Annotated in this window: 224 protein-coding genes, 4 tRNA genes and 1 other RNA gene (2 of these 229 only partly in view); 76 read left to right on the plus strand and 153 right to left on the minus strand. The window is 57.5% G+C overall.

Annotated features, from left to right (window positions below; all coding sequences use genetic code 11):
• Both WCY31_RS09575 and WCY31_RS09580 read left to right on the plus strand, forming a co-directional pair.
• Positions 1-815, plus strand: partial view of a HAMP domain-containing sensor histidine kinase gene (locus tag WCY31_RS09575; protein WP_345969568.1) — the 3' portion only. Its footprint begins 493 nt before the window's first position; only the last 815 of its 1,308 coding nucleotides appear in the window; the start codon falls outside the window, past its left edge; the stop codon is at positions 813-815.
• A 148-nt stretch (positions 816-963) separates the two neighbouring features.
• Positions 964-1,221 carry a YfhL family 4Fe-4S dicluster ferredoxin gene (locus WCY31_RS09580; RefSeq protein ID WP_231018856.1) on the plus strand — a complete coding sequence of 86 codons (258 nt, stop codon included), beginning with the start codon at positions 964-966 and terminating at the stop codon, positions 1,219-1,221.
• Positions 1,222-1,254: 33 nt separating this feature from the next.
• Here WCY31_RS09580 and WCY31_RS09585 read toward each other — a convergent pair whose 3' ends face one another.
• Positions 1,255-2,583: a cation:proton antiporter gene (locus WCY31_RS09585; protein ID WP_345972206.1), complete on the minus strand. Its 1,329-nt coding sequence runs from the start codon at positions 2,581-2,583 to the stop codon at positions 1,255-1,257.
• Between the two features lie 119 nt (positions 2,584-2,702).
• On the opposite strand from WCY31_RS09585, the gene WCY31_RS09590 reads away from it, so the two are divergent.
• Positions 2,703-4,175 (plus strand): Ppx/GppA phosphatase family protein, encoded by a 1,473-nt coding sequence (locus WCY31_RS09590; protein WP_345972207.1) that lies wholly within the window; start codon positions 2,703-2,705, stop codon positions 4,173-4,175.
• Positions 4,176-4,222: 47 nt separating this feature from the next.
• On the opposite strand, the gene bamA is transcribed toward WCY31_RS09590, so the two are convergent.
• Positions 4,223-6,466 (minus strand): outer membrane protein assembly factor BamA, encoded by a 2,244-nt coding sequence (gene bamA, locus WCY31_RS09595; RefSeq protein ID WP_345969571.1) that lies wholly within the window; start codon positions 6,464-6,466, stop codon positions 4,223-4,225.
• Between the two features lie 129 nt (positions 6,467-6,595).
• Between bamA and WCY31_RS09600 the strand changes: the two genes are divergently transcribed.
• The 7 genes from WCY31_RS09600 (at position 6,596) to WCY31_RS09630 (ending at position 14,622) form a co-directional block, all read left to right on the plus strand.
• Positions 6,596-7,429: a prephenate dehydrogenase gene (locus tag WCY31_RS09600; protein ID WP_345969572.1), complete on the plus strand. Its 834-nt coding sequence runs from the start codon at positions 6,596-6,598 to the stop codon at positions 7,427-7,429.
• Positions 7,426-8,025: a hypothetical protein gene (locus WCY31_RS09605; protein WP_345972208.1), complete on the plus strand. Its 600-nt coding sequence runs from the start codon at positions 7,426-7,428 to the stop codon at positions 8,023-8,025. The genes WCY31_RS09600 and WCY31_RS09605 overlap by 4 nt, the downstream gene beginning before the upstream one ends.
• Positions 8,022-9,272 (plus strand): NAD(P)/FAD-dependent oxidoreductase, encoded by a 1,251-nt coding sequence (locus WCY31_RS09610; RefSeq protein ID WP_345972209.1) that lies wholly within the window; start codon positions 8,022-8,024, stop codon positions 9,270-9,272. Before WCY31_RS09605 ends, WCY31_RS09610 begins: the two co-directional genes overlap by 4 nt.
• Positions 9,273-9,301: 29 nt before the next feature.
• On the plus strand, positions 9,302-9,976 hold the full coding sequence (gene trhA / locus WCY31_RS09615) for a PAQR family membrane homeostasis protein TrhA (RefSeq protein WP_345972210.1): 675 nt from the start codon (positions 9,302-9,304) through the stop codon (positions 9,974-9,976).
• Between the two features lie 93 nt (positions 9,977-10,069).
• Positions 10,070-11,800 carry an alpha-glucosidase gene (locus WCY31_RS09620; protein WP_345972211.1) on the plus strand — a complete coding sequence of 577 codons (1,731 nt, stop codon included), beginning with the start codon at positions 10,070-10,072 and terminating at the stop codon, positions 11,798-11,800.
• 47 nt (positions 11,801-11,847) lie between these two features.
• Positions 11,848-14,148: a glucosylglycerol-phosphate synthase gene (ggpS, locus tag WCY31_RS09625; protein WP_345972212.1), complete on the plus strand. Its 2,301-nt coding sequence runs from the start codon at positions 11,848-11,850 to the stop codon at positions 14,146-14,148.
• 141 nt (positions 14,149-14,289) lie between these two features.
• Entirely contained in the window at positions 14,290-14,622 is a 333-nt protein-coding gene (locus tag WCY31_RS09630) for a hypothetical protein (RefSeq protein WP_345972213.1), read from the plus strand.
• Positions 14,623-14,655: 33 nt separating this feature from the next.
• Here WCY31_RS09630 and WCY31_RS09635 read toward each other — a convergent pair whose 3' ends face one another.
• The 9 genes from WCY31_RS09635 to WCY31_RS09675 are packed head-to-tail and all read right to left on the minus strand — an operon-like array spanning position 14,656 to position 22,575.
• Positions 14,656-15,303 (minus strand): hypothetical protein, encoded by a 648-nt coding sequence (locus WCY31_RS09635; protein WP_345972214.1) that lies wholly within the window; start codon positions 15,301-15,303, stop codon positions 14,656-14,658.
• A 30-nt stretch (positions 15,304-15,333) separates the two neighbouring features.
• Positions 15,334-16,188 carry an SPFH domain-containing protein gene (locus WCY31_RS09640; RefSeq protein ID WP_231018871.1) on the minus strand — a complete coding sequence of 285 codons (855 nt, stop codon included), beginning with the start codon at positions 16,186-16,188 and terminating at the stop codon, positions 15,334-15,336.
• A complete protein-coding gene (locus tag WCY31_RS09645; RefSeq protein ID WP_231018872.1) occupies positions 16,189-16,650 on the minus strand; it encodes an NfeD family protein in 462 nt (153 codons plus the stop codon).
• Between the two features lie 56 nt (positions 16,651-16,706).
• Entirely contained in the window at positions 16,707-17,798 is a 1,092-nt protein-coding gene (locus tag WCY31_RS09650; RefSeq protein WP_345972215.1) for a hypothetical protein, read from the minus strand.
• Positions 17,782-19,479 carry a VWA domain-containing protein gene (locus WCY31_RS09655; RefSeq protein ID WP_345972216.1) on the minus strand — a complete coding sequence of 566 codons (1,698 nt, stop codon included), beginning with the start codon at positions 19,477-19,479 and terminating at the stop codon, positions 17,782-17,784. The genes WCY31_RS09650 and WCY31_RS09655 overlap by 17 nt, the downstream gene beginning before the upstream one ends.
• Entirely contained in the window at positions 19,476-20,399 is a 924-nt protein-coding gene (locus WCY31_RS09660) for a vWA domain-containing protein (protein ID WP_345972217.1), read from the minus strand. The genes WCY31_RS09655 and WCY31_RS09660 overlap by 4 nt, the downstream gene beginning before the upstream one ends.
• Positions 20,392-20,790, minus strand: coding sequence for a hypothetical protein (locus WCY31_RS09665; RefSeq protein ID WP_345972218.1), 399 nt, complete (start codon positions 20,788-20,790; stop codon positions 20,392-20,394). The genes WCY31_RS09660 and WCY31_RS09665 overlap by 8 nt, the downstream gene beginning before the upstream one ends.
• Positions 20,790-21,620: a DUF58 domain-containing protein gene (locus WCY31_RS09670; RefSeq protein WP_345972219.1), complete on the minus strand. Its 831-nt coding sequence runs from the start codon at positions 21,618-21,620 to the stop codon at positions 20,790-20,792. Before WCY31_RS09670 ends, WCY31_RS09665 begins: the two co-directional genes overlap by 1 nt.
• A 7-nt stretch (positions 21,621-21,627) precedes the next feature.
• Positions 21,628-22,575, minus strand: a complete 948-nt coding sequence (locus WCY31_RS09675; protein WP_345969585.1) for a MoxR family ATPase — start codon at positions 22,573-22,575, stop codon at positions 21,628-21,630.
• A gap of 233 nt (positions 22,576-22,808) precedes the next feature.
• Between WCY31_RS09675 and WCY31_RS09680 the strand changes: the two genes are divergently transcribed.
• Together WCY31_RS09680 and WCY31_RS09685 are read left to right on the plus strand one after the other, a co-directional pair.
• Positions 22,809-22,884, plus strand: a tRNA-Lys gene (locus WCY31_RS09680).
• Positions 22,885-22,899: 15 nt separating this feature from the next.
• Positions 22,900-22,974 (plus strand) — tRNA-Glu (locus WCY31_RS09685).
• Positions 22,975-23,039: 65 nt separating this feature from the next.
• Here WCY31_RS09685 and WCY31_RS09690 read toward each other — a convergent pair.
• Together WCY31_RS09690 and WCY31_RS09695 are read right to left on the minus strand one after the other, a co-directional pair.
• Positions 23,040-23,567, minus strand: a complete 528-nt coding sequence (locus WCY31_RS09690) for a hypothetical protein (protein WP_345969586.1) — start codon at positions 23,565-23,567, stop codon at positions 23,040-23,042.
• A 254-nt stretch (positions 23,568-23,821) separates the two neighbouring features.
• The gene (locus tag WCY31_RS09695) at positions 23,822-24,196 is read right to left on the minus strand and encodes a hypothetical protein (protein WP_345972220.1); all 375 of its coding nucleotides are present in this window, start codon (positions 24,194-24,196) and stop codon (positions 23,822-23,824) included.
• 66 nt (positions 24,197-24,262) lie between these two features.
• On the opposite strand from WCY31_RS09695, the gene WCY31_RS09700 reads away from it, so the two are divergent.
• Positions 24,263-24,655, plus strand: a complete 393-nt coding sequence (locus WCY31_RS09700) for a rhodanese-like domain-containing protein (RefSeq protein WP_345969588.1) — start codon at positions 24,263-24,265, stop codon at positions 24,653-24,655.
• 114 nt (positions 24,656-24,769) lie between these two features.
• On the opposite strand, the gene WCY31_RS09705 is transcribed toward WCY31_RS09700, so the two are convergent.
• The 6 genes from WCY31_RS09705 to WCY31_RS09730 are packed head-to-tail and all read right to left on the minus strand — an operon-like array spanning position 24,770 to position 28,715.
• On the minus strand, positions 24,770-25,105 hold the full coding sequence (locus WCY31_RS09705) for a translation initiation factor (protein WP_345969589.1): 336 nt from the start codon (positions 25,103-25,105) through the stop codon (positions 24,770-24,772).
• Entirely contained in the window at positions 25,092-25,316 is a 225-nt protein-coding gene (locus WCY31_RS09710; RefSeq protein ID WP_345972221.1) for a DUF1653 domain-containing protein, read from the minus strand. Before WCY31_RS09710 ends, WCY31_RS09705 begins: the two co-directional genes overlap by 14 nt.
• Entirely contained in the window at positions 25,309-26,142 is an 834-nt protein-coding gene (locus WCY31_RS09715; RefSeq protein ID WP_345972222.1) for a DUF5718 family protein, read from the minus strand. Before WCY31_RS09715 ends, WCY31_RS09710 begins: the two co-directional genes overlap by 8 nt.
• A complete protein-coding gene (locus tag WCY31_RS09720) occupies positions 26,129-27,733 on the minus strand; it encodes an ABC-F family ATP-binding cassette domain-containing protein (protein ID WP_345972223.1) in 1,605 nt (534 codons plus the stop codon). Before WCY31_RS09720 ends, WCY31_RS09715 begins: the two co-directional genes overlap by 14 nt.
• A gap of 30 nt (positions 27,734-27,763) precedes the next feature.
• Positions 27,764-28,219 (minus strand): YchJ family protein, encoded by a 456-nt coding sequence (locus WCY31_RS09725; RefSeq protein WP_345972224.1) that lies wholly within the window; start codon positions 28,217-28,219, stop codon positions 27,764-27,766.
• A gap of 52 nt (positions 28,220-28,271) precedes the next feature.
• Positions 28,272-28,715 carry a hypothetical protein gene (locus WCY31_RS09730; protein ID WP_345969594.1) on the minus strand — a complete coding sequence of 148 codons (444 nt, stop codon included), beginning with the start codon at positions 28,713-28,715 and terminating at the stop codon, positions 28,272-28,274.
• 103 nt (positions 28,716-28,818) lie between these two features.
• Between WCY31_RS09730 and WCY31_RS09735 the strand changes: the two genes are divergently transcribed.
• The 4 genes from WCY31_RS09735 (at position 28,819) to WCY31_RS09750 (ending at position 30,337) form a co-directional block, all read left to right on the plus strand.
• The gene (locus tag WCY31_RS09735; RefSeq protein WP_345972225.1) at positions 28,819-29,022 is read left to right on the plus strand and encodes an RNA-binding S4 domain-containing protein; all 204 of its coding nucleotides are present in this window, start codon (positions 28,819-28,821) and stop codon (positions 29,020-29,022) included.
• A 62-nt stretch (positions 29,023-29,084) separates the two neighbouring features.
• Positions 29,085-29,561 (plus strand): hypothetical protein, encoded by a 477-nt coding sequence (locus WCY31_RS09740; RefSeq protein WP_345972226.1) that lies wholly within the window; start codon positions 29,085-29,087, stop codon positions 29,559-29,561.
• A gap of 9 nt (positions 29,562-29,570) precedes the next feature.
• Complete coding sequence (locus WCY31_RS09745) at positions 29,571-30,014, plus strand: hypothetical protein (RefSeq protein WP_345972227.1); 444 nt, start codon at positions 29,571-29,573, stop codon at positions 30,012-30,014.
• A gap of 83 nt (positions 30,015-30,097) precedes the next feature.
• Complete coding sequence (locus tag WCY31_RS09750; protein WP_345972228.1) at positions 30,098-30,337, plus strand: DUF3862 domain-containing protein; 240 nt, start codon at positions 30,098-30,100, stop codon at positions 30,335-30,337.
• Between the two features lie 238 nt (positions 30,338-30,575).
• Here the strand turns inward: WCY31_RS09750 and groL are convergent, their stop codons facing one another.
• Together groL and groES are read right to left on the minus strand one after the other, a co-directional pair.
• The gene (groL, locus tag WCY31_RS09755) at positions 30,576-32,213 is read right to left on the minus strand and encodes a chaperonin GroEL (RefSeq protein WP_345972229.1); all 1,638 of its coding nucleotides are present in this window, start codon (positions 32,211-32,213) and stop codon (positions 30,576-30,578) included.
• Between the two features lie 19 nt (positions 32,214-32,232).
• Positions 32,233-32,493 (minus strand): co-chaperone GroES, encoded by a 261-nt coding sequence (gene groES / locus WCY31_RS09760; protein ID WP_231018895.1) that lies wholly within the window; start codon positions 32,491-32,493, stop codon positions 32,233-32,235.
• Positions 32,494-32,713: 220 nt separating this feature from the next.
• Here groES and WCY31_RS09765 point away from each other — a divergent pair.
• Positions 32,714-32,790: transfer RNA gene (locus tag WCY31_RS09765), tRNA-Met, on the plus strand.
• Between the two features lie 82 nt (positions 32,791-32,872).
• On the opposite strand, the gene WCY31_RS09770 is transcribed toward WCY31_RS09765, so the two are convergent.
• From WCY31_RS09770 to WCY31_RS09795, 6 genes are all read right to left on the minus strand, one after another.
• Positions 32,873-33,955: a tyrosine-type recombinase/integrase gene (locus WCY31_RS09770; protein WP_345972230.1), complete on the minus strand. Its 1,083-nt coding sequence runs from the start codon at positions 33,953-33,955 to the stop codon at positions 32,873-32,875.
• The gene (locus WCY31_RS09775) at positions 33,891-34,217 is read right to left on the minus strand and encodes a helix-turn-helix domain-containing protein (RefSeq protein ID WP_345972231.1); all 327 of its coding nucleotides are present in this window, start codon (positions 34,215-34,217) and stop codon (positions 33,891-33,893) included. Before WCY31_RS09775 ends, WCY31_RS09770 begins: the two co-directional genes overlap by 65 nt.
• A 10-nt stretch (positions 34,218-34,227) precedes the next feature.
• On the minus strand, positions 34,228-35,517 hold the full coding sequence (locus tag WCY31_RS09780; protein ID WP_345972233.1) for a hypothetical protein: 1,290 nt from the start codon (positions 35,515-35,517) through the stop codon (positions 34,228-34,230).
• Positions 35,518-35,753: 236 nt separating this feature from the next.
• A complete protein-coding gene (locus WCY31_RS09785; RefSeq protein ID WP_345972234.1) occupies positions 35,754-36,005 on the minus strand; it encodes a hypothetical protein in 252 nt (83 codons plus the stop codon).
• 134 nt (positions 36,006-36,139) lie between these two features.
• Complete coding sequence (locus WCY31_RS09790) at positions 36,140-37,225, minus strand: hypothetical protein (RefSeq protein WP_345972235.1); 1,086 nt, start codon at positions 37,223-37,225, stop codon at positions 36,140-36,142.
• A gap of 50 nt (positions 37,226-37,275) precedes the next feature.
• Positions 37,276-39,114, minus strand: coding sequence for an ATP-binding protein (locus tag WCY31_RS09795; protein ID WP_345972236.1), 1,839 nt, complete (start codon positions 39,112-39,114; stop codon positions 37,276-37,278).
• Between the two features lie 190 nt (positions 39,115-39,304).
• Between WCY31_RS09795 and WCY31_RS09800 the strand changes: the two genes are divergently transcribed.
• Positions 39,305-40,009 carry a hypothetical protein gene (locus tag WCY31_RS09800; protein WP_345972237.1) on the plus strand — a complete coding sequence of 235 codons (705 nt, stop codon included), beginning with the start codon at positions 39,305-39,307 and terminating at the stop codon, positions 40,007-40,009.
• A gap of 307 nt (positions 40,010-40,316) precedes the next feature.
• Here the strand turns inward: WCY31_RS09800 and WCY31_RS09805 are convergent, their stop codons facing one another.
• From WCY31_RS09805 to WCY31_RS09845, 9 genes are all read right to left on the minus strand, one after another.
• Positions 40,317-40,544: a hypothetical protein gene (locus WCY31_RS09805; protein ID WP_345972238.1), complete on the minus strand. Its 228-nt coding sequence runs from the start codon at positions 40,542-40,544 to the stop codon at positions 40,317-40,319.
• A gap of 95 nt (positions 40,545-40,639) precedes the next feature.
• A complete protein-coding gene (locus tag WCY31_RS09810; RefSeq protein ID WP_345972239.1) occupies positions 40,640-41,293 on the minus strand; it encodes a class I SAM-dependent methyltransferase in 654 nt (217 codons plus the stop codon).
• 54 nt (positions 41,294-41,347) lie between these two features.
• Entirely contained in the window at positions 41,348-41,677 is a 330-nt protein-coding gene (locus WCY31_RS09815) for a glutaredoxin family protein (RefSeq protein WP_345972240.1), read from the minus strand.
• Positions 41,678-41,689: 12 nt separating this feature from the next.
• The gene (locus tag WCY31_RS09820; RefSeq protein ID WP_345972241.1) at positions 41,690-42,067 is read right to left on the minus strand and encodes a biopolymer transporter ExbD; all 378 of its coding nucleotides are present in this window, start codon (positions 42,065-42,067) and stop codon (positions 41,690-41,692) included.
• On the minus strand, positions 42,057-42,518 hold the full coding sequence (gene exbB, locus WCY31_RS09825) for a TonB-system energizer ExbB (RefSeq protein WP_345972242.1): 462 nt from the start codon (positions 42,516-42,518) through the stop codon (positions 42,057-42,059). The genes WCY31_RS09820 and exbB overlap by 11 nt, the downstream gene beginning before the upstream one ends.
• A complete protein-coding gene (locus WCY31_RS09830) occupies positions 42,508-43,353 on the minus strand; it encodes a HAMP domain-containing sensor histidine kinase (protein ID WP_345972243.1) in 846 nt (281 codons plus the stop codon). The genes exbB and WCY31_RS09830 overlap by 11 nt, the downstream gene beginning before the upstream one ends.
• Positions 43,343-44,002, minus strand: a complete 660-nt coding sequence (locus WCY31_RS09835; protein ID WP_345972244.1) for a response regulator transcription factor — start codon at positions 44,000-44,002, stop codon at positions 43,343-43,345. The genes WCY31_RS09830 and WCY31_RS09835 overlap by 11 nt, the downstream gene beginning before the upstream one ends.
• Positions 43,999-45,048 carry a dihydroorotase gene (gene pyrC, locus WCY31_RS09840; RefSeq protein WP_345969660.1) on the minus strand — a complete coding sequence of 350 codons (1,050 nt, stop codon included), beginning with the start codon at positions 45,046-45,048 and terminating at the stop codon, positions 43,999-44,001. Before pyrC ends, WCY31_RS09835 begins: the two co-directional genes overlap by 4 nt.
• A gap of 49 nt (positions 45,049-45,097) precedes the next feature.
• Entirely contained in the window at positions 45,098-45,865 is a 768-nt protein-coding gene (locus WCY31_RS09845) for a TonB family protein (protein ID WP_345972245.1), read from the minus strand.
• Between the two features lie 60 nt (positions 45,866-45,925).
• On the opposite strand from WCY31_RS09845, the gene WCY31_RS09850 reads away from it, so the two are divergent.
• The gene (locus WCY31_RS09850; protein ID WP_345972246.1) at positions 45,926-46,663 is read left to right on the plus strand and encodes a tyrosine-protein phosphatase; all 738 of its coding nucleotides are present in this window, start codon (positions 45,926-45,928) and stop codon (positions 46,661-46,663) included.
• A 9-nt stretch (positions 46,664-46,672) separates the two neighbouring features.
• Here the strand turns inward: WCY31_RS09850 and WCY31_RS09855 are convergent, their stop codons facing one another.
• The 4 genes from WCY31_RS09855 to thiC form a co-directional block, all read right to left on the minus strand.
• On the minus strand, positions 46,673-49,018 hold the full coding sequence (locus tag WCY31_RS09855) for a GumC family protein (protein ID WP_345972247.1): 2,346 nt from the start codon (positions 49,016-49,018) through the stop codon (positions 46,673-46,675).
• Between the two features lie 16 nt (positions 49,019-49,034).
• Entirely contained in the window at positions 49,035-49,787 is a 753-nt protein-coding gene (locus WCY31_RS09860) for a polysaccharide biosynthesis/export family protein (protein ID WP_345969664.1), read from the minus strand.
• 184 nt (positions 49,788-49,971) lie between these two features.
• Positions 49,972-51,144 (minus strand): Mrp/NBP35 family ATP-binding protein, encoded by a 1,173-nt coding sequence (locus WCY31_RS09865; RefSeq protein ID WP_345972248.1) that lies wholly within the window; start codon positions 51,142-51,144, stop codon positions 49,972-49,974.
• A gap of 19 nt (positions 51,145-51,163) precedes the next feature.
• The gene (gene thiC / locus WCY31_RS09870) at positions 51,164-52,537 is read right to left on the minus strand and encodes a phosphomethylpyrimidine synthase ThiC (RefSeq protein ID WP_345972249.1); all 1,374 of its coding nucleotides are present in this window, start codon (positions 52,535-52,537) and stop codon (positions 51,164-51,166) included.
• A gap of 272 nt (positions 52,538-52,809) precedes the next feature.
• Between thiC and WCY31_RS09875 the strand changes: the two genes are divergently transcribed.
• The 4 genes from WCY31_RS09875 to WCY31_RS09890 are packed head-to-tail and all read left to right on the plus strand — an operon-like array spanning position 52,810 to position 56,525.
• Complete coding sequence (locus WCY31_RS09875) at positions 52,810-53,931, plus strand: bifunctional 2-C-methyl-D-erythritol 4-phosphate cytidylyltransferase/2-C-methyl-D-erythritol 2,4-cyclodiphosphate synthase (RefSeq protein ID WP_345972250.1); 1,122 nt, start codon at positions 52,810-52,812, stop codon at positions 53,929-53,931.
• On the plus strand, positions 53,928-54,815 hold the full coding sequence (locus WCY31_RS09880) for a response regulator (RefSeq protein WP_345969668.1): 888 nt from the start codon (positions 53,928-53,930) through the stop codon (positions 54,813-54,815). The genes WCY31_RS09875 and WCY31_RS09880 overlap by 4 nt, the downstream gene beginning before the upstream one ends.
• On the plus strand, positions 54,793-55,983 hold the full coding sequence (locus tag WCY31_RS09885) for a sulfate adenylyltransferase (RefSeq protein WP_345972251.1): 1,191 nt from the start codon (positions 54,793-54,795) through the stop codon (positions 55,981-55,983). The genes WCY31_RS09880 and WCY31_RS09885 overlap by 23 nt, the downstream gene beginning before the upstream one ends.
• 23 nt (positions 55,984-56,006) lie before the next feature.
• Positions 56,007-56,525: a phosphatidylglycerophosphatase A family protein gene (locus tag WCY31_RS09890; RefSeq protein WP_428837489.1), complete on the plus strand. Its 519-nt coding sequence runs from the start codon at positions 56,007-56,009 to the stop codon at positions 56,523-56,525.
• Here the strand turns inward: WCY31_RS09890 and WCY31_RS09895 are convergent.
• The 11 genes from WCY31_RS09895 to WCY31_RS09945 form a co-directional block, all read right to left on the minus strand.
• Positions 56,522-56,659, minus strand: a complete 138-nt coding sequence (locus tag WCY31_RS09895) for a hypothetical protein (protein ID WP_345972252.1) — start codon at positions 56,657-56,659, stop codon at positions 56,522-56,524. The genes WCY31_RS09890 and WCY31_RS09895 overlap by 4 nt on opposite strands.
• A gap of 74 nt (positions 56,660-56,733) precedes the next feature.
• Positions 56,734-58,029, minus strand: coding sequence for a (Fe-S)-binding protein (locus tag WCY31_RS09900; RefSeq protein WP_345972253.1), 1,296 nt, complete (start codon positions 58,027-58,029; stop codon positions 56,734-56,736).
• A gap of 57 nt (positions 58,030-58,086) precedes the next feature.
• Complete coding sequence (gene hemN, locus WCY31_RS09905) at positions 58,087-59,454, minus strand: oxygen-independent coproporphyrinogen III oxidase (RefSeq protein ID WP_345972254.1); 1,368 nt, start codon at positions 59,452-59,454, stop codon at positions 58,087-58,089.
• A 71-nt stretch (positions 59,455-59,525) separates the two neighbouring features.
• Positions 59,526-62,618 carry a carboxypeptidase-like regulatory domain-containing protein gene (locus WCY31_RS09910; protein WP_345972255.1) on the minus strand — a complete coding sequence of 1,031 codons (3,093 nt, stop codon included), beginning with the start codon at positions 62,616-62,618 and terminating at the stop codon, positions 59,526-59,528.
• Positions 62,615-63,766, minus strand: coding sequence for a hypothetical protein (locus WCY31_RS09915; protein ID WP_345972256.1), 1,152 nt, complete (start codon positions 63,764-63,766; stop codon positions 62,615-62,617). Before WCY31_RS09915 ends, WCY31_RS09910 begins: the two co-directional genes overlap by 4 nt.
• A gap of 12 nt (positions 63,767-63,778) precedes the next feature.
• Positions 63,779-64,417, minus strand: a complete 639-nt coding sequence (locus WCY31_RS09920; protein ID WP_345969675.1) for a TonB family protein — start codon at positions 64,415-64,417, stop codon at positions 63,779-63,781.
• 1 nt (position 64,418) lies between these two features.
• Complete coding sequence (locus WCY31_RS09925) at positions 64,419-64,823, minus strand: ExbD/TolR family protein (RefSeq protein ID WP_231018928.1); 405 nt, start codon at positions 64,821-64,823, stop codon at positions 64,419-64,421.
• A complete protein-coding gene (locus WCY31_RS09930) occupies positions 64,824-65,438 on the minus strand; it encodes a MotA/TolQ/ExbB proton channel family protein (RefSeq protein ID WP_345972257.1) in 615 nt (204 codons plus the stop codon).
• Positions 65,438-66,751, minus strand: coding sequence for a MotA/TolQ/ExbB proton channel family protein (locus WCY31_RS09935; protein WP_345972258.1), 1,314 nt, complete (start codon positions 66,749-66,751; stop codon positions 65,438-65,440). The genes WCY31_RS09930 and WCY31_RS09935 overlap by 1 nt, the downstream gene beginning before the upstream one ends.
• Positions 66,751-67,515 carry a DUF3450 family protein gene (locus WCY31_RS09940; protein WP_345969678.1) on the minus strand — a complete coding sequence of 255 codons (765 nt, stop codon included), beginning with the start codon at positions 67,513-67,515 and terminating at the stop codon, positions 66,751-66,753. Before WCY31_RS09940 ends, WCY31_RS09935 begins: the two co-directional genes overlap by 1 nt.
• 142 nt (positions 67,516-67,657) lie before the next feature.
• Positions 67,658-70,129, minus strand: a complete 2,472-nt coding sequence (locus WCY31_RS09945; RefSeq protein WP_345972259.1) for a hypothetical protein — start codon at positions 70,127-70,129, stop codon at positions 67,658-67,660.
• A 179-nt stretch (positions 70,130-70,308) separates the two neighbouring features.
• On the opposite strand from WCY31_RS09945, the gene WCY31_RS09950 reads away from it, so the two are divergent.
• A complete protein-coding gene (locus tag WCY31_RS09950; protein WP_345969680.1) occupies positions 70,309-70,983 on the plus strand; it encodes a response regulator transcription factor in 675 nt (224 codons plus the stop codon).
• 232 nt (positions 70,984-71,215) lie between these two features.
• Here the strand turns inward: WCY31_RS09950 and pstB are convergent, their stop codons facing one another.
• From pstB to WCY31_RS09980, 6 genes are all read right to left on the minus strand, one after another.
• Positions 71,216-72,001, minus strand: a complete 786-nt coding sequence (pstB, locus tag WCY31_RS09955; RefSeq protein WP_231018934.1) for a phosphate ABC transporter ATP-binding protein PstB — start codon at positions 71,999-72,001, stop codon at positions 71,216-71,218.
• 3 nt (positions 72,002-72,004) lie between these two features.
• Positions 72,005-72,847, minus strand: a complete 843-nt coding sequence (gene pstA, locus WCY31_RS09960; RefSeq protein ID WP_345969681.1) for a phosphate ABC transporter permease PstA — start codon at positions 72,845-72,847, stop codon at positions 72,005-72,007.
• A complete protein-coding gene (gene pstC / locus WCY31_RS09965) occupies positions 72,844-73,704 on the minus strand; it encodes a phosphate ABC transporter permease subunit PstC (RefSeq protein WP_345972260.1) in 861 nt (286 codons plus the stop codon). The genes pstA and pstC overlap by 4 nt, the downstream gene beginning before the upstream one ends.
• Before the next feature lie 113 nt (positions 73,705-73,817).
• The gene (locus WCY31_RS09970) at positions 73,818-75,254 is read right to left on the minus strand and encodes a sensor histidine kinase (RefSeq protein ID WP_345972261.1); all 1,437 of its coding nucleotides are present in this window, start codon (positions 75,252-75,254) and stop codon (positions 73,818-73,820) included.
• Positions 75,248-75,922, minus strand: a complete 675-nt coding sequence (locus WCY31_RS09975; RefSeq protein WP_345972262.1) for a response regulator transcription factor — start codon at positions 75,920-75,922, stop codon at positions 75,248-75,250. Before WCY31_RS09975 ends, WCY31_RS09970 begins: the two co-directional genes overlap by 7 nt.
• 19 nt (positions 75,923-75,941) lie before the next feature.
• Positions 75,942-76,610 carry a phosphate signaling complex PhoU family protein gene (locus WCY31_RS09980; protein ID WP_345972263.1) on the minus strand — a complete coding sequence of 223 codons (669 nt, stop codon included), beginning with the start codon at positions 76,608-76,610 and terminating at the stop codon, positions 75,942-75,944.
• Between the two features lie 223 nt (positions 76,611-76,833).
• On the opposite strand from WCY31_RS09980, the gene pstS reads away from it, so the two are divergent.
• From pstS to WCY31_RS09995, 3 genes are all read left to right on the plus strand, one after another.
• The gene (pstS, locus tag WCY31_RS09985; protein WP_345973779.1) at positions 76,834-77,838 is read left to right on the plus strand and encodes a phosphate ABC transporter substrate-binding protein PstS; all 1,005 of its coding nucleotides are present in this window, start codon (positions 76,834-76,836) and stop codon (positions 77,836-77,838) included.
• 281 nt (positions 77,839-78,119) lie between these two features.
• Complete coding sequence (locus WCY31_RS09990; protein WP_345972264.1) at positions 78,120-79,322, plus strand: hypothetical protein; 1,203 nt, start codon at positions 78,120-78,122, stop codon at positions 79,320-79,322.
• A gap of 254 nt (positions 79,323-79,576) precedes the next feature.
• The gene (locus tag WCY31_RS09995; RefSeq protein ID WP_345972265.1) at positions 79,577-80,932 is read left to right on the plus strand and encodes a hypothetical protein; all 1,356 of its coding nucleotides are present in this window, start codon (positions 79,577-79,579) and stop codon (positions 80,930-80,932) included.
• 25 nt (positions 80,933-80,957) lie between these two features.
• Here WCY31_RS09995 and WCY31_RS10000 read toward each other — a convergent pair whose 3' ends face one another.
• The 5 genes from WCY31_RS10000 to WCY31_RS10020 form a co-directional block, all read right to left on the minus strand.
• Positions 80,958-81,707: a response regulator transcription factor gene (locus tag WCY31_RS10000; RefSeq protein WP_231018945.1), complete on the minus strand. Its 750-nt coding sequence runs from the start codon at positions 81,705-81,707 to the stop codon at positions 80,958-80,960.
• Positions 81,708-81,850: 143 nt separating this feature from the next.
• Positions 81,851-84,490 (minus strand): hybrid sensor histidine kinase/response regulator, encoded by a 2,640-nt coding sequence (locus WCY31_RS10005; RefSeq protein WP_345972266.1) that lies wholly within the window; start codon positions 84,488-84,490, stop codon positions 81,851-81,853.
• A 65-nt stretch (positions 84,491-84,555) separates the two neighbouring features.
• The gene (locus tag WCY31_RS10010; RefSeq protein ID WP_345972267.1) at positions 84,556-85,380 is read right to left on the minus strand and encodes a peptide deformylase; all 825 of its coding nucleotides are present in this window, start codon (positions 85,378-85,380) and stop codon (positions 84,556-84,558) included.
• A 57-nt stretch (positions 85,381-85,437) separates the two neighbouring features.
• Entirely contained in the window at positions 85,438-85,602 is a 165-nt protein-coding gene (locus WCY31_RS10015; protein ID WP_231018948.1) for a hypothetical protein, read from the minus strand.
• 18 nt (positions 85,603-85,620) lie between these two features.
• Positions 85,621-87,090 carry an NAD(P)/FAD-dependent oxidoreductase gene (locus tag WCY31_RS10020; RefSeq protein WP_231018949.1) on the minus strand — a complete coding sequence of 490 codons (1,470 nt, stop codon included), beginning with the start codon at positions 87,088-87,090 and terminating at the stop codon, positions 85,621-85,623.
• Between the two features lie 281 nt (positions 87,091-87,371).
• Between WCY31_RS10020 and WCY31_RS10025 the strand changes: the two genes are divergently transcribed.
• The 4 genes from WCY31_RS10025 (at position 87,372) to WCY31_RS10040 (ending at position 90,928) form a co-directional block, all read left to right on the plus strand.
• The gene (locus WCY31_RS10025; protein ID WP_345969685.1) at positions 87,372-87,707 is read left to right on the plus strand and encodes a cytochrome C; all 336 of its coding nucleotides are present in this window, start codon (positions 87,372-87,374) and stop codon (positions 87,705-87,707) included.
• Between the two features lie 77 nt (positions 87,708-87,784).
• Positions 87,785-89,182, plus strand: a complete 1,398-nt coding sequence (locus WCY31_RS10030; protein ID WP_345972268.1) for a DUF3373 family protein — start codon at positions 87,785-87,787, stop codon at positions 89,180-89,182.
• Between the two features lie 66 nt (positions 89,183-89,248).
• Positions 89,249-90,685, plus strand: coding sequence for an FAD/NAD(P)-binding oxidoreductase (locus tag WCY31_RS10035; protein WP_345972269.1), 1,437 nt, complete (start codon positions 89,249-89,251; stop codon positions 90,683-90,685).
• A gap of 3 nt (positions 90,686-90,688) precedes the next feature.
• Positions 90,689-90,928 carry a hypothetical protein gene (locus WCY31_RS10040; RefSeq protein WP_345972270.1) on the plus strand — a complete coding sequence of 80 codons (240 nt, stop codon included), beginning with the start codon at positions 90,689-90,691 and terminating at the stop codon, positions 90,926-90,928.
• A 6-nt stretch (positions 90,929-90,934) separates the two neighbouring features.
• On the opposite strand, the gene pepN is transcribed toward WCY31_RS10040, so the two are convergent.
• A complete protein-coding gene (gene pepN, locus WCY31_RS10045; RefSeq protein WP_345972271.1) occupies positions 90,935-93,547 on the minus strand; it encodes an aminopeptidase N in 2,613 nt (870 codons plus the stop codon).
• Between the two features lie 138 nt (positions 93,548-93,685).
• Between pepN and WCY31_RS10050 the strand changes: the two genes are divergently transcribed.
• Positions 93,686-94,894 (plus strand): EAL and HDOD domain-containing protein, encoded by a 1,209-nt coding sequence (locus WCY31_RS10050; RefSeq protein ID WP_345969690.1) that lies wholly within the window; start codon positions 93,686-93,688, stop codon positions 94,892-94,894.
• Positions 94,895-95,386: a 2'-5' RNA ligase family protein gene (locus tag WCY31_RS10055; RefSeq protein ID WP_345972272.1), complete on the plus strand. Its 492-nt coding sequence runs from the start codon at positions 94,895-94,897 to the stop codon at positions 95,384-95,386.
• Here WCY31_RS10055 and WCY31_RS10060 read toward each other — a convergent pair.
• Positions 95,374-96,684 (minus strand): aminopeptidase P N-terminal domain-containing protein, encoded by a 1,311-nt coding sequence (locus tag WCY31_RS10060; protein WP_345972273.1) that lies wholly within the window; start codon positions 96,682-96,684, stop codon positions 95,374-95,376. The two genes, WCY31_RS10055 and WCY31_RS10060, sit on opposite strands and share 13 nt — an antisense overlap.
• A 103-nt stretch (positions 96,685-96,787) precedes the next feature.
• On the opposite strand from WCY31_RS10060, the gene serS reads away from it, so the two are divergent.
• Complete coding sequence (gene serS / locus WCY31_RS10065; protein ID WP_345972274.1) at positions 96,788-98,032, plus strand: serine--tRNA ligase; 1,245 nt, start codon at positions 96,788-96,790, stop codon at positions 98,030-98,032.
• Positions 98,033-98,052: 20 nt separating this feature from the next.
• Here the strand turns inward: serS and WCY31_RS10070 are convergent, their stop codons facing one another.
• Genes WCY31_RS10070 through WCY31_RS10105 form a run of 8 tightly spaced genes read right to left on the minus strand, consistent with a single transcriptional unit; the run spans position 98,053 to position 105,845 of the window.
• A complete protein-coding gene (locus WCY31_RS10070; RefSeq protein ID WP_345972275.1) occupies positions 98,053-99,342 on the minus strand; it encodes an MATE family efflux transporter in 1,290 nt (429 codons plus the stop codon).
• Positions 99,343-99,402: 60 nt separating this feature from the next.
• Positions 99,403-100,149 (minus strand): CDP-diacylglycerol--serine O-phosphatidyltransferase, encoded by a 747-nt coding sequence (gene pssA, locus WCY31_RS10075; RefSeq protein ID WP_345969695.1) that lies wholly within the window; start codon positions 100,147-100,149, stop codon positions 99,403-99,405.
• A 3-nt stretch (positions 100,150-100,152) separates the two neighbouring features.
• Positions 100,153-100,785 (minus strand): hypothetical protein, encoded by a 633-nt coding sequence (locus WCY31_RS10080; RefSeq protein ID WP_345969696.1) that lies wholly within the window; start codon positions 100,783-100,785, stop codon positions 100,153-100,155.
• A complete protein-coding gene (gene ftsH, locus WCY31_RS10085; protein ID WP_345969697.1) occupies positions 100,782-102,767 on the minus strand; it encodes an ATP-dependent zinc metalloprotease FtsH in 1,986 nt (661 codons plus the stop codon). Before ftsH ends, WCY31_RS10080 begins: the two co-directional genes overlap by 4 nt.
• Before the next feature lie 7 nt (positions 102,768-102,774).
• The gene (locus tag WCY31_RS10090; protein WP_345969698.1) at positions 102,775-103,605 is read right to left on the minus strand and encodes a 50S ribosomal protein L11 methyltransferase; all 831 of its coding nucleotides are present in this window, start codon (positions 103,603-103,605) and stop codon (positions 102,775-102,777) included.
• Positions 103,598-104,314, minus strand: a complete 717-nt coding sequence (hisA, locus tag WCY31_RS10095) for a 1-(5-phosphoribosyl)-5-[(5-phosphoribosylamino)methylideneamino]imidazole-4-carboxamide isomerase (protein WP_345969699.1) — start codon at positions 104,312-104,314, stop codon at positions 103,598-103,600. The genes WCY31_RS10090 and hisA overlap by 8 nt, the downstream gene beginning before the upstream one ends.
• Positions 104,315-104,325: 11 nt before the next feature.
• The gene (gene hisH, locus WCY31_RS10100; protein ID WP_345972277.1) at positions 104,326-104,937 is read right to left on the minus strand and encodes an imidazole glycerol phosphate synthase subunit HisH; all 612 of its coding nucleotides are present in this window, start codon (positions 104,935-104,937) and stop codon (positions 104,326-104,328) included.
• Complete coding sequence (locus WCY31_RS10105) at positions 104,934-105,845, minus strand: PDC sensor domain-containing protein (protein WP_345969701.1); 912 nt, start codon at positions 105,843-105,845, stop codon at positions 104,934-104,936. The genes hisH and WCY31_RS10105 overlap by 4 nt, the downstream gene beginning before the upstream one ends.
• A 115-nt stretch (positions 105,846-105,960) precedes the next feature.
• Between WCY31_RS10105 and waaC the strand changes: the two genes are divergently transcribed.
• Positions 105,961-106,947, plus strand: a complete 987-nt coding sequence (gene waaC / locus WCY31_RS10110) for a lipopolysaccharide heptosyltransferase I (RefSeq protein ID WP_345972278.1) — start codon at positions 105,961-105,963, stop codon at positions 106,945-106,947.
• Complete coding sequence (locus WCY31_RS10115) at positions 106,944-107,831, plus strand: lipid A biosynthesis lauroyl acyltransferase (protein ID WP_345972280.1); 888 nt, start codon at positions 106,944-106,946, stop codon at positions 107,829-107,831. The genes waaC and WCY31_RS10115 overlap by 4 nt, the downstream gene beginning before the upstream one ends.
• 3 nt (positions 107,832-107,834) lie before the next feature.
• On the opposite strand, the gene lgt is transcribed toward WCY31_RS10115, so the two are convergent.
• Genes lgt through WCY31_RS10135 form a run of 4 tightly spaced genes read right to left on the minus strand, consistent with a single transcriptional unit; the run spans position 107,835 to position 110,420 of the window.
• Positions 107,835-108,662, minus strand: a complete 828-nt coding sequence (gene lgt / locus WCY31_RS10120) for a prolipoprotein diacylglyceryl transferase (RefSeq protein ID WP_345969704.1) — start codon at positions 108,660-108,662, stop codon at positions 107,835-107,837.
• Positions 108,663-108,706: 44 nt separating this feature from the next.
• On the minus strand, positions 108,707-109,285 hold the full coding sequence (gene rsmD / locus WCY31_RS10125; RefSeq protein WP_345972281.1) for a 16S rRNA (guanine(966)-N(2))-methyltransferase RsmD: 579 nt from the start codon (positions 109,283-109,285) through the stop codon (positions 108,707-108,709).
• Complete coding sequence (locus WCY31_RS10130; protein WP_345972283.1) at positions 109,282-110,004, minus strand: exonuclease domain-containing protein; 723 nt, start codon at positions 110,002-110,004, stop codon at positions 109,282-109,284. Before WCY31_RS10130 ends, rsmD begins: the two co-directional genes overlap by 4 nt.
• The gene (locus WCY31_RS10135) at positions 110,004-110,420 is read right to left on the minus strand and encodes a hypothetical protein (protein ID WP_345972284.1); all 417 of its coding nucleotides are present in this window, start codon (positions 110,418-110,420) and stop codon (positions 110,004-110,006) included. Before WCY31_RS10135 ends, WCY31_RS10130 begins: the two co-directional genes overlap by 1 nt.
• A 263-nt stretch (positions 110,421-110,683) precedes the next feature.
• Here WCY31_RS10135 and murA point away from each other — a divergent pair, with 263 nt between their 5' ends.
• Positions 110,684-111,946, plus strand: coding sequence for a UDP-N-acetylglucosamine 1-carboxyvinyltransferase (gene murA / locus WCY31_RS10140; protein ID WP_345972286.1), 1,263 nt, complete (start codon positions 110,684-110,686; stop codon positions 111,944-111,946).
• Positions 111,947-111,967: 21 nt separating this feature from the next.
• Here the strand turns inward: murA and WCY31_RS10145 are convergent, their stop codons facing one another.
• Both WCY31_RS10145 and WCY31_RS10150 read right to left on the minus strand, forming a co-directional pair.
• Positions 111,968-112,345: a heat shock protein transcriptional repressor HspR gene (locus WCY31_RS10145; RefSeq protein ID WP_231018977.1), complete on the minus strand. Its 378-nt coding sequence runs from the start codon at positions 112,343-112,345 to the stop codon at positions 111,968-111,970.
• A gap of 3 nt (positions 112,346-112,348) precedes the next feature.
• Entirely contained in the window at positions 112,349-113,245 is an 897-nt protein-coding gene (locus tag WCY31_RS10150) for a DnaJ C-terminal domain-containing protein (protein ID WP_345972288.1), read from the minus strand.
• 131 nt (positions 113,246-113,376) lie between these two features.
• Here WCY31_RS10150 and WCY31_RS10155 point away from each other — a divergent pair.
• Positions 113,377-113,453, plus strand: a tRNA-Pro gene (locus WCY31_RS10155).
• A 353-nt stretch (positions 113,454-113,806) separates the two neighbouring features.
• Here WCY31_RS10155 and purH read toward each other — a convergent pair.
• Complete coding sequence (gene purH / locus WCY31_RS10160) at positions 113,807-115,342, minus strand: bifunctional phosphoribosylaminoimidazolecarboxamide formyltransferase/IMP cyclohydrolase (RefSeq protein WP_345972290.1); 1,536 nt, start codon at positions 115,340-115,342, stop codon at positions 113,807-113,809.
• Between the two features lie 89 nt (positions 115,343-115,431).
• Positions 115,432-116,421, minus strand: a complete 990-nt coding sequence (locus tag WCY31_RS10165; protein WP_345972291.1) for an HD domain-containing phosphohydrolase — start codon at positions 116,419-116,421, stop codon at positions 115,432-115,434.
• Between the two features lie 132 nt (positions 116,422-116,553).
• Between WCY31_RS10165 and WCY31_RS10170 the strand changes: the two genes are divergently transcribed.
• The 4 genes from WCY31_RS10170 (at position 116,554) to WCY31_RS10185 (ending at position 119,905) form a co-directional block, all read left to right on the plus strand.
• Positions 116,554-116,817, plus strand: coding sequence for a hypothetical protein (locus WCY31_RS10170; protein WP_345969713.1), 264 nt, complete (start codon positions 116,554-116,556; stop codon positions 116,815-116,817).
• An 80-nt stretch (positions 116,818-116,897) separates the two neighbouring features.
• Positions 116,898-118,184: a hypothetical protein gene (locus WCY31_RS10175; protein ID WP_345972293.1), complete on the plus strand. Its 1,287-nt coding sequence runs from the start codon at positions 116,898-116,900 to the stop codon at positions 118,182-118,184.
• A 103-nt stretch (positions 118,185-118,287) separates the two neighbouring features.
• The gene (locus WCY31_RS10180; RefSeq protein WP_345972294.1) at positions 118,288-119,169 is read left to right on the plus strand and encodes a metal ABC transporter substrate-binding protein; all 882 of its coding nucleotides are present in this window, start codon (positions 118,288-118,290) and stop codon (positions 119,167-119,169) included.
• Positions 119,162-119,905 (plus strand): metal ABC transporter permease, encoded by a 744-nt coding sequence (locus tag WCY31_RS10185; protein ID WP_345972296.1) that lies wholly within the window; start codon positions 119,162-119,164, stop codon positions 119,903-119,905. The genes WCY31_RS10180 and WCY31_RS10185 overlap by 8 nt, the downstream gene beginning before the upstream one ends.
• On the opposite strand, the gene WCY31_RS10190 is transcribed toward WCY31_RS10185, so the two are convergent.
• Positions 119,906-120,091 (minus strand): hypothetical protein, encoded by a 186-nt coding sequence (locus tag WCY31_RS10190; RefSeq protein WP_345969717.1) that lies wholly within the window; start codon positions 120,089-120,091, stop codon positions 119,906-119,908.
• A 136-nt stretch (positions 120,092-120,227) separates the two neighbouring features.
• Between WCY31_RS10190 and WCY31_RS10195 the strand changes: the two genes are divergently transcribed.
• Both WCY31_RS10195 and WCY31_RS10200 read left to right on the plus strand, forming a co-directional pair.
• On the plus strand, positions 120,228-120,671 hold the full coding sequence (locus tag WCY31_RS10195; RefSeq protein ID WP_345972297.1) for a GatB/YqeY domain-containing protein: 444 nt from the start codon (positions 120,228-120,230) through the stop codon (positions 120,669-120,671).
• Between the two features lie 115 nt (positions 120,672-120,786).
• Positions 120,787-121,629, plus strand: coding sequence for a YitT family protein (locus WCY31_RS10200; RefSeq protein WP_345972298.1), 843 nt, complete (start codon positions 120,787-120,789; stop codon positions 121,627-121,629).
• A 91-nt stretch (positions 121,630-121,720) separates the two neighbouring features.
• Here WCY31_RS10200 and trpC read toward each other — a convergent pair whose 3' ends face one another.
• Genes trpC through WCY31_RS10220 form a run of 4 tightly spaced genes read right to left on the minus strand, consistent with a single transcriptional unit; the run spans position 121,721 to position 124,869 of the window.
• Positions 121,721-122,521 (minus strand): indole-3-glycerol phosphate synthase TrpC, encoded by an 801-nt coding sequence (trpC, locus tag WCY31_RS10205; protein WP_345969720.1) that lies wholly within the window; start codon positions 122,519-122,521, stop codon positions 121,721-121,723.
• On the minus strand, positions 122,518-123,813 hold the full coding sequence (locus tag WCY31_RS10210) for a hypothetical protein (RefSeq protein ID WP_345972299.1): 1,296 nt from the start codon (positions 123,811-123,813) through the stop codon (positions 122,518-122,520). The genes trpC and WCY31_RS10210 overlap by 4 nt, the downstream gene beginning before the upstream one ends.
• Positions 123,806-124,177 (minus strand): YkgJ family cysteine cluster protein, encoded by a 372-nt coding sequence (locus WCY31_RS10215; protein ID WP_345972300.1) that lies wholly within the window; start codon positions 124,175-124,177, stop codon positions 123,806-123,808. The genes WCY31_RS10210 and WCY31_RS10215 overlap by 8 nt, the downstream gene beginning before the upstream one ends.
• Positions 124,174-124,869: a tRNA1(Val) (adenine(37)-N6)-methyltransferase gene (locus tag WCY31_RS10220; RefSeq protein WP_345969723.1), complete on the minus strand. Its 696-nt coding sequence runs from the start codon at positions 124,867-124,869 to the stop codon at positions 124,174-124,176. The genes WCY31_RS10215 and WCY31_RS10220 overlap by 4 nt, the downstream gene beginning before the upstream one ends.
• A 73-nt stretch (positions 124,870-124,942) precedes the next feature.
• Here WCY31_RS10220 and kdsB point away from each other — a divergent pair, with 73 nt between their 5' ends.
• On the plus strand, positions 124,943-125,665 hold the full coding sequence (gene kdsB, locus WCY31_RS10225) for a 3-deoxy-manno-octulosonate cytidylyltransferase (protein ID WP_345969724.1): 723 nt from the start codon (positions 124,943-124,945) through the stop codon (positions 125,663-125,665).
• Between the two features lie 143 nt (positions 125,666-125,808).
• Here the strand turns inward: kdsB and rpsO are convergent, their stop codons facing one another.
• Entirely contained in the window at positions 125,809-126,084 is a 276-nt protein-coding gene (gene rpsO, locus WCY31_RS10230) for a 30S ribosomal protein S15 (RefSeq protein WP_231018996.1), read from the minus strand.
• 224 nt (positions 126,085-126,308) lie between these two features.
• Here rpsO and WCY31_RS10235 point away from each other — a divergent pair, with 224 nt between their 5' ends.
• Together WCY31_RS10235 and WCY31_RS10240 are read left to right on the plus strand one after the other, a co-directional pair.
• Positions 126,309-126,713, plus strand: a complete 405-nt coding sequence (locus tag WCY31_RS10235) for an RrF2 family transcriptional regulator (RefSeq protein WP_231021237.1) — start codon at positions 126,309-126,311, stop codon at positions 126,711-126,713.
• A 16-nt stretch (positions 126,714-126,729) separates the two neighbouring features.
• Positions 126,730-127,797: a phosphoesterase gene (locus tag WCY31_RS10240; RefSeq protein ID WP_345969725.1), complete on the plus strand. Its 1,068-nt coding sequence runs from the start codon at positions 126,730-126,732 to the stop codon at positions 127,795-127,797.
• A 4-nt stretch (positions 127,798-127,801) separates the two neighbouring features.
• On the opposite strand, the gene WCY31_RS10245 is transcribed toward WCY31_RS10240, so the two are convergent.
• The 11 genes from WCY31_RS10245 to gap all read right to left on the minus strand — a co-directional run bounded on the left by WCY31_RS10245 (position 127,802) and on the right by gap (position 142,273).
• The gene (locus tag WCY31_RS10245; protein WP_345972301.1) at positions 127,802-129,223 is read right to left on the minus strand and encodes an N-acetylmuramoyl-L-alanine amidase; all 1,422 of its coding nucleotides are present in this window, start codon (positions 129,221-129,223) and stop codon (positions 127,802-127,804) included.
• A gap of 6 nt (positions 129,224-129,229) precedes the next feature.
• A complete protein-coding gene (locus WCY31_RS10250; RefSeq protein ID WP_345972302.1) occupies positions 129,230-130,321 on the minus strand; it encodes a nitronate monooxygenase in 1,092 nt (363 codons plus the stop codon).
• Entirely contained in the window at positions 130,322-131,524 is a 1,203-nt protein-coding gene (gene tyrS / locus WCY31_RS10255) for a tyrosine--tRNA ligase (protein ID WP_345972303.1), read from the minus strand. It lies immediately after the preceding gene.
• A gap of 16 nt (positions 131,525-131,540) precedes the next feature.
• Positions 131,541-133,697 (minus strand): RelA/SpoT family protein, encoded by a 2,157-nt coding sequence (locus WCY31_RS10260; protein WP_345969729.1) that lies wholly within the window; start codon positions 133,695-133,697, stop codon positions 131,541-131,543.
• Between the two features lie 53 nt (positions 133,698-133,750).
• Entirely contained in the window at positions 133,751-133,975 is a 225-nt protein-coding gene (locus WCY31_RS10265) for a DNA-directed RNA polymerase subunit omega (RefSeq protein WP_428837490.1), read from the minus strand.
• 23 nt (positions 133,976-133,998) lie between these two features.
• On the minus strand, positions 133,999-134,712 hold the full coding sequence (gene pyrH / locus WCY31_RS10270; RefSeq protein WP_345969730.1) for a UMP kinase: 714 nt from the start codon (positions 134,710-134,712) through the stop codon (positions 133,999-134,001).
• Positions 134,713-134,876: 164 nt separating this feature from the next.
• Positions 134,877-135,878, minus strand: a complete 1,002-nt coding sequence (locus tag WCY31_RS10275; protein ID WP_345972304.1) for a dihydroorotate dehydrogenase-like protein — start codon at positions 135,876-135,878, stop codon at positions 134,877-134,879.
• Positions 135,869-139,438, minus strand: a complete 3,570-nt coding sequence (gene nifJ / locus WCY31_RS10280) for a pyruvate:ferredoxin (flavodoxin) oxidoreductase (protein WP_345972305.1) — start codon at positions 139,436-139,438, stop codon at positions 135,869-135,871. Before nifJ ends, WCY31_RS10275 begins: the two co-directional genes overlap by 10 nt.
• A gap of 138 nt (positions 139,439-139,576) precedes the next feature.
• Entirely contained in the window at positions 139,577-140,536 is a 960-nt protein-coding gene (locus WCY31_RS10285) for a 6-phosphofructokinase (protein WP_345969733.1), read from the minus strand.
• Positions 140,537-140,548: 12 nt separating this feature from the next.
• Complete coding sequence (locus WCY31_RS10290; RefSeq protein ID WP_345972306.1) at positions 140,549-141,268, minus strand: ATP-binding protein; 720 nt, start codon at positions 141,266-141,268, stop codon at positions 140,549-140,551.
• A 9-nt stretch (positions 141,269-141,277) separates the two neighbouring features.
• Positions 141,278-142,273, minus strand: a complete 996-nt coding sequence (gap, locus tag WCY31_RS10295; RefSeq protein ID WP_345972307.1) for a type I glyceraldehyde-3-phosphate dehydrogenase — start codon at positions 142,271-142,273, stop codon at positions 141,278-141,280.
• A 289-nt stretch (positions 142,274-142,562) separates the two neighbouring features.
• Here gap and WCY31_RS10300 point away from each other — a divergent pair, with 289 nt between their 5' ends.
• Positions 142,563-143,180, plus strand: coding sequence for an HD-GYP domain-containing protein (locus WCY31_RS10300; RefSeq protein WP_345969736.1), 618 nt, complete (start codon positions 142,563-142,565; stop codon positions 143,178-143,180).
• Positions 143,181-143,191: 11 nt separating this feature from the next.
• Here WCY31_RS10300 and ssrA read toward each other — a convergent pair.
• The 6 genes from ssrA to lptM all read right to left on the minus strand — a co-directional run bounded on the left by ssrA (position 143,192) and on the right by lptM (position 149,689).
• Positions 143,192-143,558: a transfer-messenger RNA gene (gene ssrA / locus WCY31_RS10305) on the minus strand.
• Between the two features lie 81 nt (positions 143,559-143,639).
• Positions 143,640-144,914: an OmpA family protein gene (locus WCY31_RS10310; RefSeq protein ID WP_345972308.1), complete on the minus strand. Its 1,275-nt coding sequence runs from the start codon at positions 144,912-144,914 to the stop codon at positions 143,640-143,642.
• 194 nt (positions 144,915-145,108) lie between these two features.
• Entirely contained in the window at positions 145,109-146,659 is a 1,551-nt protein-coding gene (gene guaA / locus WCY31_RS10315) for a glutamine-hydrolyzing GMP synthase (protein ID WP_345969738.1), read from the minus strand.
• A 126-nt stretch (positions 146,660-146,785) separates the two neighbouring features.
• Positions 146,786-148,093 carry a sodium:proton antiporter NhaD gene (gene nhaD, locus WCY31_RS10320; RefSeq protein ID WP_345972309.1) on the minus strand — a complete coding sequence of 436 codons (1,308 nt, stop codon included), beginning with the start codon at positions 148,091-148,093 and terminating at the stop codon, positions 146,786-146,788.
• 49 nt (positions 148,094-148,142) lie between these two features.
• Positions 148,143-149,582: an L-aspartate oxidase gene (nadB, locus tag WCY31_RS10325; protein ID WP_345969740.1), complete on the minus strand. Its 1,440-nt coding sequence runs from the start codon at positions 149,580-149,582 to the stop codon at positions 148,143-148,145.
• Positions 149,582-149,689 carry an LPS translocon maturation chaperone LptM gene (gene lptM / locus WCY31_RS12790; RefSeq protein WP_416768554.1) on the minus strand — a complete coding sequence of 36 codons (108 nt, stop codon included), beginning with the start codon at positions 149,687-149,689 and terminating at the stop codon, positions 149,582-149,584. Before lptM ends, nadB begins: the two co-directional genes overlap by 1 nt.
• Here lptM and WCY31_RS10330 point away from each other — a divergent pair.
• Genes WCY31_RS10330 through WCY31_RS10355 form a run of 6 tightly spaced genes read left to right on the plus strand, consistent with a single transcriptional unit; the run spans position 149,672 to position 157,657 of the window.
• Positions 149,672-150,136 carry a hypothetical protein gene (locus WCY31_RS10330; RefSeq protein ID WP_345969741.1) on the plus strand — a complete coding sequence of 155 codons (465 nt, stop codon included), beginning with the start codon at positions 149,672-149,674 and terminating at the stop codon, positions 150,134-150,136. The two genes, lptM and WCY31_RS10330, sit on opposite strands and share 18 nt — an antisense overlap.
• Positions 150,108-151,904: an excinuclease ABC subunit UvrC gene (gene uvrC / locus WCY31_RS10335; RefSeq protein ID WP_345972310.1), complete on the plus strand. Its 1,797-nt coding sequence runs from the start codon at positions 150,108-150,110 to the stop codon at positions 151,902-151,904. Before WCY31_RS10330 ends, uvrC begins: the two co-directional genes overlap by 29 nt.
• Before the next feature lie 60 nt (positions 151,905-151,964).
• Positions 151,965-152,384 (plus strand): PAS domain-containing protein, encoded by a 420-nt coding sequence (locus WCY31_RS10340; protein ID WP_345969743.1) that lies wholly within the window; start codon positions 151,965-151,967, stop codon positions 152,382-152,384.
• A 15-nt stretch (positions 152,385-152,399) separates the two neighbouring features.
• Positions 152,400-154,133: a hypothetical protein gene (locus WCY31_RS10345; protein ID WP_345972312.1), complete on the plus strand. Its 1,734-nt coding sequence runs from the start codon at positions 152,400-152,402 to the stop codon at positions 154,131-154,133.
• A gap of 12 nt (positions 154,134-154,145) precedes the next feature.
• On the plus strand, positions 154,146-157,262 hold the full coding sequence (locus WCY31_RS10350) for an ATP-binding protein (protein ID WP_345972313.1): 3,117 nt from the start codon (positions 154,146-154,148) through the stop codon (positions 157,260-157,262).
• Between the two features lie 17 nt (positions 157,263-157,279).
• Entirely contained in the window at positions 157,280-157,657 is a 378-nt protein-coding gene (locus tag WCY31_RS10355; RefSeq protein WP_345969746.1) for a response regulator, read from the plus strand.
• Between the two features lie 26 nt (positions 157,658-157,683).
• Here WCY31_RS10355 and WCY31_RS10360 read toward each other — a convergent pair whose 3' ends face one another.
• Complete coding sequence (locus WCY31_RS10360; protein ID WP_231019025.1) at positions 157,684-158,433, minus strand: 3'-5' exonuclease; 750 nt, start codon at positions 158,431-158,433, stop codon at positions 157,684-157,686.
• Positions 158,434-158,435: 2 nt separating this feature from the next.
• Positions 158,436-158,744 carry a hypothetical protein gene (locus WCY31_RS10365; protein ID WP_345972315.1) on the minus strand — a complete coding sequence of 103 codons (309 nt, stop codon included), beginning with the start codon at positions 158,742-158,744 and terminating at the stop codon, positions 158,436-158,438.
• Between the two features lie 58 nt (positions 158,745-158,802).
• On the opposite strand from WCY31_RS10365, the gene WCY31_RS10370 reads away from it, so the two are divergent.
• The 10 genes from WCY31_RS10370 (at position 158,803) to WCY31_RS10415 (ending at position 171,564) form a co-directional block, all read left to right on the plus strand.
• The gene (locus WCY31_RS10370; protein WP_345972316.1) at positions 158,803-159,930 is read left to right on the plus strand and encodes a DUF819 domain-containing protein; all 1,128 of its coding nucleotides are present in this window, start codon (positions 158,803-158,805) and stop codon (positions 159,928-159,930) included.
• Entirely contained in the window at positions 159,927-160,958 is a 1,032-nt protein-coding gene (locus WCY31_RS10375) for a dipeptide epimerase (protein ID WP_345972317.1), read from the plus strand. Before WCY31_RS10370 ends, WCY31_RS10375 begins: the two co-directional genes overlap by 4 nt.
• 381 nt (positions 160,959-161,339) lie before the next feature.
• Positions 161,340-164,267, plus strand: coding sequence for a hypothetical protein (locus WCY31_RS10380; RefSeq protein ID WP_345972318.1), 2,928 nt, complete (start codon positions 161,340-161,342; stop codon positions 164,265-164,267).
• 135 nt (positions 164,268-164,402) lie between these two features.
• On the plus strand, positions 164,403-164,651 hold the full coding sequence (locus WCY31_RS10385; protein WP_345972319.1) for a GIY-YIG nuclease family protein: 249 nt from the start codon (positions 164,403-164,405) through the stop codon (positions 164,649-164,651).
• A 61-nt stretch (positions 164,652-164,712) separates the two neighbouring features.
• Positions 164,713-164,973: a hypothetical protein gene (locus WCY31_RS10390; protein WP_345969753.1), complete on the plus strand. Its 261-nt coding sequence runs from the start codon at positions 164,713-164,715 to the stop codon at positions 164,971-164,973.
• 7 nt (positions 164,974-164,980) lie between these two features.
• Entirely contained in the window at positions 164,981-165,742 is a 762-nt protein-coding gene (locus tag WCY31_RS10395) for a pyrroline-5-carboxylate reductase (protein WP_345969754.1), read from the plus strand.
• Positions 165,743-166,104: 362 nt separating this feature from the next.
• Positions 166,105-169,614 carry a hypothetical protein gene (locus WCY31_RS10400; RefSeq protein ID WP_345972320.1) on the plus strand — a complete coding sequence of 1,170 codons (3,510 nt, stop codon included), beginning with the start codon at positions 166,105-166,107 and terminating at the stop codon, positions 169,612-169,614.
• The gene (locus tag WCY31_RS10405) at positions 169,614-170,273 is read left to right on the plus strand and encodes a prepilin-type N-terminal cleavage/methylation domain-containing protein (RefSeq protein WP_345969756.1); all 660 of its coding nucleotides are present in this window, start codon (positions 169,614-169,616) and stop codon (positions 170,271-170,273) included. The genes WCY31_RS10400 and WCY31_RS10405 overlap by 1 nt, the downstream gene beginning before the upstream one ends.
• Entirely contained in the window at positions 170,270-171,109 is an 840-nt protein-coding gene (locus tag WCY31_RS10410; protein WP_345969757.1) for a prepilin-type N-terminal cleavage/methylation domain-containing protein, read from the plus strand. The genes WCY31_RS10405 and WCY31_RS10410 overlap by 4 nt, the downstream gene beginning before the upstream one ends.
• Positions 171,085-171,564: a hypothetical protein gene (locus WCY31_RS10415; protein ID WP_345969758.1), complete on the plus strand. Its 480-nt coding sequence runs from the start codon at positions 171,085-171,087 to the stop codon at positions 171,562-171,564. Before WCY31_RS10410 ends, WCY31_RS10415 begins: the two co-directional genes overlap by 25 nt.
• Before the next feature lie 43 nt (positions 171,565-171,607).
• Here WCY31_RS10415 and hpf read toward each other — a convergent pair whose 3' ends face one another.
• Complete coding sequence (hpf, locus tag WCY31_RS10420) at positions 171,608-172,144, minus strand: ribosome hibernation-promoting factor, HPF/YfiA family (protein WP_345969759.1); 537 nt, start codon at positions 172,142-172,144, stop codon at positions 171,608-171,610.
• 110 nt (positions 172,145-172,254) lie between these two features.
• Between hpf and recG the strand changes: the two genes are divergently transcribed.
• Positions 172,255-174,045 carry an ATP-dependent DNA helicase RecG gene (recG, locus tag WCY31_RS10425; protein ID WP_345972321.1) on the plus strand — a complete coding sequence of 597 codons (1,791 nt, stop codon included), beginning with the start codon at positions 172,255-172,257 and terminating at the stop codon, positions 174,043-174,045.
• A 185-nt stretch (positions 174,046-174,230) separates the two neighbouring features.
• Here recG and WCY31_RS10430 read toward each other — a convergent pair whose 3' ends face one another.
• From WCY31_RS10430 to WCY31_RS10470, 9 genes are all read right to left on the minus strand, one after another.
• Positions 174,231-175,475: a pitrilysin family protein gene (locus WCY31_RS10430; RefSeq protein WP_345972323.1), complete on the minus strand. Its 1,245-nt coding sequence runs from the start codon at positions 175,473-175,475 to the stop codon at positions 174,231-174,233.
• Positions 175,476-175,522: 47 nt separating this feature from the next.
• A complete protein-coding gene (locus WCY31_RS10435) occupies positions 175,523-176,572 on the minus strand; it encodes a dehypoxanthine futalosine cyclase (RefSeq protein ID WP_345972324.1) in 1,050 nt (349 codons plus the stop codon).
• Between the two features lie 121 nt (positions 176,573-176,693).
• Complete coding sequence (gene nusB / locus WCY31_RS10440; protein ID WP_231019044.1) at positions 176,694-177,101, minus strand: transcription antitermination factor NusB; 408 nt, start codon at positions 177,099-177,101, stop codon at positions 176,694-176,696.
• Entirely contained in the window at positions 177,101-177,571 is a 471-nt protein-coding gene (gene ribH / locus WCY31_RS10445; protein WP_345972325.1) for a 6,7-dimethyl-8-ribityllumazine synthase, read from the minus strand. Before ribH ends, nusB begins: the two co-directional genes overlap by 1 nt.
• 41 nt (positions 177,572-177,612) lie before the next feature.
• Positions 177,613-178,410 (minus strand): 3-deoxy-8-phosphooctulonate synthase, encoded by a 798-nt coding sequence (kdsA, locus tag WCY31_RS10450; protein ID WP_345972326.1) that lies wholly within the window; start codon positions 178,408-178,410, stop codon positions 177,613-177,615.
• Positions 178,407-178,694: a hypothetical protein gene (locus WCY31_RS10455; protein ID WP_345972327.1), complete on the minus strand. Its 288-nt coding sequence runs from the start codon at positions 178,692-178,694 to the stop codon at positions 178,407-178,409. The genes kdsA and WCY31_RS10455 overlap by 4 nt, the downstream gene beginning before the upstream one ends.
• 104 nt (positions 178,695-178,798) lie before the next feature.
• The gene (locus tag WCY31_RS10460) at positions 178,799-179,545 is read right to left on the minus strand and encodes a TerB family tellurite resistance protein (RefSeq protein WP_345972328.1); all 747 of its coding nucleotides are present in this window, start codon (positions 179,543-179,545) and stop codon (positions 178,799-178,801) included.
• Complete coding sequence (locus WCY31_RS10465) at positions 179,533-180,027, minus strand: hypothetical protein (RefSeq protein WP_345972329.1); 495 nt, start codon at positions 180,025-180,027, stop codon at positions 179,533-179,535. The genes WCY31_RS10460 and WCY31_RS10465 overlap by 13 nt, the downstream gene beginning before the upstream one ends.
• Positions 180,020-180,460, minus strand: coding sequence for a phosphoribosyltransferase (locus WCY31_RS10470; RefSeq protein ID WP_345972331.1), 441 nt, complete (start codon positions 180,458-180,460; stop codon positions 180,020-180,022). The genes WCY31_RS10465 and WCY31_RS10470 overlap by 8 nt, the downstream gene beginning before the upstream one ends.
• A 66-nt stretch (positions 180,461-180,526) precedes the next feature.
• Between WCY31_RS10470 and WCY31_RS10475 the strand changes: the two genes are divergently transcribed.
• Positions 180,527-181,471 (plus strand): hypothetical protein, encoded by a 945-nt coding sequence (locus tag WCY31_RS10475; RefSeq protein ID WP_345972333.1) that lies wholly within the window; start codon positions 180,527-180,529, stop codon positions 181,469-181,471.
• Positions 181,472-181,487: 16 nt separating this feature from the next.
• On the opposite strand, the gene WCY31_RS10480 is transcribed toward WCY31_RS10475, so the two are convergent.
• From WCY31_RS10480 to trpA, 9 genes are all read right to left on the minus strand, one after another.
• A complete protein-coding gene (locus WCY31_RS10480; protein ID WP_345972335.1) occupies positions 181,488-181,892 on the minus strand; it encodes a hypothetical protein in 405 nt (134 codons plus the stop codon).
• Between the two features lie 12 nt (positions 181,893-181,904).
• Positions 181,905-183,089: a putative metal-binding motif-containing protein gene (locus WCY31_RS10485; RefSeq protein ID WP_345972336.1), complete on the minus strand. Its 1,185-nt coding sequence runs from the start codon at positions 183,087-183,089 to the stop codon at positions 181,905-181,907.
• A gap of 150 nt (positions 183,090-183,239) precedes the next feature.
• Positions 183,240-184,496: an ATP-dependent DNA helicase gene (locus tag WCY31_RS10490; protein WP_345972337.1), complete on the minus strand. Its 1,257-nt coding sequence runs from the start codon at positions 184,494-184,496 to the stop codon at positions 183,240-183,242.
• A gap of 30 nt (positions 184,497-184,526) precedes the next feature.
• Entirely contained in the window at positions 184,527-186,704 is a 2,178-nt protein-coding gene (locus WCY31_RS10495; RefSeq protein WP_345972338.1) for a polyribonucleotide nucleotidyltransferase, read from the minus strand.
• Positions 186,705-187,343, minus strand: coding sequence for a phosphoribosyltransferase (locus WCY31_RS10500; protein ID WP_231019057.1), 639 nt, complete (start codon positions 187,341-187,343; stop codon positions 186,705-186,707). It lies immediately after the preceding gene.
• Positions 187,343-189,532 (minus strand): LPS-assembly protein LptD, encoded by a 2,190-nt coding sequence (locus WCY31_RS10505; RefSeq protein ID WP_345972339.1) that lies wholly within the window; start codon positions 189,530-189,532, stop codon positions 187,343-187,345. The genes WCY31_RS10500 and WCY31_RS10505 overlap by 1 nt, the downstream gene beginning before the upstream one ends.
• Positions 189,495-189,944, minus strand: coding sequence for an RDD family protein (locus tag WCY31_RS10510; RefSeq protein WP_345969768.1), 450 nt, complete (start codon positions 189,942-189,944; stop codon positions 189,495-189,497). Before WCY31_RS10510 ends, WCY31_RS10505 begins: the two co-directional genes overlap by 38 nt.
• A gap of 3 nt (positions 189,945-189,947) precedes the next feature.
• Positions 189,948-191,213, minus strand: coding sequence for a phosphoribosylamine--glycine ligase (gene purD, locus WCY31_RS10515; protein WP_345972340.1), 1,266 nt, complete (start codon positions 191,211-191,213; stop codon positions 189,948-189,950).
• A gap of 322 nt (positions 191,214-191,535) precedes the next feature.
• Entirely contained in the window at positions 191,536-192,279 is a 744-nt protein-coding gene (trpA, locus tag WCY31_RS10520; protein WP_345972341.1) for a tryptophan synthase subunit alpha, read from the minus strand.
• Positions 192,280-192,456: 177 nt separating this feature from the next.
• Between trpA and panB the strand changes: the two genes are divergently transcribed.
• Genes panB through WCY31_RS10540 form a run of 4 tightly spaced genes read left to right on the plus strand, consistent with a single transcriptional unit; the run spans position 192,457 to position 195,527 of the window.
• Entirely contained in the window at positions 192,457-193,248 is a 792-nt protein-coding gene (gene panB, locus WCY31_RS10525; protein ID WP_345972342.1) for a 3-methyl-2-oxobutanoate hydroxymethyltransferase, read from the plus strand.
• Positions 193,245-193,451, plus strand: a complete 207-nt coding sequence (locus WCY31_RS10530; protein ID WP_345969772.1) for a hypothetical protein — start codon at positions 193,245-193,247, stop codon at positions 193,449-193,451. The genes panB and WCY31_RS10530 overlap by 4 nt, the downstream gene beginning before the upstream one ends.
• Positions 193,452-193,453: 2 nt before the next feature.
• Positions 193,454-194,464 carry a Holliday junction branch migration DNA helicase RuvB gene (ruvB, locus tag WCY31_RS10535; protein WP_345969773.1) on the plus strand — a complete coding sequence of 337 codons (1,011 nt, stop codon included), beginning with the start codon at positions 193,454-193,456 and terminating at the stop codon, positions 194,462-194,464.
• A gap of 10 nt (positions 194,465-194,474) precedes the next feature.
• On the plus strand, positions 194,475-195,527 hold the full coding sequence (locus WCY31_RS10540) for an AI-2E family transporter (protein WP_345972343.1): 1,053 nt from the start codon (positions 194,475-194,477) through the stop codon (positions 195,525-195,527).
• Between the two features lie 51 nt (positions 195,528-195,578).
• Here WCY31_RS10540 and WCY31_RS10545 read toward each other — a convergent pair whose 3' ends face one another.
• Positions 195,579-196,673 (minus strand): OmpA family protein, encoded by a 1,095-nt coding sequence (locus tag WCY31_RS10545; RefSeq protein ID WP_345972344.1) that lies wholly within the window; start codon positions 196,671-196,673, stop codon positions 195,579-195,581.
• A gap of 68 nt (positions 196,674-196,741) precedes the next feature.
• Entirely contained in the window at positions 196,742-197,422 is a 681-nt protein-coding gene (locus WCY31_RS10550) for a dUTP diphosphatase (RefSeq protein WP_345969776.1), read from the minus strand.
• Between the two features lie 154 nt (positions 197,423-197,576).
• Here WCY31_RS10550 and WCY31_RS10555 point away from each other — a divergent pair, with 154 nt between their 5' ends.
• Positions 197,577-198,518, plus strand: coding sequence for a carbon-nitrogen hydrolase family protein (locus tag WCY31_RS10555; RefSeq protein WP_345972345.1), 942 nt, complete (start codon positions 197,577-197,579; stop codon positions 198,516-198,518).
• Here WCY31_RS10555 and WCY31_RS10560 read toward each other — a convergent pair.
• From WCY31_RS10560 to greA, 12 genes are all read right to left on the minus strand, one after another.
• A complete protein-coding gene (locus tag WCY31_RS10560) occupies positions 198,502-198,927 on the minus strand; it encodes a pyridoxamine 5'-phosphate oxidase family protein (RefSeq protein ID WP_345972347.1) in 426 nt (141 codons plus the stop codon). The two genes, WCY31_RS10555 and WCY31_RS10560, sit on opposite strands and share 17 nt — an antisense overlap.
• A 65-nt stretch (positions 198,928-198,992) precedes the next feature.
• A complete protein-coding gene (locus WCY31_RS10565) occupies positions 198,993-199,217 on the minus strand; it encodes a hypothetical protein (RefSeq protein WP_345969779.1) in 225 nt (74 codons plus the stop codon).
• Positions 199,218-199,310: 93 nt separating this feature from the next.
• On the minus strand, positions 199,311-200,036 hold the full coding sequence (locus WCY31_RS10570; RefSeq protein ID WP_345972348.1) for an SIR2 family NAD-dependent protein deacylase: 726 nt from the start codon (positions 200,034-200,036) through the stop codon (positions 199,311-199,313).
• Between the two features lie 101 nt (positions 200,037-200,137).
• Positions 200,138-200,848 carry a hypothetical protein gene (locus tag WCY31_RS10575; RefSeq protein WP_345972349.1) on the minus strand — a complete coding sequence of 237 codons (711 nt, stop codon included), beginning with the start codon at positions 200,846-200,848 and terminating at the stop codon, positions 200,138-200,140.
• A 98-nt stretch (positions 200,849-200,946) separates the two neighbouring features.
• Positions 200,947-202,119, minus strand: a complete 1,173-nt coding sequence (locus WCY31_RS10580; RefSeq protein WP_345972350.1) for a PatB family C-S lyase — start codon at positions 202,117-202,119, stop codon at positions 200,947-200,949.
• Positions 202,106-202,741, minus strand: a complete 636-nt coding sequence (locus WCY31_RS10585; protein ID WP_345972351.1) for an ABC-type transport auxiliary lipoprotein family protein — start codon at positions 202,739-202,741, stop codon at positions 202,106-202,108. The genes WCY31_RS10580 and WCY31_RS10585 overlap by 14 nt, the downstream gene beginning before the upstream one ends.
• Positions 202,738-203,703 (minus strand): MlaD family protein, encoded by a 966-nt coding sequence (locus tag WCY31_RS10590; RefSeq protein WP_345972352.1) that lies wholly within the window; start codon positions 203,701-203,703, stop codon positions 202,738-202,740. Before WCY31_RS10590 ends, WCY31_RS10585 begins: the two co-directional genes overlap by 4 nt.
• Positions 203,700-204,440: an ABC transporter ATP-binding protein gene (locus WCY31_RS10595; RefSeq protein ID WP_345972353.1), complete on the minus strand. Its 741-nt coding sequence runs from the start codon at positions 204,438-204,440 to the stop codon at positions 203,700-203,702. Before WCY31_RS10595 ends, WCY31_RS10590 begins: the two co-directional genes overlap by 4 nt.
• Before the next feature lies 1 nt (position 204,441).
• The gene (locus tag WCY31_RS10600; RefSeq protein ID WP_345972354.1) at positions 204,442-205,557 is read right to left on the minus strand and encodes an ABC transporter permease; all 1,116 of its coding nucleotides are present in this window, start codon (positions 205,555-205,557) and stop codon (positions 204,442-204,444) included.
• A gap of 5 nt (positions 205,558-205,562) precedes the next feature.
• A complete protein-coding gene (locus WCY31_RS10605; protein WP_345972355.1) occupies positions 205,563-206,306 on the minus strand; it encodes a UDP-2,3-diacylglucosamine diphosphatase in 744 nt (247 codons plus the stop codon).
• Positions 206,296-207,303: an N-acetyl-gamma-glutamyl-phosphate reductase gene (gene argC, locus WCY31_RS10610; RefSeq protein ID WP_345973781.1), complete on the minus strand. Its 1,008-nt coding sequence runs from the start codon at positions 207,301-207,303 to the stop codon at positions 206,296-206,298. Before argC ends, WCY31_RS10605 begins: the two co-directional genes overlap by 11 nt.
• On the minus strand, positions 207,296-207,778 hold the full coding sequence (gene greA, locus WCY31_RS10615; protein ID WP_231021239.1) for a transcription elongation factor GreA: 483 nt from the start codon (positions 207,776-207,778) through the stop codon (positions 207,296-207,298). Before greA ends, argC begins: the two co-directional genes overlap by 8 nt.
• 192 nt (positions 207,779-207,970) lie before the next feature.
• Here greA and WCY31_RS10620 point away from each other — a divergent pair, with 192 nt between their 5' ends.
• Entirely contained in the window at positions 207,971-209,320 is a 1,350-nt protein-coding gene (locus WCY31_RS10620) for an FAD-dependent oxidoreductase (RefSeq protein WP_345972356.1), read from the plus strand.
• A gap of 54 nt (positions 209,321-209,374) precedes the next feature.
• Here the strand turns inward: WCY31_RS10620 and WCY31_RS10625 are convergent, their stop codons facing one another.
• The 4 genes from WCY31_RS10625 to surE are packed head-to-tail and all read right to left on the minus strand — an operon-like array spanning position 209,375 to position 213,044.
• Positions 209,375-210,322 (minus strand): AEC family transporter, encoded by a 948-nt coding sequence (locus WCY31_RS10625; protein WP_345972357.1) that lies wholly within the window; start codon positions 210,320-210,322, stop codon positions 209,375-209,377.
• Between the two features lie 18 nt (positions 210,323-210,340).
• Positions 210,341-211,630, minus strand: coding sequence for a thioredoxin-like domain-containing protein (locus WCY31_RS10630; protein ID WP_345972358.1), 1,290 nt, complete (start codon positions 211,628-211,630; stop codon positions 210,341-210,343).
• Positions 211,627-212,268 carry a tRNA threonylcarbamoyladenosine dehydratase gene (locus tag WCY31_RS10635; protein ID WP_345972359.1) on the minus strand — a complete coding sequence of 214 codons (642 nt, stop codon included), beginning with the start codon at positions 212,266-212,268 and terminating at the stop codon, positions 211,627-211,629. The genes WCY31_RS10630 and WCY31_RS10635 overlap by 4 nt, the downstream gene beginning before the upstream one ends.
• Before the next feature lie 2 nt (positions 212,269-212,270).
• Positions 212,271-213,044 carry a 5'/3'-nucleotidase SurE gene (gene surE / locus WCY31_RS10640; RefSeq protein ID WP_345972360.1) on the minus strand — a complete coding sequence of 258 codons (774 nt, stop codon included), beginning with the start codon at positions 213,042-213,044 and terminating at the stop codon, positions 212,271-212,273.
• A 74-nt stretch (positions 213,045-213,118) separates the two neighbouring features.
• Between surE and WCY31_RS10645 the strand changes: the two genes are divergently transcribed.
• Positions 213,119-213,499 carry a hypothetical protein gene (locus WCY31_RS10645; RefSeq protein WP_345972362.1) on the plus strand — a complete coding sequence of 127 codons (381 nt, stop codon included), beginning with the start codon at positions 213,119-213,121 and terminating at the stop codon, positions 213,497-213,499.
• On the opposite strand, the gene WCY31_RS10650 is transcribed toward WCY31_RS10645, so the two are convergent.
• The 4 genes from WCY31_RS10650 to WCY31_RS10665 are packed head-to-tail and all read right to left on the minus strand — an operon-like array spanning position 213,494 to position 217,867.
• Positions 213,494-214,774 (minus strand): ArsS family sensor histidine kinase, encoded by a 1,281-nt coding sequence (locus WCY31_RS10650; RefSeq protein WP_345972363.1) that lies wholly within the window; start codon positions 214,772-214,774, stop codon positions 213,494-213,496. The genes WCY31_RS10645 and WCY31_RS10650 overlap by 6 nt on opposite strands.
• Complete coding sequence (locus tag WCY31_RS10655) at positions 214,771-215,439, minus strand: response regulator transcription factor (protein WP_231019090.1); 669 nt, start codon at positions 215,437-215,439, stop codon at positions 214,771-214,773. The genes WCY31_RS10650 and WCY31_RS10655 overlap by 4 nt, the downstream gene beginning before the upstream one ends.
• Positions 215,440-215,484: 45 nt before the next feature.
• Positions 215,485-217,647 (minus strand): ferrous iron transport protein B, encoded by a 2,163-nt coding sequence (gene feoB / locus WCY31_RS10660; RefSeq protein ID WP_345972365.1) that lies wholly within the window; start codon positions 217,645-217,647, stop codon positions 215,485-215,487.
• Complete coding sequence (locus WCY31_RS10665; RefSeq protein ID WP_231019093.1) at positions 217,640-217,867, minus strand: FeoA family protein; 228 nt, start codon at positions 217,865-217,867, stop codon at positions 217,640-217,642. The genes feoB and WCY31_RS10665 overlap by 8 nt, the downstream gene beginning before the upstream one ends.
• A 143-nt stretch (positions 217,868-218,010) precedes the next feature.
• On the opposite strand from WCY31_RS10665, the gene WCY31_RS10670 reads away from it, so the two are divergent.
• On the plus strand, positions 218,011-218,565 hold the full coding sequence (locus WCY31_RS10670) for a CDP-alcohol phosphatidyltransferase family protein (protein WP_345969794.1): 555 nt from the start codon (positions 218,011-218,013) through the stop codon (positions 218,563-218,565).
• Here WCY31_RS10670 and WCY31_RS10675 read toward each other — a convergent pair.
• From WCY31_RS10675 to WCY31_RS10695, 5 genes are all read right to left on the minus strand, one after another.
• On the minus strand, positions 218,534-218,758 hold the full coding sequence (locus WCY31_RS10675; protein WP_345969795.1) for a hypothetical protein: 225 nt from the start codon (positions 218,756-218,758) through the stop codon (positions 218,534-218,536). The two genes, WCY31_RS10670 and WCY31_RS10675, sit on opposite strands and share 32 nt — an antisense overlap.
• On the minus strand, positions 218,755-219,741 hold the full coding sequence (locus WCY31_RS10680; protein WP_345972366.1) for a HAMP domain-containing sensor histidine kinase: 987 nt from the start codon (positions 219,739-219,741) through the stop codon (positions 218,755-218,757). The genes WCY31_RS10675 and WCY31_RS10680 overlap by 4 nt, the downstream gene beginning before the upstream one ends.
• Positions 219,738-221,123 (minus strand): DNA recombination protein RmuC, encoded by a 1,386-nt coding sequence (locus tag WCY31_RS10685; protein WP_345972367.1) that lies wholly within the window; start codon positions 221,121-221,123, stop codon positions 219,738-219,740. The genes WCY31_RS10680 and WCY31_RS10685 overlap by 4 nt, the downstream gene beginning before the upstream one ends.
• 85 nt (positions 221,124-221,208) lie before the next feature.
• Positions 221,209-223,632: an endopeptidase La gene (gene lon, locus WCY31_RS10690; RefSeq protein WP_345972368.1), complete on the minus strand. Its 2,424-nt coding sequence runs from the start codon at positions 223,630-223,632 to the stop codon at positions 221,209-221,211.
• Positions 223,632-224,384 carry an outer membrane protein assembly factor BamD gene (locus WCY31_RS10695; RefSeq protein ID WP_345969798.1) on the minus strand — a complete coding sequence of 251 codons (753 nt, stop codon included), beginning with the start codon at positions 224,382-224,384 and terminating at the stop codon, positions 223,632-223,634. Before WCY31_RS10695 ends, lon begins: the two co-directional genes overlap by 1 nt.
• Before the next feature lie 247 nt (positions 224,385-224,631).
• On the opposite strand from WCY31_RS10695, the gene WCY31_RS10700 reads away from it, so the two are divergent.
• Positions 224,632-226,149 (plus strand): DEAD/DEAH box helicase, encoded by a 1,518-nt coding sequence (locus WCY31_RS10700; RefSeq protein ID WP_345969799.1) that lies wholly within the window; start codon positions 224,632-224,634, stop codon positions 226,147-226,149.
• Positions 226,150-226,152: 3 nt separating this feature from the next.
• Here the strand turns inward: WCY31_RS10700 and WCY31_RS10705 are convergent, their stop codons facing one another.
• Complete coding sequence (locus tag WCY31_RS10705) at positions 226,153-227,367, minus strand: type II secretion system F family protein (protein WP_345969800.1); 1,215 nt, start codon at positions 227,365-227,367, stop codon at positions 226,153-226,155.
• 9 nt (positions 227,368-227,376) lie between these two features.
• Positions 227,377-227,845, minus strand: partial view of a type II secretion system protein gene (locus WCY31_RS10710; RefSeq protein ID WP_345972369.1) — the 3' portion only. 98 nt of this gene lie beyond the right edge of the window; the window shows 469 of its 567 coding nt (coding positions 99-567); the start codon falls outside the window, past its right edge; it ends in the stop codon at positions 227,377-227,379.

A 227,845-nucleotide genomic window follows, 5' to 3' on the forward strand; every position in this document is an offset into this window, starting at 1 on the left:
ACCGCCTGGCCAATATGAACGAGCACCTGGTCCGTCCGATCCGCGTCGAGCATCTGCCCGAGGAGTTCGAACCCCTCGGCGTCACGATCAACCGCCTCCTGGCGCGGATCCAGAACTTCGTCAAGTACCAAAAAGAGCTCTTTATCGGCGCGGCGCATGAGCTCAAAACGCCTCTGGCCGTCATCAAGCTCAAGAACCAGGTCACCCTGATCAAAAAGCGCTCACCCGAAGAGTATATCGAGGCGATTAAAAAGACCAACGAGACCGTCGACGAGATGAACAAGATCGTGGCCGACATTCTCAATATCGGCCGCCAGGAGGGTGCGCAGCTCGAAGCACCGGTGCGCCGGGACATCATCGACATGCTCCGGCGCAAAGGGGAGGATTTTGCGCTGCTGGCCCGGGCCGAGCAGAAAACGCTCGAATACGATCTCCAGCCCGAATCGTATGAAGCGACGATCCAGGAGGGACTGCTCAACCAGATCCTGCAGAACTTCCTTCAAAACGCCGTTAAATTCACCCCCGAAGGGCGCAAGGTCACCTTCACCAGCCGCGCAGAGGGTGAGGATCTCATTATCCGGGTGATCGACGAAGGGTGCGGGATCGACGACAGCGTCGACCTCTTCGCCCCCTTCAAACGCCTTGGGACCAAATCCGGCGTCGGACTGGGACTCTTCCTGGCCAAAAGCGCCGCCGACGCCATGGGAGCGGAGATCACGCTGCGCAACCGTACCGACGGCGTCGACGGAACGGAGGCGACGCTGGTCCTGCGCGCCAAACTCTGCTGTCCCCTTCCCCAGCAGAAGAAAAAATAGGGCACTATTCCTCCCCCTTTTTATCACGAAATCTAATCTGAATGACACCTTTGCGGCGAATGCTTTGCACTTCAAACTCGCCAAAGGTTTCTTCTGCTATAACTCGCAATTAAATTACTGACGCGAGCGCGTCACAAACGAGGTATGTATGTCCCTGCTGATCAACGATGAGTGTATCGCCTGCGATGCCTGTAGAGAAGAGTGCCCGACCGAAGCAATCGAAGAGGGGGATCCGATCTACATCATCGACCCCGACCGCTGTACCGAATGTGTCGGTACTTACGATGAACCGGCGTGTATCGCCGTCTGCCCGGTCGACTGTATCGTCCCGGACAAAGACAACGTTGAAACCGTAGCTGAACTGAAATTCAAACACGACCAGATCATGGCCGAGTACGAGGACTGATTCCGCTACGCCTTCCTATTTGCGCCGGGCGCCCTAGCGCTTGTGCGTCTGCAACGCCGCTGACGCGCGTCTGCTCTTCAACACGAAATAGCCCCATAACGTCACCCCGTATCCGAAAATACTCAGCATGACGACCCCCACGGTCACAGACTCGAACAGTGCCTTATGTGCAAAACTGTCGGGGATCATATGCACGAGGATAATGGATAGCGCCCCCTTCATGCCGCTGAAGGTCAGAATGAACCACCCCTCGAAGCCTACCGGTTTGATCAGATTGAAACGGTGGCCGAAAAGGGCGAATTTTGCCATGGAGAGTGCACGGATCATCGTCGTCGCGGCGAACATCGCAAGAATCTCGTAACGGTAATACCACAGCTGTTCATAATCGACGATCTCCGCCAGGGTAAAGAAGATCATCACCGTCGCCAGGTACCCGAACTCCTTCGCCATCTCGAAGATATACTCCAGGCGCTGTTCCGTCGTCGCATGGTATCCGCCGAAACGGAGCTGGTGATAGAGCTGCTGCAGCCGGTAGCTCTTCGTTTTTCGCGCGTCGCGTTCACCGCTGCGCCGGATGTCGGCGTCGATCCAGGCCTTGGTGGCGATGATCGCGGCGATCAGGGTCAAAATACCGCTCACATGCATCTCCTCGCCCAGCACGTAGGCGGCATACCCTTCAACAACAAAGATAAAGAACTCCCCGCGTTGATGTTCGACGAGCTTCATCAGCAGGTAGAACCCGAACCCCATCGCGACCCCGAGACCGAGACTGACGGCGAAGACCCGTACGGCATCGAACGACGCCGCCACCGGGTCGATCGACCCGCTAAGCATCCACGGCAGCCCGACGAAAAAGAAGGCGATGACCGCCGTCGCGTCGTTCCCCAGCGACTCCCCCTCGATCAGCACCTTGAGATCGTGGCTGATCCCCTCAAAGCGCGACAGCACGGACTGGACACTCACCGCGTCGGTCGCCATGTTGATCGCGAACAGCGCCACATAGCCTCCCAGGCTCAGCGGCGCGAAGAGTTCCAGCTGATAGAGGCTCGCTCCTGCCGCAATAGAGAGTGCAACGGCAAAGACCGCCAGGTAGAAGATTTCGAATCCGAATTGCCGGACATCCTTGAAATGCAGATGCAGGGCGTCGCCCATAAAAATGAGCGGGATACAGAGCAGGATCACCGTATCAAAATGGGCGCGCAGATCGAGCGGGACGGCGGCAGGGAACATCTGGTAGACCAAGTAGGAGCCGATCAGCAGCAAAAAGACCGACGGGACTTTCAGACGATCCGCCAGCGTATCGGAGACGACGACCACGGCCAGGAGGGTGATCAGCATGATTTCGGGGGCAAATGAGTGCATAAGGCGTCCTGTTTTTCGCCATTATAGCGTGTCGCCTGCCGTCAAATGGGCTCCTGCCTCCCTCCTCTTGGCGGACTCTGAGGCGGAATTTTGTATAATCCACCAAAAAAGGCTCACCTATGGCGAAGCGTACCGCGATCATCGATATCGGGTCCAACTCCGTTCGAATGGTGGTCTTCGAAAAAAGCAGCCGCTTTGCCTTCTCCCTGCTGCATGAGTCCAAAAGCCGCGTCCGGATCAGCGAAGGGGCCTATGCCGATGAGGGTAACCTCCAGAGTGCCGCCATCGACCGCGCCCTGGAGGCCCTCGGCGAGTTTCTCAGCATCGCCCGCGCCTACGGTAGCCGCAAACTGCTCTGTGTCGCCACCTCCGCTGTGCGCGACGCCCCCAACCGCGCCCTCTTCCTCTCACGCGCCCGTAACGAGCTCGGCCTGCAGATCAAAGTGATCGACGGGGAGAAGGAGGCGTATCTCGGCGGGGTCGCTGCGGCCAACCTTCTTCCAGCCATGAGCGCCCGCACTATCGATATCGGCGGCGGTTCAACGGAATACGCCTGTATCGCCTCCGGGAACGTCCTGCAAAGCGCCTCGCTCAACCTGGGCACCGTCCGGCTCAAAGAGCTCTTCTGCGACCGGGGTGACCTTGACGGTGCCCGCGCCTATATCGATGCGCAGTTCGCCGCCATGCCGCCGGTGACGAGCCCTATTGTCATCGGCATCGGCGGCACCTTCCGCGCCCTGGCCCAGATCATCCAGAAAAACCAGGGGCATCCGATGAAGAAGCTGCACGCCTTCACCTTCGGGGCCGACGCGCTGATGGCACTGGGGAAGAAGATCCTCGCCGCCCCCGACGACAGCGCCCTCAAACAGCTCGGCGTCAAAAAAGAGCGCTACGACGTCATCCGCCCCGGCACACTGATCCTGATGCGCTTTTTGCAGCATGTCGGCTGCGAGACCCTCGTCACGAGCGGTGCAGGGGTGCGCGAGGGACTCTACCTCACCGACCTCCTGCGCCATAACCGCCACCGCTTCCCGGCGGGCTACAACCCCTCTTTACGCTACCTGCTAGACTGCCATACGATCGAAACAACCTTTTCCAACCAGCTCCCGACCGTCGCCATGCGCCTGTTTGACCTGCTGCAGGCCCCCATGCACCTTCCCGACAAGACCCGGCGGCTCCTCAAGATCGCAGCCCAGCTCGCCAAAGTCGGCGCGTCGGTCCATTTTTACTCCTACCACAAGAACAGCCAGTACCTGGTCGAAAGCGCCCTGGAGTACGGCTACAGCCACGAAGAGATCATGACCGTGGCAGCGCTGGTGCGCTACCACAAAACGCGGAAAATCGCCAAACCCTTTTACAGCGACTATCAGCGGCTGCTCCCGAAGGCGAAGATCCTCAACCGTCTCAACCTGCTGCTCGCGCTCTCCGACGCCCTGCTGACCCACCGGCCGCGCAACATCGACTTCGAGCTGACGCTCGATGACACGGGTGTCCTGCATGTCCGAGCCAAAGAGGGCAGCTCCCTCTATCTTGCCAAAGAGCAGATCGCACGGCTGGGCATCGAAAAAGAGCTGACGGTTCAGATCGCGTAGCAGCGGCGGCAATGCCGCATGGCGTTTGATGACAGGGAAGGGACAGCTTAGAAGCGCTGCCCGATGGTAAATTCGAAGTGGGAGATCCGGTCGTCCGTTTCCGGGTTGATCGGGTTGGCGAAGACCAGCTGCAGCGGTCCCATCGGCGAGAACCACTCCAGAGAGACACCGTATCCACCGCGGGAGAACTCCGACAGCGACGAAGTACCGATCCAGCCCCAGTCCAGGAAGGTCGTCAGGCGCATCTTCGCCTTCGGGGCCAGCGGGAAGCTCAGCTCGGCGTTATGCGAGAAGGTCTGTTTTCCCCCCAAGCGAACATTGTCGCCGGAAATGGCATTGCGGTAGTACGGCATGGAGTAGGACTCGTAGCCGCGGACCGACCCGAGCCCGCCCATGTAGAACCGCTCCGCCAGCGGCAGGTAACCCGTATCGCGGGCGAGGTAATAGCGCGCTTTGTAGCGGAAGATCAGGTCAAAGCCGAGCCACTCGTCCAGCCCGTTGTATTTGCTCAGTTCCGTCCTACTCTTGACATAATTCGCCTGGGCCCCGAGCCCGGCACGCTCGATGCTCTCCGAGATCGCCCACCCACTCCGCGCGACATAGTAGTCATCCGTATTGTCGAAGCTCATCGCCACCGAGACGGCGCTCTTGGCATAGCTCTCGAAAAAGCGCTGCTGATCCTGTGCGTAGAGCGACAGGTTCACGTCCCGGTAGTTGACGTTGGAGTAGGTGTAATTGAGGAACCCGGAGATGTAGCGGCTGAAACGGTGTCCCGTTCCCAGGGAGACCCCGTCGGAGTGGGTCGTATAGTCGTTGTACTGGAAATCGCTATAGAAAATCGAGAAGTTCCCGCTGAAATCGCTGTCGTTGAGGCGCGGATTGGAGATGTTGAACGAATAGTTGTTCGAACGCTGGGAGCGCTCCAGCCGCAGCCCGGTAGTGATCCCGGAGCCGAAAATGTTGCGGTCGTTGACCCCGACACTGAGCATGAACCCGCCGTAACTGCCGTACCCGCCTCCAAGCTGGATATTGCCCGTCGGCGCCTCTTTGACCTTGACGACAAGGTCCATGGAGTGGTCATCGACCCGTTTCTCCTCGATGGTGTTGGCGTCAAAATAACCGGTACGCCCCAGGGCGTTGCGCGAATCTTTCAGATCCGTCAACGAATAGAGGTCACCCGGCCCCAGGTAGAGTTCGCGGCGGACGATGCGGTCGAGGGTACGGTTGTTCCCCGAGATCACGACGTTGCGGATCCACACCTTTTCGCCCGGAATAATGCGGTAGACGACCTCGAGCGTGCCGTGTTCTTTGTCCTTGCGCAGGTCGGGAAGCACCCGGACGTAGGCGTAGCCCAGGTCGGCGATCTTCGTCTTGATCCGCTCCGCGTCATCCCGGAAGGTCTTGATATTGAACGGCTGCTCCGTCTCGAGGGTAATGACGTCGCGCAGGACGGCATCGTCAATGACGTGCGTCTGCTGGTGCAGCTCGATCGCCTTGGTAATGTAGACCTGCCCCTCGCTGACCTGGTAGCTCATCTCGGCGGTATAGTCGTCGAAATCGATCCGGGTAAAGGGGGCATCGACCTTCGCGTCCATATAACCGTGCTGCATATAGGTATCACGGATACGCATCGGGTCGTATTGCAGCTGGTCGAGCATCATCTTCCCGTCGTTGCGACCCCAGAACCATCCCATGAATTGATGCTCTTTATTGGCGATGTTTTCATCGAAAACGTCAGGGTCGAGCCCTTCCACGCCGCTGAAGTTCAGCTTTTTAATCAGGATCGTCTCGCCCTCGTTGACGACGAAGGTGACGGCGACGGAACCGTTATCAAGATGCTCTGTTTCGATCTCGACGACGGAGTCGATCTTCCCCTCCTGCGAGAGGTTGTCGACAATGCGCTTCTTCGCCGCCTCGAGCTTTTTCGGATCGTAGAGAGTGCCCTTTTTCAGCTGGACGACATCTTTCAGCGTATCCTCGTCCTTCTCTTTCCACCCCTTGAGCTCGATGCGCGAAATGACCGGCTTCTCAGTGAAATGAAGGGTCAGAACACCTGCGTCGTACGTCGCGTAGATGTCCGTGAAATATCCCTGCCCGAAAAAGCGCTCGATCGTCTTGTCGACCTTCTCCGTCTCCAGCGGCGTCCCCGCCTTCTGCACCAACAGCTGTTCGGCCACCCCCTCGGAGATGTGGACCAGCCCTTCGAATTGTACTTTTTCAACGGTTTCGGCGGCGAACGCGAGCGTCGCTGCCGTTAAAAACACCGCTATCAGTGCCGACCACTGTTTCATCAGAACCCTATATGCATATTTTCTTGTTTTTTGGAAACAAGGATTCTACCAGCCCGCAGGTTAATAGGACGTAAAAAGCCCCCTCTAATCCTGCGGGCGCTACAATAAGCGCGACATTAAGGAGGTGTGATGACACTGGGAATTATCGGACTGGGACTGATGGGTGGCTCGCTGGGAATGGACCTGCGGCAGCTTCCCTTCGTCAATGAGGTGATCGGACACGACCACAACGCCTCCCACTGCGACACGGCGCTGGAGCTGGGACTCGTTGACAGGGTCGTCGATTTCGACACCGTCTTGCAGTGCGATACGATCTTCCTTTCCGTCCCCGTCGACGGCATCATGAGCATCCTGCAGCAGATGCCCGGACGCATCAACGCGGACGCGACCGTCATCGACCTGGGCAGTACCAAAGCCCGCATCGTCGAGAGCATCCCGGAGAGCATCCGCCACAACGTCATCGCCGCCCACCCCATGACCGGGACCGAGAACTTCGGCCCCCAGGCGGCGGTCTCGGGACTTTACAGAGACAAGGTCGTCGTCCTGTGCGACATGGCTGATTCGGGCAAGCCCCAGCAGGAGACGGCCGTCCGGCTCTTCTCGGGCCTGCACATGCGGCTGCACTACATGCGCGCCCACGACCACGACCGCCACGCCGCGTTTATCAGCCATATGCCCCATGCCATCTCCTACTCCCTGGCCAATACGGTACTGAACCAGGAGGACAAATACAACATCCTCGCCCTTGCAGCGGGGGGTTTCCGCTCCATGAGCCGCCTGGCGAAGAGTTCGCCCAACATGTGGGAGGATATCTTCCGGCAGAACAAGGAGCACCTCCTCGAAGCGATCAGCCTCTTCGAAAATGAACTCGACGCCATGAAAAAGGCGATCAAGGAGGAGGCGTGGCAAGAGGTGCATGACCGCCTCGAAACGGGCAAGAAGCTGCACGAGATCCTTTTATGACCGAAGCGAACACGATTCTCCCGCAGAATCTCCAGGACCTCATCGCCAACCTCTCCTTCGTGCAGGCCGTGCCGCTGGGGACCCAGCAGGGGATCCCCTTCGTCGCCGTCAAGGTCGCTGACAATAACAGTAAGCTACTGGAGGACAACGCCGTCACCTGCGAGTTTAAACCTTCCATCTTCAACGTCGACTATAAGGGGCAGACCATTGCGCTGTGCATTGTGCAGTTCCGCATCAACGGCTCCGACCGCCACATCTACACCGCCAGCTACGATCTGCATAACGACAAACAGTACAGCGACTGCCACGACCTGCTCGCCATGACACAGTACGGCCTGCTCGTCGCGACGAACGATGTCCACACCTTCTTGCAGTTCGATACGAACTTCGCCGGTACCTTTAACCCGCAGCAGATGATCAAAGAAGCCCGCGCGAGCGCCTCCGATTACGACCCGCTGCTTTTCAGCGAGGTCTCCTACGGTCTGACGATGCAGGCCGATACGCCTGCACACCTCTGGGAGTACCTGGAGACGATCGCCCCCGCCCTGCACCGCTGGTACGCCCGGATGCAGCTACAGTCCGAAAAGGTCGAATGAACGCCTTCGATCTCATCGTCGCCGGCAGCGGCGCGGCCGGAATGATGGCCGCCATTGTCGCGGCCCGGCAGGGCAAGCAGGTACTGCTGCTCGAAAAACTCTCCAAACCCGGCGCCAAGCTCAAAGCCACCGGCGGCGGCCGCTGCAACCTCACCAACACCCTCGACAACGCCAGCTTTATGGGCCGTTTCGGCCGTGACGGCCGCTTTATGACCCCGGCGCTGGAGGCCTTCGACCACAAAGCCCTGATCGCTTTTTTCGGTGAGATCGGCGTCGAGACCCACGCTCCCGACGGTTACAGGGTCTTTCCCGTCACCCACAGCGCGGAGACGATCCTTTCGGCGCTGGAAAAGGAGCTTCATCGCCTCGGCGTGGAGGTCCGCTGCAACCAGAAGGTCGTTTCCGTCGAACACAACGGCGAGCATGTCACCGGGGTGAAGACGGAGACGGACACCTTCAACGCCCCCCATGTCGTGCTCGCCACCGGGGGGCTCGGCTACCCCCAGCTCGGCGCCGAAGGGGACGGCTACGCCCTCTCGCAGCAGGCGGGCCACACCGTTACCGAGCTCTACCCCGCCATGATGCCGCTGAAAACCAAAGAGACCTGGGTAGAGCACTGCCGCGCCGATACGATCCCCAAGGTCACCATCAAAGTCGACCTGAAAAAAGCGAAGAAACTGCGCGCGACCGGGGACCTCATCTTCACCAAGACGGGCATCAGGGGTCCCGCCGTCCTCGATTTCGCCCGCGACGTCACCCCGTTGCTGGAGCGTTATGGCGAAGTGCCGCTGCTGATCAATATGACGAAAGGGATGAGCGAAGACGAACTGCTCAAGCATTTCAAGGCGTACCAAAACGACCATCCCGACGCCGTCACGATCGACCTTGTCATGACCCTGCTGCCCGAGGCCCTCTCGCTGCAGCTCTGCGCCCTCGCCCACGCCGACCCGCAGGCGAAGTTCAACAAACTGGACGGCAAGGTGCGCGACGCCCTGCTCAAACGCCTCGCCTGGACCCCTCTTACCGTTACCGGCCACGACGGTTTCAAGATGGCGATGATCACCCGCGGCGGCGTGTCACTCAAGGAGATCCGTCCCGAAACGATGGAGAGCAAACTACTGGCGGGGCTCTACTTCTGCGGCGAACTGATGAACCTCGACGGTCCCTGCGGCGGCTACAACCTGCAGTGGTCCTTCGCCAGCGGCCACCTCGCCGGGCATCTCGGCCATCTCCCCGTTCCGCGGTAACAATACGGAAATTTTTGTTGGAGTATAATGTGATAACCTCCTCAAAAGGCACCGTAATCAAACAGAATATCAACTCTTTTTCCATCGCCGAAGAGATCTGGCACGCCGTCACCCACGGGCTCGGCCTGCTGCTGAGCATCGCGGCGATGAGCATCCTGACGCTGCTTGCAGCCCAGAGCGGCAGCGGCAAAGCGCTCGCAGGCGCCCTGGTATTCGGCATTGCGCTTATTTTGATGTACGGCATCTCCACCCTCTACCACGCCGTCACCGCGCCCATGGCGAAACGGATTCTCCAGCAGCTGGACCACTCTGCCATATACCTCCTCATTGCCGGGACCTATACTCCCGTCTCCCTGCTCGGCATCCAGGACGCATTCGGCTGGATCATCTTCGGCGTCGAATGGGGCGTTGCCGCACTGGGCATCTATCTGAAAGTGGCCTACCACGGCCGTTTTGAAACCCTCTCCCTCATCCTTTACGCCCTGATGGGGTGGCTGGTGCTCGTCGCCGCCAAACCGATGCTGGCGCACGTCGACACGCTCACCCTCTCCCTCCTGCTCGCCGGCGGACTCACCTATACCTTGGGGATTATCTTCTACGTCTGGGATTCACTGCATCTCAACCATGCCGTCTGGCACCTCTTTGTCCTCGGCGGCAGCATTTTTCACTTTTTCGTCGTCCTTTTTCTCATTCCAAGCCGATAGTTCCGCAGGCCGGGAAGAGCAGCGGTTTTAGGACGCACTTCTCTACTTTTGTGTACACTTGAGGGCATTACAGGCAAGGAAGGATCTTCAATCATGGCATCCAGGTGGTGGGAGCGCGCCGTCTTTTACCAGGTCTATCCCCGCAGTTTCGCCGACGGTAACGGCGACGGGATCGGCGACCTCCCCGGCATTATCGGTAAACTCGACTACCTGCAGTGGCTCGGCGTCGACGCCCTCTGGCTCTCGCCGCACTACCCCTCCCCGCAAATCGACGCCGGTTATGACATTACGGACTTCACGGCGGTCGAACCCGCCTACGGGACGATGGCGGACTTCGACCGTCTACTTGAGGCGATCCATGCGCGGGGCATGAGGCTGATCCTCGACCTTGTCCTCAACCACACCTCCGACCAGCACCCCTGGTTTTTGGAGTCCCGTTCAAACCGGGAGAACCCCAAACGCGACTGGTATGTCTGGCATGACGGCGACGGGGAGGGTCCGCCCAACAACTGGCAATCGGAGTTCGGCGGCTCCGCCTGGGAGCACAATGCCCTCACCGGACAGTGGTACTACCATGAGTTTCTCAAAGAACAGCCCGATCTCAACTGGCGGAATCCCGAGGTCAAAGCCGCGATGTTCGATGTCGCGCGCTTCTGGCTGGACAAAGGGGTAGACGGCTTTCGCCTGGATGCTATAGGCACCCTCTACGAAGACCCCGCACTGACCCCGCAGACGAGCCGCTACAGCGCCATTGACGTACTGCGGCACAACTGGCTTCCCAAAGAGACCCGCGACGACCTGCACTACATGGACATCGTCCGCGATCTGCTCCGCTACCAGCACGAACAGCCCGAGGTGTTTGCCCTGATGCGCGACTTCCGGGCCCTGATAGACACCTATGACGACCGTTTTCTCGTCGGCGAAACATCGGACGTCCGCTTTCTGGGAAACGGCAGGGACGCCCTGCACGGCATCTTCAACTTCGATGATGTGGCCCTCCCGGAATTGACGCCCGGTGCACTGCGGAAGATCCGAAGTGCCTGGCAAACTTCCGTGCCCGACGGCGGCGCGTTCTGCACGACCCTGAACAACCATGATCAATCCAGGATCGCCACCCACTTCGCTGCGGGGGAGCACTCCTTGCAGCCGTGCCGCATCGCACTCGCCGTTACCTTGTTGCTGGGAGGCATCCCTTTCCTCTATTACGGCGAAGAGATCGGCATGCGCGACTATGCCATCCAAAGCCTCGGCGAGCTGCACGACAGCGTCGGCAGGATCTACCGCGATCTCCGCCTGCAAGAAGGGATCGGCGATGCGCAGATCCTCATGGAGCTCGGCACCTTCTCCCGGGACCGCTGCCGGACGCCGATGCAGTGGGACCGCTCCCCCAACGCTGGCTTTGCTCCGGCCGGCGTCAGGCCATGGCTCCCGGTCCATGATAATTACCTTGAGGGCGTCAACGTGGCCGACCAAACTGCCGATCCCGACGCGCTTTTGCCTTTTTACCGGGAACTGCTCCATCTGCGCCGCACTCATCCTGCGCTCCAGACAGGCAGCTTGCTGGACCTCGACCCCTCAAACGAGGCGCTGCTTGTTTTCATGCGCACTTCCGGTGAGCAGCGCTGCCTCGTCATCCTCAGCTTCGCCTCCGAACCCCTGCAATGCCACCTCGGATGCCGCGGACGTATCCTGTTCCCAGACATCCAGAAGCAGACCTGGATCGCGCCGGGACCGTACGACCTCCCCCCCTTAGGCATCCTCATCGTTGCCATCGAAGAGAATCTGCACGACTCGGACCGTTTACCTCTTTTCGCTATGGTGTAAGGGACACCGTTTGCACTTCTCGCATGGGATTTGCATGTAGATTAACTTTGAATTTTTCACACCACGAAACACCATCACAGGAGGGTAGTCACATCTCTATTGTTCACTCAGAAGACATCCACATTCTGGCCACGGATCTCGACGGGACGTTCTTAGAAAGCGTCAACAAAGAAGACGATCCGCTTTACCGCTATTTGCACGACAATCCGAATATCATTCTTGTTTTCAACTCCGGAAGGAATATCGAACTGATCCTGCCGCTTTTGGACGACATGTCCATTCCGACCCCCCACTACATCATCGGCGACGTCGGCGCCTCCGTGCTTGACGGTGCGAACCTCGAACCCGTACAGCCGCTGCAGCACGACATCTCGAAACGGTGGTACAAGACCCTCGACTCCATCGCGGACCTGCGCGAGCAGCTTGAGACGCTCGAACGCCAGGACCAGCCCCAGGAGCGCCGGCTCTCCTACTACGTCACGAGCAGTACCATCCCCAGGGAGCTCGTCGACGAACTCAGCACCCGCGAGTGCGACGTCCTGCACTCCAACGAGATCTACCTCGACATCCTGCCCAAAGGCACCAGCAAGGGTTCCACCCTTGAAGCGCTGGTCGAACATCTGGGCGTGCCCAAAGAGCGGGTCATCGTCGCCGGAGATACCCTTAACGACCTGAGCATGTACCAGCACGGCTTCAAAGGCGTCGTGCTGAACAACGCCGAAACCCCGCTCAAAGAGGCGGCCAGCCAGATCGAGCACGCCTACTTTTCCAAGGCTCCGGGGACCCACGGCATCCTCGAAGCGATGCACCATTTCGGCATCGCCGAGGCGCAGGAGGTCGTCGAAGCACCCGCCCCCGCTTACGGCAACGCCGACCTCGTCATGGTCTACCACCGCCTCCCGTTCCAGGAGGTCGAAGAAGCGGGGAAGATCGTCCGCAAAAAACACACCAGTCCCAACGGCATCCTCCCCACCCTACTGGGCTTCTTTGCCAACGGCGAAAAGGGTTCCTGGGTCGCCTGGTCCAAGTGCGAAAGCCGTACCCCTGAAGATTTCGAGAAACACGTCGAGGTGGACAAAGAGCGGTACGAACATCTCCGGGTCTGCCGCGTCCCGCTGACGGCGTACGACGTCAAGATCTTCTACGAAGTCTTCTCAAAAGAGGCCTTCTGGCTTCTGCTGCACTCCTTCCACGAGAAAGCCGTCTTCAACCACGACCACTGGAAACACTTCTGCGAGGTGAACCGTATCTTCGCGGAAAACACGGCGGCCGAGGCGGCCGAAGGCGCCGTCGTCTGGATCCACGACTACAACCTCTGGATGGTCCCGGGCTACCTGCGGCAGCTCCGTCCCGACGTCAAGATCGCCTTTTATCACCATACGCCTTTTCCGTCAGCGGACATCTTCAACATGCTCCCCTGGCGGCGCGACATCATCAACTCGCTCCTGCAGTGCGACTATGTCGGCTTCCATATTCCCCAGTACGTCGACAACTTCGTCAATACGGTCCGTTCCAACACCCAGATCGAAGTCAACTCCCGCAAAAACGCCGCGCCGCTGTTCAAAACCTACGGCTGTGCGATCGGCGTCGATGACTATGCCGACTCTTTCACGACCGAGCTCAATACGGTCCGCCTCGGCGCACACCCCGTCGGCATCAACTGCGGCTACATCGAACAGCTTGCGGCCAGCGACCATGTGCAGACGCTCTACCACAAGATCCGCGACGAGATCGGCGACAACAAGCTGATCGTCTCCATCGAACGCACGGACTATACCAAGGGGCCGGTGGACAAGCTCAAAGCCTACGAACACTTCCTGGAGACCCACCCCCAGATGCGCGGCAAAATCAACCTCTTCATGGTCTGTACCCCGCCGGCGAAGGGGATGGCGATCTACGAAGAGATCACCCAGGATATTGCCTACCACGTCGGCCTCATCAACGGCCGCTTCGGCTCGTACAAATGGACCCCGATCCACTACGTCAACCGCGTCATTCCCTTTGAAGACGTCATCGCCTACAACTGCGCCGCGGACATCGGCTGGGTCACGCCGCTTCGCGACGGCCTGAACCTCGTCGCCAAAGAGTACGTCGCCGCTCAGCATGCCATCGGCGGCAATGGTGCGCTGGTGCTCTCCGAATTCGCCGGGGCCGCCGTGGAACTGCACGGCGCTTTCCTCGCCAACCCCTACGACAAGGTCGACATGAGCAATACGCTGATGCAGGCCCTCGAAGCACCGGAAAAAGAACGGATCTCACGGTTGCAACGCATGTCGAATATCATCCACCGCTACGACGTCAATGCCTGGGGGCAGGACTTCCTTTCCAGCGTAACGGAGAGCGACTAAACCTTTCGGAGGGGTCCGACCCTCTCCTTTTCCCCGCGCTTTGACAAACCTGTGGGTCGCCGAGAACGTGGAGAGGGAGTTGCAATACAGCATCCTATAAATATAGATGAAATTTCAGCACATGAGGGAATGGGACGTGTTATGAAAAGGTATCTCGGCTCCTTCACCATCGACATTTACGATCTCGGCGGGATTATGGAGACTCGCATCAATGACGAGGCCCGGTGGGTCGTCGAGCAGTATATCCGCACGATCAACGATGTCGCCGATGTCGACCACACGAGTCTCGAGCAAAAGGTCTCCGGTGAGTACATCGACGAAGAGCTGGACCGGTATCGGAACCTGCAGTTTTCGTTTGTCATGTCCTCCGGCGAAGAACGCCATGCGCTGCTGCGGGAGCTGTTCAGGCATTTAAGGGACATCGACACCGGCTGCATGGCCAATGTCGAACTCGAACCCTATTTCGGAGTATAACCGGATGAACCTAGCCTTGCGGAGAATGCCGGCTTACGGCGTACCGAACTCTTTGATGACAAGATGATCCGCACTGCTGTCGGCAGGATTGTACAGCGCATTTGTCGACCCGACAGCCATCCCGGACGACTCGGCTCTGACCCACATACTGACGGTATGGCTGCCGGCCGAGAGGCCGTCGAAGATCCCCGTGATCGTCGCCGGATGCGAAGGAAGACACCCCTCTTCGCCATACTGCAGCATCGTACGCGCAGGTCCCGCCGACGAAGGCGTGTCGTCGACCCGCAGTTCGAAAACGACCTGATCGTCGGCAATGACCCCGACACAGATGCGGCCGCTGTACTGGATCTCGAGCACGGAGGCGTCCTGCTGCTTGACATAGCTCCCCATATCGCCTATTTTGACGAACTCCCCGACAAACGTCCCGGTAAGAGGGGATGTCGTCCGGGGGACGGCCAGGGTACTCCATCCCAGCAGGCCGGTCGCGGCGATGGCGGCGGTGTTGGCCGAGATGCGGCTGTTGTTGTCGTTGATCTGCGTCGTATGCTCGCCGAAGTTGGCGTTGACCTCATCGGCAACGGCCGGCGTATTGGCGACAAAGGTGTTCATAGGGCCCACTTCCCCCGCCTGAAGCACGTTTACCAGCAGCAGTACGGCTGCTGTCCCCGTGATGCCTTTCATCGTCACTCCTTTTGGCCAGGTTGAGCGGCGTTATTTGAAGACGCTGCCGAGCATCCCTTTGACCGCCTGCTGAACGTCTGCGGGATAGACGACGAATTTGCCGTTCTGGCTCTCGCTCAGTTTCTCCAGTGCGGCAATGTAACGGTCGCCGAGCAGGAACATGGCGGGCAGCTCCTTCTCCTGGATCGATTCCGAAATACGGGCGATCGCTTCGGCAGAGGCCTGGGCCAGCGCGACCTGGGCCTGCGCTTCGAGCTTGGCGGCCTCGAGCTTCCCTTCGGCTTCCAGGATCATGGCATTCTTGTTCCCATCGGCCTTGGTGACGACGGCACGGCGTTCGCGCTCTGCGGCGGCCTGTTGTTCCATCGCTTTTTGCATGGAAGGGCTCGGGCTGATGTCCTGGATCTCGACGGACTTGACGGTGACGCCCCAGTCGGCGACGTCGTCGATGATCTGCTCTTTCAGGCGGGCCTTGATCATATCGCGGTTGGAAAGCGCCTCGTCCAGCTTCATCTCCCCGATAATGGAACGCAGCGTCGTCATAACGAGGTTGACGATGGCCATGCGGAAATCCTCGACACCGTAGACCGCGTCAGAGGGGCGCGTCACCCGTATAAAGGCGATGGCGTTGGTGAGGATGACGGCGTTATCCATCGTAATGACCTCCTGCTGCGGGACGTCGAGGATGATGTCCCGCGTCGTCATCCGCTCGCGCACGCCGTCGATGTAGGGGATAATGAGATTGAGCCCCGGGGTGAGGGTCCGGTAGAACTTGCCCAGCCGCTCGATGACCCACTCCTCGCCCTGAGGGACGACTTTGATCCCTTTGTAGAGCGTGACGATAATAACCAGGGCGAAGACGCCGATAAGATAGAGTGAAACCATTTAGTTCTCCTTGAGGGGGGTCACTTTGATCAGCTGGCCGCTGACGTCGACAATACGAACTTTGGTGCCTACGGCGAGCGGCTCGTCGGCGAAGGCGGGCCATTCGCGGTTGCCCAGGACAGGGATATCAAAGAGCACTTTTCCCCTTTGGGGCGGTTCGATCCCCTCGGTGACGGTCCCCTTTGTGTCGACCCTGTAATTGGGCTGACCGCTCTCCGACACGGTCCGTTGCCGTATAAAACGCCACCACCCCACGACAAAGAGCGTGGAGAGGATCGACCAAATCAGCAGTTCCGTAGAAAATGAAAGATCAAAGAGATAGGCCAGCGTCCCCGTCAGGATCGCGGCGACGCCGATTCCCAGCAGCAGAAAGGTCAGCGCCATCGTCTCCAGGCCTATCAGCACCATCCCCAGGATCACCCAGTGCCACCACTCCACGTTTGCGTTCAACCAATCGAGCATGCTTTACTCCTCCGTATTCACACAAGTATAGCGAATAAACCTGCATGAGTATGTCCTCAACGCGCTTTCCGCTCCCCACGTTTCAAACGGCCGAGCAGCGTGGCGATCTTGCTGCTGTCCGGAGCTTCCGCCGCTTCGTAGAGGTACTTCTCTACCGCCTCTGCGCTCTTTTTCGCTTCGGGATCATCCAGGTGCTTGAACAGTGCCACCAGCGCCGTGCGCAGCGAGTCGACACGGACCCGCTCTTCTCTGCTTCTGCGGCGTACGGCAAGCAGCGTCAGCGCGACGCCGAGGACAAAACCGGCAGCACTCCCCGCCGCCAGACTCCAGATCGTCATCGTCTCCTCCTTTGGAATTTCTCTCTGCTGTGAATGCACTGCGGCACGGACATGAACCGGCATCGGCAGCGACGCCGCCGTGACGACGCGCTGCGTCGCCGGGTCGAAACTGCGGAAACGCACCGATGGGATCGTAAAGTCCCGCGCACCGACCAGGGCAAAGGTCCGGTTCACTTCATTGTAGTAGCAGCCGTCCTTCCACGCAGCATTCGCGGTATGCCCCTCGTCAAAAACGCTGACACCGGCAACCGCCATCCGCAGCGGTTGTGCCGTTGCCAGGTTGCCGCACCCCGAGAGCGACAGAGTCAGGCGGACGGGTTCGCCGCTCTCGGTCGTGTTGCGGTCGATGACGGCCTTCAACGCGAAATCGCCAACCGCTTGCACCCCGCCCGGAACGGGATTGGCAAAGAGCGTTACGGGTTCGAAAAGATGCTGCTGCCATGTCACCGACGGCATCCACTGCCCCCACGCATCCTGCGTATAGGTGCGTTCGGCGACGTTCATCGCCGCCGTGCCGCTCGAGAGCTCCCCGCCTTGAAGCGGGGCGACGACGTACGTCTTCTCCCAAAGCTCCTTCCCGTTTTCGTTCCGCTCCTCGGCATGGCTCTGCAGCAGCTGGAAATGCGCCAGTTCCGGCGCCGCGAAACGGAAATCGACCCCCTTGTCCGACGCGGTGTGCGCAAAACGGTAGACAAGCTGCAGCGGTTCACCCTGGTAGACCTGGCGTGAGGAGCTCTCGACCGTCAGCTCGTAGCCCGAAAGCGCATTGACAGCCATCAGCAGAGCCAGCGCTTTACCACGGATCGACATGGTCGCCTCCCCCCGCGCGCTTCGGCGAGATCTTGTAGAGGTGCGTCCGGGTCTGCCGCTGCAGCGATTGGCGCCACATCGCCGCCTCGTAATCGCTCATCGCCGCCGTCTTCGCTTCGCCCGAGGCTTCGGAGGGCTTTGCCTCCTGCCCCTCGGATGTTTCCGTCTGCGCGGAAGGGGCCTGTGCGCCGCCTGCCGGAGAGGAAGCGTCGGAGGCACTGTGTTCCCCGCCCGTTTCCGTCATTGCGGCCGCTGCATTGCGGCGTCGCTCCGCCTGCACCAGGCGCATCAGCCGCCCCCGGACGATGGAGAGGTTCTCCCGCGTCTGCGGGTCGTTTTGGAGGTAGAGCGCCTTCTGGTACACCTTGATCGCCGCTTCAAGGTTCTCCCTGCCGCCCTGCATCGCCCGGGCGTTCCCCAGATTGTGCAGGGTTGCAAACTGCAGCAGCCGCTCCTTGGTGCGGATCCGTCCCCACAATGCCGCGGCCGCGTCGTATCTGCCCGCACGGTAGAGGGCATGGGCGCTGTCGTACATCGCTTGGGGGTCGTTATCCTTACGTACGCCGTAGCGGTAAAAGGCGCGGGCCGCGCGATCGTAATCGCCCTGCTCATAATAGTGCTGCGCCGTCTCCAGCAGTTCATAGTCAAAGGACTCCGCCCGCAGCGTTGCCGTATGTCCGAACAGCAGAACCCCCAGCAGCAGTGCCGGAGGCACGGCCACGCGCTCGCGGCGGCTCATGGAGGCGTTCGCCACGAGCAGCAAAAAGAGCGCCAGCCCCAGCGGCAGGATATAGAGCTGACCGTACCGGCGGATCTCCTTGACCCCCGTCTCGCCCCCTTCGGCATGGCGGCGAAGCTCATAGAGCAGTGCTGCCACGTCACGGGAGCCCACCGTCATATCAACATAAAAGCCGCCCGTGGATGCGGCCAGGGAGCGCAAAGCAGGGTTCAGTACCGTCCGGACCGGCCTCTTCCCCCGCAGGGCAGGGGTACCGTTTTGCTGCAGTACACCCCCCTGCGCCGTCCCAATCCCGAGGATGTAGAGGTGGAGCTTCTGCGCATTCGCGTAGGCGATCGCTTCGGAGAAGTCGCGACCGTCGCCTCCGTCGGTAAGCAAAAGAAGATTTTTCCGCCCCGTCTTGCCCATCACGCCGTTCGCCGCGGCCAGCAGCGCCATGATATCGGTCCCCTTCTCGGCGTAGGTATCGGACGCGAAATCTTCCAGCAGCGCCGTCAGCGCACTTTTGTCCGCCGTTGGCGGCACTACGGCATAGATGTCCCGGCCGAAGGCCAGTACCCCTATTTGTTCTCTTTTCGCCCGCGCGACCAGTGCAAGCAGCTTCGTTTTCGCGACGGCGGCGCGGGAGGGGTAGACGTCCTCCGTCTGCATGGATGCCGAGATGTCGACGGCGACCGTCAACGCCTCGTCCGGCGCCTTCACGACGGCCGTAGCCTCGGTAAGGACCGGCTGGGACATGGCGGCAATCAGCAAAACGAATATGGCCAGATAAATCAGGTTTCGCTGACGGAGGGAGAAGCGTTTTTCATTCACCCGGAGCCGTTCGAAAACCGGGCCGGCAAAGAGCTCCGCCGCCGGCTCCTTCTGGGTCAGGATAAAATAGAACAGGACCAGCACCGGCGGCAGCATCAGGTAGAAGAACTCGGGGTGGAGAAAGGTCATGCCACACTCCGGTTGCGCAGGTAAATATAGAGCAGCAGTGTCAGAAAGCCGGCAAAGAGCGGGTAGATGTAGTAATACTCATTGACGATCAGCACCGGCGGACGCTGGGGTGACTTCTCCAGGGTATCAATCTGCGCGTAGACATCGGCAAGGGATGCGCTGTCCCTTGCCGTGAAATACGCGCCGCCGCTCTGCGCCGTGAGCGTCTCAAGAATCGACTCCTGCGGGGCGGGTTCTTCACCGATAACGACGGCATAGAGGCGCACCCCCTCTTTGGCCGCAAGCCCCCCGACAACGTCGCTGCCCACCGGAGCGCCGGGCGTGTTCCGGCCGTCGGTCAGAACCACGACGATCTTTTCGGCGCTCTTCGCGCCGTGCAGCGAGACGATCCCCCGGGCCATCGCCTCGTAGAGCGCCGTGTATTTGCCCGCGATGCCGACATAGAGCTGCCCGATGATCTGCGAGAGCATCCCCATGTCGGTCGTGGGCGGCGCGGCCGTGAACGTGCGGGTGCCGAAGACGACGAGACCGACGCTATCGCTGCTGCGCTGCGTCACAAAGGCCTGCAGGATCTCCTGGACCGCCTCGAACCGGCTGCGGGTACGGTCGTCCGGGTCGAAGTCGCCGTTGCGCATGGAGGCGCTGGCGTCCACCACCAGGCTGATCGCATAACCCGGGGTACTGACGGGTTGGTAGACCCGCTCTTTCACCGGCGACATCAGGGCAACGAGCAGTAGGATGATTGAAGCCCATTTGAGCAGCCAGAGCCAGAAAGAGGGTTTGAGCGTGACCGCCGCGAAGGCGGCGAGGTGCGGAAAGTAGAAGCCCTGGTGGCGCATGCGGCAGAGCGCTTCGCAGGCCAGAAAAATGAAGAGGAAGGAGATGACTTTCGGGAATTCGAAAAAGACCCCTTCAAACATCGATCATCCCGAGATAGATCCTGAAATACGCACGGGTCTCCTCGTCGATGGGCGGCACGCGCTTGCGAAACTTGTAGGGTTCGAGACGCTGCTCCAGGTTCATGAAAGCCTCCTGAAGCTGCGGGGAGTCCGCCGCGAAACGGCGGCCAAGGCGGGTAATGGCGTAGGCAGCATCTTTTGCATCGTCGAGGTTGACCGCTTCCAGCGCTTTCAGAGATGCCCGGCGGGCGTTCTCCCTTCTCTCCTCGCGGTAACGGCGGATCACCAGGTAGAGAACGAGCAGCAGGAAAAAAAGTACAACGGCCGCCGCAGCCGCCAGGTAGTAAGGCGTGTAGTCATGGATCTCGACCAGGGGCTTGATGTCATGCAGCGGGATATCGTCTGAACGCATTATCGCCCCTCGAACAGGCGCCGGAGTTTGACGCCGATATGGTCATCCGTGTAGATCTTCGTAAACCGGATGCCGTCTTTGCGAAGCTGCTCGTAGAGGGCATGATCATGCTCGCGGACCTTCGCTTCGTAATTGCGAACGGTCCGGGCGTTGAAATCGCCCTCGAGCAGCATTCCGCTCTCGGGGTCGCGCAGCGAGGCGAATCCGAACGGCGGCGGATGCTCCTCGAAACGGTCGCGGACGATGATGCAGACGACCTCATGCTTCTTTGCCAGCAGCCGCAGTTGGGGAAGTTCGAAGAAGTCCCCGACGACAAGGAGCAGCGAGCGGCGGCGGATACGCTGGTAGAGCGTCTTCGCCATCGCGGCGTAATCGCTCTTTTTGCCGACCGCCTCGAAGGCATCGACCTTCTGCGTCAGCTCGGAGACGGCGTAGCGGTTCTTCGTCGGGCGCCCCTCGTCGTAGAGGCGGTCCGCAAAGAGCATGTAGCCCAGCGCGTCGCTGTTGTACTGCACGGCGTAGCCCACCGTCGCGGCGATCTCCGCCATCACCTCCTGCTTGAAACGGTGCTGCCCGAAATGGACGCTGCCGCCGAGCATCATCGCGACGACGACGCTGAGCTCCCGCTCTTCGCGGAAGATCTTGATGTAGGGGGTGCGCATCTTCGCCGTGATGTTCCAGTCGATATGGCGGATGTCGTCGCCGGGCATGTACTCGCGCAACTCGATAAAATCGTACCCCTCCCCGTGGAAGATGGAGGGGTTGTTGCCGATGAGCTCGCTGAAGACCTGGCGTCTGGCCTTGACGAGGATGCGCTGGACCGTTCCCATGAGGCTCCTACGGCAGCGGGACCGCTTCGATCACCCGGTCGATGATCTCGTCCGCCGTGACGCCGTCGGCCTCGGCCTCGTAGCTGAGTACGATGCGGTGGCGCATCAGTTCTTTAATAATGAAAGCGACGTCAACAGGGCTGGCGTAATCCTTGCCGCGCAGGTAGGCCATGGCCTTGACAGCCTTGAACATGTCGATGCTCACCCGGGGACTTGCGCCGAACTGCAGCTGATCTTCCAGGCCATCGAGCCCGTACGCCTTGGGCTCGCGGGTCGCAGTGACCAGCTCGATCATGTAGCGCTCCACCTCTTCATCGACGTGCACCTGTTTGACCTCCGCTTTGAGGGCTTCCAGGTCTTCATGGGAGATAACGGCGTTGATCGTCTCTGAGACGCCCGCGGCAATACGGCGGGCGATCTCGAGCTCCTCCTCTTTCGTGTTGTAGCCGACTTTGAGCTTGAGCATGAACCGGTCGAGCTGCGCCTCGGGAAGCTGGTAGACCCCCTCCTGTTCCACCGGGTTCTGCGTCGCCATAACAAAGAAGGGAGGTGCGAGTTTGAAGCTCTCCTCGCCTATCGTCACCTGCCGCTCCTGCATCACTTCCAGCAGGGCCGACTGCACCTTTGCCGGGGCCCGGTTGATCTCGTCGGCCAGCAGCAGGTTCGTAAACACCGGCCCGTGCTTGATCTTGAACGCGTTATGCTGCGGGTCGTAGATCTCGGCGCCGAGGATATCCGAGGGGAGGAGGTCCGGGGTGAACTGGACCCGTTTGAACTGCAGCCCAAGGCTCTGCGACAGCGCCTTGACCGTCGTCGTCTTCGCCAGCCCGGGGATTCCCTCGATAAGAATATGCCCTTCGCAGAGCAGGCCGATCAGCAGCCCGTCGATCATCTTTTCCTGACCAACGACGACTTTGGCCACCTCGGACTTGATCGCTTCGATTTTGGAGTACATCTAAAACCTTCATAAAGGATAATAGGGGCCATTATAGCGTTTTGAAGGTATAGATTGCCCTGCCCCGATGCCGTTGGATAGGCGCAGGAGAGGTGGAAAAATATCCCATTTCAACACCGGAAAAGCTTTATCACACTTTTTTTGGATTTTTTTCCAAAAAGTATTGACTTTAAAAACTGTTTTTCGTATAATTCCCGTCCACAAACGAAGAGAGCCTATCTTAACGTTTGAATGTCTCGTTAGCTCAGCTGGTAGAGCACGTCACTTTTAATGATGTGGCCGTTGGTTCGAATCCAACACGGGACACCATTGTTACTCCTTAGTGGCCCCATCGTCTAGCGGTTAGGATCCCAGATTTTCATTCTGGTTACCGGAGTTCGAGTCTCCGTGGGGTCACCACTTTCCCAACTATTTTTACACTGAAAAATCCCGAAACAAAAAAAAAGATGCTCTTATTGCGTTTGTTACTGCAGCGCGCCCGATGCCACCAGGCGTTTGACCAGCTTCATATGGTTCATTACGCGCTGAAAATAGGGCCAGTTCACCATGCCGCCGTTGTAGCCGCTGACGCTTTTCATATAGTCGTGGCGGCGGTTTTTGAGGATGACGAGGTAGTGCGCGGCGATGCCGGCGGAGAGTTTGAGGTCGGTGAGCAGCAGGTTGGCGATCTGCATGTCGCTGCTCGCCTTTAGCCATGCCAATGTCTTAACGCGCGCGGCCACATAGCGGGCGGTAGCCACCTGAACCTGCATCGGCCCCAGCGATGCCTTGGTGATGTCGACCCCTTTGCGGAAATCTCCTATGATATTCCGGCCCGCACTGCTCTCCGTCAGACAGATAGCGCTGAGGGTGTTCTCATAGGTCTCGCCGCTGCGGTCGGGAATGCTGCGCGCGACATCCCGCACGGTCTGCAGTGTCGAGAGCTGTTCCGGCGTGAGCGCAGCGCGCACGAACTCCGTCGTGGCATAGAAAAGAATCAGTAGACGTTTCATTGGGGCTTCCTCGTCAAAAAAATGCGTGGAATTTTACAGGAAAAGTGTGTTGAAGGGCGATAGATAATTGTTTTAAATAAAACTATTAAGAATATCTAATATAGAAGTGCTGATACCTTCCGTGATACAGGCAATAGACGGCTTAAGAAAAATGGGTAAAATTGACACTTTATCGGGAAAAATGAGCTTGAAATGGCTGTTTTCTTAAAAAATATGCACTGAAAAAAATGTGGAAGAGAGAAGGGGTGCTACTATTATTCCCAATCTCTGAACTTGTCCGAGGTGTGTTTGTCCTTTTTGTAGCGGCGGCGGTTCATCGACTTTTCGATCTGGTTGGCGGTATAGAGGATATCCTCTTTGAGCTCGTCGATTGTCGCATCGCTGTCGCGGTAGGAGAGGATCTTGGTCACGAGGGTCTCGAGATCGTTATAGTCCCCTTTGTAGAGCGGGACCTTCTCGATGCGGTCAAGGTATTTGCGGTTGTTGTCGACTTTCTTGTCGAACTGCTCCCGCGTCGGCTCTTCCGCCTTGAAAAGATACTTGGTGATACTGCTCGTAAAACGCTCGAGTACCCGGATATAGCGGAGCCTTGCGGCATCTTCCACTTTTTTCGCCGACGCTTTTGCCAATAATTCACCTTTCGGGGGAGCTCAGACGGTATAATTATACCTATTCTAATAAGGTTGCAACGCTCTATGAAAAAACTGATTCTATTTTGGCTTATTGTTGCCGGGCTCCTGCATGCCGAGGTCATCAATGCACCGGCAAGCAAGACCCTTCTGGCCAAACAGATCCCCATTGTCGATATCCGGACCCCCGGCGAGTGGAAAGAGACCGGCCTGGTCAAAGGGAGCATTCCCATCATGTTCTTCGACGAAAAAGGGGGGTATAACGTTGATCGCTTCATGCTTCAGCTCAAAGCCAAGGTCGATACGACCAAACCCTTCGCCCTGATCTGCCGTACCGGCAGCCGCACGTCGATGCTGGCCCCTTTCCTTGCGCAGACCTACGGCTATACCGTCTACAACCTGCAAGGCGGCATCATGACCGCCTACCGCGCGGGCCTTCCCATCGTTCCCTATCAATGAAACCGCTTAAAATCGCCCTGCTGATCCTTATCAGGATCGCCGCCGTTTTCGGCGTCATCGGCCTGATCGTCTTTCTCTTCTGGGGCTTTTTGTACCTGCTGCTGTACTGAGAGATTATTTCTTAAAGCGGAAGGATTCGGCTTCGAGCAGGGCACGCAGCTTTTCGCTGCATTCGCCCTGGAACTCCATCCACGGCGTTTTGTAGCTGCCGCCGGAGCCCAGTTTTTTCTTCAGCCGTTTCAACAGAGCCTCGGCATCGCCCTTCTCCAGGGCAAAGGGGCCGACCAGTGTCACGGTTTTTCCCCGCCGCTTTTCGCGCTTGAAGACGAGAAAATGTTTTTCCGGTGCGAGCAGCTCCTGCGGCGTTTCCGCTTGGCGCTCTTGCACTTCCGACCAGCCGCTGCCGAGGTCCCCGCCGATAAAGAGGTCAAGCTTCTTACCGCGGCTCATGGGCTTCTCCGATATATTCAAACCGTTTGATGCAGACACCTTCGTGGGGGATACATTCGGTAAACATCGCCAGGGGACGCACCCAGAGCCCATGTTCGCCGTAGAGGGCGCGGTAGACGACGAGCTCCTCCTCCGTTTCGGAGTGTTTGGCCACGCCGAGCACTTCATAATGGTTCCCCTTGTAGTGCTGATAGAGGCCCGGTTTAAGCACCGACGACCTTTTGAGAGAGGACACGCATCCCGTTCGCTTTGTAGGCACCGGCGTCGATGCTCTCCATCACGGTGTCGGCGTCGCAGCAGTGCGTATCGTAGAGTACGACGATCACCTCATCGTCTGCTTGCAAGAACGTCGTCTCGCCGTAAGCCGTGTAGCGCGTCGCCCCGATGCTGATGATCATCTTCTCGGGGTACCCCGCCGCTGCAAGATAGGAGAGCACCGGCTCCAGCGGGCCGGTATCCGTTTGCATATTGAGCTGGTTAACGATCCAATCCGTGAGCTTGGTGTGAAAATAGCTGTATCCCGTCAGCGCGGCGTCTTCGCCGTAACGGTGCAATTCGCTGCCGCGTCGCAGGAAAGAGGCGATGTGCCAGCTGTCCATCACACCGCTTTCAGCAAAGGTGTCAATGGGCGTCATCTCCGCTCCGAGGCCCTTGCTCATCGCGCCCCAGTTCTTCTTCTCCGAGATCTTCCTGGCCCCCGGGCGGCGGATGGAGCAGTCGTTGTAGGGGGCGAAGCGCTCCGGTGTGATCGAAACGACCTGCCCGTCTTCATAGCGCAGACTGCACTCCAGCGCCACTTCCGGTTCCGCCTGGACGTTCAGCGCGGCGTCTTCGGGCAGTTTGATGGTATCGGAGGAGAGAGGGTAAACGCCGATCTGCCCGTCACGGCCCGGCATGTAGAAGGGAAAGATCCCTTTGGGACCGTTTTCATCGGCGACCTCGAGGTTTTTGAAATCCTCGATCTCCCCGGCCTGTTCCAGGTGCAGGGCAAAGTTGCCGGCGATGCCGAACCCGGCATAGGCGTTAAAGTTTTCCATTCTCTTTCGCCTCGACGTACTCTTCGTAGCTGCCTTTGAAGTCGTTGTAGGTGCCGTCGGGGTTGAGCTCGATGATACGCGACGCGAAGGCGTCGAGGAGTTCGCGGTCGTGGGAGACACAGATGACGTTGCCGTCGAACTCGAACAGCGCCTCGCCCAGCGCGACGATCGCCTCAAGGTCGAGGTGGTTGGTCGGTTCGTCCATGACAAGGAAGTTCGGACCTTCAAGCATCAGTTTGCTCAGCATCATCCGGTGCTTCTCGCCCCCGGAGATGTTCGTCGCCGCTTTCTCCTGCTGCTCGCCGTTGAAGAGCATACGCCCCAGGCAGTTGCGGATCTCGGAGATGTCCGCCTTCGGATCGAAGGCGCGCAGCCAGTCATAGAGGGTGTCGTCGCTCTTGATGCGGTCAGTCGTGTCCTGCGGGAAATAGCCCGGCTCGATCGTCGCGCCCCATTTGACCTCACCCACTTTGGGCTTGAGCTCCTCCATGATGATCTGGCACAGCGTCGTTTTACCGACACCGTTCGGGCCGATCAGCGCGATCTTCTCGCCCGGCTCGATGTGGAGGCTGATGTTATTCAGGACCGGGCCCTCGCCGTAGTCGTGGCTTACATTAAGGACGTCCAGAGCCTCGTCGCCCATCTGGCGTTTGGCTTTGAAGACGATGCTGGGGTCGCGGCGGGAGGAAGGCTTGATATCCTCAATCTCCAGTTTCTCAAGCTGTTTCTGGCGGGACGTCGCCTGCTTCGCTTTGGAGGCGTTGGCGGAGAAGCGGCGGACGAAGGCCTCAAGCTGCTCTTTTTCTTTCAGCTTCTTATCGCGCTCCATCTCCATCTGCTTCGCCATGACGTTCGCGGCAATGTACCAGTCGTCGTAGGTACCGGTGAATTCGCGGATCTTCTGGTAGTCGACGTCAAGGATGTTCGTGACGACGGCGTTGAGGAAGTGGCGGTCGTGGGAGATGACGACCATCGTCCCCTCGTGGCGCTGCAGTTCGTTCTCCAGCCAGCTGATCGTTTCGATGTCGAGGTTGTTGGTCGGTTCGTCGAGGAAGAGGACATCCGGTTTCGGGAAGAGCACCTGGGCCAGCAGAACTTTGAATTTGTCGCCGCTCGGCAGCGAGGACATCAGGTCATGATGATTTTCTGCCGGGATGCCGACGTTCTCGAGGATCTTCGTAATGTTGACGTCGTACTCGTACGTCGGGTCCTCTTCCACGCTGATCACTTCCAGCTCCGCCAGGCGGTTGTTAACGGCGTCGTCTTCGAAATCGCCGTTGGTGTAAAGCTCCTCTTTCTCCTTGATGGCATCGTAGAGGCGCTTGTTGCCGTACAGTACCGCGTCGGCGATGGTGAAATCTTCGAAAGCGAACTGGTTTTGACCGAGGACACCGACTTTCAGACCCGATTCGATGGAAATCTCGCCCTCAAACTCTTTGTCCTGGCCGCTGAGGATCTTGAGAAAGGTCGTTTTCCCGGCGCCATTGGCCCCGATCAGACCGTAACGCTTATGCGGATCGAGTTTGAGGTTGATGCCTTCGAACAGCACGCGGCTGCCGAAGCGTTTTGTCAGGTTTGTTACTTGTACCATTATGTCATCGCTTCTTTTATTTTTTCGCGATTATACCATACAGCACTTTTTGTATTTTTTGCCGCTGCCGCAGGGGCAGGGATCGTTCCGCCCGACCGAGGCTTCGTAGAGGGTGCCCTCGTCGTAATACCAGCGGCCGTCAATGCGGCGGAAGGTGCTCTTTTCGTGATGCACCCGGATGGGGCCGTCGCCCTCCCGGTAGAAGGCTTTAAAGTTCACCGTGGCATCCGCGCCTTGCACTTGCGATGCGAGCACTTCCAGTCCCAGCCACGTCGTCGCTTCCGCGTGCTGCCGGATCAGTTCGGCATCCTCGGGAACCTGCTTCTGGGGAACGGTCGTCGCGACGAGGTATTCCCCCGCCCCCACGACGTAGGCGCTGTAGCGGGAGCGCATCAGCGCTTCCGCCCCCGGTGCCGCCGCAATGCCGTCTATCAGCGGCGCACAGCACGCCTCAAACGTTTTTCCGCTGCCGCAATAACATTGCATGCGCCCTCCTTCAAATCATGGTCGCATCATACCATGCAACGCGGTCAATGCACTAGGCTTGGGAACGGTAGCGGTTCAGCAGGGCGCAGTGGCGTGCCCGTTCGTAGTGGGAGGGAGTCAGTGCAACCCCTTCGAGGCGGTGCAGCATCCCGACGAGCTGGTCATAATCATCAAAAGTCAGGCGTTCGCCGTGCAGGACGCGTCTGGCCATTTCGGAGAGGACGGCATCACTGGAATATTCGGGAAAGAGCATCCGGAAATGAGCATAGACAACCGCGAAGCTTCCCCCTTCCGGGGCAAAGCGCTCAGCGACGATCTGATGGGCGCTATTCGCTTCCAGCCCTTTGGCAACGAGCGCTTCGGCAACGGCCTTGCGCACTTCATGTTCGGACTGCTCCGCGTTGCGGACAGTTACCGCGTTCGGACGCAGCGGTACGGCAAGCAGCAGGTTACCCGCCAGAATCAAAGAGCCCATAACTGTCATGACCGGTCGCATACATTCTCCCTTGCCGTAAATTTTGTATTGGAACAGTCTACCGTTAAAGGGTAAACGGTTCTAATGCCGCAGTGAAAGCCCTGGATTCAGGCTATAATTCCGTATGACTTATACAATCGAAGACGAGTACATTGAACTCTATAAACTCATTAAACTGCTCGACCTCGTCGACAGCGGCGGGCAGGCCAAACAGCTGATCGAAGACGAGCTGGTCTACCGCAACGGCGAGATCGAAACCCGCAAACGGGCGAAGATCCGCCCCGGTGAAACCATCCACATCGGCGAAGTGACCATTAAGACCGTCTGAGGCGTGTTCATTTTCCGGAGTGTTAATGCGCCTCTAAATGGCCCCTTTGCTATAATCGCGCCATGATTAAAACATTTGCCCAACTCCTCGCAGAGGAAAAAATCGACACCATTGAGAGCGCCCTGAACGTCGCCCTGGACAACGCGAACGAATCGCCGTTCTGGTCGCAAAAGGTCACCCCCCTGGCGCATGCCGTTCTTTCCGTCCTGGTACCGCTGCGCGATCAAGGGCTGCTTTTCAATCCGGAAGGCAAACCCCAGCCCGCTTTGACGCCCGCACTCGTACTGCGCTGGTGCGACCTTGTCAGCCTCAAGACCCTGGCCTTTACCCTGCAAAAAAGCAACGAAGCCTCTCGGCTGCTCCGCACCGCTCTTCCCGACGAAGCGTGCGCAGCCTATGCGCCCGTCGACCTGACCGTGCTCGGCACCTACCTCAGCGGCTACACAGTCAACCTCGAAAACGAAGCGCTCGACTTCCCGATCGCCCACTACAACCTGCACACGGGCATTGCCGGTGCGCTCGAACCCCTGATGAAATAAAGGCAGAAGATGATGACGCAGGAACACCCGGCCCTCAAAACCGAACAGTATCTCAACCCGACGGAAATCGCCGCGCACCTCGAAGGCGTCGAATACATCGTCATGGCAGCCCCTGCCGTGCGTGACGACGCCAAAGCACCGATCCACTTTACGCTCTTTCTCAATACCGCCGACAATCTGCCCGCCGACATTCAACAGGCCGTCCTCGACAAGTTCGCCGACCAGTACGGTTTCCGCGATATTGCCGACCTCTTCAGCCAACCCGACCGCGTCGCCTTTGCCGTCACAAACCAGGAGACACCGATGCCGCTGCACGTCTTCAAACCCGAAGACAAAATGCGCCTTCCCTCGACTGTGATGTTCATAATGGATTTTGAAGCCGATTCGGACAACTTCCCGGAGGTCAAAGAGAAACAGCTGACGGGCTGGACCTACGCTTACGAAACGGCCTAACGCGGGCCGTGCCCTTATCGGGCCTCAACGTGATATAATTTTGTCACTACCACGACAAAGGAATCCTCTTGTACAAACGCTTCATGATCCTCGCTGCCCTTATCGTTCTCGTTGGCGGCTGCAGCAAAGTCACCAAAGAGAACTACGACAAAATCGACTCCGGCATGAGCTACGACGAGGTTGTCAAACTGATCGGGAAACCCGAAGGGTGCTCGGAGACCCTCGGCATCAGCAGCTGCCAATGGAAAAGCGACGGCGCCGTCATTGACATCAAGTTCATCTCCGACCAGGTGACATTCACCTCGGCCAAAGGACTGAAGTAACCCTTCCCCCTCTGCTTCCTATGGGAGCAGAACATCCCTGACGATTCTTGCTTCGTCTCCGTAAGCTCTTTTCAAACGCTACCGTATAAACAAAACGCCCGACACGGTCAATGACATTACAACCGTCACCGGTCTGTTCACGAAAAATACAAAGAGGTGGAAAAAAAAGGGGAAAAATAGCGTGGAGAAGAAGGTGGGGAGCCGCCTGTAACGGGCTCCCTGCAGATACGCGGGGGCGTTACATCATCCCCGGCATACCGCCCATACCGCCCATGCCGCCCATATCCGGTGCGGCCGGCTTCTCTTCCGGGATCTCGTGGATCGTCGCTTCCGTCGTCAGCAGGAGGCTGGAGACGGAGGTTGCGTTCGTCAGGGCGACGCGCTCGACTTTGAGCGGGTCGATGATGCCTGCTTCGAACATGTCGACATACTCGCCTGTTGCCGCGTTGAAACCGACGTTCTCGCTCGCAGCCGTCTCGATACCGTTGACGACGACGCCCGTGTCAAAGCCCGCATTGGCAGCGATCTGCTTGACCGGTGCTTTGACGGCGCGCAGGATGATCTCGTAGCCGATCTTCTGGTCGCCTTCGAGGTCGAGCTGCACCTTGGACGCGGCACGGATCAGTGCGGCACCGCCCCCGATAACGATCCCCTCTTCCACGGCGGCTTTTGTCGCGGAGAGCGCATCATCGACGCGGTCTTTTTTCTCTTTCATTTCCGTCTCGGTCGCGGCACCGACCTTGATGACGGCAACCCCGCCGGAGAGCTTCGCCAGGCGTTCCTGGAGCTTCTCTTTGTCGTATTCGGAAGTCGTCGCCTCGATCTGCGTCTTGATCTCGTTGATACGCGCCTGGACCGCCGCGCTGTCGCCGATACCGTCGACGATGGTCGTGTTGTCCTTGTCGATGACGACGCGGGACGCCTGACCGAGGTCGGCAAGGTTCGCGGATTCCAGCGTACGGCCGATCTCCTCGGAGATCACCTGGCCGCCGGTCAGAATCGCGATATCCTGCAGCATCGCCTTGCGGCGGTCACCGAAGCCCGGTGCTTTGACCGCGGAGATGTTGAGAATGCCGCGCAGTTTGTTGACAACCAGGGTCGCCAGTGCTTCGCCTTCGACGTCTTCGGCGATGATGAGCAGCGGACGGTTCGTCTTCTGAATCTGCTCGAGGACCGGCAGCAGGTCTTTAAGGTTGCTGATCTTCTGGTCGAAGAGCAGGATGAACGGGGTTTCAATCTCCGCGATCATCTTCTCGCTGTTGGTGATGAAGTAGGGGCTGAGGTAGCCGCGGTCGAACTGCATCCCTTCGACGACGTCGAGTTCGTCGCTGATACCCTTGGCCTCTTCAACGGTGATAACACCGTCCTGACCGACTTTTTCCATCGCTTCGGCGATCATGTTGCCGATTTCGCTGTCGGAGTTCGCGGAGATCGTCGCGACCTGGGCGATCTCGGTTTTGTCCTTAATGGACTTGGAAATGGCTTTGAGCTCGGCGAGGATCGCTTCGGTCGCTTTGTCCATGCCGCGCTTGACCTCTACCGGGTTTGCGCCGGCGGTAATGTTGCGCAGGCCTTCCTGGAAGATGGCGTTGGCAAGGACCGTTGCCGTCGTCGTACCGTCACCCGCCTCGTCGGCCGTGTTGGATGCGACCTGCTTGACCAGCTGCGCGCCCATGTCTTCGAGCGGATCTTTCAGTTCGATCTCGCGGGCGACGGAGACGCCGTCTTTGGTGATATTCGGAGAACCGAAACTCTTCTGGATCAGGACGTTGCGTCCGCGCGGTCCCATAGTGACCTTGACCGCGTCTGTCAGCTTTTGTACGCCTGCGGCGAGGGTATTGCGTGCTTCATCCGAAAAATGAATCTCTTTTGCCATTTTCTGTCTCCTCTAAAATTTATTTGATAATTCCAAAAATGTCGTCGGCATCCATGATGAGATACTCCTGACCGTCAAGGGAAAGCTCGTTGCCGGAATACTTGCCGAAGACAACGGTATCGCCGACAGTGATGGTCTCGACGTCGCCGCCAATTGCTACAATCTTGCCCTGGGAAGGTTTCTCTTTTGCGTTGTCCGGGATGATAATCCCCGAAGCGGTGGTCTGAGCGTCTTCCACGCGCTCGACAAGCACACGGTTACCAAGTGGTTGAAAGTTCATGTGTTCTCCTTTGCGTTACAAAGCACAATGTGCCATATTTTTTACGCGCTAATTTTACTTTATAGGTATTGAATTGTCAAGAAGTTTAGTCGATTTGGCTAAAGAATAGTTAGCCTTTTAACATATAAACTGTTTAGCTAAACTATTGCCGAAAACAAGAGGAGCACTTTTAGGAAAATCTAAGGACTCTGCAACTATAATTTCGGTCTTTCAAACGGATGTCAAGGTAGCTCAGCTGGTTAGAGCGCTGGTCTCATAAGCCGGAGGTCGAGAGTTCAAGTCTCTCTCTTGACACCATCCACCTAGAAACTCTCTATTTACCGAGCTTCCAGATTTAAGAATTGGTCACTGTGCCCAAGCTGTGCCCAAACGTGTCACTTCAAGAGAACTTTTTATTTAGAAACGTGCCATGTTTCACGCCGTCTTTCTTGATATATCTGGTGTACCGTCTCAAGGTCATTTCTGGAGTTGTGTGCCCCATCATACTACTGACCCAAAGTACATTTTCGCCGTTCGTAATCATCATACTCGCAAAGGTATGACGCATCTGATATAAGGTTCTATACTTGACACCAGCTTTTTCAAGCGCGTTTTTCCAGTGTGGAAGGCGTATTTTGCTCGAATCAAAATAGTGCGTATTCGCTTCGTTTAAAAAGACAAACGTGCCCCACTCCCCTGTCTGCTCGTACTGGTCACGCAGATAAGGCATAAGCACATCGAGGATCTCGATCTCCCTGATACTGCCCGCCGTTTTGGGTGTCGTAATCAATCCACGCCCCACTGTCGCCTTGATACTTATCGTAGCAGTGTCAAAATTTACGTCTTCCCATCTGAGCGCCAAGATCTCGCCGATCCGCATCCCTGTAAAGAAGCCCACGGCGAACATATTGGCAAAGTGCCCTTCGGCAGTATCCAGAATCGCCCTGATCTCCTCAAAGGAAAACGGCTCAATCGCTGCGGCCTGCTGCATGGGGAGCTTCGCCATCTTCCGAGCGGGGTTTGATCCAATCAACTCGTCATTGACCGCGTCTTCCAGAATGACACTCAGCACGGAGCGGATATCCCTGATCCGTTTCGGGGAAAGCCCTTGCTTCTCAAGCATCTCCGATTGCCATAGCGAGAGCATGGAGGGTTTGATCTGGTCGAGCTTCTTCTTTCCGAAACGGGGGAGAATGTGCTTTTTGTAATTTGACATCATGCGTACAAGCGTCGAGGGCTTTCGGGTGTTCCGGTGCAGCTTGAAACTGACCTCCGCGAACGCTTCGAGCGTAGGCATCTTGTTTGTCTCTTCGGTTTCAAAGAACATCCCATGATTGAGTTTAAAAACAATCTCGGGAATGATTTGTTGCTCGGCTATCTTGCGGTTGCGTTTCGTATCATCGAGTTCGAGGCTTCGTCTATACCTCTTTGATTGATGATAGAACGTTATCCACAATCTGCCGCTGCGACTGGTGAGCTTCATCGGTATCCTTTCCGACCACCCAAGAGTCAATCGCAACTCTATCAAAGAGTATTTTACCCGTTCGGTTATGAAAGTGGACTCCCTCGATAAAGTATTCATCCTTGATCTTGTAGATACGGTCTCTGGAATAGCCGAGATACTCGGCGAGTTCTTTGACGTTGAGCCACCGTTTGGCAGCACCCTTGTCCATCTCCTTTTTCATCAGCTCGATGATCTCAAGAATCCGCGGGAGCATCTTGAGGTGTTCAAGTTCTATCTCCATGACACACCCCTTAAAAATCCCGTCTCAGACCGCGACGGACAAACTCGTTGAAGACCGCGGTATAGTGGTAGCTCAACTCCTCATAGTAGAGATCTCCAATCTCGGTCTGCTGCATCTCAAGTTCAAGCCGTCTTTCCAAGCTCTCAAGCGCATCCCTGTTCAATGCTTTTAACTCCTCCTCAAAACTCTCCGGCGGGTATTTCGGGTGCAGCTCTTTGGCGTTGCGTCTGAGTTCGAGTTCATCCCGTGCCTTTTGCAGCACATCGAGGAAGTAAAAAAGTGTCGGGTGATTGCCGTGTACGAGTAGGCGAGTAATGATGCGCTTAATCGAGCGTTCGGCATCTTCCAGACTGTAGCGGCTGCTGATCTGTTCGACCTTCTCCAAAGGGGTGTCAACCTGCATGAATGCGTCAATGCTATAGCCCTCTTTGATCTCTTGCCAGATCTGCAGTGTCTTTGCCCTCTTGCGGTTCGCTTTGAGTTCTGACGCGCTCAGAGTGTCGGGGTCGATAAGACGGATTAGCTCACACGCTTTAGTGAACAGTTGTTCTGCGCGGGCAAGTGCATCCTCTATCGTGTCGATTCCGTATTGCCGGAGATATTCGCGGTGCATCTCGAACTCGACATTGAAGATGGGGCCTTTGAGATCCAGACCGTTAACGCCGAAATGGTTTAGCATGATCTCACGTTTGATCTCGCTTGCGCTTTTCATCTCCGCTTTCTTGTTGTAGATCCGGAGCAAGAAGGGTTTTTTGCCGACATAGTAGGTTTCCAATTCATAGCCGCTTGAACGCTCCGAGATATTAGCGCTGTGGTTCTTCTTCTTTGAGAGGATGTACTCCTTTCGCAGATACTTGAAATCGTGCTGCACAAACGTATTGAGGTCGATACGCGTGATCGGGTAATAGCCGCTTGTGACCTCATCCAACAACTTCGAGTTGATGTACTCGATCAGACTCTTTATCCCTAGCGTGTAGATCCCTACGGCGTTGAGCTGGATACGGATATTGTGGATGGACGGGTTTTTCTCGCTGTCTTTGAAACCTGCACGGAAGAACTCGTGTCCGAACCACTGAAAGCCGTCACGCCCTGCCCCGCTGTAGATCATATCGATCCCGTTGATAGGGATGATAATGTCGCTGTTCTCATAGGCAAAGTTCAGAGAGTCAAAATAAGCCTTTTTCTCCTCGATCTTTTCCATGATGCTTTCAAAGAAGCGATCATAGAAAGCACCGCTTTGGGCGAAGTAATAGAGTGCATCGATCCCGCTGAGCATCGGTGTAGGATTAGGCCCTTGCATGGGAGCCTCCTCTGCGACGTTCAATGTCAGCGTTTAAGAGAGTACTTTGACTTACGTGAGGGGGTGTTACTATAACCCCCTCCCCTTTCGGCAGCCCTCCGGCGACACCCTTTCGCGTAATGCCGCGCAAGGGCTTTCGCCGGAAGCTGTCGTTGATGGTGTGGTGGGTCGCCGGCATAGCCGGCTCCGGTTGGTCTGTACATTGAAAGCAGACGTTTTGAGTTCTTACTTCCATGTCACACCCCGTAAAAGGTGCATTGACCGAAATAGGAAACATCGACTTCGACTTGCTTGCCTTCCATGCCTTGATACTTGGCAGCTTTTTCGGAAGGGATGGTCAAATCGAGCAGTTCGGACTTGGTTCCGTTTTTGACTGACTTCTCAATCAGTACTTGGATGCGTTTCTTCTGAACGGGGGTTCCCGTTTCTTTGTCGGTGTATGAGCTTTCATACTGTCCGATGAGGACACCTTTGATTCTAATGGACATGGTCAATTCCTTGAATTGGATTAACCAAAGCGCTTTGGTGTTTATAGGTTTTGCAACAGTTACATGGAAAATTTTAGGGAAATATATGATTTGTGTTTAGTCGACTAAGTAGGGTTTATAAAAGTCTCTATAGTTTAACTTTTTCTGAATTTGTTTAATTCTTTTGTGACCTCTAACATGTATCTCTCTGTAAAAGCGATCTCTTCGTCTGACCGCTCAATCTTTAACCGTTTATCTGTAAATTCATATAAACGTAACCCTTTGAAAAATGCTCTTTCTCGTATAGGCACTTTCGCTTTTGCGGTATTAACCAATGGTTCTTTTCCTATTAACTCAGGAAAAACAATCATAGAAGATAAATGTGCCACTTCAATCACCTTCCCCAAAGGAGCCGTGTAATTTGAAACCTTATTAAATATACCGACTACATACGCGTACCAGCTAATGTAGAAATCACGCTTAGAAATAGTCATATCACTATCAATATAAGGCTCCAACTCGCCAAATGCTCGAATATAGGGGATATCACCGTGTTCTTGAACGATCTGTGAAAAATTATATATTGCACGACTTATTAGTCGAAAATCATCAACATATAGATTAATGATTTTGTCTTTCCATTCAACTACTTCATTCTTTGCAAAAGGGTTAATCACAGCAACATCATCTTTTAGAAATTTGATCTTGTCTGCATACGCAGTATTAGTATTTAAGGCTATGTCGATATTCCTCTCTTGAGGCTTTGCCTCCGCGAGAAGATCCCGTTTTGCCATTGCATCAGCATGCATCTTTCCCCAGTGAATCAAGTTTACCAACGACCAAAGTTCTGTTTTCTTCTCGACAATAATAACTCTGTCATATTCTAAAAGATCATAAAGTAGATATATGAGATTAGATAGATATTGATCCTCCTCATCACCAGATGATTGGCACTCGTCTAGTATTTCTCCATAAGTCGCGTCAAACAATACTCGTGCCTCATTCATATCAACAAATTTTCTATCATAAATTCCAAGTTGCTTACGGTCCAGGTACGGTTTCAACAACTTTCCCAACAATGTTTTGACTACATGAAAAGGGATATTGGGTTCAAGCCTGTGGAAGGCTTGTTTTATTGCGAATGTGATTATTGCTGGAGAATTCACCTTACTATCGATTGCATTCAATGATTCATATAAATCTGTGACCACCTCATACTTCAGACCAGACAATTCGTACATATCTTCATGCTTCCCAAGATTTTATTCAACAGATCTGTTCTTCTCAATAGTTAGAGTTCAAAATACTTCTTAATATCTTCAACAAGCTTCTTCATCGACATAAAGTTTGTCACATCAGCAACGGAACAGATATAATGTGCCGCTTCTAGTTTTTTTTCTTTTTGCACAGTCTGGAAAAAGATAAAATCCTCAGTCTGCAAACCTTTATCGATACAATAATCATTGAAGCTAATATCCAAATCTCGAAATCTATTGTATTCAACAACATCATCTTTCCGCTTCAACCAACCTTGTGAAGAGAAATATTCCCAAAACTCAGAATCAAACATTTCTTCTATGGCGAAGGGAATCTCAATCCCCTTTGAAAAAATCTTTATTAGATGTGCAGGCTTATAATCTGCGAGCTTCATGACTTTAAAATTATTGCGGTTTCCAACATATCCGTTGATTGACCCAATTGCGCTCTGTGTGGCCCGATCAAAATCAAAGAGACCAATAGCTTTTTTATTCTGACGTCCAAAATGCCAACTCAACAACATATCTTTTACCCAGTTATAGCCCCCTCCATTCTGTTCTGCACATTGAACATCAACCAATGACAAAATTTCAGGTGCATATAATTCAATAGCCTTATGAAGTATCATCTTATCCGTAGGACCTTCGACGAATACAGTATGTTTCTCTGATTGTTGTATAAACTGTAGTGCTTTTTCTTCGAAAAGCCTTGTTTGTTCATACACTTGAAAAGCACTTTCAAACTCTCTAAACCGTTCAGAACTTATTTCCATTCCGTAAGGCATATCTACAATCATCACATTTTCTGCACCTAACCTCGACTCCATTCCAAGTACAAAAAGTGGTGAATGAGTAGTAATGATGAACTGTATTTTTGGGAAAAGAGCAATTAGATTAGGGAGCGTTTGAGACTGGAGATCAGAATGTAAATGTAAATCAACTTCATCGATTAAAACAATACCCTCTATTTCATTCAACTGTGTATTCTCTCCGTGATCACCATACCTCATGACTGTAAGAAATACATTTAATAGAACTGATTGTCCCATTGAAAGATTCGTTATTGAAGGCACAATAGTTTCAATCCAACTACCTGTCTCGTCGACTTTGCCTATTGAAATTCTGTTATAAGATCCTTTCGTTCTATGTCCAATACCAAACCTACAATGTTCTACTCCAAGAATTGCCCGAATAATGCTATTCACACTTGCCCAAATATTTGAATCCCCATATAGATGACTATCTAGAACAAGATCCATCAACCAACTGCGGTTTTTTTCCATGGAAGAAGCAATCAAAATTGGCTTCTTCAACTTATCAACAAATTGACTTTCGAACTTGAAATTTTCATCCGAATATATCTCTGAATTCATCCAATGTGGTACTTCAAACCTATTAGAGGGGAAAAAACAATATGTATTTTTTTTGAAATCATCCTTTGAACCTGCCACGTCATCACTGATAATTTTAAAAATCTCATCCGTCTTGAATGGCAGGCTAAACACATTGTTCGTTTTAGTCTTAATATCAACAAGTGAAAGTTGTCCATTTTTATCAATATATTGATACTTTGTACCATTGTTCTCAAATTCGAAAAAGCATAACCCGTATGGGCGTCCTGTCTTGGTATTGACACTCCCAGAGATTTTGAAAAACTTATGGCCAGTAGCTGTTCTCGTTAATACATCATCAAATGACTTTGCTGCAAACTCCATTAATGCATCAGCAATAGAAGAAAGCAATGTAGTCTTACCACTTCCATTTTCACCAACCAATATTATAGGGGTCGGGTGACCAACACTACTAAATCTAGCCTCTAAGTCAATTCTGTCAATGGGTCCGTAATTTTCAACTACAATTTTTTTTAAATACATTTTGGCACTTTCACACTATTTTTGTTTAAAGAACATTATACTACGAAGCCCTATTCTTCTTGCACCTCTATACTGTTGGTGTGGTCAAAATGTCAATACGGACCTTCCAAGTTTTAAAGTATTAATCATCCTTATGACAAAATACATTGAGTTCAAAGCCACCAAATTTTTGCGCTAGAAAAGTACCAAAATGGAAAATAGATTAAAATCACTATTGACTACTTCTGAAAAATTAGTAAAGTTAAAAACAGAAGTAGAAGAAGCTTTTGGAGTTCCAGCATTATTCTATATAAATCCAACATTATCACATTTAGGAGGCTATGATCATATAAGGGCACAACCAACATTTGTCTTTCACCCCGATCACATTAATGAATCAAATATAGCCCACGAAATGATTCATGCATTACAAAAGAAATCTGGTTTTCCAATAATCATCAAAGACTTAGTAAATGACAAACGTTTTACTGTTATTCAAGAACTAAATTCGAATCTCTTACATATTAACCTTGTTGAGCAGATGTCGAATAGGGGTATTGATGTAAAGCCATATATTTCATCCACCATCACAAAGCTACAGAACTTCATACATAATAAAAGTGATGTAAAAAAAATGAGGAGCATCGGCATCCCCAGAACACACTACGATGCAATAGTATTGTTACGCCTTAAATATGAAGCAGTCTATATTCCTGAGAGTAGGAAACGAAAGACCTACCGGCTTTACAAATCCAGATATCCAGAGGCTTATGACCTTTTTACAGAACTCGTCAACATAATTGACACATACAATATGCATGCCCCTGAAACAACGAAAGAAGCCTTTAAAAAATGTCTGCAACTCTTACAAAAAGAAGCTGACTATAGCATGTATATAAAATTACTAAATGACTAATTGATTTACATAATATAGTCATTTATTACAATACAAAAAATGTACCTATACTGTGCCCAAAAACGACTATTTTTGCAGAAATGAAGAAATTTGATAGAGGTGCGATGCCCTATTTTGCGGTCTTTTGTATTTTATTTAAGTCTTATTTAAGCTTCTCTCTCTTGACACCATCCACCTAGAAACTCCCTATTTACAGAGCTCCCAGATTCAAGCACTGCTCACTATGCTCATACGTGTCATTTCGAGAGAACTTTTTATTTAGAACCGTGTGATGTATCACGCCTTTCGATCGGGACGATCTTTTGCTCTACTTCTCTCTATTTTCAAGTTTCATGATGGTCTCAGTCAGATAATTTCGTATCTCCTTTAATGAATCACGCACCTGTACATATTTTTCTCTTATTTCCGGTTCATCAAAATAGAAATCGTCGCGATCGTACGTACCGATTTTGTTCAGGTTTTCGGCAGCCATGTCGATATGCTGAATACGCTGTTCAATACTTCTTATGAGTATTTTTTGATGATGGTTTGACATTGAGTTTCCTTTGATTTTAATATGCGAATCATTTAACTGCAGATTATGTTCGAAGCGTGCCCATCTACGGCACTGGCGTTCTGCCGGTATCTATATTAGTGCGTTTTCCTGATATAGAAAGCCGCGTAGTTTTGTTCCGTATTTCTTGGCGTTGTATGGACAAAATCTTCGGCTTCGATAAGCTCCAACCCTTCGGGGAGTTCTGCCGCCATCCTTTCCCGATCATAGCGTATCGTACTCAAACCGGCACATTCGGTTTCCCCGTCAGCGGCAAAGGTATTGATGATGGCGGTTCCGCCGGGAAGCAGAGAGGCATGCAGGACCGCAAAATACTTTTGGCGCTCAGTCGCCTCCTGCAGAAAGTGGAACATCGCCCTGTCATGCCAGACCCGGAACTGCTTCTGAGGGTTGAAATTGACGATATCCGAACAGACATAATCGGGGATGTCCGCATCCAGCGCCAGTCTATCCCGCACGATCTGCAGCGAGGCTTCGGACGCATCCAGCAGACAGAGGTTACGGTACCCCTTCGCAATAAGATTGTCGACCAGCAAAGAGGCGCCGCACCCCACGTCGATGACGGCATCCTCCGCGCCCGAAAATCGCTCTATCTGTGCAAGGGATTTGGCGGGAGTGGTTTGATGCCATAAGACATCGGTATAGGTTTTTGACCTGAAAAGGTTGTCCCAGTGCTCCCGGCGTACAGCATCGGGCAGAATCTTGTTGACGTCTTTTATTGTGTCCCCCATAGGTTTCCTTTGGCACTCCACTTTTGAAGCGAAAAAAGTCTATCGTACGGAGCGTTAAGAAAGCCCCAGCTCTTTGTCGATGCTCTTCTGGTCGAAGCCACAGATCCAGCGGTTGCCAATGAGCACGACCGGGACGCCGCGGCAGCCGTGGCGCATGCAGTCCTTGGCCGCCTTGGCGTCTTTGGAGATGTCGATGGTGCGGAACCTTATGCCCTTGCCCTTGAGGTACTTTTTGGCCGTTGCACACCAGGAGCATCCCGGCGCCGTAAAGAGGGCCACGGGCTTCTGGCTTTTCGGTTTCGGCTTGCCGCCGGCTTTTGACGCGGCTGGCCTGGCGTTTCCGGGCTTTTTCCCCTGCGGTCTGCTTTTGGGTTTCTCCGCCATCGCTTTGTCGCCCTACTCTTTCGTCACGATGTAGAGCTGCTCATGGTTATACTTTTTGAGCAGGTCCATGACCGTCACAAAGTTCTGAAAGGTCGCATCTTTGTCGCTGCGCAGCACCACCGTCTGGTCTTTGGGGATCTCCGCAATACGCTTTTCAAGCTCCGCGACGCTGATCGGCGCTTTGTCCAGGTGGTACTTCCCGTCCTTGGTAACGTAAACGTCGATCTCTTTTTGGTCCTCTTTCTTGTCCGCGGACTTGGCGTCGGGCAGTTCCACGGGCAGGATCCCCTGCTTGATGAACGTCGCCGTCGTCACAACCATGACCAGCAGCACGAGGAGGATGTCGATCAGCGGGATGACATTGATCTGATCAAAGCGTTTACGCTGCATCCCGCTGATTCCCTTTTTGCGTGTTAACGTCCCAGTAGGTAAGCAGACGCTCCATCTTGCGCAGCAGCGCGGTATAGAAGACGATGGAAGGGATCGCGACGAGGATACCGAAACCGGTTGCCTTCAGCGCCAGCGCCAGCCCCGTCATAACCTTTTTCGTATCGACCGCACCGATCTCGCCAAGGCCGTAGAAGGTGATCATAATCCCGAGGATCGTTCCCAGCAGACCGACGTAGGGCGCATTGGCACCGATCGCCGAAATCGTGGAGAGGTTGTCGCTCAAATCAAGCTCCAGCAGCTCCTTGCTGTCATAGGATTTGACATCGACGCCCCTGTAATACATCAGCCGCTCGATGAAAAGCCATAAAGCGATCACACTCATCACCAGCAAGGTGCCCATGACTCCATAGTCCAACAACTGTTCTGCCAACTCCAACCAATTACCCTGCATCTTCTGCTACCTCCGCTAAATTTAATGTTACCGTCGTCCCCTGCCCCGGCGTCGAATCGATACTGAGCCCGATCTTGTGCCGGTCGCAGTAGCGTTTGACGAGATCGAGACCGATCCCGTAACCCGGCAGGGAGTCGTCGCTTTGATAGTAACGGTCAAACACTTTGAAGAGTTCGACCTCGTCCATACCGCGCCCTTCGTCGCTGATCTCCAGGCGTTTGGCCTTCAGGCGCAGGCTTATCGTCGTCCCTTTTGGGGAGTTCTTGACCGCATTGTCGATCAGATTGTCCACGACTTTAATGAGGCCCATTCTATCGAGTTTCAGACTAATGGGCTCTAAATCACACGCCAGCGTCACACCGGGGTAGATCTCCTGCAGCGCCTCGCAGCGCTCTTGCAAAAGCGGGGCGACCGCAACGGTGTCGATCCGCTCTTTTTGCATCTGGCTTTTGATCAGGTAGTCCAGTTCGTCGTAGCGGGCCTCAAGGAGTTCGCAGGCCGAGGCGATCCGTCCGATCCGTTTGCGCGCCTTCTCATCCGTGCACCCCTTCTCGAGCATCTGGGCGTTCGTTTTGATCGTGCTGACAGGGATGTTCAGCTCATGCAGCGTCTCCTTGGAAAAGCGTTCCAGGGTTTCAAAATGGCTGATAAGCGGTTCGATCGCGATCTTGGAGAACATCCACCCCAGCAGCAGCGCAAAGGGCAAGGCGATGAAGAGCAGCGAGACGATGGAAAAGATCTCGAACTGCAGTTGGAGGACAAAGACCCCGGCGACGATTGTCAGTACCGAGACGACGTAAAAAAAGGCGATTGCCAGGAAGAAGTTACGAAACAAGGCGATACCCTACTCCACGGATATTTTCGATCATCTCCGCGCCGATCAGCTGTTTGATCCGGTTGATGTAGACGCGTACGGCCCCTTCGCTCCCCGCTTCGCCGGCGCTCCAGAGCACCTCCTCGATCATCGCCTTCGTGACGGTCTTGTTGCAGTGACGCATCAGCAGGGTCAGCAGGTCGTACTCTTTACGCGTCAACTCGAGGGGATCGCCGTCAAAGAGGACGGTATGATGCTCCGCGTCATGGCAGAGACGCCCGTTGCAAAGCCCCTCGAGCCGGCCGCTTCGGCGCAGCAGCGCGGTGATACGCCACAGCAACTCGTCGTTGTCAAAGGGTTTGGTCACGTAGTCGTCCGCTCCGGCCGTGAAGCCGTCTTTGCGTTTCTCTTTTTCTTTGTGCGACGTCAGGAAGATCGTCGGCGTCGTATCGGCCGCGGAACGCAGTTCGGAGAGCAGCGTCAGGCCGTCGACCTGCGGGACGTTAATGTCGAGCAGATAGAGGTCGAAACTCTCTTCAAACGTCACATCAAGCGCTTCCTGACCGTTACGGCACCACCGTACGCGGTAGCCCTCATCCTCAAGCAAGTCGCCGAGCGTCTCGCCCAGCAGCAGATCGTCTTCAAGCAGGAGGATGCTGGCCGTCGTCATAGCACGTCTTCGATACTCCAGCCGAGCGTTTCGCCGGCGAACATCGGAACGACGTCGCCGTATTTGGCCGGAACGGTGAAGGGGGTGTCGGAGAGGGTCACCTCTTTAAACTCGGGGCAAATGCCGTAGATACTCTGCGCATTGTCGCTGACAAACGCCTGCAGGTTCTCCAGTTTACCGTATTGGTCGAAGAGCTCGCACAGTGCCTGCAGCGCGATAGGCGCCGTAAAGACGCCGGCGGCACAGCCGCAGGCCTCCTTTTTATGCTGCGGGTGCGGCGCGGAGTCGGAACCGAACATGACCTTCGGATGCGCCTCAAGCGCCACTTCAAGCAACGCCTCGCGGTCTTCGGGGCGCTTGGCGATCGGTTTGCAGAAGAGGTGCGGCCGCATCAGGCCGCCGGCAACGTCATCGAGGGTGATGAGCAGATGATGCAGGGTGATCGTTGCGTAGAGATTGGGGTACTGCTCCAGCATGTCCACCGCCGCCTTTGTCGTAATGTGCTCCATCACGATTTTGAGGTCGGGGAAGTTGGAAGCGAGCATCTCGTAAACGTTCATAAACTCCGCTTCGCGGTCCATGACGAAACCGTCGGTCTCGCCGTGGATCAGCAGCGGGATCTCCAGGGCGCTCATCGCCTCGAGGGTCGGACGCATGGCATCAAGGTCAAAGCTGCTGACACCGCCTTCGGAGTTCGTCGTGATCCCGGCGGGGTAGAGCTTGACGGCGAAGATGTCGTCGCGCACCTCTTCGAGGAAATCGCGCTCATAGTGCTGGTAGAAAAGGGTCATCATCGGCTCGAAGTAGTCCGCGTTCGTCGTTTCAAACAGATCGTCCTCGTCGCTCAGCGGCGTTCCGAGGGCCGTGAAGATACGCTCTTTATAGGCTTGAACATCCTCTTTTGTCGTGACCGGCGGGACGAGGTTCGGCATGACGACCGCCCCGCTGAAGCTGTAGGCGCTGAGCGGAGCGACCGTCTCGAGCATTACTCCGTCACGGAGGTGGAGGTGCATGTCCAATGGCATTAAAAGCGTATGTGTTTTCATCAAAATCCTTGAAGTCTTAATCAATACTTTATTCTAACATTTCACGGATTTATTTGAGCACAAAGCGGATCGGGACATGCAGTGTCAGCGCGTGTTTCGGGTGCGGCAGACGGCCTGAGAGCGACGTAATCGTACGAACAGCGGCCCGGTCCAGAATGGCGCGGGCATGCCGCTCGACCGAGACGTCATGAACCGTGCCGTCCGTTTCCACCCTGAAGCTGGCGATGACCTCTCCTTCGATATGGCGTTTGCGTGCCATCCGCGGGTAGTAGAGGTGACGCTGCAGCAGCTGCGCAATGACAGCCAGATGCTCATTCATGTAACTTTCGCTGCTCTGCTGCGCAGCAGTATCTGCCGCTCCGGTCTGCGCCGCAGCGGGCGCTTCGGCCGTGCTTTCCCCTTCGGCCGCCGCGACGGGCTCGGCTTCCTCTATCACTTCCACCGGCGTATCGGGCTGTGTCTCTTCAATGACCGGTGCCGGTTCCACCTCCGGCTCCGCTTCGACAAGCGGTACCGGTTTGACCGCAGGGGCCTTCATCACAACCGCCGGCTTGACGACCTCCCTACGCTTTACGACCTTCTTCGGCTCTCTCTTCCGGACGGGGGCAGGCTTTGCAACAGCTGGCGCCGGCGTTACTGCCTGCTCGCTCTTCTTCGGCGGCAGCGTCGGCGCCACCCGCGACAGTGAAAGACAGTAGTGCGGGGCCTCAGACGAAACCGACAGCGGAATTTTCGGCAGCACGACGATCAGCAACACGATGCCGATCACCAGGTGCAGTGACAGTGAAACCAGAAATGCCTGCGGGGAACGTGCCATGCCGTATCCTAACCGAAAAGTATTACAAAAGTATTAATCTGCTTCTGCTATGATTGCGCGATGTACGAGAGACTTAAACGCCTGATACGGCCTGAAAAAAACAGCTCCGAACCGCTGACGACCGACCTGCATTCGCATCTTGTTCCCGGCATCGACGACGGGGCCAAAGACCTTGAAACATCACTGAGCCTCGTGCGTTCCCTCTACGACCTGGGGTACCGCCGCCTGATCACGACGCCGCATATCATGATGCACCGTTTCCCCAACTCCCGCGACACGATCCTGCACGGACTCGACACGCTGCGCACTGCGGTCGACGCCGAAGGGATCCCCGTGAGCATCGACGCGGCCTCCGAGTATTATGTCGACGAGCACTTCCGTGAACTGATTGAAAAAGAGGAACTGCTCACCTTCGGCGAAAATGAAGTACTTTTCGAGCTCTCCTATGTGATCCCTCCCATCGACCTTGAGACCATCGTTTTCGAACTCCAGGGCCGCGGCTACCAGCCGGTGCTCGCCCACCCCGAGCGCTATCTCTATATGCACAAGGATGAAGAGGCTTATCCCCGCCTCAAGGAGAAGGGCGTCCGCTTCCAGGTCAATATCAACTCCCTGGGAGGGTACTACTCCAAACCGGTGCAGAAAGCCGCCCGCCGTCTGATGGATCAAGGATGGATCAGCTACCTCGGATCCGACACCCACCACCGGCGCCATATCGACGCCCTGACCAAAACGCTGCATACCGACGTTGTCGCCAAGGTGCAGCGTAACAATACTCTCCGCAACAACACTCTTTAAACGGCGCGTTTACGTATAGTACTTGTCGCCGCCGTACTTGTAGCCGTAACCGTAACCGTAACCGTAGTTTTTCTCAATATCTACGCCGTTAAAGATGATACCGACATGATCGATCTTGTGCTCCTGCACCAAACGGTCCAGCCCGCGGACAAACTCTTTTTTCGAATAGCCGTAGCGTGTCACCAGCAAAGACACATCCGCCTGGTGCATCAAAATCGCCGCATCCGTCACGAGACCGACCGGCGGGGTATCCAGGATAATGTAATCATAGCGTTCGCGCAGCGTCTGCATCATCTCTTTGGCATAGTCGGACATAATCAGCTCCGACGGGTTGGGCGGGACAGGGCCGGCGGCAATCACGTCCACACCATCCTGCTCGGAGTGCTGAATGATTTCATCCAGATTATGACGGTGACTCAGCAGGGTGCTTAGTCCCTTGTCATTCCTGAGATCGAAATATTCGCTCAGTTTCGCCCGCCGCATATCGAGATCGAGCACGACAACTTTTTTCCCGCTCTTCGCATAGATCGTCGCCAGGTTTGCGGAGACCGTCGTCTTCCCCTCCCCCGAAACTGTCGAGGTGACGACGACCGTCTTGTGCGCCTTGTCACTGCGCATGAACTCCAGATTGGTACGCAGGGCCCGGAACGCTTCATAAAAAATCGAATTGAACTTCTTGCCCTTGACCGTCGGAATCATTCCGTACACAGGGATATGCGTCAGGCGTTGAATGTCCTCCTGGCTTTTAACCGTGTTGTCAAGGAACTCACGCACGAAGGCGTAGAAAATCCCGAGGATAAAGCCGAGGATCAGACCGACGACCGCAATAAGCGCACGCTTCGGTTTGACCTGTTCATCCGATTTCGGCAGCAGAGCCGAGTCGATGATCCGTGTTTTGGAAACCGTCGAAGAGCGCAGGATCGCCGTTTCGGCCCGTTTTTCCAGCAGGAAACTGTAGATCTTCTCATTGACCATCGTTGTCCGGGTCAGGTTGACGAGCTTCTGCTCCTGTCCGGGCAGTGCTTCGAGCGACCGCTTGTAATCATTGACAATCTTGGTCAAGGCATCTTTTTGCTGCTGGATCACTTTCAAGGAGCTGTCGATGGTGAAGAGAATCGATTTGCGCATTGAACTGATGGACTCGGAGAGCTTAACGACATCGGGGTGCAGCTCCGTATATTCGACCAAGAGGGTTTTGCGCTCTACCATTTTCTCTTTCAGGTCGGAGATCATCGCTACAAGGTCCTGATTGGCGAAGCCTGCCGATCCCAGTGCAATTCCGGAAATATCCGCATTGTTCAGCATATACTGCTGCAAGTTGGCGAGAACGCTCTCTTGAATATCGAGTTCCTGGAGTTTGCTTTCGTATTCGCTCAATTTATCCGTCGTGATCGACGCTTTTTGCGAAATATCGACGACGATGTTACTCTGTTTGAAGCGCTCCAGATTCTTTTGCGACGATTGCAGCGCTTTGTTGATGGCGTTGAGCTGATCGTCGATAAAAGCGAGGGTATGGTCCGCCTCGGCCGTTTTGCTTTCAATCTCCTGATCCAGATAGGCCCGTGTGACCGCATTGGCGATCTCCTGGGCACGCAGCGGGACGTTATCCTCATACGAAATGATCATAATCGAACCCATTTTGGATGCCAGGGATGTCGTCAGATTCTCCTGGAGCATTTCCCACATCTCTTGATTCGGCGTAACACTGAAGCTGTACTCATCTTCTGTCAGCTCCGTAATACGGTTCACCTTGAGTTTAAACCACGGTGACGAGATCAGCTCGCCGTATCGATGCGTTCCCTCATAAATGACGGGCGCATGCTCCGGCGACGGCAAGAGGCCGATTTTGCGCAGAATTACCCGGGGATTCAGCATCGAAGGGGGATCGATTTTCAGTTCGAAACGCTCCTGATCTATTGGAATCAGCTTTATACGGGCCCCGTAGGCATCCTCATCAATAAAGGTTGTCGTAACGATAAAAGGCGAATTTTTGTAAAGCTCTGTTTCCCGGAAATGCTTGTTCGTAAAGTATCGGGTGCCGATATCGAGGTACCCCAGCGCTTTTTGCAGCAAGAAACGCGATTTGATCACAAGCTGTTCATTGTCAAGGTTGACGCCGCTGATCCCGAAGGCCTGCGACATAATATCCATATTGCCCAATCCGCTGCCGAACTTGTTGCTCTCCTCCTGGACTTCGATCATTGTGCTGACCCGATAGACGTTGGGGGTGATATAGGCGAAAATAGCCGCCACAAACGCGATAACGACCGTAAACGTCATAACCGCAATTTTGCGGCGCCAGATTGTTGCAAAAAGCGCTTTCAGATCGATTTCATCATCTTCAATAGTTGTCATGTTATCCTGTGCCATATTACTTCCCAAGATTGTTATCCAGATAGACGATATTTACGAACGGCTGCAGCATGGCCGAGAGGAGCTGGAAGGGCGGTGCGATCTCTTTAAAGGCCATGTTGTAGCCTTTCATTGCTCTTGGCTGCACGTAGACGATATCGTTGGGCTTGAGAAAAAGGCTTGTCAGACGGATCGCCGACATCTCCGTCAGATCGACAACGCGCACTTCAGGTGAACGCAGATCCCCGCGAATGATCTTAATGTTGGTCCGGTCTGCATAATCAGTCAGGTCATGGGAGCGGGCCAGGGCCTCGACAAGATTCATCATCCCGTTCGTCACCGACACGACACCAGGATCTTTGACCTCACCCAGTACGAAGATGCGCTGGTTCATGATCTCGACAGTCACATAGGGGTTGCGCAGGTACTTCTGATACTGCGTAATCAGAAAACTGGCCGCCTGATCCTCCGTCATCCCCGTGATCTTCTGCCGGCCGATCAGTGGGAGACGGATCGTCCCCTCCTGGGTTACCAGCAGCCCCAGCGTCTCGTCCCTGCCGGCATACATGGCGGAGCTGGCTCCTCCCCGGCTGCTGACCATCGAGGTCATCTGCCGCGAATCTGCCGAAGACTGGTTGTAGACCATCACCGACACCCGGTCATTGGGCGCGATGATATTCTCGAATACCATTTCGGCGTGGTACTCCTTCTCTGAAATCGCCGTCGTTTCATCGGAAACGTTTTCGTCCTGAAAAAGGCGGTACTCCTTCATCGAGCATCCGCTGAACATCAACAGCGAAAAAAATATCAAAATCGTTAACAGTCGCAGGGACATAGGATCTCCAGATCGTTCTTTAAAATGCGAAGGATTATAGTCTATAGATGGTAACAAGAAGCTAAACAGAGGAAAACTGTTGTTAACAATTGATGAAGAAAACGCCGCGAGGGCGTCTGTTTTAGTGGCAGCCGCAGCCTGTGCCGCAGCTTTCGCCGCTGCTCTGCTCGCTCTGCTGCGGGGCCGCTGCCGTAGAGCAGGCGGAGACACCCGGAGGGGTATTGGGCTGGATCGCGTTGTTGTCGACGCCGCCCTCTTCATTGATCTTTTCGATCTGTGCCCAGATATCCTCGGCCGCTTTCATATAGCGCTTCGCCGTTTCGGATTCCGGTTTCGCATAGGTGACCGGTTTGCCTTCGTCGCCGCCGATGCGGACCGCAGGCTCGATCGGGATCTCTGCGAGGATGTGCGTGCCGAACTCCTGCGCGAGGGGCGCCGTCGTTCCCTTGCCGAAGATGTCGTACTCAACGCCGGTGTCCGGCGCGATGAAACCGCTCATGTTCTCGACGATACCGCCGATGGGGATATGCAGTTTCTTGAACATGTCGAGTGAACGGCGGGAGTCGTCCAGGGAGACCGTCTGCGGTGTCGTGACCGTCACGCCGAGGGTGACGGGAACGCTCTGCGCCAGGGTCAGCTGCGCATCACCCGTTCCCGGAGGCATGTCGATGACGAGACAGTCCAGTTCGGACCAGAGGATATCGCGCAGGAACTGCTCGATCGCCTTCATGATCATCGCGCCGCGCCAGATCAGCGACTGTCCCTCTTCCATCAAAGAACCCATAGACATCATTTCGATCCCGTACGCTTTGATCGGCAGGACTTTGTTGCCTTCGATCTCCGGTTTCATATCCTCGACGCCGAGCATACGCGGAACGTTCGGACCATAGATGTCCGCATCGAGCAGACCGACCTTCTTGCCCTGCATCGCCAGCGCGATCGCCAGGTTGACGGAGCTGGTCGATTTGCCGACGCCGCCCTTGCCGGAGCTGACCATAATAAAGTTCTTCACCTGCGGCGCGATGTTTTTGCCCTTGGAGGAGCTTTCGCGCGGCATCTTCGGTGCCGCGATGTTGACGGTGACGTTGGCCGCGCCGGCGCGTTTAAGTTCCGCCGTCGTCTCTTCGGTGATCTGCTGCGCCACTTCCGGCGCGCTGGAGGTGATGTCGACCGTGACGCTCACGTCGCTGCCGCTGACACTGATCTCTTTGACAAATCCGAAGGTTACGATATCTTTCGTAAAGCCCGGGTACGTCACGTTAGACAATGCCGATTTTACAATTTCTTCTGTCATAACTGTTTCCTTTTAAAGTTTAGTGCTGTGCCGCCGCCGCTTCTTTGGCGATGGCTTCGATAGCTTCGGGGTTATCCATAATGTTCTGCGTGATCTTGTACGAACAGAACTTCGGCCCGCACATGGAGCAGAACTCCGCCTCTTTAAAGACGTCCTGCGGCAGGGTCTCGTCGTGGTACTCGCGGGCCCGTTCGGAGTCGAGTGCCAGCTCGAACTGCTTTTCCCAGTCGAAGGTGTAGCGTGCATCGCTCATCTCGTCGTCGATATCGCGCGCCCCTTTGCGGCCGCGGGCGATGTCCGCCGCGTGCGCCGCGATCTTGTAGGCAATGATCCCTTCGCGGACATCTTCCGCGTTCGGCAGTCCCAGGTGCTCTTTGGGCGTCACGTAGCAGAGCATGGACGCCCCGTGCCAGCCGCCAACGGCCGCGCCGATCGCCGAAGAGATATGGTCGTATCCCGCCGCGATGTCGGTGACGAGGGGCCCGAGAATGTAGAAAGGCGCTTCGTGGCAGAGCTCACGCTGCAGCTTCATATTGCGCTCGATCTGGTTGAGCGGCACATGCCCCGGTCCCTCGATCATCACCTGGACGTTTTTCTCCCAGGCGCGCAGTGTCAGTTCGCCCAGGACTTTCAGTTCACCCAGCTGGGCATCGTCGCTGGCGTCCGCCAGACAGCCCGGACGCAGCGAGTCGCCCAGGGAGAGGGAGACGTCGTGGCGCGCACAGATGTCAAGGATCTCGTCGAACGCCGTGTAAAACGGGTTCTCGCGGTGGTAGTGCATCATCCATGCCGCCATCAGCGAACCGCCGCGGCTGACGATCCCCATTTTACGCTTGGCGACCTTCGGCATCGTCTCGAGCAGGAAGCCCGCGTGGATGGTGAAATAGCTCACCCCCTGCTGCGCCTGGCGTTCGAGCACCTCGAGCATCTTCTCGATGGTAAGGTCCTCGATCTTGTTGTTGACGTCGTGCAGGATCTGGTAGATCGGCACGGTCCCGATCGGGATCTTCGAGTTCTCGATAACCGCCTTGCGGATCTCGTCGAGGTCCCCGCCCGTGGAGAGGTCCATTGCCGTATCCGCTTTATAATGTTGGGAAACCTGGACCTTGTGCACCTCTTCTTGGATGTCGGAGGCCAGGGCCGAGGAGCCGATGTTGGCGTTGATCTTACACTTGGCCGCGAGGCCGATGGCCATCGGCTCGAGGTTCGTGTGATTGACGTTGGCCGGGATAATCAGGCGGCCGCGGGCGACTTCGGAGCGTACCAGCTCCGGCGACAGATCCTCGATTTTGGCGACGTACTCCATCTCTTCGGTGATGATGCCCTGCTTGGCATAATACATCTGCGTACGGACTTTATCGTTTTGACGTTTCTCTACCCATGAGGTTCTCATAGCGAACTCCTGTAGCAATTCTTTGGCGTAATATAGTCACCGCCGATAAAAAGCCAAACGGCATATCGAACGAGCGACAATCTTTCAAAATAAATTAAGAGAAATTTACTCCGAATTGCAGCAATCTTATTTGTGGAATCATACATTATCCGCTGCAATTTTCCGCTTGCACCGGCAGCCTGAAAAGAAAAAGTATTACGATTCTACACAAGGCGCACAAAAGCTTTGGCCCTGTATAATTTCGTAACATTTTTCCGTAAAGAGGATAGTTTTTGTCTGATTTAACGCTTATCCTGCTTGCTGCCGGAGATTCGCGCCGTTTCCAGTGCGGCGTGAAAAAACAGTGGCTCCGTATCGGTGATGAACCATTGTGGCAATTTGTTACGAATCGTTTCATCCGCAGCAAACAGTTTGCAGAAGTGATCGTCACCGCGCATCCCGAGGAAGCCGCTTATATGCGCCTGCACGGAAACTACCATGTCGTTAACGGCGGCAGCGACCGGCAAAGCTCCCTCGGCAATGCCCTGGCCGCGGTCAAGACGCCCTACGTCATGGTCACGGACGTCGCCCGCGGCTGCATCGATGCGGCGCTCATTTCCCGGCTGATTGCGGAGCGTGACAAAGCGGACTGCATCGTGCCGGCCCTCGGCGTGCATGATACCGTTACCTTCCACGGCGAGACGATCGACCGCGGCGCGCTGCTGCGTATCCAGACCCCCCAGCTCTCCAAAACAGACGTGCTCAAAACGGCCCTGGCGACCGATGAAACCTATACCGATGAAAGCAGTGCCATCGTTGCCGACGGCGGCAGCCGCCACTTCGTCGAGGGGGACGAAGCCGCCAGAAAGCTGACGACGCTGGCCGACCTGCGGGCAATGGCGTGCTTCGAAGGACCGGCGGCGACCGTCCTCACCGGCAACGGCCTCGATGTCCACGCCTTCGATACCGAAGGGAGCATGGTCCTCGGTGGCATTGCCATCGACCACCCCGTCGGTTTCAAGGCCCACAGCGACGGCGACGTCGCCATCCATGCGCTGATCGACGCCCTGCTCGGCGCCGCGGGCATGGGAGACATCGGGATGCTTTTCCCCGATACGGACGATACCTACGCAGGGATCGATTCTGCCGAGCTGCTCGAAACGGTCGTCATGCGCCTGAAGCGCTACGGCTTTGATATCGTCAATGCCGATATCACGATCGCGGCGCAGACACCGCGCCTCTCGCCTTATAAAGAGGCGATGCGACAGCGGCTCGGCACCCTGCTCGGTCTGCCGCCCGTACGGGTCGGCGTCAAAGCGACGACGACGGAAAAACTCGGCTTCGTCGGCCGGAAAGAGGGGGTCGCCGTGATCGCCACCGCAACGATAAACTATATGGATTGGACACAGTTATGAGAGTATTGATTATTGAGAATGAGATCTATTTGGCACAGAGTATCGCCAGCAAACTGGGTGAACTGGGCTATCAATGCGATATCAGCAGTTCCATACAGGACGCTTTCAAAGGGGTCGCCTATGACGTCGTGCTGCTCTCGACGAATATCAGCGGCCAGGACATCTACCCCGTCATCGAGGCGTTCCGCGACGCCGTCGTCATCCTGATGGTCTCGTATATCAGCAACGACACCGTCACCAAGCCGCTGGCCGCCGGGGCAAAAGACTATATTCTCAAGCCCTTTATGATCGAAGAGCTTATCCGCAAGATCGAGCATTTCCAGGAGTTCAACCGCCTCAAACTGGCCAACGAGACCTATAAGCGCTACCTCGACCAGCACTTCAAAGGCGTCAAGATCACCCAGGATCTCGATAACGTTACCCCGCCGGTCTTCATCGCCTCGAACTTTCAGAAATACGCCGACCGTTTCGCCTTCGATTATGCGAAGACCAACGGTCGGGAGCTGGTCTACATCAGTCTGGAGAACAGCAACGCCTTCAACGATATCTCCAAAGCCCCCGCCGCGTCGCTGCTCTACATCACCGACTTCCAGTCGCTGAAAAAAGCCGACCGCAAGCCCTTCCTTGAACTCATCAACGCGCGCAACGTCATCGTCTCCAGTACCGACTCCGTCGATGTCGAAGGCGTTCAGGTGATTGAGATAAAAAGTGACAGCACCGTCTTCGAACAGGGCGATATCCTCCCGATCGAGGACTATGTTAAATATATCGTGTTAAATTATCAGCATAAATTCCCCGATACGGAACTCTCCAAAAAACTGGGAATCTCGCGTAAAAGCCTCTGGGAGAAGCGTAAAAAGTATGGCATCATCAAGAAAAAATAGCGCCCTCTTTCTCGACCAGGAAGCCCTGTCGGCCCTCAGTATTCTCCAAGCGGGTATGCTGTCGCCGGTGACGGAGCTGATGAACGAAGCGCAGATGAAAGCGGTCCTCTCGACGGGCCGTTTCAATGACACGACCTTTCCCTTCCCTTTCATTCTCGCTCCCGCCGGCAGTACGAATGAAAAAATTCTCGCAAACGCCAAGCCTGATGAGACACTCGACCTGATCGTCGACGGCGAACGCTCCGGGACGCTCGTCGTCGGGGAGGTCTTCGAAATCGACCCCAACGAGCGCGTACGCCATATCTACGGGACGGACAACCCCTCGCATCCGGGCGTCAGCTCTACCCTGAAGCGCCTCGGCAGACGCGCCGTCAGCGGAGCGCTGAGCTTGGAAAAAGATCCTGTCGCGCCGATCCTGCAGAACATCGAAGAGGCCAAACAGCGTATCGGTGCCAAGCATACAACGGCCATCATGATGGCGGCCAACCCCCTGCACCGCGCCCATGAACGCCTTATCCGCCAAACACTGGACACGACCGACCTCGTCGTCATCTTCCTGCTCAAACCCTACAACCAGGCAGACCTCAGCTACGAGATCCGGGAGCAGGCGCTCACCTACTTCGTCGAGAACTACCTCCCCCGGAACCGTGTCGTCATCATCCCGCTGGAGTACAGCTACATCTTCGCCGGCTACAACGAGGTCATCATCGACGCCATCGTCGCGAAGAACTTCGGCTGCGACCGCTTGATGATCGGCCAGAACCACGCCGGGGTCGGCATGTACTACGACCACAACAGCAACCAGTCCGTCAAAGACCGCATGCACGGCATCGACATCGAGGTCGCCATCGCCCGCGAATACGTCTACTGCAACGAGTGCAAGACGCTGGTGAGCACCCAGACCTGCCCCCACGGCAACCATCACCACATCTCCTACCACGCCGACTCCATCCTGGAGCTCGTCAAGACGGGCCTCATGCCGCCGGCGGTACTGATGCGCAAAGAGATCTCCGCCATCCTGCTCTGCCGCCTCTTTCCGGGTCGCATCAAGAACATCGAGAAGCTCTACTACGACATCATGCCGGTCAACGGTCTGCTCGAAGAACACACCGACCGCGACTTCTACATCAAACTGATGGAACTCTACCAGACGACATCACTGACCTAAGTAGGGTATTGAAAGGACACTATTTGAAACTCAACTGGATGTTTCTGACCGTAGGCTACAGCGGTCTCTCCCCCAAGGCCCCCGGTACCGTCGGAACCCTGGTCTCTTTGCCTATCGGGATGGCCATCCTGCTCTTCCTGGGTCCGCAGACCCTCTTTTTGGCCACGATCCTCATCACGCTGATCGCCGTCAAAACGATTGATGCCCACGAGCAGGCCGGCAACCCCCATGACGACCAGCGCATCGTTATCGACGAACTGGCGGGGATGTGGCTCGCACTTGCCATCGCACCGGGGATGATGATCGCGCCGGAAGCCCTGACGCAGTGGGAGAACGGCTTTCTTGTCCAGAGCCTGCTCGGCTTTGCATTCTTCCGTCTTTACGATATCAAGAAACCGTCGATGATCGGCCGTATCGACCGTGAAGCAAAAGGGGGAATCGGGGTGATGGGTGACGACCTGCTCGCCGGCGTGCTCGCGGGGATCTCCGCGGCACTCGTCTGGCAGGTCATTCTCAAAGCAACGGCGGCATTCGCCGCCTAGAAGAACTCCATCAGCAGGTGGGGTGACCACTCCGGGATATAGATCCCCGCATCTTCATAATATGCCATATGGTGTGCAAAGGCGCTTGAGGCCAGCGCACCGACAATACCGAACGCAATCATCAGCTTTTTCATACTGTTTCCTTTGAATGAAATCAGCGCAATGATACGGGGAATGTGTGAGCAGAGTGCGAGCGGCCGAGGGCCGTTCAGGAAGGGTTCGGCGCCAGGGCTTCCGCAATGAGTTCGATAGGGTTTTTGAAGACCGTTTCCGCCTCCGCCTGGTGCAGGGAGTTGTTGATCTGCATCCGGCAGGCCGAACACTCCGCGGAGACGACCTGGGCGCCGCTGGCTTTGATCATCGCCGCTTTGGGCTTGCCCGCCGCTTCGGCGAAGTGGTACTTCTCCGTCTGCATCGTCACCCCGCCGAAACCGCAGCAGGCGTTCGGATCGCTCATCTCTTTGATGGCGTAGCTCTGGCCGATCAGTTTGCGCGGCTCCTGGTAGACCCCCTGCATTTTGCGGGCATGGCAGGGGTCATGGTAGGTGACGGTGAGATCGCGCCGTCCCCTGGAAGCGAGCAACTCGGAGAGGTGCGTCTTCTGCTCCAGCCACTCCGTCGCCATAAAGACTTTATTTTTCAGCTTCTGCGCCCGCGCTTTCCACTCCGGCTGGTCGTGGAAGAAGTGCTCATAGTCGATCTTGATCATCGCCGAACAGGTCGCTTCGGGGATGATGATCGCCTCGACCTCGTCGATGAAGCTTTCGAAGTACTCGATGTTCTTCTTCGCATTATGATCCACCGTCGCGAAATCCCCCGTAAAATAGGCCGGTGCCCCGCAGCAGAGCTGCTTTTTGGGGATGAACGCGTCGATCTCCAGCACTTCCAGGATCTCCATCAGCGATTTTCCGATGCCCGTATAGTTGTAGTTGGCCAGACAGCCGATAAAGATGGCGACTTTGCGCTTGCCGCCGTTGTCCGTCATCTCCGGGTAGGAGTTCAGGAAGGACTTTTTGCCCATGGAGGGCAGCAGGCGCTCTTTCTTGATCAGCGGCAGGGAGAAGCGCGGCTGCATGGAGGAGGTCTGCTCTTTGATCTTGAAGCCGCAGGTCTGGAAAGCGTACCCGGACTTCATGAAGAAGTCCATCAGGCGGCGGTGGCGCAGCAGGAAGAAGAACGCCTTCTTGAACCAGGCGATGCCGAACTTGTCCGCAATGTCGGCGCGTACCTGCTCGATGACCATGTCAGTGGGCAGGGATTTGGGGCAGACGTCGGTACAGTTGGTACAGAGGAAGCAGCTCTCGAAGATATCCTTGGCCGTCTTGTCCAGCTCCAGCTGGCCGCGCTCGTAGGCACCGAGCAGGTCGATGAAACCACGGGGGCTCGTCACCTCGTCCGCGTTGACGTTGTGGATCGTACAGACGGGGATACACTTCCCGCACTTAATGCACTGGTCAGAGGTGGCCGTAAAATTGAAAATCTCTTCCGTATACCGTTTAGTCATGGCGCAATTTTAGCGAATGTTTTTCAATTCGTTTATATTTTTGATCATTAATACGAATCAGACAGTTTTCGAAAAAGTCTTCTTGTTGCCGGCATGTTTTTTCATGTAGGCGTCGAAGGCCATCGCGATGTTGCGGATGAGCAGCGTGCCCGTCGGGGAGCACTCAATCTTCTCCGGCGCGATCTCGAGCAGCTCTTCGTGGACCATCGGCTGCAGCTCGTCGAGGGCATCGGCGAAGTACTCGTCGAACTTCACGCCGAACTTCGTCTCGAAACGGTTGATGTCGAGCTTGAAGTTGCTCATCAGTTCCATGATGACGTGCTGGCGGATCAGGTCATCGGCGCTGTGGGTGACGCCGCGCTCGAACGGCAGGCGCCCCGCGTCGATCGCCGCTTCGTAAGAGGGCATATCTTTGAAGTTCTGCGCATAGTAGTCCACGCCCTCGCCGATGGAGGTGAGCCCGACGCCGACGAGGTCCGCCCCGCCCTTGGTCGTATAACCCTGGAAGTTGCGGTGCAGCTCCCCCTTCTCGATCGCCTTGAAGAGCTCGTCCTCGGGCTTGGCGAAGTGGTCCATTCCGATCATACGGTAGCCGTTATTCTCCATAAAATCGATCGTCTGCTGCATGATGGAGAGCTTTTCGTCCGGCTGGGGAAGGGTCGTCTCGTCGATCTTGCGCATCGTCTTTTTCAGCCACGGCACGTGGGCGTAGTTGAAAACGGCGAAACGGTCGGGGTTCAACGTCACGGCGAGCTTCAGCGTCTCCATGAACGTTTCAAGCGTCTGGTGCGGCAGGCCGTAAATAAGGTCGACGTTGACGCTGACCATATTGTATTTGCGCGCCAGGTCCATCGCGTTTTTCGTGATGTCGTAGGGCTGGACACGGTGCACCGCGACCTGCACCTTCTCGTTGAAATCCTGGATCCCGAAACTGACGCGGTTGAATCCGGCCTCGCTCATCACCTTCATCTGCGCCTCGTCGATGTGGCGCGGGTCGATCTCGCAGCTCACCTCTGCATCGGCGGCGAAATTGGGGAAGTGGCTCTTGATGGCAGTGATGATCTCATCGAGCTGTTCGGCGCTGAAGAAGGTCGGCGTCCCCCCGCCGAAGTGCAGCTGGATCACCTCCCGCGACGTGTCGAGGTGCTGGGAGAGAATATCCATCTCCCGCTTCAGGTAGTCGATGTAACGGATCTTTTTATCCTCTTTGGAGGTAAAGACGACGTTGCAGCCGCAGAAGTAGCAGGCGTTGCGGCAGAAGGGCAGATGGAAATAGAGGGAGAGCGGACGCTTCTTGTCCTGCCCCTTCAGCTTTTCGAGGTAGGTGTCATATGCGAAATCGGTGCTGAACTCCAGGGCTGTCGGGTAACTCGTGTAGCGCGGTCCCGGTCTGGAATATTTGGTGAATTTTGCGAAATCAAGCATGCTCTGTCCCATCAAGGAAAATTAAGATGCTATTATGCCCGCAAGGGGCTTGCGGGGGGATAAAACAGGCCTTAGTAGGCGATCTTGAACTGGAGGCTGAACTCCTGCCCCGGCGTCGTAGAGGCGGTTGTAAGATCACCCTGTTTGTACTCCAGCTTGCTGTCGAGCAGGTTTTTCGCCTTGAACTTGACCGAATAGATCAAGTCGCTGTCTTTGAAGAAGTAGTTGTTCAGTTTCCACTGGGTGACGAAATCGAGCTTCGCAAAAGGCTGCTCGTAGACATCTTTGTTCTTTTCCGTCCCCAGCGAGACGATGCGCTCACCGATCTGGTTGAACAGGAAGAGCGCGCTGTCGCCCGTATCCGCGTTATCGTATCCGAAGGTCAGGTTCACGACATAGGGCGACTGTCCCTGCATTGCACGTTTTTTGGACGTCAGCGTATTGATGTAACTATAGAACGGATCGGTCGCATCGGTTTTGGGAAGCTTGATCTCCGACTGGATTAGCGCCACGTTCGTTGCGAAAAGCAGGTTGCTCAGCGAATCGCTGACAAAACCGAAACGTTTGCGCAGATCGACCTCGACGCCGTAACTCGTCGCCGAGTCGGCGTTGATGTACGTCTCCAGGAAGGTGTTGTCCTGGGAGTCATCGCGCTTGATAACCTTTTCGATCGGGTTGTCGAACATCTTCGCAAAGAGCGCCATCGAGAACATCTCGTCCGCTTCCATATACCACTCGTACTTGAGGTCGTAGTGGTCGATATAGGTTGCGTTGAGACCCGGGTTACCGAAGACGATGTTCTCCGTCACCGGGTCCTTGTAGCGGCTGTTACTGAACTCCCGGAAGTCCGGGCGGCTGATGCTCTTGGCATAGGCAAAGCGCAGCTGCATCGCGTCGTTATCGAACCGGTAGGTCGCGCCGAGGCTCGGGAAGAGGTCGGACGTCTCCAGCGGTGCGTAGCTCGCCGCCGCGTCAAAGAGCTGCTGCGACGAGTCCTCCTGGCGGACCGAGGCGACGATGTCAAAGTCATGCGTGACCGAAAGCAGCTGCTTCAGGTAGAACGCCGTCACGTCCTGGGTCGCCCGGTAGGAGTCCGTCAGGCGGTAGGAGGCGGAGAAATCCAGATCGTTGGCGTACTTCTGGTAGATCGTGTCCATATCTTCGGGCATATCGCTGAAGTTGGAGCTGAGCATCTTGAAGCGGCGGCTGTCGAAGTCGCGCTCTTTCGAGTAGACAAACACCCCCGCCTTCGTATAGTTCTCGTTTCCGTTGAATTCGAACGGCAGCGTGAAGTCGCCGCGGACATTGTCCACCGTATCGTTGAGGATAAAGTAGTAGTACCAGTTTTTGCGGTCCCAGTTGAGCCCCGAGGTCTGGTGCAGATAGTTGTACTCCACCGTCCCCGGCTCATCACGGTACGCTTCCGCCGTCTCGTAGGCCCAGTCGATTTTGAGGTTATCGAAGTACCCGTCCGTGCCGCTGCCGAACCGCAGTTCGTTGCTGCCGCTGATCTGGTGCATCGTCAGCCCCGTCTCGACGTATTCGTAGTAGGTCTTCTCGCGGTCTTCGCTGCTTCCGGTGTAGTCGACGGAGGAGAGCGTCGTCTTGTCGCTGGTCTGCATCGTCGCAAAGAAGGTGTACTTGAACTTCTGGTTCTCCAGGTAGTTTACGCCGAGATTGACCATTCCCGACAGCTCCTCTTTGAAGGTCGTCACATCGGCCGTCGTATGGTTGTCGTGGTAAATCGAACCCGTATTGATATCGTAAAAGAACTTGTTGTACTCGGTCTTGTCGTTATCCGACGTATTCTTGTAATAGACCGTCCCGGAGGCACCGACGGAGAGGTCGTCGCTGAAGGCGTAACTCTTTCCGGCCGCAACTTCCAGCTTGCCGCCAGGCGGCAGTGTCGTCGATTCACGGTTCAGCGAACGGCTGTGCAGCACATCCTGTGTCACGGCCCAGCCGCCGACGTTGTTTCCGCCGCTCAGCGCGCTGGAGGGGAGCGGAACGCTGTTGTCGCCGTTGGTCGTCGCTTTGCTGCCCGTATTGCTGTTCATGATCGCTTCGACGGCGATAGAGGCATACCCCTCGTTGCCTGCCGGGATCTCTTTGCTCTTGATCAGGACCGTTCCCCCGCCGAAGGAGGCCGGCAGATCCCCGGTATAGGACTTCTGGATCGTAATGCTCTCGACGACGGAGGTCGGGAAGATATCAAGCGGGACGACCCGCTTCGTCGGTTCCGGCGACGGCACGTGCAGATCATTGAGCATCACCGTCGAGTAGCGGTCCCCGAGTCCGCGGACATAGACATATTTCCCGCCGACGATCGTGATACCGCTGACGCGTTTCAGGGCCGCGGCGACACTGCTGTCACCGCTTTTGGAAAACTGTTCGGAGCCCAGGACGTTCCCGACGGCGTCGCTGTTGCGCTCCTCGGTGATCGCGGCGGCGACCGAACCTTCGATATGCGGCGCCAGGACGACAAACTCTTCCAGCTCCATCGCCGCGGGACTCAGCTCGACCGTGCGGCTGACCATCTCTTTGGGCAGCACCGTCACCTTGACGTTCTGGGAGGAGTAGCTCGTATGGATGATGGAGAGTGTCCGGTTCCCCTCCGGCAGGTCGATGACGACATGGCCCTGCGCATCGGAGACGGCATTGATTTTGATCCCCGGCACGAAAACGCGGGCGCCCGCTACCGGTTTCTCATCTTCGGAGGAGAGCAGCGTCAGTGCCACGGTCCCGTTGACCTTGACCACGTCCTGCTTCGCATCGCGCTGCGTCACATTCCCTTCCGGCGCTTCGACATCCGCAAAGAGCAGCGTTTTGTCCGATTTCAGCGACAGGATGATCTGGGTCTGTTTGTCCGCGGCGATGAGAAAATTCTTCTTGACGAACGCCTGCGGCGCGCCGTCCTCCGTTGCCAGAAGCTGCAGCTGGTAGTTCCCCTCCGGGAGGATCGTTCCCAGATACCCCTGGGCATCCGTCGTGAACGTCATCGTTTCAGGCTTGGCCGCTTCCGCTTCTGCCGCGGAAAGGTTCATGATCACGACCTCCTGCGTCGGCAGCGGTTTGCCGTCTTTCAGAACATAGAGCGCCAGTTCGCCGCCTGCGGCGAAGAGGCTCATTGTCAGCAGTGAAACCAGAAAAAGTATACGCGTCATTGCTGGCACTCCCATATATTGTTTTTGCATTTTTCCATCTTCTTGCGCAGTTCGACGGCCTTGGCGAAGAGCTCAGGCTGAGAGAGGGTCTCGAGCAGCGCTTCCGTCTGCTCGAACTCTCCCTCCATGTAGTAGGCGTACGCCAATGCGTAGCGCATGCCCTCCTCTTCCATCAGGCCGCTGCGCGCCATCGCCTTGCGGGTGACGATGATACGCTCATAGTCCCCGTACTCCAGGAAGATCGCGATGCGCTGCTTGTACTTCTCTTTCGTGTCGAGCATCTGCGTGTTCTTGAGCAGCGCCATCACGTAGTCGCGGGCGCGGCGGTACATCTCGGCCGACTCGTTGGTGTACTTCCCGTCCTCGATGGAGGCCTCGTTAAAGAGCTCCGCCGCGGCACCGATCATCTCTTTGTCGATGTAGAGGTGCGCCAGCATCACCGTCACTTTGGCGCTGCTCGGGTAGCGCAGGTTCGCCTCTTCACCCAGTTCGATCGCCTTCTCCGTCTGGCCGCTCTGGCGCAGGGCGTTGATGAAGTTGATCAGGATCGTCTCGTTCGCCTTCGCGTTTTTCAGGTAGACCTGCGCATCATCAAGCGCCGCCTGGAAAAGCCCCAGGGAGACGAGGTAGTAGAAACGCTGCTTGTAGGCGTCCCAATAGGATGGGAAACGACTGTTCACATCCCGCAGGACCGCCAGTGCCGCATCCTTGTCGCCTTCGCGCCAGAAACACTCCGCCTTGAGGCCGAAGAGTTTCGGGTTCTGCGCCATAAGGTCGGGGACCTTGTCCAGCGCCGCGATACACCCTTTGTACTCCTTGAGCTTGAAGCTGTTCTGGGCAATGTAGAGGTAGAGCGGCTTGGACGCGTTCGTATCCTCGTTCAGTTCGATCGACTTGTAAAAGTGGACGTTGGCCTCTTTGTAGAAGCTCTTTTTCGTCTCGACCAGCCCCTTGAGCATGTAATAGCGCGGCAGGTCGAGCTCTGTGTCGTTAAGATCGACCATGTTCAGCGCATCGTTTGCACGCTCGACATGACCGTCGCGCAGCATCATTGCACCCAGTTCGACATAGTCGACATCATCGGTTTTCGCCGCCAGCTGGACGGAGAGAGCCCCGACCAATGCCGCTATAATCCAAAAACGTTTCATCGGTTCTCCTCCTTAATTGAGGTCGAAGCGGATCTTCTGCTTCGCCCATACTTTGACCGGCTGCCCCTGGTACTGCGCCGGCTTGAATTCCCAGGTTTTGACGGCCGCGACCGCGACGTCGTCGAAGGTGTCGGCCGGATCGCTCTCAAGCACCCTGACCTTTTCGACACGCCCCTGCTTGTCGATCAGCAGGTTCATCAGGACATACCCCGTGACGCCCATTTTGCGCGCCTTCTTCGGATACTCGATCGGCGTGCGGCGGGAGGGCTGCGGCGCCTGGTCGACCGTATCGTCGGTCATGACCATATCGTTGCCGACATCACCCAGCAGCGCATCGTCGCTGAGCAGATCATCGGCCTGGAACGCTTCCAGGCCCGTATCGAGGCCCGAGAGCTGCGAACTGAGATTCGGCGTCGGCGCGCTGCGCTTCGGCTTCACCTTTTTCGGCTTCGGCTTCGGTTTGGGCTTGGGCTTCGGTTTGGGCTTGGCCACCTGCTGCATATCGAACTGCGCCGAAGCCATCTTCTTCTTCGGCGGCTCCGTCCACCCCTCGTTGTTCATCTCGATCACGACGATAAAGACGAAAAAGAGGCCGAAGACGCTCCACAGGAGGGCCAGCGCGTGTTTTTTCAGCGGGGAAGCGTTGCGCACCTTATCCGACCTCTTTGTTCGTGGCGACCGCGACATCCTTCGCGCCGGAGAGGCGACACTGGTCGACGACTTCGATCAGTTTCTCCACCGCGATCGTGTCATCGGTCACGACCAGGACGGACTTCTCCGTCGAGGTGCGCAGCATGTCGCGCAGTTTGCTCTGCAGCGCCCAGACCTTGATGGGCTGGTTATCGATGTAAGCCTGGGCCTGGTTGTCGAGGTAGACCTTGATCACCTTGCTCGATGCCCGCGTCGCCGAAGAGGCTCCCGGACGTTCAAGGTCGAGCTTCATGTCTTTGACAAAGGTCGTACTGACCATGAAAAAGATCAGCAGAATAAATACCATGTCGATCAGCGGCGAAATGTCGACGGCCTGATCCAGCTCTTTTTTCTGTCTAAAACGCATTTACTTTCCTTCTTCTTCCGAACAGACGATATCTTTGATCTGTTCCAGTTCGAGTTCCATGATCTTCGAGCGGCGGTCGATCAGACGGCCGACGACCAGACCCGGTACGGCGACGACGAGCCCCAGCTGCGTCGTGAACAGCGCCTGGGAGATCCCCCCGGCGATCCCGCCGCCCTGGCTGTAGAGCGTCATGCTCCCGAGCGAATCGAAGGTCTCGATCATCCCGGCTACCGTTCCCAGCAGACCGATCAGCGGCGAGACCATGACGATGGTATTGACGGTTTTGCGATACTTTTTGAGCTCCTGATAGTAGGAAAAGAACGCATCCTCGATCAGCTCGCGCCCGATCGTGCCGCGGTACCCCTCGTTGACGATCTTCAGGGCATCGACGATCGCGCCGTCGATGAGCCCCCGGGGGATTTCACGCTTCCCGGAGTCGAACTTGCGGATCAAAACCCGCACGCTCTTTTGCGACCCGCGCTTGATGGCGTGGAAGCGGTAGCCCAGCGCGTACCACAAAACGATGACCAGCACGAACAGCGGCCACATGACAAAGCCGCCGCTCTGCATGTAGACCAAAAACTGATCGAAAAGGTTATGGAGTGCCGGTTGCATTATTTCTGCTTGTTATACTCGTTGATCAGGTGCAGCGCGGACTGCTCCATGCCGTCTTTGATGCGCTCCGCCCAGCCGTTGAGCATGTTGCCCAGCAGCAGCAGCGGGATCGCCACGATCAGACCCAGTTCCGTTGTGACCAGCGCGATCGAGATCCCGCCGGAGAGCAGTTTCGGATCGCCCGTACCGAATTCGGTGATGATGTCGAAGGTTGCAATCATACCGGTCACGGTGCCCAGCAGACCCAGCAGCGGCGCGACGGCGGCGACGACCATGATGGCCGAGCCGTAACGGTCGAGACGTTCGCTCTCGTGCATGATCGCCTCGGCAACGATGTCCTCGACATGTTCACGGTCGCGGTCGAGGTTGCGCACCGTCGCCTTCATGACGCGGGCCGCCGCCCCTTTGCGGCTTTTCAGGAAGTTCAGGGTCGCTTCGACGCCCTTGGACTGCAGCTCGACCAGCGTCTCTTTCGCTACCGGCAGCGTTTTGGACGCGGCACCGCTGAGGAAGAAGCCGCGCAGGACGACAAGCAGGAGTGCGAACAGACCCATCACGACGATAACCCAGCCGATGATACCGCCGGATTCAATGACGTCCATAACGCCCTTGTCCGCCTTGTCCTCAACCTCTTTGGAGACGTTTTCATAGACGAAGATCTCCAGTGATGCGGGCATCTGTCCTGCAGCCAGGGCCGTCGCCGTCGCCGCGGACGCCGGTGCGTCCCACAGTTTCAGCTTGTCGCCGCCCGCCGGGACCAGTACACCGGACGCGCCTTCGGCAACGCCGTAGGTCGCGATGTTACCGACCTTGACGAGTTTGCCTTTCTGCTCCGTACCGTCTTTGAGGTAGAAGCTCCCCTCGGTGACGTTGACAGACGAGAGGTTACGGCCGAGCTTCAGCGTCTCCGCAAAGAGCTGGTTCAGTGTCGCCGGGTAATCGTTCTTGTCGATGGCAAGCTTGATGCCGTACGGTGCGAGGGAGGATTGCCCCTGCAGGGCGACGGATTCAAGCAGCGCCGTATCGTCGCTGATGTTCTCCGCATTCTGCTGTGAGCGGAAAAGCTGTTCGCCGAGGCGGTCGGATGTCTGGGTCTTGACCAGAACGTCATTCTGCAGCGACGCGATCTCTTTTTTCGCAGAAGAGACGCGTGCCGCATCCTCTTTTTTCACCTGGGAAAGACGCTGCTGCAGCATCTCTTTCTGGGCTTTCAGGAACGCAATCTCTTTGGCATAGGCGCGCTGCAGTTCTGTTTCTGTCGCGGCAGAGAGGGAGAGGACCGCCATCATCAGGATAAGGACAATACGTTTCATTATTTCACCTCCGTCGTCGCAATGGCATTCGGCAGGGTAAAGTAGCCGGTGCGGATCTGTTTGTGCATCGCGTCAAACAGCGCGATGATCTGCTCTTGTTCCGCCTTGTTCACGGACTCTTTGTAGTACCAGCCGTTGGCGTCTTTGGCCACGTAGCCGACACGATCGTCCGGCGTCATGAAGTACATCATGACGGTGCCCAGACGTGCGATCTCCGCCAGGCGGTCTTCGCCGTCGAGCTTGATCGTCTGTTTGAAAAGGCCGTTCTCCTTGGTCATGCGCACTTCGTCCGCGTAACTGTTCCAGACCTGCGCCAGCGCCTTCTGCGGCGTGATCAGGCCTTCGTTCATCTGTGATTCGATACGCGCGACATCGTCAAGGCGCTCCGCCGTTTTAAAAGGAAGTTCGGAAGCGATCTGCGTTTTAAGTTCGGCGATGGCGGCAACGACGACGGGCTTGATCCCCTCGCTGTTCTTGCTCGCCGCGGCGATCTGCTGACGGACCTTGGCGATCTCCTGCTCGATCTGCTTGATCTTCAGGTTCTCGCGTCCGATCGTCGCATCGAGTTCGTTCTTTTCGATGACGAGCGAACGCATTGTCGCTTTCGTGTCATCTTTTTCTTCCTGAATCTGCGTGTTCAGTTGTTCGACTTCGGCGCGCAGCTTCATCAGCGATGCCGCCATGTTTTCTTCGGTACTTGCTGCGAGTGTTGTCGCTGCGATCAGCGAACCGGCCAGCCAGAGTTTTATCGTATTCGGTACCATACATACCCCACATAAAAAAGATAGGCGAAGGGTACAGGTTTTGTGTTACGCTACCGTCACCGGAAGATTACATAACGGAAACATTTTTGAGTGTAGAAGGGGGGAGAGACCGGGGAAACCCCGGTCGGGGGGAGAGTAAAGGTTACTGTTCCAGCGGATCGTTGGTGCCGGCTTTACCTTTCCAGACGTTAGCTTCGGTCACACCGAGGCATGTTGTATTGTCATCGACATTGAGATAGGCTGCGTCAATCGCTGCAAGACCTGTCGTACCGACGTTTGTGACAAAGTAGGCGTATGCCGTATTCGCCGTCGCATCCTTGGAGTTTGTGTCAGAGTACGTCGTTGTATCTGTCAGCGCCACGCTCGTATCTTTGAAACAGACATCGCTGGAGATATGCTTTGCACCTGTCAGGTAAGCATCCTCGCCGCGGAAGAAGACCATTGCCGTATCAACTGTCTTGTCGCTGACGAACTTGACGTTGTCCCATTTGAAGCCGGCATCGTACTTGTTGTAGAAACCGCCGCCTTTGATGTACGCCGTATAGTTGATGATATCCGGCTGCGTCGCATTCGTATCATCCGTCGTGATCGTGTTGTTGTCGTTACCGAACTCCATACCCGCAGAGTCGTGATCGTTCGTGCTGTCGACGTTGACCTGCTTGACCAGGACGTTCTGGATCGTACCGCGGTAACCGAGGTCCGTGTCGACAGAGTCGTCGTGAGCGTTGTAGACATAGAGACCGTCGATGTTTACGCGGCCGCCCCAGATCTCCAGACCGTCATCCAGACCGCCGATGATCGCGATGTTTTTCAGGATCGTACCCGAACCGACACCGGCGAGGGAGAGACCGTTGAGCTCTTTGTCTTTCTCGACTTCGTAACCGCTGTGCTTGACAGCAACATACTCCAGGTGACCGGAAGACTGTGTATTGTCACAAGCTACCGTTACACCGCCGTCACAACCGAAGGCAACTGTTTCGTCCGCTTCGTAGTGTGCAACACCGTAGTGTGTGTAAGCGTTACCGGCGAGGACAAGACCGCCCCATTCACCCGCTGCGTTATCCTGGGAGTTGCCGTCGACATCCTTCTTGGAGGTAAAGACGATCGGCTCCGCCTGCGTACCGATAGCGATCATCTGCGCACCCGCCTCGACGACCATGAAAGAGTTCGGCGTGACGCCGGCCAGTGTCGTACCTGCCGGGATTGTCAGTACTGCCGGCGCTTTGACGTTAACCTTGCCGTCGATCGCGTATTTGACCGTTTTGTCAAGGGTCATGTCGCTTGTGATCTCGCTCGGGAGCGCCGTATAGATGACCGGCGGAGTCTCCAGCGGATCCAGAGAGCCTTCAGAACCTTTCCAGATTGTCGCTTCATCGGCACCCGTACAGACCGTATCCATTGTCGTCGTGTTCGCGTCAACATAGATCGTGCCGCTGCCCGCATAAAGCTTGTTCGTCACAAAGTATGCGTAGGCAGTGTCTGCCGTCGCGTCTTTGGAGTTCAGGTTTGTATACGTGCTGTTGTCATCCAGTGTCAGCGCCGTGTCTTTGAAACAGACCGGACCGTCGATGTGTTTTGCACCTGTCGTGTAAGCGTCCTGGCCACGGAAGTGAACCTGCGCTTCGTCCGCCGTCTTGTCGCTGATGAACTTGACGTTGTTCCATTTGAAACCGGCGTCGTACTTGTTGTAGAAACCGCCGCCTTTGATGTACGCCGTATAGTTGATGATGTTCGGCTGTGTCGCGTTGCTGTCGTCCGTTACGATCGTGTTGTTATCGTTACCGAACTCCATACCCGCAGAGTCGTGGTCGTTCGTGCTGTCGACATTGACCTGCTGAACGAGGACGTTCTGGATCGTACCGCGGTAACCGAGGTCGGTGTCGACAGAGTCGTCGTTGGCGTTGTAGACATAGAGACCGTCGATATTGACCGTACCACCCCAGATCTCCAGACCGTCATCCAGACCGCCGATGATCGCAATGTTTTTCAGGATCGTACCCGAACCGACACCGGCGAGGGAGAGACCGTTGAGCTCTTTGTCCTTCTCGACTTCGTAACCCGTGTGGACGACACGGACATACTCGAGGTGACCGGAAGACTGCGTATTGTTACAAGGAACCGTGACGTCGTCACAACCGAAAGCAACCGTTTCGTCCGCTTCGTAGTGTGCGACACCGTAATGCGTGTAAGCGTTACCGGCGAGGATAAGACCGCCCCATTCACCCGCAGCGTTCTGGCTGGAGAGTCCCTGAACATATTTCTGGGAAGTAAACGTAATCGGAGCCGCTTCCGTACCGACAGCATCCAGCTGGGAACCCGGCTCGACGACCATAAAGGAAGCCGGAGCACAACCCGCTACCGTTGTACCGGCAGGAATCGTCAGAACAGCGTTGTTCGTAACGTTAACCTTGCCTTCCAAACCGTAGACTTTTGTGCTGTCCAGGGTCATATCGGCATCGATGACAGCCGGAAGGACCACGTCGATGACAGAAGCGTCACAGACGGCAGTCGTACCGCCGCCGCCACCGCCGCCGCCACCACAGCCTGTAAAAGAAAGTACTGCAGCGGCTGCTGCGCTCAGGGCAATTGTCGAAGTTCTATAAAAATTCGCCATACACTTACTCCAAAGTTGAAAAGTTGCCGCAAGTGTAGGACGCTTGTGTTACTAACGTTGCACAGTAGTGAAACAGTAAGATTACAAAGAAATGATTTGGTCGTAATTTTTGAGTAACCAAAACGTAACATGCTTTCTATACTGTTCTGCCATAAAACACTATCTATAAGGTATCTGGTATGAAAGCTACTATCGCCGTCGTCGAGGATGATACGGATCTTCTTGAGCTCCTGGAGTACAGGCTGGGCAAAGAGGGCTTCGACGTTGTCGGTTTCACCAATACGAAAAACGTGAAGCAGGTGCTGACCGAGGAACCGGTCGACCTGATCATCATGGACCGTAACCTTCCCGATGTCGAGGGGAGCGAATATATCGCGATGCTCCGCTACCAGGGGCTGAAAACCCCGGTCATCTTTCTCTCGGCCAAGGACAGCAATGCCCAGGTCCAGGAGGGATTCCTGCGGGGCGGTGACGACTATATCACCAAGCCTTTTGAAATCGACGAGCTGATCCTGCGGATCAAAGCCGTGCTGCGGCGTACCCGCGGCGAAGAGGAGGAGCAGGTCGTCACCTACCGCGACATCGAGCTGCACCTGCATTCGCGCGAAGCCTTTATCAGCGGGTTATCCGTCGAACTGACCAAACTGGAGTTCAACCTGCTGCGTACCTTCATCGAGAACCGCACCACCGTGCTGCGGCGCGACTACCTGCTCAAAAGCGTCTGGGGGAAAAGCGACAGCTACCAGGGGCGCACGGTCAACGTCGCCATCAACCGCCTCAAAGAGAAGATCGACCCGGACAAGAGCAAAGACTACATCAAAACCGTCCGCGGCATCGGCTACATGATCCGCTAATCGGTGCGCCCGCACCGGAAACAACGACAAAAAAATCAAAAAATATTTTTAGACAAGAAGTGAAACGAAAGGTAGCGCGGTTCAACTGCGCGCGCCCTGGAAGAAGTACCCGCGGGGTGTGAGCTCTCTACTGAGGATGCAGCGCAGCGGAATTTCGCAACGCCGTGAGGACAAACACAGCGTTAGCGTAGGTAATTCGGGCTTAGCCCGTATACCGTCAAGAAAAAGGTGATCAGCCGAACTTGCCGCTGATATACTCCTGGGTCAGTTTTTCCGCCGGGGTGACGAACATCTCGTCAGTCTTGTTCAGCTCGATCAGCTCCCCAAGATACATAAAGCCCGTATAGTCGCTGACGCGCGCGGCCTGCTGCATGTTGTGCGTCACGATGATGATCGTCACGCGGTCGCGCAGCTCCATCACCAGCTTTTCGATCCCCTGGGTGGAGATGGGGTCCAGGGCCGAGGTCGGTTCGTCAAAGAGCAGGACATCCGGCTCCACGGCGATGGCTCGGGCGATACAGAGACGCTGCTGCTGGCCGCCGGAGAGCCCGTTCGCGTCATGTTTGAGACGGTCTTTCACCTCGTCCCAGATCGCGGCGTCGCGCAGCGCTTTCTCGACACGGTCGGCAAGTTCCGTTTTGTTTTTCAGTCCCTGCAGGCGCATGCCGTAGGCGATGTTGTCGAAGATGCTCATCGGGAACGCCGTCGGCTTCTGGAAGATCATTCCGATCTTGATGCGGAGGTTAATCAGGTCCTCCTTGCTCTCGACGATATTGCGCCCTTCGAACATAATCTTGCCGTCATACGCGTTCCCCGGGTAGAGGTCGTGCATCCGGTTAAAGGAGCGCAGCAGGGTCGTCTTCCCGCATCCGGAAGGTCCGATCAGCGCCGTGACCGAATTTTTCGCGATCGGCATAGAGATGTTTTTAAGGTTCGGTGACGTGGCACCGGCATAGGTGAAACTGAAATTGTTGACTTCGATCGCCTTCTCGGACGGAATGTCGATAACGGTCGCCATAGGCTATCTCCCTTTTTTCTTGAGTAGGATCAGACGGCCCAGAATGTTGAGGCCGAGAATAAACATCGAGAGGATGAACGCCGCGGCCCATCCCATCCGCTGCCAGTCCTCGTAGGGACTGGTTGCGTAGTTGAACATTGTCACCGTCAACGACGCCATCGGTTCATTGAGGTCGTAGTTGAGGAAGTTGTCGTTGAACGAGGTGAAGAGCAGCGGCGCCGTCTCTCCCCCCACGCGGGCGATCCCCAGCAGGACGCCGGTCAGCACCCCCGCCTTCGCGCCGCGGTAGACGACCTGCATGATCACCTTGTATTTCGGGGCGCCCAACGCAAAGGCCGCTTCGCGCAGGGTCGAGGGGACAAGCTGGAGCATGTCGTCGGTAGTGCGCAGGATGATCGGGATCATAATGATCGCCAGCGCGATAACGCCGGCCCATCCGCTGAAGTGCCCCATCGGCAGGACGACAATGGCGTAGACAAAGGAGCCGATAACGATGCTCGGCGCACTCATCATAATGTCGGAGATATCGCGGATGATCTCGGCGAGCTTCGACTTCTGGCCGTACTCGCTGAGGTAGGTCCCGGCCAGGATCCCCAGAGGTACCCCGACGAAGGTCGCGACGCCGACAAGGATGAGCTGGCCGATCAGCGCCTGCCGCAGCCCGCTCTCCTCGTAGCCCGGAGGTGCCCCTTCGAAGATGAAGATGTTCCAGTTGATCGCTTCGATGCCGTTGGCGACGAGGACGTAGAGGATCCAGAAGAGAAATCCTATGCCCACGAGGGCCGAAAGGCTTGAAAGCCCCAGCACGATTTTATTGATAAGCAGCCGTTTTTGAATCGCGGTCATTTTACCTTCCTTGTACGGCGCAAAAAGTAGAACTTGGCCATCGCGATGATGACGAAGCTCATCACCATCAGGATCAGCGCCAATCCGAAGAGGCTTGAGAAGTAAAGATCCGTATCCGCTTCGGTAAATTCATTGGCCAGGGTGACAGGAATCGACGTCGCGGGCGCGGTGATGTCGAGGGAGATCTTGTGCACGTTCCCCATGACGAAGGTGACGGCCATCGTCTCGCCGACAGCGCGCCCGAGGGCCAGGATCAGCGATCCGATGATCCCCGCTTTCGCGTAGGGGATGACGACGTCCTTGATGACGTCCCACTTCGTCGCGCCGAGCGCGTAAGCGGACTCTTTGAGGATGTCCGGCGTCGTGTTCATCGCGTCGCGGGTCACCGCCGCCATGAACGGCAGGATCATGATCGCAAGAATGATCCCCGCCGTCAGCATCCCGATGCCAAGACCACCGAAAATATCGCGGATAATCGGTACGAAATAGAAAAGCCCCCACATCCCGTAGATGACCGAGGGGATCGCCGCCAGCAGCTCGATGGAGACACCGACGGGGGATTTCAGTTTGGCCGGAGCGATTTCGCTCAGGAAGATCGCCACCCCGATGGCGACCGGCACGGCAAAAAGCATCGCCAGGAAGGTCGAGATCACCGAACCGGCGATCGCGGCGAACCCGCCGAACTTCTCCAGGTTCGGTGCCCATTTGTCCTGCAGGACAAAATCGAAGCCGAAGGCGGCGAACGCTTCCATCGAGTGCTGGAAAAGCACCGTAAAGATCCAGGCGACGAGCAGCAGTATGGCCACGGCAATAATGCGGGTCGCGTTTGCAAACAGTTTGTCAATCAGAAGTGTCAAACTTTCTTCTCTCTTCATCGGGTTTGTAGGCCCTTAATATAGTGGGCGCAATGGTAAGTTACAAATGTTACAGAATAATTACGACAGGGGTAAAAAGGCCGGCTAAAAGGCCGTCACCCCTCCTCGGATTCCTCTGCCGAGAGTGCGGTATCCGACGGCTTCTGCAGCAGGGGAGTGATGCCGAAACCAAAAGAGGAACCCTCTCCCTCCACACTACTGATCTGAAGCTTCGTGCCGTGCAGTGCAAGGATATAGCTGACGATGGAGAGCCCGAGCCCCATCGAATTGTCCCAGGTATTCTTTTCGACGCGGTAGAACTTGCTGCTAATACGCTCGATCTCCTTTGCGGCGATCCCGATCCCGCGGTCGTGTACCCAGAGCATCCCTTCATGGATCTCAAGATGTACGGCCGATTCGGAGTACTTCATGGCATTGTCAAGCAGATTGGTAACGACCAGGTCGATCATCGTACGGTCCGCTTCGACGAAGGTGGATGCACAGGAGACTTCCAGCGTGCGGTCTGTGTACTTTTTCGTAATGTTGTTCGCGCACTCCGTTGCCAGTTCGCAGAGGTCAAACCGGCTGTATGAAGGGGCAAGGTCGTTGTTCTCGAGTTTGACGGAGAGCGACAGGCGGTCAAGCATCGTCGAGATCTTCTGGGCGTTTGCCGTGATCTTCTGCAAGAAGCGCTGGCGGATCCTGCCGTCTATTTCCGGGTCGTCATAGAGGGTCTCCGCATACCCGACGATCGAGGCGATCGGGTTTTTGAATTCATGGCTGATGGCGGAGAGGATATCGTTGCGCTGCTTGTTGATCAGGCGGAGGCGTGCCGTGTACTTGCGCTTCTGACGCTCGCGCTTGGCCAGTTTTTTGACAAGGTTTTTGAGCAGCAGCGATATCTGCAGGAACTCGGTGAAGTAGCGGGGTTTCACCACCGCCTTGTAGTTCTTGTCGCTGATCTCTTCGAGATAGGCGGAGAGCTGGGCGATGTCGTAGCGGATCTTGCGGCTCATCCGTATCGCGAGGTAGACCACGACGAGCAGCAGCAGTCCCAACACGGTTGCGAGCCGGAAGAGCAGCGTATAGAAGTCGTCCAGTACCTTCTGAAGACTGACCGCAAGGCGGAGCGTATAGGGGCTGCCCTGCCAGACGACGCGCTTCGCCACATAGAGAAAGTCGATCCCGATCGTATGGGAGAAACGGACGGCCTGGCCGTACTCGCCCTTGGCCGCCGCCATCACCTCTTCGCGGTTGGCATGGTTTTCCATCTCCTCGCGGTTCGCATCGCTCTCCGCCGCCACGGTGCCGTCGGAGGCGATCACGGTAATACGCTTGCCGATCTGCGGCGCCGTCTCCGCAATATAGCGGTCCATATCCGTGACGTACTGCAGGGTCGACTCGATCAGTCCGATCTCCTGCTTGAGACGTACCTCGTAATCGCTGATAACGGACTCTTTGAGGGTGAAGTAACCCACAAAGGAGGCGATAATTCCCATCAGCGTGAAGATGCCGAGAAACTGGAGGATAAAGGAGTGGTGGATCTTCAGCAAAGTGTGTACCCTACTCCGCGTACCGTTTTGATGTACTCTTTGCTTTTGTCAGGGTCGATCTTCTCTTTGAGGCGGTTGATGGCGACATTGACGGTGCGGTCCTGGTACACCTCATCGCCTCCCCAGACATGCTCGAGGAGGTAATCCCGGTCGAGCACGACGTTCTGGTTTGAGATGAGCGTATGCAGCAGATCGAATTCGAGTTTGGTCAGCGCGATGGGCGTCCCCTCTATGGTCACCTCCCGCGAAGCGAGGTTGAGCAGGATATCCCGATAGGCGACCACTCCCTCGGAGGGTGTGCCCTTGGTCCGGCGGAGGATCGCGTTGATGCGCAGCAAAAGCTCTTTCATATTAAAAGGCTTCGTCATGTAGTCGTCCCCGCCGCGCAGGAACCCCTCTTCGATCTCGCTCTCTTTGTTCTTGGCGCTGAGGTAGATGACGGGGATCTGGACCCCCTCCTTGCGCAGTGAAGCGATAAACTCGCTCCCCTCCGCCCCGGGAAGGTTCCGGTCCATGATCATCAGATCGACGGACTCCTCGTCGAGGACGCGGCGGACGTTCTTCGTGTTCACGAAACCGATCGTCTCGAAGCCCTCTTTTTCCAGGTTGTACTCGATGAGTTCGAGCAGATCCTCTTCATCTTCAACGATGACTATCGTCGTATGCATTGCGTTTCCCACTCCCTTGTCAATAGCTCTGAAGTTTTCCGCCTTTTTGTTCGAACATCAGCAGGTTGGCGACGTTCACGGCACGATCACATACCCGTTCCAACTTGCGCAGCGTTCCGAGCATACGCACATATTCGGCGGAGAGCTCGTGTTCGGAAATGATCATTGACATGATATCTTTTTCCAGGATCGCGAAGAGGTCATCGTTCTTGCTCTCTTCGACCATGACCTTGCGGTAGGTCTCTTCGACATCGCAGTTCGCGATATCCGACACGCAGGTGTGAATACAGGCCAGGGCGTTGACGACGCTCTTGTGCAGCTGGACGATCGCGTTGTCAAACGGCTCGAGATCGCAGTCGCTCTGCAGAAGCTCACGGATGCGGCGGGCATACTTTTTCGTTCCTTCCGCGATGCGCACCAGCTCGTTCGTCATCTTGAGGTAGGCGACCAGCCCCCGCAGCTCCTGGGCTTCCGGACCGAACAGCGCAAAGGTCTTGACGATCTCGTTATCGACGGTATTGCCGTCGTTTTCGATCATCTTCAATGTGTCTGTCGCCGCTTCGAAGCCTTCTGCACTCTTGGCCGTATACGCCTCAAGGGCCATACGGTTCGCCGTGACCTCTTTTTGAATGATCTCGGCAATCATCCCCTGAATCTCGCGCAACTTTGTTTCGTAGCGTGGAAGCATGCTTATCCTTACTTTCTTTCAGATAGTGTATCACAACTCCGACCCGCGGCGGTATCACCGCTGCGGGGCAGCAGCTATGCAATATATTTATAAATGACGGCGCGATTATACGAACGCTTGGTAACATAAAGGTTACAATCCCCGCCGCCGTCCCCCCTGAAGCGTAATCATTTTGTAACCATACGATTTTACAATGCCGACATCACAACACGAAGGATCGTTTATGCTCAAACGCATTGCAACTGCCCTCACGCTTGCATCGCTTGCACTGACCTCCGCCGCTGCCGCCGACAAGATCAGCGGCGCCGGCGCCTCATTCCCTGCCCCGCTCTATTATGACTGGGCTTTCAACTACGGCAAAGAGACCCACAGCCGCGTCAACTACCAGTCCATCGGTTCCGGCGGCGGGATCAAGCAGATTACGAACCGTATCGTCGACTTTGGTGCTTCCGACAAACCCCTCAAGACCAAGGAGCTGAACAAAGCGAAACTGCTCCAGTTCCCGGCCGTCATCGGCGCCATCGTCGTTGCCTACAACCTCCCGGGGATCGCCGACGAGCAGCTCAAACTCTCCAACAGCATTGTCGCCGACATCTTCGCCGGCAAGATCACGATGTGGAACGATCCTGCCATCGCAGCAGAGAATAAAGGGCTGGAACTCCCGAACCAGAAGATCATCGTCGTCCACCGCTCTGACGGTTCGGGCACGACGTACAACTTCACCTACTACCTGACAAAGAGCTCTGAGAACTGGGCGAACAACTACGGTGCCGGCAAGGCGATCGACTGGGCTGTCGGTATGGGCGGTAAAGGAAACGAAGGTGTCTCCAACCTCCTGAAACAGACCCCGTACACGATCGGCTACATCGAAAGCGCCTACAAAGAGAAGAACCACCTCGCCGCGGCAACGCTGCAGACGGCGAACGGCAAGTGGGTTACGGCGCGTGAAGAGAACTTCAAGGCGGCGGCACAGTACGCCAGCTGGACAAAAGAAGACAACTTCTACGCCCTGCTCGCTCTCCAGCCCGGCGACACTTCCTACCCGATTGTCGCGGCGACTTTCATTCTCCTGCCGAAAGAGAAACCGGCCATGGACAAGAAAGTGACCGCTTTCTTCGACTATGCCTTCAAAAAGGGTGACGAAAGTGCGAAAAAGCTCGGATACATCCCGCTGCCCGAAAGCACAAAGCAGATGATCCGCGACTACTGGACAGCCAACATCAAATAACCAGGGGATTCCCCCCTCTCTTTTTTTGCGGCGGCTTCGTGCCGCCGATTCTCCTTACAAAGCGCTCCCTGCGGGCCGCTTCACTCCTTTAAAAACACCACTTCAATCGTTTCTGCCCGAAAGCACCGTGTGCTATACTGAACCCGATACGGTTCATTGCTGCACAACCGCATCCGGTTACACGACAGTCGCGCTTTGGTTACACTAGGACACAGCATTGTAATCTTTATGTAACCTACCTGCTTTACAATTCCCGCAACTTATTTAAGAGGAACCGAAAAATGAAACAGATCGTTTTCACGACGATTATCGCACTCCTGCTGGGCACCGCGGCTGCGAACGCAACCCAATTCTATGTTGACGGCAAGGGCCAGGTCTTTACCGAACCGGCCGAGGACAGAACGGCACTGGAAACGGACACACCGGTTTTTGCCAAATCATCCAAGCTCGAGTTCAGCGGCCTGCACTATCTCGGCTACACCTATGAAGACAAAAAAGCCCTTCCCGAGGACAACCTCGAAGAGCTGCAAACGGGGAACTTCGAATTCAGACGGAACTACATCCAGGTCAAAGCCTTCTTCTTCGACGATCCGAAAAGCTACCTCCGCGTTACCCTTGACACAACCTATGACGCGACCAACAGCTCGACCGGCGGTTATGCAAACATGTACGTCAAGTACGCCTACATCTACCTCAACAACATCCTGCCTTATACGGGTGTCGAATTCGGTATGGCGCACCGCCCCTGGATCGACTACGAAGAGCACAACGGCTGGTGGTATCGCTCTATCTCCAAAACCATGGTGGAATCGGCACAGGCAGCCGACCTGACCAACTCTGCGGATGCCGGGATCAACTTCAAGACAAAACTGCCCTATTTCACTTCTGAAATCGGTCTGTTCAACGGTGAAGGCTACCACGGGACACAGGGCAACAACGACAAGATCGGTACGGGGAACTCCATTGAATGGCGCCTGACGGCTGCCGCGCTCGGAGACGGCGATGTCAAACGCAAGGCGACCAAGAACACCTATCTGGATCTTTCATTCTTCGGCCAGTACAATATGCTCAACGACGGCAACGAAATGAACGGGACGGCGCAAACCTATGCGTTCTACGGCTTCCACACCGTCTACAATATGCCCTCACTCCTGCTCTCCGCGCAGTACGTTATCGCGGAGAACAACAATGACACGACCTATAAGAAGAGCGGTTCAGGCTTCTCTGTAAACGGAACGTACCGCTTCGGCGACGCCTACGAGTTCGAAGTGCTGGCCCGTTACGACAACTGGACGGCAAAGATGGACAACAATCCGGACCTGAACACCGAGAACTACATCTACGGTGCGGCATGGAGACAGAACAAAAACCTCAAATGGCTCCTGACCGGCGAGACCTATGTTGCCAACGACAAGAAAAACTATGCCGGCAGCTATACCCAGGACTTCACCGCTGCTATGCTGACGGCGGAAGTCAGCTGGTAAATCCCGGCATCGGGCGGGCTCTGCACGCCCGATAACATCTCCCCTGAAGACAGAACGACTCCGGAACGCTTTTGAGCTCTACGAACGGCTCACGCAGCGGCCATCTCCCCTCTTTTCCTGAAGCTCTATCTCACACTCCATCGCCATCAAAACAGAAGACGCAACATTGACAACATTTTTATTACAGTTACGTAACCCTTTTGTAATCTTTTGCCTCTACAATGCCGCCACCTATTTTGAGGAGTAACCCAATCATGAAAAGCACATTGATTTCATCCTTGGCTGTTGTCACTTTGAGCACAGCTGCCCATGCGACAAGCACGACACTCTATACCGACCCGAGCACCGGCCAGGTCTTTACCCAAGAGGGCGAAAACCGCGTCAAAATGGGAGAGTTCATCCCTGCACAAAGCGCGAACGCCGACAATCATACGGCAGCGCTGCAGGGCCCGACCGTCGAGAACGGCGATTCGCCGGAGTTCCTGCTGGGCAAAGAGACGGCGCCGAACATGAAGTTCACGGCGTCGGACAATCCGGACATGTGGCTTAAACTGGGTGTCCGTATCCAGGGAACCTTCGAGAACTACCAGCGCGACTACGAAGACGCGGCGAAGAGCGACAGCAATAACTGGGACGCCTACCTCCGCCGTACGCGTTTCGAAGCCGCCGCGGGCTTCGGCAAGCACGTCTCGTTCACGATGGACATCCGCAACGACAAGGCCAACTACCAAGACGACGGCGAGCAGAAGTTCAACGTCGGCGACGCCTACCTCAAGATCAGCAAACCATTCGGGACGTCGCTGGTAAACTTCCGTCTCTACCGCGGCAAGATCGACGTGTCGCGTACCGAGACCGTCAAATCCGCCTACGTGCTGCACTACGACCGTCCGCACGTCGCCGACGAAGCGGCGCAGTACATCACCCACAACCGCCGGGGGACCAATGCGAAAATGTACGGTGACTGGAAGAAAAAGATCTCTTACGAAGTCGCCTTCGGGGACGGTGTCTACTCCGGCAAGTTCAAAGACGCGAGCGGCAGCAGCTTCGACGGGGATGATTTCAACCAGAAGAGCTTCTTCTACGGCGGGAAAATCGTCCTCTCGCCCTTTGACGGCTGGGAAGAGACCAAGCGTACGGAGACCTACTTCGGCAAAGGCAAACACTTTGAAATCGGCGCCGCTTACTGGAACAGCCCCGGGATCGAGTATGCCGACGGCAATGTCTCACAGACCATCGACCACGAGCTGATCAACCTCGAAATGTCGGCGCACTACAAAGGCGCCTTTGTGCAGGCGGAGTGGTTCCGGTTCGACGGTGTCGTCAAGAACTGGAGCGAGGCCGAGACCGGCAAATCCAGCGGCTGGTACGTGACCGGAGAGTACGTCATCGAAGCCCTGAATTACCTCGCACCTTTTGTCCGCTACGAAAACTGGGACAAGTACGACGGGAAAGGGGACTGGAAACTCGAATCGAAAATGGCAGGGGTCAACTGGTACCTCAGAGGCAACTCGACCAAAGTCGGTCTCGTCTTCCAGGAAGACACCTACGGAAAAGATCTCGGCGACTACACCGATACGCGCTTCAAGCTGACGACGCAGTGGTTCTTCTAAGAACCGCCGCCCCCTCCTCTACACCTCAATCCTCGATGTAATACCCGATACCCGAAGCGTTCTGGATAATGTCCGTGGGCAGCTTGTTGCGCAGACGCCAGACCAGGGTACGCACGCTGTTCTCCGTCGCCCCCTTCTCCTCCCAGACGTAGTTGATCGCCTGGTCGAAACTCACCACCAGCCCCAGCTGGGCCACAAGCAGCCGCATGAAAGCGTTCTCTTTTTTGGTCAGCTTGATCTTCTTGCCCTGGTAAAAGGTCTCGCAGACGCTGATGTCGAGGTAGTAGTCTTCCCCGAAAGGGACAATAGGCTTGTCGGAGAGCTTTTTGTTATAGAGCAGCTTCTCGAGGTTGAGTTTGTCGTTCTTCAACCCCTCGAAGTTCTCTTCGCGCTCCTTTTCGACATGGAACTTGTACATTGCCATCTGGATCGTCGCATGCAGCGACTCCGGGTCGAAAGGTTTGACGATATAACCGTACGGCTCGGTCTGTTTCGCCTCGTCGATGATGTCGGCATCGGAGTGGGCGGTGAGGTAGATGAAAGGGAGGCAGTGCCTCTCACGGATATACTTTGCCAGTTCGATACCGTCGGCATCTTCCTGCAGGCTGATATCGACGAGGACGATATCGGGCTCATAGACCTTGATCTTATTGGGTGCCTGGATCGAAGAATCTACTGTGGCAGCGACTTCATATCCCTGGTTTTCCAAAGCGATCTGCAGGTTCATCGCTGTAACGGGATCGTCCTCGACGATCATGACTTTGTAACTTTCCATCCCAACCCTTAAACAATCTCGATAATGCCCCTCAAAAAGTGCATTAAAAATAATTATAGTGAAAAAGGACTTTATTACAAAGTTATCATAGAAGTGTCACATAAAACAAAATTCACCAAATAATGAAAATGTTTCGAAACGAATCAGCTTCCCTCCCCGATGAAGGCATTAAAGCAGCCGCGCATCGATCCGAGCATCCCCGTATAATCCAATGCCGTGTTGCCGGCGCGCGCCTCCCACTCCATTTTTTCGGCCAGCTTGGTCATGCTGTCGAAACGGAAATTGCTGCTGGAACCCTTGATCGAATGGGCGAGCAGCGTCACCTGTTTGAGATCTTCCGCGTCAATGGCCGCCTTGAGCTCCTCAAAACTGCTCTGCATCTTTTCGCGGTAGACGCCCAGCAGCATCTGCAGCTGCGCTTCGGTGACCTGCAGGATCTCGCGCAGCTCCTCATGCTCGGGGAGTACCGTCTCCGGGGCCGTCTCCTCGGCAGCGGCATCTTCCGCGCGGGGGATGAAGCGCTCGAGCGAACTGATCAGCGTGGCCATCCGGATCGGCTTGCCGAGAAAATCGTCGTAGATGCGCCGCTGTTCGATCCCCCCGAGCACGTTTGCCGTCAGGGCGATGATGGGCAGATGCTGCCGCCCCTCCCGGTTTTCGATGTGCCGCATCGCCTGGACCGCATCCCGTCCGTTCATGACGGGCATCTGTTCATCCATCAGTACAAGGTCATAATGTTCCGTCCGCATCCGTTTGAGCGCTTCCGCCCCGTTGCCGACGATCTCGTAACTGACACCGAGGTTACCCAGCAGCGTGCCGATCAGTTCCTGGTTCGCTTCGTTGTCCTCCGCGACGAGCAGGTGGGCGTTGAAACGCACCCCGGCAGTATCCGCCCTCGGCTCCGGCTCCGTATCCCCCATTAGCGCCGTCTCGATCACCTCCTGGAGTTTTGAGCAGTACAGGGGCATGACGAGCGGCGTCACGCCGCTGATGTTCTCATAGGTGTCGTAGGGCGCATCCATCAGCGCCACCTTGGGCGACCCCTCCGCCAAGAGCGCCTTACGTTGCGCCTCCCCAACACAGTGCTCCGAGAAAAAGAGCAGATCGTAACTGCCGTCAAGCACTTCCACCGATTTGATTTTCACGCCGAAGCTCTGCAGGTAGCGCACCAGGGAGGCCGCCATCGTATCAAACTTCTGTTCGGGGCAGTAGAGGGCGAGCCGGTGCTTGCGGATACACTCAAGGTCCGTCAGCAGCGGCCGGGTCTCATCCCCCACGATGACGGGAAGGGTAAAGGTGAACGTGCTCCCGATCCCGGGGTGCGAATGCAGCGTGATCTCCCCGCCCATATGCCGCACAAGCTGGGCACTGATGGAGAGCCCGAGGCCCGTTCCCCCCGCTCCGGGAAGATCCTCGTTCCTGGCCTGGGAAAAGGGGTCGAAAATGTACTGCTGGTCCTTGGCCGCGATCCCGATGCCCGTATCGATGACGCTGATGCTGATCCGTCCCTCGGTGTAGAAGGCCTCGACGGTGATTTCGCCCCCCGGCGGGGTGAACTTGATGGCGTTGCTGAGCAGGTTCGAGATCACCTGCTGGATCCGCAGCGGGTCGGCGATCAGCTCGTAGGGGATGCGCGGATCGATAAAGCTTGTGAGGGTCAGATGCTGCTGGTTGACGCTGGGCACGAAGAGCTCCAGGGTGTGGCTGATGGTGCTGTGCAGGTTGAAAGGGGCCGGCTCGACGGTAAATTCGCCGCTGCGCAGTTTGGAGAAGTCGAGGATGTCGTTAATGATGCTCAGCAGGTTCTCGCCGCTGCTGTAGATGATGTCAAGGTAGCGGCGGTCCTTGACCGTCTGCGCCTCGTCCTTGAGCAGGGCGACAAAGCCCAGGATGGCGTTGAGCGGCGTTCGGATCTCGTGGGACATGTTGGAGAGAAAATACTCCTTCGCCTCTCCCGCCGCGATCGCCTCCTCCTTGGCCACAACAAGGTCGGTCACCTCGTAGCTGATCGCCATGTACTCCGTCACTGCACTGTGGGTATCGGTGATGGGGACGACCGTCGTATCGATATAGAAGGTGTGTTCATCCTTCGCCCTTCCCTTGATCGTCCCTTTGAACACCCCCTCTTCGCCGATGGCCGCCGCGAGGCGGTTGAAAAAGTTCCCCGGCATGTCGGGGTGGTAGAGCAACGTATGAGGACTGCCGACCAGCTCCTCCTGACTGTAGCCGCAGATACGGGTCAGTTTCGCATTGGCATAGGTAATCGTCCCCTGCGCGTCGGTCTTGGCGACGATGGCGCTCTCGTCGATGGCGCGCCGGTACTCTTCGAGCAGTTTGACGTTGCGCTCGATCTCCCGCTCTTTCTGGTAGATCGTCTCGGTATAGCGCTTGAGCACCCCGGAGAAGTTCAGGTCGAAGACGTAGCTGATCTCGTCGTAGACCTCCTGGGAGTTCACCCCGAGCTCGTAGGAGATGTCCACCATCGCCCGGCGGAAATGGCTGCAGAGCATAAAGAGTTCGTCGGAGGTCACCTCGTTGTCTTTGAGGTATTCGAGCAGTTCCGCCATGACCGGGCAGTCGCCGATCTGCATCTCGCCCCGGATGACCATCTCGAAATAGTCGTAGACCCCCGAGGCGTACTGGCGAATAAAAAAGTCGGTTTCGATCCCATGGCGCTTCAGCACCGATTCGGCTGTCTCGTAGGAGACCCAGCGCTGCAGAATCGTCGCCTTGGCCTCCTTGAAACGGTCAATGACACGTCGAAGCTGCGGAACGGACGGCATGCGCTCCTCCTGCGATGTTTAAATGAAAAAAATCGATTTTAGCATATGGAAGGAAACGGTCAAGCCTAGGGGAGCACCCAGGCAAATACGCCGACGGCCAGCAGGGCGAGCTGCCCCAGCGCGATCCCCGCGGTACCGATGATATTTCCGGTTTGGCAGCTGGTGCACTGTTTGTATTTTTTCGCCTCGTATTCGGCATAGAAAAAGTAGGCGATGATCAGCACGAAGATCAGCCCGAGGGCGGCCATGTCCGCCACGGCGATCGTCTGTATCGTTGCCGCTTCAGCCATGAACGGTGCGATGAAGCTGAGCAGGACGCCCAGCATCACGAGACGGTAGGCTTTCTTGATGTAATCGCGCACGAATACCGTCGGGCAGCTGCCGCTCGTCTGTCCGGGCATCCGACTCTCTTTGACAAGTCCCTGATCCAGATAGGCGTCGATCTGCTGCCGGACCGCCTTGGGGACGCGGTCGACGAAGGTACTGCCGAAGGCGTAGTCGAGCTGGTGCTGGAAGGTCCGTGCCAACGCCCCCTCCACGTCACGCGAATGCATCGCTCCCGTCTCATCCTCGTAGATGACCGTGAGGGAGGTGTAGCGCTCCACTTCCGCCGTAAAGTCGTAATAGGTCGAACGCTCCACCGCGGCCGCTTTCCCCTGCTCTTTGAGGAAACGGGCATTGATGTAGGGGGTGTACTCGCCCTCCTCTTTGAGGACGATGACGTTGTACTGGATGCCGATCTGGATGGCGGAGAGGGCATCGAGGCCGTTGGCCTCCATCGTGTCGGTCATATCTGCGATAATGTCTTTGAGGGTCTCGTTGAAAAAACGGACATTACCGGAAATAAGACGTATGCGCGGGTCGGGGTATTTAAGCAGAGGTTGAATCATTGATGGGTTCTTTAAAGTGGTTCAGTTGGTGACGTGACGGCCCGAGGGCCGCAGGTGTTATCCGTGGCTTTTACGGACGACGATGATCATCTTGATGTTGATGATCACAAAGCGGATGAACTGCCAGATTTTGCACGTACGCATCATCCGGGCGAAACGGCCCGGGATCATTGAGGTGTTAAACTTGTCGTTCAGCGCGAAATTTACTTCTTCTTGTCTCATATCTATGTTCCTCCTTTCTTATTCCGGAATCAGCGTCCAGCCCGGCTTGAGCTTCGCTTTGTAGATAAAGAGGTAGTGCAGGATATGCTTGATCCAGTGTCCTGCCAGACCGATCTCACCGAAGGTATAGTCCGTATCGCGGCCCGTACCCGGGTACTTGTCGAAGTCCGGAACGACCGGGTAGACGGTCATTGCCGCCGCCTGGCCATTGAGCCACCCTTTACCGGCAGACGCGACACAGGCCGCGCCCATTTCCGCCATGGAGGCTTCGTGCAGATGCGCGTTCTCGCCGCGCGTCATCAGGTCGACGACGGAGTGCGCGACGGCCTTGCCCATAATACCCGAAGGCATACCCGTCCGCGGCGGTGTCGGGTTGATCACCGTGCCGTTGGGCGATTTCATCGGTTTGGAGATGATATGCGGCGGCGCAAACGCAATACCGGCGGCGAACATGTTCTTGTACGTCGGGTTCTGGTAGGTACGCGGCCAGTCGCTCGCTTTCCACTCTTCATACGGTTTCGGCGTGTAATCCGCGTCAACCTTCATGAAGCCGTTCGGTGCGAAGACCGTATCAGTGATCTCTTCGCCCGCTTTGTTGTAGGCTTTGAGACCGACACCCGCAAACGGCGGGATCAGCATCGCGAAGTCGAAATTCTCTTCGCCGGTGGAACCGTCAAGCAGTTCGTAGCCGACTTTGCCTTTTTCAACGTTGTTGACATGCGCACCGATCACATAATCGACGCCGCGTTCGGCAAAGAGAGACTCGGTAAAGATACGGGAGCTGACGACGTAGCCGCCGACTTTCATATGCAGACCGCCCATACCGAAGTCGCCGAGGAACGATTCATTGGAGATCCACTTGATCTCTACGTTGTCGCGGATCCCCGCCTTGCGCGCTTCGTGTTCGATGTTGAAGATATATTCGAACGCCGCCCCCTGGCAGGTACACATACCGTGCCCGGTCCCGACGAGGATCTTCTGCTTTTCGCCCGCTTTCGCTTTTTCAAAGATCTTGTTCAGTTCTTCGCTCGCGTGTACGGCGTGATCGGCGGTACAGACGGAAACGGTGTTCTCACCGATCTCGCTGCCCTCGCCCAGACCCGGAGTCGCACCGAAGTTCAGTTTCGGCCCCGTGGCGTTTACCAGATAGTCAAAAGTGACATCCTCATTCTCGCCGGCTTTATCCTGGCCGGTATACTCAATTGTCACAAAAGGCTTGTCCGAATTCGCATCCCCCTCGGGATTGATTGAGACCGCTTTCGCTTGTTTATAGGTGATACCTGCTTTCGCATACACCGGTGCCAGATCGAAAGTGACATCATCCTTTGTCATCTCACCGACACCTACCCAGATGTTCGACGGAATCCAGTTCCATTTGGAATTCGGTGTCACAACGACGACTTCATGCTCTTTACCCAACCACTTTGCGGCGAATGTTGCCGCCGTATGGCCGGCAACACCGCCGCCGAGTACGACTAATCTTGCCATGCTTACTCCTTCTCATCTCATCGTAAAAACTAACGAAGATTTTAGTGCAAAAAAATACATTCATGACAATTCTACGACCCAGGAGTCACAAAATTATCACTTTGATAAGTTCTGCTTAACTTATTCTCTAACATGTTTCATAAATTTACATTTAATCTTTAAGGAAAATGACGAAGAAATGAATAAAATAATCATTAATTATAATTATTCTAATTTTATCTTATTTTAATTTTGACGATAGTACTATTCATTTTCACCATTTTCATCGTCAAAGGAATAGAATGACAACTTTCGGAAAACTCACAACCTCCGCACTGCTGGGCCTTGGCCTCCTTACTTCTGCACTGCACGCCGATGCAGGAAAAGGCCAACGCCTCTATCAGAAAAAGCTCAAAGAGACCTGCGGTATGACCGGTGCCGTCTTCGCGGCAAAGCATACGCAGATGGAGTGGGAAGAGGCCAAAGAGAACGGCAATCTTGCCGAAATGATGACCGAAGCCTGTCCCGAAGGCAAAAACTTTTTTGAAAGCGACAAGTTCGAAAGCAAATTCAAAGAGCACCTCTACGATTTCGTACACGACTTTGCAAGCGACAGCGGCAACATCCCCTCTTGCTGATCGCCCGCCCCTTTCTCCGGAGGGCGTTATCCTCCGGACCCCTCGCCGATAACCCGTTTAACACCAAAAGGAAAACCATGCGAAAAACCCTCCTTTCGACTGCGGCACTGACGCTGTTCTCCAGCGCGCTTCTTGCCGATGATGCATCGATGCAGGCAGAGATCGACGCCCTGATGCAAAAAGTGGAAAAACTCGAGAAGCAGCAAAAGCGCACCAACAAGAAACTGAGCCAGGTCAATGCGCAGAGCGCCAACGACAACGTCAAGTTCGGCATCGACTTCAGAAATGCCGTCGACGTCATCGACTACCGCAACAATGAGAGCGACACCTATGCCACCAACCCCTCCTTGCTCTCCAGCCGCCTCTACCTCACCATGGGCGCGGCGCCGATGAAGGGATTGACCTTCCAGGGCAAACTCGCCGTCTATGCTACCTGGGGCAGCCATCTTTACGTGACCGACCCGGCACTGAAAGACTGGGCGGCCAGTTCGAAAGCCTCCGATACGGTCATGCGCGTCAAGGAAGCCTATTTTGTCTACTCCGACGAGCTCGGCGGACAGCCGATCAGCGTCTCGGTCGGCCGGCGCCCCTCCACCAACGGCTTCCTCGCCAACTACCGGGAGAACGAAACCGATCCCGGCTCCCCGCTCGCGCACATCACCAATATGGAAGTCAACGGGGCCATGGTCCGTCTCGACTGGGGCCGCTTCATCGACGGGGCCTATACCAAATTCGTCTTCGGCCGCGCGCACAGCGGCGAGATGCAGGACATCTACGGCGACGTATCGGGCGCGCGCACGCCCTATGCCTTGAGCGGCGGTGACGTCAATACGACGCTCGAAGACACCAGCGTCGACTTCCTCGTCATACCGGGGAATGCCTATGATGACGGGCAGTACCAGGTGATGTACCAGTGGGCGCACATCTTCAATACCAAAGGCCGCAAGCTCGACGGGAACATTCCCAAAGCGGCATCCGGGACGGCCGACCTCTTCTCCGTCGGTCTGAAGGTCACCGGCATCGGCGAAGAGATCAGCGACTTCCTGGATGAGACGACCCTCTTCGTTTCAGGCGCGTATACGCACTACGACGCCAAGAGCGGTTACACGCTCATAGGCTCTTCCGACGGCGGCGTGCGCAGCGGCAGCTCCCTCTGGGCCGGGGTCATCATCCCGGACATGCTCACCGAACGCGGCAGACTCGGGTTTGAATACAACCGGGGTTCAAAGTACTGGACGCCGATGACCTGGGCGGAAGATACGGCAATAGGCTCGAAAATCGCCGTGCGCGGCAGTGCCTATGAGGCGTACTGGAACTTCGACCTCTTCGGCGTCAAATACCTGCCGTCGCAGATCCGCTACACCTATGTGCAGCATGACTATACGCCCAATATCAACTGCGCCGGATGGGTAGCGCCCGTCGAAACGGACATTACGGCGACTGACCTGCGTTTTGCCGTCAGCTACCGATACTGACAAGCCCGTCTAAACGACACCCCTGCCGTTTTGGCGGCAGGACCATAAGGAGTGGAATAAATGAATATGAAAAAACGGTTTAACAACCCGGAGCTGAAAACGCCTTCGGTCAACCTGTCGCGCCGCGAGGCGCTCAAACTGATGGGGATCTCCCCTATTGCCGCCGGGGTGCTCGCTTCCGCCGGAAGCAGCAGCGTCACCGAGGCCCGCGCCTCCGGCGCGAAGGGCAAAATCGTCATCGTCGGCGGGGGTGCGGGCGGCATCATGGCGATGGCGCGCCTGCACCGCGCCCTCTCCGATCCCGACATCACCCTGATCGCCCCGAACGAAAAACACCTCTACCAGCCGGGGCAGGTCTTCATGGCCGCGGGCGAATACACCTATGACGACATCGTCAAAGAGAACCGGGAGTTCATCCCCGACGACGTCAACTGGATCAAGGACGAGGTCAAAACCTTCGACCCGGACAATAACAGGGTCATCACCCGTGCCGGCGAGGAGGTCTTCTACGACTATCTCGTCGTCGCGACGGGCCTGCAGTACCATTATGAATGGATCGAGGGTCTCGGCGCCGACATGATCGGCCAGAACGGCATCTCCAGCGTCTACCTGAACGACCCGGAAAAGGGGACGGCAGACGGCGGCTCCCTCACCTGGGAGTGGTTCAACGCCCTCAAAGCCGCGGCCAAAACGGGCAATCCGAAGGTCATCTGCACCCAGCCGGGCACCCCGATCAAGTGCGGCGGCGCCCCGCAGAAGATCCTCTACCTCAGCGACGACTTCCTCAAGCGCGACGGTCTCAGCGCGGAGTTCACCTTTGCGACAAACGGCGGCAGCCTCTTCGGGGTGCCGGAAGTGAACAAGACACTGGTCGAAGAGGTGCAGCCGCGCTACGGCAACATCACGAACAAATTCGGCCACAACCTCGTCGCCATCGATGCCGCCGGCAAAGTCGCGACCTTCGAACACAAGTACGAGGTCCAGGGCGAGTACGACGAGGACCTCGAAGAGTACGACATGATCACCAAGGTCGACCGCGTGGAAATGCCCTATGATTTTATCCATATCGTCCCGCCGATGAGCGCGCCGGACGCCGTCGCCTCCTCGCCGCTGGGGTGGCAGAAAGGCTCCGCCAAAGGGTGGCTCGAAGTCGACCGCTACACCCTGCAGCACCTGCGCTACCCCAATGTCTTCGGCATCGGGGACGTCTGCGGCATCCCGCTGGGCAAAACAGGCGGGAGTGCGCGCCACCACGGGCCGATCATGGTCGCCAACCTCCTGGCGCAGATGGAAGGCAAGGAACCCAAAGAGAAGTTTGACGGCTATACCGTCTGTCCCCTCAAAACGCAGTATGGTAAAATCATCCTGGCCGAGTTCGACTACGACGGCGCCGCGCCCTCCTTCCCGCTCGCCGTCGGCGAGCAGCGCTGGGCGTGGTGGGCCTTTGACCTGTACATGCTCAAACCGATGTACTGGTACCTGATGATGCGGGGGCTGATGTAGCAGATGCGTAAACCGATGCTAAGAGAGGGTGCGATCTTCGCGCTGCTGCTTATCGCATTGTCACTGCTTCTGCACCCGGACCTGCTCAGCGATCCGGGCACGCGTCTTTCGCAGATGACCGGGAGGGGAAACTATCTCCACCCCCTAGTCTATACCCTGCTTGTCTATCTTGTCGTGCTCCTGCTGCGGGGGGTGATCCGCCTGTTCGCACGCTTCTTCCGCCGCAGCGGCAGCGCAGACTGAACGCTTTTATCCCGCCAGAATCTTTCCGACGATCTCGTAAACGTTTTTCGAAATACCCCGGTGCGCCTGCACCTTCTCCAGCGCATCGCGCATCTGGGCACGGCTGTGGGCGTTCAGACGGTTGTAGGTCTTGAAAGCACCGGAAAGCCCCGCCGCGATCATCGGGTTGATCGCATCCAGGGCGATGATCTGCTCGGCAACGAAGGCGTAGCCGCTGCCGTCATAGGCGTGGAAGTGGTACGGGTTGCGGGCGAAGCTGCCGATCAGGGAGCGCACGAGGTTCGGAACTTTGATGTTGAAGACCTCATCCTCCATCGCCGCGCGTACCCGTGAAAGCGTATCGGGCTGCGGGGAGGAGGCGATGACACTGAAGTACTTCGTCATCACCAGCATGTCGCCGCTGTAGCGCTCGTAGAAGTCGCGCATCGGCGCCTCCGCCGCCTCCGGTGCCCCGTGGTGCAGCAGCTGCAGCGCAGCCAGGCGGTCCGTCATCGTATGACTCTCTTCATACTGTGCCATTGCGCTGTCGATGCTCTCGGCGTCCTGCTGCGCCATTAGGTACCCGAGAAGCCGGTTTTTCAGCGCGCGCGCCCCGATGCTCTCCGCTTCAAGCCCCATATGTGCCGGACGGTGCAGGAGTGCGTAGAGATGGCGCATCGTCGCTTCGCAGGCAACGGCGATCTCGCGGCGTAGGGCGTCGGAGGCTTCAAGGATGGCGTGGACGTCGACGGTCTGCTGCGTCTGCATCAGCATCGTCACCGTCGGCAGGGAGAGCAGCTGCGCCTTGAACTGCAGGTCAAGGGACTCATCTTCGAGGATATGCTTGAAGCTCTCAAGGAACTGCGGGCTGACCGCCTCCCCGCGCATCATCGCCTCCAGGGTCGAGCGTGCAAAGGACTGGGCCGCTTCGTAGCGGACGAACCCGTCGCTATCAAAGCGCATCAGGTTCATCACGTCCTCCTGGGGGTACTCCATGACAACCGGGGCGCCAAAGTGGCGGTTGAGCGACAGCGCAGGCTCGCTGGCCAGCCCGCCGAAGGTGAAGCTCTCCTCGTCGCGGGTAATGAGCAGGATCCCCCGCTCCAGCAGCGGCTGTGCCCCGGTATCGCCCTCGAGCTGCAGCGGGAGTTCCTCGCCCGCATGCCCGAGCAGCGCGAGACGCAGCGGCATGCAGTAGGGCTGCTGCTTCCGGCCGTCCACCGCGTCGGGAACGATCTGCTCGAGCTTCAGCGTCAGCCGGCCCGACGCCGGATCGTAGGAGTGCTCTGCGCAGAGCGAGGGGGTACGTTCCTGGGAGTACCACAGCGCGAACTGTGCGAGGTCGATCGGGCTGTGCTGCTGCATCGCCCAGAGAAAATCCTCCGTGCGCACGGCCTGGCCGTCGAAGGTCTCGAAGTAGAGGTCCATGGCCGCGCGCCACGCCTTCTCCCCCAGGATCGTGTGAAGCATACGGATCACTTCCGAGCCCTTCTCATACACCGTCGCCGTGTAGAAGTTGTTGATCTCGATGTACTGTTCGGGCTTGATGGGGTGCGCGGTCGGGCCCGCGTCCTCGGGGAACTGCCGCTCGCGCAGCATGTCGACGTCCCGGATGCGCTGGACAACCTCGGACTGCATGTCGGCGCTGAAGCTCTGGTCGCGGAAGACGGTGAGCCCCTCTTTGAGGGTCAGCTGGAACCAGTCGCGGCAGGTGATGCGGTTCCCGGTCCAGTTGTGGAAATACTCGTGCGCGATGACGCTCTCGATCCCCAGGAAGTCGGCATCCGTCGCCGTCTCCTCGTCGGCCAGGACGTAGTGGGAGTTGAAGATATTGAGCCCCTTGTTCTCCATTGCCCCCATGTTGAAGCTGTCCACGGCGACGATGTTGTAGACGGAGAGGTCGTAGCTGCGGCCGTAGGTCTCCTCGTCCCAGCGCATCGACGCCTTGAGCGAACGCATCGCGTGGTCGGCGCGCGGCTCGTTGCCCTTGTCGACATAGATGTGCAAGGCGACCTCGTTGCCCTCCGCCGTCGTAAAGTTGTCGCTGATACGGCCCAGGTCCCCGGCCACGAGGGCAAAGAGGTAGGAGGGCTTCGGAAAGGGGTCTTTCCAGAGGGCGTAGTGGCGCCCGTCGGGGAAACTCCCCTCCTCTTCCAGGTTCCCGTTGCTGAGCAGTACCGGGCAGACGGACTGCTCCGCGATCACCTTGACGGTGAAGACGCTCATATTGTCGGGGCGGTCGATAAAGTAGGTGATGCGGCGGAAGCCGTGGGGTTCGCACTGGGTGCAGTAGATGCCCCCCGAACGGTAAAGCCCCTCCAGGGCCGTATTCTTGTCCGGATAGATCTTCGTGACCACCTGCACCGTCGCCTCGGCACCCGGGTCGAAGAGCGTCAGCGTCTCTTCGTTCCGTTCGTAGGCGTCCGTGGGGATCTTCACGTCATCGACCTTGACGCAGAGCAGCTCCAGGTCATCGCCGTCGAGCAGCAGCGGGACCGGAACGTCACCGCGGCGCTTGATCGCCATGCGGTTGATCACCAGGGTATGCTCTTCGAAAATCTCGAACGTCAATTCCGTACTCAGGATGTGGTATGCCGGGGCTTCATACTCTTTCAGATAAATCGTTTTGGGTTGGGACATGCTTTTTCCGTTTCTCGTAAATAGGCTGTGCAATCTTAACGTAGGCAGACCTGAACCCTATTTAAGAACATTACGTTCCATTTTGGGGTAAGATTGAGGAGACCAACAGAAACAAATAGCGAAGGGGAGTTCTTGAGAATGAAAACGACACACACTTTTGCACGGCAGCCTATTTTGGATACCGAAAAGAACATCTACGGCTATGAGTTTTATTACCGCAACAATGTCGGCGAAAGCGGCTTCGAGAACGCCCGGGCCGCGACCGCCTCCCTGCTCGTGGCGCTGCTCAACCAGATCGGGTTGCAAAAAGCCTCCGAGAACCGCCCGCTCTTTATCAACATCGATTCGTCGGTCCTGCTGACGGACCTCCTGCTGGCGGTCCCGCCGAAGCTGTTTGTTTTCGCCCTCCCCGCCGACGCGCAGCTGGGAACCCGGGAGGCGGAGGTCCTCAGAAAACTGCATCACAGCGGCTACCGCTTCGCCCTTGAGAACATTGATACGCAGCAGGGGCTCACCGGCGTTTACGACGTCCTGCTTCCCTTTATCGATTTCATCAAGATCGACGCCAGTGCCACCGACAACGATCTGCTGCCGAAGATCGTCGATCGCTTCAAAGGCAAACAGCTGGTTGCCGAACGCGTCGAGATCGACGACGTCTTCGATGCCTACCGAGAAAGTGGCTTCCGCTACTTCCAGGGATTTGCCTGCGGTGCGCCCGTCCTGATGGAGTACAACCGTGTCGACCCCAAGCACATGGGAGTCGTCAAGATCTACAACATGCTGCTTGACGGCACCCCCATGGACCAGATCGCCAAGGAGATGCGCAATCACAACGAGCTCTCCATGCAGCTGCTGCAGTACCTGCACTCCCACTCCCTCAACAACCCCTTTCCCAACCGCTCCATCGAGGAGATCATTGTCAAAATGGGCACCGAGCAGCTCAAACACTGGCTCTCGCTGATCATCTTCGCCAAAAGCGGCCAGACAATCCAGGAGGGCAAAAGCCCCCTCTCAAAACTGATGGAGCAGCGCATCGACGTCATGCACTGTACCATCAGCTGCATGCAGAGCGAGGATGAACAGCTCTTTGACAGCGCACGCCTCATGGCCCTGATCTCCCTGATGGAACCGGTCCTCGGCCTCCCCCTCAAAGCGGCGCTCTCCGGACTGCCGGTCGACAACCATATCGAAGATGCCCTGCTGCTGCATTCGGGCCGCCTCGGGAAGATCTTCGGCCTGGCCCTGGCCCTGGAAAAAGATGACGCCGCCTCGGTACGCCTGCTGATGGACGAGCTGGGGCTGGAGCCGGAGATTCTCCCGACACTGAAAAACATGATCAAAATGTAAATGCGCCTCTTTCTCGCCCAGGCGGCGACGCTTTACGACTACCCCGGTATCCAGGCAGCCTTCACCCCCTGTATGCAGGGCCGGTGGCGCCCGGAATCCTCCCTGCACGCGACACTGCTCTTCCTGGGGGATCGCTTCCCTCCCGAAAGGGTCATCGACCTTGTCCGCCGCTGCGATCTCCCCATGGCCGATGCCTATATCAAAGGGATTGAACGCTTTTCCCACAACCGCATCCTTTATGCCGCGAGCGAGCACCCGACACTGGTGGAGGGGCACCGGATGCTCAGCAGCGCTTTTGAAATGCAGCCCCACGGGCACTACATCCCCCACGTCACCCTGATGCGCTACAAAAAGATCGAGACGGCATGTTTCGAAAAGGAGAAGACGACTGCCGAGGCGGTCATTGCGGGGAAAATAGAAGGGGGGTTAAAACTGATGCGCAGCACGTTGACGCCCGCCGGCGCCGTCTACGACACTCTTTACGCGTTCTGAGCGCAGCGCGCCTCGATCGCCTCGACCGATTTGGCCACCGCAACACTGAGGTTTTCGCAGCCGCTCTCCGTCACGAGGATATCGTCCTCGATCCGGATGCCGATGCCGCGGTACCGCTCCGGAAGCGACTCGTCACCCTCCGGCAGGTAGAGCCCCGGCTCGATGGTGAGCACCATCCCGGGGGCCAGGGGCAATTCGTTGCCCTCCGCGTCGTGGTAGGGTGCCTGGTCGTGCACGTCTATGCCCATCCAGTGGCCGATGCCGTGGGGGAAGTACTTTTTGTGCGCTTTCGCCTCGATCAGCGCGTCCACCTCCCCCTGCAATATTCCCAGCGCAACCATCTTCTCGCAAAGCATCCATTCGGCGTTTTTCTGCAGTTCGCTCTTCAAAAGCCCCGGCCCGATCTGGGCGATGACGGCGACCTGCACCGCCAGGACCGCCTCGTAAACCTCCCGCTGGGCCTCGCTGAAACGGCCGTCGACGGGGAAGGTCCGGGTGATGTCCGTAGCGTAGTGGCGGTATTCGCACCCCGCGTCGATGAGGACGAGGTCTCCCGCATTAAGCGGCGCATCGTTTTTGATGTAGTGGAGGGTATTGGCATGGTCCCCGCCGGCGATGATGGTCGTGTAGGCGTCGCTGTAGGCGCCGTTCTTTGTGAACATGTACTCATACTCCGCCTGGAGCGCATACTCCATCATCCCGGGGGTACAGACCGCCATGGCGTGGTGATGCGCCGCCGCCGTAATCTCCAGTCCCGCACGGATCGTGGCGATCTCCTCTTCGCTCTTGCGCAGCCGCATCTGCCGCACCATCTGCGTGACGTCGATCATCTGTGACACCGGCCGCTTCGTCTCCCGCTTGTGGCGCAGCGTGTCCGCCGCATTCCGGGCGCTCTCGAAGCGCTCGTCCGCCCCGAAAATATCGCCGTAGAGCCGCGGCAGGTTCTGCAGCAGTTCGGGCAGCTTCTCCTCGAACTGCTCGACGGAATAGACCTCGTCGAAGTCAAAACGCTCCTTCGCTGCGTCGACGCCCGTGCGCTTGCCCGTCCAGAGCTCCATCTCCTCGACTTTCGGCTGGACAAACAGTATGCTCTTGTTTGTGTCGCCGCCCTTGACAAGCACGAGCGCGGCATTGTCCTCCTCAAAACCCGTCAGGTAGAAAAAATCGCTGTTTTGCCGATAGGGGTATTCCGTGTCGTTGGAGCGGGTCTTCAGGGTCGCGGTACCGAGCACGGCAGCGCCCTCTTCCATCTGTGCCAAGAGCCGGTCACGCCTCTGTTTATAGGTCAATTCGTTCATGCCGTAATTGTAGCCCGTTTCGCTATAATTGCACAACTTTTACGGCGCAAAAAGCGGGCAGTCGCCCGCGGCCGCCCGGACAATACACTAACCAGGGACCCAGATGATCGACCTCAAACTGCTTCAAAAAGATTTCGAAAACGTCAGTGCCGCGCTGATGCGCAAAAAGGTCAGCCCCGACCTGATCGACGAACTCCGCACACGCAACGAAGCCCTCAAAAAAGCCAAAGTGGCTTTCGAAGAGGTGCAGGCGGCCCAGAACGAGATGAGCCGCCTTTTCGGGCAGTATAAAAAAGAGGGCAAGGATATCGCCGAGCTCAAGGCGAAGGTCGACGCGAACAAGCTCCGCATCGGCGAACTGCAGGAGGCGCAGCGCGAGGCCGAAGCTGCCCTCGACAGCCTCGCGATGGGGATCCCGAACATGCCCGATGCCGACGTCCCGGACGGCGAAGACGAAAACGACAACGTCGAGATCGCCAAAATCCTCGAACCGCGCCACTTCGCTTTCACCCCGAAAGAGCACTGGGAGCTGGGGGAAGCCAACGGCTGGATCGACTTCGAACGCGGCGTCAAGATCGCCCACAGCCGTTTTGCCGTCATGAACGACATGGGTGCGCGCCTCGAACGCGCCCTCATCAACTTCATGCTCGACTTCAACCGCGAACGCGGCTTTACGGAGATGAGCGTGCCCGAACTCGTCAACAGCCGCGCACTCGAAGGTACCGGCCAGCTGCCGAAGTTCGAAGAGGACCTTTATAAGACCGAAGAGGAGGATCTCTACCTCGTCCCGACGGCCGAGGTGCCGCTGACGAACCTCTACCAGGACGAGATCATCCCCGAAGAGGCCCTGCCGATCAAGATGACGGGACACACCGCCTGTTTCCGCAAGGAGGCGGGCTCCGCCGGGCGCGACACCCGCGGCATCATCCGTCAGCACCAGTTCAGAAAGGTCGAACTCGTCAGCATCACCAAGGCCGATGATAGCGACCGCGTCTTCGACGAGATGGTGGCCTGCGCCTCCGACCTCCTCAAGGCCCTCGAACTCCCCCACCGCCTCGTCACGCTCTGTACCGGCGACCTCGGCTTCGGTGCGGCAAAGACGATCGACCTCGAAGTGTGGCTGCCGGGGCAGAACACCTACCGCGAGATCAGTTCCGTTTCCAACACCCGCGACTTCCAGGCCCGCCGGGCAAAGATTCGCTACAAAGAGGGCAAGAAGAACGTCCTCGCCCATACCCTCAACGGTTCCTCCCTCGCCGTCGGCCGCACGATGGTCGCCATCATGGAAAATTTCCAAAATGAAGACGGCTCCATCGAGATCCCGCAGGTCCTGCACAAATACCTCTAAACCGGCGCACCCTGCGCCCCCTAAGCCAACGCTTCCTTTTCGCGGTAGAACATCCAGCTCTGGATCACGCCCCGGAAGAGGAAGAAGAGCATAAAATTCATCCAGAGCGCATCGGTAAAATCGATCTCCTTCGTCAAGTAAAAAAGCCCGAGGAAAAGTGCCGTGGAGTAGAGGATGGCATTGCGCAGCGCCCTTGCTGCCGTCATCCCGATAAAGACCCCGTCCCAGATAAAGGCGGCGAAGCTCAGCAGCGGTATGGCAACGACGTAGGGCATGAAGGGGAGCGTCGCGTCGATAATGGGTTGCTGATCCGTGTAAAGGTGCAAAATAGCCCCGCCGAAAAGGCCGTAAAAAAGCATATAGAGCAGGCTGAAGCCGACGCCCCAGGCGAAGAGGTAGCGGATGACGCGGTGAAAATCCCCCCACTCCTTTGCTCCGTAATAACGGCCGACGAGGGACTCCGCCGCGTTGGCGAAACCGTCGAGACTGTAGGAGAACCAGACGACGAACTGCAATAGAAGGATCATCACCGTCAGGGTCTGCTCGCTCTCTTTGGCCGCCTGGGCGTAGAAAAACGCAAAGACGAAGGTCAGCGCCGTCGTGCGGATGAAGATATCCTTGTTGACATGCAGGAAACGCCCCAGCTCGCTGCGCTGCAGCATCGCTGCAATACCGTAAGGGTGCAACCGCGCTTTGTACCTGAGCAAGAACCCCATGGCGAGAAGCAGCCCGGCGTACTGGGCGATGAGCGTGCCGTACGCCGCCCCCTCTATTCCCCAGCCCAACTCCATAACGAAGTAGTAGCTGAGCACGATATTGACGAGGTTGATGCAGAGGGTGACCGCGAGCGGGATCACGGCATTCTGCATCCCGAAGTACCACCCCGTCAGCGCATAGAGCATCAAGACCGCCGGTGCCGTCCAGATGCGCAGCTCGAAGTAGCGCATCGCCTCCTCGCTGTACCCCGCACCGACGTTCATCAGCTTAAACGCGGTGGCGGCCAGCGGCCCCCGAAAGAGCAGCAGCAATCCCGCAAACAGCAGCGTCACAAGCAAGGCGCGGTAAAGCGTCAGGGAGATACCCCGCGTATCGTGCGCTCCGAAGGCTTGCGCGGTCATGCCCGTCGTTCCCATGCGCAGGAAATTGAGCGAACCGTAGAGGAAAACGAAGATCATGCTCACCAGCCCCAGCGCCGCGAGTTCGGCGCTTCCCTGGTGCCCCATCAGCATCGTATCGACCGCCGAGACCAGCGGCACGGAGATATTGCTGATGATGTTCGGGATCGCGAGGGAGAGTATCTTTTTGTTCATGGGCTCGGCAGTGTCGGTGGTATGACGGCGCTATTGCAATATGGGTGCCAGGACACCCGGCTACTTTTTATGCCGGTGCCGGTATTTGCGCAGCAGGGTATAGCGCTGGTAGAAGAACCAGGTGGCGCGCAGCGGTCCGTAAAGAATGTAGATCGTAAACATCAGGGCGACGCCCTCGATGGGGTAGAGGAAGATCAGCGAAGCCGCCACCAGCAGCGCCACCAGAACCCGCTTGACGTGCATCGCGTGCATATCGATCTTTTTGAAACTGGGGTAACGGATGTTGCTGACCATCAGCAGCGCCGTGACAAGCGCTCCGGCCAGGATGATCCAGCCGTAGGCGGCATGCCCCCCGTATTTCGTGAACAGCAGCACAAGCACGGCCGAAAAAGTGGCTGCGGTCGGGATAGGCACCCCGATGAAGACCGAGGGTTCCGTCTGGGCGGTCATCACGTTGAAACGGGCAAGACGTATCGCGCCGAAAATGACGAAGAGCGCGCTGACAAGTACCCCGAAACGCCCGTACTCGTGCCCGGCATAAAGGTAGATGAGCATCGCCGGTGCGGCACCGAAGGCGATGATGTCGGCCAGGGAGTCGAACTCGGCGCCGAAGCGGCTGCAGGTGTTGGTCAGGCGGGCGACGCGGCCGTCGAGTCCGTCAAAGATGAGCGAAAGGAGTATCATCCACGCGGCAAACCCGAACCGTCCCTGCGTGGCGGCGATCATGCTGTAGACGCCGGCGAAGATGCTTGCGGCGGTGAAGAGGTTCGGAAGCAGAAAAGCGAGTGAGCGCGACGGTGCGGCCATGAATTACCTCATATACCCCAGCAGGGTCTGGGTGGCGTAGACCCGCTCACCCGGATTAACGGCGACCCGCGTCGAGGCCGGCAATGTAAGGCGTGTCACCCCATGGGTCAGTACGCCGTAGCGTTCGCCCCGCATGCGGCGCTTCCCGGGAAGATTGGTGTCGATCAGGAGCGCAAAGGGGGTGAGCATCAGGATATGCGTCAGGGTGACGCTCCGCCCCTCTTCGTCCTCAAACACGATCGCCCCCCGTTCATTGAGCGTTTCAAAAAGGGGAGAGCGGCGTGCCAGCCGGCTCCCCCGGGTTACCGTCTCGAAAGAGGGCACCCCTTCTACAAAAGGGACGGTCAGCAGCGCCGCATCGAACCACCCTGTTTCGATCTCGACCGAAACGCTGCCGTCGGGAAGGGTATCGATTGCCGTCACTCTTCCGTCGCAGGGCGCGGTCACGCTCCCTTTTTCAAAATAGGCCGCCGTCCGGGCAGGTTTGCGGTATTTCCACAGCAGATACCCCGCGGCGGCAATAAAGAACCACGACATGAGCTCCCAATCGAAAAGCGCGCAGAGGAGGGCCGCAGCCGCGGCGATGCCTATTGGCTTCCATCCCTCTTTGACGATCAGGTCTCTCAGGGCGTTCATGACCGTTCCGTGCCGTCCTCAGGCATCGCAGAGGCCTGCGACATATCTTCGGAGACTTCACGGTCGGCTTTTGCCGCCGCCGTTTCGTCCAGCAGAGTTTCCATGCCGTTGGCCGTTTCGAACGCCTGGATAATCTCGCGCACCTCGGCCCCGGTAATGTTCTCGCGTTTATACAGCAGGGAGACCATATCCTCGATCGCACCGCGGTAGGTCTCCAGGCGCGCTTTGACGTCCGTATAATGCTCTTCGAGCGTCTGCTTGATAAAGGCGTCCATATCCTGCGCCATCTTCTCGCTGTATTCCCGGGCCTGGCTCATCCCGCCGCCGAGGAAGGTGCTGCGCTGGCGCTCGAGGACCATCAGGCCCGCGACATCGCTCATGCCGTACATCTGTACCATGGCCTTGATGATGTCGGTGGCACGTTCGAGGTCGTTGCTCGCCCCCGTCGAGATCTCGCCGATAAAGACCTCTTCGGCCGCGCGGCCGCCCAGCAGGACGTCGACCTCGGCGAACAGTTCGTGCTTCTGCGCCAGGTACTTGTTTTCCTCGGGCGTATTGAGGGTATACCCCAGCGCCGCAAGACCGCGCGGCACGATGGAGACCTTGGAGACCTTCTTCGCACCCTTTGTCGTCTCCGCCAGCAGAGCGTGGCCGCTCTCATGGTAAGCGACAATCCGCTTCTCTTTCTCGTCGATGCGGCGGCTCTTCTTCGCCAGACCGGCGATGGCGCGCTCGACCGATTCGCGGATATCGCGCTGGTGGACGCTTTTCTGGCTCTTGCGGCCCGCGAGCAGCGCCGCCTCGTTGATGATGTTGGCAAGGTCCGCCCCCGCCAGACCGGCGGTCAGGCGCGCGATCTCTTCAAGGTCGACGTCCTCGTCGATCTTGATCCCTTTGACATGGACCTTCAGGATCGCGATACGCCCCTCGTAATCAGGCTTGTCGACAAGCACCTGGCGGTCGAAACGGCCCGGGCGCAGGAGCGCGGGGTCGAGGACCTCCGGGCGGTTTGTCGCGGCAAGGATGATAATCGGCGTGTCGGTGCTGAAACCGTCCATCTCGGCGAGCAGCTGGTTCAGCGTCTGCTCGCGCTCGTCGTTGCCGCCCATCATGCCGCCGGCGGCACGGCTCTTACCGATGGCGTCGATCTCGTCGATGAAGATGATGGAGGGGGCGTCTTTCTTCGCCTGTTCGAAGAGGTCGCGGACCCGCGCGGCACCGACCCCGACGAACATCTCGATAAAGCTCGAGCCCGAAACGGAGAAGAACGGCACGTCCGCTTCGCCCGCAACGGCCTTAGCCAGAAGGGTCTTACCTGTCCCCGGGCTTCCGACCAGCAGAACCCCTTTGGGGATCTTGGCACCCAGTTCGACGTAGCGTTCCGGGTAGCGAAGGAAGTCGACGATCTCATGGACCTCCTCTTTGGCCTCTTCCGCCCCGGCGACGTCTTCAAACTTCGTCTTGGGCTTTTCGGAGTTTACAAGCTTCTTGGCGTTGCCCATGCCGAGAATGCCGCCGCCCATGTTTTTTTGCATGCGGCCCGCCATGAACATCCAGATGGCGATGATGATCAAAAACGGCAGCAGCCATCCGAACATCTCCGTAAACCAGTTGGACTCGGAGAAGCCGCTGTAGTCGATCTTCTCTTTATCCAGCAGCGGTACGAGGGTATCGTCGTTGGCGACTTTGCGTGCCGTATAGGTGATCTTCTGACCGTTCTGCTCACCCAGGGCGCGGATGTAGGACTGGCCTATCGCCACCTTGGAGATGCTCTTGCTCTTGATGAGATCCTTCAGTTCGGAGTAGCTGACCTCCTGCGTCTTGCTGACGCTCTGTCCCATGACGCCGTTGCCGCCCTGCTCCCCGATAAGGGCTTTGAAGATCAGAATGACGACGACCGAAAAGATCGCGAAGGTGATCAGCGGGTTCTGGTTAAAAAAGTTCTTGTTATTGTTATCTTGGTTGTTATCTTGTTGCGCCATAAAATAATTATCCTTTTGGTGTCACGACAAGGGTGACCCATTCCTCTTTTGCGATTCGCTCCGCGACATCCATATCCGCGTAAGCCTCCACAATTTTAGCTTCATATTTATCCAATATGCCTGAAAGAATCAGCCTGCCGCCCGGCCGCAACAGCTTTTTCAGCTCGTCGGCGATGAAGACAAGGACGTCCGCGACGATATTGGCGATGACGACATCGTAGGTTGCCGTCGCCTGGGCCGCCGACCCTTCCCAGATGTGGCGGAGGTCTACGTCGTTGAGTTCGCAGTTCTCCAGGGTGTTGCCGACCGAGACCGGGTCCGTGTCGCAGGCGTCGACGTTCGCGCCGAGCTTGCAGGCGGCGATGGAGAGAATGCCGCTGCCGCAGCCGACATCGATGACGTCGTCCCCGGGTTCGACGAAGCGTCCGACCGCTTCGAGGCACGATGCCGTCGTGGGGTGGTGCCCCGTCCCGAAGGCCAGTGCCGGGTCGAGGACGATGTTCACAAGTTCGGGATGCGGATCACTCCAGGTCGGGTGGACGTAAAAAGGCGCCACCTCGACGGGGGTAACGCTCTCCTGGTAGGCACGCACCCAGTCCTCGGTCCGTTTCTTTTCCAGGGTCATCTCGACGTCGATGCTGCTTCCCAGCGCTTTCTGCAGCGCTTCGGCAAACTGTTCCAGCCCCCACTGCAGGGTGGAGAGGTCATCTTCGCTCCGGACGATAAAGCCCGTGTCGGTCTCTTCAAAGCCGACCGGGAGGGTGTCGGCCAGGAAATCGGCAAAGAGCTCGCGGTGTGACGAAGGGTTGACGGTCAGCTCATAGTAGATCTCATCCATTCCCGTACACCTTCATCACCTCTTCGAGGTCAATCGTCCCTTCATAAAAGGCTTTGCCGATAATCACGCCGGCGACCTCATCGGTCACCGCCAGGGCTGCGAGGTCGCTGTCGTCGCGGACCCCGCCGCTGGCGATCGTCGGGATGCCGGAAGCGCGGGCGATATCGAGGGTGAAATCGACGTTGACGCCGCCGAGGGTGCCGTCACGGCCGACATCGGTACAGATGATCGCCTCGACACCCGCATCGGCGAAAGCCTTTGCCAGGTCCGTCGCTTTCATCTCGCTCACTTCGCCCCATCCCTCGACGGCGACATAGCCGTCAATGGCGTCGATTCCGACGACAACGGGGTATTTGGCCGCCATCGCTTTGACGAATTCGGGGTCTTTCACGGCAATGGAACCGAGGATGACACGGTCGATGCCCAGGTCGAGGTAGCGTTTGATCGTCGCCTCGTCGCGGATCCCGCCGCCCAGCTCCAGTTTGACGCTGCAGTTCTGGCGAATCTTCTCGATCTGCTCGAGGTTTTTCGGCTCTCCGGCGAAGGCACCGTTGAGGTCGACGAGGTGGACCCATTCAGCCCCCAGTTCCTCGAAACGCTTGACAAGCTCCCAGGGCTGGGAGGAGTACACCTTCGCACTCTCCATAAGCCCCTTGGTCAGGCGGACCGCCTCACCGTCTTTCAGGTCAATTGCCGGTAATATCGTCATACGTTGCTTCCTCACAGGTTGATAAAGTTTTTCAGGATCTGCAGCCCGTTCTTGTGGCTCTTCTCCGGGTGGGGCTGGATGCCCATCACGTTGTCGTGGGCGACGGCGCTCGTAAAACGGTAGCCGTACTCCGTTTCCCCGATGATGTCCGCATCCTCACCGGCCACGGCATGGAAGGAGTGGACAAAGTAGAGGTAGTGCGCCTCGTCAAGCCCCGCAAAGAGGGGGTGTTCCCGGGTGAACATGCGGTTCCATCCCATGTGCGGCACCTTCAGCGGATGGTCGAACTTCGCCGTATCGAAGGCGATCACCTTCCCTTTGATCAGCCCCAGCCCCGGGTTCGGTCCGAACTCCTCGCTGCTTTCAAACAGCAACTGCATACCCAGGCAGATGCCCAGCATCGGTTTGCCGCTGCACGCATACGCCCGCAGCGCCTCGTCCATGCCCCGTTCGCGCAGGTGCTCCATCGCGTCTCCGTAAGCCCCGACGCCGGGGAGGATCAGCCGGTCGTACCCGGCGAGTTTGTCCGGGTCGCTCTCGACGGCAACGTCCTCCCCCAGCAGCGCAAAAGCATTTTTCACGCTGGCCAGGTTGCCCATGTTGTAGTCACAGATACCTATCATTCTTCAATCGCTCGTTTCGTAAATTTGATATAGAGTGCCAGTGCCACCAGCAGGAGGGAGACCCCGCCGATGATGTAGATGGCGTTGACCAGCATGGCCGGCTCGGTCATCGCGAACTTGAAGACAAGCATCAGGGCCTCGATGGAGAGGGCGATGATGATGGAGCCGAGGAAACGTACCATCGTTTTATGCGGGTCGGTTGCCCCGCTGTCCTGCCTGTGGCGCCCCAGAACCTCCTCTTCGAAGAGGGTCTTGACAAGGTCGAAGATGGCCAGGGCCAGGGTCAGGAGGATCGTCGACTCGAAAACCTCCTTGATCTCGATTTTACGCACGTCCAACCCGAAGTGCAGGAAGGTCGTCACCCCCTTGATAAAGAGCAGCAGCGCCACCATGGACAGCATAAAGGTAAAGGCAGCGTAACCATAACGGAAAAGACGCCCGTAGAAGGAGTGCAGCGCCATCGGGTGTGCGATCTGCAGCACCGCGTCCAGGGGCATATCCAGGCAGGCGACGTAGAGCAGCGCCCCGTTTTCGTCGAAGATCGGCTGCGAGGCCGTAATCGTAAGGTCCTGGGTGATCAGCGACGGGTACGGATCGGTGATGGTACAGCGCTTCTCCCGTGCCGCGCGGTAGTAGTAAGCGCGGTCCGAGCGGATACGCCCGAAATCCTCGTCCGTCTGTTTCCCTCCCGGCAGAAAGGTCGGGGTGACCTGAACGCCCTTCTGGTCCAGCAGGTAGATTCCCTCTGCATCCCGCAGATCGCCCATGATCTTCTGCATGCGTACCATGATCGCTTCGGGGGTGATCGACGGCAGGCGGTTGGGCAGGTTCTTGGAAAAGAGGTAGCAAAAATAGGCCCGCGCTTTCGTGCGGATCTCGGAAAAGTTCTGTATGTCGCGTGCGACCATGGCATTCCCGTCCTCAAATAGTAGTACGTGATTATACCTCACCCCTGATGGCAAAGCGCTAAAGGACGAAGGGGAGCACCCAAAAGGCTCAAGGGTTTGACGCTATAATAGCGCCATGAATCACCCCCGTATCGCCATCGTCCGTCTCAGCGCCCTGGGCGACATCATCAACAGCGCCGTCGTCTTGCAGTTTATCCGCAAACACCGTCCCGAAGCCCGCATAGACTGGATCACCGAGGCGCAGTTCGCCCCCATGCTGCAGGGGCACCCGGAGCTCGCTACCGTCCACGGCATCCCCCTCAAACAGCTCAAACGCGAGAAGCGCTTCGGGCTGCTGCGCGACACAATCGCTCAGCTACGCGCGCTGGGCCCCTACGACGTCATTATCGATATGCAGGGGCTGCTCAAATCGGCCCTCGTCGCCCGTCTGCTCGGCCCGAATGTCCACGGCTTCGATGCCGCTTCGGCCCGGGAGGGCGCCGCGGCGCTCTTCTACCGCACCAAAAGCCGCATCCCCTACGAGGCCAATATCATCCGCCGCAACTGCGACATCGTTGCGGAAGCCCTCGGTTTCACCGTCAGCGATGAAGAACTGCTCGCCAAGGCCCCGGCCCTGCCGGTCGGACCCCGCCCTGATTTCCTGGACGATGTCCCCTATATTGCCGTCGTCGTCGGAGCCTCCTGGCCCTCCAAGTGCTACCCGCCGGCGCAGCTGGCCGCCGTCTGTGACGCCCTGCCGTTTCCCTGCATCCTCGTCTGGGGTTCCGAGGGTGAGCACATGGACGCCGAGGCGATCGCCGCCGAGACTGCCAACGCCCGCGTGGCACCGAAAATCGGCCTGCCCGCACTGCGCGACCTCATCGGCCATGCGGCACTGACGATCGGCGGCGATACGGGCCCCACCCACCTTGCCTGGGCGCTGAACCGCCCCTCCATCGTCCTCTACGGCCCGACGACCCCGCGGATGATGTTCGAAACCCCGCACAACGTCGCGGTCGAATCGGACTCGGTGGTCGATATCCTCCGTATCGACAAAACCGACATGAGCATCGCGACGATCCCCCCCGCCTCGGTTATCCAGAAAGCGAAAGAGTTGCTATGATCCTCTACTATTTTTTCCGCGCCGTCGAGTTTTGCCTGATGCTCCTGCCCTACGCCCTGCGCAAAGCCTTCTTTACCGGCCTCGCCTCCCTCGCCTACGCGGTCGACCGCCAGCACCGCGCCGTCATCCGCCGCAACCTCGAGATCGCCTTCGGGGAAAACGTCGGAGAAGCCGAGGAGAAGACGATCGCGCGCTACTGTTACCGTAACCTGCTGCTGAACTTCCTGCAGGTCCTCGAAAACCAGCGCATGACCCCGCAGCGGCAGGCGGAACTGGTCACCTTTGCCAACCGCGACATCGTCAACCGCGCCCGGGAGGCGGGACGCCCCGTTATCTTCGTCTCCGGGCATTTCGGCAACTGGGAGCTCGGAGCGACGGCCATCGCCTCGCAGATCATGCCCACCGTCAGCATCCACAAGCAGCTCAACAACCCCTACTTCGACCGCTACCTGCTCGCATCGCGTTCGCGCCTGCAGATGCATATGGCGGAGAAACACGGCGCCGTCAAACACCTGACCCGGGCGCTGAAAAAAGGCGAAGCCGTCTCGCTGATGATCGACCAGAACATCCGGCCGCGGGAGAGCATCTTCGTCGATTTCTTCGGGACGCAGGTGACCCAGACCTCCGCGCCCGCCTTCCTGGCGCGCAAATACAACGCGGCGGTCATCCCCGTCTTTATCCATACCGAGAATGAGCAGCACTATACGGTCCGTTTCGAAGAGGAGGTTCCCGTGCCGCATACGGAGAACGCCGAAGAGGATATCCGCATCGCGACACAGCGCCAGTCCGATGTGATGGAACGGATCATCCGGGAGGAGCCGAAGTTCTGGTTCTGGTGCCACCGCCGCTGGAAAGGCGGGAGCAAGGGGATCTACGAGGCGTAGTCCTTAACGGGCACTCCGCTTTTTTCCGACGGCGTAAAAGAGCGGCCAGAGCAGCACTGCCGCCACCATCATCAGAGAACTCAGCAGCTGCCCCATCGTCATCCAGCCGCAGCAGATAAAGCCCAGCTGCGGGTCCGGGGCGCGCCAGAACTCCGCCGCGAAACGCATCGCCCCGTAGGCGAAGCCGTAGAGCAGGATCAGCTCCCCGCGGAAGCGGCGGTGCTTGCGGTAGAGCCAGATGATGGCGAAAACGACGACGCCCTCCAGTACCGCTTCATAGAGCTGCGACGGGTGGCGCAGCGCCCCGTGGACGTAGATCCCCCAGGGCACATCGGTCACACGGCCGATAAGCTCCTGGTTGAGGAAGTTGCCGATCCGCCCGAAGACGTACCCCATGGGGACGGCGACGGCGACAATGTCCATCAGCAGGCCGAAATGGATGTGGTGGCGCTTGCTGAAGAGGGCCGAAGCGATGAAGAAGCCGATGACCGCCCCGTGATAGCTCATCCCTCTGATACCGACGAACTCGCCGTTTTTAAACGGGTTGAAGATCTGCCACGGGTGCATCAGATAGTAGGCCGTATCGGGATCGTAGAAAAGGATGTATCCCAGCCGCGCCCCGAGGATGACACCGATCTCGACCCAGATGAAGTAGGCGTCCAGCGTCAGCGTGTCGACGGGGACCCTGTCGCGGCGCACGTACCATTTCGCCCCGTAGAGTGCGGCGAGCAGCGCCAGGACGTACATCAATCCGTACCAGTGTACCGGCAGGCCGAAAAGCGAAAAGGCGACGGGATTGAAATGTTCGTAAATGTGGTTCCAGTACTCCATGGCGGCTCTTTCAGTGAATTGGACGCAAGTATAACCAACTATATTTACAGATAGTAACTCAGCGAGGTCTTCCCGAACTTCTTGCGTTTTTGCAGGCTATAAGACCCGATCGCGTCGGGCAGCTCGAGCCCGCTCATATGCTCGATGGTGATGAGGCGTACCGCTTCGCGGGGCAGCTTCGCGATCAACGAGAGCATATTGTCGTAGATATCCTCATGCCCCTCCCGGATGGAGAAGGGGGGATCGATAAAGAAATAGGCGGGCTCGCCGAGCTGCTTGAGACGTGCCAGCGTCTGGGCGATCGTCTCGAAGGTGTCGCCGGCGATCACCTCGCAGGCCGCGGGGTCGGTCTGGGCGATATTGCCCCGCAGCACCTTCAGCGCGTCGCGGTCGCGCTCCATGAAAATGATGCGTTTCGCCCCCCGGCTGAGCGCCTCGAGGCCGATGGAACCGCTGCCGGAAAAGAGCTCGACGAGGACGCTGTCCATAATCTCGAACTGCAGGGTATTGAAATAGGACTCCAGCACGATCCCCTTGGAGCTGCGCGTCGTCGTTTTGGAGGGCAGCTTCAACAGTTTCCCCTTGTATTTTCCTGCCACGATCTTCTTTGTCAGCGGTTTCATCCTCGCACCTCGTTCATGTAATATTCTATGCTGTAGCGCAGATCCTCGTCCAGGTCCGGGAGGCTGCGGAGCATCCACTCCAGGTAACCCGGGTCGCGGCGGGCGACATCTTCGATGAATTTGCCGCCGTACTTCCCGAAAGTGAGCTTGTGCACCAGCGCCTGCTCCGTCGTCAGCGCCATCAGCCGCTCGTTGTCGGCCATGGCTGCCAGGTAGCGGTGCAGCAGCAGGGTATGCAGGGCGTCGCTGAGCGCATGGTGGGCGCTCAGGGGAATCCCCAGTTCGTCGGCGAGAGCCTGCTCCTCGCGGTAGAGCCGCAGCTCGTAGCGCAGGTACTGCAGGGAGAAGTGCTCGATATCGCCGCCGAGCAGGTGCTTGACGCACTTGAGCGTATCGATCATCCCTCCCTGCCAGGTGATCCCCTCTTTGGCAAGCATGTCCAGGTCAAACGCCAGGTTGTGGCCGACGAGGACCGTTTCGGGGGTATTGAGTACTTCAAGCCGCTTTGCCGCGCCGGTCGCGTCGAACTCCGGAGCCTCCGCAAGCATCTCGTTGGTCAGATGATGCACCGCCATCGCCGCCGGCGGCACCTTTTTCGGGGGCTGGACCAAGTCGTACAGCGTCTCGTACCTGCCCTCTTCTTCGAGGATCATCCCCACGGAACAGATGCGGTCTTTTTTTTCGAGACCGGTCGTCTCCACGTCAAGGTAACAGAGCATCAGAACCGTTGCAGGAGCGTATGGTAGTGTTCAAGGGTCCGGAAACTCTTCTCAAAGCGCCAGCGCAGCACGAAGGCGACAACGGCATCGCGCTGGGAAGATTCGAGCTTTTCGGCGCGCCCGAAATAGGCCAGCGAACTGTTCTTGTTCCTGACTTTCGCCTCGCGGTCGTAGGTGATGGCGATGATCTGGACATATTTGCCCTCATGTGGCGTCCCCAGCGTATCGTCGGCAAGGGAGATCCCGGCGAGGTTCATCGCTTTGAATTCGAAAAGATCCGCGAATTCGGGCACCTTTTCATCGACGCCGAGAGCGTGGTAGAGGGATTCGAGCGCAGCCATGTTCTCCTTGCGTGCGACTTCGTAGCTTGAAATCTTTGCCGTAAGGTTTTTCAGACGATCCAGTGCCGTTGACACGTCTGCGCTCCTTTCCATTGATACGCTCCGGGAGCAAAAGCCCCCGTACCTACGCTAACGCTTTGTTCCGCCCCGGCGGAGTGCCCGTACCCCAAGGGTACTTCCTCCGGGCGCGCGCCTTTGGCGCTATTAGAACGTCACCTTCGCGAGCTATAACATTAAGATGCTCGACACACAAGCCATCTTCTGCATTATCATAGCAGTTTAACCAACCGTGCTTTATAATCAGCAAAAACTTTGGCGCATCGCGCCTGTGAGGTGATATGGATTATTTCAAGATCAACGGACCGAAAACCCTAAACGGCAGCGTCGCCGTCTCCGGCGCCAAGAATGCCGCCCTGCCGCTGATCGCCATGACGATCCTTTCCGAAAAGCCGGTGACCGTCACGAACCTGCCCCACGTCGTCGACATCAAAACCCTGCTCAAACTGCTGACCAACCTCGGCGCGGCCTTTGAACTCGACGGTAACCGTGTCACCATTGATACCCGGCCGGTCAGCCATACAATGGCCACCTACGACATTGTTAAAACCATGCGCGCGTCCATTCTCGTCCTTGGCCCGCTGCTCGCGCGCTTCGGCCACTGCGAAGTCTCCCTGCCCGGGGGCTGCGCCATCGGGCAGCGGCCGATCGACCTGCACCTCAAAGCCCTTGAGCATATGGGCGCGGAGATCACCATCCATGCCGGCTACGTCCGCGCCGAAGCCCCCGACGGCCTCAAGGGTGCGCACATTCTCTTCGACAAGATCACCGTCACCGGCACAGCCAATATCGTCATGGCCGCCGCCCTCGCCAAAGGGAAAAGTACCATCACGAACGCCGCGCGCGAACCCGAAGTCGTCCAGCTCTGCGAGATCCTCCGTGATGCCGGGGTCGCCATCGAAGGGATCGGCAGTTCCGAGCTTGTCATTGAAGGCACCGCGGGCAAACTCGTCGACATCGCCTCTTTCGCCGTCATCCCCGACCGCATCGAAGCAGGCACCTACCTCTGCGCCGCGGCCATTTCACGCTCACCGCTGACGCTGACAAATGTCCGGCCCGACCACCTCGAAGCAGTTCTGGGCAAACTCGAAGAGATGGGCGTGGGGATCGAAACGACGGAGGACACGATCACCGTCCACCCTGTCCAGTCCCTCAAACCGGTCGACATCACGACCATGGAGTACCCCGCCTTCCCGACGGACATGCAGGCGCAGTTCCTCGCGCTCTGTACCCAGGCCGAAGGGACATCGACCGTCGAAGAGCGCCTCTTCGAAAACCGCTTTATGCACGTCAGCGAACTGCAGCGCCTCGGGGCCGACATCACCCTCAAGGGCAATACCGCCACCGTCAAAGGCCCCTCGGCGCTCTTCGGCGCGGATGTCATGGCCACGGACCTGCGCGCCTCCAGTGCCCTCGTACTCGCGGCGCTGGTGGCAGAGGGGGAGACGAACATCCACCGCATCTACCACCTCGACCGCGGCTATGAGGCGCTTGAAGAGAAATTCAGCCTGATCGGTGCGGACATCGCCCGCCTGAAAGAGTAGTAGGGAAAAGAAAAGGGGAGATCACTTCTCTTCGAAGATGATCATTTCGTAGATACTTTTTTTCGTCACCAGCGCCTTCTCGGGCGGTACGCTGGTGCTCTGCTTCGCCTGGGCCAGCTGGTAGCGCAGCTCGGCAATCTCCTGTTCCATCGTATCGATCTGTTCCTTGAGGCGCAATGCCACATCGACACCGGCAAGGTTGACGCCCATTTCGCGGGTCAGGCGGAGGATCAGCTTGATGCGGTCGATATCGCGCTGGGAGTAGAGACGAATCCGGCCGTCCGAGCGCGAAGGGGTAATAAGGTTCTCACGCTCATACTGCCGCAGGGTCTGCGGATGGATGTCGAGGATCTTCGACACGATGCTGATCAGGTAGACCGGTTCGTCATACGTATGCATGGCTTACTCCTTAGGTAGTTGCGCTTTCATCGCCTCGGTCAACTCTGGATCAAGGTCGTCCACGTTCGGCAGGATGATGTTCGCGACGAGGTAGAGGTCTCCGCGTACGTTGCTTTTGCGGTTCATCACCCCCATCTCTTTCACACGGAAACGCTGGCCGTTCTTCGTGTTCTGCGGCACTTTGAGGGTAATCTCCTTCTCCAGCGTCTTGACGCTCACCTTGTCGCCGAAAAGCGCCGCGTAGAGCGGGACGTCAAAGGTTTTGATCAGCGTGTCGCCGTCGCGCTCGTATTCCGGGTTGGTGGCAATGTTGATCTTGAGGTAGAGATCGCCTGCGCTGCCGCCCTGTTTGCGCCCTTTGCCGCGGACGCGGAGCTTCTCGCCCGATTTGACCCCCGCGGGGATCTTGATATCGAAGCTCTCCCCCTCCACGTTTACCTGGTGCTTGCCGCCGAGGATAGCCGTCTGGAACGGCACGGTGATGGAGGTCTCCAGGTCGAGGTTGACCGGCTGCTGGTAACCGCCGCCCCCGAAACCGCCAAAGCCTCCGAAACCGCCTGCACCCCCGGCTCCGCCTCCGAAACCGCCGAAGCCTCCCCCGCCGCCGAACATCTGGCGCAGGATCTCGTCGAGGTCGACGTTGCCGCCCTGGGCGCGCGCAAAGTCCTGGAAGTTCTGGCCGCCGAACATCTGGTCGCCGAAACGGTCGTACTGCGCTTTTTTCTCTTTATCGCTCAGCACTTCGTACGCGGCATTGATCTCTTTGAACTTCTCTTCCGCTTCGGGGGACTTGTTCACATCGGGATGGTACTGGCGCGCCATCTTCCGGTAGGCTTTTTTGATTTCCGATTCGTTCGCGTTTTCATTGACGCCAAGGGTTTCATAAAGGCTTTTGCTCATGCAGTGTTACCTAGTTATATATTTTATTTTTAGCAGTGATTATAGCATATAAGTTGAGTCGATGTCAATCAAGGTTTGTTTTGCAGCGCTTTAGGGAACTTTTAAGTTTGCGGTAGTATAATTTCGGCCCTCGGGGTGTGGCGCAGACTGGTAGCGTGCTTCGTTCGGGACGAAGAGGCCGCAGGTTCGAATCCTGTCACCCCGACCATCGAGAGACTTCTTTCCTACAACATTTCCAGAAAAAATCCATCAAAACAACATCGAAAAATCAAGCGTTTTTACGTGCTAAATACAGCGTATAACACGCCACCCTCTTGTCAAGTCATAGACGTTCATTAGCGTGTCAGCCGGATCACCTCGGCATGGCATGTCCCGCAAGCGGCAGCCTTTCGCACTTTCTTCTTTCGGGTTCGGTTTCTTCTTTGTGCGAGCAAAGAAGAAAGGGAACAAAAATTACCATGTAGATACATAACCATTGTATGCAGGCGGTCATTGTGTCCTGGATGATGTATATGAGGGATTAGGTTTACAAGAACATATGCGGCCGAAGCCGCAGAAGGTTTAGTGGAGGAAGTGGCGGACGCCGGTGAAGTAGAGTGCCATACCGTATTCGTCTGCCGCGGCGATCACTTCGTCGTCGCGGATGGAGCCGCCCGGTTCGATGACCGTCTTGACGCCTGCGGCCGCCGCAGCGTCGATGGAGTCGCGGAACGGGAAGAAGGCTTCGCTTGCCAGCGCGGCACCGGTGACGTCCAGCCCCATCGCCTCGGCTTTTTTCAGCGCACACTGCGACGCGTCGACGCGCGACGTCATCCCCATGCCGACCGCGACCATCGCCGCGTCCTTGACGTAGACGACACAGTTCGATTTTGTCAGCGACGCGACTTTCCACGCGATCTCCGCGTCTTTCATCGCCGCCGCATCCGCGCTCAGCTTGCTTTTCTGCTCGGCGTTGCTGATCTCATCCGCTGCCACCTTGTCGGCATCCTGGAAGACGAAACCGCCGTCGATGTGTTTGAAGTCAACGGCATCGTTGGCGAGGACAATCTTGTCGCTGCCGTATTCGAAAAGCTTGATGCGCTTCTTCGCCGCGAACACCTCCTGCGCTTCCGCCGTGATACGGCCGGCAATGATCACTTCGAGGAAGATCTCGTTCATCATCTCCGCCAGCGCCTTGTCGACGACACCGTTGACAGCGACAACGCCGCCGAAGGCGGACACGGGGTCGCATTTGAGCGCTTCGGTATAGGCGTCGAGCAGGCTGTCGCGGATGGCGAAGCCGCACGGGTTGCCGTGCTTAACAATACAGACGGCATTTTCGTCGCCGAAGGCCGCGGCGATCTTGACCGCGCCGCTGATGTCTGTCAGGTTGTTGAAGCTCGCCTCGCCTTTGAGGGTCGTAAAGTTCTTGCTGAAGTGCTCCTCGAACTCGTACAGCGCCCCCTTCTGGTGCGGGTTCTCGCCGTAGCGGGTATTCATCACCTTTTTGCCGACGACGAACTGTTTCGCCCCCATACCGTCGTTGAAACGCTTGTTCATATAATTGGCGATCATGCTGTCGTAGGCGGCAGTGTGCTCGTAGGCCTTGATCATCAGGCTGCGGCGGAACTCGACGCTGTTCTCGTCGTTCTCGATCGCGTTCAGGACCAGCGAATAGTCGGAGGGATCGGTGACGATCATGACACTGTCAAAGTTTTTCGCGGCGGAGCGGACCATCGCCGGTCCCCCGATATCGATGTTCTCGATGATCTCCTCGAAATCGTCCGTGCGCTCAATGGTCGCCTTGAAAGGATAGAGGTTGACGCAGACGAGGTCGATCGGCTCGACGCCCAGTTCCGCGGCCTGGTCCAGGTGCGACTGCTTGTCGCGGCGATGCAGGATGCCGCCGTGGATGTAGGGGTTGAGGGTTTTGACGCGCCCCTCGAAACACTCCGGGAATTTGGTGACCTCATCGATCTCGATGGCCGCGATACCGGCCTCTTTCAGCATCTTGAACGTCCCGCCCGTTGAGATGATCTCATAGCCGTTTTTCACCAGGGACGCCGCGAATTCGACGATATTGCTTTTATCGCTGACGCTCAGCAGTGCTCTTTTCATTCCGTTTCGCCTTTTTTCGGGCTTGAAGCCCATGTATTTCATTGACGGAATTTTAACAAAGGAGCGGTTAGGATTGGATCAAATTCTGATCACGCCCCGTGTTTTTGGCGTATATCCAGGAACTGCCAGAGGTTGTCGACAAAGAGCTCTACCAGTTTCGGATCGAAATGTTTACCGCTCTCTTCGGTAAGATAGGCCAACGCCTTGTTCACCTGCCACTCCTCTTTATAGCTGCGTTTGCTCAGCAGCACGTCAAACACGTCCGCCAAGGCAACGATACGCCCGAAGATATGAATCTCTTCCCCCTTCAGTCCTTTCGGGTAGCCGCTCCCGTCGAACTTTTCGTGGTGCTGGGCGGCGATGATCGCCGCGGCCCTCAGTACGGGCCGATCGGTGCGGCTGAGGATGTGGGCCCCCCACTGCGTATGGTGCTGTACCGCCTCGCGCTCTTTGGCTTCCAGCGGCAGAGGTTTGTTCAGAATCCGTTCAGGAACGATAACGTTGCCGATATCATGCATCGCCGAAGCCCTCTTCAGCATCTCGACGGCTTCCGGACGGAGTCCGTAGAGCTCGCCGAGCAGCGCACTGTATCCCGCGACTCTTTTGAGATGCCCCTTGTCCTGCGAACGGAGTTCCCCGACATACGCCAGGGTGTAGATCAGATCCTCCTCCGTCTCATCAGCATGCCGTTCACGGTGTTTTCGCAACTCCAGGTGCGTCCGGACCCGCGCATAAAGTTCCGAACTGTTGAAGGGTTTGACAATGCAGTCCGCACCGCCGGCTTCAAAACTGCGTTTAATCTCCTGCGCCCCCGGGATCATCCCGGTAAAAATGACGGGGATCTCCTGGGTCTTGGCTTCCGATTTCAGCCGCTTGCAGATCCCGTAGCCGTCGATGTTCTTCGCCGTTGCGTCAAGCAGGATCAGGTCGATATTCAGCGCGCCCGCTATCGCCATTGCCGCGTCTTCGTTCTCTGCCCCCAAAACGCTGCACCCCTCTTTTGCGAACAGTTCCCGGACGGTGACGATATGCTTCGGTGATTCGTCAACAACCAGGATTTTTGCCGGAAAAATTTTCATATTTACTCTTTTTAAAAACAATAAACAATATGATAGCACCGATATATTAATTTTTTATAAACTTTATTGTTATATAGCATTCTTATCACATTTGATCCGCCGGAGCAGATCGGCAGTGCGCTATAATGCCGCATGCGAACCAGACGCCTGCTGCTCTTACTGCTGTTCCTCGTCGCCCTCAGCGGCGAAGCACTGCACACCCTCAGTGCGCACCATGACGGGAGTCACTGTCCCGTCTGTACCGTCGTCGCCCACGCAGCAGCACCCGATATCGTCAAACCGTTCGAGCCGTTTATCCTCTTCCATGACACTGAAGAGCCTTGCCTGGCCGCCAAAGTCCACAGCAGCTTTGCCTTCCACTTCGTTCCGGCCCGGGCCCCTCCCCGCTTCGTTTAATCCCTACAAAAAAACCATAGCACTATGCAGCACCCATCACAAATCCAACCCGGGTGCACTGATTAAACGGAGTCTATTTAATGCAAAAAACTTTTATCTCCCTGCCCCTTTTCTACGCACTGCTCTTCGCGGATGCCGCTACGATCCTTCCGGTCGAAAAGCGTACCTTCGAACAGTCCAAGTTTATTCCGGATATCTCTCTGATTCTTGACGCTTCCTACGTTACCCGCAATAAGACAGATGACGAGATCGCCCACTACGAGATCCCCGGTGTCGCCCACGGCATCATGGGGGCCCACGCCCACGACGGGAACTCCCACGCCACCTACAACGCCTACAACGGCTTTAACCTCAACTACGGCGAACTGGTGCTCTCCAGCTCCGTCGACCCCTACTTCACCCTTGACGGCACCTTCCACTTCAGCGAAAACGGCGTCGAGATCGAAGAGGCCTATTTCACCTCGACCGCCCTCCCCTACGGCCTGCGTCTGCGCGGAGGGAAACTGCTCTCCAACTTCGGCCGCCTCAACTCCCAGCACCACCACTACTGGGATTTCGGGGACATGCCGCTCATCTATCAGGCCTTCCTCGGGGATCACGGTATCAATGAAAAGGGGGTCCAGCTGCAGTGGGTCGCTCCGACAGAGACCTACCTGATGTTCGGGGGCGAGGTACTCCAGGGCGAGAACGAGATGATGTTCGGCACCGCCAGCATCGCCGACCCGACCGCGACCGACCCCGATGCCGCGCCGCTGGCCGAATCGGCTGACGCGCCCGCCCTCTTTGTCGCCTATGCGAAAACCGCCGTTGATATCGGCGAGACAACCGTTATGCCCGGTATCTCCTACGCACGCGGCACCTCGCGGCTTGACCACTTCGAGGATGAAACGCCCCACGCTTTTTCCGGCATGAGTTCGCTCTACGGTGCCGACCTGACCGTCAAACACTACTTCGACTCCTACAGCTTCCTGACCTGGCAGAGCGAATGGATGATGCGCGACATGAAGGGCACCCAGTATGCGCAGCCCGATGCCAACACGACGACCTCCGCCTCCCTGCGCAAAGAGCAGGCCGGCTACTATACCCAGCTCGTCTACGCCTACAACATGAACTGGCGCGCCGGCGTCCGCTACGACAATATCTATCAAAACGACGTCACGAAAAACGACGTGCTCCAGGATATGGAAGACGGATTTGAGCGCATCAGCGCCATGGTGGAGTACCACCCCAGCGAGTTCAGCCGTTTCCGTCTTCAGTATAATCACAATACGGCCCTCTATAACGAGGATGGCCAACGCCAGAGCGTCGATACGATTATGCTGCAGGCCAACATTGCCATCGGGGCGCACGCGGCACACGATTTTTAAGACATCCGTCTGTACTCGCCAGGGCAAGCTCCGAAGGTAGCTCCTACGGGCACGCGCTCTTGGCGCTTAGTATGGGATGACATCCGATCTATAAAGGTTTGACATGAAAAAACTGCTTTTTATCCTTCTGCTGCCTGCCGCGCTCCTTGCCCACCTCAACATCGCCGTCACCTACCCCTACATCGGCGCGCTGACGCGGGCAGTTGGCGGTGACCACGTCACGACCGTCGTACTGGCCAAGGGCAACTGGGATCCCCACTTTGTCGTTCCCCGCCCCTCACTCATCGCCAAGATGCGCCGGGCCGACGCGCTGATCATGAACGGCGGCCAGCTGGAAATAGGCTGGCTCCCTCCACTGATCCGCCGCGGCAACAACCCCAAGGTCAATCCGGGCGCACCGACCTTTTTGAACCTGGCGCAGGGCATCGAGCTAATCAACAAACCGAGCGAGGTCGACCGGGCAAACGGGGATATCCACCCTGCCGGCAATCCCCATTTCCACCTCGATCCACACAACATCCCGCTCTTGGCGAAGCAGATCGCGCTGTTTCTGGCATCGATCGATGCGGAGCATAAAAGCATTTATGAAAAGAACCTGGAAAGTTTTAATGCGGAATGGGAAAAAAATCTCGCGCGCTGGACGCGGGTTATGGCCCCGAAACAGGGAATGAAAGTCGTGCAGTTCCACGACAACCTCGCCTATTTCAACAAGGCCTACGGCCTCATCAACATCGCCACGATCGAGCCGCTGCCGGGGATCCCGCCCTCCCCGCGTCACACCCTCGACGTGATCGGGAAGATCCGAGCCGAGCATCCCTGCTGTATTCTGCACGACGTCTACCACTCCACCAAGACCGCGGAATACATCCGGGACAAGACCGGGATCAGGGTCATCCTGATGCCCCATGACATCGGGGCGTTGGAGTCCATCGACTCCCTCACAGCCCTGTTTGACTACCTGACAAAGGCCCTCACCGATGATTGATATTTTCCTGCCGCCGCTGCTGCTCGTCTTCGTGCTCGTCATGATCCACGCCTGGTTCGGCAAAGGGGTGCTCGAGCGGGGCATCATTTTCACCGACCTCGCCATCGCCCAGTTCGCGGCGCTGGGCAGTGCCGTCAGCCTGGGCTATTTCCACGGCGACTATCTCTACCTTTTCACCCTCGGGAGCGCCCTCTTCAGTGCCGTGCTCATCGCGTTTGCATCCCACAGGAACCTGCACCTGGAGGCCTTTATCGGGATTCTTTACGTCCTGGGAGCCAGCGGCGTCATGATGGTCCTGGCCAACTCCGCCGAGGGGATGGAGCACTTCAAGGCGCTACTGGCCACCGACATTCTCTTCACCCCCCTCGAACACGTGCTCTACAGCAGCATCGTCTATGCCCTGCTGGGGCTGTTGATCTGGCAGCTCTACCCGCGTCTAACAGGGTTCATGCAGGAGCTGCTCTTCTTTGTCATGCTCGCCGTCACCGTCACCTCATCCGTTCAGCTTGCCGGCGTGCTCGTCGTCTTTACCCTGCTGATCGCACCGGTCTTCATGGCGTCCATGCAGAAGCGTTTCCCGCCGCTGGGCTTCGCCTTCGTTTTCGGCTGGGCTTTCAGCGCCGCGGCGATCGCCGCATCCTACACATTCGACCTGCCGACGGGGTACACCATCGTCTTTCTCGGTGCCCTCAGCGTCCTGCTCGGCACCCTGATGCTCAGCCGTAAGAAAGCGTGACTACTCGTCGAGGTTGTTCTCGTCCCAACAGGCGTCGACCTGCCGGTCGATGGCGAGGTCGGCGCTGGTCTGCTCATTGACGTCGCCGACGATGTCCCACGTGCTGATTGCCATAAAGGCAAAGGCCGCCACCAGCACCGCCGTCACAAAATAGATGTTCATATACTCTTTCTTGAAAAGCTTCACGGGACTCCTTTCCACTCCAATTGTCCCCATTTTATAGCATAAGGGTTAATAATATGAAAAGCCGTGACAGAAGGCGTCTTCTTTTAGGCTTATCTAAGGCGGGTATAATGTCGCCATCACATGCAAAGGATAATTTATGGAGCTCAAAGATCAGATCAGAAACGATATTAAAGAAGCGATGAAAGCCAAGGAGGTCCAGCGCCGTGACGCGCTGAGACTGCTGAGCAGTGCCATGAAACAGATCGAGGTGGACGAACGCAAAGAGCTCAGCGACGACGATGTCATCGCCATCATTCAAAAACAGATCAAGCAGCGCAACGACGCCGCGGCCCAGTACAAGGATGCCGGACGCGACGAGCTGTACGACAAAGAGATGGCCGAGATCGCCGTATTCGAGACCTACCTTCCGGCACAGCTCGACGACGCCGAGCTCGAAAGCGCCGTCAAGGCGATCATCGAAAAAACCGGTGCGAGCACGATGAAAGATATGGGCAAGGTCATGGGAATGGCCAGCAAAGAGCTCGCGGGCCAGGCCGACGGCAAACGCATCAGCGGCTGCGTCAAAACACTCCTTTCATAAACTTTCCCGTTCCGTCACTTCCCGGACGGAACGGTCCCAGCCCTCTCTTCACGACACCCTTTTGCCGTCCAGAGTTCCGAGCACGGTCCGATAGTATATTCACCAAGGAAAAGTCATGACAACGAAAATCACATTGGAGCTGAGACGCTACCTGCAGATCCTGGTCGGCGGTATCGTACTGGCGGCGGGGGTCACCCTCTTCCTCGTCCCCAACCATATCACCTCCGGAGGCACCCCCGGGATGGCCATCCTTGTCACCTATTTTACGGGGATCTCCATCGGGACGATCATGCTCTCCATCAACATCCCGATGGTGCTCATGAGCATGAAGTTCATCGGCCGGGGATACGCGTTTCGGACCGTCTTTGCCATCGTCGTCATCGCCATGTCGGCAGATATGTTTTTGGAAATGCTGAAGCTCCCCGCCCTGACGCAGGAACCGCTTCTGGGCGCCGTCTTCGGCGGGATGCTCATCGGCCTGGGCGTAGGGCTGATCGTCAAAGCCAGCGCATCGCCCGGCGGCCCCTCCATCATCGCCGGCATGATCGCCCACAGGAGCCACTGGAAGGAGGGGGATCTCATCATCGCGCTCGATGCCCTGATCGTCTTCTCGGCCGGATTCGTCTTCCCGAAACTCGACAGTATGCTCTGGAGCCTGGTCGGCGTCTACATCAGCGCCAGGGGCATCAACCTGATCCTCTCAGGCCGCCCCTCCAAAAAAGTGCTGCACATCTCTTCGGAGAACGCCGAAACCCTCAAAGCCCACCTCCTGCACAAACTGGGGCATGAAGGCGGCGTCATCCTCGAAGGAACGACACTCCACACGGGAGACGAACGGCGGCTGCTGATGCTGATCGTGGATAACAATAAAGTCCAGAGCGTCCGGCAGATCGTCCAGGCGTATGACCCTACGGGTGTCGTCGTGGTGATGGAAGCATCGGAGTTGATGGGCGGGTGACTTTAACGGCGACCATGCCCGTAAGCGGCATGATGCATTGAGACGTTAGCAGGATCTTTTCTTTCCGGCTCTCACCGGCACAAAAGCGGAATCAGTTCGGGCAGCCCTCGCCCGTTTTCAGGCAGTGCAGCGCGCTTTCGACGTCGTCCTGGCGCATCAGCGACTCCCCGACAAGGAAGGCGTCGACGCCCGCTTTGCCCAGATCCTCCAGCTGACCGTGCTCGTAGATGCCGCTCTCGGCCACGATGATCTTGTTGTTCGGGATGAGCGGGATAAGCTTGTAGCTCAGCTCCATATCCATCTCGAAGGTCTCGAGGTTGCGATGGTTGATGCCAATGATGTCCGCACCCGCGAAGATCGCCTTGGTCAGGTCCGCCTTGTCGTGGATCTCGACCAGCGCCTCCATCCCCAGGTGGCGGGTGTAGTCAAGCAGCTCTTTCAGCTCTTTGCGCGAGAGCGCCTTGGCGATCAGCAGGACGAAATCAGCGCCGTAGACGAGGGCTTCGACCAGCTGGTACTTGCTGACGATGAAGTCCTTGCGCAGGAGCGGAATGGCCGCATACCGGCGGATCTCCGCGAGGTAGTCCAGGCTCCCCTGAAAATAGTGAGGCTCGGTCAGTACGGAGATGGCGTTCGCACCCCCGCGCTCATAGGCCTGCGCGATGGCCACCGGGTCGAAGTCTTCGCGAATCACACCCTTTGAAGGGCTCGCTTTTTTCACTTCGGAGATGATGCGGTAGGGCTCCTCTTCCGTCGCTTGCAGATGCGGGATGACCGGCCGCGGTGCACGGGCATTGAAGGCGAGGGAGCGCCCCAGCCAATCCATGCTGTACTCCTTTTCACGGCGGGCGAGGTCCTCTTTGGTCTTCGCGATAATCTCATCCAGAATCATTGCTTTCCTTGTGTTGTTTTACGTAAGCGTTTCATACATTCCTCAATGGCTTTGACATGTTTGTCCAGCTCGGGGTCACGCTCTCCCCCCATCGCTTTGAGCGCTTCTTTCATCGTTGCGTCGGCCTTGCGGCACTGGCCGAGCTTGTAGTAGCCCCAGGCGAGCGAATCGAGGTAGAAAGGCGAACCAGGCTCCTGCCGCAGAGCCGCTTCGACATACTTGATCCCCTCCGCGGGATCGACGTCGTTATCGATGAGCAGGTATCCCAGATAGTTGAGCATCAGGGAGTCTTTTTCGCTCTTGACCGCCGTCTTCAATTTCTCCACGATCTCCGCGACCAGCTTCGGATCCGTTTTGTCCTCGGCCGCTTCAAAAGCGAAAATGGCGCTTTGTCCCAGGTAGGTCGCATCACCGCTCTGCTCGTAAAGCTTCTGCGCCAGTTCGGAGGCGGCGGTGTACTCCTTGGCGTTGATATAGAGCTTCAGCAGCATGGCATCATCCGAATGGTGCTGTTCCAGGAACTGTTTGAGGTGGAGCATGTCGTTTTGATAGCTGTAGATGCGGGCGATCGCATCGGCGACGTCCTGGGTGGGGTAGTTGCCGTAAAGCCGCAGATAGGTCCCCAGCATCCCCTCGACGTTGTTCTGCTCACTGTAAAGTCCCGCCAGTCGTTTACAGATGCGCTGGGAACAGCCGTGGAGGCGGATATGGGTCTCAAGCTGGGCGATAGCGTCTTTCTGGCGGTCAAGGTTGACGTAGAGGATGACCGCCATACGGTCGAGGACCGCCTCGTCGTAATCGAGGTCGTAGGCACTCTCCAGGTAGCGCAGTGCCGTGTTGTACTGCTTTTGGCGTGCGTAGATCTCCGATACCCCGATGTAATCCTGCTTTGCCTTCGTCTTCTCCAGCAGCGCCAGCGCCGCCTGTTCGGCCGTTTTGACCTCTCCCTTGCCGAGCAGCCCCCGGATCCGGTAACGCTCTATCTGGGCATTGAACCCCTCTTGCTCCTGGAACGCCTGGGCATTTTCAAGCACGTCGTCGTACTGTTTTGCATGCAGCAGGTTTTCAAAAAAGTGGTCGCGGTAGGGAAGCCGCGGCGCCTTTTCGTAGAGCACCGCATAGAGCTGCGCCGCCGTCGCGTACTGCCCGTGCGCCTCCGCGTCAAGGGCGAACAGGGCGTAGGCATCCTCTTCCTCGAACGCCTTCGTCTGCGGCGACAGTGTCGGTTCTTTCAGGCTGCAGCCTGCGAAAGAGAGCAGCAAAAAGGCCGTGCAGGCAATACGTTTAAACATCGACGATCCCCGGGCACTCCCGCTTGAGCTCATCAACGCGGGTCTTATAATACTCCCAGAAGGGAAAAGTGCGGCACTGGGAAGGGCGGGCCGTGTAGACGCGGCAGCCGTTCGTCTCCCGGTCGAAAAAGATGCAGTCATGCGACATCCCGACGATCCGCTCTTTGATCGAGAACTTGTAGCCGCGCTTTTCAAGGTAGGTGAGGCGGAACTCCGTCTCCGCCATTTCCAGGGCCGCGGCCAGCGCCAGGATCTCCTCGGGGGAGACGAAGATATTGCCGCTTTCACCGGTGCAACAGCGTCCGCCGCAGCCGGTGCAGGCGGAGGGGTCGAACGCATAAGGATAGCCGTCTTCTTTTATCATGGGGTGCATTTTATACTGTGCGTCCTTGCATCGCGGTAGACCTGCAGGCTCTTGGCGGAAAACTCATCTTCGTCAAAGGCGAAAATCGGCGGCCGGACGCGCATGAGCGAACGGGAGTTTTTCCGGGCGTGCAGCATCACCAGGGTCGCATTGCGATCCGGTTTCGAATGAACGAATTGTACATCAACCACTCTTAATTTGGCGCGTTCGCAGGCGGCGCAGAGGTGGGCGAACTGCTGGGGGTCGTAGCAAAGCAGCAGATGTCCCTGGGGGCGCAGAAGTTTTGCCGCGTGGGAGATGAACGCGTCGATGGGCAGGTGCAGGTTGTAGCGCGCCGTGTGCACCATCTCATTCTCCGAACGCGAGGCCCCCTCGTGATAGAAGGGAGGATTGGAAACGATGTAGTCAAACCCTTCCGGGTCTTTGAAGGCGAGAAAGTCCGTGTGATGGACCCGGTAATCAATCCCGTTCACCTCCGCATTCTTCGAAGCGTACTGCACGAAAACGTCCTGTTTCTCCACCGCCTCGAGCCGCACTTTCGGATTGTCGCGGGCCACCAGAAGCCCGACGACACCGCAGCCGGCACCCACGTCGAGCATACGGCCCCGCGGCGCGAAAGAGGAGATGAAATCGTACAGGAAGATCGAGTCGCTGTTGTAACAGTACCCCTCCTGCGGCTGGTAAAGCAGCATTTAGTCCCCCCGTCGATATAATTTCCGTCATTATACAGTGCCGTGGCGTCCTCGCCCAAAAGAAAGGATACACATGATCATCATCCCCGCCCGTCTGGCCTCCACCCGCTTCCCGCAAAAAGTCCTGGCGGATATCGGCGGACTGCCGATGGTCGTCCGCACGGCACGGCAGGTGGCCCACCTCGACGACGTCGTCGTCGCGGCCGATGACGAAAGCATTATCGACGTCTGCAAAGCCCACGGCGTCAAAGCGATGCTCACGTCGACGACGCACAAAAGCGGCACCGACCGCATCAACGAATGCGCCCAGCTGCTTGATATCCCCGACGATGAACTCGTCATCAACATCCAGGCCGACGAGCCCTTTATCGAGCCGGAGGTCCTGACCCTGCTGATCGACCGCCTGAATGCCCTCAAGGCGGAGGGTCGTCCCTTTGTCATGGGCAGCTGCTACAACGCCGTCAACGCCGAAGCCGCCGACGACCCGAACCTCGTCAAGGTCGTCGTGAACGCGAAGCATGACGCCATCTACTTCTCCCGTTCAATGATCCCCTACAACCGGGGCGGCGGGGCCACCTACTTCGGCCATATCGGCATCTACGGCTTCACAAAGAGGAGCCTCCATGCCTTCTGCGCCCTCGACGACGCGCCGATCGAGGACATCGAAAAGCTCGAACAGCTCCGCGCCGTCCACCACGGGCTGCCCATCAGCATGGTCAAGGTCGCCAGCACCGGCTTCGGCATCGACACGCCGGAGGATCTGGAACGGGCCAAAGAGATCTTCGGGGTCCAATAAAACGGATCCGTCACGGATTAAAAGCCCTGAAACGCCAGCGTACTGCATGGGCATATGCCATGGAGAGTGTTCAAAAAGTAATGTCGGTTGATTGAAAAAGTAAAAAAGAGGTCTCCGGCCGAAGCCGGAAAAGTAGAAGCTCGTTAGATGTTGTCGCGGATACCGAGATCGGCGACGAGTTTGTCGTATGCTACGCGGTTTGTGCGTTTGAAGTAACGCATCAGACGGCGGCGCTGACCGACGAGCTTGAGCAGACCGAGGCGTGACGCGTGGTCTTTCTTGAAAGTTTTGAGGTGTTCAGTCAGTTCAGCGATACGTGTGCTGAGCAGTGCGATCTGCACTTCTGAAGAACCGGTGTCGTTTTCGTTACGTCCGAATTTTTTAACAATCTCTTGTTTTTTCGCCGCATCCAAAGCCATAATAGCCTCCTGAGGGTATAATAAAATTTTCGTTCACAATCGAACAAGGGCGAAATTATAGCGAATGTTTTCTGTTTTGGCAATCTTCCCGGACGGCTCGCAGGCGCTTTTTACTAAACTTCTCCTCTATAGTCGTTTTTTTTGAGCTACGCTTTAGGGTAATCGGATATAATTTCTCTTAATTAAACCAGATCTCCTGCACCATGGGATCGGAAAGTGACGCCATGCTCATCACCCGTGCCAGCGAATACGCCCTGCTCTCGCTCATCGTCCTGGCCAAGGCCGAGAAGCCCCTCGATGCCGATACCCTCTCGAAGGAACTCGACATCTCCAAAAGCTTTCTCGCGAAGATCCTCCAGTCGATGGCACGCAACGGTATTCTCAACTCCTTCAAGGGCGCCAACGGCGGATTCGCCCTGGCCAAGGATATGCACGACATCACCGTCAGGGACATTACCTGCGCCGCCGAGGGGAAAAACCCCTCCGTTTTCGACTGCTCCAAATCCCAAAAAGACTGCCCCTCCGACAAGGCGACTACCTGCCAGATCTGGCCCGTCGTCAACCGGCTCCAGGACAAGATCGACACTTTCCTCGAGAAACTCACCCTCGCCGACCTGATCGAACAGTAACCCAAGAAAGGCCATTGTGACCATTTACCATCTTTCCCATATCGACCTCGACGGCTACAGCTGCCAGCTCGTCATGCAGCACACTCCCCACACCATGCATTTTTACAATGCCAACTACGGCGAGGAGGTCCCCGAGCGCCTGCGCCAGATCGTCGAGGCGATCGCGCACGAATCCGAGGCGATGATCCTTGTGACGGACCTGAACCTGACCCCCGACGAATCCCGCTGGCTCGACGCCGAGGTCAAGCGCTTCAACGAATCGGGCAAAAACGTCACCCTGCAGCTGCTCGATCACCACGGCAGCGGCAAAGAGAGTGCGGCCCGCTATGCATGGTATACGCTCGACACGGACCGCAGCGCCACGAAGATCACCTACGAATTTGCCAAAGAGCACGGCTGGCTGCAGGAAGAACCTGCGTGGATGGAGGCCTATGTCGCCGTCGTCAACGCCGTCGACCTCTGGCTGCAGGATGAAAGGGAGAATTTCGAATACGGCAAAGTGCTCATGCGCCTCGTCAGCGAGACGCGCGAGCTGGGGCGCACCCTCTTTGCCGAGCAGGACCGCGCCTACAAGCTGAGCCTGCTGACCGAAGCCGCGGCGATGATCGCTTTGCCCGACGCCCCGATCGTACTGGACGAAAAGATCCATCTGATGAAAAAGGGGTTTTTCCGCGAAGAGGAGAACAACACCCTCGACAACCTGGTGACGAAGTACATCGTCTCCCTGATGGGGGCGAAGCGCAAAGAGATGACGATCTACTACAAAGGGTACCGCGGCTTTTTAAGCTATGCCGTCGGCAACACCTCCATCATCGGCAACGGCTTCCTCGTCACCTACCCCGAGTATGACTTCATCGTCGACATCAGCCCCCGCGGGACGATGAGCCTGCGCGCCAACAACCAGGTCGACGTCTCCCTCATCGCCAAAGAGTGGGCGGGCGGCGGCGGACACCCCAACGCCTCCGGGGGCCGTATCCAGGGCTTCAAAGAGCAGTTCCGCTACGACAAGGTCAAAGCGCAGATCGAGTCGCTGATCGCCAAGCGCGAATCCGTCTCCGGGAAACTGCCGCAAAAAAGCGAATAGGCCCCTAGCGGTTCTTCGCGAAATAGCGCTCCACACCCTCCGCCAGGCCCCTGGCAAAATAATCCTGATACGTATTGCTGTGAATCCGCACCGCCTCTTTGGGGTGGGTGATAAAGCCTATTTCGACGAGGACCGCCGGCATCTGCGCACCGACCAGGACCCAGAAAGGCCCCTCTCTCACGCCGGCATCCTTCACCTCTTTGTAGCGAGCCCGCAGCGAAGAGAGCACACTCGACTGCAGGTCTATGGCCAATTTGTGCGACGCAACGATCTTCTCGGAATTGAGGACGTTCAGGAAAGTGCTCTTCCCGTAGAAATCCATATCCTCTACTTCCGCCTTGTTCTCCAGGGCCGCGGCGTTCGTCGCCCGCTTTGAACGCGACGGGGAGAGAAAGTAGGTCTCGATGCCGTACGCTTTTCGCGCCTTGCTTTTGGGTACTGCGTTGGCGTGCAGGGAGATGAAGAGGTCCGCCCGCTTCTTGTTGGCGTAGCCCGTGCGGTTGCGCAGTTTGATGAACTTGTCCTTGCTGCGGGTCATGTAGACCGTATACCCGCGTTCGCGCAAGCGTGAGGCCGTCTTCACCGCCAGGGAGAGGACGATCTCTTTTTCCTTGTATCGGTTGTGTCCGACGGCCCCGCCGTCTTTGCCCCCGTGCCCCGGGTCGATCACGATCACCCGCTCCTTGTTGCGAGCCTGGACCGGGCTCAGCGCCGGCACGCGCTTCGGCGAGGTCACCCCGGAGAGCCCGGCGCGTACGGTCAATGTCTTCTCATGCTTGGCAAAGCGTACCGGCAGCGCCTGGGAACTTTCAAGGACCAGACGGATCGTGTGCGGTTTGTACTGGGTGAGGCTGATGCGCTTGAGATCGCGGTGGGTCAGCGTGTGGGACCTGTCCAGTACCGCGTGAATGTCGAGAACGTATCGGTAGCCGTGCTTGCCGCTTTTTTTCAGTTTGAAGAAGTTGACATCCCTGTTCGAGAGCGGTTTCTCAAAATGGAACACGAGATTGCCGCTGTCCCATTCGACCTCGTCAAGGCGGTTCTGCCCCTTTATACTCGGTGCTTTCACTCTGCTTTTCGAAGCCGGTTCCGGCTTTGCGACCGGTTCCGGCTCCGTGGCCGGGGCCGGTTTGACGTCCGTTGTCGGCGCCGGCAGTGTTTTGAGCTTGTTGCGGTAGTCGCTGACGTCGATATGCAGTTTGTTTCCGCTGGCAACAATCCCCTCCAGCGCACGCCGTTTCTTGGCGGCGTCCCCTTCGACCGTTGCGTCCATATAGGCGGACTTGAACGTATCGTATGCCTGGAAAATTTCGGATTGTTTATTGGATTGAAGCGCCGTCTCCGCCTGGGAGAGGTTCATCCCACTGAGGGTAGACGCGGTCAGCGTAAGAGCCGTGACGATTGCGCGGAGCCGCTTCAACGTCATTACGACCTATTCGCCTTCGGTAAGCTTTTTCATCAGGTCGGCGACACTGATGAGTTCGGTGATCCGGTAGCCGTTTGTACCGGAGAAGAAGAGGCCCAGCTCCGTGTTCCCCTCATACGCGTCGCTGAGGCGGTCGGCGATGCAGAAACCGACCGCTTTCGCCTCGACCCCGCGCTCGCAGGGGGCGACACAGTTAGAGATACACTTGATCGCAGGCCCCGTGCGGGTTTCGACCAGGCTGCTCAGGTTCGTGCGCACGCCTCTGGCCGGGTAGCCGACCGGGGACTTCATGAGGTGAATATCCTCCTCTTTTGCTTCGAGCAGGACCTTCTTGAAGTTCGGGTGGGCGTCGCACTCGTAGGTCCCGATAAACCGGGTTCCCATCTGTACTCCTTTGGCACCGAGCGCCATCATCTCCTCGATGTCCTTTTTGTCCCAGATACCGCCGGCGGCAATGACGGGGATATCGCCCCAGCTGGCCGCCTCTTCGACGACCGGAGCGACCAGATTCTCGAGCTGGTGCTCCTCCATGGAACACTGTTCATAGGTAAAGCCCTGGTGGCCGCCGCTCTTGGGTCCTTCCAGGATCACGGCGTCGGGGAGGCGGTTGTAACGCTTCTCCCAGCGCTTACAGATGATCTTGAGCGCCTTCGGCGAGGAGACGATCGGCACGAGGGCGACATCGGGGTACCCTTCGGTGAACTCGGGCATATTCGTCGGCAGCCCCGCTCCCGTGATGATGATGTCGATTCCCGCTTCGCAGGCGTCCCGTACGACACGGCCGTAGTCGTTGATGGCGTAGAGGATATTGGCAGCCAGGGGGGCATCGCCGCAGATCTTGCGTGCATTGTTGATGATAGCCGTGAGTCCCTCTTTGGAGTAGAAGTTCTCCACATCCAGCGGGCGTCCGGAGACGAGTTTGTGCGCATGCTCTTTCTGCTCGTAATACCCGGTCCCGACGGCGCTGATAACGCCGAGGCCGCCCTCTTTGGAGACGGTGCCGGCCAGACGGTCCCAGCTGATGCCGACGCCCATACCGCCCTGAACGATCGGTTTATCAATGGTGTATTTGCCGATTTTCAGCGGTTCGAAACTCATCTATTTCACCTTTACGCGTGCAAACTTGCGCTTGCCCACCTGCAGGATGTACTCCCCGGCTTCGAGCTGAAGCTGTTCGTCATCCACTTTTTGCTGGTCCATTTTAACGGCTCCTTGCTTAAGGTCGCGCCGGGCCTGCGATGTTGAGGGTTCAAGCCCGCAATCCTGTAAGGCTTTGGCGATCCAGACCGGTCCGTCAAGCGTAAATTCGGGCATATCGCTGGGGAGTTCGCTCTTGGCGTGGACCCGGTCGAACTCCGCCTTCGCCGCCTCGGCATCCGTTGCGCTGTGAAAGCGTTCGACGATTTCCATCGCCAGTGCTTCTTTGACCTTTTTCGGGTGGGCTTTGCCCTCTGCGACGTCAGCCTTGAGCTGCGCGATCTCGGCAAGGCTCTTGTGGCTGAGCAGTTCGTAGTAGCGCCACATCAGGTCGTCCGAGATGCTCAGCATCTTGCCGAACATCTCCCCCGGGGCTTCGGCGACGCCGATATAGTTGTTAAGGCTCTTGCTCATCTTCTGAACGCCGTCGAGGCCTTCGAGGATCGGCATCATCAGCACCGCCTGCTCTTTGCCCTTCTCGTAGGCTCGCTGCAGGTGGCGCCCCATCAGGAGGTTGAACTTCTGGTCCGTCCCCCCGATCTCGATATCGCTGTCGAGGTGGACGCTGTCGAAGCCCTGAAGCAGCGGGTAGATGAACTCGCTGATGGAGATGGGCGTACCGCTCTTGTAGCGCTTTTCGAAATCGTCGCGCTCAAGCATCCGCGCGACGTTCATCAGGGTGGTGAGTTCCAGCATCCCCGCCGCGCCGATGGGGTTGATCCAGTCGGCGTTGAAAAGGACCTCCGTCTTTTCAGGGTCAAGGATCTTGAAGACCTGCTCCTTGTAGCTCTTGGCATTTTCGGCGATCTGCTCCGGGAGCAGTTTTTTGCGTGTCTCGCTCTTGCCCGTCGGGTCCCCGATCTGCGCCGTAAAGTCGCCGATGATGAACTGGACGCGTCCGCCGATGCGCTGGAAAGCGGCCAGCTTGTTGAGCAGCACCGTATGCCCCAGGTGCAGGTCCGGCGCCGTCGGGTCGAAACCCGCCTTGACGCTGAAGGTTTTTCCCTCGTCCAGGGCCGCTTTTACCAGCGTCTCGATACGCTCCTCGTCGATAATCTCCGCCGTTCCGCGGCGGATCTCAGCCAATGCTTCTGTTACTGTCATTCTTTCCCTTCACCTCTCACACGGAGCGATACGCGTCGTCCGTTCGAATAAACTGTATGATATGAATTTTTTGTTCAATTTTAGCGCGGAGGCGGTTAATATCCGCTTCCGAACTCTGGAACTCCAGCTCGCACAGCTGCTGGTGTTCCTGGCGTTCCTTGCCCAGTTCGATGCTGACGATTTCCGCCCCCAGCTTTGCCAGGAACGTGAGGAAATCCGCCAGGGCTCCCTTGGCGTTGTGCATGCTGACGATCATGTGGTAATGGAAGATACTCTCCTGCTTCCAGCGCACAAAGAGCATCGGCTCCTCATCCTCGATCAGCGTCGCGGCATGCTGGCACATCTTGTGGTGGATATGCGCCTTGCCGTTGCTGACGAAACCGACGATCTCGTCCCCGGCTTTGGGGTGGCAGCAGAAATCGAAAACGACGTCCGAGATCGTGTGGTTCGAGAAGAGCTCGATCGAGCCGAAACGGTAGAGTTTGAGCTTGAAGCGGTGCGACGCCAGGAAGGCGCCGAACTTCTTGTGCGAGCGCAGATCTTTGAGGTAGTGGTGCAGCACCTCTCTGAGGTAGTCCACGTCCCGGGCGATCATCCAGGCATTCTGCAGACGGTTGTGTTCGCGCATCCACTCCCGGATGCGGGTCACGTTGAGCTGCATGACGCCGCGCATGATCAGCAGACCGCTCCGGCTGTCGATGTCGCGGATGCGGTGGCGGCAGTTGATGCGGATATGCTGTTTCGCCCGGGAGGTCTTGACGGCATCCATCCAGCTGCAGCGCAGCAGCTTCTCCTCTGCGGTCATGATCCGGACGATATCGCCGTTATGCAGCTCGGCCAGCAGGCTCTTGCTCTCCTTGTTTACCAGGCACGACTCCGCCCGATCGCCTATTTCCGTATGGACGGCGTAGGCGAAATCCAGCGCCGTTGCCCCGCGCGGGAGAGTATAGGGTTTGCCTTTGGGAGAGAAGACGCTGATATCTTCGCTGTAAAGATCGGTCTTGGCCAGTTCGTAGAAGTCCTCGATCGACTCCTCCTGGTACTGCAGGTTCTGCAGCCAGTCGAGGTTGATATTGTTGCCGCCGCTCTTGTACTTCCAATGCGCCGCGACCCCCAGCTCCGCCGTTTTATGCATCTCGAAGGTACGGATCTGCACCTCGATGATGGAGGTGTCGTCGAAGACCGTCGTATGCAGGGTCTGGTAGCCGTTCTCTTTCGGGATCGCGATGTAGTCTTTGAAGCGCGACGTGAGCGGCTGGAAATGCAGATGCACGAGCCCGAGGACGCTGTAGCACTGTGTCGGGTCGTTGACGAGCACCCTGATCGCCAGCAGGTCCAGCACCTCGTCGATGCTGATCCCCTTGCGCTGCATCTTGAGGTAGATGGAGTAGTCGTGTTTGATCCGGCTGAGGATCTCGTAACTGCCCGGAATAATCCCCTGACGCTCCATCAGCTTCGCGATCTTCTGTCGGAAACCGTTGAGGCGCAGCTCGATGTCGTGGTAGTTCACCTTCAGATAATCGTCGATGCGCTTCTTCTCCTCCGCGAACACGTAGGAAAAGCTCAGGTCTTCGAGGAAGTTCTTGATATAGGAGATACCGAGGCGGTGGGCAATAGGGGCGTAGACGACGAGCGTCTCCTCGGCGATGCGGCGCTGTTTGGCCGGCGGCAGCGAGTCGAGGGTCAGCATGTTGTGCAGCCGGTCACAAAGCTTGACGACCAGGACACGGATATCCTTGATGGAAGCGAGCAGCATCTTTCTAAACGTCAGCGCCGAAACGACAAGCTTCTCGTCCGAGTGGGAGGGAATGAGCTCCTTGTCACGGATCAGGTCGATCTTGGTCAGGCCGTGCACCAGGTGGGCAACGTCGGAACCGTAGCGCAGTTCCACCGCTTCGATGGTGTTGGGCGTATCCTCGACGACGTCATGCAGCAGCGCGGCGATGACCATGGCCCGGTCGCCGGTAATGGAGGCCACCAGCGCGGCAACGAGGATCGGGTGGACAACGTAGGGTTCGCCGCTTTTGCGCGTCTGGTGCGCATGGGCATCTTTGGAGAAGAGCAGTGCATCCTCGATCTGTTCATCGAAGGGGATATTTTCGTGCAGCAGGGCTGTCGCACTTTCAATATCCCGGATGGCGCGGATCTGGTTGATATCAAAATTGTTTGCCATGGCTGCTCTTTGCGGTCAGATGTGGGAGCGCCCGACGGACGCAGGGAGGAAAGTTAGGCTTTCTGCTTGAAGCCCTTGATGAGCACGAGGCCTTCCGCGATTTCCATCAGTGCGAGGTCTGTCGACTTGGTCGTCTTCAGGTCAAGGTTGAGCTTGCTCTGGGCACCGTTCTCGAGCTCTTTCGCACGCTGTGCAACGGCAATCGCGAGCTGATAGCGGTCGATGCCGGCAGTGTTGAGGGCTTTGGCAGTGATCTCTTCAAGACGCATAGTTGTCATGGTGTTTTCCTTTGGTAATTTTCTTACTGCTGTACGATGGAGCAGTTGGTGTAATCGCCGCCGATAATCTCAAGCAGGTTCCCCGACTTGAACATGTCGCAGACGATAATCGGCAGTTTGTTGTCCTTGGCCAGCGCGATGGACGTATCGTCCATGACCTTGATGTGGTCGTGCAGCGCCTGGTCGTACGAAAGGACATCCAGTTTAACGGCGTCGGCGAATTTGTTCGGGTCGCGGTCGTAAACGCCGTCGACCTTCGTCGCCTTGATGATGACGTCCGCTCCGATTTCAACCGCCCGCAGCGTTGCGGCGGTATCGGTCGTAAAGAACGGGTTCCCCGTGCCCGCCGCGAAGATGACGACGCGTCCCTTTTCCAGATGACGGACGGCGCGGCGCTGGATGTAGGGCTCGGCGATCTGTTCCATTTTGATCGCCGTCTGCACCCGCACTTTCAGTCCGGCGTGTTCGCACGCCTCCTGCATCGCCACGGCATTGATCACCGTCGCAAGCATGCCCATATAGTCCCCGGCAGTACGGCGGATGATCCCGTCCTTGGCCGCCGTCACACCGCGGATGATATTGCCGCCGCCGATAACGAGACCGACCTGGATACCCGCGTCGACGAGGCTCTTGATCTCCTGGGAGATGTAGTTGAGGATCTGGGTGTCGATCCCGTGACCGGCTTCACCGGCCAGTGCTTCACCTGAAAACTTAACCAACACCCGTTTTTGACCCATCAAACACGCTCCTCTCTCACACCGGCGGCGCCTGTTCCGCACAAAAAGTGTCTTTATAAAATCCCGCAATTATATTTTACAGTCGCTTTAAAGGAGCTTTAAGAAAAGCAAACCCCCGCCGCACGGGGGGATAAAAGTTTCGTTAGGAAGCAGCGTATCCGCCGTTAAAACCACAATTCGTCGCCGTGGCGCAGCAGATCGACGTAATTGGCCCGCTCCAGGGCCGAAGGATTGGGAGCCTTGGCGTAGCTGATGGCGCCGCGCATCTGGTCGAACGATTCGTACTCATGCTCCGTCATCCAGCGTTCCGCGGCCGCCAGCATCACGGCGGCGTGGGCCTCCCCCCGTTCATGGAAGACCGTCGCGGCCGCCACCGTATTCGCTCCGGCCATGACGGCCTTGACGATATCGTTCCCTTCGGTCACCCCGCCCCCGGCGCAAAACTGCAAGGCGCTCTGGCCGTAACAGACGGCGACGGCGCGCAGGGCCGCGGCGAAATCGGCCGGGGAGCTTTTGGAGAGTGTGCGCGTCCACTCCAGCGCCTCCAGGTCGATATCGCTCTGGTAGAAGCGGTTGAAGAGCACGGCGGCCGTCGCCCCCGCCTCCTCCGCCGCCTTAAGGAAATGGGGCAGCGCGGTAAACGCAGGGGCCAGCTTGACAGCGAACGGCAGGGTCGTCTCCCGCCGGACGGAGGCGATCGCCTCAAGGTAGTGCGCCTCGATCTGTTCCGCGGAGGTCCATGCCCTGTTCGCCGGGTAGTAGAGGTTCAACTCCAGCGCATCCGCGCCGGCGTCTTCGAGCATCTTGGCGTAGGTCGTCCATCCGCCGGTACTGACCCCGTTGAGGCTCGCGATCACGGGGATATCCAGGGCCGTTTTCAGGGCGCGGAGCCGCCCCAGGTAGTTTTCCATCTCGTAATTCTCGAACGCCCCCTCCGGGAAGAAACTCAGCGCTTCGGAGAAGGCATCCCTGCCGTGAAAGAGCATATGGTCGACCTCGTGCAGCTCCGCGTTGATCTGCTCTTCGAAAAGCGAATGCATCACGATCGCCGCCGCGCCGTGGTCTTCCAGAGCGCGGCAGCGGTCGGTATGCTGGCTCATCGGCGACGCCGAAACGATCAAGGGGCTTTTGAGGGTCAGTCCGAGGTATTCGATACTCATTTGCATACGTTCTCCTTGCTAAAGGTCAGGTTCCCACTGTCGGCGAGGTCGCGGTAGCGTATCCAGTCCCGCTGCGCCTTGTCCGTTGCCGCCTCCAGGAAAGCACCTGCCCGTTCGGCATTCATCTTCAGCACCATCTTGAAGCGGGCCTCGTTGTACATGTAGCTCTTGACCGGCGTTTTGGGCTCTTTGTAATCGAGGGAGAAGGGGTTCTCGTCACTGCCGATCTTTCCGGGGTTGTAGCGCATCAGCGGCCACAGCCCGCTCTCCACCGCCAGCTTCTGCTGCTGCATACCGTAGCGCAGATCATACCCGTGGGCGATGCAGTGACTGTAGGCGATGATGATGGAGACCCCCTCGTAGGCTTCAGCCTCCACGAAGGCCTTGAGTGTCTGCGCGTCGTTGGCACCCATCGCCACCCGGGCAACGTAGACGTTGCCGTAGCTGAGCGCATGCAGGGCCAGGTCCTTCGCGTCGGCGGGTTTCCCCCCGGCGGAGAACTTCGCCACCGCGCCTATCGGCGTTGCCTTGGAGGTCTGTCCGCCCGTGTTGGAGTAGACCTGGGTATCCATGACGAGGATGTTGATGTTGCGCCCCGAGGCGAGCACGTGGTCCAGACCGCCGTAGCCGATGTCGTAGGCCCAGCCGTCGCCCCCCATCGCCCAGACGGATTTGCGGATCAGGTAGGAGCTCACCCCTTCCAGAAGCCGCGCCTCCTCCCGGTCGATGCCGGCGAGTTTCGCTTCGAGGCTTTTCACGTCCGCACGCTGGCGGGCGATCTCCGCTTCCGTTATCTGCGCATTGCCCGCCAACGCATCGGCAAGTTCGGACCCGACCTCATCGCGCAGGGTTTCGAGGAGCTCCCGGGCGAAGTGCGACTGCCTGTCGATGCTCGCGCGCATCCCCAAACCGAACTCCGCGTTGTCCTCGAAGAGGGAGTTGGACCAGGCCGTCCCCTGCCCCTGCGCGTTTTTCGCCCAAGGGGTCGTCGGAAGGTTGCCGCCGTAGATGGAGGAGCAGCCTGTCGCGTTGGCGACGATCATCCGGTCGCCGAAGAGCTGGGAAGCGAGTTTGACGTAGGGGGTCTCCCCGCAGCCCGGGCAGGCACCCGAAAACTCGAAGAGCGGCTGCAGCAGCTGCGCCTCTTTCACCTTGGTACGGTCAAGCCGGCTGCGGTCGACCTCGGGCAGGGAGAGGAAATAGTCCCACTCCGCCACCGCCGCGTCGTGGATCGGTTCGATCGACGCCATGTTGATCGCTTTTTTGGAGAGATCGGACTTGTTCTTCGCCGGGCACATCTCCACGCAGAGCGAACACCCCGTACAATCCTCAACGGAGACTTTGATCGTAAAGAGCTCGTGCTCCCCAAAGGTTTTCGATTTCGTCGTGACGGCGCTGAAGCCTTCCGGCGCCGCCTCCAGCAGCGTATCGTCAAACACCTTTGCCCGGATAACGGCGTGCGGGCAGACCTCCATGCATTTGCCGCACTGGATACAGACGTCCGGGTCCCAGACCGGGGCATCCAGGGCGATCTCCCGCTTCTCGTACCTGGTCGTTCCCAGCGGCCAGGTGCCGTCTGCGGGGATGGCGCTGACGGGAACGCTGTCGCCTTCAAACGCTTCAAGCTTCGCCGTGACATTTTCCAAGAACGGATCGGCGACGTCGAGCTTATAAACCGGCAGCAGGTCCGCCCCGGAGCCGACGGCGTCCGGCACGCTGATCTCGTGCAGGTTCTCGATCGCCTTGTCGACCCCGCAGAAGTTCATCCGTACAATCATCTCGCCTTTTTTGCCGTAGGTCTTCTCGATACTCTCCTTGATCTTCGCGACCGCCTGCTCCAGAGGGATCACTTCGGCGATATGGAAGAAGCAGGTCTGCATGATCGTGTTGATCCGCCGCCCCAGTCCGCACTCTTTGGCCACATCATAGGCATTGATGGTGTAGAGTTTCAGCCCCTTTTCGATGATCCGCTCCTGGGCGATCCGCGGCAGGCGCATCCACACCTCGTCGGCGTCGTAAGGGGCGTTGATGAGCACTTTCGCCCCCGGCTTCGCCTGCTTGAGAATATCGTATTTGAGAATGAAGACGAACTGGTGCACCCCGACGAAATCCGCCGTGTCGATAAGGTAGGTCGAACGGATCGGTTCCGGGGAGAAGCGCAGGTGCGAGATCGTCATGGAGCCGGATTTCTTCGAATCATAGACGAAGTACCCCTGCACATGTTCTCCCGTCTCCCCGATGATCTTGATGGAGTTCTTGTTCGCCCCGACGGTCCCGTCGCTGCCCAGGCCGTAGAAAAGCGCCTGCGTTACCCCCTCTGACGGCGTCTCGAAGGGAGCGGCCTCGAGGGAGAGGTGTGTCACGTCGTCGGTGATGCCGACGGTAAAGCGCGGTTTCGACTCCGCTTTTTTCAATTCGTCGAAGACCGCTTTGACCATGGCCGGCGTAAACTCCTTGGAGGAGAGTCCGTAGCGTCCCCCGATGATACGGGGCATCGATTTGCAGCGTCCCCTTGCGAAGGCTTCCGCGTAGGCGTGCATCACGTCCGAGAAGAGCGGTTCCGCATACGCCCCCGGCTCCTTTGTACGGTCAAGGACCGCGATCGCCTCGACGCTTTTGGGGATCGCTTCGAGCAGGCGCTCGGCATCGAAAGGACGGAAGAGGCGGACGGTCAGGACGCCCGTTTCGTATCCGAGCGTATTGAGCGCATCCACCGTTTCGCGCGCCGTCTTCGCGCCGGAGGTCATCAGCACAATCAGCTTTTTCGGGTTGGGACAGCCGTAGTATTCGTACAGACGGTACTGCCTGCCCGTCAAAGCCGCGAAACGGTCCATCTGCTTCTGGACGATGCCGGGGAAGGCGTCATAGTAGCAGTTGACGCTCTCGCGCCCCTGGAAGTAGACGTCGGGGTTCTGGCTCGTTCCCCGAAGGACGGGAGCTTCGGGGTCGAGGGCGCGCGCCTTGTGGGCGTTGACCAGTTCGGTCGAAATCATCGCTTTAAGCACCGCATCGTCGAGCGTCTCGACGTTCATCAGCTCATGCGACGTTCTAAAGCCGTCGAAAAAGTGCAGCACGGGCAGCCGCCCCTCCAGCGCCGCCGCCTGGGCGATCAGGGCGAAATCCTGTGCCTCCTGGGCATCGCAGGAGGCAAGCATCGCGAACCCCGTCGGCCGGCACTGCATGACATCGGTGTGGTCCCCGAAGATCGAGAGCGCCTGCGCCGCCAGCGAACGCGCCGCGACGTGGAAAACGGTCGGGGTGAGCTCCCCGGCGATTTTATGCATGTTCGGGATCATCAGCAGCAGCCCCTGCGACGCCGTAAAGGTCGTCGTCAGCGCCCCGGCCTGCAGCGCACCGTGGACCGCGCCGCTCGCACCCCCCTCGCTCTGCATCTCCATTACGTCCGGCACGGTGCCGAAGATGTTTTTCTCCCCATTCTCGGCATATTCGTCGGAGTGTTCCCCCATGGGGGATGAGGGGGTGATGGGATAGATCGCGATCACCTCGTTGGTTTTGAATGCGACGCGCGCAACCGCTTCGTTGGCGTCCATAACGATGCGTGACATACCGGGCTCCTTATCGTAATGCGTTGACGTTTGGACCCATTGTACTCCGACGCACTATAGACAACGATTAAAAAAAACGGTTTGCAACCGTAAGGAGATTTTCGGGGTGCCGAACCCCGTGAAAATGCGCAGCGGCGCTCAGTCGATCAGGTTGATGGCGGAGAGCAGTTCGCTGTCGATCGTGTAGGTGTGGGAAACGACGTCATCGATCTCCATGAGGCCGTAGGCCCCGTCGCGGTAGTAGACGACCTTGTTGGCGTCGCGGGAGTGCAGGAGGTGGTCGATGGCGTGGATGACGAACTCAAAGGCCATCAGCCTGTCCGTCACCGTCGGATTCCCCCCGCGCTGGATATGCCCCAGAATACTCACCCTGGTCTCCAGACCGATGGTCGACTCCAGCCACTCGGCGATCTCGGCGGTCTTGCCGGTTCCCTCGGCGACCACCGCCAGAATGTAGCCGCGCCCGCCGGCCACCTCTTCGAGCAGCTGCTTCTCTGCGACTTTGATATTGAAATCGGCTTCGGGGATAATGCAGATCTCCGCCCCGCTGGCCAGGGCGGAAACAACGGCAAGATAGCCGCACTCCCGGCCCATCACTTCGACGACGAAAGCCCGGTCAAAGGTCGACGCGGTATCGCGGATCTTGTCCAGGGCGTCGCGGATGACGTTGAGCGCCGTATCGACGCCGAGGCAGTAGTCCGTGCCGTAGATATCGTTGTCGATCGTCGTCGGAATGCCGACGAAATTGAGCGGGAACTCCTCGCTGAAACGCTGCATCGCACGGAAAGAGCCGTCCCCTCCCAGCACGACGAGCCCCGTAATGTCATACTTCTTGAGATTCTCAAAGGCCTGTTTGCGGTATTCGTATTCGAAAAAGCGTTTGGAACGGGAGGAGCGGATAATGGCACCGCCGCGGTGCAGGATCCCGGCAACGTCACTGTGGGAGGCTTCGGTGATCTCGCCGTCGATCATCCCCTCGAGGCCGTGGTGAATGAAGTAGTGCTTCTGCCCGCGCTTGAAGGCGTAATCGACAAACTTCTTGATCGCGGGGTTCATTCCGGGCGCATCGCCGCCCGAACACATGATGGCCAGTGCCATGCGCGCTCCTTTTTATTCGTCGACGGTGACGACGTCGCTCCGGATATCGTTGAACAGCAGGGTCTTGTGGTTCATACGACGCTGATAGAAGAACTGGTTGCGCTTCATGTTTTTGAGCTCGGAGGTGTTATAGTAGTTCGCATTGGAACAGCGTCCGAGGAAAAGGAAGGTAAACAGCAGTTTGAGCTGGGCATTCTCGAAGATCTCGTGGGGCTGCGACAGGAACGTGAGCCCGAATTTTTTCATATTGATCATGCTAAAGATATACATGAGGAAGTCTTCGAACTTCGTGTAAAAGCCGCCGAGCTGTGCGATCTCATGGAAAAAGTAGTAATAGTTGTCCAGCAGCTCCTGCTTGGAGATCGTCTGTGAGAGCCGGCTTTTCACATCACGCTTGTTGGAGAAGTGGCTCGGGTTGACCGCGAGGTAGATGTGCTTGCGCGCCTCGACTGCCTCGTCGAAGGCCGCGTCAAAGGCATCGCTCTCTTCAAACTGCATGTAGAAGAAGTGCTCGTCTTTGTAGCGCGCTTCAACCTCGTCGATGGCGGGGTCCGAAAAGTCCATGTAGAGCGTCGGGATGCCGCTGGCGATAACGAACTCGCGGATCTTCGAGGCGAGATTCGTTTTACCCGCACCCTCTTCGCCGAGGATGAGCGTATTCTTGTCAAGAAGGTCTTCGGAGAGTTTCAGTGACGCAATGCTGCTGTTGCAGTGACCGATAATGCTTTTCATCCGCGCTCCTTAGTGTTCACCGACGAACTTGGCCATGTCCATCAGACGCTCGGTGTAACCCCACTCGTTGTCGTACCAGGCCAGCACCTTGACGACGGTACCGTCGATGACGCTGAGCATATCCGGGACGAAGGTACAGCTGTAGGAGGAACCGACGAAGTCGCTGGAGACGCGCTTGTCGTGGTCGACCTCGACACGGCCCGCATATTCGCCCGCCGCGGCGGCTTCGAAGGCGGCAATGACCTCCTCTTTGGTTGTCGTTTTTTTCAGGTTGACCGTCAGGTCGACGACGGAGACATCCGTCGTCGGGACACGCATGGCGTACCCGTTGAGCTTGCCCTGAAGGTGCGGCATGACCAGGCCGATCGCCTTGGCGGCACCGGTTGTCGTCGGGATCATATTGACCGCCGCCGCACGGGCACGGCGCATATCTTTTTTATGTTTAACGTCGAGCAGGTTCTGGTCGTTCGTATAGGAGTGGATCGTCGTCATCAGACCGTTCTCAATCCCGAACGTGTCATCGAGGATCTTCGTCACCGGCGCCAGGGCGTTGGTCGTACAGCTGGCGTTGGAGATGACGGCTTCGCCCTGGTAACTGTCGGTATTGATCCCGATGACGTATGTCGGGGTATCGTCCTTCGCCGGTGCGGACATGACGACCTTTTTCACGCTGCCCTTGAGGTGTTTTGAGGCCGTTTCCGTTGTCAGGAAAACGCCGGTACACTCGACGACGACTTCCGCGCCCGCTTTGCTGAAGTCCAGGGACTCGGGGTCGCGTTCGCTGAACATCATGACCGGTTTGCCGCCGACCTCGATGGTATGCTCATCGATCACTTTCGTATCGATCCCCGTGTGAACGGAGTCGTATTTCAGCAGGTACTCCAGCATATCCGGTTTGGCGGTCGTATTGATCGCCACCAGTTCCATATCGTCGCGCTGCGCCGCGATCTTGATCGCGATCAGGCCGATCCGTCCCGTTCCGTTTACCGCTACTTTGATTGCCATAATGATTTCCTCGTAGGATAATTTATGCCGCCATTATAGTAGAAATGGTGTATAGATTAGGTTACACCCTTGCATAAATAGTGCCCATACTCCGTCGTCCCCGGGGCTGAAGAGGCCCTTCGTTGTCGTGGTATCGTGGTTCGCCTTGGTCTATCTTTGCCGGTGCTGCCATGTGACGCGACGAAAGATCCATCTCCGGGTGTCCATCACCAATACCGATCTTCTGCTACAATAGTTCCGAAACGATTGCTTGCCCGCAGGAACCCACCTGCGTATGCAAAGGGGAGCCATGAACCTTTTCGAATCCCTCCACGCCCAGCCGTGCAGCATCGAGGGGCTGCGCGAAAGTCTTCGGCAGCGCCATAGCCAGACCCATGAGCATTGCGAGCGGGTCGTCCTGCTTGCCGACGCCTTCGGCCGCGCCTGTTCCCTCTCTCCCGACGAGCAGGTTCAGCTGCTCTACAGTGCGATGTTCCATGATATCGGCAAAATCGGCATTCCCGACAGCATCCTCTTGCACCCGGATGCCCTTGCGCCCGAACAGCGCGAAACAATGCAGTTGCACTCCACCATGGGCGAAGCGATCGTCCGCCTGCTGCAGCTCCCTCAGGGCGACAGGATCGCCGACCATGTACGGCATCACCACGAACACTTTGACGGCAGCGGCTACCCCGACAGGCTAGAGGGCGAGGCGATCCCCCGCATCGCCCGGATGCTCTCCATCCTCGACAGCTACGACGCCCTGCGCGAAACGCGCCCCTACCGCGCGGCCATGCCGCACCACGATGCCATTGAGATTATGCAAAACGAAAGCGGTACCAAGCACGACCCGGAACTGCTGACAATTTTTTTGCAGCTGGAAGTGATGGATATGATTGAAAAACAGTATGGTGCAAATGAAAAGTAGTTGAGAAAGATTGGTGGAGCTGTGGAGAATCGAACTCCAGTCCGAAAACAAGCTACCTGCGGCGTCTACATGCTTAGAGAGGTTGTTTGGTTTAACCGGGCTTCACACAACCTGCAAAGCTAGACCGGGCGAGTCTCGAAGTTCTTCTGCAGATGAGACAATCTACAGATATATCTGGAGAAGGGTGATACTTCAAAGTCCTTCCTATCCAGAGTCGGAAGGCGAAGCAGTCCTAAATTAAGTTAAAACTTACGCTACAGCGTAAGCAGGACGATAATTTGTGTTGTTTGCAGTTATGCAATCTGAGCCGTATATCGGGATGCTCAGCCCGGCATGCAACCGTAGGCGACCTGCTCCCGTCGAAACCAGGTCAGCCCCGTGTTTAAGTAAACATTCAATTATACCATAATTCCGGAGACGCCGGAGAAAACGGCGCACCGGCAGGTGTGAAGCGGCTCCTTATTTCAGCAGCCAGACTTCGATGCGGCGGTTCGCCGCGCGGCCCTCTTTGGTACCATTGTCGGCGATCGGCTGGGACTCGCCCTTGCCTTCGGCGATGATACGATCTTCGGAGATGCCGTTGGCAATCAGGAGTGTTCTGACGCTGTTCGCACGTGCTTCGGAAAGTCCCTGGTTGTACTTGTCGCTGCCGCGGCTGTCCGTGTGGCCGAGAATCTTCACGTTGTATGCAGGGCTCTCTTTGAGGAACTCTGCGAATTCAACGACTTTGCCTTCGGACTCTTTTGCGATGACGGCAGAAGCTGTCTCGTAGCGGATCTTCAGCGTCTTGACAACAGGGCAGCCGACCATATCAACCTTGAAGCCTTCCGGCGTGTTCGGACAGTTGTCTTTCAGGTCGCTGACACCGTCGCCGTCGCTGTCTACCGCACATCCAAGCTCATCCACGCTGGCGCCTTTCGGGGTGTCGGGGCATTTATCGGAAGCATCGACCACACCGTCATGGTCGCCGTCAAGCTGGCATCCCATAGCATCGACTGTCGCGCCTGCAGGGGTATCCGGGCACTTGTCCGTCCCGTCGACCACGCCGTCGCTGTCACTGTCGAGTGCGCATCCGTTCGCATCAACGCTCACGCCGGCTGCCGTGCCGGGACATTTGTCCGCGTCATCTGCAACCCCGTCGTTGTCGCTGTCCGCCGGTGCATCGGCAACAGCAGGTGCCGGCTCCGGTGCAGGTTCCGCCGCCGGTTCGGAAGCGCCGAAAGCAACATTCACACCGGCAAGAACGGCCAGATTGTTATCCCAGCGGTCGTCATTGTATTTCAGCATATAGAGTGCTTCGAGTTTCAATGCAACCTCTTCGGCGATCGGGAACTTGAATCCGAGGCCGGCGTCGGCCATCACGCTGTCTTCATTGTCATACTTCAGCTTGGTCATATTTTCATACCCCAGACCGGCTTTCATATAGGGGATCGCCGTTCCGAGCGGGCCGTATTCATGGACACCGTTGAGCATGACACGGGTAATCGTCGTCTCGCCCCCTGCTTTTTTGTAGACGACATCCGGCGAATAGAGCAGCTCAAGCTCGGGCTTGATACTCTCAAAGATCGCATTGAACTGGACCGCTGCACCGATCGTCCCCTGCTTGTTCATCTCCAGATTGCCCTCCGGGATCACCCCTCCGACAATCGCAGTCACTTCATAATCTCCGGCTGTGGCAGTCGATGCAAGGACTGCAGCGGTAACCGTAGACATGAAAAACCCTAATTTGCGCATTGTTTCTCCTTTAATTTATAACGAAATTTCCCCTCACTTCATGGGAAGTTCGTCATTTTGCTGCATTATAGCACGTCAAATTCTCATATTTAATGACAAAAACAAAAAAATTGATAGCATTTTGATACAGAGAGGATACAAAAGGAGGAGAGATAAGGATTATTGATACGGGAGACCGGCCGAAGGGCCGATGCTTACTCCCACTCGATCGTTGCGGGCGGCTTGGAGCTGATATCGTAGACGACGCGGTTGATCCCGTCGACTTCATTGATAATGCGGCGGCTGATGCGCTCGAGCAGATCGTGCGGCAGATGCGCGAAGGTCGCCGTCATACCGTCGACCGCTTCGACGACGCGGACGCAGACCGTGTTGTCGTAAGTACGGTTATCCCCCATGACCCCGACGCTCTTGACGTTGAGCAGCACGGCAAACGCCTGCCATGTGCGGGTATAGTAACCGCTCGCCTTGAGCTCGTCGAGCAGAATGACGTCCGCTTCGCGCAGCAGGTTGAGATCCGGTTTGTTGACGTCGCCCATGATACGGATCGCCAGGCCAGGCCCCGGGAAGGGGTGGCGGTTGATCATCGACTCGGGGAGTCCCAGTTCGCGCCCCAGTTTGCGGACCTCGTCTTTGAAGAGTTCGCGCAGGGGCTCGATCAGCTCGAAGTCCATCCAGTCCGGCAGGCCGCCGACGTTGTGGTGTGACTTGATCGTCTCGGAAGGCCCTTTGACGGAGACGGACTCGATGACGTCCGGGTAAAGGGTTCCCTGTGCCAGGAACTTGATACCGGAGTGCTTTTTCGCTTCGGCTTCGAAAACCTCGATGAAGGTGTGTCCGATCGTCTTGCGCTTCGTCTCCGGATCGGTCACGCCAGCCAGGCGCTCCAGGAAGAGCTCGGAAGCGTCCGCCACGACGAGGGGCACTTTCAGGTTGACCTTGAAGACCTCCTCGACCTGTTCGCGCTCGCCCTTGCGCAGCAGCCCGTTGTCAACGAAGACCGGGATCAGCTGGTCACCGATCGCTTCGTACAGCAGCGCCGCGACGACAGAGGAGTCGACCCCGCCGGAGAGCCCGCAGAGCACCTTGCCCTCGCCGACCTGCTCTTTGATCTTCGCGATCTGTTCTTTGAGGAAGTGACCCATATCCCACTTCTCGGTCACGCCGCAGATCTTGCGGGCAAAGTTGCGCAGCATGAGGTACCCCTCTTCGCTGTGCTGGACTTCCGGGTGGTACTGCATGGCGTAGACGCGCTTCTCCTCATTTGCGATCGCCGCGAAGGGGGAGTTGTCGGAGTACGCGATCGGCGCGAAGCCCTCCGGGAGCACGTCAACGCGGTCGCTATGGCTCATCCAGACGATGCGGCCGTTCTCGCATGATTCGAACAGCGGGGAGACGTTGCCGTGTTCCTCATTGATATAGAGCTCCGCCTTGCCGTATTCGTGGTGATCGGAGCGGATGACCGAACCGCCGAAATCGACGGCAATCCGCTGCATCCCGTAACAGATCCCCATCACGGGGAGGCCGAGGTCGTAGATCGCCTTGTCCACTTCATAGGCATCTTCGTCGTACACCGAAGCCGGGCCGCCGCTGAGGATGATCCCTTTGGGGTTTTTCGCGGTGATCTCTTCGACTTTGGTGAAGTAGGGAACGATTTCACAGTAGATACGTTCCTCGCGCAGGCGGCGTGCAATAAGCTGCGTATACTGCGATCCGAAATCCAGTACGATAATGCTGACGTCTTTCACGGTAAGACCTTTATGAATGGTTGATTGATAATGAAAGGATAGCTTAAAAGGGGTTAGATTTGGGTTAGTGTCGGGCGGTGCGCCGGAGGGGTGTTCCGCCCCGGCAGGCAACGCCGGAAGACGGGCCTAGTAGAGCCCGAGAATCTCGAACTGGATGTACCAGAGGGCCAACGAGAGGAGATAGCCCGCCAGGATCGTCCAGGCGTATTTCATATGCGCACCGAAGGTGTAGATTCCGCGCAGACGCCCCATAACGCCGACGCCGGCGGCGGAACCGAAACTGATCAGGCTCCCGCCGATTCCCGCCGTCATCGTGACGAGCATCCACTGATCCAGCCCCATCTCCGGGCTCGCTTTGAGGATCGCGCTCATCACCGGGACGTTGTCGACGATCGCCGAGAGGAAGCCGACGCCGATGTTCGACGCCGTCGCACCGATCACCCCGTAGAGATCGTGGATGTAGTTGAGGAAACCGACATAGTGCAGCGCACCGACGGCGGAGAGGATCCCGAAGAAGAAGAGCAGCGTATCGTTCTCGATCTTCTGCATGTTGACGAAGATATCGAACGAATCGCGCTTCTGCTTCGTCAGACGGAAAGAGTAGAGCTTGAGCAGCGCCAGACCGAAGACCATGCCCCACATCGCCGGGAAGTGGAAGAACTGGTGTCCCAGGACCGCAATAACGATCGTTGCAGCCCCCAGGTAGACAACCGTCATTCCGCCGTCGCGCATCTGCGGTGCCGCTTCGCTGCTCGCGTCAAACGCCGGCGCTCCTGCCGGAACGAAACGGGCCAGCAGCCATGCCGTCAGGACCCAGCCGCCGATGGAGGGGACAAAGAGGAAAAGGAAGTCGATAAATTCGCCCTTCTGCGCCGTCCACGCCATCAGGGTCGTAATATCTCCAAAGGGACTCCAGGCACCGCCCGCATTGGCCGCCACAACGATATTGATCGCCCCCGGTACGAGGAACTTGTGATTGTCACGGTCGATCGTGAAGAGTACCGTCGAAAGGATCAGTGCCGTTGTCAGGTTGTCGGCTACCGGCGAGATGAAGAACGCCAGCAGCCCCGTCAGCCAGAAAAGTTTCTTGTAGCTGTATCCCTTGGAGACGAGCTTGTATTTCAAGACGTCAAAAACGCCCCGTTCAATCAGGGTCTCGATGAAAGTCATCGCCACGAACAGGAAGAAGAAGATCTCCGCGATCTCCTCGATCAGCGTGCGCATCTCCTCATGAAGCGGGTCCGGAGAGAGCCCGTTGAGCGCATAATAGATCCCGATCAGCATAAACGAGAACGTTCCGATGAACAGGGCCGGCTTGGCCTTGTTCAACTCATATTTTTCTTCCGTTGCAATAAAATAATAGCCGATGACAAAGACGGCCAGAACGGCGATCCCGACCCACGTCGAGGTCAGGTCAAGCATGGTGTCATGCATATAAAACTCCCAATTGAAATATATTTTACACCTCCGACGGTGTTATGACTCAGTTTTCGCGGTAATGGACCCCGACCGACTCTTCCCTGGCCAGGGCGGCGCGGACGATCTCGTGCGCCGTCAACAAGCGCAATCTCAGCATCCGGCCGATCGGGGAAGCGAGCATGGCGTCGAGCGTGGCCAGTGCTTCCTGGAGCCCTTCTGTCGTCCGGACAATGGAAACGAATTTCCACATTATACGGCGCAGCTGCTCCTTTTTCTCTTTGTCTCCCTCGACAAACAGGGGCTCATCTCCCGGGGCGAAAGGGGTGGAGCAGTTGCTCCCCGGTTCGCTCAGAAGCGCCGCGGTCGCGCGTTTGGCGAAGACCAGCCCCTCCAGCAGCGAGTTGCTGGCCAGACGGTTGGCGCCGTGGACCCCCGTCGACGCCGCTTCGCCGATGGCATAAAGCCCCTTGACACCGGCAACGTGCCCCTCCAGGTCCGTCTTGATCCCGCCGATGGCGTAGTGAAACGCCGGGGAGACCGGCACGCGGTCTTTGGGAACGTCAAAACCCATATCCCGCAGGTTGGCGCTGATATTGGGGAAGCGTTTATGGAAATAGGCCGGATCAAACTCCCGGAAGGAGAGGTAAATCTGCTTTTTCGTCTTGCGGCGGTAGTCGAAAAGCGCCCGGCTGACGATGTCGCGGGGGGCAAGTTCGCCCCGGGGGTCGTAATCGAAGAGGAAACGGTAGCCGTCTTCATCCTCGACCTGCGCCCCCTCGCCCCGCAGCGCTTCGCTAAGCAGCTGCTTCTGCACGGACTGGTTACCGAGGTAAACCGTCGGGTGGAACTGCATCATCTCCATATTGTCCAGGGCGATCCCTTTTTCGACACAGATGCCCTGGATATCCCCGCTAATGCTGTAGGCGTTCGTGTGGAAGCGGTACAGCGAGCCCACCCCGCCGCTGGCGAGGATCACCTGGTGTGCGAGGATCACTTTGCGCTCGCCCTTGTAAACGACCTCGACCCCGCAGATCTGCCCCGCTTCGATCAGGAAATCGATGACGGTGGCGTTGGCCAGCATGGGGTGGGGATTATTCAGCAGCAGAAAGTGGTGGAGATGCCGACCCGTCGCATCGCCGCCCGCATGCAGGATACGGTCGGCGGAGTGCGCCGCCTCTTTGGTATAGAGCAGACGACCGTTCTCCCCCGTATCGAACTTGAAACCGCGTGCCATCAGGTCACGAACCACGCTCTGCGAGGTTTCGCTCAGCACCCGGACCGCCTCTTCGTTGCACATGCCCGCACCCGCGTCAAGGGTGTCTTTGATGTGAATGGGGATATCGGCGTCGTTGCGCGCGGTCGTCACGCCGCCCTGGGCGTAATAGGTGTTGCACTCCCAGGGGCGGGTCTTGTTGATGAGGAGGACTTTTTTATCGGTAGGAATGTTCAGCGCGGCGTAGAGTCCGGCGACCCCGGCACCGATGATGAGGACGTCATACTGCATCAGCGCACCTTTTGCGGGGCTTCGTAGTAGGGGTTGCCCTTGTAGCCGCATCCAGAAAGGCTTAACAGGCAAACCGCTATAATCATCATATGAAAAATGCTTCGCATATTCTCGCTTCGCTGCGGCAAAAGCCGTCGTTTTCAAAATTGGCGCACTTCGAGTGCATCCGCCGCATCCAGGGGCTTTTCCCCCCGCACCTGCAGCGGCTCGTGCGGTACGGCTATTTTCACAACAAAATACTCTATTTTGTTCTTAGCCATCCGGGCGCCAAACAGGAGTTCGATAATATCATTGCCTCGATTAAAGCCCCTTTAAAACTCTATACGCCGCCGGAGTGCCGGGAGCACCTGCCCGAGGACATCCGCGCCTTCGTCACCCACCGCATCGAAGCGGCAAAAAGCGAAGACACGGGGATGATACGCGACACCGAAGCCCTCTACACCGAACGCTCGGAAGGCGCCTTCGGCAACGAGGCCCACCATCCCGAACTGCACCGGCTCATCGAACGGATCAGAGAACACATCCATGCTCGAACAGATTCAGAACCTGCCTGACCGTCCCGGCGTCTACCACTACTACGACGCCGGCGGCCACCTGCTCTATGTCGGCAAGGCCAAGAGCCTGAAGAAAAGGGTGAAGAGCTATTTCCGCTTTACCCCCGTGCTCGCCCCCAACCCGACCCTTTCCCCCCGCATCCGCAAGATGCTCGGCGAAACGGTCTCGCTGAACTATATCGTCGTCGAAAGCGAACACGACGCCCTGATCCTGGAAAACTCCCTGATCAAGCAGCTCAAGCCCAAATACAACATCCTGCTGCGCGACGACAAGACCTATCCCTATATCTATATCGACCGCGCGCTCCCCTTCCCCCGTTTCGAGATCACGCGCAAAGTCATTACCGGCAGCAGTATCGAATATTTCGGCCCCTATTCCGTCGGGGCGCGGGACATCCTCGACTCTCTCTACGACCTCGTACCGCTCGTGCAGAAGCAGAGCTGCCTGGCCGGGGGGAAGACCTGCCTTTTCTATCAGATGAAACAGTGCCTCGGTCCCTGCGAGGGGCTGGTGACGCCGGAGGCCTACGCCGACCTTATTGACGAGGCCAAAAGCCTCATCGATTCCAAACGGAAGCTGCTCTCCCGCCTCGAAGCACGGATGGCTTTTTACGCCGAATCGCTGCGCTTCGAAGAGGCGGCGAAACTGCGAGACCGGATCGAGCGCATCGAGCGCAGCGAACAGCTCTCCAAGATCGACCTGGCCAACGCCGCAGACTATGATATCTTTGCCGTCGCCCACAACGATAAGTATGCCGCCATCGTCCGCCTCTTCATGCGACGGGGTAAGATCGTCTCCTCCGCGTTCGACACGATCCGCGCGGGTGCACTCTTCGACCCCGGCGAACTCTACGAACGCACCCTGCTGGAGTTCTACGTCCATGACCAGCCCCCCATCCTCGCCCCCATCCTCGTCGCGGACGATTTCGAGACCCGCGATTGGGTCGCATCGGCACTCTCAAAACATCTGGGGCGCAAAGTACAGATTCACGTCCCCCAGCGCGGCGAAAAACGCAAAGTGATCGATACCGCGCGCCTCAATGCCGAGGAGCTGCTCCAGAAACAGCGGCATACGGGGGCCGAACGGACCGCGGAAGCCCTGCAGGAGCTCTGCGGACTCTCCGCCTTCCCCGAACGCGTCGAGGTCTTCGACAACTCCCACCTCGCCGGGGTCGCTCCCGTCGGGGCCATGATCGTGGCCGAAAAAGGGACGTTCCTGAAAAAAGCCTACCGCCACTACCACCTCGAATCGCGGGATGAGTACGCCCAGATGCGTGAAATGCTGACCCGCCGGATCGAGGGTTTCGGCACCAACCCGCCGCCGGACCTCTGGATCATCGACGGGGGGCGCACCCTGCTGCTGCTGGCAACGGACCTTCTCGCCTCCGCCGGGGTCAACCTCGACGTCATCGCCGTCAGCAAGGAAAAAATCGATGCCAAGGCACACCGTGCGAAAGGCAAAGCCGCCGACCTGATCCATACGTTCGAGGAGACCCTCAGACTCCCGACGACCGACCCCCGTCTGCACTGGGTGCAGCGGCTGCGGGATGAAGCCCACCGCTTTGCTATCACCTTTCACAAAAAGCAACGAGAAAAGGAGGCAAAAAGCTCAAATCTCCTGCAACTGAAGGGCATTTCTGAGGCCAAGGTCAAAAAACTTCTCAACCATTTCGGCACCTTTGAAGCCGTTTATGCAGCCCCCGAGGAGGAACTCGCCGCCCTCCTCAACATTGCTGATGCAAAAAAGATCAAAAACAGTTATCGATAAGTTGCATTTTGCGGTTAATATGCTATATTTATCCAGACACAAATTAAAACAAGGTCGACTATGCAGGTAGTAGAACCGATAGATGAAGAGTTTAAATTCGAAGGCCGTGCGATCGTGAGTGAAACGGATCTCAATGGGATCATTACCTTCGCCAACCGGAAGTTCTGTGAAATCTCCGGCTACACCAAAGAGGAGCTGATTGGACAGCCGCACAATATCATCCGCCACCCGGATATGCCGAAAAAGGCCTTTGAGATGATGTGGAATACCATCAAACAGGGTAATGTGTGGACTGGTCTTGTCAAAAACCTGCGCAAAGACGGACGGTATTACTGGGTCGAAACAACGATCACGCCGATCCAGGACGAGACCGGGGCAATCACCAAATATGCCGCAGCGCGCAAAGGGGCCAGCGAAGCGGCCATCGAAGAGGCCGAAACGCTTTACGAACGCCTGCGCGGCGAAGAAGCAGAATCATAACCTGAAGGAGGCATTGTGCTGATCTACAACCACAACAAAGAATTGGTGGGTATTGACGACGAAACACTACACCATCTCGGATACAAAACCCTTTCCGAATTTCTGGCGGAACACAGGGATGTGGCTGAAATGTTCGTCAAGAAACCGGGGTACATCCACAACTTCCAGAACTTCCCCTGGATCGACTTCGTCCTCCATGCCGACGCCGAAGACACCCGTGCCATTATCCAGAACGACAAGGTCCATTTCTCGTGTACACTGGCCCTGTCACCGATCTTCATGACCGATGCCCCAGACAACGAAGGGTATGTCGTTCATCTCAAGCAGGTTAAGGCCCTCAGCGGGGCGATGGAGCCCTTTGAACGTCCCTCCCCGGCAGAAATGCCGGCATTTGAAGAGCATCCGGTACGTCCCCACGAACCCGAAGCGCCGATCGTACCGCCTGCACCGGCAGAGGAGTTTGAATTTGAAGAGCTCCCGGCGATCGACCTGCCCGATATCAACCTTGACGGATCCCTGAGCGAACCGGAGAGCTTTGAAACCGAAAGCCCCGAACCCGAGCCCTTCGCACTGGAAGAAGAGCCTTATATGCCGGAAACCTTTGAACCGGTTTCCGCCCCCGAAAAAACCGAACGGCCGATGCTCGGCGATTATATCAACCAGGAAGAGCAGGCCTATCTGGACAACCTGCAGACGGATCATGACTACGTTTTCGACCCCAATATCGCTGCAAGCGAACTCGGTCTTCCCGTCGAACTGATCGAGGAGTTCATCGGCGACTTTATCCAGCAGGCCCACGAATTCAAAACGGGGCTCTTCAATGCCAACCATGAAGAGGATTTCGACGAAGTTCACCTCCTTTCGCACAAACTCAAGGGGGTCGCGGCCAACCTCCGGATCGAAGACGCCTTCGAGGTGCTGAGCATCGTCAACGCTTCACGCGACCAGGTCGAGATCGAAGCCAACTTGAAGCAGTTCTACCTTATCGTTGCCAAAATGGAAGGCAAACCGCTTCCGGAAATGACCGAAGCGGCGGCACCGGCAAGCGAAGTCTTCGAACCTGAGGCCAGTAAACCCGCTGTCTCAGAGCCGGCGGAAGAGGACGACCTCTATGACTTCGGCGACCTTCTGGGCACTTCCGCACCCGAGGAGTCCCCAGGCTTCAAGGAAGAGCTTAAACCGCCGACCGTCGAAGAGGAGCCGGCGTCTCTGGAGCTGGGCAGCCTGATGGATGACGATATCGAACTGCCGCCGATCAAAGATGAAAATGCCCCGGCAATCGAGGAGGAACCCCGCGAACCCGTCGAGGATGTCGAACCCTTCAGCCTCGACATCATCCCCGAGAAGGAACAGCACCTGATCGACGATGCCGAAGAGGGGGAACACTACCGACAACTCAGCGGCGAGGCTTCACAAGACACCGCGCTGATGTCTGGTGCCGAAGAGACCAAGCTCCATTACGACCTCACGCGGGCCGCGGCCGAAATCGGTCTGAGCGAATCCTTCGTCAAAAGTCTGGTGACAGATTTCGTCGAGGACGCCAAAAAGAAAAAAAGCGAAATCATGCAGGCGATCGATGACGGTAACCTGAAGAAAGTGCGCTCCGTGGCCTTCGAATTCAAAGGCCTTTCAGACAACCTCCGCATCGAGGACGTCTCCCGCAGCCTGACCAAGCTGCTTAGACATGAGCAGCTTCCGGCCCTGAAAAAGGAAGCGGAACACTTTTATTCACTCTTGAAACAACTCTAAAAAGGAAGCTATATGAATTTGGGACTTAAAAGCCAGTTGCGTCTGATCAGCCTCTTGCCGATCCTCCTCCTGCTGAGCCTTGCCAGTTTCTACGTTTATACCTCGTTCAAAGACTACCAGTCCGCGGAAGTCCTCCAAACGAAACTGGCAGAGAACAAATACCTCAATGAACTCTTTACCAACATTTCCCGCGAACGCGGGATGACCGTTATGTACATGGGTAACCACTCCGAAGCGACGAAAAAATCGTTGCTGGCCCAGCGCGACATCGTTGACCAGGGCCTGGCACAGCTCAGTGGAACGCTGAACGTCCAGGACAGCACCACGCTGCAAGGAACGGCCAACACCATCGAAGAGGTCCGTAACGCCGTCGATACCGGCAACGCAGAGTTTGAATCCGTTTATGCCGAAGCCTACGGCAGCCTGCTGACGTCCATCCTCGATATTCTCGGGCACATCACCCAGATTTCCGACGACAAGGCGCTCTCTTCCAGTGCCTCCGCCTACTACAACCTGCTCCAGTCGGAGTTCTATACCGCTTCCGAACGCGACTTCATCTCCTTCATTCTCGCCCGCTCCACCGCGCTTGAGACGGAAGAGGTCAACCGCTGGCTCTCGCTGATCGGCCGGGCCGACGCCATCAGTTACGATACCGCCCTCGACGCCGACCTCAAAGCCGCCATGGACGCTCTCTTCAAGAGCGAGGACAATGTCGAGCTCTTTGAGGATATCACCGCCGAACGCGCCGAGATCATCCAGGCCATCAACGACGGGCTCTACTCGACACAGTCCGGTGTCTGGTTCGCGATGCTCTCGGAAAAGACCAACCTTCTTTCCGAAGCCGAAACTGTTCTGATCGAGGCGATGGACAAACGTGCAGCCGTCGTCCAGACCCAGGCCCTCGAGATCCTGACCGCCGCCGTCGTCATCTGGGCCATCGCGATCATTATTGCACTGCTGGGCTACTTCCTTGCCAACGATATCGCCCGCAACATCAAGGACCTCGAATCGGTCCTGAAACGTGCGGCAGAGGGTATCGAGACCGAAAGTTCCGATATCAACCTCGAGACGGCGAAGGGTACGGCGCAGGCCTACGCCCTGCTTGAAGGGGTCATTGAACAGACCCGGATGGATAAGGTCTCCGCCCAGGAAGCGAGTGAAGCGAAATCGATGTTCCTGGCGAACATGTCCCATGAAATCCGTACGCCGCTCAACGGGATCGTCGGCTTTACGGAACTCCTCAAAGACACCGACCTCCAGGAAGAGCAGCGCGAGTTCATCGATATCATCGAAAAGAGCTCCGAGAACCTGCTGGAAATTATCAACAACATTCTCGACCTCTCCAAGATCGAAAGCAACAAGCTCGAGATCGAAGAGATCGCCTTCAACCCCCTCGAAGAGTTCGAGAGTGCCGTCGAAGTCTATGCCGTCCGTGCTTCTGAAAAGCATATCGACCTCGGCTGTTTCATCGACCCGAGCCTGGAACGTCCGCTCAAAGGGGACCCGACCAAGATCAAAGAGGTCCTTATCAACCTCCTTTCCAATGCGGTTAAGTTCACAAACAGCGGCGGCGCGATCAACGTCAATGTCCGCCGCGAAGCATGCGATACGCCAAACCGCGCCCGCATCCGCTTTGACGTCAAAGACAGCGGGATCGGGGTTACCGCGGAGCAGAAAGCCCGCATCTTCGAGGCCTTCGGTCAGGCGGACACCTCCATTACCCGTAAATACGGCGGTACCGGCCTGGGTCTGACGATCTCGAGTAGCTTCATCGAGCTGATGGGCGGCAAACTCGATCTTGAAAGCGAACCGGGACAGGGAACCACCTTCTTCTTCACCCTTGAACTCGAAGAGATCGAGACCCTTAACGAATCGCTTCAAAACAGTTTTACCAATATCAATGCGCTCATTATGAACGATGAAACACGCCAGAAGGCACAGACGGAATACCTGCTCGAGTACCTCAACTTCTACGGCGTCAAACCTACAACGTTTAATGACCTCCGCGAGCTGCAGCAGCTCCAGGAGAAGGGCAGTTACGACATTCTGATCGCCGACTTCGACTATTGTGACGAAGAGGTGCTGCAGAAGGTCAGCGCGACGCCGGAAGCCACCGTCCTGATCACCAAGTCCTACTACATGAAGAAGATCGAGAGTATGGAGCTTGAGCTTTTCAAGGTCCTCTACGAACCGCTGAACGGTACAAAACTGCAGGCGGTGCTTGAATCCTTCGACGCCGAAGACTACGTCGTCAAAAAAGCGCAGAAAAAACGTAAAAAAGTCAGCGCCGACAGCCGTTTCGATGCAAAGGTCCTCGTCGCCGAAGACAACATCATCAACCAGAAGCTGATCCGCCGTACCCTCGAAGAGCTCGGCCTGGAGATCACCATTGCCAACAACGGTCTCGAAGCCTTCGAGAAACGCAAAAACGGCAACTTCGACCTTATCTTCATGGATATCCAGATGCCGGTCCTCGACGGGATGGAAGCCACCATGGAGATCCTCGACTTCGAAGAGGACGAAAATCAGCCGCATGTGCCTATTATCGCCTTGACGGCCAACGCCCTCAAAGGGGACCGCGAACGTTTCATGGACGTCGGGATGGATGAGTATACAACCAAGCCGCTGGTACGTACCGAAATCCTCAATCTCCTCAGCCAGTTCATCGGCGACAAGATCGTCGATGTCCGCCAGGTGGAAACCGCCGAGGAGACTCTCCCGGCTGCAGGAGAAGCAGCCCCGGAGGAAACGGTCGCCGAGACTGCCCCGGAGATAACCTATAGCGCCGATATCCTGCTGGTGAAAAAAGGGATTCTTGAGAGCAAGCTCTTCGGGCAGCTTCTTGCCGATCTTGGCTTCACGTACGACACCGAAAGCGGTGCCGAAAATATGATGCAGGCCCTCGAAGAGAAGGCCTACAAACTTGTGCTGTTCGACCAGGAGATTGATGGGCTTGACTTAGAGAGCCTGCAAAAGACCCTGGAAAGCAAAGGGCATAAAACCGCGACCGTCATGATGGTCGACCCGGGCGTCGAGCCCGATGAATCCACACGCAGCCACGTCAACGACGTCATCAAAAACGTCATTAACAAAGACCTTCTGCGTCTGATCTTTGAAAAATACGTATAAACTCTAAAGGAAACTGAATGCCGAACAAACAACTGAAAGTACTCGCCGTCGATGACGACCTGATCAACCTGAAGCTGCTCAAATCCATGCTGATGAAAACAGGATATGTCGCTGAAGTCATCGAAGCCAAAAACGGTGCCGATGCCATTGGTGAGCTTAAAAATGCCACAGACATCGACGTCGTACTTCTCGACATTATCATGCCGGTCATGGGCGGCCTGGACATGCTTCGTGTCCTGCGTGCGGACGAGAACCTGAAGCAGCCGCCGGTCATCGTACTGACAACGGACGAGACGAAAAAAGCCGAGGCCCTCGAAGCCGGTGCGAACGGCTTCCTGATGAAACCGGTGCGCGAGAAAGAGCTCAGCGCAAAGATCTCCCAGCTGATCCTCTGATCGGCCGGGCTCCCCCTTCTTTACCTCTACACGCCTGAGAGAACGCGATTGACGGAATAGCGCATATCGTCGTCCAGGTTTTCCATCTTATCCATCATCCACTGCAGATACCCGCGATCATCCGCCGCGATTTCAAAGAGCGTCTTGCCTTTATACTTGCCAAAACGCATCGGCCCCTTGTAAAAGACGGGTTCCTTCGTCAGTGCGACCATCTTCTCGACAGGGTTTTCTCCGGGAAAACGCTCCTGGACACGCGCGCGCAGACGGCTCAAAAAGAGTTTCAGCGTCAGGACGTCGCCGATGGCGTCGTGCGCCTTGATCTCGACCCCCAGTTTCTGCGCTTCTGCCGCTTCCTCTTTGTAGAGCCCCATCTTATAGCGGAAATACTGCAGCCTGTGGGCCTCTTCCTCTTCGAAAACATGGCGGGCACAGCGCAGGGTATCGATGAGTTTCATGCCATTGGCAAACCCCTCTTTCTCCAGCATTCCCAGGTCAAAAGGGGCGTTGTGGATCACGAGGTAGTTCTCGTCCCGGTTCAGCGCCATAAGTGCCCGGTACGCCGCCGTCTCGGTACAGAGGGGTTTACCTTCGATCATCTCCGGCGTAATGTGGTGCACTTCCATCGCGCCGAACGCGATCGGCACTTCCGCGGAACAGAAATCGTTGTAAACCTCCGTCTGCTGTCCCGCTTCCAGGACAATGAACCCGAGCTGGATAATGCGGTCCGTCTCCCCCGCCCCCGTCGTCTCCGTGTCCAGCAATACGAATTTCGCCATGCCTATCGTTCCTCCTCGTCAAAAAGTTCGTTGAAAAGCCGCTCCATATCAAACACGGCCTTGGGCGTCTTCCACAGCAGATGCGGCAGCAGTTCGAGGAAAAAGTAGCCTACATAGATCATCGGATAGAAGACCTTGACCTCGTAATAGAGCTGTTTATAGGTGTGGTGCGCACGGATCCATCGCCGTGCCATTTTCGAGCCCCCCATCGCCAGGTTGACCTCGAAGGAGACAATGAAGCCCCAGACGAGATAGGTAAGAATCGTCCCGAAGAAGAGGTACCAAAAAGAGAACTGGAGTGAATAAAACATCCTGTCATTGTGCCATAGCAAACCCGTAACTAACCAAAAAGTGTCTACAATGTGTCCCATGATATCAAGCGTCTTCGGTTATCTCGGTATTGTGCTCCTGCTTGGCGGCGGACTCTGGCGGATCGAGACGCGCGCGCCCCTCAAACTCTTTACCTGGCTGCCCGCCATCGTCCTGATCTACCTCTTTGCCATTGCGCTCTCTCAAAGCGGCCTCTTCGCCCAGAACGCTGCACAGACTTTCGCCTACAAAGAGGTGAAATCCTGGCTCCTGCCGATGATGCTCTTCATCATGCTGCTCCGGCTGGACCTACATGCATTCCTCACACTGGGCAGCCCCCTGCTGCTGGCCTACGGCGCTGCCGTCCTCTCCATCGCCGGCGCATTCTTCGGGATCTTTGCCCTCTTTGATTTCGGACCGGAGGCCGCCGGCGTCTTCGGAGCGCTTGGCGGGAGCTGGACCGGCGGAACGGCCAATATGCTCGCCGTCGCCGCGGCCCTTGGCATCTCCGAAGCCCAGTTGGGGCCGGCGCTGGTCGTCGACTCGCTGCTCTATACGCTCTGGGTCAGCGCCCTGCTGCTTGCCGTCCCCTTTGCCCGCCGTTTCGACCGCTGGAACGGTGCCAATCCCATGGAAACGAATACATCAGAAACTTCAGAAGGCGAAAGCAACCTCCGCTCCATCCTCATCCTCACGGCTATCGCACTCCTCATCGCGTCTGCGCTCAGATACATTGCCGCACTGCTCCCCCTCCTGCCCGAAAGCACCTGGAGTGTCCTGCTCGCGACGCTTGCGGGTGTCGCGGGCAGTTTCACGCCGATGCGACGCCTGGGGGGCAGCAGCACGCTCGCTTCCTTTCTGCTCTATCTTCTCGTGGCGCTGATCGGGTCGCATGCCTCCTTGCATGGTTTCTCCGAGGTGCCGCGCTACCTTGCCGCAGCTGCCTCCATCCTCATCCTTCACGCTTTCTTTATGCTCCTGATCGCACGACTCTTCAGACTCTCGTTCTTCACGATCGGGGTCGCCTCCCTGGCCAATATCGGAGGGGTCGCTTCGGCCCCCATTCTGGCGGCCGCCTATAACCGTCTACTCATCGGTCCCGCCGTCATCATGGCCGTAATGGGCTATCTGATCGGCACCCTCGTCGGCCTGTTGATCGCCTCCGGCCTGCAGAGTATCGCCGCATGACCATCAGCAGTACGCGCGTCTATCGCGCATCCATTCCCCTCGCCACGCCCTTTGTCACGGCGCTTCGGCGTGTTGAGGATGTCACCTTTGTCGTCCTCGAATTACATACGGACAATGGTGCTCGCGCTTACGGCAGCGCACCAGCGACCAAAGCGATTACCGGCGAAACCCTCGAGAGCATCGAGCAGGCTTTACATACCAAAATCCTTCCGCTTTTACAGGGACGTCCTTTCGAACTGCAAACACTGCTGCATACCGTCGCCACTTGCCTGCCGGGCAACAGCAGTGCCAAGGCGGCGGTTGACATGGCACTCTATATGCTGGCGGCACAGCACGAGGGGCTCCCCCTTTACCGCTACCTGGGTGCGAAAGAAGCAACGCCCGTCACCACTGCCGTGACCGTCAGCCTCGATACACCCGAAACGATGCGAAACAAAGCCACCGAACTTTTCGAGTGCGGATACGACATTCTTAAAGTCAAAGTCGGCGGAGGGGACGGATTGGACGCACAGCGCATCAGGGAGATCGCCAATGCCCTCCCCAAAGCGCAGCTGCTCGTCGATGCGAACCAGGCCTGGAACCTGCAGGAGAGCCTCGCCTTTATTGATGCATGTGCCGATCTGCCCCTCGCTCTGATCGAACAGCCCGTGCCCGCGCAGGATCTTGAAGCGCTCCGTCAGATCACCGCCCGCTCTCCCTTTCCCCTCCTGGCCGACGAAGCCGTTTTCGATGCCGAAGATGCCCGACGCGTACTCGATGCCGGTGCGGCCGACCTCATCAATATCAAGCTGATGAAGTGCGGCGGTCTCGCCGGTGCCCTCGCCATCCTGGACGTCTGCCGAACCTACGGGACCCAATGCATGCTCGGCTCCATGCTCGAAGGTCCCGTCTCGATCACCGCGGCGCTCCACCTCGCCGTCGCCTACCCCGACCGTTTCGCCTGGATTGACCTCGACAGTCCCCTGCTCTACCGTACCCTGCCCTCCGACCTGCCGTTCAGCGTCCACGGCAACTGCTATCGCCTATAGCGCAATTCTTCCATTTCTCTTCACATTTCTCCATTTTCAATAATCCATATACATTTCAATAAATTTTTGTCAAAATGAACATTTTATACAGTATCTTTTCATTTTTTTCTGTTTTTAAGTTTTATCAAAATATTTCGATCTATACTTTGGATTATTTGAATGAAAATATTTAAAAAATAACAGTTTTGTTATCAACTCTATTCGAGGTTGGAAATTATGACAAGCAGTAAATCCATACGTTTGTTTGTCGCAGCTGCCACGACTTTTTTACTTTTCTCCCATGATGGTCATGCGGCGTGTGAAGATCAAAACAATCTAAATCAGTGCAACCGGACCGGGTATTGTGCCTGGGACACGGATGCTGGGGTCTGTAGAACCGGCATGCAGGAGGACCTCTGTTACGATACGCCGGTGACGGAGTGCTCTTTGCATGCTGTCGCGGGCAGCGTACTTGATATCGCGACTGATGTCCTGCCCATCCTCACCCCCATCCTTGACAGCCAGGGAATCGTCTACACCGTCGTCGACGGTGTCATCTACATCGCCTGCGATGTCGTCGACCTTGTCCAAGGTATTCTGGATGCCATCAATATCAATCTGCTGGGCCTTATCCAGATCAACCTGGGAGAAGGCATCCAGATCCTGCAAAAAAACACGATCCCGATCAAGCACGCCAATACGGACGGTGACCTTTCCGATGTTCAGGTCATCGCCGACAATTCGCTGCTCCAATCCCTGGTAGGGCTCGTCGACTTTTGCGGTGTCGACGGGAGCCCCGGAAACTGCCAGCGCGAAAGCGCGCTGCAGCTCAATCTGGGCTACCTCGGTCTTGTCGATCTCCTTGGCGACGCCATTGTGTACGACATGCCGAACATGGCCGTTGCGGACGGGAACCACTCGGTATTCGCGCTCACAACACTCAACATCGATATTCTGGCACTGCTAGGCAACTCATCGTCGCCGCTGCTGTACGGACGCTACGCTAAAAACGGCGAAACGTTCGGCGGCCTCATCGCCAGTTGTTCCGCCGCGGGAGGAGGAGGGAGCGGAGAGCCCTCCGTCCCCTCGACGGCAGACATCGTCGACACCGACGAATACCCCAATTTTGCGAGCCGCCGGGTTCTGAAAACGAAGGTGGCGGGGAACCCGCAGACCGCGCTGACGGTTGTCTACCTCGATCCGACGACGCATGCGCCCAAAACGTTCAACAGCAGCGGAGAGTTCAAATGGTTGCCGCCTCTTGAAGTTCTGCTTTACCGCACGGACAGCAGCTGTACGGACGAGCTTCCCCTCGCGGCACCGACGACGGGAAACCCCGCGGGCGAACCTGTCATCGCCTACATTGAAAGCGGCACGAGCTATGCGGATGCCAATACCTTTACGATGGCTGCCGTCGCCAACAGCAATACCCGTATCCTCGCCAAATACGCGGACTGGGGCGATCTGCTCAACGACCTCGAATCGGCCAGCAGCTGCTTTTTGAACTCCAACTGGGCCGCCAACTTAAACGGCCTTCCACAGTGTCTGAACAACCTGGGAAGTTCCAGTGGCATTTCACAAGAACTGATCGAGAAATACCCCAATATCGCCACGGTATGTCTCAACCCGCTTTTAACGGGCGAGCAGCAGCCGTGCAGCTCCTCCGCCTACGATAACAGCGGCTCCAAAGGCTTTATCCTGCCGGAAAAATACAATCACGCCTACGGCTGCCTGGCCTGTATCCTTGACAATGCTGCGGATGTGACGGCCTGTTCAAGCGACAATTTTGCCATCCGGCCGTCATCCTACACCTTGGAGCTCAGCGACCCCACTACCCCCAAGATCGCCGGCATGTCCTATACACTGGCATCCGACGCCCTTTACGTCGGCGGGGGAACGGCACCGACCAGCGGTTATACCACGACGCTTGACAATACCAACGACAAAAATGCCTCTTTCATTTTCAGTCCTGTAGCTGCCGCGACCAACTGCCCTTACGGCGATCACGGTTTCACGTTCAGCTTCACGGACGGTGTCGGCTCGGGTTCGATCAGTTACCCGAACGTCGGCGATGTCAATATCACCCTGGCCGATGCAAACTGGACGGGTGTGGATCAGAACAAAGTCGGATGGCAGGAGTGCCTTCCCGATTCGAACAGGACATCCCCTGACCCCGTAGGCTGTTTGGTAACGGCAAGAGTATCCGAACGTTTCATCCCCGACCATTTCGACGTCAACGCCTCGCTCGACAACGCCGGCAGCGGCTTCACCTATCTTTATGACATGAACAAAGACAACGACGTCAACCAGACAGGTTATGACTACAACCTCTCAACCGCCTCCCTGGAAATAGAGGTATCGGCGATGGGTGCGAACGGCATCGGTACCCTGAGCAACTATCTCGACAGCTGTTATGCCCAAGACACCAATATCACGCTGCAGACGGCGGGAACACAGATCAGCCCGCCGTCGGCGCTGGACTATTTTCTCTATTTCAACCCGACCGAAGCGGATCCGAATGTTTCTAACAGCGGTGAGGGAAAAACCGCCCTGCCCGCGAACGGTCTATTGAGTTCCCTGCCTATTACCAACGTCACGGCAAGTTTCCCGTCCCGGACGGCGCCGGACGCCAACGGAACGACGTTGATCGCATACCGGATCAACTTCGACCGTCGAGTCAATCAGCCTGTCAATCCGTTCCGGCTCTCGTTGTCCAGCGTCGACATTGTGGATACCGACGGTGTTTACGGTTCCGACAACAGCCCAAGCCCCGATACTGCCACCTTCCTCTACGGCCGGGTACACGCACCCCGCTACCGTATTGATTGCAGCAGCGCCGCGCTGAGTTCCTGCTCGTCGACACAACCGCTGCAGCTCTTTTTCGAGTTCTACAGCAGCGATAACAATCTGACGCTCAGACGACAATACGCCCTGGACAACGAGCGAAGCAAAGATGCGATCCTCTGGTTCCGCAACACGGACCACAGCGCCCTGCTTGAGGGGAACATTACCGTGCTCAGCCACCGCTACAACGGCTATAACCTCTATACGACATCGGCACCGCTGCATCAAAACGGCGGCATCGGCACTCCGGCGGCCGGGGCTTCCTCGGTGAGCATCGGTTATGACGGCAGCAGAGGCTATCCCTACAAATCATCCATCGGTCTGCATACGCAAAAGTGGCTGAACTACGACCGGTTCAACACGGATCCGGATGTCAACAGCTCTTTCATGATCGAATTCAATGCCGTCGGCCAGAAGACAGGCGAAGGCAACGTGCCCAATACGGATAGCGGGCCGGCCAATTCGAACAGAAGAATCATGTGGTAGATTGACCGCTGATCCATTTTTCAGCCCGTATAAAGATGCCGCAGGCGACAATGGCCTCATCGGAGCGGCTGTTGCGGTGAGGTCCATCCTGTGACCGAGACCCTTTCCGTGCTGCCCCCTGTCGGAGGAGATACCATGCCCTATAGCGTCTATATCGTTCAATGCAGCGACGGCACCTACTACACGGGGATCGCTACCGACCTTGAACGACGCCTCAACGAGCATAACCACTCTGCCAAAGGGGCCCGTTATACGCGTGCGCGCCGCCCCGTCACCCTCGTCTACACCGAACGCCACCCCGACCGAAGCAGTGCGCAGAAGCGCGAATACGTCATCAAGCAGATGCCCCGCAGCAAGAAGAGCGCCCTGATCGGGAAAAGCTAACCTTCAAGCCTCTGCCTGCAGAGGTATGTTATAGTTTTATAAATATCTTGAAAGGCCCCCAATGACCGAAGCTGAAGACCTTACCGACCTGTTGGAGAACGACGTGATCCCCGAGATCGAGTCCTTCATCGACGACCTTTATGAAAAAATTGCCGAAACCAAAAATGCAACAGACGAGGACAAGACGCAGCTGGCCGAACTGCAGGAGCTGAAAAAGGAGTTCGCCCTGCTGCTTGACGAGGTCAAAAACGGCGAACTGGACGAAGAAGAGTGTCGCGCCGTCATCGACGAGATCGACATGATGCGCGAAGAGGAGGAGTAAGCAGGCCATGAAAAAAACACTGACCTTTATCGGCAACGGCAATATGGCCGTCGCCATGGCCAAAACCCTGAAAGAGCGTTATCTCATCGAGGTGGTCGGCCGGGATCTTGCGCATCTTGACACCTTTGAAGCCGCCGTCGGTACCGACGTCACCAAGCACCTCCTCAACGACTTCGATATCACCGGGAAGACCCTGCTGCTCTGTGTCAAACCGGCCAATATCGTTGAGGTCGGTACCAAACTGCATGGTAAAGCCGAGGCCCTCTACTCCGTCCTTGCCGGCACAAAGGTTGAAATGCTCAAGAGCCACATCGCCGCCGCCGGGACCGTCCGCGCCATGCCCAATCTCGCCGCGACCGTCGGCAGATCCATGACGACGCTGACCGGCGACCGCCACCTCGAAGCCGAAGCCATTTCCCTGTTCGATGCGATCGGGATGACGCTCTGGCTCGGCAGCGAGAAAGAGCTCGATATCGCCACGGGGCTCGCCGGGAGCGGTCCCGCTTACCTCGCCCTTATCGCCGAAGCGCTCGCTGACGGTGCTGTCAAACAGGGACTTAAGCGCGATGACGCCATGACCGTGATGCGCGGCCTTTTCGCCGGTTTCGGGGAGCTGATCCAGCACGAACACCCCGCCTTGCTGAAAGACGGCGTTATGAGCCCCGGCGGCACGACGGCGGCCGGCTACAGCGCACTGGAAGCGGCCGGGGTCAGAAACGGCTGCATCCAGGCCGTGGAGCGTGCTTTTGAGAAGGCACGCTCCTCCTGAGCCGTGCGCTTTAGTGCAACCTCCCCGTCTTCTCTCCAGCGCTCTCTGCGGAACATTACCGACCCTCCAAAAAGGGCACGGTTCAGCGGCAGAGTTGCCCTCTCGTCCGCGGGCCGAAAAACAGCATCATACGCTTTTCATAACGGGAGACAGGCGACTCTGTGTCCTTGAGATTGTCCCATTTTTTCTATCTTTTTACTTTAAGAATAAATGAAACTATTTCAAAATACAATAGATGTAACAGGTATGAAATGTTTGATTTAAAGTATTTTTCCAAGATTTCAGACAGTAAAAGGACCACGATGTTTGGAAATGTTATTTTTCATTTTTCCAAAACAGCAAGCGCAATTTTGCTCTTTTCAATGCTGTTTTTTCTTCCCCAAACCCTTTCGGCGGCTATCACCGGTGTGCCCGGTGACTGTAGCAGCGTCACAGACACCGCCGTTTTCGATCAGTCCAATCTTTCCTATACGAACCAAACCTACGTGGGGGGAGACTCAGAGAAGTGGGATTATTACTACTTCTCCGTCGATATACCGGGCGAACTTATTATTACGTTAGAGACGAATTCCAGTCTGGATCTTCTCTACAGCGAATCCTCCTGTAGCACTATGACAGATATCTCCAGCCCCTATAGCATCAGCTATCTAAACCCGACGGATCTGATGGTCAAGGTCGAATCGGGCTCGGCAAACCAAAAAGATTATATTCTCAAAGTCACCTTTGTACCGGCGCCGCTTTCTCTCGTGAAAACGAATGTTCCAGGACAGATCCTGCAAAACAGCGCTACCAACGTTGATTATTCACTGATGGGGGTCAACAACCAGGCCTTTGATAGCGGCAGCATCACCATCACAGATACCCTTCCCTCCGAAGCGAACCTCTCCACATTCAACATCATCGATGACGGCGGCTGTACCTGTACGGCCCCGGATGCCTCCAGGACCTTCAGCTGTAGCTGTCCGGCACTGGCTGCGGGGGATTATGCGATTGTTGACTTCAACGTCACCCTTTCCGCGGGAGCGGCCCCGGATACGATCACGAACAACGCCAGTATGACGGACGGGACACAGAGTGCCGTCACCTCGTCGACCGTCGACGTCGTCGATGGCAAAGGGGTTGTCGAACTGAAAGTGGAAAAATTCGCCGAAGCCGATGCCATTCCCGTCGATACCGATTTCTCATACTACATCTTTATCACCAACTACGACAATGCCTACGCCTACGGTGTCCAGATCTGGGATCAGATGGACCCCAATATCTATTACACCGGCTACGACACTTCAAGCGGATGGATCTGTACCCCGCCGAACAGTCCCGCCGTCAAAGGAGACTCCTTTACGTGTAGCTACGTCGGGACAGACGGCACCGGTGGCATGGGCAAGGGGATCGTGTACCTGAAAATCAACGCGCGCACGGCCAGTGCGCTCGATACCGGCGTCACCGCCGACGTCAATGTCAGCACCTGGAACAACGTCGACCTCGCCGCCGCCAATACCCTTCACAACGACTCCATCACACATGCAAGCAGAGAGGTAAATATTACGTTGAACGACGTTGCACCGGGCGGCGGGGCCATCGGCGGTGTTTACATGAAAGGGGGGCTCGTCGAGATCTCCGAGAACGATCTTAGCGGCGGCAGAAACACAGCGCAGATCCGGACAAAAGTGGCTGCCCAAATCGGGAGAGCCAGCGCTTCTTATGCCGCTGGCGAAACGCATATCCCGACCTACTTTCTCAACGACAGCAGCGACGGCGCCACACCGACAGCCTATAACCCTACGACTGCCGCCGGCTCCAATCCCATTCCGCTGACGGTTATCATCAGACTCGCGAACGATCAGTGCCAGGAGGCGAGCCAGACTTACGTCACCTACACAAGCGATCCTGCCGTAAGCGGTGCACCGCTGAGCGCACTTTTCGAACCCGGCGACAATTCGCCACGTTATGCAGGCGTCAGCAGCAGCGGCATACCCGGTGATTTCAAACTGCGCAACATCGCGACAAAAAAAGCCCGCTTTATTATGAAGTACGTCAATATCAACGAGAAAATTGCCGACTCGGATGAAAAGTGTACGCAGACCTCTACAACCAATCCGGGGAACATCAAAGGGCTGCCGCAGTGTATGAACTCCGGCGGCTCGACAAGCCTTGACAACAACAAATACCTCAATGTCTTCGGAACGTCCGCATTCGTGCGCTGTTTCGGCCAGAACGGCAGCCCCTGCGATTCCAACAATCACGGCTTCAGTTGCGGCGAAGGCAATACCAACTGTGTCGGCTACAATGCGGAATACGACCACGAATACGGATGCTACGAGTGTACGGTCGGGGGACTCGGCTACTGTACGCAAGACAACTTTGCCATCCGTCCCAAAGCTTTTGATTCGAACATCACGACACTTGTCGGCGTCGGCGACCCTGTCAAAGCCGGTCTGGATTACGGTCTGGCGTTCAAGGGACTGACGGGCAATACGGCCGATCCGTCCGAAGCGACCCTCCTCTATAACGAGATCGAAGACACCCTGACCGACGGGACAACGTTCCAGATCGATCTTAACATCAGCGACCCGACGAAGGTCTGCCCGCAAACCAATGTCAATATGACCCCTGCGGTCCACTTCGTCGACGGCGTGGATTCAGGCCTCTTCCGCTTCGACAATATCGGCGATATCAATTTCAGCATCCACGAAACGAACGGAACGGAGTTTGCCAAAGTGGATGTGAACGATACGCCTTGGAGTGACAGACGTATCGAACCATTCAGCATCTCCTTCCGCATCATTCCGGACCATTTCGAGGTCAACGCGACGCTTGACGACTACGGCGACGACTTTACCTACCTCTATGACATGAACCTGTACGACGACTACAATGTCTCGACGGCAAAGTTGGCGCTGGACATCAAAGCGATGAGTGCCGACAACAACGTCACGAGCAACTATATGGAGACCTGCTACGCCAAAGACACCAATGTCACCCTGCAAATGCATGGCACCGCGATCAAACCGGCCGGTTCCGTAACGGAATTCCTCTATTACAACCCGGCGGAAAGTAATGGAACGGCAAACAGCGGGGAAGGTGCATACCTCCTGCCGGGCGGTACGCTGACCACGTTACCAATTGAAAACCTCACAACAAGCTTCCCGAACGACGCCGTGGACGGCAATGGCACGACCCATATTGAATACAAGCTCAACTTCAACCGAAAAGTCAACAAGGTTGTCGATCCGTTGCGCATCGCCCTTACCAAAGTCCAAGTCAACGACACTGAACCATCGCCTTTCACGGTGATCGGCTTCGACGATACGACAGATACGGCCACTTTCCTCTACGGTCGGGGGCATGCACCGCGTTACCGTGTCAACTGCGGTACAGTCGTCACCGGCCCCTGCCTGTCGCAGGATTTGGAGCTCTTTTTTGAATTCTATGCGGACAACGACTCCAACCTGACGCTGCGCAGAGGATATGCTCAAGACAATGAGCGGAGTAAAGATGCTATCATGTGGTTCCGCAACACCAAGCACGATTCCGGGGCGGACGGCAATGTCACTCATCTGAGCCACAAGTTCTTCGGCTATGACCTCAACAGCTCGACAAGCCCCCTCTATCAGGGAACGTCGATCACCGCCCCGGGCAACGGCATCTCAAAGGTGCGGATCGGCTACCGGGGCAGCGACGGTTATCCGTACAAGGCCTCCGTCAATCTTCATACGGATCGATGGCTCAAGTACGACCGTTTCAACGCCAACCCCGACGTCAATGCGTCGTTCCTGATTGAATTCAACGCCATCGGCGTGGAGGCGGGAGAGGGCAACCTTGACGGTACGGACAGCGGTCCGGCCAACTCAAATAGGAGAATCCGGTGGTAATGAAACGCGCATTTACGATGATTGAGATGATCTTCGCGATCATCATTATCGGCATCACGGTTGCCGGCGTTTCGCAGATCATGACGCGAAGCGGGAATACGATGGAGGGGGCGCTTTCGCAAGAAGCGGTCTTCCTGGCATCCATGGAAGCAGCCAAGATCTTTTCGCACCGATGGGACCCTAATTCGAAAGACACCTCGAGCGAACTCGCCTATTCAAAAATTCTCGATACAAACTGGGATGCCAACCACAAACGCACCTGTCTCGACACTGCAACGGGTTCGAAATATACGGTCCCGTGTGCTGCCGACGACATCCAGACCGTCCTGCGCTACGGCGGTATCGCCGAGGATAAACACCGCCGTTTCCACAGCCAGAGTACCGCCTCCTCACAACCCTATCCTGACGGTGTCCCGGATGGTACGACGGATATCAACATCACCAATGAGCACGGCTACAAACGCACCTATCAGGTCGCCGTCAACTCCGGGTATATCGGTACGGCTTTCGCTACGGGGACAGTGGGGGGACCTACCGATATCAAAATGACTGTTGTCTCCATCAATGATAAGAACAACGGCAACGCCAATCTTGTCCGGATGCGGGTCTATTCATACAATATCGGTGAAATCGACTATGCCAAGAGGACGTTCCAATGAGAATGTATTACAGTAGGCTACGGCGTGCGTTTACGATGATCGAACTGGTCTTTGTCATTGTCATCATGGGTATCCTCGCCAAGTTCGGAGTGGAGATTTTCCTGCAGATCTATGAAAGCTATACCCGGACGACCATCGCCGCCTCGCTCTTGAGCAAATCCGAGGCTGCCGTCAGTCAGATCGCCAACCGCCTAACTTATAGGGTCAAAGATTCCATCATCGCCAGCAGCGGTGCGGCGGCATCCTTCGTACCGCTCTCCAGCGTCACCGGCAACGAGACCGTCTTTGAATGGATCGGCCTGGACAGCGACGGTTGGGATAATGGCGACTTCAGCGGCATCATCGACCTTAATGACGGGAATACCACCTATACCCAGCTTCACAGTCCCGGCACCGCTACGTTACCGGCGAACGGCGCACTGCTCTTTATCGGCTCAAAAGTCAATGTACAGAACAGTTTCGGGTGGCATGATACGAATGTCTCTGCGAACAGCCACCAGGATCTTTATGTCTACGACGGTGTCGCATCGCAGAACATCAACTTTACCACCAACCCTTTTTCGGCAGGTGATGAGATCTTTGAGTTCTATCATGTCGCAGACAGTGCTTACGCGCTTGTGCTCGACACTGTCAATCACAAGCTCTATCTCCACCAGAATTACCAACCGTGGCAGGCTGAAATCTATACGGGCACGGGGGACCTGTTGACGGATAACGTCAAAACCTTTACGCTGCAAAAAGCGGGGGACATCATCCGAATCGAGCTTTGCCTCAGCAACAAAGATTTTATGGATGAAGGGGAGTATTCAATATGCAAAACAAAAATCGTGTTCTAAAACGGGGCGGCTTTGCCGTCATTGCCGCCGTTTTCATGATGCTGTTGATCACGCTCATGCTGTTGAAGATGCTCTCGTACTCCACGGACGTCTCTGCGCGTACCAGCAACGACTATCTCAACGAGCAGGCACAGCTGCTGGCGTTCAATGCCACCGAAGACGCCGTCTACCGCATCTCGGGAGAAAACCGCGATGCAAACCTGAGCTGTACAACTTCCTTCAATGACACCTACCCTTCAACGGGGACGGCCATGTTCAATATCAACGTGACAATCCAGTACATCTGGCAAACCGGCATGATCCCCGGCGGCACCGGATGTAACAACATCCTGACAACCGTTTCGACGGATACCCAGCATGGCTCCGCGCTGATCGACGTTTATGTTACATCACACGCTTCACTGAATCTGGATGAACCGATCCGATTCCACCGTCGCACGCTGCAAAAACTGTAAATTGATCTAGAGGGAAGAGACGGCAGAAAGCCGTCGGAAACGATTAATAGAGACCGAAACGACCGTCGTTTCGTTTGTAGAGAACTCGAGTCTTCCCGTCGTTATCCAGGAAGATCTCAAACTGCTTTTCACCCGTTTTCAGCTCATCCAGCACATCGGCGACTTCCCTCGGTTTATAACTCTCCAGTTCAACCGGGATGACTTCGTCCTCCTGTGCTTCGGCCGCCGCTTTGACGTCTGCCGATTCGCTCTTGGCATCGTTCATACTCTCATGGTGGTGATCGCTCAGCTTGTCGTGCATACGGCGCAGCGCCTTCTGTGCCCGCTCGATCGCGATGTCGATCGCAGCATACATATCATCGTCACTCTGCTTGATAACAACAGTATTCTTGCCGGCAAGATTGATGGTAAACTCCACCGAGACACCCTGCTTTTTCCCGATGCTTCGCTTGGCGCAAACCGCCTGTGCCGAAATGATGTCCAGGTTGAACTTCGAGAGCGATGCGATCGCATTTTGCAAATACTCTTTAATGGGATCGGTCAACTCGATCGCTCTACCGGTCAGTGAGATATTCATCATGGAACCTTTCCGGGCCTCGCCCTCTGTGTGAATTGTCGTAGGCAACGATTATAACACAGTAAACATGTCATTTTTCAAGCCGTAAAGCGACAAACGCGCTAAAATATCCCATGCAAATTGAACAGGCCGATATCGAAAAATTTAAAAAACTCGGCGTCTACTCGGCCGCAGAGCTCGCCATTCACGCCCCGGTCCGTTTTGAGGACCGCCGGCTTTACCCCAGGCTTAAAGAGGGCACCGAGCAGGCGATCGATGCCACCGTCGAATCGATACAACGCTCCCCCCGGACGGTGACCATCTCCCTCTATGTGCACAACTTCGGGCACCGAATCGAGGGGGTCTTGTTCAATCCGAAACCCTATATGCTGCGTTTTTTTACCGAAGGGGAACGCACCCTTTTCTACGGCCGTATCGACTGCAGACAGGGGCGCTGCCAGATGAGTCACCCCCAGCGTATCCCCGAGGCGGGCACGCTCACCCCCAAATACAAAACGCCCCTGCGCACCGACGTCATGGCCCGTCTCGCCGCACGCTACATCACCCGTGAAAATCTACTGGATGAGGGGCTGCCCCCCGCTGTTGCCGATGCACTGCTCGGGCTGCACTTCCCTAAAGAGGCTCCGCTGAAGGAACCCACACCGCAACAGCTCTACGCCCTCAAATACACTGAGCTCTACAGTTATATGCGTTCGCTCCAGGGGAAACGACGCTATTTTCATGCGCTGAAAAAACTGGAGGGCGACTGGCGTGTCTGGGCCATGCGTCTGCCGTTTCTCCTGACCGATGAACAGGCAAAAGCCATCGAGGCGATTGAAGCGGACTTCAAAAAGCCCCATGCCGCCAAACGGATGGTCGTCGGGGATGTCGGCGCGGGCAAAACGATGGTGATACTGGCGGCGATGCAGATGGCCTCCCCCCACCGCAGCATCCTGATGGCGCCTACGACCATCCTTGCCAACCAGCTATACGAAGAGGCGCGTAAGTTCCTCCCGGAAAAAAAGATTCTGCTCATCACGAATGCTACCCCGAAAAAAATGCCGCTGGGGGAGGCCGATGTCCTTATCGGCACCCATGCCCTGCTCTACCGCGACCTCCCCGAAGCCGCGCTCATCATGGTCGATGAGCAGCACCGCTTCGGGACCGCGCAGCGCCACCGGCTGGAGAAACTGCTCTCGGAGGGTACCCGTCACCCTCATTACCTGCAGTTCTCCGCCACACCCATTCCCCGTACCCAGGCGATGATCGATTCCGCCCATATCGACGTCAGCCTCATTACCAAGACCCCCTTTCAAAAAGACATCTCGACCGCGGTCATCCACAAGCCTGACTTCCCAACCCTGCTGCAGCACATCCGCGCAGAGATCGCACAAGAGCACCAGGTCCTCATCGTCTACCCCCTTGTCGAAGAGAGCGAGAATTTCGGCTATCAAAGTATTGAAGAGGCCAGAGGTTACTGGGAAAAACATTTTGAGAACGTCTACGTCACCTACGGCAAAGACAAGGAGAAAGAGGCGATTCTTGAAACGTTCAGGGAGCGAGGAGACATCCTTCTTGCCACAACCGTCATTGAGGTCGGCATCTCGCTTCCGCGCCTGACGACAGTTGTCATCGTCGGCGCCGAACGCCTCGGGCTGGCTACCCTTCACCAGTTGCGCGGACGCGTCAGCCGCACAGGCCTCAAAGGATGGTGTTTTCTCTATACGAACTTGAAGGAGAGCGAACGCCTCGATGCCTTCCGCCAAACGGACAACGGCTTTGACATCGCTGCGCTGGATCTGAAGTACCGCAAAAGCGGCGATCTGCTCAAAGGCAGTATCCAGAGCGGGAAAAAGTTCCTCTGGGCAGACATCGGCGAAGATGAGGGAATTGTCCGGGAAGTCAAAGCGGCACTATCGCGCTGAGTAGTGCTAAGTGCCAAGAAGCTTGTCAGCTTCCCTATTGCTGTCAAGGTCGAAACGTTCATTAGCGGGTCAGGCGGATCACCGGGGAATGGAGTGCCCCGAAAGCGGCAGCCTTTTATCCTTTTTTCTTCCCGGTTCGGCTTCTTTTTTGGATAAGCAAAAAAGAAGGGGAACAAAAAAACCTACTACTCCTCTGTTACAATTGAGAAAGTAAGCTTCTCGATCTCTTTATGCTTCTTGATAAAGGCGTTTAGCGTGGCAAGATCGAGGGTTTCGATCTGAGCGAGTTCGCGTGCGGACGCGCCGATCCCCTCTCCTTTATAGTACTCCAGGAAGGTACGCGAAAGGCGCTGGGAAAGGGTCTCGACCCGCAGCGGTTCGGAACCGAGCAGGAAACGCTTCGCCTGGTCAAGCTCCTCCTGGGTCGCACCCTTTTCTATAAACGTGTCGATCACTTCGCGCACGGTTTCAACGGCCTCTTTCTGAGAAGCGATCTTCGTCTGGAGGTAGCCGAAGAAGTAGCTGTTGGAACGGGCGATATTCGCACGGCAATAGGCGGAGTAGGCCAGGCCGCGCTTGACGCGGACCTCCTCCATCATCCGACTGCCGAAGCCGCCGCTGCCGAGGATGAACATGGCGACGCGGCTGATGTAGTGCTCGGCGTCCCCCACCTTCATCTCAAAAGGAGCACCGAAATAGACATAGGCCTGTTCCGTTTTTCGCTTGAACAGCTCCGTCTGTGCCGCCGCGCTGGCCGGGTAGTACCCCAGGCTTTCCAGCGCCCCTTTCGGCAAGGTACTGAGCAGCCGGCGCGCGGCATCCTCCGCGTCCGTTTTGGAGATATCTCCGCCAATCACGACAATGGCCCGGGAGGCCTGGAGGTGATTTTCGACAAAGGCTTTGACCGTTTTGAGTTCCATCGCCTTGACGCTTTCAACCGTCCCGGACGCCGGGGACGCCAGCGGCGTATCGGTGAAGAGCATTGCCCTCAGTTCACGGTTGGCGACATAGTCGAAATCATTCTCTTTGCGGCTCAGCGCGCCGACCATGGTTGTCTTCACCTTCTGAAGGGCCTCTTTACTGAGGTTCGGAGCGGTAAGCAGCTCTTCGAGCAGACCGACCGCTTCACCGAACTCCTCTTTGAGCGAACCCATTTCAAAGACCATCGTCTCCGTCCCGGCATGAACACTGAGATGGATGGCGCGTGCGTCGAGCGCCTCGGCAAAACCGACGGCCCCACGTTTTTGGGTCCCTTCGTTGAGCATTGAGGCACTCACCTTCGCCAGCCCCGCAAGCGCACCGTCCTCGATCGAACCGCTCTGGCGGAAGACCAACTGCATGGAGACGATCGGTAACCGGGAATCGTGCTCAAATATCATCGGCACTTTGATGCCGTTTACTTCTACCTGTTCCACCGTCGTTTCAGCCATTACAATCTGTCCTGTCAAAAAAATGAATAATAGTAGCGCTTTGAGGCTCACGCAAAAAGCTCCAGGGTTTCATACGCCGTATTCCGGATCGCCGGGGTCTCGCCGATATCGCGGATCAGGCGGACCATTTCATCCTTGGCCATACGGAAGCCCGCCCCCGCACTGCGGACAACGTTCTCCTCCATCATCGTTGAGCCCAGGTCGTTGGCCCCGAACTGCAGCGCCATCTGACCGATATAAGGCCCCTGGGTCACCCAGGAACTCTGCAGGTTCGGTACGTTGTCCAGGAAGAGACGCGAGACTGCCAACAGGCGGAGGTAGCGGTTGGCCGAATGTTTTTTCATCTCGGGGAACTCTTCGAGCAGTTTGGTATTCTCGCCCTGGAACGACCACATGATAAAGGCGCGGAACCCCCCGGTTTCGTCCTGCAGGCGGCGGACCATATCCCAGTGCTCGACGATCTCTTCGTCCGTCTCCATCGTTCCGTACATCATCGTCGCCGTCGATTTGATCCCGAGCTTGTGCGCCTTGCGGTGGATATCGATCCAGACGTCGGCATCGATCTTGCGCGGCGCGATGATGTCGCGGACCCGGTCATTGAGGATCTCCGCGCCGGCGCCTGGAATGGAGGAGAGTCCCTTGGCCTTCAGCCGGGTCAGGACCTCCTCGACACTGATGCGCGATACCTTGGCGATAAAGTCGATCTCGATGGCCGAAAAGCCGTGAATGGTGATCTGCGGGTATTTCGTATGGATATGCTCTACGAGCGCCTCATACCACTCGATTTTCAGTTTCGGATGCACCCCGCCCTGGAAAAGGATCTGCGTCCCACCGATGGCGAGCAGTTCGTCTATCTTCGCATCGATCTCGTCATAGGTGAGGACGTAGGCATCCTCGTCCTTCTCATGGCGGTAGAATGCGCAGAACTTGCAATCGACCCAGCAGATGTTCGTGTAGTTGATGTTGCGGTCAACGACAAAAGTCGTGACCCCTTTTGGGTGCAGCGCTTTTTTGCGGGCCGTCGCCAGCTTCCCGAGGGTTTTGAGGTCGGCGTTGCGGATCAGGTCAACCGCTTCTTCTTTGGTGAGTCTGCTCATAGTGGTTCCACTCCCTCGTACATGTTGTTCTTGGCCGCAGTATAGCCGCTCAAGGTTCAGCTCCGCCCCGCTCTCAGGAAACGGCAGCGTTTAAAAAGATTGATTTAAGCGCAGGCGGGGCTTAGGATGCGGCTTTCTCTTTGGCGATCGCATCGAGCACGCCGTTAATGAACTTGGGAGACTGTTCCGTCCCGAAGGCTTTGGCCACCTCGATCGCCTCGTTGATCACGACGGCGGAGTCCAGATCGCTGTGAAGTGCCTCGTAGGCTCCCAGGCGGAGTGTCGCCCGTTCAATGGAGCCCAGACGGTCGAAATCCCACTCCTTGAGGTGTTTGACGATTGCTTCGTCCACCTCTTCCAGATGCGCCATGACCCCGTCAAAGAGCGTCAGGGCAAAATCTTTCTGCTTGTTGCGGATCTTCTTCTCTTCGAGGATCTCGTCGGTATGGTCCGCGATCGCCCCATTACCGAGGTCATAGGCATACAGCAGGCTGACGACCGCCATGCGTGCGTGGTGACGTGTCGCCATTACGCCTGGATCTCCGCGTACAGGTTCAGCATCTCGATGACCGTGGTCATCGCTTCGAAACCTTTGTTCCCCGCTTTCGTACCGGCCCGTTCGATTGCCTGTTCGATCGTATCGGTCGTCAACAGGCCGAACGCAACCGGCTTGGCGTACTTGAGCGACACCGTCGCAATCCCCTTGGTTGCCTCTGCAGAGACATAATCAAAGTGCGGTGTCGCCCCGCGGATCACGGCACCCAGCGCACAGACGGCATCGTACTTGCCGGTGGCAAGCAGGCGTTCCGTCGCCATCGGCAGTTCAAACGCGCCCGGGACCAGGACAAGGTCCAGCTCCGCCTCGTTACCGCCGTGGCGTGCATAGGCGTCTTTGGCACCTTCGACCAGGCGGTCGGTGATCAGGTGGTTGAAACGTGCCGCGATAATGGCAACTTTTTTGTCCGTGGGGACTTGCAGTTTTCCCTCGATTACTTGCATCTTTCTTTCTCCTTGTTTTACTTTCTGCTGTGCCGCTTCGCCTAACGGCTGCAGGCCTCGATAGCGAGCAGCGTCTCCGTCAGCTGCTTCAGCCCTTCGAGCGTGACCATGTTCGGGCCGTCGCTCAGGGCGCACGAAGGGTCGAAGTGGGTTTCAAAGAAGAAACCGTCGACGCCGACGGCGGCCGCCGCTTTTGAGAGGTAGGGCACCATCGAGCTGTCACCGCCGGTCTTTCCGCCGCCGCTGCCGGGCATCTGTACCGAGTGTGTCGCATCGAAAACGACCGGAGCGAACTCACGCATGATCACCGGGGAACGCATGTCAACGACGAGGTTGCCGTAGCCGAAACTCGAACCGCGTTCGGTAAGAAGCACCTTGTGCTTTTTGGCGTTTTCATACCCCACCTCATCGCAGCCGCGGGTCTTAAGCACTTTGAGGACGGAATAGCGCATATCCGCGGGGTTCATGAACTGTCCCTTCTTGATGTTGACGATACGGTCCGTTTTTGCCGCGGCGACGAGCAGGTCTGTCTGGCGGCAGAGAAACGCCGGGATCTGGATGATGTCCGCGACTTCCGCCGTCGGCGCCACCTGGTAGGACTCATGGACATCGGTGACGATCTTGTAGCCGAAGTGCTCTTTCACCTTCTGCAGCAATCGGAGCCCCTCTTCCATTCCCGGCCCGCGGTAGCTCTCAAGGGAGGTGCGGTTGGCCTTGTCGAAACTCGCCTTGAAATAGAAATCGAACCGCGCATCCTCATGGTAGGGCTGCAACGCCTCGGCGATACGGAAAAGGGATGCTTCGCTCTCGATGACGCAGGGACCCGCCATTAAAATCATTCGATACTCCCGTTACCCTCGACCATCGCCTTTGATTCGACCGGCCGCATCTGCGGGGAGACGACCCGCTCTTTGTATTTGCTGTTCCCGACGGCATCGTCAAAATCATCGACTGCCTGCTCGCGGAACTCCGTCAGGGAGTGGCCTGTTTCATGCGAGTAGACGATATATCCCAAAACAACGAGGACAATAACCATCGTTTTCTTGGCGTTTGTCTGCCACTGCATGTACGCCAGAATCAACAAGACGACGATTGTCGCCGGATAAAGCCATGATGCGTCCATGATGTACCCTTTTGTGTGCCACGGCCGTGTCGCCGAAAATTAATAGGATTATACCAGAGGTTGTTAACAAATCCGGTATTGCGTTGCCGCCATAAGGCACACGGCTACCGCGACGCCTTGATCGTTTCATAAGCAGCATTGATCTGCTGCATCTTCCGCGTGGCCTCGGCCATATACGCTTCATCCGCCCCTTTGGCTTTCATAAGATCGGGATGGTACTGCTTCACCAAAGCACGGTACTTCTTCTTGATACTCTCCATCGCTTCGCCCTCTTCCGCGCCCAGCAGCGTGTAGGCCTCTTGCAGACTGGTGCGGGTCGGCCCCGCTTTGTAGATCTGCGCGAACTGGGCCATGATCGCCTCGACCTGTTCCGGGGCGATCTGCAAAAACACCGCGATCTTCGTCAGCAGATTCTCTTCGCTTCGGCTGAGTTCCCCGTCGACAAAGGCGAGATTGACGAGAAACGAGAACATCCCCAGACGCTGCTGAGGGTGGCGCACCGTTGCATAGGCGAGCCGCTGCGCGATCGCCTCGGCATTGAAGCGCTGCTCCTTTTCACGGTTGAAGATCGCCTTGAGCTCTTCACGGACAATCTGCGGATCGGGGAAACTGTTCGCGATGTCCGTAAAGGTGTTGCCGATCAGCTCCGCCTCCAGGGTATCGACCCGGCCGTCGGCCTTGGCCACCTTCGCCATCAGTGCGACAAAGAGCCCCAGTTCGGAGTTGCGTACGGCCTCGGGGGTGATCGTCCTTCCTCCCGCTGCTTCTGCGCGGTACTGGTAGCGTCCGTAGCTTCTGAAAACCCAGATAAGGAAGAGCCCCACAAACAGGTAAAAAATCAGTGATCCCATACGTTATCTCCCTCCATATCGATCTCGATGCCGACGATCCGCTCACACGGCACGATGCGCGTCTTTCCGGGCGCGCTGACTACAAAGAACCACCGGCTCTCCGCCATCAGTGCCTCGTCATACTCTCCCGTGCGTTTGACATCTTCGGTCTCCATCCGGCGCAGAACAACGCCGACAGTAAATCCCTGACGGTAGGCATCGGCCGCCGTATCGATATCCGCGAACTCCACCCGGTCGGCGGTGCGGACAAGGCGGCAACGGTTTCGGCGGGCCCAGCCGCGTATACCGAACCAGAGTACCCCCATCCCCAGAAGTGCCGCGCCCCCGGCCGCCGCCGTATAGGTGAAGGTGACGGCTGCGACAAGGATCGTCAACGCTCCCCATGCCACAAGCGCCGCCTCGTCGGTTTTTTCGAAAGCGATGACCCGGAATGCCAGTACGATCGTCCGCAGATACTGCAGCCACGCCAGCACTTTAGCCATCGAAACGGTCCCAGAAAAATTCGATCCACTCCGTCGCTTCCCGGCAGCTGAAATCGGGCTGCTCGCAGGCCGTGGGCTTGGACCACGGCGCGGCGCATTTGATCGCACTCTGCGGATAGCGCTCCCGAAGGTAGGCCTTCACCTGCTGCAGGGTTTTGCCCGAGTCAACAATGTCGTCGACGATCAGGATCCGCCGGAAAGTCCCGTCGGGGCAATCCCCGTCGACGGTGACCGTATCGCGCTGGGAATCATCGTCGTATGACGCCACCCGCAGCAGGCCGATATTACGGACATCCAGCCCGTAGCCGAGCAGTTGCGCCCCCATCATGCCGCCGCGCGCAAGCGCCACGATCATATCCGGCGCATAGGCACGGCAGGCGGGCAGCAGGGAACGCATGTCCGCTTCGAAAGCCTCATAGCTGTAATAATACATGGCCGCATTATACCACTAAAGCCCCCCTTTACCCATGCATTGCTACCATGACGAAAAGGGAGTTTTATGCGCTTGGATCTCTTGTTTCTTTTAACCGTCACCCTCCTCTTTTCGGGCTGCCTGACACCGACTACCCCCGAAGTCCCCGCCTGGGTCGAGCACCCGCCGCCGCCGACGGCGACCACGCTCTACGGTGTCTCCGTGGCCGAAAGCAAAGAGGCCGCGTATGTCTCCGCCCTCGGCAGTATCGCCTCCACCATGCTCAAGGGTGCGGAACCGCTCCTTGAGCAGCGCGTCCGGGACGTCAATGAGCGCAGCCAGGCTTCTGCCGCGATGCGCACGGTGCTCCAGGAGATCGACTATCCTGGCGTTGCCGTCAAAGAAGAGGCGGAGATGGGAGAGGACCATGCGGTCTTGATCACCATGCCGCGCAGCATCTTCGCGGCACAGATCGATGCCCGCCTCAAAGTGCACCGCCAAACGATCGAAGCGCACCTGCCTCCTGAAGACGCCCCTCTTTTCACGCAGTTGGGCAGATTGGGCGCCGCCCATGAAGAGAAACCGATGCTGCTGGCGGAGGTACTGCTCCTCGAAACGGCCGACCCGGCTGCCGACACGAAACCCTACTACGCGTTTGCAGAAAAGACGGACGCAGCGTACAACGCCCTGAAATTCGGTGTGGCCCTCAGCGTCATCAGCGATGCGGAGGCGATCGTCTACGTTGATACCGTGGAACAGGCTCTGCGCTCCGAAGGGATGACACCGACGGGCAACCGTATCGGTCTGCTTCTGCTGCATGCCGACAGCCAACAGGAACGGCGTAACGGACTCTTTAACGTGACCATGCGCGTCCGACTCGAATCCGTCGCGAAGGGCGAGCGGATTGCGCAAAACGAGTTTTTCCTCGAAGCCGTCTCGCCACAGAGTTTCAGCGACGCCAAACGCCGCACCGCAGAAGCGCTCAAAACACGTCTGCGGGAGCGGGGCCTGTTCCGTACACTCGGGTTTTAGTACCCGCCGGCGCCGTTTACTCCTCCGTAAAATAGCGTTCGCGTTCGGGCTCATCTGCCCGAAGACGGTTGAACGCCTCGTCGTTTCCGCTGCTTCGTGCGCTGTTCAGCGCTTTGCGCCACTCCCGCCAGGCCTGCATGTAAGCGACCCTGGACCGCTGCCGGCTCACACGCCGTTCTGCCGCGACCATGCGGTTATAGCTCCGCTCCTCTTCCGTAAGCGCAGGCACATCCGTGGACACGTCCGAAAGGATCTGCTCCGGCAAGACGCCTTTTGCCTGCGGGGGCGACGGCGCTACCGTCTCATACGAGGTCGGCACGGCGAGTCTCCCGTCCACCGGGGCGTTCGGAAGGCCCTCCATCCGTCCCGCTGCCAAGAAGGCAAAAGCTATCACACCTGAGGCCAAAACGATCCAGCGCATAGCTGCCCCCCTCTAGCTCGTCGGGTCGCCGTCGCAGTCCCAGTCTTTCGGGTCCAGCGGTCTTTCTGTCGCCCCGGGGTAGATCAGTTCGTTCGTGTCGTCGCAGTCCGGGGACCAGTCTTGGGTATAGAAGCCGTCACCGTCACTGTCGGTGCCGATCGGGACCAGGGCCGGAGCATACCAGGTCGTGGACGACCCGTTCTCCGACGTCACCTCAAGGTAATAGGTCTGCGTCGTCGCGATTCCCCCGGCATCCGGCGTACTCATCTCGATGATCCCCCCCGGGCCTTTCGAATCGGTTATCCCCAGTGCCGCCCCGCCGTTATCGAGCAGTGCGGTCTGTAGCCCCGCGGGCCCCTGGGAATAATCCACGACATAGGCCGCAGCGTGCGGCGGGAGCGTCACCTTGTAGTAGTCGGTGTCGTTTCCCGGATCGATCGTATGCGCCAGGGTGTAGAGCGCGCTCTGATAGATGATCTCGCCGATGGCGCTTTTGGTGCTGTAGATCGTTGTCGCGCCTCCCAGCGTTCCGTCCGGCTCGAAACCGTCGGTGCCACTCGGAGCATCCGCCCCCGAACAATCTTCATCGATCCCGTTACCGGCAATTTCGTTTGCGTACGGGTAGACGGCGTTATTGCTGTCATTGCAGTCATAGGTAGCGGAGTAACCGTCGTTATCACTGTCGACAAAAAGCCGCACGCCGAGCTGATAGCTGGCCATATCGTAGGCATAATAGGAGTAGACATGGATCAGGTAGTTCCCCGTTTCCGTAATCGTAATCTGATCGATATTGCTGTCAAAGGAGAGGAAATTGTCATTCGACGCTACCAGCGTCACCCCGTCGGCTTTGTAGAGTTCGATCACGGTATCGGCCGTATAGTTCAGGTTCGTCGCGAAGAGTTCGTAGGTTTTGCCCGATACCAAGGCAACCTTCACCCAGTCTTCGTCTCCCTGGGGATAGATCGTGCGCGTTTGCAGTCCCCCGACGAGGATACTGCTGGGTTGGTCTTTTGTATTGTCGCCGGCGCTGCCTTCAAATCCGTCGGCGGCCGTCGGGAAGGCGGCGGCGATGACAACTCCACCGCCGCCGCCTCCGCCGCTGCTTGCATCGGCTGTGTCGCTCTTGACCTTGCAGCCTCCGGCCATCAGTGCGATCGCCGCAAGCAGAACGATTCCTTTCTCTTTCATGGTTTTCATCACTCCCTCCTTCTTATGCTTAACAGGGAAAAACGTGAATTAAAACCATCTTACAACGCGCCGCCTTTCGCTTCACGGCGGAGAAAATAACTAGCTGTTAAAATTCAAATGCATTAAATAATCACAAAAAATAGTTTTTTTTGAAAAAAATTATTCCTGACCAAAACTCAGCGCCTTGGGGTGGACGAAAGCAAGGTTTGCCCAGTTCACGCGCGGCTGTTTCAGAATCAGACTGTGGGGCGAGATCGCCCGCGAGAGGGCGACGTAGAACTGCGAGGGGGCGAAGATCTCCGTCGTGTCGATGACCAGATCGCCGATACTCATCCCCTGGGACTTGTGAATGGTAATGGCGAATGCGAGGACGATCGGGAACTGGTAGAGGGTAAACTGCGGCACCTCGACCATCTGCTTCTCCTTCTCGACCGTGCGCTCTTCCCAACGGCTTTTCTCCGTGCCGACGCGTTCGAGTTTGACGACCATACCGTCCTCTTTGCGGATGTGGACACTGTCCTGTTCAAGCCGCACGACGATACCCCGCTGACCATTCACGTAGTTCCAGCTGTTGCGCGTGAAAAGCACCGGCACACCCACCTTCAGCTCCAGCACTTCCGGGATGCGGGCATCCGCCATAAAACGCTCCACCTCCCGCTGCTGCGTTTTGGCATCGTGGCAGACGCTTTGGGTTTCAAAGGCGTAGAGGTCCCCCTCGACCGCATCAAGCTGCTCGCGGTTGTGCTCGAAGGCTGAACGGTTCGTCCCGTAGAGAAAGGTGTATCGCGAGAGGTCATCCCCCGTCGGTTTGATCAGCTCATGCAGGTAGCAGTGCTCTTCCTCCGTGACCCGGGCATGCCGTACGGCGTTCAGGACACCGTTGAATTCGGCATCCTCACTGCGCCAGTTGTGCGTCAGCGTCACCGTCTCAAAGGCGAACTGTTCCCAGCTTGGGGCTTCGAAGGCGAAACGGATCGTGCCTTTTGTGACCGGCGGAAGCTGCAGAAAATCCCCCACGGCCAGGAGCGCGCCGTCAAACCCGCACTGCAGCAGGCGCAGCCGCACCATATCGAGCACTTCGGCACTCACCATCGAGATCTCGTCAATGACAACGAGGTCCATCGCACGCACCAGTTTGACGATCTTCTTTTTGGGGATGAGCTTCCCCCGGCGTTCGAGGTCGGTTTCGCTGTCGGCGATGCCCAGGTCGAAAAAACTGTGCAGGGTCTGTCCGCCGATCAGGGCCGCCGCCATGCCCGTCGAAGCGAGCTTGGCGACTTTTTTCCCTTCGGCGCCGTAGGCGGCGATGATCTGGCGCGTCAGGGTCGTTTTGCCGGTGCCGGCCCCGCCGGTGAGAAAAAGGTTCTGTCCGGATTGCAGGGTATCCAGCAGCGTAGAGAGAGAGGTCGTTTCCATGGGTACGGGCCGCTCCGGCCCCGGGAGGGCTTAGGCGGCCGGTGCGCGGCCGAGGCTGATCTTGGTCCCTTTGAACTCGAGGATCTCGACGTCGATGTCGTCCCCCTCGCTCAGGACATCGGAAACGTTGCGCACGTGCGAATCGGAGATTTTGGAGATGTGCAGCAGGCCGTCGACGCCGCCGGGCAGTTCGATGAAGGCGCCGAAATCGACGATCTTCTTGACCCGCCCCTTGACGATGTCACCGACGTGGTACTCGGGTTTTTCCATCTTCGGTACGGAGACGATCTGCTCGATATGCTCGCGCGCCCCCTTGACCCCTTCGCGGTTCTTGCCCGTCACCTTCACGTTGCCGGCTTTCTTGTCGATATCAATCGCGACCTCGAACTTTTCGATGATCTCTCTGATCGTCTTGCCCGCCTGGCCGATGACATCGGCGACACGGTCGGGATCGATGCTGAAGAAATCGCTGCCGGGCAGTTCCTCGCTCAGTTCGATCTTGTTCTCGGCGTCGGCCATAATATCGATGATGTGGGCGCGTCCCGCCTTCGCCTGATAGAGGGCCGTTTTGAGCAGTTCCAGGGAGATTCCGCCGAGCTTGATGTCCATCTGCAGCGCCGTGATCCCCTCTTTGGAGCCCGCGACCTTGAAGTCCATATCCCCGTCGTGGTCCTCAAGACCGGTAATGTCGGTCAGGACCATGTGCAGGTCCCCCTCGCTGACCAGCCCCATCGCCACGCCGGCGATCGGATCGGCCGTATCAAGGTCCGCCGCTTTGAGCGCCATGTAACCGCCGCAGACGGTCGCCATGGAGGAGGAGCCGTTGGACTCGAGAATCTCGGAGACGAGACGGACCGTCTGTCCCGGGGCTTCCAGGACCGGTTCGAGGGCACGCTTGGCAAGGTTGCCGTGTCCGAGCTCCCGGCGGCGCGGCGGCTGGACCGGTGACGCCTCCCCGACGCTGAAGCCCGGGAAGTTATAGTGCACCATAAAGCTCTCGTACTGCGCCGAACTGTCGGTAAGCTCCTCATACATCTGGGCGTCTTTGTTGCCGCCGATGGTCAGTGTCACCAGCGCCTGGGTCTGCCCCCGGGTAAAGAGGCAGGAGGAGTGGACGGAGGGAAGCACGTTGGTCAGGATGCTGATCGGGCGTACTTCGTCGAGGCGGCGGCCGTCGGCGCGGGTCTGCGTCTGCAGGACCTGCGTGCGGACCGTCTCGCGCTTGACCGCTTCGATCGCTTTTTTGAGGGCGTGCTCGTCAAACTCCGGTTCCGCGTCGAGGATCTTTTTACGCAGATTGCGCAGGGCCGTGGAGCGCTCGGTGCGCGCCATTTGAGCGATGGCCGCGGCGATATCGTCGCTGTGGTGTTCTCTGACGTACGCCATCAGATGCTCGTCCGGCTCCGCGGCGATGCAGGTCAGCTTGAAGGTCTCTTTCTTGAACGGAGCGAACGCCTTTGCATAGGAGCTGTTTGCCGTCGCCAGCAGCTGCTGGGCTTCGGAAAGCAGGACGATGAAATCATCCTCGCCCATCGCGTTGCTGCGGTAGCGGGCGATGGTCTCGGCGGCGAGCGCCGGATCGACGAGAGGATCGACCATCATCGTGTCGAGCAGCTCCGTCTCCACCGAACCCTGGACCCGCATCTCGATCATCAGCAGGTCCGACTCCGTTCCCGCGAGGAAAAGGTCCAGGGTGCTGTTTTTAAGCTGCGGCAGCGTCGGGTTGAATAAGACCTCGCCGTCGACCTTCGCCACGCGGACGGCGCTGACGGGGATGTCGATGTCGATGTCGGAGACATACAGGGCCGCCGAAGCGGCGTTGAGGCCGAGCACCTGCAGGTCGGCATCTTCATCCGCGCTGAGGACCATCACGGTAATCTGGACCGGGTTGGCGAAGCCTTTGGGGAAGAGCGGACGCAGGGAGCGGTCGATGATGCGCGAGGTCAGCGTTTCGAAATCGCTCGGTTTGGCCTCGCGTTTGATGAACCCGCCCGGGATCTTGCCAGCGGCGTACGCCTTCTCGATGTACTGCACCGTCAGCGGCAGAAACCCCTCTTCGACGAATTCGGTCTCGTCGATGACAACGGTGGCCAGGACAACCGTGTTGCCGGCCTTGAGCCACGCGCTTCCGTTTGCCTGTCGGGCCACGCTTGTAAGCGCATACTCTTCCGTTCTATTCTCGACGGCTACCAGTACATCATAATCCATTTAGTCCCCTAGTATCTTAATAATCATTTCATCCGAAACATCTTCTAGTTCTGAATAATAACATGATGTTTCTATATAATCCTCCAGCACGTGCGGGCAAAAGAGCGCATCGCAGAGCGGTTCGACGGCCGCATAGACCTCTTTGGGCATCACCGGTGCACAGGCATAGAGGGCATCGGGCGAGCGCGAAAGGACGGTTTTAATCGCGCACATCAGCTTCAATCCGCTCTCCGCCCCCTGATCGACAAGGAGGACTTTTTTGCCGCGCAGGGTTGTGAGCGGGCGCCCTTTGCGGTAGTGGTAGATCCGGGAGAGGATCTTCTCTTCGTGCTTGCGGTGCGCCTCGCCGTAGACGTAGTCGTACTGGATGCCGAAGGCCTTGACGAGGTCGTCGTTGATCACGATCTCCTCGGTCTCGCTCACCCTCCCCAGTTCGCACTGCGGGTTCTGGGGCGCCGTGATCGATTCGCCCAGCAGCCAATCGACCTTGAGCTTCATCCGGACGTTGAGCTCCTGGCACAGTGCGATGCCTCCCTCCGAAAGCGCGATCAAAATCCACGATTCGCGCTGCATCTGCGGCAGCGGCAGCAGCTCATTCAGCGCCGAAACGGCCGCTTTTCTATCTTCAAACAGTTTCATCACGAACCATCCAATGCATCACTGAGTTTGTAGTTGACCTCGGTCCCCCCGATCGGACGGAGTTCGATGGTGAAATAGACATACTTCTCCAGCAGCGAGTCGGCCTGGGCGTTGGTCAGGATCGGTCGGTTGTTCTCGACATAACGCATCCCGAATTTCCAACAGCGCTTCGTGTAGTCGAAGCCGATCTCGGAGAACTTCTTCACATTCGCCTCCAGGTCATAGGCGTACCGGCCGAAATAGCGATAGTGGTCATTATAGCGATATGCGGCGTCAAAGGTCAGGTAATTGACCCGCTGCGTCCCGTTGACGTCGGGCTGGTCTTCGTAGAGGTCCATCGCACCGACGTTGAGCGCGCCGTCGCTGTAGCGGATCCCGTTGAGCATCTTCGAGACCCGGTGGTTGTCATAGTTGTAAAAAACATCCGAATAGAGAGAGACTTCCGGGGTCACCTGCCAGTCCAGCTCGTTTTCCAGCTCGCTGAGCTGATCTTGGTTCCGGTCGAAGGAGAGGCGCTGCGAAAGACGGTGGTAGAGCACCTGTTCGCCCACGTCATTGACGAAGAACTGGCTGAACTTCAGATCCAGCGCCTCTTCGATCTCGTTGACGGCATAAAAGTCGCATTCGGGATAGAGCGCCGCATCGCTCCCGCTGCAGAGTGACTGCTGGGTTTTGTAGTAGCCCGTCGCGTCATCAACACCGGCCTTGGTATAGGCAAGGTCCAATCCGGCCGTGTGGCTGAAGCCCTCAAACGCTTTTGTCACCTGCGTCCCCGCATTGAAGACATGGTAGATCCGCCCGAAAAGCCCGGTCTCGTACTCGCCCCCCGCCGGAATGGCCGACACGGTCGTCGGCTCGTTTCCGAAGGTGATGTATTTTCCGTTCAGCCTCGCACTGTAGGAGAGCAGCAGGTAATCCTCCAGCGCAGAGGTCTGCAGCGTCACGGGGAGGTCCACCTCTCCTTCGACCGCACGCATCCCCGTTTCGCGGAAGATATTGTTACCGCGAAGATCGAAAGTGTAGTAGACGTGCTCATCGAGGAAGGTGTTGATATAGCGGTGGTAACGGAGGATCGGCAGGTTCTGCGGGGTATCTGCATTGCTCTGTTTGTTCAGGTCGAGATAGTAGCGGAGGTTCATGCCGTAATAGGCATCCTCTTCATTGTAAAAGAGGTTCACCCGCGAGAGCACCTGGTTGGAGGTGGCGTAGTTCACGGTATCGTTGGACGAGAGGTTGATATAGTCGATATCGTTCATCCAGCTAATGTCGGCATAGAGCCCCGACTGCCCGGGGAGGTCCAGCCCCAGCCAGCGCTGCAGCACCGCCGTATTGGTATAAAAGAAGTCGAAACCGTAATGGTTCGAATTGGCCAGGTCGTAGGTATCGACATAGGAGGACTTCTCCTGGAAATAGCCCGCCTGGACCATCCCCTCCGAGACGTTCGAATCGACAAAGCGGAACTTCCCGTAAACCCCCTCGCCCCGCTCCGTGCGCAGCTGCGGACGCAGCTCCACGTCCCAGGAGGGATCGATCGCAATATAGACGGGCTGTTCGACAAAGAACCCTTCCGTACTGGAGACACCGAAGGAGGGCACCAGCAGACCGCTGCGGCGGCGGTTGTCGAGGGAGTAGCCGAAATAGGGGAAGTAAAAGACGGGAATGCCGTAGATCTTGAGGTAGGCGTTATAGACGTTCATCCAGCGCGATTCGCTGTCGAAATCGGCGCTGGAGAAGTAAAGCACCCAGAAGGGATCGTTGGGATCGCAGCCCGAGACCATCCCGTCTTCGACCGTGAAGTCCTTGTCCTCCGCCCCCGAACGCGAGGAGCTCATCCAGACATTCGTATGGCGGTCGAGCATGAAAAAGGGGGAGAACTCCCGGCTCTTTTTGGCGATATCGAGCTTGGCATAATCCCCCATCGCGAAATACTCCGACCCCTGCATGGCGACGATATTTCCGAAGAGCTCCAACGTACTGCTGTTGCGGTCGAAATAGGCCTCGTTGGCACTCAGATAGTAGCTTTTGTACAGAACGAGGACGTCCCCGCTCGCATGGACGACGCTGAGGTTCGAATCGAGCCGGGTCGCGAAGAATTCGATCTGCTCTTCCGCCCGCAGCGCGGACAATACAAAAAGAAGAAGGAGCAGGAACCTAGGCATTGACGACAACGGTGCGCGCAGTGCGGTCATGCCACGCCTGGTTATTGGGGTCGAACATCGCCCAGATGAAGCCGAGGTAGAAGATGATCTCGCTGAGGATGCGGAAGACGGCGCGGTTGAATGCCGGCAGCCAGCCCGGGATCCCCCCGTCCTCAATCGCCACGACGCGGATACGCATCGCCATCTTTCCGAGCGACGCACCGTAGAGGGCGACAAAGAGCGTCTGGTAGAAGACCTTCATCCCCAGGTATTCCAGGGCGTAGGCGTTGGTCACAAAGAGGAAAGTCTCCATATCCTTGGCTTGGGAAATAGGCCCCCAGAGCATAATCGTAAAAAGCAGACTCAGCAGGAGTTCGTCGATCAGGAACGCCAGGGCGCGCTTCGGGATGGAGGCGAGTTGCAGTTCATGCCGATGCAGCAGCGTTTCGATCGTCTCGTTCACGGGTTAGAGGGCCTGGTAAGCGATATCGGTCCGCAGTTTTTTCCCGGCGAAGTGCACCTGGCCGCAGAGAAGGTAGGCGCGGTCGCGGGCTTCGCGGATACTCTTGCCCGTCCCGACGCAGACAAGGACCCGCCCGCCCGTCGCGAAGAGCTTGCCGTCACTTTCGCTGACACCGGCGTAGGCGATATGCGAATGTTCGGCCAGTTCGGTGTGGACGATCTCATCGACGACGATCTCCGCCGGCTCGCTGCTGCTGTAGGGGTAGTCGCGGCTCGCCATGACGACGCCGACGGCGTATTCGTCTTTGAACTTCACGTCAAGCGTATCGAGCTGCTTCGTCGCGGCCTTGTAGAAGAGTTCGCTCGCCGGGGAGCTGAGCAGCGGCATCAGGATCTCGCACTCCGGGTCGCCGAAACGGACGTTGAACTCCAGGGTGATCGGTTCGCCGTTCACGATCATCAGGCCGATGAAGAGCACCCCCTCGAAGGGTGCGCCTTCCGCCTGCATCCCGTCGAGCGTCGGGCGGACGATGTGTTCCTTGACCTTCTCGTAGATTTCATCGTTGACGAGCGGCGTCGGCGCATAGGCCCCCATGCCGCCCGTGTTCGGTCCCTGGTCGCCGTCAAGGAGGCGCTTATGGTCCTGTGCCGCCTGCAGCAGGATAAAATCTTCGCCGTCGCAGATGGCGAACATGGAGAGTTCGTAGCCGTCAAGGAACTCCTCGATGACGACCTTTTTGCCCGCGTCGCCGAAGGAAGCGCCGCTAAGCATCTCCGAAGCGGCCTTTTTCGCCTCGTCGTGACTCATAGCGATGATAACACCCTTGCCCGCGCAGAGCCCGTCTGCCTTGACGACGACCGGCGTCGGCAGGGTCTCGATGAACTTGAAGGCCGTCTCGATGTGGTCCGTCTCGATATAGCGGGCCGTCGGGATGCCGTACTTGGCGAGGAAGTTCTTCATATAGACCTTGGAGCCCTCGAGCTGTGCCGCCGCTTTGGAGGGACCGAAGATCGTCAGCCCCTTCGCTTTGAAGATGTCGACAACGCCTTCGGTGAGGGGCGCCTCCGGTCCGACGATGGTGAGGTCGATACTGTTGGCAATCGCGAAATCCGCCAGCGCATCATACCCCTTGATCGCAACGTTTTCGCCCAGCATCGGCGTCGCCCCGTTGCCCGGTGCGAAATAGAGCTTCTCTACCGCTTCATCCTCTGCCAGTACACGCCCGATCGCATATTCGCGCCCGCCGCTGCCGATAACCATTACATTCATTCTTTTGCCGATCCTTCTTGCTGTTTTCATTCAAAAAGACGGCATCTTCTTGAATGAAAGCGGCATCTAAACCCGGGCGGCCGTTCCGCAAGATAGCTTTGGTTCTCAAAGCCAAAATAATACGGACTGAGGGCTTCCTCAGGCGGCAGTCTCTCAGGCTTGCGCCTTCAAGCGAGATCACCGGCACACAGAAGCGGCTACACCGTCCATAAAGTAGATATGTAGAACCCCCTGAAATGCGAGAGCTCGCACCGCTCAGGCTTAGAAGACAATTATAGCCGATACGCCATAAAGAGGGGCTAAAAAACGGGAGGTTTCCCCCCTACTCGTTGATGCGTTCTTTGATTGTTTTGGCGATGCGACTGCAGTGGTTGATCTTTTCGGACAGCGAGAGGTCTTCGCGCAGCAGCACGTTGATGAACGCCGAACCGACGATGACGCCGTCGACCCCCTCCGCTTTCGCTTTCGCCGTCTCTTCGTTGACGCCGAAACCGACGTAGACAGGCGTCTGCGTATGGCGGCGGATCGAGGCGACGACCTCGCCGAGGTCTTCGCTTTTACCCGCACCGGTGATACCGGCGTAGGCAACGAGGTAGATGAACTTCTGCGCAGCGCTGACCACGGTTTTCACCCGGGCATCCGTATCCGTCGGTGCGACGAAGGCGATGTTGCTGATACGGTGCTGGGCGAAAGCATCGGCGTAGAGAACCGCCTCTTCATGCGGCAGGTCCGGGACGATCAAACCGCTGACACCGAGATCGTTCGCCTCGCGAAGGACCTTCTCCATCCCGAACTGGTAGAAAGGGTTGAAGTAGCCCATCCAGAGGGTATCGACGCGGGGCGCCACGGCGCGGGAGACGTCCATGACGTCTTTGAAGCGGAACCCGTTCTCCAGGGCGACGTAGTTAGCCGCCTCGATCACCGGTCCGTCGGCGACGGGATCGGAGAAGGGGATACCCAGCTCCAGCGAATCGACACCGCTCTCTCCCATCGAGAGCGCGAGGTCGATCGTAAAATCTTTGTCGGGATAGCCCGTCGTAATGTAGCCCACCAGTTGTTTTTCCACCAATTACCCTTTGAGCGGATCTGCCCGTGTTCGGGCGCCGCCACCCTTAGCAACGGGACGGCGGCCTGCCATATTTATCCGCAATTGTAGCATTTTTGGATAAAATCGCTCTCAATTGACTAGGGCGCCGGGAAGGGGATATCCCCCCGAATTCCGGCATGCCCGCAGGAGCAACCAATGGCTAATAAGCTGAGCGTCGGTGCCATCCGAAAGGCCAAAGGCGGGACACCGCTGATGATGATCACCGCCTACGACGCCCTCTTCGCACGCCTTTTCGACCCCATTGCCGACATTCTCCTCGTGGGGGATTCGCTCAATATGAGTTTCGCCGGGAAACCCGACACCCTCAGCGCCACGCTCGAGCAGATGATCTACCACACCAAAGCCGTCTGCAGCGGCGCGCCGGACACCTTTGTCATCTGCGATATGCCCTTTGGCACCTATACGACGGCCGAGCGCGCCCTGGACAACGCGATTGCCGTTTACCAGCAGAGCGGGGCCGACGCCGTCAAGATCGAGGGAGGCCGGGACAAAGCCGACATTATCGCCCACCTCACGGCCAACGGCATCGCCGTCTGCGGCCACATCGGCCTGCTGCCCCAGGCGGTGCGCGGCGAGGGGGGCTACAAGGTCAAAGGCAAAGACGAGGCCAATGCCCTCTCCCTGATCGAGGATGCCAAAGCCGTCGAAGCCGCCGGCGCCTTCTGCATGGTCGTCGAAGGGGTCAAAGCCGACGTCGCGACGCGGATCGCGGAAGCGGTCTCCGTCCCGGTCATCGGCATCGGCGCCGGCAGCGGCGTCGACGGGCAGGTGCTCGTCTTCTCCGACATGCTCGGCCTCTACGAGCCCTTCGTGCCTAAGTTCGTCAAGCAGTACATGCAGGGTGCCGAGGCGGTCAAAACGGCGGTCACGCAGTACAAGGAGGAGGTCGCCGCACGCACCTTTCCGGCAGAGGAGCATACGTATTGATCGCTAAAACCGTGTCCGTACTCATCTTGGGGATACTGTCCTCCGGCTGTTCCAGTGAAATGCGCTACGACATGGCGCATGACATCGCCAAACAGAACTGCCGTAATATCACCAACCCCGACGAGCGGCGCGCATGCGAGGCGCAGCACGACCAGCCCTATCAAGAGTACAAAGCTACGGAACAATATCCGGTGGGACAGTAACGATGGAACGTATCGTCGAAATCGAAAAATTCAGCGCCGAGGAAACGGTGGAAACCTCCCTGCGGCCAGAGGGGTGGGGCGATTATATCGGCCAGGAGCAGATCAAGAAGAATCTCGGCGTCTTTATCGAGGCGAGCAAAAAGCGGGGCGAAGCGCTGGACCACACCCTCTTCTTCGGCCCTCCGGGTCTGGGGAAAACGACCCTGGCGCTGATCATCGCTAACGAGATGGGCAGCAGCATCAAGGTCACCGCCGCCCCGATGATCGAAAAGAGCGGCGACCTGGCCGCCATCCTGACCAACCTCGAAGAGGGGGACATCCTCTTTATCGACGAGATCCACCGCCTCTCCCCTGCCGTCGAGGAGATCCTCTACCCCAGCATGGAGGATTTCCGCCTCGACATCATCATCGGCAGCGGCCCCGCGGCCCAGACGGTGAAGATCGACCTTCCCCGCTTCACCCTGATCGGCGCGACGACGCGGGCGGGGATGCTCTCGAACCCCCTGCGCGACCGCTTCGGCATGAACTTCCGCATGAACTTCTACCACCCCGAGGAGCTCTCCCGCATCATCATGCAGGCCGCGGAGAAACTGGGCAAACCGATCAAGCACGACGCCGCGCTGGAGATCGCCCGCCGCTCCCGGGGAACGCCGCGGATCGCTCTGCGGCTGCTGCGCCGGGTCCGGGACTTTGCCGATGTCGCCGACGAAGCGACCATCACGCATGAACGCACCGTCTACGCCCTCAACGAACTGGGCATCAACGCCCACGGCTTCGACGAGATGGACCTGCGGCTGCTGGAGCTGCTGGTCCAGGCCAAAGGACGGGCCATGGGGCTCAGCACCATCGCCGCGGCGCTGAGCGAGGATGAGGGGACCATCGAGGATGTCCTGGAACCCTACCTGCTCGCCAACGGCTACCTGGAGCGTACCGCCAGGGGACGCGTCGCCACCCCCAAGTGCTACGACGTGCTCCGGCTCACCCCGCCCGCGGAACAGAGCGGGCTCTTTTAGGAGGTACAGCGTGAAACCGCAGACGATCTTCGCCATCCTTCTCGCGGCATCACTCTACTGGATGTACCTGCTCTACAGCCCCTACCTGATGAGTATCCTGATCGCTTCGCTGCTGGCAGTCTCGACCTTTTCGTTCAAACGGCGTCTGCGGGAGTGGACCGGCTCAGTCTTCGCGGCATCAGCCCTCTCCACCCTGATGATGGCCCTGCTCTTTTTCGCCCCTTTGGGCTATTTTCTCGCCAAGATCACTATCTATCTGCAGCACTTTGACCCCACAACCCTCGAATCGGTCATGGACTACCTACAGGAGCTCATAGAACGCGCGCCGGGGTTCTCCGGCCACTCCAAGTCCTACGTCTCGAACTTTATCGCCTCGTATGATCCGGCCGAACTGACCAAGAAGGCCCTCGCCTACGCCGGGACCATCGGCAGCATCAGCGCGTCGTTCGTCAAGAACGCCTTTATGATTATCGTCTTCTACTTCTTCGCCCACCTCTACGGGCAGCGGCTGGCGGGCTATTTCAAACACATCATCAACCTTCCGCCCGATGATGCCCGCCTGCTGGGCTCGGAGGTCTCTTCGGTCATGAGCATCGTCTTCTACTCCATTCTGCTCACGGCGGCGCTGGAGGGGGCCCTTTTCGGGATCGCCGTCAGTTTCATGGGCTACAACGGGCTGCTTTTCGGCATCCTCTTCGGATTTGCTTCCCTCATCCCCGTGGTCGGCGGCGCCCTGATGTGGGTCCCCTTCTCCCTTTACGAGCTCTCCCTCGGCGATGTGGGCAGCGCCGTGTTCATCGCGCTGTACACGATCCTGGTCATCTCCGTCATCGCCGACACCTTTATCAAACCCGTCATTATCAAAAGCATCGACAGCCGCCTCTCCACGACCGAGAGCAAGCGTAACGAACTGATCATCTTCTTTGCCATTATCGCCGGTCTGACGAGCTTCGGTTTCTGGGGCATGATCCTCGGCCCCGCCATCACCGCCTTCTTCATGGCGCTGCTGACGCTGATGGAGCGGAAAAACGCCCTTGCCGACACGATAGCGAAAGCCGACTGACGATCGCGCGGGGATCACATCCGTCCCCGTCGCAAAACAGATCGGCGGCGTTTACTCGACGATGCACTCCGCCTCGACACGACGGTTACGTGCCCGTCCCTCCTCCGAGGCGTTGTCCGCCACCGGTTCGCGCATACCTCTGCCTTGTGCAACAATGCGCTTCTGATCGATCCCCGCCTTCACCAGCACTGTTTTGACGGCTTCCGCACGGCGCGCGGAAAGCCTCTGATTATAGGCGGGCGTACCCGCGTCATCCGTATACCCTTTCAATATGACCTTAGAGGCGGGGTTCTCATTCAAAAAGCGCACCAAAGCACGTATCTGTGTTTCTTGTGCTTCGGAGACCTTCGCAGAATCAAAGGGAAAATGCACGACCCGCGCCATCGTCAGCGGACACCCCTGCGCATCCACCCGGACGCCGCGCTTCGTGCCGCTACAGTGATCTTCCGTATCGAGCACCCCGTCATCATCGCTGTCCCTCTCCGGCGGTTTGTCGGCGGCGGCCGGTTCCGGAACGGGGACCGGTTCGATCGCCTCCGGCTCCGGTGCAGTTTCGCTGGAGTGCACGGCGCTCTGCGCGTCACCGACGCCGAACAGATAACTCACGCCGATCATCCCCAGCCATCCCGTTTCATTTGCATCCAGATTGAACCGTTTTTTCGCTTCCACGACGAGCTGCCATGAATCATTCAGGGGAAATTTGCACCCGAGGCCCGGCAGCACCTGCCACTGGTCCCGTCCGGTGACACCGCTGATGGTGCGATACCCTACGGCCAGCGAGAGGTAGGGCTTCACGGCGCCGGACTCCGGGAAAAGATCATAATCGATGCCGGCCATATAATCCGTCACGTTGACACGCCCGTGTCCGGGAAGATCATAGGCGGCATTGAAAGCCGCCGACAGCTCGGCGACCGCCGACCAGTTACCGTAAAAGCGATAGGCGGCGCGCACGCCCATGCCGGGGAACAGATCCTCTAGCGGATCGTTCTTCGCCTCCTGGTAGAGCGCGGCCCCCATGAACCCGATCTCGACCTTTTTCAAAGCGTCCGGGGCGGTATCTTGCACGCCTTCACATTCCGCGAGTAGCGCCGCCCCCGCGAAGAGCACGAAAAAGAGTCCCACAGTTGACATGATCTTTGCCATCATCACCCCCTTTTCTGAAGCACGTTTTTTGAGGCTTGTGTTGCGGTGAAGCCTCCCGCCGTCGTTCTAGGCTAGGCACCCGGATAGGATGCTTCGAGCCCCCCGTACAATTCATCGGGCGTCATATCGCCCTTCTCTTCCCAGAGCCGCTTCATCACGACGTTGTCCTCTTCCCCGTTCCAGATCTTCACGTAGTGCCCCTCTTTGTAACCGTGGTCCTGGCGGAACCGGTTGAGGATGTTCTTGCCGACGTAGAGGCGGTAGAGTGAAGTAAGATCAAGATTGCTCATCCGCACGAGTTCGAAGAAATCCGCCAACAGCTTGGTCAGGTCGGGCTTGCCCTCAAGGGCGTCTTTCATCACCGATTCCACCTGGGCCATCACCAGACGTTCGACGGCGAACCCTTCCGCGTCATCGTTAAGCATCTCGTAAAAGGGCATGATCGCGATCGCCCTCGCCGCGTCATCGAGACTGCCGAGATCGCGCTGCTTGTACTCCTGCAGCACCAGGCTCATGACGAAGTGCCAGACATCGACGACCTCGATCTGCAGGTTCGCCCAGTCGGGGTCGGCGGCGATGTTTTTCCAGTGCTTCCATGCGAATGAATCGATCATCTCCGCGCACTCCATGTAGATGCAGCGCTTCCAGTTGATCGCCTTGCCGTTCTTCGTCGTACCCGCTTCCCAGTCTGCTCCGTTCGTGGCATCGTTAAGCTGCTGTTGCAGCTGCAGCATCTGTAAAGCTCTGTTCATGGGTACGCTCCGTGTTTTTGACGATATTCTACCGGGAATTGCTTTGAGCCACCCTTCCCTTAGAAGGGCCCAACTAACCCTGCGATAAAAGTTTCTTATTTATGCACCGGTGGGATAATGGAAGCATGGTCCTGCGGACCGGAAGGAGTCTGTCATGCCCCCCGCACCCTTTACCATCGCTGCCGTTCAGGCCGAACCCGTCTTTCTGGATCCGGAGAGGAGCATAGCCAAAGCGTGCCGTTTTGTCACCGAAGCGGCAGAGAAAGGGGCGAAGCTCGTCGTCTTTCCCGAGGCGTTCATTGCGGGCTATCCCGACTGGATCTGGCAGGTCCCTCCGGGCAATATGACCCTCAACCAGTCCCTGTACGCCCGTTTCCTCGATGCGGCCGTCACCCTCCCCTCCGCAGAGGTGCAGATCCTCTGTGACGCAGCGGCGGCGGCGCAGGTCCACATCGCGATCGGCATCAATGAGCGCAGCAGCAGCGGCGGTTCCGTCTACAACACCCTGCTCTTTATCGGACCGGAGGGGCGCGTACTCGGACACCATCAGAAACTCGTACCGACCCTCGCGGAACGCACGGCATGGGCCTTCGGCGACCCCGCGACCCTGGAGGTATACGAGACGCCCATCGGCAGGCTCGGCGGGCTTATCTGCTGGGAGAACTACATGCCCCTCGTGCGTCAAAGCCTTTACGAGCGGGGCATTTCCCTCTATGCCGCACCGACCTACGACGAGGGGAGCGCCTGGCAGGCGAGCATGCGCCATATCGGCAAAGAGGGGCGCGTCTACATTGCCGGATGCTGCATGGTGCTGCGCAAGCAGAGCGTACTTGACGCCCTCCCCGAGCTTGAGCCCTATTACCGCGAAAGCGGCGAATGGATCAACAGCGGCAACAGCATGATCGCCGGTCCGAACGGCGAAGTGCTCGCCGAGCCACTCTACCAAAAAGAGGGGATCCTCTACGCCGAAATCAACCCCATGCGCCAGAAAGGGGCGAAATGGAACCTCGACGTCGCAGGCCACTACGCGCGCCCCGACGCCTTCAGGCTGGAGAGGGATTTTCTGAAAGGGGTGATGCCTAAGAAGGGGGAGTAGCTTCCCAGATGAGCTTCTTTCCGAAACCGAGCCGGTTGTCGGTCAGTTTCATCCAGGAGGGCTCCAACCGCCACAGTGTGGGACGCATCACTTTGGCATAGGGGAAACGTGCAAAGTAGCAGCGCGCGTCCGCCGCGTCGCCGATAACGATCCGGCCGCGGCACTGCAGCCCCCGGATCTTTCCGACCGTATCCGTTTCCAATGCGATGCCTGCCGCCACCGAAGGATTCGCTTTCATCTGGGCAGTATGCTCCGTCTCCTCAGACGAGGCGAATACGAAGCAGTTGCGCGCATCGTCATACGCGTAAAAAAGCGGTGTGGCGTAGGGAATGCCGTCGCGGCTCGTGGCGAGGGTCAGGACATGATGTCCCCGCACAAAGTCGGCGATGGTGTCAAGAGCGGAGCGCATCGCGACGCCCCGGGAAGAGAGGTAATAGCATAGAGGGATTATAGCGCGAAAATGCGCCGCATCCCTCAGGCGCAGCGTATCAGATTAACGTACCAGTCGTCGCGCATATAGCCGCGGCCGGGGATCAGAGAGAGCTGCATCGTCCCGTCGCAGCAGTGAACCTCGCTGATCAGCTCTTCTGGAACCTCGAGCTCTTCGCAGAGGTACTCTACCGCGACTTCGTCGCTGTCGATATCGGGCCAGCCCCAACCGTTTTCCAGATGATGGATTTCAAAGGTCGTCTCTTTCATTGCTCACTCCGGATGCAAGATGGCGCAATGATAATGACGTTTCATCTCCTCCTTGTTACGGCAACGTCTCATTTCCATTTCATAACGCTGCCTTCATTCATGCAAAAAGCGTTCCACAAGCCCCGTCAGCGGTTCGGCCGCCGCCACAGCGCCCATCTGGAGGAAGTCGGAGACGAAGGCGTCGATGTTCTGTTCGAAGGAGCCGAACATCGTCACGTACTCCTCGCGGCGGGGATTGACGAGCACGGAGTGTTCGAATTCCCGGGCAATGGGGACAATGTCTATCACCTGCCCGCTGGTGCCGATGGCGACGAAGAACTCCGCATCGTTCACCGCTTCATAGATCCGGCGGTACATCGGCGCGCTTTCGCCGAACATGACAACGTTGTGGCGGACGGCGGCGCTTTCGCAGCGCGGGCAGCAGTCGTCTTCCGTCTGCCCGGCATAGCCGATATCCCAAAGATGCCCGCAGCTTTCGCACCGTAGATCCCGCAGGGTGCCGTGCAGGTGGATCACCTCGTCGCACCCCGCCCGCTCCAGCAGATCATCGACGTTCTGCGTCAGGTTCCAGATCTGTCCGGGGTAGCGCCGCTGCAGTGCGGCGATGGCCCGGTGCATCGCATTGGGCGCTTTGTCCGCCAGATCGTGACGGCGGGCGTTGTAGAAACGGGTCACCAGTTCCCGGTCCGCTTCCCACCCCTCGGTCGAGCAGACCTGCATGACGTCGTACTCCTCCCACATCCCGTCGTGGTCGCGGAAGGTCCGCAGACCGCTCTCGGCGCTGAGGCCGGCACCGCTGAGGATCATCACTTTTTTCATAGCCGCTCCTTCGGTAACGCTATCGGGGAAAACGCCCCGGTGCATTTCGTCAGGATACCATGTCAGCCGTAAACGGAATCGTGCGCCGACACCCGCACGGCTCAGCGGCGCTCGGCGAGACGGGGCGCCATCATCTCCATCTGCATTTTGATCTTGTAGGTCAGCGGTTTCAGACTGCTGACCTCGGCATAACCGACCGCTTTATAGGCACGGTTCACTTCCTCAAAATAGGCTTTGTATGCCTCGAGGTACTCCAGCAGAGGCGCTTCCATCTCCTCGTCGAGGTAGAGTTCCGAGATGGTGACGCTGACTTGGGTCCACGCCGTATCGAACGCTTTGGCCAGTCGCGCATCCGGCTGCTTGACAAAACGCCCCTTGACGCGGCTGAGCTCCCGCCAGCCGTGCAGCAGTTCCCGCAGTCCGATACTGCCCAGGCGTCTGTTGAATTCACCCAGACCGCCGAGCAGCCGGCGGTAGTGCTGATGGAGCTCCGGCGCGCTCTTCTGCAGCTGCATGCCGATGCCCCGCACCGTCTCCTTGTAGGTATCCAGATCGCTGAGAAGCGTTTTGCGCTCCTGCTCCGGCAGGCCCAGCGTGAGCACTTCCGCCCGGATGCGGGCAAGGCCCTGCTCCTGCCCCTTTATCAACGCGTATTCGCCGCGCTTGGTGATCGCGCTGGCGTCGCTGGCATTCTCCTTGAACTGCTTCAGCAGTCCCATCCGCTGCGACGCCTTCTCGTGCGCATCCGTCTCGAACAGCCCGGCCTTCAGACCCGCGAACATACAAACCGAAAGGAAAAGAACTTTCATCATGCCTCACACACCCCCGTGGAGGCGCGACAGAGCGCCCCCGTTTTTTCCGCGAAGTGTAGACAAAAGAGATTACGGTCCCGTTACAGACCCGGTATCGGCTAGAAAGCGCGCAGTGCCCCTTCCAGCCTTGCAAGCGCCGCGTCCATCGTCGGTGTCGGTACGGCGAAGTTGAGGCGCATGAAACCGCTCCCTTCCCTGCCGAACGAAATGCCCGGGCTCAATCCGAGGCGTGCCTCGCCGATAAAGAACTCCCGCAGAGCTTTGTCGGAGCCAAATCCCATCTTCCGACAATCCAGCCAGGCGAGGTAGGTCCCCTCCGGCGGCCGGAAAGCGATCTGCTCGTAGCGTCCCAGCAGCTCTGAGAGCTTGTCGATGTTCCCCTGCAGGTGTACCAGCAGCCCCTCCAGCCACGCTTCGCCCTCCCGGTAGGCCGCTTCGAAGCCGGCATGGCCGAAGACGGTCCCCTGGGCGAAATGGATCGTGTCGTAGACCGCTTTGAACTCCGCCCGCATCGCGGCATCCGTCATCGCAACGGTCGAGATCGCCAGTCCCGCGACGTTAAAACTCTTCCCCGGGCCGATCGCGGTCAGTGTGATCGCGCGGACGGCCTCTCCCAGGGCGATAAAGGGGGTATGACGATGGCCGGCAAACAGCAGGTCCGAATGGATCTCGTCGGCAAAGACCCTGATGCCGTGGCGCAGGCAAAGTGCCGCCAAAGCTTCGAGCTCCGCGCGCTCCCAGACGCGGCCGACGGGGTTGTGGGGGGAACAGAGCAGCAGGAGTTTCGTCTTCGGTGTGATCTGCTTCTCAAGCCCCTCCAGGTCAAAACGGTAAATTCCCTCCGCATCCTGCCGCAGGGGGTTGGAGAGCACTTTGCGCCCGCTGTGCCGGATCGTGCTGACAAAGGGGGGATAGATCGGGGGCTGGACGACGACCTCATCGCCCGGCGCGGTAAAGGCGGCAATGGCGGCAGAGATGGAGGCGACGACGGAGTGCGAATACAGGAGGTCCTCCGGTTCAAGCGTCACCCCGTGACGGTGCGCCATCCAGCTGCACTGCGCTTCAAAGGCGCTGCGGGGCATCTCCTCGTAGCCGTACACGGGGTGTTCCGCCCGTTTCATCACGGCATCGCGGACACACAGAGGAGTCTCGATATCCATGTCGGCCACCCACATCGGCAGGACGTCTTCCGTCCCGAAGAGCTTTTGGCGCAGGGCGTATTTTTCGGCGTTGCCGCCGCTGCGCTCCGCGACGCGGTCAAAGATTGACATCGCTGCGGTCGACCTTTGCCTGCGTGTCGCACTGCTGCACCAGCCATGCGATCAGTGCGGTTTTAAATTCGGAGATCCCCTCGCTCCACCCTTCCATCGCGCTTCGTACATCCGAAACAGCGCTCTTGTGCCGGTAGGCGAAGGTCTTCTGCGCCAGGATACGCCGGCTGTACTGGTCGACGAGAACGGCATAAAGCATCAGCTCCGTTTCGCCCGCCCCCGTTTCGCCGATCGTCTGCAGCATCTGTTCGATGCGCACTTCAAGCAGCCAGTCGTTCTTGGCCAGGGATTTGTACGGCACGACCCCGACGAAGAGGCCGCTCTCAATCACGCTCTTTTCGATCATCTGCTGGATCTGCTGCACTGGGGACTGTTCCCAGCGTGCCTGCGTATAGCGGTAGAAGCGGTGGTCCGACCCGGCGTAATGGATCGCGGTCCCCCCCAGCCACTGCGGGGCTTCGATGAGGGCGATGCGGATCACGCGCTCCCGGCACCCCTCCGCACTGCTCACGACGATTTGCGCCCCGTCGTTGAGCCGGTAGCTCTGTACCGGCGGCGCTTCGCGCGTCAGGCTGCATCCGCTGACCAGCAGCGCCATCAGGACTCCCGTTATCCATTTCATCTCGCTTCTCCCGGTCCCACCTGCGGCGGTTGATGTTCAAAGAGCATATCCGAAGGGTTTTCGCCGTAGCGCAGCAGCATCTGGTTAAGCAGGGTCAGGCTCTGCTCCATCTGGCGCATCGTCACTTCGAACTGCGCCATGCCCGGCCCCATCGTCTCTTTGATACTGTAATCACCGTTCTTGTTCCGGGCATTGATCACCTCCAGCGTCTCGGCCATGGAGTCAAAACTCTCCTGCAAAGAAGCCAGGGAGACCTTGACCTGTCCCATGGCGGCGTCGCTGCTCTGCAGCAGCTTCGGGAGTGAGGACGTCCGGGCATCGAGCGCCGTCGCCAGTTTCCCGACATTCCGAACGGTCTCGTCCAGATGCGCGAACCGCGCCTTGGTCAACCCGGTGTCAATCTTTTCTACGATATTGGCACTGTGGTACAGCAGCCGGGTCAACTCCTCCTGGTTCTGTTCGCCGATCAGCTCCTTCAGGCGCAACAGGAGCTCTGAAATGTTCTCGGATGCCGACCCAAAGGTGCGTTCCAGGGTGACAAAAAAGGAGGGTTCGAAGGGGATCGTCGGCACGGCGTCCTCCTCTTTGGATCTGAGCAGCGGGGCGGCCTCGCTCCCGCGGCTCAGGTCCACGTAGCTCAGCCCCGTAATGCCCTGCGACTTGAGCTTGGCGATCGTATCCGTTTTCACCGGGGTCGTCTTCCACACATCGATGATGACCTCGATCTTCTCGATATTTTTGGGACTGATGCGGATGGCACTGACTTTCCCGACCGTTACGCCGCGAAACTTGACGGGGGAATCGACATTGAGCCCCGACACGGACTCGCCGAACTCGATACGGTAGCTCTGCAGCTCATCTTTTTTCGCCGGCTGAAGCATCCAGATCACAAAAAAAGCCATCAGCGCCAGCGACAGTAGCACAAAGATGCCGACGACCGTCTCGTTCGTTTTGGCGTTCACGACACGTCACCTCCAAAAAATGTACGGATAAACGGACTCGGCACCTCTTTGACCTCCGACAGCGTCCCCTCGGCGGCGATGCGCCGCTCGTCGATAATCGCCATCCGGTCGAGGGTCGTCTCGATCGAGGCGAGGTCGTGGGTGACCATTACTACGGTTAATTGTAGCATGTCCCGCAGCCGCATGATCAGGGCGTCAAACTCCCGGGCCGAAACGGGGTCCAGCCCCGAGGTCGGTTCGTCCAGAAAAAGCAGCGGCGGGTCCAGCGCCAGTGCCCGGGCCAGGGCCACCTTCTTTTTCATCCCCCCGCTGAGCTGAGAGGGGTAGAGCTTCCCCTCGTTGGGCGTAAGCCCGACGATGTCCAGTTTGAAGGCGACGATCTCGTCGATCAGCGCGGCCGGGAGCGCTGTGTACTCCTTGAGCATCACGGCAATGTTTTCGGCCACGTTCAGCGAGGTGAAAAGGGCATTGGACTGGAACAGCACCCCCCATCGGCGCCGCAGCGTCTGTGCCGCGTCGAAAGAGAGCGTATCAAGCGGTTCGCCGAAAAGGCGGATAGTCCCGCTCTGGATCGGCTCAAGAAGGATGATCTCGCGCATCAGCGTCGATTTGCCGCAGCCGCTGGGGCCGAGAAAACCGTAGATCTCCCCGGCATTGACGTGCAGCGACACCCCGTCATGTACCAGGCGCTCTCCGAAGCGCGTCACGACGTTATTGACCTCTATGACCGCCGCCATCTCAGAACCCCAGCTTCGTAAAGACGATCGAGAAGAGCGCATCGCAGATGATCACGGCAAAAATCGCCTCGACGACGCTTTTGGTCGTATTGATCCCGATACTCTCCGTATCGTTTTTCACCTTCAGACCGCGGTAGATCCCGATGGAGGCGATAAGCACGGCAAAGAAAGGCCCCTTCACCAGCCCGACCCAGAAGTGTTTGAGCGCCACCGCCTCGGTAAAGCGGTCCATAAAAAGCGTCACCGAGAGCCCCAGCTCCGTATGCGCGATCAGCATGCCGCCGAGCATGCCGAACCCGTCAGCGAAGAAGATAAGGATCGGCATCATGATGATCAGGGCGAAGAGGCGCGGCAGGACCAAAAAGGCATAGGGATCGAATCCCATGGTCCGCATCGCGTCGATCTCCTCGGTCATCTTCATCACCCCGATCTGCGCGGCGTAGGAGGAGCCGCTGCGTCCGGCGACGACAATGGCGGTCAGCATGGGGGCGAGTTCGCGCAGTATCGAGATGCCCAGCGCATCGACAATGAAGATGTTGGCGCCGTAGGTTTTAAGCTGTACCGCCGACTGGTACGCGACGACGACGCCGACAAGGAACATCGTCAGTGCGATGATGCCCAGGGCCTTGATGGCACTTTCCATGATCTGGTAGCCCGTCTCTTTGTAGCGGAACCCTACTTTGCGCGAAAGCAGGTGCAATAGCGCCAGGAACGTCCGGCCGATGAAGGCAACGATGCCCGCACCGTTGGCCGCCACCTCCGCCGCGTTCCTTCCCGTCTGCGCCAGGAGCCCGGGGACGGGGACGGCAAAATCGGTATCGGGGTGGCCGTAGCGCTGTGTCATTGCCAGCACCCGTTCGGTCTGGGCGTCCGCTCCCTGCACCACCACGACGTTGCCGCCCTCTTCCAGGCCGCGCCGGAGCCGCTGCAGCAGCAGGGCCCCCGCCGTGTCGATCTGTTCGATCGCCGAAAGTTCAAGGAGCACCTCGTACTCCTTCAGACGGGCCAGCTCCCCGCTGATCGCCCCGGCGGCCGCATCAAGCGTCATGGCGTGCCACGGGCCGCTGCAGTGTACCGTCATCCCGCGTTCGGTCTTTTCGATCTGCAGCTGCGCCATGGCTCCTACCCCTCGTTCCACTCCTGCGCGTGCAGGGTAAAACCGTTTTGCTCGTTCCTAACGATAGCATAGCGAAGATTACAGGCAAATGCGGCGGGATTGAAGTAGTGCACGCCCTCCACGTCGAAACTCTTCCCCTGGTGGTAGTGCCCCTCAATGAAAACATCGACGTCTCGCAGCGCCAGCGGGGCGAGATGGGCCCGCACGAACGCCTCGTACTCCGTCATCGTATGGCAGTGGTTCTTCCGGTCCAGGTAGGCCTCGAGCTTCGCGATGATCCCGTTGCCGGTCAGACGGTTGATGACGCCCAGCAGACGCAGCACCGCACCGTTTCGGATCAGCGCCGTATAGATCCGGTAGGAGAGCGGCTGGTTGAAATCGCCGTGGGCCAACAGCACGGCACGATCTTCGCAACGGCAGGCAAAGGGCTGGCGCGACAACGGCACGACGGTAGCTTCGGGGAAGAGCGCGGCAAGGTTGTAGTCGTGATTGCCTTCGAGGTAGAGGACGGGAATGCGCCGGCTGATGCGCTGCAGCACGGCAACGGCTTCGGCGTTCATCGCATGGGTCACCTTGATCTGCCCGAACAGCAGATCGAAGATATCCCCCATCAGTAGCAGCTGCGGAACCTTCACGGTGCCTGCATCCACCGCCAGCAGAAGCGAGAGCAGTTGCGGACGTGTTTCGGAGTAGTGGGCGTCGCTGATCAGCAGGGCGCCGGGCAGGATCTCATAGGGGTCACGGGACATAGGCGATGATCGGGATGCCCGTGTTCTCTTCCAGTCCCATCATCAGGTTCGCGTTGGCGACGGCCTGGGAAGAGGAGCCGCGGACGATGTTGTCCACACTGCTGTTGACATAGAGCTTCTTCCCGCGCACTTTGGCGTAGATGTCGCAGAAATTCGTCCCCGAACAGGCTTTGATATCGACCGGGTTTTCAAAGATGCGCACAAAGGGTTCATCGGCATAATACGCCTTCAGGACAGCAATCGGATCGATCTCCTCTTTGAGCAGGGCATAGGCGTCGATCAGCTCGCCGCGGGTCGCCGGGATCAGGTGCGGAACAAAGTTGATGTCGAAATCTTTTCCGCTGTCGAGGAGAAGCTTTTCACGGATCTCCGGTTCGTGGCGGTGTTCGAAGGGTTTGTACGCAAAGATATTCTCGTTGATCGAGACAAAATGGGTACTGGTCGTGCACTTCTTGCCCGCACCGCTCACACCGCTCTTTGCATCGATGAACACCGGAAAATCTTCATCAATGTATTTCGTAAAGGGGAGCAGGCCGAGAATCGATGCCGTCGGGTAGCACCCCGGGTTCGCGACCAGCCGCGCGGATCTGATCGCCTCGCGGTTGAGCTCGGGCAGGCCGTAGACGGCATGCTCAAGGTTCTCAGGGTCGATATGGGGCACATAGTGCGCCTCGTAGGTCTCGCGCTTCAGGCGGTAATCCGCGGAGAGATCAACGACCTTGACCCCCAGGGCCATCAGCTCTTTGACGAACCCCATCGCAGTCATATGCGGCAGAGCGAGGAACGCCAGCTCGCAGGAAGCGGCAACGGCCGCGGCATCCGCTTTGTGCACATCGCACTCAAAGATCCCCTGCATCGCCGGGTGCAGCTCGGTCAGACGCATCCCCCCTTCGCTGGTGGCCACGTATGCCAGTTCAAAGCGGGGATGCCCGGCCAGAATTTTGACCAGTTCCAGGCCGGTGTAGCCGCTGGCCCCGATAACGGCGACGTTAATCATGGCACTCAAAGATGATCTCCTGGTATTTGACTTCGATGACCTCGAACTCTTTCGTCCCGCCGGGCAGCTTGGCTTTGAGCTCGTCGCCCTCCTCTTTGCCCAGCAGCTGCTTGGCCAGAGGGGAAGCAAAAGAGATCAGCCCCAGCTCGGGGTTGCTTTCGCAGCCGCCGACGATGGTATAGGTCATCTCCTCGTCCGTCTCCATATCGCACAGCACGACCGTCGAGCCGAAACTGACGCGGCTGTGTTCCAGGGTAGAGGGGTCGACGAGCTGCGCATTGCCCAGCATCTCGGCCAGCTCGCCCAGACGGTCGTCGATCTGCCCCTGGCGCTCCTTGGCGGCATGGTACTCCGCGTTCTCCTTCAAGTCCCCCAGCGCCACGGCCTCTTCGATCGCCTTGACGATCTCCGGGCGTTCGACCGTTTTAAGATGGTTCAGCTCCGCTTGCAGTTTTTCGTATCCGAAGCGGGTCATCGGTTGTGGCTGGCTCAAAATCATTCCTCGTTTTTAGAGGAATTATAGCGCACATCGGTCCCCCTTGCCAGAACAAGCGCGCGGCACGAAACGGCAGGTTAATCGTTTTTTGTCTACTATTTTGTTTTCAAGCGTATCCAAAACGTCCAACAAACGGTCCCTACCCGACCCCAATATACCGGAGCTATTATCATGAAACTTTCCCGTAGAGACGCCCTGAAACTCGGAGGAACCTTTGCAGCCGCTATGGCGGTCGGCGGTACCGCTGAAGCCGCCGAAGCGACCCCGAAAGCCACCGCTGCCGACAGCCAGGCCCCGCTGCCAACCCCCAAAGGCCCCCGTGTCGTCGTTGTCGGCGGCGGCTGGTCGGGACTCAGCATGGCAAAGTACACCAAACTTTTCGCCCCCACGGCCGAGGTCGTGCTCGTGGAGCAGCGCGACGTTTTCATCTCCTGCCCCGTCAGTAATATGTGGCTGGTGGACAAGGTCGACCTGGAGTTTATCACCCACGACTACTACCAGGCGGCCCAGCACCACGGCTACTCCTACTTTCATGCGGCAGCGACGGGCGTGGACAAAGCAAACAACACGCTGCATACGACGCGGGGCGATATCGCCTACGACTACCTGGTCCTTGCCCCAGGCATCGACTACGACTACTCCTTCTGGACCGATGACCCTGCCGTGGAGAACCGCCTTCGCCAGGAGTACCCGGCGGCGTTCCGTCCCGGCTCGGAGCATATGACGCTCAAGCGCAAGATCCACAATTTCAAGGGGGGAACCTTCCTCCTCACCGTCCCCGGCGGGAACTACCGCTGCCTGCCCGCCCCCTACGAGCGCGCCTGCCTGATCGCGGACTATTTCAAGCACAATGGGATCAAGGGCAAGGTGCTCCTGCTGGACGAGAACAACGACATCACGATCAAAGCCCACGGTTTTCATACGGCGTTCGAGGAGCTCTACAAGGAGTACATCGTCTACGAACCCAACGCCGTCATCGAGGCGATCGACCTTGACAAGAAGCAGGTCAAAACGGAATTCGATACCTTCGCCTTCGACGACGCCTCTTTCTACCCCCATGTCCGGGGCGGTCGGCTTCTCGAGGTGTGCGGGGTCGCCAAAGACACCGTCTATAACCGGCTCGAGGGGGATATCGACCCGATGACTTACGAGGTCCGCGGCCATCCCAACATCTACGTCACCGGTGACGCCCGCCCCACGGGCTTCTCCAAATCGGGGAACACTTCGCTCAGCGAAGGGCAGAACGTCGCGAAAATGCTCGCCGCGAAGATCAACAAACAGGCCCCCCTCAAATGGATGTCGCCGGTGACGCTCTGCATCTCCGCCGTGTCCGCCTTTCCCGAACACGGTATCTTTATCCACTCAGAGTACGCCTATAACCCGAAACACAAGCAGTTCGAGTTCGCCACCCCGGTCACCGATGAGCACTGGAAAGGGAAAGAGGGGCTGGAGAACGCCCAGAACATCTACGGCTGGGCTAAAGCCTGCTACATCGATATGTTCGGGGCCGCCAAGAGCTGACGCTCAGGCAAACGGTCCCCAACGGCCGCCACATCGGTGAGGGTATCTTTCCCCCTACCCCAGCAGACGCATCATGACCGTCACCGTCACCATGCTGCCGAGCAGGGTGGCAAACACCAGCTTTGAGGCGAGCGCAACGTCGCAGCCGTAGCGCTTGGCGAAGGCGACGCTCAGCATGGCTGAAGGCATGGCGGACTCAATGACCAGCACCTGGAGCTGCCACGCTTCAAGCGCGACATAGTGGGCCGGCAGCGCGATAAGGAGGGGAGAGGCGACCAGCTTCAGGACAAGCACGGCGGCAGCGATACCGGCGATCTCCCTGAGGCGGTCGAAGCCGAGTGAGACCCCAACAAGCAGGGTGACTAGCAGCGTATTGGCCTTGGCGACAATCTGCACCGCATCAAAGAGCGGCAAGACCGCCATGCCGGTCACGGGCAATCCGGCAACGCTCCACGCGCTGCCCGCTGCAATGGCGATAAAGATCGGCGAGCGGAAAAAGGCCAGCGCCCCGGCCCCGCCGGATCCCGACGCTTTTTTGCCGCCGTAGTGCATGGCGATCATCGCTCCCAGCGTGAACAGCGGCAATCCCACCCCCAGTTCCGAGACCAGCGACGCTTCGGCCATCGCCTCCGCGTTTTTCCCAAAAAGCTCCGCCACCAATGCATACCCCAGGAGTGTAGAACTGCCGAAAACGGCCGCAAGGATAAAACTGCCCGTTTTCGGCGCGGAAAGGCCCATCACGCTGCTGACACCCCACGCCAGCATGAAAAGAAGCATTTCCCCCGCCATCATCAGTCCCGTGACGAGCAGATATTTCCATTCCAACGCGGCATGCGAAAGTGCATAAAAGATCAGAGCCGGCAGGGTCAGTTGCGTGATGAGGGAGGCGAACAGCGTGCCGTGATCGGGGCTAAACATGCCCGAACGGCGCAAGTAAGCGACGAGCAGAATGATACAGGTGAGCACCAGCATCGAGCTCAACGTGTGCACATAAATATCCATGATGCCCCTCCGCGTGCCTCAGGCGATATAGGTCTCGAAAGACATGGCCGACAGATCGTACCTGATGACGCGATGCGCCCCGCTCTCGGCGATATAGAGGCTGCACCCCTGCTTGCACAATCCTGCGGGTTCGTTCAGATCGGCCATCAGTGTCATCATCCGGCCGCTTTGAGGGTCATAGACCTTGAGCTTGCCGTTATAGGTATCGGCGATGAAGAGGCGCCCGCCGCCGCAGCCGTCCCCGATCCGTCCGCAGGCGATGCCCTGGGGGTGCTGCAGCAAGATCGGATCGCTGTCCGAATCCCCCCAAATGAACAGTCCCTCACCCACAGCAGTCTGCACGTGACCGTTCTCGATAGAACGCAGGGCGGAGCTCTCCGCGTCGACGAACCAGAGCGTACCGTCGTCGCAGCGCGTCAGGCCCATCGGCTGGGCCAGCTGCGCCGCCTCCCCCGCCCCGTCACGCAGCGCCTCGAAACGGTTGCCGAAGGTCTGAAGCGGCTGCAGCGTCTCTTTGTCGTAGACCGTGACGGTGTGCGCCCCCGCCTCGGCGATCGTGATCGTCTTCTCTTCCACAAGCAGGGCCGAGGGGGAGCGCAGCTGCTCGAACAGGACCGTTCGTTCCTCGGTGCGCAGATCGATGCGGCAGACGCTGCCGCCGGCGCGGTCGGCGATATAGAGCATCCCCTCCGAGAGGGCCAGTGCCGCGGGGGTCCGAAAGGGGGTAAACCGGCGGACAAGCTGCCCGGCCGCGTTGTATTCGCGCACATCCCCGCCCCCGCTGTTGGCTATGAACGTTTGTTCACACCGTACCAACACGGCTTCGGGAAAGCGCAGCGGGCCCGGCAGCGCCGGACTTTCGGCCGCGCACTCCCGCGGGAGCAGGCCCAGCTTCCGAAGCGCCAGGTCGATGGCGACGCCCTGCGCCTCCCCCCGGAACGTCGCCGCAATATACCCCTCCGCATTGACCAGTACCATCGTCGGCCACGCCTTGACCGCGTATTGATCGACCAGAGCACCCTCCGGGTCGTTCAGGACGGGGTAGCTGATCCCCAGCCGCGCGACGGCGGCACGGATGGCTTCGGCATCTTTCTCATGGGCGAATTTTCCGCTGTGCACCCCGATGACCTGCAAAGTGTCGCCGTAACGGGCCTGCAGCCGTATGAGCATCGGGAGGTTGTTCATGCAGTTGATGCAGCCGAAGGTGAAAAAGTCGAGCAGGACGGCCCGGGGACGCAGCTCGCGCAGCAGGTGCGGCCCGCCGGCGATCCACTCGCCGCGGTCGAGCTCGGGGGCGCGGACACTCATTTTGAACCGATGAGCCGCCGTACCGCCAGCGAGCACATGGTCAGACCGAAGGCGGCGGTCACCCCCATGAAACTCCCCTTGACCTTCACCCGCGGCGGTTCGCTGCTGAAGATGACGGGGTATTTCTTGCTGAAACGGCGCTTTTTGAGCTCGTAGCGCAGCTTGGAGGCAAAGCGGTCGCCGTGGGCCGTCCAGATGGTCCCCACCTCGATTTTCGTGGGGTCCAGCCGTTTCGCGGAGCCCGTCGCGCTGATCAGCTTCTTGTAGCACTTCTGCGCCAGGGCCAGTTTGGCCTTCGTATCGTCGATGGCGTCGAGCACAAGGTCGTAAGGCTCGAAGTCGAAGGCTTCCACCCACGCCTCGTCGATGCGCGTTTCGATCACGGCGATCTGAGGATAGTGGGCCTGCAGCGCCTGGACTTTCGACTCGCCGAGGTGGTGTTCGCTCCAGAGCTGGCGGTTCTGGTTGCTCTCGTCATAGGTGTCGAAATCGACGATGGTGATGTCATTCACCCCCGAACGGATCAGGCAGTCCAGGCAGAAGCTGCCGACACCGCCGACGCCCAGCAGCAGCAGTTTTGCTCCCTGCAGCTTCTCAAAATCCTCTCCCAGGAGCATGCGGGAACGTTCATAGCGCACGGTCAGACTCCCAGCCAATCATCGAGCGTCCGCATGGAGGCGTAGGCGCTCAGGTCCAGCATGATCGGCGAGACGGAGATGTGCCCCCGCATCACCGCTTCGAAGTCGCAGAGCTCTTCGCGCCCCTCTCTCGCTCTATACTCCAGGGGGTGCAGCCCCAGCCAGTAGTACTCCTTACCCCGGGGGTTGCGGTGCAGGTGGGCGTCGTTCGCGTAGAAGCGGTGGCCCGCGTAGGTCACTTTCGTCGCGGCCTCCGTCACCTCCGGCGGGATATTAACGTTAAGGAACTGGCGCGGCGGCAGGGGGAATTCGGACGCGAAGATCTTTTCCACAAGGTCAGAAATAGTCTCCTTCGCCAACGCAAAGTCCGGCAGAGGTTTCTCAAAATCCATCACTTGCGAGACGGCGATGGCCGGGACCCCGTGAAGCACCGCCTCCATCGCCCCGGCCGCCGTGCCGGAGTAGGTAATGTCCTCGCCCATGTTCGAGCCTTTGTTGATGCCGCTGACGACAAGGTCCGGTTTGCGCCCCTCGAACATCGAGTGCAGGGCCAGGTAGATGCAGTCGCTCGGCGTCCCGTCGTCGAGCTTAAAAAAATCGTCGCCGACGCTGATAAAACTGAGCGGGTGCGACAGGGTCAGGGAGTGGCCGCAGGCCGATTTCTCGCTCGAAGGCGCGACAACTGTCACCTGGCCGTGGGGCCGGAGTGCTTCCACCAGCGCCAGCAGCCCTTCCGATTCATAGCCGTCGTCATTGGTGACCAGAATTTGCTTCACGTTGTTTTTCCTTATGGGTTGTGATATTATTATTTTGTATAACTTGATTTTATTCTGAGATCGGAGTCCGTCCCATGCCTATGACACAACAGCATAACGGGGATATACACGTCCCGAAATCTTTTGCAAAACAAGAAGTCGACCTCACCAAGGTCTTTCCCATGCCGGAGGGGTATGAATACCTCTTTCTCGGACTCTATTTTATCACGATCCCCTACGTCGCCGGGCTGCTCTTTCTGTTTATCTTTATCGCCAAGGGGAGTTTCAACAACTTCTTCTCCCTCGATATCGCCATGTTCGCCGCCGTCTGGGCGATCGGGTACGAGGTCTGCGCCGCCGTCGCCCTGACGGTCATCTTCTATAAGATGTTCCGCTACCACCGAACCCACAAAAGCCTCGTCCGGACGAAGGAGCGCAAGACGAAACCCCTGCGCGAGGTGCATAACCTCTCATAGCGCGGTGATATAGAAGCGGTTGACCCCCTCGTCGTAGGCGTAGGCCAGCTGCAGATCGTGGGCGTGCAGGATCGCATCCACCAGGTAGAGCCCCAGCCCGAAGCTGTTGCGCGCCGGGTGCTCCTTCGTAAAAGGCTCCACGTAATAGCGCAGCGGGTGGCGCAGCTTCTCCCCTCTGTTTTCGAAGACGAGTTCTTTGCCCTCCATGCTTATCGCCACCCGTTTGTCCGGCGAATACTTCACGCCGTTGTCGATCATATTTTTGATGACCGTCGCCATCATCGTGAAATCGCAGGCCATCCGCTCGCTGCTGTCGACGTCGACGCTGATCATCTCCGGCTCCAGCATGGACTGGTCGATCGCCTCGTCGATCAGGTCCACCAGCCGGTAGGTCCCGATGTGCTTGTTGCCGAAGCCCGAAGAAGCCTCCTCGATCATCGCGAACTCGTTGATGAGCTGCTCGAGGCGCAGGAAGATATTGTTGAATCGCGCTTTCTGCTTGGGTTCGGCGAGCAGCTCCGCGGAGATCCGACCCTTGGCGATAGGCGTTTTGAGTTCATGCATCACGTTGCGCAGAAAGAGGGTCCGGGATTCGATCAGGGTATTGATGTTCTTGCGCGCCTGCTCGAGCTCGTTGGCGAGGATCGCGATCTCGTTACCCCCTCTCATTTCGAACACGACGTCCCTGTCGCCGCCGGCGTAACGGATCACCCGCTTTGTCAGGATGCGCAGAGGACGGATCCGGCGCCAGATAATGAAGACCGCCCAGGCGATGACGAAGACGATCGTCAGATAGGCGCTGAGCAGATGGGTCGGGAAATAGGGGCGGAGCTGTTCATCCAGCAGCAGGAACCTCCCCTGGGGGGTCTCCAGGAAAAAGTAGATCTTCCCCTCCGACTCCAGCATTGTCGCCCGCAGGTCGCTGACCCGGTCGAGGGCGTGCATCGCCTCGTTGGAGAAGTGCATGGTGCGCACCACCTCCTGGAACCCGACGCGTTTGAGAATATCGGCTTTGTCGAAAACGGCCCGGACCGCCGCGTCCCCCTGAATGTTCGACAACCCGTAGACGGCGAGGTTCGCCTCCAGGATCGCTTCGGAGGTATGCTTCATCATATGCTCGCGGTAGATCTGCGTGATGACGGTGTACTTGTTGAAAATGTTGTCGATGTACTGGGCGCGGTTGTTCTTGTAGAATTCCCAAAAGACGAAGGTGACACTGATCAGCGTCACCGCAAAGGCAAAGAGGATCGTCAGTAAGACGGCATTGCGCCTCATTTGATAAGCTTGTAGCCGATGCCCCGCACCGATTCGATCAGGGATTTGTCGCCGAGCTTGTTGCGGATCCGTCCGACCATGACATCGATGCTCTTGTTCGAGGAGTCTTCGTTGATCGCGTTGACGTTGAGGATGATATCTTCGCGGGAGACGACCATCCCCTCTTTTTTGATCATGAAGGCGAGGATGCCGTACTCCGCGTTGGTCAGATCCAGCGCACGCCCCTTGTAGCTGATCTGCATCGCCCCTTCATCGAGTTTGAAGTCGCTGTGGTGCTCCTGGGCCTGTTTGGCTTCCGTTTTCGCGGCGTACCGGCGCAGCACCGAACTGATGCGGGCTTCGAGTTCGCGTGGGTCGTAGGGTTTGGGGAGGTAGTCATCGGCACCCAGCTCCAGGGCGTTAACCTTGTCGGTGACATCCGAGCGGGCCGAGGAGATGATGATGGGAATGTCCTGGCGTTCGCGGATCGCTTCGCAGACCTCAAGCCCGTCCATCCCCGGCAGGGTCAGGTCGAGGATGACCAGATCGTAGGGTTTGAGTTTGAGAATGCTCAGCGCTTTGAAGGGATCGTCCTCCGTTTCGATCTCGTACCCGAACTGCTCAAGGTACTCGGTCAGGATCTCCGCAAGCTCGAGATCGTCTTCAATCATCAGTATCTTTTTCATGCGAGCATTTTATCCCAGCAGCATTAACTTTTAGCTAACGGTCCCCTAGTGCGGCAGCAGGGCCTCGGCCCCCGTCAGCATGAGGGTGAGATGGTAGGCGACAAAGGCAAGCGTATAGGCCGTCGCCGTCGTAAAGAGGAAAAGATAGATGAAATATTTGATCCCGCCCGCTTCCCGGGTAAAGACGACCGAAGCCGCAAGGCAGGGGAGGTAGAGCATGATCACGACGATGAAGGCGACGGCCGACGCGAAGGGGATATGCGCGCGGATGGCGCTGATGAGGGTCTTGTCCGTTTCCGTCACCCCTTCGCCGACGGCGTAAAGAACGCCGAGGGTCGAAACGACGACCTCTTTGGCCGCCAGTCCCGTCTGCAGGGCGATGGCCATTTTCCAGTCCAGTCCGATCGGGGTAAAGAACGGCTCGATCGCCTTGCCGATGCGTCCCAGGTAGCTCTGTTCGAGCTGGGCCGCATCCGCTTCGACGGTGAGGTGGGACGCTTCGGTCGTGTTGACGGCCTGTTCGATCTTCGCGCTGTAAGCCGCCTCGATCTCATGCGAGTGGGGGTAGCTGCTTAAAAACCAGACCAGCATCGATGCCCCGGCGATGAAAGTCCCCGCTTTGCGCAGGTACATCAGCGTCTTGGTCAGCACCGTGTGCCAGATAAGCTTGACCGACGGCAGGCGGTATTTCGGCATCTCCATGACAAAGGGTTCATCCTGGCCGCGGAAGGCTGTCAGCTTGAGGACCTTCGCCGCGACCAATCCGATCATCGCCCCGGCGATGTAGATGGCGAAAAGGACGTTGCCTGCGATGCTTGGCGCGAAGAAGGCCCCCGTAAAGAGCACGTAGACCGGCAGACGTGCGCCGCAGCTCATGAAGCCGATGATAAAGAGCGTCAGCAGACGGTCGCTGTCGTTTTTCAGGATCCGCGCCGACATATAGGCCGGGATGGAGCAGCCGAACCCCGTCACCAGCGGAATGAAGGACTGCCCATGAAGGCCGAATTTGTGGAAGACGCCGTCAAGCAGGAACGCGACCCGCGACATATACCCCGTCGATTCGAGCAGGGCGATCCCGATAAAAAGGATGATGATATTCGGGGTAAAGAGGACCACGGCCCCGACCCCGGCGATGACGCCGTCGACGACAAGGGAGCGGATATCCGCGTTGGGGATCGTCGCGCCCACCGTTTCACCGAACCAGCCGAAGAAGGCGTCGATCCACTCCATCGGGATATTGCCGATCTCGAAAGTAAGCTGGAAGAGCCCCCACATCAGGAAGAGAAAGATCGGGATACCCAGCACAGGGTGGATAAGGAGGTCGTCCACCCGCTCGGTGAGGCTCTTCTTCTCGATGGGCTGTTCGGTCTGGCGGACCGTTTCCGTGATAACCCCCCGGATGAACGCGGCATACTCCTCGGCGAAAACCTCTTTAACGTCATCCGTATCATGGTGGGTCTCGATGTGCTTGTCCGCTTCAATGAGCAGCGGCTGCAGCTCCGTCCAGAGCGGCAGGTCATGCAGGGTACGGTAGGTCTTCTTCTCATTCTGGAGCAGGTTGATCGCGATGTTGCGGTTGGAGATCGCCGCCTTAAAGCGGTGCTCGTCGAGGTAGGAGGCGATGATATCGATCTCCTCTTCCACGGCCTGGGAGAAGATCAGCTTCGGCTCCTGGTAGGAGGTCTCATGGGTCGCAATCACCGCTTCGATCAGTGTCTCGATCCCCATCTTGGCCGCTGCGGAGACCCGTACCGCGGTGAGGCCGAGCAGTGTCGAGAGGTAGTCGTAGTCGATCCGGATCCCCTCCCGGTCCGCCTCGTCGCTCATATTGAGCGCCAGCACCATCTTCTTGTTCATCGTCATCAGCTCGGCGGTGAGCTGCAGGTTTTTCTCCAGGTTCGTCGAGTCGACGACGTTGATCATCAGGTCATACTCTTCGTTGCACAAAAAGTCGTGGGTCACGCGCTCTTCGATGGAGTAGTCGGTAAAAGCGTAGGTGCCCGGCAGGTCCACGATGGTGAAGTGGTAATCCTTGTAGTCGAAAAAGACCTCGGATTTTTCAACCGTGACCCCGCTGAAATTGCCCACGTGCAGGCGGGCGTCGCTGATGGCGTTGATCAGCATACTCTTGCCGACGTTGGGCTGGCCGACGAGGGCGATGCGGATATGTTTTTCGGTAACGGGACAGACGGGGACGGTGTTAGGCATCGGCAGTGACCTCGATCAGTTCGGCTTCCTCTTTACGCAGGGCAAGGCGCATGCGCCCTATCTTGATCTCAACGGTGCTTTTGGCAGGCGCGAAACCCATCAGCTCCACCCGGGCCCCTTTCATGACCCCGAAGGAGACGAGACGCTGCTTCAGAGGCCCCTGCGCATGCAGCTTTACAATGGTGGCACTGCACCCTTTCATACACTCTGTCAATTTCACTGTTACCCGAGTCCCATCCTGATTGGTTTCTAAATGATAATAAAAATCAAATTAATTTAGACTAAATTAGCGCTGCTAATCCATTGGCCGTATTATACCTGCCCCGCCACCGATTTTTCCGCTTCGTCTGTTATAATGCCGCCATGAAATTTCTTTACCGTGCTGACAACCATTTCAATCTGGCCAACCTCTTTACGATGGTCAATATCGCCAGCGGACTCCTGGCCGTCTATTTCATCAGCCAGAACAACTTTTTTACCGCGATCATCTTTGCCTGGATCGGCGGGGCCTTTGATATTTTCGACGGTAAAATCGCGCGTAAATATGCCCTCTCGAACGAGTTCGGTATCCAGCTCGACTCCTTCGCCGACTTCCTCTCCTTTGTGCTGGTACCCGTCTTTCTGATCTTTCAGGCGGTGTACACGGGACTGGACGGCGCACTGTTGCTGCTCTCAGGTGCCGTCAGCATCTACTACGTCGTCAGCGGCCTGCGCCGCCTGATCCAGTTCAACATCAACGCCGAAGAGGGAAGCGTCGAAAAATACTTTACCGGCGTCCCGACCCCGCTCGGCGCCATTTTGCTCTGGCTGGCCTATCTCACCGCCGCCTATGGCTTTACCAACGCCTACATCGTCATGGGGGCGATGGTCCTGATCGGATGGCTGCTCAACTCGACGGTGAAGGTCCCCCACCCGTAGCCTCCTGCCGGAAGCGGCACTCGCCTACCGTCACCGTCTTCCCCTCTTTCGTCGCCTCCAGCACATACGCGAGGATCCCTTCCGGGTCCGCGCCGCCCATCTCCTCGCTGATGATCCGCAGCGCATCCTCACGCCGGGTCGGCACCCAGCGCGTCTCTTTGACAAAACAGGTCAGCAGGCGCAGGCTGCTCATTCCTCTTCCTCCGTCTGGTGTTTGCCGATTTTCAGGTAAAAGCAGGCGCCTTGTTCGATATTGTCAAAGCTCAGCTCGCCGTTGCAATGCTCCTCGACGATGTTGCGGGCCATGTAGAGCCCGAGGCCGGCGGCACGGTTGTCGCCCTTGGTCGAAAAGTAGGGTTCGAAGATCCGGTCGGCGATGTCCGCCGCCACCCCGCCGGCATTGTCACAGAGGCGGATGACGACGAACTGCCCCGTTTCATAGCACTCGATCTCGATGCGCGGCAGTGCGATCCGCCGTTCGACCAGGGCCTCCTTCGCATTATGAAGCAGGCTGATCAATACCCGGATAATCTCGTTCCGGTAGAGAGAGAGGGTCATCGAGCACTCCAGGCGCGTCTCGACCCGGATATCCGTTTCAGCCAATTCGAGCGCCAGCAGGGAGAGCGCGCTCTGCACGGCTTCGGAGAGATCCACGGCTTCGCGGACGGTATCGGGGCGGAAGAACTCCTGCCACTCCCCCAGGCTTTCGAGCATTGATGTCGCGATCAGTGCCGCGGCTTCCGCCTGCTCCGACCGGTCGCCACCTTTTTCCGGGAGCGTGGCGAGCCGTTGCAGCGGCTCTCGCCAACGGCTTGCGACCAGTCCGACCGTCTCGTCCATGGCATTCGTCAGCGAACGCTGCATCCCCAGGCGGTCGCTGCGGCGCTGCCCCTCCACCGCATCCTCTACCCTGGCATCTACCGTCGCATTGAACTCCTGCAGCGCGTTGTCGCGAAGGCGCACCTGCTCACGGTAGCGCAACAGCAGCGTGTACCCCCAATAGCCGGAAAAAAGAATGGAGAGTAGGACCGTCAGGGTGACAAAGGCAGTGCCGACGATCAAGGTATCCTGCTGCGGGTCGCCATCATACAGCGTATAGAGAATGCTCTCAGCAATGAAGGCGAAGAGCACAGGGATCGTCGCAATCAGCCAGGGGAGCACTCCGTCGCGTTTCATTCCGTCCCCTCATCCTTGCCCGGCAGTGCTTTTTTCGGACTGAGCCCGAGCTTCTTCATCTGTTCTGCGCGGCGGATCAGGTTCCCCTTCCCGCTGGAGAGCTTGTTCATCGCCGCCTCCCACTGTCCCTGGGTTTTGCCGAGCTGGTCGCCGATGCGCTCCATGTCCTCGACGAATCCGACGAACTTGTCATACAGCGCTTCCGCCTGCCGCGCAATCTCCGCGGCGTTTTGCTGCTGCTGCTCGGTCCGCCAGATATTCTCGATGGTGCGCAGCGTCGCCAGCAGGGTCGATGGGCTGACGATGATGATACGGGCATCGTACGCTTTTTTAAAGAGCCCGCTGTCGTTCTGCAGGGCCAGGTGGAACGCCCCCTCGATCGGCATGAAAAGCAGGACGAAATCCAGCGTCCGCATCCCCGGCAGGTTTTCGTAACGCTTTTCGGAGAGCCCTTTGATATGGGCATTGATCGAGACCAGATGCTGGCGGAGCGCTTTGGCTTTCTGCTCGGAGTCGTCGCTGCTCATAAACTGTTCGTAGGCGACAAGGGAGACCTTGGAGTCGATGATGACGCAGCGCTCCTGGGGGAGGAACACGACGACGTCGGGACGCAGCATATTCCCCTTTTCGTCCTTGTAGGTGCCCTGGGTCTCGTACTCGTGGCCCGGACGAAGCCCCGAGCTCTCCAGCACCCGCTCCAGCACGATCTCCCCCCAGTTCCCCTGGGTCTTCGTCTCCCCCTTGAGGGCGTTTGTCAGATTGAGCGCATCCTCGGCGATCCGTTCGTTAAGCACCTTGAGTCGTTCGATCTCGCTTTTGAGCAGGTGGCGTTCCTTGCTCTCTTCGACATATTGGCTTTGTGTCTGCTTGGAGAAAGCGTCGATCTGTTCGCGGAAGGGTTTGAGCAAAAGCTGCAGCTGCTGCTGATTCGCGGCGTCAAAGGTCTTCGCCTTCTGTTCGAAGATCTTATGCGCCAGCCCTTCGAACTGTGCGCCGAGCGCCTGCTTCGCCTCATCGAGCAGGCGGAGCTGCTCCGTATGCTGCTTCTGCGCCTCCTCGTAGCGGGTCTGCAGCACCGCAAAATCGCGTTCCAGGCGCTGGTGGGCCTGCCGGGCGTTTTCGAACTGCAGCGTCCCCGCTTCCACGCTGCCCTGAAGCCGCGCCTCCTCTTTCGCGCGCCACGCCAGCGTATCGTTCAGCCGGATAAGCTCCTGGTCGCGCTGCTGAAGCACCGCCTGCTGCGCTTCGGCGGCCTCCCGCGCCGCCTCCAGGGCCGCCCCCCGCCGGCGCAGAAGCAGCAGCATGTACAGCGCCGCAGCCGCCAGCAGCAGGGCTATCACGAGAGGAACAATCTGGTAAGGGGTCATAGTATCCACGGGCATGCGCTTTTTTTAGATTCTGAATTTTGATATTGATTATAGTGAGAAAATGGTTATGAAAGCGTAAATGAGGCAGCCCGGGGAGGGCTTATTCCGGCAGCAGCGTCAGTTTGAGCACCTCTTCGATCCGTTCGACCGGGACGATCGTCACCACTTCCTTGACCTCGTCCGGGATCTCGTCGAGGTCGCGCTCATAGTTCTTTTTCGGGATGATCGCCGTGTGCATTCCCGCCTTGTGCGCGGCGATCAGTTTCTCCTTGAGCCCGCCGATGGGCAGCACGTTGCCGCTGAGCGACACCTCGCCCGTCATGGCGATCCCGGCGCGCACCGGCTTGTTGCTCAGGATGGAGGCGATCGCCGTGCTCATCGCGATCCCCGCACTCGGCCCGTCCTTGGGCGTTGCGCCGTCGGGGACGTGGATATGGAGGTCGTAGCGCTTGTAGACTTCGCTGGCATCCAGCGTCGTCTGCTCCTCCTGCTCTTTGAAGGTGCGAGGGATAATGGCGTGGTCCACCTTGACCTTGCCGTTGTCGATCTGCGTCTTGACGACGCTCATCGCGATACGCGCGGACTCCTTCATTACCTCGCCGAGGCTGCCGGTGAGCTGCATCTGCCCCTTGCCCTTGATACGGATCGTCTCGATCTTGAGCACATCCCCGCCGACGGCGGTCCAGGCCAGCCCGTTGACGACACCGACGCGGTTGACGTTGTCGGTCTTCTCGATCTCGAAGACCGTCTTGTCCATGAACTCTTTGAGGTTCTTGACCGTCACCGAGACTTTGCCCAGCGTAGGATCTTCCAGGATCATCTTCGCCGATTTGCGGGCGATGTCGGCGATGCGGCGGCGCAGGTTGCGCACCCCGGCTTCCCGGGTGTAGCTGTGGATCAGCTCCTTCATCGCCGGTGCGGAGACCGTCACCTCCTGTTTTTTCAGCCCGTGTTTTTTGAGCTCCTGGGGCAGCAGGTATCGCTTGGCGATCTCAAACTTCTCCTGGGGCGTATAACTGCTCACACCGATAAACTCCATCCGGTCGCGCAGCGGGGCCGGGATCCGACCGACGTCGTTGGCCGTCGCGATGAAGATCACCTGGCTCAGATCGAGGTCGAAGTTGACGAAATAGTCGCGGAAATGGCTGTTCTGTTCGGGGTCAAGAATCTCGAGCAGCGCCGCCGTCGGGTCACCGCGGTGGGACATCCCCACCTTGTCGATCTCGTCCAGGACGACGACGGGGTTCATCTTCTTCGCGTCGATGATCCCCTGCACAACCCGGCCCGGCATCGCGCCGATGTAGGTGCGACGGTGCCCGCGCAGCTCATTGACGTCTTCAAGCCCGCCCAGGGCGATCCGGACCAAGGGGCGTTTGAGGGCGGTGGCAATGGAGTTCGCCAGAGAGGTTTTCCCCACGCCCGGAGGGCCCGCGAAACAGAGAATGGCACTGCCGCCCTTCTGCGCGCTTTTGCCCCGAAGCTCCATCAGCTCTTTGACGGCGAAGAACTCGGAAATCCGCTTCTTCGGTTTTTCAAGGGAGAAGTGGTCCGCATCGAGCTGGGACTCGACGTTCTCGATCTTGAGGGCTTTTTTGGCAAGTTTGCCGAAGGGGATCTCCAGCACCCACTCGAGGTAGCCCTGGATCATCCCCGCGTCGGCGGAGTCGGGGTGCAGGCGCGCATAACGGTCGAGCTGCTTGGAGATCTCTTTGTAAGCGTCTTCACCCATGTGTTCTTTCATCGCTTCGAGCTGCTTGCGATACTCGGCGATCTCCTCTTCGCGCTGGTTGTCGACGCCCAGCTCCTGCTGGATCTCTTTGAGCTGTTCTTTGAGGAAGTACTCTTTGTTGATCTGCTCCATCTTCGTGTTGACTTTGGTGCGGATCTCGCGCTGCAGCTTGCTCGCTTCGATCTCCTCGATCAGGTAGTCGATCAGCAGCAGCAGGCGCTGTTCGGTATCCGCCTCGACGAACATCTCATACGCGCGCTGTTTCGGGAGCTTGACCGTGCTGCAGATCAGGTCGGCAATGCGGTTGTACTCCTGGGTCTCCTCGATGGTGCGCAGCAGGTCCGGCGGGAAGAAGTTGCTCACCTGCGACAGGGCCCGCACCTTTTCGCGCACGACCTCGAGGATCGCGTCCATTTTGATCTCGTTGACAGGCTTGGGGTCGATGGTATCGACCAGCACCCGCAGCGGGTCTTCGCCCCGCGCCTCCATCGCCTTGCCCCGTGCCAGCCCCTGGAAGAGGACCTTCACCCGGCCGTCGGGCAGCGAGACCTTGCGCATAATGGAACCGATCACCCCGGCGTCATGGATGCTCTCGAGGGTGCGTTCGCCCTCCTGCCCCTCCTTCGTGGGACAGACGATGACAAGCGAGTCGTGTTCGATCGCATAGGTCACCGCCGCGATATTCTCATCGTCTTTGAGAAACAGCGGCGAGATCATGAACGGGTAGAGGAACAGCCCGTCTTCAAAAATGACCGGCAGTTCGGTCGGGAAACTAGCATAATGGTCCAGTTGCATTACTCTTCCTTCATATCGGTTCGGTTTTCATCGGCTACGTCATTGTAACTGTGGCGGGAGACAACGCTCTGGGTGTCGGGGATGATGAAGGCGTACCAGCTCGCATGGCCGTCGCCTTCGAAGATCCGCCGGTACCACGCCGTCTGCGCCGGGTCCACTTTTTCCCAGTCGATCCACGGCTGGGGTTTTTTCCCGCGGTAGAACGCGGCGGCTTTCGGTTTGTCAAGCCGGTCGTAGAGCTCCGCGATCGATTCGTTCAGGGCCGCTTCGGCGAGGTAGAGCCGCGTGACCATCGTATCGACGACCGGGGCGTACGTCGAACGGGGGTAGAGGCGCAGGAAACGCTCGCCCTCCGCGATCGCCTCGTTGATCAGCCCCTGGTCGCGGCGCGGGTTCGGCAGAGCCATGTATTTGGCCTTGACCTTCATATACTCGGCGTACTCGCGTTCGGCGGGGGTCGCGTAGCGCTTGATGTATTCGGTCAGGAAATGCTCGGCGAGCAGGTACTCCTCCGACTGCAGGTGTGCGATCGCCATGATCATCGTCGCCTCGGGCAGCAGCGGCGAGCCGATATGCTCGCTCTGCAGGGAGCTGTAGTAGTTGTCCGCCTTGTCGAGGTTGCCGTCGGAAACGGCCGCGACCATCTTCTCGTACCAGTACGCGGCCGGTTTGTTGTATTCGTCAAGTTCTTTGGTACAGCCGCCGAAAAGGACCAGCAGCGTTATCAGGGTTGCAATTGTTTGTTTTATCATTCTCTCCCACACGGGTTCCAAAAAGTGAAGCCATTTTAGCGAAAAAAGTTAAAGGGACGCGCCGCGGCGCTCCCACAAACCAGTACACACCGCAAAAGGCAAAAATTTCGCTATAATTGCATTTAAATTTACCGGGCCCGATCAAACTATCCTTCCTGCTTATTAAGCCGCTTCAGAAAATGCAACTCAATTTTTGATTCACTTCAGTCGCAACGATGGTTTAGCCGTGTCCGTTTCAAGAGAGAAAATGCAGACACCCCCCATCGAAACACAAGACGATACCGTCGCCGCACCAACGGCCTCCTTTGACGATTTCGGGCTCCGCCCGGAGATCCTCCAGAGCATCCGCTACGCCGGTTTCAAAGTCCCCAGTCCCATTCAGCAGCAGGCGATCCCGCTCGTCCTTGAAGGGCGCGACGTCGTCGGCCAGGCCCATACCGGGACCGGGAAAACCGCCGCCTTCGGCCTGCCGACGCTGAACCAGATGGCCCTTGACCGCGGCGTCGAGGCACTTATTATCGTCCCGACCCGCGAACTGGCCAACCAGGTCAGCGACGAGCTCTTCAAATACGGCAAGAAGCTCGGCATTCACACCGTCACCGTCTACGGCGGCAGCTCCTACAACCGCCAAATCGGCCTGATCGAGCGCGGCGCACAGGTCGTCATCGCCACGCCGGGCCGCCTCAAGGATATCCTCGAGCGCAACATGCTCGCCGATTTCGCCCCCTCCACCGTCATCCTTGACGAAGCGGACGAGATGCTTGACATGGGCTTCCTCGACGACATCAACACGATCTTCGACTTCCTGCCGACGGACCGCCAGACCCTGCTCTTTTCAGCCACGATGCCCAAGCCGATCAAGGCCCTTGCCGAACGTATCCTCGTCGATCCCGCCTTTGTCTCCATCACCCAGGAGGAGACAACGAACAAGGATATCGCGCAGCAGTATTACGTCATCGAAGAGAATGAACGCGACGACGCCATCATCCGCCTGCTCGACGCCGAAGAGCTGGAAAAGACCATCGTCTTCTGCCGCACCAAGCGCGAAGTCGACCGCCTCTCCAATGTCCTCTCCTCCGTCGGCTACAACGCCAAGGGACTCCACGGCGATATGGAGCAGCGCCAGCGCGAATCCGTCATCAGGGGCCTCAAAGAGAATGCAATTGACATTCTTGTCGCCACCGACGTTGCCGCACGCGGGATCCATATCAACGACGTCAGCCACGTCATCAACTACCATATCCCCTTCGATCCCGAGAGCTATGTCCACCGCATCGGCCGGACAGGACGCGCGGGCCAGAAGGGGGTCGCGATCACCCTGGTCACCCCGCTTGAGTTCAAAGAGCTGCAGCGCATCCGCAAGATCGTCGGTACCCAGATGGCCCACTCCTTTATCCCGACAAAACAGCAGGTACAGTCCAAACAGATGTCCCGCCTGGTCAACGAGATCGAAACACAGAAGATCTACGATGAAGCGACCGAACTCTTTAACGCGCTGTGCGATGACATGGACCAGACACAGATCGCCTACAAGCTCATCTCGCTGCTGATGAAGAACCTGAACGTCAAAGGACCGCAGACGATCGGTGTCCCCAAACAGCGCCTGGATAAGATCATGGAAGCGATGGAACGCAACGATAGAGGCGGACGTCGCGGCGGCGGCAAACCGCGTCGCGGCGGCTATAACAACAACCGCCGCCGCCAAGGCGGCGAACGCGGCCACGGCGAGTCGAATCAGGGCCGCTCCCGCGGCGGACGCCGCTAGGCCCTAACTGATATTCATCGAGAAGATCGGCAGCAGCATCGCGGTGACGATGAAGCCGATCACCCCCCCTACCAGCAGCATCAGCATCGGTTCCAGCAGCGAGAGGAAAAGCCCGATCTTATCCTTGTTCTCCTCGAAATAGAGTTCGGAGAGGTTCTGCAAAATCGCCGTCACCTCGCTCGTCTCCTCCCCCAGCGCGATCGCCTGGGCAAAAGAGGGATCGATCTCAAACCCCTCCCGCAGCAGGGCATTGGAAAGCTTTGAACCTTCAACGACCCGGTCCGAAGCACCGGCGAACTTGCGCTGGAGCACCTGGTTGTGCAGGACGTTCGCCGAGAGGTTGATCGTCTGCGCGAAGGGCACCCCCGAACGGATCAGCACCGACGCAATATAAGAGAAGCGCCCCAGCTCCGAGGTCTGAACGACCTGCCCGAAAAAGGGGAGTTTCAGCTGCAGCAGATGCACGCCGAACCGGAAAGGGCGGTTGTACTTCATCGCCGAGGCGAAGAGCCCGATCAGCGCCACTATCCCCACCACGAGCCCGATCCAGTGGGCAGTAAAGAAATCCCCCGTTGCAATGACGAACTGCGTGACCGGCGGCAGCTCCTGGTCGAGCTGGTCGAAGATCCCGGTGATCTTCGGAACGACGAAGGTGATCATGAACGCTACCATGAAGATCGAGACGACGATGATAAACGAGGGATAGGCGAAAGCGCTCTTGATCTGCTTGCTGATGCGGTCCTGCTCTTTGAGGAAGATCGCCATCTCCAGCAGAACCTCCTGCAAGATCCCGCTCTCTTCGGAGACGCGGATGGACTGCTTGTAGAACTCCGGCAGGGCCAGGATATTCTGCCGCTCCAGCGCCTGGTAGAAACTTTTCCCCTCGTCGAGCATCGTGATGATACTGCTGAGGAAATTCGTCATCTTCTTGTTTTTCGCATACTGGTTCCGGGCCAGCTTCAGGGCGTTGACAATGGAGATGCCCGATTTGATGTAGATGGAGAGGTCGCGGCTGAGGATGGAGAGCTCATTCGCCCCGGCGACTTTTTTCCGCGAAAAGTTCAGACGGCCGACGGCGGCGCGCTTCTCCGCTTCGAGCTTGGTATAGAAGATCCCCTGGGAACGGAGGCGCTTTTTCGCCTCCTCCAGGTCGGCGGCTTCGAGGACCCCCTTGGTCTTCTTGCCGTCTTGCAACAGGCCCCGATAGGCATATACCATTCTTTCCCCTTAAAAGTCGTAGACCCGTTTGTCGTCGGGTATCAGTTCCGTGCGGTTGTAGGCCGCCGCCGCGTCGTCGAGCGCCTCGAAGCTCCGCGTCGGTTCCCCGTAGGCGTCAAACAGATAGAAGCGCTCTCCCGATTCGACGATATAGCTCGAGCTGCTGTCGTTCGCCCGGAGCCTGAAGGCGAAGCAGACGTTCACGACATCCGTCTCCCCCCGGCGCACAGGGACGAAGGTGAAGGGTACAAACTGGCCGTACCGGTCTTTGCGGTAGACGGTGGGTTCCTGCTTGAAAAGGGTAATATCCGCCCCCTCCACCGGCTGGCCGTCGACAACGACGCTGCACTGCGCACAGGGCTCCGGACAGACGAGTGACACCTCCCCCTGCTCCGTCCGGAAAAGGGAAAGATAGTCGCGCAGCGTCTCCAGCGACACCGTCTCTCTCCCCTCCGTCGGGGCGCGGCCCGTTGTCAGC

It is taken from the genome of Sulfurimonas sp. HSL3-1 (assembly GCF_039645995.1).
Taxonomy (GTDB): domain Bacteria; phylum Campylobacterota; class Campylobacteria; order Campylobacterales; family Sulfurimonadaceae; genus Thiomicrolovo; species Thiomicrolovo diazotrophicus.

Coding starts and splice junctions, on each gene's coding strand:
- WCY31_RS09580 (WP_231018856.1), top strand. CDS start 964: ATGTCCCTGCTGATCAACGATGAGTGTATCGCCTGCGATGCCTGTAGA.
- WCY31_RS09585 (WP_345972206.1), bottom strand. CDS start 2,583: ATGCACTCATTTGCCCCCGAAATCATGCTGATCACCCTCCTGGCCGTG.
- WCY31_RS09590 (WP_345972207.1), top strand. CDS start 2,703: ATGGCGAAGCGTACCGCGATCATCGATATCGGGTCCAACTCCGTTCGA.
- bamA (WP_345969571.1), bottom strand. CDS start 6,466: ATGAAACAGTGGTCGGCACTGATAGCGGTGTTTTTAACGGCAGCGACG.
- WCY31_RS09600 (WP_345969572.1), top strand. CDS start 6,596: ATGACACTGGGAATTATCGGACTGGGACTGATGGGTGGCTCGCTGGGA.
- WCY31_RS09605 (WP_345972208.1), top strand. CDS start 7,426: ATGACCGAAGCGAACACGATTCTCCCGCAGAATCTCCAGGACCTCATC.
- WCY31_RS09610 (WP_345972209.1), top strand. CDS start 8,022: ATGAACGCCTTCGATCTCATCGTCGCCGGCAGCGGCGCGGCCGGAATG.
- WCY31_RS09620 (WP_345972211.1), top strand. CDS start 10,070: ATGGCATCCAGGTGGTGGGAGCGCGCCGTCTTTTACCAGGTCTATCCC.
- WCY31_RS09630 (WP_345972213.1), top strand. CDS start 14,290: ATGAAAAGGTATCTCGGCTCCTTCACCATCGACATTTACGATCTCGGC.
- WCY31_RS09635 (WP_345972214.1), bottom strand. CDS start 15,303: ATGAAAGGCATCACGGGGACAGCAGCCGTACTGCTGCTGGTAAACGTG.
- WCY31_RS09640 (WP_231018871.1), bottom strand. CDS start 16,188: ATGGTTTCACTCTATCTTATCGGCGTCTTCGCCCTGGTTATTATCGTC.
- WCY31_RS09645 (WP_231018872.1), bottom strand. CDS start 16,650: ATGCTCGATTGGTTGAACGCAAACGTGGAGTGGTGGCACTGGGTGATC.
- WCY31_RS09650 (WP_345972215.1), bottom strand. CDS start 17,798: ATGTCGATCCGTGGTAAAGCGCTGGCTCTGCTGATGGCTGTCAATGCG.
- WCY31_RS09655 (WP_345972216.1), bottom strand. CDS start 19,479: ATGACCTTTCTCCACCCCGAGTTCTTCTACCTGATGCTGCCGCCGGTG.
- WCY31_RS09660 (WP_345972217.1), bottom strand. CDS start 20,399: ATGTTTGAAGGGGTCTTTTTCGAATTCCCGAAAGTCATCTCCTTCCTC.
- WCY31_RS09665 (WP_345972218.1), bottom strand. CDS start 20,790: ATGCGTTCAGACGATATCCCGCTGCATGACATCAAGCCCCTGGTCGAG.
- WCY31_RS09670 (WP_345972219.1), bottom strand. CDS start 21,620: ATGGGAACGGTCCAGCGCATCCTCGTCAAGGCCAGACGCCAGGTCTTC.
- WCY31_RS09675 (WP_345969585.1), bottom strand. CDS start 22,575: ATGTACTCCAAAATCGAAGCGATCAAGTCCGAGGTGGCCAAAGTCGTC.
- WCY31_RS09690 (WP_345969586.1), bottom strand. CDS start 23,567: ATGAAACGTCTACTGATTCTTTTCTATGCCACGACGGAGTTCGTGCGC.
- WCY31_RS09700 (WP_345969588.1), top strand. CDS start 24,263: ATGAAAAAACTGATTCTATTTTGGCTTATTGTTGCCGGGCTCCTGCAT.
- WCY31_RS09705 (WP_345969589.1), bottom strand. CDS start 25,105: ATGAGCCGCGGTAAGAAGCTTGACCTCTTTATCGGCGGGGACCTCGGC.
- WCY31_RS09715 (WP_345972222.1), bottom strand. CDS start 26,142: ATGGAAAACTTTAACGCCTATGCCGGGTTCGGCATCGCCGGCAACTTT.
- WCY31_RS09720 (WP_345972223.1), bottom strand. CDS start 27,733: ATGGTACAAGTAACAAACCTGACAAAACGCTTCGGCAGCCGCGTGCTG.
- WCY31_RS09725 (WP_345972224.1), bottom strand. CDS start 28,219: ATGCAATGTTATTGCGGCAGCGGAAAAACGTTTGAGGCGTGCTGTGCG.
- WCY31_RS09730 (WP_345969594.1), bottom strand. CDS start 28,715: ATGCGACCGGTCATGACAGTTATGGGCTCTTTGATTCTGGCGGGTAAC.
- WCY31_RS09735 (WP_345972225.1), top strand. CDS start 28,819: ATGACTTATACAATCGAAGACGAGTACATTGAACTCTATAAACTCATT.
- WCY31_RS09740 (WP_345972226.1), top strand. CDS start 29,085: ATGATTAAAACATTTGCCCAACTCCTCGCAGAGGAAAAAATCGACACC.
- WCY31_RS09745 (WP_345972227.1), top strand. CDS start 29,571: ATGATGACGCAGGAACACCCGGCCCTCAAAACCGAACAGTATCTCAAC.
- WCY31_RS09750 (WP_345972228.1), top strand. CDS start 30,098: ATGATCCTCGCTGCCCTTATCGTTCTCGTTGGCGGCTGCAGCAAAGTC.
- groL (WP_345972229.1), bottom strand. CDS start 32,213: ATGGCAAAAGAGATTCATTTTTCGGATGAAGCACGCAATACCCTCGCC.
- groES (WP_231018895.1), bottom strand. CDS start 32,493: ATGAACTTTCAACCACTTGGTAACCGTGTGCTTGTCGAGCGCGTGGAA.
- WCY31_RS09770 (WP_345972230.1), bottom strand. CDS start 33,955: ATGAAGCTCACCAGTCGCAGCGGCAGATTGTGGATAACGTTCTATCAT.
- WCY31_RS09775 (WP_345972231.1), bottom strand. CDS start 34,217: ATGGAGATAGAACTTGAACACCTCAAGATGCTCCCGCGGATTCTTGAG.
- WCY31_RS09780 (WP_345972233.1), bottom strand. CDS start 35,517: ATGCAAGGGCCTAATCCTACACCGATGCTCAGCGGGATCGATGCACTC.
- WCY31_RS09785 (WP_345972234.1), bottom strand. CDS start 36,005: ATGTCCATTAGAATCAAAGGTGTCCTCATCGGACAGTATGAAAGCTCA.
- WCY31_RS09790 (WP_345972235.1), bottom strand. CDS start 37,225: ATGTACGAATTGTCTGGTCTGAAGTATGAGGTGGTCACAGATTTATAT.
- WCY31_RS09795 (WP_345972236.1), bottom strand. CDS start 39,114: ATGTATTTAAAAAAAATTGTAGTTGAAAATTACGGACCCATTGACAGA.
- WCY31_RS09800 (WP_345972237.1), top strand. CDS start 39,305: ATGGAAAATAGATTAAAATCACTATTGACTACTTCTGAAAAATTAGTA.
- WCY31_RS09805 (WP_345972238.1), bottom strand. CDS start 40,544: ATGTCAAACCATCATCAAAAAATACTCATAAGAAGTATTGAACAGCGT.
- WCY31_RS09810 (WP_345972239.1), bottom strand. CDS start 41,293: ATGGGGGACACAATAAAAGACGTCAACAAGATTCTGCCCGATGCTGTA.
- WCY31_RS09815 (WP_345972240.1), bottom strand. CDS start 41,677: ATGGCGGAGAAACCCAAAAGCAGACCGCAGGGGAAAAAGCCCGGAAAC.
- WCY31_RS09820 (WP_345972241.1), bottom strand. CDS start 42,067: ATGCAGCGTAAACGCTTTGATCAGATCAATGTCATCCCGCTGATCGAC.
- exbB (WP_345972242.1), bottom strand. CDS start 42,518: ATGCAGGGTAATTGGTTGGAGTTGGCAGAACAGTTGTTGGACTATGGA.
- WCY31_RS09835 (WP_345972244.1), bottom strand. CDS start 44,002: ATGACGACGGCCAGCATCCTCCTGCTTGAAGACGATCTGCTGCTGGGC.
- pyrC (WP_345969660.1), bottom strand. CDS start 45,048: ATGAAAACACATACGCTTTTAATGCCATTGGACATGCACCTCCACCTC.
- WCY31_RS09845 (WP_345972245.1), bottom strand. CDS start 45,865: ATGGCACGTTCCCCGCAGGCATTTCTGGTTTCACTGTCACTGCACCTG.
- WCY31_RS09850 (WP_345972246.1), top strand. CDS start 45,926: ATGTACGAGAGACTTAAACGCCTGATACGGCCTGAAAAAAACAGCTCC.
- WCY31_RS09855 (WP_345972247.1), bottom strand. CDS start 49,018: ATGACAACTATTGAAGATGATGAAATCGATCTGAAAGCGCTTTTTGCA.
- WCY31_RS09860 (WP_345969664.1), bottom strand. CDS start 49,787: ATGAAGGAGTACCGCCTTTTTCAGGACGAAAACGTTTCCGATGAAACG.
- WCY31_RS09865 (WP_345972248.1), bottom strand. CDS start 51,144: ATGACAGAAGAAATTGTAAAATCGGCATTGTCTAACGTGACGTACCCG.
- thiC (WP_345972249.1), bottom strand. CDS start 52,537: ATGAGAACCTCATGGGTAGAGAAACGTCAAAACGATAAAGTCCGTACG.
- WCY31_RS09880 (WP_345969668.1), top strand. CDS start 53,928: ATGAGAGTATTGATTATTGAGAATGAGATCTATTTGGCACAGAGTATC.
- WCY31_RS09885 (WP_345972251.1), top strand. CDS start 54,793: ATGGCATCATCAAGAAAAAATAGCGCCCTCTTTCTCGACCAGGAAGCC.
- WCY31_RS09895 (WP_345972252.1), bottom strand. CDS start 56,659: ATGAAAAAGCTGATGATTGCGTTCGGTATTGTCGGTGCGCTGGCCTCA.
- WCY31_RS09900 (WP_345972253.1), bottom strand. CDS start 58,029: ATGACTAAACGGTATACGGAAGAGATTTTCAATTTTACGGCCACCTCT.
- hemN (WP_345972254.1), bottom strand. CDS start 59,454: ATGCTTGATTTCGCAAAATTCACCAAATATTCCAGACCGGGACCGCGC.
- WCY31_RS09910 (WP_345972255.1), bottom strand. CDS start 62,618: ATGACGCGTATACTTTTTCTGGTTTCACTGCTGACAATGAGCCTCTTC.
- WCY31_RS09915 (WP_345972256.1), bottom strand. CDS start 63,766: ATGAAACGTTTTTGGATTATAGCGGCATTGGTCGGGGCTCTCTCCGTC.
- WCY31_RS09925 (WP_231018928.1), bottom strand. CDS start 64,823: ATGCGTTTTAGACAGAAAAAAGAGCTGGATCAGGCCGTCGACATTTCG.
- WCY31_RS09930 (WP_345972257.1), bottom strand. CDS start 65,438: ATGCAACCGGCACTCCATAACCTTTTCGATCAGTTTTTGGTCTACATG.
- WCY31_RS09935 (WP_345972258.1), bottom strand. CDS start 66,751: ATGAAACGTATTGTCCTTATCCTGATGATGGCGGTCCTCTCCCTCTCT.
- WCY31_RS09940 (WP_345969678.1), bottom strand. CDS start 67,515: ATGGTACCGAATACGATAAAACTCTGGCTGGCCGGTTCGCTGATCGCA.
- WCY31_RS09945 (WP_345972259.1), bottom strand. CDS start 70,129: ATGGCGAATTTTTATAGAACTTCGACAATTGCCCTGAGCGCAGCAGCC.
- WCY31_RS09950 (WP_345969680.1), top strand. CDS start 70,309: ATGAAAGCTACTATCGCCGTCGTCGAGGATGATACGGATCTTCTTGAG.
- pstB (WP_231018934.1), bottom strand. CDS start 72,001: ATGGCGACCGTTATCGACATTCCGTCCGAGAAGGCGATCGAAGTCAAC.
- pstA (WP_345969681.1), bottom strand. CDS start 72,847: ATGACCGCGATTCAAAAACGGCTGCTTATCAATAAAATCGTGCTGGGG.
- WCY31_RS09975 (WP_345972262.1), bottom strand. CDS start 75,922: ATGCATACGACGATAGTCATCGTTGAAGATGAAGAGGATCTGCTCGAA.
- WCY31_RS09980 (WP_345972263.1), bottom strand. CDS start 76,610: ATGCTTCCACGCTACGAAACAAAGTTGCGCGAGATTCAGGGGATGATT.
- pstS (WP_345973779.1), top strand. CDS start 76,834: ATGCTCAAACGCATTGCAACTGCCCTCACGCTTGCATCGCTTGCACTG.
- WCY31_RS09990 (WP_345972264.1), top strand. CDS start 78,120: ATGAAACAGATCGTTTTCACGACGATTATCGCACTCCTGCTGGGCACC.
- WCY31_RS09995 (WP_345972265.1), top strand. CDS start 79,577: ATGAAAAGCACATTGATTTCATCCTTGGCTGTTGTCACTTTGAGCACA.
- WCY31_RS10000 (WP_231018945.1), bottom strand. CDS start 81,707: ATGGAAAGTTACAAAGTCATGATCGTCGAGGACGATCCCGTTACAGCG.
- WCY31_RS10005 (WP_345972266.1), bottom strand. CDS start 84,490: ATGCCGTCCGTTCCGCAGCTTCGACGTGTCATTGACCGTTTCAAGGAG.
- WCY31_RS10010 (WP_345972267.1), bottom strand. CDS start 85,380: ATGATTCAACCTCTGCTTAAATACCCCGACCCGCGCATACGTCTTATT.
- WCY31_RS10015 (WP_231018948.1), bottom strand. CDS start 85,602: ATGAGACAAGAAGAAGTAAATTTCGCGCTGAACGACAAGTTTAACACC.
- WCY31_RS10020 (WP_231018949.1), bottom strand. CDS start 87,090: ATGGCAAGATTAGTCGTACTCGGCGGCGGTGTTGCCGGCCATACGGCG.
- WCY31_RS10025 (WP_345969685.1), top strand. CDS start 87,372: ATGACAACTTTCGGAAAACTCACAACCTCCGCACTGCTGGGCCTTGGC.
- WCY31_RS10030 (WP_345972268.1), top strand. CDS start 87,785: ATGCGAAAAACCCTCCTTTCGACTGCGGCACTGACGCTGTTCTCCAGC.
- WCY31_RS10035 (WP_345972269.1), top strand. CDS start 89,249: ATGAAAAAACGGTTTAACAACCCGGAGCTGAAAACGCCTTCGGTCAAC.
- WCY31_RS10040 (WP_345972270.1), top strand. CDS start 90,689: ATGCGTAAACCGATGCTAAGAGAGGGTGCGATCTTCGCGCTGCTGCTT.
- pepN (WP_345972271.1), bottom strand. CDS start 93,547: ATGTCCCAACCCAAAACGATTTATCTGAAAGAGTATGAAGCCCCGGCA.
- WCY31_RS10050 (WP_345969690.1), top strand. CDS start 93,686: ATGAAAACGACACACACTTTTGCACGGCAGCCTATTTTGGATACCGAA.
- WCY31_RS10055 (WP_345972272.1), top strand. CDS start 94,895: ATGCGCCTCTTTCTCGCCCAGGCGGCGACGCTTTACGACTACCCCGGT.
- WCY31_RS10060 (WP_345972273.1), bottom strand. CDS start 96,684: ATGAACGAATTGACCTATAAACAGAGGCGTGACCGGCTCTTGGCACAG.
- serS (WP_345972274.1), top strand. CDS start 96,788: ATGATCGACCTCAAACTGCTTCAAAAAGATTTCGAAAACGTCAGTGCC.
- WCY31_RS10070 (WP_345972275.1), bottom strand. CDS start 99,342: ATGAACAAAAAGATACTCTCCCTCGCGATCCCGAACATCATCAGCAAT.
- pssA (WP_345969695.1), bottom strand. CDS start 100,149: ATGGCCGCACCGTCGCGCTCACTCGCTTTTCTGCTTCCGAACCTCTTC.
- WCY31_RS10080 (WP_345969696.1), bottom strand. CDS start 100,785: ATGAACGCCCTGAGAGACCTGATCGTCAAAGAGGGATGGAAGCCAATA.
- ftsH (WP_345969697.1), bottom strand. CDS start 102,767: ATGGCGCAACAAGATAACAACCAAGATAACAATAACAAGAACTTTTTT.
- WCY31_RS10090 (WP_345969698.1), bottom strand. CDS start 103,605: ATGGATGAGATCTACTATGAGCTGACCGTCAACCCTTCGTCACACCGC.
- hisA (WP_345969699.1), bottom strand. CDS start 104,314: ATGACGATATTACCGGCAATTGACCTGAAAGACGGTGAGGCGGTCCGC.
- hisH (WP_345972277.1), bottom strand. CDS start 104,937: ATGATAGGTATCTGTGACTACAACATGGGCAACCTGGCCAGCGTGAAA.
- WCY31_RS10105 (WP_345969701.1), bottom strand. CDS start 105,845: ATGGTCGCACGCGACATACAGAACTTTTCCGAGATCCGCACGAAAGCG.
- waaC (WP_345972278.1), top strand. CDS start 105,961: ATGAATCACCCCCGTATCGCCATCGTCCGTCTCAGCGCCCTGGGCGAC.
- WCY31_RS10115 (WP_345972280.1), top strand. CDS start 106,944: ATGATCCTCTACTATTTTTTCCGCGCCGTCGAGTTTTGCCTGATGCTC.
- lgt (WP_345969704.1), bottom strand. CDS start 108,662: ATGGAGTACTGGAACCACATTTACGAACATTTCAATCCCGTCGCCTTT.
- rsmD (WP_345972281.1), bottom strand. CDS start 109,285: ATGAAACCGCTGACAAAGAAGATCGTGGCAGGAAAATACAAGGGGAAA.
- WCY31_RS10130 (WP_345972283.1), bottom strand. CDS start 110,004: ATGCTCTGTTACCTTGACGTGGAGACGACCGGTCTCGAAAAAAAAGAC.
- murA (WP_345972286.1), top strand. CDS start 110,684: ATGGATTATTTCAAGATCAACGGACCGAAAACCCTAAACGGCAGCGTC.
- WCY31_RS10145 (WP_231018977.1), bottom strand. CDS start 112,345: ATGCATACGTATGACGAACCGGTCTACCTGATCAGCATCGTGTCGAAG.
- WCY31_RS10150 (WP_345972288.1), bottom strand. CDS start 113,245: ATGAGCAAAAGCCTTTATGAAACCCTTGGCGTCAATGAAAACGCGAAC.
- purH (WP_345972290.1), bottom strand. CDS start 115,342: ATGAAAAGAGCACTGCTGAGCGTCAGCGATAAAAGCAATATCGTCGAA.
- WCY31_RS10165 (WP_345972291.1), bottom strand. CDS start 116,421: ATGAAAATTTTTCCGGCAAAAATCCTGGTTGTTGACGAATCACCGAAG.
- WCY31_RS10170 (WP_345969713.1), top strand. CDS start 116,554: ATGCGAACCAGACGCCTGCTGCTCTTACTGCTGTTCCTCGTCGCCCTC.
- WCY31_RS10175 (WP_345972293.1), top strand. CDS start 116,898: ATGCAAAAAACTTTTATCTCCCTGCCCCTTTTCTACGCACTGCTCTTC.
- WCY31_RS10180 (WP_345972294.1), top strand. CDS start 118,288: ATGAAAAAACTGCTTTTTATCCTTCTGCTGCCTGCCGCGCTCCTTGCC.
- WCY31_RS10185 (WP_345972296.1), top strand. CDS start 119,162: ATGATTGATATTTTCCTGCCGCCGCTGCTGCTCGTCTTCGTGCTCGTC.
- WCY31_RS10195 (WP_345972297.1), top strand. CDS start 120,228: ATGGAGCTCAAAGATCAGATCAGAAACGATATTAAAGAAGCGATGAAA.
- WCY31_RS10200 (WP_345972298.1), top strand. CDS start 120,787: ATGACAACGAAAATCACATTGGAGCTGAGACGCTACCTGCAGATCCTG.
- trpC (WP_345969720.1), bottom strand. CDS start 122,521: ATGATTCTGGATGAGATTATCGCGAAGACCAAAGAGGACCTCGCCCGC.
- WCY31_RS10210 (WP_345972299.1), bottom strand. CDS start 123,813: ATGTTTAAACGTATTGCCTGCACGGCCTTTTTGCTGCTCTCTTTCGCA.
- WCY31_RS10215 (WP_345972300.1), bottom strand. CDS start 124,177: ATGATAAAAGAAGACGGCTATCCTTATGCGTTCGACCCCTCCGCCTGC.
- WCY31_RS10220 (WP_345969723.1), bottom strand. CDS start 124,869: ATGCTGCTTTACCAGCCGCAGGAGGGGTACTGTTACAACAGCGACTCG.
- kdsB (WP_345969724.1), top strand. CDS start 124,943: ATGATCATCATCCCCGCCCGTCTGGCCTCCACCCGCTTCCCGCAAAAA.
- rpsO (WP_231018996.1), bottom strand. CDS start 126,084: ATGGCTTTGGATGCGGCGAAAAAACAAGAGATTGTTAAAAAATTCGGA.
- WCY31_RS10235 (WP_231021237.1), top strand. CDS start 126,309: ATGCTCATCACCCGTGCCAGCGAATACGCCCTGCTCTCGCTCATCGTC.
- WCY31_RS10245 (WP_345972301.1), bottom strand. CDS start 129,223: ATGACGTTGAAGCGGCTCCGCGCAATCGTCACGGCTCTTACGCTGACC.
- WCY31_RS10250 (WP_345972302.1), bottom strand. CDS start 130,321: ATGAGTTTCGAACCGCTGAAAATCGGCAAATACACCATTGATAAACCG.
- tyrS (WP_345972303.1), bottom strand. CDS start 131,524: ATGACAGTAACAGAAGCATTGGCTGAGATCCGCCGCGGAACGGCGGAG.
- WCY31_RS10260 (WP_345969729.1), bottom strand. CDS start 133,697: ATGGCAAACAATTTTGATATCAACCAGATCCGCGCCATCCGGGATATT.
- WCY31_RS10265 (WP_428837490.1), bottom strand. CDS start 133,975: ATGACAACTATGCGTCTTGAAGAGATCACTGCCAAAGCCCTCAACACT.
- pyrH (WP_345969730.1), bottom strand. CDS start 134,712: ATGGGTCAAAAACGGGTGTTGGTTAAGTTTTCAGGTGAAGCACTGGCC.
- WCY31_RS10275 (WP_345972304.1), bottom strand. CDS start 135,878: ATGCAAATGAGTATCGAATACCTCGGACTGACCCTCAAAAGCCCCTTG.
- nifJ (WP_345972305.1), bottom strand. CDS start 139,438: ATGTCACGCATCGTTATGGACGCCAACGAAGCGGTTGCGCGCGTCGCA.
- WCY31_RS10285 (WP_345969733.1), bottom strand. CDS start 140,536: ATGGCACTGGCCATCATGTGTTCGGGCGGCGATGCGCCCGGAATGAAC.
- WCY31_RS10290 (WP_345972306.1), bottom strand. CDS start 141,268: ATGAAAAGCATTATCGGTCACTGCAACAGCAGCATTGCGTCACTGAAA.
- gap (WP_345972307.1), bottom strand. CDS start 142,273: ATGGCAATCAAAGTAGCGGTAAACGGAACGGGACGGATCGGCCTGATC.
- WCY31_RS10300 (WP_345969736.1), top strand. CDS start 142,563: ATGAACCTTTTCGAATCCCTCCACGCCCAGCCGTGCAGCATCGAGGGG.
- WCY31_RS10310 (WP_345972308.1), bottom strand. CDS start 144,914: ATGCGCAAATTAGGGTTTTTCATGTCTACGGTTACCGCTGCAGTCCTT.
- nhaD (WP_345972309.1), bottom strand. CDS start 148,093: ATGCATGACACCATGCTTGACCTGACCTCGACGTGGGTCGGGATCGCC.
- nadB (WP_345969740.1), bottom strand. CDS start 149,582: ATGCAGTATGACGTCCTCATCATCGGTGCCGGGGTCGCCGGACTCTAC.
- WCY31_RS10330 (WP_345969741.1), top strand. CDS start 149,672: ATGAAAAATGCTTCGCATATTCTCGCTTCGCTGCGGCAAAAGCCGTCG.
- lptM (WP_416768554.1), bottom strand. CDS start 149,689: ATGCGAAGCATTTTTCATATGATGATTATAGCGGTTTGCCTGTTAAGC.
- uvrC (WP_345972310.1), top strand. CDS start 150,108: ATGCTCGAACAGATTCAGAACCTGCCTGACCGTCCCGGCGTCTACCAC.
- WCY31_RS10340 (WP_345969743.1), top strand. CDS start 151,965: ATGCAGGTAGTAGAACCGATAGATGAAGAGTTTAAATTCGAAGGCCGT.
- WCY31_RS10350 (WP_345972313.1), top strand. CDS start 154,146: ATGAATTTGGGACTTAAAAGCCAGTTGCGTCTGATCAGCCTCTTGCCG.
- WCY31_RS10355 (WP_345969746.1), top strand. CDS start 157,280: ATGCCGAACAAACAACTGAAAGTACTCGCCGTCGATGACGACCTGATC.
- WCY31_RS10360 (WP_231019025.1), bottom strand. CDS start 158,433: ATGGCGAAATTCGTATTGCTGGACACGGAGACGACGGGGGCGGGGGAG.
- WCY31_RS10365 (WP_345972315.1), bottom strand. CDS start 158,744: ATGTTTTATTCACTCCAGTTCTCTTTTTGGTACCTCTTCTTCGGGACG.
- WCY31_RS10370 (WP_345972316.1), top strand. CDS start 158,803: ATGATATCAAGCGTCTTCGGTTATCTCGGTATTGTGCTCCTGCTTGGC.
- WCY31_RS10375 (WP_345972317.1), top strand. CDS start 159,927: ATGACCATCAGCAGTACGCGCGTCTATCGCGCATCCATTCCCCTCGCC.
- WCY31_RS10380 (WP_345972318.1), top strand. CDS start 161,340: ATGCAGGAGGACCTCTGTTACGATACGCCGGTGACGGAGTGCTCTTTG.
- WCY31_RS10385 (WP_345972319.1), top strand. CDS start 164,403: ATGCCCTATAGCGTCTATATCGTTCAATGCAGCGACGGCACCTACTAC.
- WCY31_RS10390 (WP_345969753.1), top strand. CDS start 164,713: ATGACCGAAGCTGAAGACCTTACCGACCTGTTGGAGAACGACGTGATC.
- WCY31_RS10395 (WP_345969754.1), top strand. CDS start 164,981: ATGAAAAAAACACTGACCTTTATCGGCAACGGCAATATGGCCGTCGCC.
- WCY31_RS10400 (WP_345972320.1), top strand. CDS start 166,105: ATGCTGTTTTTTCTTCCCCAAACCCTTTCGGCGGCTATCACCGGTGTG.
- WCY31_RS10405 (WP_345969756.1), top strand. CDS start 169,614: ATGAAACGCGCATTTACGATGATTGAGATGATCTTCGCGATCATCATT.
- WCY31_RS10410 (WP_345969757.1), top strand. CDS start 170,270: ATGAGAATGTATTACAGTAGGCTACGGCGTGCGTTTACGATGATCGAA.
- WCY31_RS10415 (WP_345969758.1), top strand. CDS start 171,085: ATGCAAAACAAAAATCGTGTTCTAAAACGGGGCGGCTTTGCCGTCATT.
- hpf (WP_345969759.1), bottom strand. CDS start 172,144: ATGATGAATATCTCACTGACCGGTAGAGCGATCGAGTTGACCGATCCC.
- recG (WP_345972321.1), top strand. CDS start 172,255: ATGCAAATTGAACAGGCCGATATCGAAAAATTTAAAAAACTCGGCGTC.
- WCY31_RS10430 (WP_345972323.1), bottom strand. CDS start 175,475: ATGGCTGAAACGACGGTGGAACAGGTAGAAGTAAACGGCATCAAAGTG.
- WCY31_RS10435 (WP_345972324.1), bottom strand. CDS start 176,572: ATGAGCAGACTCACCAAAGAAGAAGCGGTTGACCTGATCCGCAACGCC.
- nusB (WP_231019044.1), bottom strand. CDS start 177,101: ATGGCGACACGTCACCACGCACGCATGGCGGTCGTCAGCCTGCTGTAT.
- ribH (WP_345972325.1), bottom strand. CDS start 177,571: ATGCAAGTAATCGAGGGAAAACTGCAAGTCCCCACGGACAAAAAAGTT.
- kdsA (WP_345972326.1), bottom strand. CDS start 178,410: ATGATTTTAATGGCGGGTCCCTGCGTCATCGAGAGCGAAGCATCCCTT.
- WCY31_RS10455 (WP_345972327.1), bottom strand. CDS start 178,694: ATGGACGCATCATGGCTTTATCCGGCGACAATCGTCGTCTTGTTGATT.
- WCY31_RS10460 (WP_345972328.1), bottom strand. CDS start 179,545: ATGGGATCACTGATTTTTTACCTGTTTGTGGGGCTCTTCCTTATCTGG.
- WCY31_RS10465 (WP_345972329.1), bottom strand. CDS start 180,027: ATGGCTAAAGTGCTGGCGTGGCTGCAGTATCTGCGGACGATCGTACTG.
- WCY31_RS10470 (WP_345972331.1), bottom strand. CDS start 180,460: ATGTATTATTACAGCTATGAGGCTTTCGAAGCGGACATGCGTTCCCTG.
- WCY31_RS10475 (WP_345972333.1), top strand. CDS start 180,527: ATGCGCTTGGATCTCTTGTTTCTTTTAACCGTCACCCTCCTCTTTTCG.
- WCY31_RS10480 (WP_345972335.1), bottom strand. CDS start 181,892: ATGCGCTGGATCGTTTTGGCCTCAGGTGTGATAGCTTTTGCCTTCTTG.
- WCY31_RS10485 (WP_345972336.1), bottom strand. CDS start 183,089: ATGAAAACCATGAAAGAGAAAGGAATCGTTCTGCTTGCGGCGATCGCA.
- WCY31_RS10490 (WP_345972337.1), bottom strand. CDS start 184,496: ATGGAAACGACCTCTCTCTCTACGCTGCTGGATACCCTGCAATCCGGA.
- WCY31_RS10495 (WP_345972338.1), bottom strand. CDS start 186,704: ATGGATTATGATGTACTGGTAGCCGTCGAGAATAGAACGGAAGAGTAT.
- WCY31_RS10500 (WP_231019057.1), bottom strand. CDS start 187,343: ATGAAACTGTTTGAAGATAGAAAAGCGGCCGTTTCGGCGCTGAATGAG.
- WCY31_RS10505 (WP_345972339.1), bottom strand. CDS start 189,532: ATGACCGCACTGCGCGCACCGTTGTCGTCAATGCCTAGGTTCCTGCTC.
- purD (WP_345972340.1), bottom strand. CDS start 191,213: ATGAATGTAATGGTTATCGGCAGCGGCGGGCGCGAATATGCGATCGGG.
- panB (WP_345972342.1), top strand. CDS start 192,457: ATGGCTAATAAGCTGAGCGTCGGTGCCATCCGAAAGGCCAAAGGCGGG.
- ruvB (WP_345969773.1), top strand. CDS start 193,454: ATGGAACGTATCGTCGAAATCGAAAAATTCAGCGCCGAGGAAACGGTG.
- WCY31_RS10545 (WP_345972344.1), bottom strand. CDS start 196,673: ATGATGGCAAAGATCATGTCAACTGTGGGACTCTTTTTCGTGCTCTTC.
- WCY31_RS10550 (WP_345969776.1), bottom strand. CDS start 197,422: ATGAACAGAGCTTTACAGATGCTGCAGCTGCAACAGCAGCTTAACGAT.
- WCY31_RS10555 (WP_345972345.1), top strand. CDS start 197,577: ATGCCCCCCGCACCCTTTACCATCGCTGCCGTTCAGGCCGAACCCGTC.
- WCY31_RS10560 (WP_345972347.1), bottom strand. CDS start 198,927: ATGCGCTCCGCTCTTGACACCATCGCCGACTTTGTGCGGGGACATCAT.
- WCY31_RS10565 (WP_345969779.1), bottom strand. CDS start 199,217: ATGAAAGAGACGACCTTTGAAATCCATCATCTGGAAAACGGTTGGGGC.
- WCY31_RS10570 (WP_345972348.1), bottom strand. CDS start 200,036: ATGAAAAAAGTGATGATCCTCAGCGGTGCCGGCCTCAGCGCCGAGAGC.
- WCY31_RS10575 (WP_345972349.1), bottom strand. CDS start 200,848: ATGATGAAAGTTCTTTTCCTTTCGGTTTGTATGTTCGCGGGTCTGAAG.
- WCY31_RS10580 (WP_345972350.1), bottom strand. CDS start 202,119: ATGTCAATCTTTGACCGCGTCGCGGAGCGCAGCGGCGGCAACGCCGAA.
- WCY31_RS10585 (WP_345972351.1), bottom strand. CDS start 202,741: ATGAAATGGATAACGGGAGTCCTGATGGCGCTGCTGGTCAGCGGATGC.
- WCY31_RS10595 (WP_345972353.1), bottom strand. CDS start 204,440: ATGGCGGCGGTCATAGAGGTCAATAACGTCGTGACGCGCTTCGGAGAG.
- WCY31_RS10600 (WP_345972354.1), bottom strand. CDS start 205,557: ATGGCGCAGCTGCAGATCGAAAAGACCGAACGCGGGATGACGGTACAC.
- WCY31_RS10605 (WP_345972355.1), bottom strand. CDS start 206,306: ATGTCCCGTGACCCCTATGAGATCCTGCCCGGCGCCCTGCTGATCAGC.
- argC (WP_345973781.1), bottom strand. CDS start 207,303: ATGATTAACGTCGCCGTTATCGGGGCCAGCGGCTACACCGGCCTGGAA.
- greA (WP_231021239.1), bottom strand. CDS start 207,778: ATGACCCGCTTCGGATACGAAAAACTGCAAGCGGAGCTGAACCATCTT.
- WCY31_RS10620 (WP_345972356.1), top strand. CDS start 207,971: ATGAAACTTTCCCGTAGAGACGCCCTGAAACTCGGAGGAACCTTTGCA.
- WCY31_RS10625 (WP_345972357.1), bottom strand. CDS start 210,322: ATGGATATTTATGTGCACACGTTGAGCTCGATGCTGGTGCTCACCTGT.
- WCY31_RS10630 (WP_345972358.1), bottom strand. CDS start 211,630: ATGAGTGTCCGCGCCCCCGAGCTCGACCGCGGCGAGTGGATCGCCGGC.
- WCY31_RS10645 (WP_345972362.1), top strand. CDS start 213,119: ATGCCTATGACACAACAGCATAACGGGGATATACACGTCCCGAAATCT.
- WCY31_RS10650 (WP_345972363.1), bottom strand. CDS start 214,774: ATGAGGCGCAATGCCGTCTTACTGACGATCCTCTTTGCCTTTGCGGTG.
- WCY31_RS10655 (WP_231019090.1), bottom strand. CDS start 215,439: ATGAAAAAGATACTGATGATTGAAGACGATCTCGAGCTTGCGGAGATC.
- feoB (WP_345972365.1), bottom strand. CDS start 217,647: ATGCCTAACACCGTCCCCGTCTGTCCCGTTACCGAAAAACATATCCGC.
- WCY31_RS10670 (WP_345969794.1), top strand. CDS start 218,011: ATGAAATTTCTTTACCGTGCTGACAACCATTTCAATCTGGCCAACCTC.
- WCY31_RS10675 (WP_345969795.1), bottom strand. CDS start 218,758: ATGAGCAGCCTGCGCCTGCTGACCTGTTTTGTCAAAGAGACGCGCTGG.
- WCY31_RS10680 (WP_345972366.1), bottom strand. CDS start 219,741: ATGAAACGCGACGGAGTGCTCCCCTGGCTGATTGCGACGATCCCTGTG.
- WCY31_RS10685 (WP_345972367.1), bottom strand. CDS start 221,123: ATGCCCGTGGATACTATGACCCCTTACCAGATTGTTCCTCTCGTGATA.
- lon (WP_345972368.1), bottom strand. CDS start 223,632: ATGCAACTGGACCATTATGCTAGTTTCCCGACCGAACTGCCGGTCATT.
- WCY31_RS10695 (WP_345969798.1), bottom strand. CDS start 224,384: ATGATAAAACAAACAATTGCAACCCTGATAACGCTGCTGGTCCTTTTC.
- WCY31_RS10700 (WP_345969799.1), top strand. CDS start 224,632: ATGCAGACACCCCCCATCGAAACACAAGACGATACCGTCGCCGCACCA.
- WCY31_RS10705 (WP_345969800.1), bottom strand. CDS start 227,367: ATGGTATATGCCTATCGGGGCCTGTTGCAAGACGGCAAGAAGACCAAG.